Source organism: Stenotrophomonas sp. BIGb0135, assembly GCF_024810105.1.
GTDB classification, from domain to species: domain Bacteria; phylum Pseudomonadota; class Gammaproteobacteria; order Xanthomonadales; family Xanthomonadaceae; genus Stenotrophomonas; species Stenotrophomonas maltophilia_AB.
Genome location: NZ_JANUDX010000002.1, coordinates 222,216 through 452,348 on the forward strand (window position 1 = coordinate 222,216; position 230,133 = coordinate 452,348).

The 230,133-nt window shown below is 68.0% G+C and carries 199 protein-coding genes, 4 tRNA genes and 1 pseudogene (2 of these 204 running past the window's edge); 103 read left to right on the forward strand and 101 right to left on the reverse strand.

Annotated elements, in window-relative coordinates; all coding sequences use genetic code 11:
* Together M2421_RS05430 and M2421_RS05435 are read right to left on the reverse strand one after the other, a co-directional pair.
* Positions 1–858, reverse strand: the 5' portion of a protein-coding gene (locus tag M2421_RS05430) for an endonuclease/exonuclease/phosphatase family protein (RefSeq protein ID WP_259203867.1). It extends 348 nt beyond the left edge of the window; 858 of the gene's 1,206 nt are visible here — the first part of the coding sequence; the start codon lies at positions 856–858; its stop codon lies off the left edge, out of view.
* Positions 859–895: 37 nt separating this feature from the next.
* Complete coding sequence (locus M2421_RS05435) at positions 896–1,651, reverse strand: arginyltransferase (RefSeq protein ID WP_310439391.1); 756 nt, start codon at positions 1,649–1,651, stop codon at positions 896–898.
* A 153-nt stretch (positions 1,652–1,804) separates the two neighbouring features.
* On the opposite strand from M2421_RS05435, the gene M2421_RS05440 reads away from it, so the two are divergent.
* Positions 1,805–2,410, forward strand: a complete 606-nt coding sequence (locus M2421_RS05440) for an EF-hand domain-containing protein (RefSeq protein WP_259203869.1) — start codon at positions 1,805–1,807, stop codon at positions 2,408–2,410.
* A 57-nt stretch (positions 2,411–2,467) separates the two neighbouring features.
* Here M2421_RS05440 and M2421_RS05445 read toward each other — a convergent pair whose 3' ends face one another.
* From M2421_RS05445 to M2421_RS05460, 4 genes are all read right to left on the reverse strand, one after another.
* A complete protein-coding gene (locus M2421_RS05445) occupies positions 2,468–3,673 on the reverse strand; it encodes a sigma-70 family RNA polymerase sigma factor (RefSeq protein ID WP_259203870.1) in 1,206 nt (401 codons plus the stop codon).
* A 153-nt stretch (positions 3,674–3,826) separates the two neighbouring features.
* Entirely contained in the window at positions 3,827–4,330 is a 504-nt protein-coding gene (locus M2421_RS05450) for a DUF2007 domain-containing protein (RefSeq protein ID WP_259203871.1), read from the reverse strand.
* A gap of 1 nt (position 4,331) precedes the next feature.
* Positions 4,332–5,240 carry an acyl-CoA thioesterase II gene (gene tesB, locus M2421_RS05455; protein ID WP_259203872.1) on the reverse strand — a complete coding sequence of 303 codons (909 nt, stop codon included), beginning with the start codon at positions 5,238–5,240 and terminating at the stop codon, positions 4,332–4,334.
* 251 nt (positions 5,241–5,491) lie between these two features.
* Positions 5,492–6,271: an enoyl-CoA hydratase/isomerase family protein gene (locus tag M2421_RS05460; RefSeq protein WP_259203873.1), complete on the reverse strand. Its 780-nt coding sequence runs from the start codon at positions 6,269–6,271 to the stop codon at positions 5,492–5,494.
* A gap of 34 nt (positions 6,272–6,305) precedes the next feature.
* On the opposite strand from M2421_RS05460, the gene M2421_RS05465 reads away from it, so the two are divergent.
* Complete coding sequence (locus tag M2421_RS05465; RefSeq protein ID WP_259204895.1) at positions 6,306–6,752, forward strand: copper chaperone PCu(A)C; 447 nt, start codon at positions 6,306–6,308, stop codon at positions 6,750–6,752.
* A 203-nt stretch (positions 6,753–6,955) separates the two neighbouring features.
* Here M2421_RS05465 and M2421_RS05470 read toward each other — a convergent pair whose 3' ends face one another.
* The 3 genes from M2421_RS05470 to uvrA form a co-directional block, all read right to left on the reverse strand.
* Positions 6,956–7,681, reverse strand: coding sequence for an enolase (locus M2421_RS05470; protein WP_310439393.1), 726 nt, complete (start codon positions 7,679–7,681; stop codon positions 6,956–6,958).
* A 203-nt stretch (positions 7,682–7,884) separates the two neighbouring features.
* A complete protein-coding gene (locus tag M2421_RS05475) occupies positions 7,885–8,292 on the reverse strand; it encodes a thioesterase family protein (protein WP_259203875.1) in 408 nt (135 codons plus the stop codon).
* The gene (uvrA, locus tag M2421_RS05480) at positions 8,292–11,285 is read right to left on the reverse strand and encodes an excinuclease ABC subunit UvrA (protein WP_259203876.1); all 2,994 of its coding nucleotides are present in this window, start codon (positions 11,283–11,285) and stop codon (positions 8,292–8,294) included. The genes M2421_RS05475 and uvrA overlap by 1 nt, the downstream gene beginning before the upstream one ends.
* A 294-nt stretch (positions 11,286–11,579) precedes the next feature.
* On the opposite strand from uvrA, the gene rplU reads away from it, so the two are divergent.
* From rplU to obgE, 3 genes are all read left to right on the forward strand, one after another.
* The gene (gene rplU / locus M2421_RS05485; protein WP_259203878.1) at positions 11,580–11,897 is read left to right on the forward strand and encodes a 50S ribosomal protein L21; all 318 of its coding nucleotides are present in this window, start codon (positions 11,580–11,582) and stop codon (positions 11,895–11,897) included.
* Between the two features lie 15 nt (positions 11,898–11,912).
* The gene (rpmA, locus tag M2421_RS05490) at positions 11,913–12,173 is read left to right on the forward strand and encodes a 50S ribosomal protein L27 (protein ID WP_019184517.1); all 261 of its coding nucleotides are present in this window, start codon (positions 11,913–11,915) and stop codon (positions 12,171–12,173) included.
* A gap of 200 nt (positions 12,174–12,373) precedes the next feature.
* A complete protein-coding gene (gene obgE, locus M2421_RS05495) occupies positions 12,374–13,426 on the forward strand; it encodes a GTPase ObgE (RefSeq protein WP_259203879.1) in 1,053 nt (350 codons plus the stop codon).
* Between the two features lie 208 nt (positions 13,427–13,634).
* Here the strand turns inward: obgE and rpsT are convergent, their stop codons facing one another.
* Positions 13,635–13,904, reverse strand: coding sequence for a 30S ribosomal protein S20 (gene rpsT, locus M2421_RS05500; protein WP_019184515.1), 270 nt, complete (start codon positions 13,902–13,904; stop codon positions 13,635–13,637).
* A 116-nt stretch (positions 13,905–14,020) separates the two neighbouring features.
* Between rpsT and murJ the strand changes: the two genes are divergently transcribed.
* The 5 genes from murJ to ispH all read left to right on the forward strand — a co-directional run bounded on the left by murJ (position 14,021) and on the right by ispH (position 20,987).
* Complete coding sequence (gene murJ, locus M2421_RS05505) at positions 14,021–15,625, forward strand: murein biosynthesis integral membrane protein MurJ (RefSeq protein WP_259203881.1); 1,605 nt, start codon at positions 14,021–14,023, stop codon at positions 15,623–15,625.
* Positions 15,626–15,700: 75 nt separating this feature from the next.
* A complete protein-coding gene (locus M2421_RS05510; protein WP_259203882.1) occupies positions 15,701–16,648 on the forward strand; it encodes a bifunctional riboflavin kinase/FAD synthetase in 948 nt (315 codons plus the stop codon).
* Positions 16,645–19,476, forward strand: a complete 2,832-nt coding sequence (gene ileS / locus M2421_RS05515) for an isoleucine--tRNA ligase (RefSeq protein WP_259203883.1) — start codon at positions 16,645–16,647, stop codon at positions 19,474–19,476. Before M2421_RS05510 ends, ileS begins: the two co-directional genes overlap by 4 nt.
* Positions 19,476–19,982: a signal peptidase II gene (gene lspA / locus M2421_RS05520; RefSeq protein WP_259203884.1), complete on the forward strand. Its 507-nt coding sequence runs from the start codon at positions 19,476–19,478 to the stop codon at positions 19,980–19,982. The genes ileS and lspA overlap by 1 nt, the downstream gene beginning before the upstream one ends.
* A gap of 54 nt (positions 19,983–20,036) precedes the next feature.
* Positions 20,037–20,987 carry a 4-hydroxy-3-methylbut-2-enyl diphosphate reductase gene (gene ispH, locus M2421_RS05525; protein ID WP_259203885.1) on the forward strand — a complete coding sequence of 317 codons (951 nt, stop codon included), beginning with the start codon at positions 20,037–20,039 and terminating at the stop codon, positions 20,985–20,987.
* Positions 20,988–21,042: 55 nt separating this feature from the next.
* Here ispH and M2421_RS05530 read toward each other — a convergent pair whose 3' ends face one another.
* Positions 21,043–22,590: a hypothetical protein gene (locus M2421_RS05530; protein WP_259203886.1), complete on the reverse strand. Its 1,548-nt coding sequence runs from the start codon at positions 22,588–22,590 to the stop codon at positions 21,043–21,045.
* A 330-nt stretch (positions 22,591–22,920) separates the two neighbouring features.
* Between M2421_RS05530 and M2421_RS05535 the strand changes: the two genes are divergently transcribed.
* The 6 genes from M2421_RS05535 to M2421_RS05560 all read left to right on the forward strand — a co-directional run bounded on the left by M2421_RS05535 (position 22,921) and on the right by M2421_RS05560 (position 32,069).
* Positions 22,921–23,109, forward strand: a complete 189-nt coding sequence (locus tag M2421_RS05535) for a hypothetical protein (protein ID WP_259203888.1) — start codon at positions 22,921–22,923, stop codon at positions 23,107–23,109.
* Positions 23,110–23,323: 214 nt separating this feature from the next.
* The gene (gene lanKC, locus M2421_RS05540) at positions 23,324–25,954 is read left to right on the forward strand and encodes a class III lanthionine synthetase LanKC (RefSeq protein ID WP_259203890.1); all 2,631 of its coding nucleotides are present in this window, start codon (positions 23,324–23,326) and stop codon (positions 25,952–25,954) included.
* Between the two features lie 28 nt (positions 25,955–25,982).
* The gene (locus M2421_RS05545; protein WP_259203891.1) at positions 25,983–27,278 is read left to right on the forward strand and encodes an HlyD family secretion protein; all 1,296 of its coding nucleotides are present in this window, start codon (positions 25,983–25,985) and stop codon (positions 27,276–27,278) included.
* Positions 27,279–27,296: 18 nt separating this feature from the next.
* Positions 27,297–29,423, forward strand: coding sequence for a peptidase domain-containing ABC transporter (locus M2421_RS05550; protein ID WP_259203892.1), 2,127 nt, complete (start codon positions 27,297–27,299; stop codon positions 29,421–29,423).
* Between the two features lie 76 nt (positions 29,424–29,499).
* Complete coding sequence (locus M2421_RS05555; protein WP_259203893.1) at positions 29,500–31,383, forward strand: peptidase M61; 1,884 nt, start codon at positions 29,500–29,502, stop codon at positions 31,381–31,383.
* Positions 31,380–32,069 (forward strand): lysoplasmalogenase, encoded by a 690-nt coding sequence (locus M2421_RS05560; RefSeq protein ID WP_259203894.1) that lies wholly within the window; start codon positions 31,380–31,382, stop codon positions 32,067–32,069. The genes M2421_RS05555 and M2421_RS05560 overlap by 4 nt, the downstream gene beginning before the upstream one ends.
* Before the next feature lie 30 nt (positions 32,070–32,099).
* Here M2421_RS05560 and treA read toward each other — a convergent pair whose 3' ends face one another.
* Complete coding sequence (treA, locus tag M2421_RS05565; RefSeq protein WP_259203895.1) at positions 32,100–33,728, reverse strand: alpha,alpha-trehalase TreA; 1,629 nt, start codon at positions 33,726–33,728, stop codon at positions 32,100–32,102.
* Positions 33,729–33,864: 136 nt separating this feature from the next.
* Between treA and M2421_RS05570 the strand changes: the two genes are divergently transcribed.
* From M2421_RS05570 to M2421_RS05615, 10 genes are all read left to right on the forward strand, one after another.
* A tRNA-Thr gene (locus tag M2421_RS05570) sits at positions 33,865–33,940 on the forward strand.
* Positions 33,941–34,229: 289 nt separating this feature from the next.
* Positions 34,230–34,526 carry a hypothetical protein gene (locus M2421_RS05575; protein WP_259203896.1) on the forward strand — a complete coding sequence of 99 codons (297 nt, stop codon included), beginning with the start codon at positions 34,230–34,232 and terminating at the stop codon, positions 34,524–34,526.
* A gap of 9 nt (positions 34,527–34,535) precedes the next feature.
* Positions 34,536–35,150, forward strand: a complete 615-nt coding sequence (locus M2421_RS05580; RefSeq protein WP_259203897.1) for an RHS repeat-associated core domain-containing protein — start codon at positions 34,536–34,538, stop codon at positions 35,148–35,150.
* Positions 35,147–35,674, forward strand: coding sequence for a hypothetical protein (locus M2421_RS05585; RefSeq protein ID WP_159095148.1), 528 nt, complete (start codon positions 35,147–35,149; stop codon positions 35,672–35,674). Before M2421_RS05580 ends, M2421_RS05585 begins: the two co-directional genes overlap by 4 nt.
* 565 nt (positions 35,675–36,239) lie before the next feature.
* The gene (locus tag M2421_RS05590) at positions 36,240–37,073 is read left to right on the forward strand and encodes an RHS repeat-associated core domain-containing protein (protein WP_259203898.1); all 834 of its coding nucleotides are present in this window, start codon (positions 36,240–36,242) and stop codon (positions 37,071–37,073) included.
* A gap of 94 nt (positions 37,074–37,167) precedes the next feature.
* A complete protein-coding gene (locus tag M2421_RS05595; protein ID WP_259203899.1) occupies positions 37,168–37,500 on the forward strand; it encodes a hypothetical protein in 333 nt (110 codons plus the stop codon).
* A 318-nt stretch (positions 37,501–37,818) separates the two neighbouring features.
* The gene (locus M2421_RS05600) at positions 37,819–38,340 is read left to right on the forward strand and encodes a hypothetical protein (RefSeq protein ID WP_259203900.1); all 522 of its coding nucleotides are present in this window, start codon (positions 37,819–37,821) and stop codon (positions 38,338–38,340) included.
* A gap of 377 nt (positions 38,341–38,717) precedes the next feature.
* Positions 38,718–39,080 (forward strand): hypothetical protein, encoded by a 363-nt coding sequence (locus tag M2421_RS05605; protein ID WP_259203901.1) that lies wholly within the window; start codon positions 38,718–38,720, stop codon positions 39,078–39,080.
* A 542-nt stretch (positions 39,081–39,622) separates the two neighbouring features.
* Positions 39,623–40,027 (forward strand): DUF4279 domain-containing protein, encoded by a 405-nt coding sequence (locus M2421_RS05610; RefSeq protein ID WP_259203903.1) that lies wholly within the window; start codon positions 39,623–39,625, stop codon positions 40,025–40,027.
* A 400-nt stretch (positions 40,028–40,427) separates the two neighbouring features.
* Positions 40,428–40,826 carry a hypothetical protein gene (locus tag M2421_RS05615; RefSeq protein WP_259203905.1) on the forward strand — a complete coding sequence of 133 codons (399 nt, stop codon included), beginning with the start codon at positions 40,428–40,430 and terminating at the stop codon, positions 40,824–40,826.
* Positions 40,827–42,147: 1,321 nt separating this feature from the next.
* Here M2421_RS05615 and M2421_RS05620 read toward each other — a convergent pair.
* The 5 genes from M2421_RS05620 to M2421_RS05640 all read right to left on the reverse strand — a co-directional run bounded on the left by M2421_RS05620 (position 42,148) and on the right by M2421_RS05640 (position 46,427).
* Positions 42,148–42,606 (reverse strand): DUF695 domain-containing protein, encoded by a 459-nt coding sequence (locus M2421_RS05620; protein ID WP_259203906.1) that lies wholly within the window; start codon positions 42,604–42,606, stop codon positions 42,148–42,150.
* A 193-nt stretch (positions 42,607–42,799) separates the two neighbouring features.
* Positions 42,800–43,609: a hypothetical protein gene (locus M2421_RS05625; RefSeq protein WP_259203908.1), complete on the reverse strand. Its 810-nt coding sequence runs from the start codon at positions 43,607–43,609 to the stop codon at positions 42,800–42,802.
* Between the two features lie 91 nt (positions 43,610–43,700).
* Positions 43,701–45,023, reverse strand: coding sequence for a sensor domain-containing diguanylate cyclase (locus M2421_RS05630; protein ID WP_259203910.1), 1,323 nt, complete (start codon positions 45,021–45,023; stop codon positions 43,701–43,703).
* On the reverse strand, positions 45,020–45,820 hold the full coding sequence (locus M2421_RS05635; protein ID WP_259203911.1) for an alpha/beta hydrolase: 801 nt from the start codon (positions 45,818–45,820) through the stop codon (positions 45,020–45,022). The genes M2421_RS05630 and M2421_RS05635 overlap by 4 nt, the downstream gene beginning before the upstream one ends.
* Before the next feature lie 256 nt (positions 45,821–46,076).
* Positions 46,077–46,427: a hypothetical protein gene (locus tag M2421_RS05640; RefSeq protein WP_310439407.1), complete on the reverse strand. Its 351-nt coding sequence runs from the start codon at positions 46,425–46,427 to the stop codon at positions 46,077–46,079.
* A gap of 148 nt (positions 46,428–46,575) precedes the next feature.
* Between M2421_RS05640 and M2421_RS05645 the strand changes: the two genes are divergently transcribed.
* The 6 genes from M2421_RS05645 (at position 46,576) to cyoD (ending at position 53,597) form a co-directional block, all read left to right on the forward strand.
* Positions 46,576–47,580 carry a 2-hydroxyacid dehydrogenase gene (locus tag M2421_RS05645; protein ID WP_259203913.1) on the forward strand — a complete coding sequence of 335 codons (1,005 nt, stop codon included), beginning with the start codon at positions 46,576–46,578 and terminating at the stop codon, positions 47,578–47,580.
* Positions 47,581–47,623: 43 nt separating this feature from the next.
* Positions 47,624–49,252: a lactate permease LctP family transporter gene (locus M2421_RS05650; RefSeq protein WP_259203914.1), complete on the forward strand. Its 1,629-nt coding sequence runs from the start codon at positions 47,624–47,626 to the stop codon at positions 49,250–49,252.
* A gap of 265 nt (positions 49,253–49,517) precedes the next feature.
* Positions 49,518–50,606, forward strand: coding sequence for a ubiquinol oxidase subunit II (gene cyoA / locus M2421_RS05655; protein ID WP_259203915.1), 1,089 nt, complete (start codon positions 49,518–49,520; stop codon positions 50,604–50,606).
* Between the two features lie 8 nt (positions 50,607–50,614).
* Complete coding sequence (cyoB, locus tag M2421_RS05660) at positions 50,615–52,612, forward strand: cytochrome o ubiquinol oxidase subunit I (protein ID WP_259204912.1); 1,998 nt, start codon at positions 50,615–50,617, stop codon at positions 52,610–52,612.
* The gene (gene cyoC, locus M2421_RS05665) at positions 52,609–53,250 is read left to right on the forward strand and encodes a cytochrome o ubiquinol oxidase subunit III (RefSeq protein ID WP_259203916.1); all 642 of its coding nucleotides are present in this window, start codon (positions 52,609–52,611) and stop codon (positions 53,248–53,250) included. The genes cyoB and cyoC overlap by 4 nt, the downstream gene beginning before the upstream one ends.
* A complete protein-coding gene (gene cyoD / locus M2421_RS05670) occupies positions 53,250–53,597 on the forward strand; it encodes a cytochrome o ubiquinol oxidase subunit IV (RefSeq protein WP_259203917.1) in 348 nt (115 codons plus the stop codon). The genes cyoC and cyoD overlap by 1 nt, the downstream gene beginning before the upstream one ends.
* A gap of 199 nt (positions 53,598–53,796) precedes the next feature.
* On the opposite strand, the gene M2421_RS05675 is transcribed toward cyoD, so the two are convergent.
* Entirely contained in the window at positions 53,797–55,860 is a 2,064-nt protein-coding gene (locus M2421_RS05675; protein ID WP_259203919.1) for a bifunctional diguanylate cyclase/phosphodiesterase, read from the reverse strand.
* Positions 55,861–56,009: 149 nt separating this feature from the next.
* Here M2421_RS05675 and radA point away from each other — a divergent pair, with 149 nt between their 5' ends.
* A complete protein-coding gene (radA, locus tag M2421_RS05680; protein WP_259203920.1) occupies positions 56,010–57,389 on the forward strand; it encodes a DNA repair protein RadA in 1,380 nt (459 codons plus the stop codon).
* A 712-nt stretch (positions 57,390–58,101) separates the two neighbouring features.
* On the opposite strand, the gene ccsA is transcribed toward radA, so the two are convergent.
* Positions 58,102–58,899 (reverse strand): cytochrome c biogenesis protein CcsA, encoded by a 798-nt coding sequence (gene ccsA, locus M2421_RS05685; RefSeq protein WP_259203921.1) that lies wholly within the window; start codon positions 58,897–58,899, stop codon positions 58,102–58,104.
* A 131-nt stretch (positions 58,900–59,030) separates the two neighbouring features.
* Between ccsA and ffh the strand changes: the two genes are divergently transcribed.
* The 9 genes from ffh (at position 59,031) to M2421_RS05730 (ending at position 65,663) form a co-directional block, all read left to right on the forward strand.
* Complete coding sequence (gene ffh, locus M2421_RS05690; RefSeq protein WP_259203922.1) at positions 59,031–60,410, forward strand: signal recognition particle protein; 1,380 nt, start codon at positions 59,031–59,033, stop codon at positions 60,408–60,410.
* 112 nt (positions 60,411–60,522) lie between these two features.
* Positions 60,523–60,957, forward strand: coding sequence for a hypothetical protein (locus M2421_RS05695; protein ID WP_259203923.1), 435 nt, complete (start codon positions 60,523–60,525; stop codon positions 60,955–60,957).
* 75 nt (positions 60,958–61,032) lie between these two features.
* Positions 61,033–62,109: a nitronate monooxygenase gene (locus M2421_RS05700; RefSeq protein ID WP_259203924.1), complete on the forward strand. Its 1,077-nt coding sequence runs from the start codon at positions 61,033–61,035 to the stop codon at positions 62,107–62,109.
* On the forward strand, positions 62,106–62,912 hold the full coding sequence (locus M2421_RS05705) for an aminotransferase class IV (protein ID WP_259203925.1): 807 nt from the start codon (positions 62,106–62,108) through the stop codon (positions 62,910–62,912). Before M2421_RS05700 ends, M2421_RS05705 begins: the two co-directional genes overlap by 4 nt.
* A gap of 111 nt (positions 62,913–63,023) precedes the next feature.
* Positions 63,024–63,284 carry a 30S ribosomal protein S16 gene (rpsP, locus tag M2421_RS05710; protein ID WP_017356068.1) on the forward strand — a complete coding sequence of 87 codons (261 nt, stop codon included), beginning with the start codon at positions 63,024–63,026 and terminating at the stop codon, positions 63,282–63,284.
* 43 nt (positions 63,285–63,327) lie between these two features.
* Positions 63,328–63,840, forward strand: coding sequence for a ribosome maturation factor RimM (rimM, locus tag M2421_RS05715; protein WP_259203926.1), 513 nt, complete (start codon positions 63,328–63,330; stop codon positions 63,838–63,840).
* 5 nt (positions 63,841–63,845) lie between these two features.
* Positions 63,846–64,604, forward strand: a complete 759-nt coding sequence (gene trmD, locus M2421_RS05720) for a tRNA (guanosine(37)-N1)-methyltransferase TrmD (RefSeq protein WP_259203927.1) — start codon at positions 63,846–63,848, stop codon at positions 64,602–64,604.
* Between the two features lie 155 nt (positions 64,605–64,759).
* Positions 64,760–65,164 carry a 50S ribosomal protein L19 gene (gene rplS, locus M2421_RS05725; protein ID WP_259203928.1) on the forward strand — a complete coding sequence of 135 codons (405 nt, stop codon included), beginning with the start codon at positions 64,760–64,762 and terminating at the stop codon, positions 65,162–65,164.
* Positions 65,165–65,294: 130 nt separating this feature from the next.
* The gene (locus M2421_RS05730) at positions 65,295–65,663 is read left to right on the forward strand and encodes a DUF6404 family protein (RefSeq protein WP_259203929.1); all 369 of its coding nucleotides are present in this window, start codon (positions 65,295–65,297) and stop codon (positions 65,661–65,663) included.
* Here M2421_RS05730 and M2421_RS05735 read toward each other — a convergent pair.
* Positions 65,615–67,150, reverse strand: coding sequence for an MATE family efflux transporter (locus M2421_RS05735; RefSeq protein ID WP_259203930.1), 1,536 nt, complete (start codon positions 67,148–67,150; stop codon positions 65,615–65,617). The genes M2421_RS05730 and M2421_RS05735 overlap by 49 nt on opposite strands.
* Before the next feature lie 64 nt (positions 67,151–67,214).
* Between M2421_RS05735 and M2421_RS05740 the strand changes: the two genes are divergently transcribed.
* From M2421_RS05740 to M2421_RS05750, 3 genes are all read left to right on the forward strand, one after another.
* Positions 67,215–67,502, forward strand: coding sequence for a hypothetical protein (locus tag M2421_RS05740; protein ID WP_259203931.1), 288 nt, complete (start codon positions 67,215–67,217; stop codon positions 67,500–67,502).
* Positions 67,495–67,902 carry a S4 domain-containing protein gene (locus M2421_RS05745; protein WP_259203932.1) on the forward strand — a complete coding sequence of 136 codons (408 nt, stop codon included), beginning with the start codon at positions 67,495–67,497 and terminating at the stop codon, positions 67,900–67,902. The genes M2421_RS05740 and M2421_RS05745 overlap by 8 nt, the downstream gene beginning before the upstream one ends.
* 111 nt (positions 67,903–68,013) lie before the next feature.
* Entirely contained in the window at positions 68,014–69,210 is a 1,197-nt protein-coding gene (locus M2421_RS05750) for a glycoside hydrolase family 5 protein (protein ID WP_259203934.1), read from the forward strand.
* A 131-nt stretch (positions 69,211–69,341) separates the two neighbouring features.
* On the opposite strand, the gene katG is transcribed toward M2421_RS05750, so the two are convergent.
* From katG to M2421_RS05770, 4 genes are all read right to left on the reverse strand, one after another.
* Positions 69,342–71,570, reverse strand: coding sequence for a catalase/peroxidase HPI (gene katG, locus M2421_RS05755; protein ID WP_259203936.1), 2,229 nt, complete (start codon positions 71,568–71,570; stop codon positions 69,342–69,344).
* Positions 71,571–71,903: 333 nt separating this feature from the next.
* A complete protein-coding gene (locus M2421_RS05760) occupies positions 71,904–72,509 on the reverse strand; it encodes a DUF937 domain-containing protein (protein WP_259203937.1) in 606 nt (201 codons plus the stop codon).
* 115 nt (positions 72,510–72,624) lie between these two features.
* Positions 72,625–75,180, reverse strand: coding sequence for a DNA mismatch repair protein MutS (gene mutS, locus M2421_RS05765; protein ID WP_259204927.1), 2,556 nt, complete (start codon positions 75,178–75,180; stop codon positions 72,625–72,627).
* A 124-nt stretch (positions 75,181–75,304) separates the two neighbouring features.
* Complete coding sequence (locus M2421_RS05770) at positions 75,305–75,730, reverse strand: barstar family protein (protein WP_259203938.1); 426 nt, start codon at positions 75,728–75,730, stop codon at positions 75,305–75,307.
* 95 nt (positions 75,731–75,825) lie between these two features.
* Between M2421_RS05770 and M2421_RS21015 the strand changes: the two genes are divergently transcribed.
* The 4 genes from M2421_RS21015 to M2421_RS05790 all read left to right on the forward strand — a co-directional run bounded on the left by M2421_RS21015 (position 75,826) and on the right by M2421_RS05790 (position 78,475).
* A complete protein-coding gene (locus M2421_RS21015) occupies positions 75,826–76,101 on the forward strand; it encodes an alpha/beta hydrolase (protein WP_345780463.1) in 276 nt (91 codons plus the stop codon).
* Between the two features lie 196 nt (positions 76,102–76,297).
* Positions 76,298–76,513 (forward strand): hypothetical protein, encoded by a 216-nt coding sequence (locus tag M2421_RS05780; protein WP_259203940.1) that lies wholly within the window; start codon positions 76,298–76,300, stop codon positions 76,511–76,513.
* Positions 76,514–76,631: 118 nt separating this feature from the next.
* On the forward strand, positions 76,632–76,976 hold the full coding sequence (locus M2421_RS05785) for a glycine zipper 2TM domain-containing protein (RefSeq protein WP_259204942.1): 345 nt from the start codon (positions 76,632–76,634) through the stop codon (positions 76,974–76,976).
* Between the two features lie 122 nt (positions 76,977–77,098).
* The gene (locus M2421_RS05790) at positions 77,099–78,475 is read left to right on the forward strand and encodes a hypothetical protein (protein ID WP_259203941.1); all 1,377 of its coding nucleotides are present in this window, start codon (positions 77,099–77,101) and stop codon (positions 78,473–78,475) included.
* 6 nt (positions 78,476–78,481) lie between these two features.
* Here the strand turns inward: M2421_RS05790 and M2421_RS05795 are convergent, their stop codons facing one another.
* The 6 genes from M2421_RS05795 to fabR all read right to left on the reverse strand — a co-directional run bounded on the left by M2421_RS05795 (position 78,482) and on the right by fabR (position 84,456).
* Positions 78,482–79,591: an ABC transporter permease gene (locus M2421_RS05795; protein WP_259203942.1), complete on the reverse strand. Its 1,110-nt coding sequence runs from the start codon at positions 79,589–79,591 to the stop codon at positions 78,482–78,484.
* Positions 79,588–80,763, reverse strand: coding sequence for an ABC transporter permease (locus M2421_RS05800; protein WP_259203943.1), 1,176 nt, complete (start codon positions 80,761–80,763; stop codon positions 79,588–79,590). The genes M2421_RS05795 and M2421_RS05800 overlap by 4 nt, the downstream gene beginning before the upstream one ends.
* Entirely contained in the window at positions 80,760–81,776 is a 1,017-nt protein-coding gene (locus tag M2421_RS05805) for an efflux RND transporter periplasmic adaptor subunit (protein WP_259203944.1), read from the reverse strand. Before M2421_RS05805 ends, M2421_RS05800 begins: the two co-directional genes overlap by 4 nt.
* A complete protein-coding gene (locus M2421_RS05810) occupies positions 81,769–83,097 on the reverse strand; it encodes a TolC family protein (protein ID WP_259203945.1) in 1,329 nt (442 codons plus the stop codon). Before M2421_RS05810 ends, M2421_RS05805 begins: the two co-directional genes overlap by 8 nt.
* A gap of 143 nt (positions 83,098–83,240) precedes the next feature.
* A complete protein-coding gene (locus M2421_RS05815; RefSeq protein ID WP_259203946.1) occupies positions 83,241–83,480 on the reverse strand; it encodes a hypothetical protein in 240 nt (79 codons plus the stop codon).
* Positions 83,481–83,790: 310 nt separating this feature from the next.
* Complete coding sequence (fabR, locus tag M2421_RS05820; protein ID WP_228886691.1) at positions 83,791–84,456, reverse strand: HTH-type transcriptional repressor FabR; 666 nt, start codon at positions 84,454–84,456, stop codon at positions 83,791–83,793.
* Between the two features lie 92 nt (positions 84,457–84,548).
* On the opposite strand from fabR, the gene M2421_RS05825 reads away from it, so the two are divergent.
* Both M2421_RS05825 and M2421_RS05830 read left to right on the forward strand, forming a co-directional pair.
* Complete coding sequence (locus tag M2421_RS05825; protein ID WP_259203948.1) at positions 84,549–85,625, forward strand: ferredoxin reductase; 1,077 nt, start codon at positions 84,549–84,551, stop codon at positions 85,623–85,625.
* A gap of 2 nt (positions 85,626–85,627) precedes the next feature.
* A complete protein-coding gene (locus tag M2421_RS05830; RefSeq protein ID WP_259203950.1) occupies positions 85,628–86,764 on the forward strand; it encodes an acyl-CoA desaturase in 1,137 nt (378 codons plus the stop codon).
* A 17-nt stretch (positions 86,765–86,781) separates the two neighbouring features.
* Here M2421_RS05830 and M2421_RS05835 read toward each other — a convergent pair whose 3' ends face one another.
* On the reverse strand, positions 86,782–87,909 hold the full coding sequence (locus M2421_RS05835; RefSeq protein ID WP_259203951.1) for a metallophosphoesterase: 1,128 nt from the start codon (positions 87,907–87,909) through the stop codon (positions 86,782–86,784).
* A gap of 251 nt (positions 87,910–88,160) precedes the next feature.
* Here M2421_RS05835 and M2421_RS05840 point away from each other — a divergent pair, with 251 nt between their 5' ends.
* The 3 genes from M2421_RS05840 to M2421_RS05850 all read left to right on the forward strand — a co-directional run bounded on the left by M2421_RS05840 (position 88,161) and on the right by M2421_RS05850 (position 92,623).
* The gene (locus tag M2421_RS05840) at positions 88,161–89,186 is read left to right on the forward strand and encodes a cation diffusion facilitator family transporter (RefSeq protein WP_259203953.1); all 1,026 of its coding nucleotides are present in this window, start codon (positions 88,161–88,163) and stop codon (positions 89,184–89,186) included.
* A gap of 87 nt (positions 89,187–89,273) precedes the next feature.
* Positions 89,274–90,023: a 2,3-diphosphoglycerate-dependent phosphoglycerate mutase gene (gene gpmA / locus M2421_RS05845; protein WP_259203954.1), complete on the forward strand. Its 750-nt coding sequence runs from the start codon at positions 89,274–89,276 to the stop codon at positions 90,021–90,023.
* A gap of 503 nt (positions 90,024–90,526) precedes the next feature.
* The gene (locus tag M2421_RS05850) at positions 90,527–92,623 is read left to right on the forward strand and encodes a M13-type metalloendopeptidase (RefSeq protein WP_259203955.1); all 2,097 of its coding nucleotides are present in this window, start codon (positions 90,527–90,529) and stop codon (positions 92,621–92,623) included.
* A 171-nt stretch (positions 92,624–92,794) separates the two neighbouring features.
* Here the strand turns inward: M2421_RS05850 and M2421_RS05855 are convergent, their stop codons facing one another.
* The 6 genes from M2421_RS05855 to rlmJ all read right to left on the reverse strand — a co-directional run bounded on the left by M2421_RS05855 (position 92,795) and on the right by rlmJ (position 99,834).
* Positions 92,795–92,995: a hypothetical protein gene (locus M2421_RS05855; RefSeq protein ID WP_259203956.1), complete on the reverse strand. Its 201-nt coding sequence runs from the start codon at positions 92,993–92,995 to the stop codon at positions 92,795–92,797.
* 363 nt (positions 92,996–93,358) lie between these two features.
* Positions 93,359–93,964, reverse strand: coding sequence for an HD domain-containing phosphohydrolase (locus M2421_RS05860; RefSeq protein WP_259203957.1), 606 nt, complete (start codon positions 93,962–93,964; stop codon positions 93,359–93,361).
* Positions 93,965–94,014: 50 nt separating this feature from the next.
* On the reverse strand, positions 94,015–94,536 hold the full coding sequence (locus M2421_RS05865; RefSeq protein WP_259203958.1) for a hypothetical protein: 522 nt from the start codon (positions 94,534–94,536) through the stop codon (positions 94,015–94,017).
* An 89-nt stretch (positions 94,537–94,625) separates the two neighbouring features.
* Positions 94,626–98,093, reverse strand: a complete 3,468-nt coding sequence (gene mfd / locus M2421_RS05870; protein ID WP_259203959.1) for a transcription-repair coupling factor — start codon at positions 98,091–98,093, stop codon at positions 94,626–94,628.
* Positions 98,094–98,335: 242 nt separating this feature from the next.
* Complete coding sequence (locus M2421_RS05875; protein ID WP_038689569.1) at positions 98,336–98,881, reverse strand: GNAT family N-acetyltransferase; 546 nt, start codon at positions 98,879–98,881, stop codon at positions 98,336–98,338.
* A 95-nt stretch (positions 98,882–98,976) separates the two neighbouring features.
* Positions 98,977–99,834, reverse strand: a complete 858-nt coding sequence (gene rlmJ, locus M2421_RS05880; protein WP_259203962.1) for a 23S rRNA (adenine(2030)-N(6))-methyltransferase RlmJ — start codon at positions 99,832–99,834, stop codon at positions 98,977–98,979.
* A 45-nt stretch (positions 99,835–99,879) separates the two neighbouring features.
* On the opposite strand from rlmJ, the gene creB reads away from it, so the two are divergent.
* The 5 genes from creB (at position 99,880) to M2421_RS05905 (ending at position 105,575) form a co-directional block, all read left to right on the forward strand.
* On the forward strand, positions 99,880–100,569 hold the full coding sequence (gene creB / locus M2421_RS05885; protein ID WP_259203963.1) for a two-component system response regulator CreB: 690 nt from the start codon (positions 99,880–99,882) through the stop codon (positions 100,567–100,569).
* A gap of 3 nt (positions 100,570–100,572) precedes the next feature.
* Positions 100,573–102,033 carry a two-component system sensor histidine kinase CreC gene (gene creC, locus M2421_RS05890; RefSeq protein WP_259203964.1) on the forward strand — a complete coding sequence of 487 codons (1,461 nt, stop codon included), beginning with the start codon at positions 100,573–100,575 and terminating at the stop codon, positions 102,031–102,033.
* A gap of 99 nt (positions 102,034–102,132) precedes the next feature.
* On the forward strand, positions 102,133–103,452 hold the full coding sequence (gene creD, locus M2421_RS05895) for a cell envelope integrity protein CreD (protein WP_259203965.1): 1,320 nt from the start codon (positions 102,133–102,135) through the stop codon (positions 103,450–103,452).
* Positions 103,453–103,462: 10 nt separating this feature from the next.
* Positions 103,463–103,873: a hypothetical protein gene (locus M2421_RS05900; protein ID WP_259203966.1), complete on the forward strand. Its 411-nt coding sequence runs from the start codon at positions 103,463–103,465 to the stop codon at positions 103,871–103,873.
* A gap of 100 nt (positions 103,874–103,973) precedes the next feature.
* Positions 103,974–105,575, forward strand: coding sequence for a M20/M25/M40 family metallo-hydrolase (locus M2421_RS05905; RefSeq protein WP_259203967.1), 1,602 nt, complete (start codon positions 103,974–103,976; stop codon positions 105,573–105,575).
* Positions 105,576–105,581: 6 nt separating this feature from the next.
* Here M2421_RS05905 and M2421_RS05910 read toward each other — a convergent pair whose 3' ends face one another.
* A complete protein-coding gene (locus tag M2421_RS05910) occupies positions 105,582–106,229 on the reverse strand; it encodes a hypothetical protein (RefSeq protein WP_259203968.1) in 648 nt (215 codons plus the stop codon).
* A gap of 334 nt (positions 106,230–106,563) precedes the next feature.
* On the opposite strand from M2421_RS05910, the gene gltX reads away from it, so the two are divergent.
* Both gltX and M2421_RS05920 read left to right on the forward strand, forming a co-directional pair.
* Positions 106,564–107,967 carry a glutamate--tRNA ligase gene (gene gltX / locus M2421_RS05915; protein WP_259203969.1) on the forward strand — a complete coding sequence of 468 codons (1,404 nt, stop codon included), beginning with the start codon at positions 106,564–106,566 and terminating at the stop codon, positions 107,965–107,967.
* A gap of 16 nt (positions 107,968–107,983) precedes the next feature.
* Entirely contained in the window at positions 107,984–108,469 is a 486-nt protein-coding gene (locus tag M2421_RS05920; RefSeq protein ID WP_259203970.1) for a Fur family transcriptional regulator, read from the forward strand.
* Between the two features lie 160 nt (positions 108,470–108,629).
* On the opposite strand, the gene M2421_RS05925 is transcribed toward M2421_RS05920, so the two are convergent.
* The 7 genes from M2421_RS05925 to M2421_RS05955 form a co-directional block, all read right to left on the reverse strand.
* A complete protein-coding gene (locus M2421_RS05925; RefSeq protein WP_259203971.1) occupies positions 108,630–109,361 on the reverse strand; it encodes a hypothetical protein in 732 nt (243 codons plus the stop codon).
* Positions 109,358–110,539, reverse strand: a complete 1,182-nt coding sequence (locus M2421_RS05930; RefSeq protein WP_259203974.1) for an HlyD family secretion protein — start codon at positions 110,537–110,539, stop codon at positions 109,358–109,360. Before M2421_RS05930 ends, M2421_RS05925 begins: the two co-directional genes overlap by 4 nt.
* A gap of 8 nt (positions 110,540–110,547) precedes the next feature.
* On the reverse strand, positions 110,548–112,233 hold the full coding sequence (locus M2421_RS05935) for an MFS transporter (RefSeq protein WP_310439543.1): 1,686 nt from the start codon (positions 112,231–112,233) through the stop codon (positions 110,548–110,550).
* Positions 112,230–112,796 (reverse strand): TetR/AcrR family transcriptional regulator, encoded by a 567-nt coding sequence (locus tag M2421_RS05940; protein WP_259203977.1) that lies wholly within the window; start codon positions 112,794–112,796, stop codon positions 112,230–112,232. Before M2421_RS05940 ends, M2421_RS05935 begins: the two co-directional genes overlap by 4 nt.
* Positions 112,797–112,895: 99 nt before the next feature.
* Positions 112,896–114,134, reverse strand: a complete 1,239-nt coding sequence (locus M2421_RS05945) for an MFS transporter (RefSeq protein ID WP_259203979.1) — start codon at positions 114,132–114,134, stop codon at positions 112,896–112,898.
* Positions 114,131–114,565, reverse strand: coding sequence for a MarR family winged helix-turn-helix transcriptional regulator (locus M2421_RS05950; protein ID WP_259203980.1), 435 nt, complete (start codon positions 114,563–114,565; stop codon positions 114,131–114,133). The genes M2421_RS05945 and M2421_RS05950 overlap by 4 nt, the downstream gene beginning before the upstream one ends.
* A 279-nt stretch (positions 114,566–114,844) precedes the next feature.
* Positions 114,845–117,040, reverse strand: coding sequence for a TonB-dependent receptor (locus tag M2421_RS05955; protein ID WP_259204958.1), 2,196 nt, complete (start codon positions 117,038–117,040; stop codon positions 114,845–114,847).
* A 162-nt stretch (positions 117,041–117,202) separates the two neighbouring features.
* Here M2421_RS05955 and M2421_RS05960 point away from each other — a divergent pair, with 162 nt between their 5' ends.
* Complete coding sequence (locus M2421_RS05960) at positions 117,203–117,616, forward strand: MerC domain-containing protein (protein ID WP_259203982.1); 414 nt, start codon at positions 117,203–117,205, stop codon at positions 117,614–117,616.
* Between the two features lie 108 nt (positions 117,617–117,724).
* A complete protein-coding gene (locus M2421_RS05965; RefSeq protein ID WP_068850363.1) occupies positions 117,725–117,907 on the forward strand; it encodes a 30S ribosomal protein THX in 183 nt (60 codons plus the stop codon).
* Positions 117,908–118,028: 121 nt separating this feature from the next.
* Here M2421_RS05965 and M2421_RS05970 read toward each other — a convergent pair whose 3' ends face one another.
* The 3 genes from M2421_RS05970 to M2421_RS05980 are packed head-to-tail and all read right to left on the reverse strand — an operon-like array spanning position 118,029 to position 121,295.
* Positions 118,029–119,282 carry an ectonucleotide pyrophosphatase/phosphodiesterase gene (locus tag M2421_RS05970; protein WP_259203986.1) on the reverse strand — a complete coding sequence of 418 codons (1,254 nt, stop codon included), beginning with the start codon at positions 119,280–119,282 and terminating at the stop codon, positions 118,029–118,031.
* A gap of 58 nt (positions 119,283–119,340) precedes the next feature.
* Positions 119,341–119,832: a methylated-DNA--[protein]-cysteine S-methyltransferase gene (locus M2421_RS05975; RefSeq protein WP_259203987.1), complete on the reverse strand. Its 492-nt coding sequence runs from the start codon at positions 119,830–119,832 to the stop codon at positions 119,341–119,343.
* On the reverse strand, positions 119,829–121,295 hold the full coding sequence (locus tag M2421_RS05980) for an AlkA N-terminal domain-containing protein (protein ID WP_259203989.1): 1,467 nt from the start codon (positions 121,293–121,295) through the stop codon (positions 119,829–119,831). The genes M2421_RS05975 and M2421_RS05980 overlap by 4 nt, the downstream gene beginning before the upstream one ends.
* Positions 121,296–121,464: 169 nt before the next feature.
* Here M2421_RS05980 and M2421_RS05985 point away from each other — a divergent pair, with 169 nt between their 5' ends.
* The 4 genes from M2421_RS05985 to ubiM all read left to right on the forward strand — a co-directional run bounded on the left by M2421_RS05985 (position 121,465) and on the right by ubiM (position 124,926).
* Positions 121,465–122,610: a hypothetical protein gene (locus M2421_RS05985; protein WP_259203990.1), complete on the forward strand. Its 1,146-nt coding sequence runs from the start codon at positions 121,465–121,467 to the stop codon at positions 122,608–122,610.
* A 57-nt stretch (positions 122,611–122,667) separates the two neighbouring features.
* Complete coding sequence (locus M2421_RS05990) at positions 122,668–123,207, forward strand: DUF4019 domain-containing protein (RefSeq protein ID WP_259204962.1); 540 nt, start codon at positions 122,668–122,670, stop codon at positions 123,205–123,207.
* A 10-nt stretch (positions 123,208–123,217) separates the two neighbouring features.
* Entirely contained in the window at positions 123,218–123,607 is a 390-nt protein-coding gene (locus M2421_RS05995; RefSeq protein WP_259203991.1) for an MAPEG family protein, read from the forward strand.
* A gap of 98 nt (positions 123,608–123,705) precedes the next feature.
* Positions 123,706–124,926 (forward strand): 5-demethoxyubiquinol-8 5-hydroxylase UbiM, encoded by a 1,221-nt coding sequence (ubiM, locus tag M2421_RS06000; RefSeq protein WP_259203993.1) that lies wholly within the window; start codon positions 123,706–123,708, stop codon positions 124,924–124,926.
* Between the two features lie 6 nt (positions 124,927–124,932).
* Here the strand turns inward: ubiM and M2421_RS06005 are convergent, their stop codons facing one another.
* Positions 124,933–125,163 (reverse strand): RNA-binding S4 domain-containing protein, encoded by a 231-nt coding sequence (locus M2421_RS06005; protein WP_259203995.1) that lies wholly within the window; start codon positions 125,161–125,163, stop codon positions 124,933–124,935.
* 267 nt (positions 125,164–125,430) lie between these two features.
* Between M2421_RS06005 and M2421_RS06010 the strand changes: the two genes are divergently transcribed.
* The 6 genes from M2421_RS06010 to M2421_RS06035 all read left to right on the forward strand — a co-directional run bounded on the left by M2421_RS06010 (position 125,431) and on the right by M2421_RS06035 (position 134,928).
* Positions 125,431–127,380 (forward strand): DEAD/DEAH box helicase, encoded by a 1,950-nt coding sequence (locus tag M2421_RS06010; protein WP_259203998.1) that lies wholly within the window; start codon positions 125,431–125,433, stop codon positions 127,378–127,380.
* A gap of 170 nt (positions 127,381–127,550) precedes the next feature.
* A complete protein-coding gene (locus M2421_RS06015; protein WP_259204001.1) occupies positions 127,551–129,980 on the forward strand; it encodes an EAL domain-containing protein in 2,430 nt (809 codons plus the stop codon).
* 161 nt (positions 129,981–130,141) lie between these two features.
* The gene (locus M2421_RS06020; RefSeq protein ID WP_259204004.1) at positions 130,142–131,791 is read left to right on the forward strand and encodes a diguanylate cyclase; all 1,650 of its coding nucleotides are present in this window, start codon (positions 130,142–130,144) and stop codon (positions 131,789–131,791) included.
* 45 nt (positions 131,792–131,836) lie between these two features.
* Entirely contained in the window at positions 131,837–132,559 is a 723-nt protein-coding gene (locus tag M2421_RS06025; protein ID WP_259204005.1) for a pseudouridine synthase, read from the forward strand.
* A 69-nt stretch (positions 132,560–132,628) separates the two neighbouring features.
* Positions 132,629–133,699, forward strand: a complete 1,071-nt coding sequence (locus M2421_RS06030) for a sensor domain-containing diguanylate cyclase (RefSeq protein ID WP_259204007.1) — start codon at positions 132,629–132,631, stop codon at positions 133,697–133,699.
* Between the two features lie 68 nt (positions 133,700–133,767).
* On the forward strand, positions 133,768–134,928 hold the full coding sequence (locus tag M2421_RS06035; RefSeq protein WP_310439546.1) for an AAA family ATPase: 1,161 nt from the start codon (positions 133,768–133,770) through the stop codon (positions 134,926–134,928).
* 33 nt (positions 134,929–134,961) lie between these two features.
* Here M2421_RS06035 and M2421_RS06040 read toward each other — a convergent pair whose 3' ends face one another.
* Positions 134,962–135,909, reverse strand: coding sequence for a DMT family transporter (locus M2421_RS06040; protein WP_259204011.1), 948 nt, complete (start codon positions 135,907–135,909; stop codon positions 134,962–134,964).
* 77 nt (positions 135,910–135,986) lie between these two features.
* On the opposite strand from M2421_RS06040, the gene M2421_RS06045 reads away from it, so the two are divergent.
* Positions 135,987–136,646, forward strand: a complete 660-nt coding sequence (locus M2421_RS06045) for a Pr6Pr family membrane protein (protein ID WP_259204013.1) — start codon at positions 135,987–135,989, stop codon at positions 136,644–136,646.
* 103 nt (positions 136,647–136,749) lie between these two features.
* On the opposite strand, the gene M2421_RS06050 is transcribed toward M2421_RS06045, so the two are convergent.
* Positions 136,750–137,568, reverse strand: a complete 819-nt coding sequence (locus tag M2421_RS06050) for a DUF72 domain-containing protein (RefSeq protein ID WP_259204015.1) — start codon at positions 137,566–137,568, stop codon at positions 136,750–136,752.
* Complete coding sequence (locus M2421_RS06055; RefSeq protein WP_259204017.1) at positions 137,565–138,005, reverse strand: VOC family protein; 441 nt, start codon at positions 138,003–138,005, stop codon at positions 137,565–137,567. Before M2421_RS06055 ends, M2421_RS06050 begins: the two co-directional genes overlap by 4 nt.
* A gap of 131 nt (positions 138,006–138,136) precedes the next feature.
* On the opposite strand from M2421_RS06055, the gene M2421_RS06060 reads away from it, so the two are divergent.
* Together M2421_RS06060 and smrA are read left to right on the forward strand one after the other, a co-directional pair.
* Entirely contained in the window at positions 138,137–139,714 is a 1,578-nt protein-coding gene (locus tag M2421_RS06060) for a serine hydrolase (protein ID WP_259204018.1), read from the forward strand.
* Between the two features lie 89 nt (positions 139,715–139,803).
* Positions 139,804–141,636, forward strand: coding sequence for a multidrug efflux ABC transporter SmrA (smrA, locus tag M2421_RS06065; protein ID WP_259204020.1), 1,833 nt, complete (start codon positions 139,804–139,806; stop codon positions 141,634–141,636).
* A 629-nt stretch (positions 141,637–142,265) separates the two neighbouring features.
* Here smrA and M2421_RS06070 read toward each other — a convergent pair.
* The gene (locus M2421_RS06070) at positions 142,266–144,074 is read right to left on the reverse strand and encodes a DUF885 domain-containing protein (protein ID WP_259204021.1); all 1,809 of its coding nucleotides are present in this window, start codon (positions 144,072–144,074) and stop codon (positions 142,266–142,268) included.
* A gap of 102 nt (positions 144,075–144,176) precedes the next feature.
* Between M2421_RS06070 and M2421_RS06075 the strand changes: the two genes are divergently transcribed.
* Both M2421_RS06075 and M2421_RS06080 read left to right on the forward strand, forming a co-directional pair.
* Positions 144,177–144,533 (forward strand): GFA family protein, encoded by a 357-nt coding sequence (locus M2421_RS06075; RefSeq protein WP_259204022.1) that lies wholly within the window; start codon positions 144,177–144,179, stop codon positions 144,531–144,533.
* Positions 144,534–145,343: a DUF4349 domain-containing protein gene (locus tag M2421_RS06080; RefSeq protein WP_259204023.1), complete on the forward strand. Its 810-nt coding sequence runs from the start codon at positions 144,534–144,536 to the stop codon at positions 145,341–145,343.
* Positions 145,344–145,386: 43 nt separating this feature from the next.
* On the opposite strand, the gene M2421_RS06085 is transcribed toward M2421_RS06080, so the two are convergent.
* Positions 145,387–145,680 (reverse strand): hypothetical protein, encoded by a 294-nt coding sequence (locus M2421_RS06085; RefSeq protein WP_259204024.1) that lies wholly within the window; start codon positions 145,678–145,680, stop codon positions 145,387–145,389.
* A gap of 87 nt (positions 145,681–145,767) precedes the next feature.
* Complete coding sequence (locus tag M2421_RS06090; protein ID WP_259204025.1) at positions 145,768–146,697, reverse strand: LysR substrate-binding domain-containing protein; 930 nt, start codon at positions 146,695–146,697, stop codon at positions 145,768–145,770.
* Between the two features lie 161 nt (positions 146,698–146,858).
* Here M2421_RS06090 and M2421_RS06095 point away from each other — a divergent pair, with 161 nt between their 5' ends.
* Positions 146,859–147,740, forward strand: a complete 882-nt coding sequence (locus tag M2421_RS06095) for a DMT family transporter (RefSeq protein ID WP_259204026.1) — start codon at positions 146,859–146,861, stop codon at positions 147,738–147,740.
* 70 nt (positions 147,741–147,810) lie between these two features.
* Here the strand turns inward: M2421_RS06095 and M2421_RS06100 are convergent, their stop codons facing one another.
* Positions 147,811–148,710, reverse strand: coding sequence for a peptidylprolyl isomerase (locus M2421_RS06100; protein ID WP_259204027.1), 900 nt, complete (start codon positions 148,708–148,710; stop codon positions 147,811–147,813).
* A gap of 155 nt (positions 148,711–148,865) precedes the next feature.
* Here M2421_RS06100 and M2421_RS06105 point away from each other — a divergent pair, with 155 nt between their 5' ends.
* Positions 148,866–149,231 (forward strand): PadR family transcriptional regulator, encoded by a 366-nt coding sequence (locus tag M2421_RS06105; protein WP_259204028.1) that lies wholly within the window; start codon positions 148,866–148,868, stop codon positions 149,229–149,231.
* Complete coding sequence (locus M2421_RS06110) at positions 149,228–150,223, forward strand: sensor domain-containing protein (RefSeq protein ID WP_259204030.1); 996 nt, start codon at positions 149,228–149,230, stop codon at positions 150,221–150,223. The genes M2421_RS06105 and M2421_RS06110 overlap by 4 nt, the downstream gene beginning before the upstream one ends.
* A gap of 107 nt (positions 150,224–150,330) precedes the next feature.
* On the opposite strand, the gene phaZ is transcribed toward M2421_RS06110, so the two are convergent.
* Both phaZ and M2421_RS06120 read right to left on the reverse strand, forming a co-directional pair.
* Positions 150,331–151,647, reverse strand: coding sequence for a polyhydroxyalkanoate depolymerase (gene phaZ / locus M2421_RS06115; protein ID WP_259204032.1), 1,317 nt, complete (start codon positions 151,645–151,647; stop codon positions 150,331–150,333).
* Between the two features lie 97 nt (positions 151,648–151,744).
* Positions 151,745–152,341, reverse strand: coding sequence for a class I SAM-dependent methyltransferase (locus M2421_RS06120; RefSeq protein ID WP_259204034.1), 597 nt, complete (start codon positions 152,339–152,341; stop codon positions 151,745–151,747).
* 159 nt (positions 152,342–152,500) lie between these two features.
* Between M2421_RS06120 and M2421_RS06125 the strand changes: the two genes are divergently transcribed.
* Entirely contained in the window at positions 152,501–152,956 is a 456-nt protein-coding gene (locus M2421_RS06125) for a CopD family protein (protein ID WP_259204036.1), read from the forward strand.
* Positions 152,957–153,518: 562 nt separating this feature from the next.
* Here M2421_RS06125 and M2421_RS06130 read toward each other — a convergent pair.
* The 16 genes from M2421_RS06130 to M2421_RS06205 all read right to left on the reverse strand — a co-directional run bounded on the left by M2421_RS06130 (position 153,519) and on the right by M2421_RS06205 (position 174,521).
* Positions 153,519–154,478 carry an acetyl-CoA carboxylase carboxyltransferase subunit alpha gene (locus tag M2421_RS06130; protein WP_259204040.1) on the reverse strand — a complete coding sequence of 320 codons (960 nt, stop codon included), beginning with the start codon at positions 154,476–154,478 and terminating at the stop codon, positions 153,519–153,521.
* Positions 154,479–154,591: 113 nt separating this feature from the next.
* A complete protein-coding gene (locus M2421_RS06135) occupies positions 154,592–155,464 on the reverse strand; it encodes a hypothetical protein (protein ID WP_259204042.1) in 873 nt (290 codons plus the stop codon).
* A 31-nt stretch (positions 155,465–155,495) separates the two neighbouring features.
* Positions 155,496–159,077, reverse strand: coding sequence for a DNA polymerase III subunit alpha (dnaE, locus tag M2421_RS06140; protein WP_259204045.1), 3,582 nt, complete (start codon positions 159,075–159,077; stop codon positions 155,496–155,498).
* A 1,071-nt stretch (positions 159,078–160,148) separates the two neighbouring features.
* Positions 160,149–160,808 carry a ribonuclease HII gene (locus M2421_RS06145; RefSeq protein ID WP_259204048.1) on the reverse strand — a complete coding sequence of 220 codons (660 nt, stop codon included), beginning with the start codon at positions 160,806–160,808 and terminating at the stop codon, positions 160,149–160,151.
* Entirely contained in the window at positions 160,805–162,073 is a 1,269-nt protein-coding gene (gene lpxB, locus M2421_RS06150) for a lipid-A-disaccharide synthase (protein ID WP_259204052.1), read from the reverse strand. The genes M2421_RS06145 and lpxB overlap by 4 nt, the downstream gene beginning before the upstream one ends.
* Entirely contained in the window at positions 162,070–162,861 is a 792-nt protein-coding gene (gene lpxA / locus M2421_RS06155; protein WP_259204055.1) for an acyl-ACP--UDP-N-acetylglucosamine O-acyltransferase, read from the reverse strand. The genes lpxB and lpxA overlap by 4 nt, the downstream gene beginning before the upstream one ends.
* Positions 162,862–162,880: 19 nt before the next feature.
* Positions 162,881–163,336, reverse strand: coding sequence for a 3-hydroxyacyl-ACP dehydratase FabZ (gene fabZ, locus M2421_RS06160; RefSeq protein ID WP_259204058.1), 456 nt, complete (start codon positions 163,334–163,336; stop codon positions 162,881–162,883).
* The gene (gene lpxD, locus M2421_RS06165; RefSeq protein ID WP_259204061.1) at positions 163,333–164,355 is read right to left on the reverse strand and encodes a UDP-3-O-(3-hydroxymyristoyl)glucosamine N-acyltransferase; all 1,023 of its coding nucleotides are present in this window, start codon (positions 164,353–164,355) and stop codon (positions 163,333–163,335) included. The genes fabZ and lpxD overlap by 4 nt, the downstream gene beginning before the upstream one ends.
* A gap of 519 nt (positions 164,356–164,874) precedes the next feature.
* On the reverse strand, positions 164,875–167,238 hold the full coding sequence (gene bamA / locus M2421_RS06170; protein ID WP_259204064.1) for an outer membrane protein assembly factor BamA: 2,364 nt from the start codon (positions 167,236–167,238) through the stop codon (positions 164,875–164,877).
* Between the two features lie 73 nt (positions 167,239–167,311).
* A complete protein-coding gene (gene rseP, locus M2421_RS06175; protein WP_259204066.1) occupies positions 167,312–168,670 on the reverse strand; it encodes an RIP metalloprotease RseP in 1,359 nt (452 codons plus the stop codon).
* Between the two features lie 34 nt (positions 168,671–168,704).
* On the reverse strand, positions 168,705–169,895 hold the full coding sequence (dxr, locus tag M2421_RS06180; protein ID WP_259204068.1) for a 1-deoxy-D-xylulose-5-phosphate reductoisomerase: 1,191 nt from the start codon (positions 169,893–169,895) through the stop codon (positions 168,705–168,707).
* Positions 169,896–169,897: 2 nt separating this feature from the next.
* Positions 169,898–170,722: a phosphatidate cytidylyltransferase gene (locus M2421_RS06185; protein WP_259204070.1), complete on the reverse strand. Its 825-nt coding sequence runs from the start codon at positions 170,720–170,722 to the stop codon at positions 169,898–169,900.
* Positions 170,719–171,489, reverse strand: coding sequence for a polyprenyl diphosphate synthase (gene uppS / locus M2421_RS06190; RefSeq protein ID WP_259204074.1), 771 nt, complete (start codon positions 171,487–171,489; stop codon positions 170,719–170,721). Before uppS ends, M2421_RS06185 begins: the two co-directional genes overlap by 4 nt.
* A gap of 5 nt (positions 171,490–171,494) precedes the next feature.
* Positions 171,495–172,052 carry a ribosome recycling factor gene (gene frr, locus M2421_RS06195; protein WP_256776804.1) on the reverse strand — a complete coding sequence of 186 codons (558 nt, stop codon included), beginning with the start codon at positions 172,050–172,052 and terminating at the stop codon, positions 171,495–171,497.
* A 113-nt stretch (positions 172,053–172,165) separates the two neighbouring features.
* Complete coding sequence (gene pyrH, locus M2421_RS06200) at positions 172,166–172,897, reverse strand: UMP kinase (RefSeq protein ID WP_259204085.1); 732 nt, start codon at positions 172,895–172,897, stop codon at positions 172,166–172,168.
* A 124-nt stretch (positions 172,898–173,021) separates the two neighbouring features.
* On the reverse strand, positions 173,022–174,521 hold the full coding sequence (locus M2421_RS06205) for a GGDEF domain-containing protein (protein ID WP_259204106.1): 1,500 nt from the start codon (positions 174,519–174,521) through the stop codon (positions 173,022–173,024).
* A 281-nt stretch (positions 174,522–174,802) separates the two neighbouring features.
* On the opposite strand from M2421_RS06205, the gene M2421_RS06210 reads away from it, so the two are divergent.
* On the forward strand, positions 174,803–175,498 hold the full coding sequence (locus M2421_RS06210; protein WP_259204108.1) for an AIM24 family protein: 696 nt from the start codon (positions 174,803–174,805) through the stop codon (positions 175,496–175,498).
* Between the two features lie 1,075 nt (positions 175,499–176,573).
* Here the strand turns inward: M2421_RS06210 and tsf are convergent.
* From tsf to M2421_RS06250, 8 genes are all read right to left on the reverse strand, one after another.
* Positions 176,574–177,452 carry a translation elongation factor Ts gene (gene tsf / locus M2421_RS06215; protein ID WP_259204118.1) on the reverse strand — a complete coding sequence of 293 codons (879 nt, stop codon included), beginning with the start codon at positions 177,450–177,452 and terminating at the stop codon, positions 176,574–176,576.
* A 129-nt stretch (positions 177,453–177,581) separates the two neighbouring features.
* A complete protein-coding gene (rpsB, locus tag M2421_RS06220; protein ID WP_259204130.1) occupies positions 177,582–178,403 on the reverse strand; it encodes a 30S ribosomal protein S2 in 822 nt (273 codons plus the stop codon).
* A 212-nt stretch (positions 178,404–178,615) separates the two neighbouring features.
* A complete protein-coding gene (locus M2421_RS06225) occupies positions 178,616–179,329 on the reverse strand; it encodes a fimbria/pilus periplasmic chaperone (RefSeq protein WP_259204143.1) in 714 nt (237 codons plus the stop codon).
* Complete coding sequence (locus M2421_RS06230; RefSeq protein WP_259204146.1) at positions 179,329–179,610, reverse strand: hypothetical protein; 282 nt, start codon at positions 179,608–179,610, stop codon at positions 179,329–179,331. The genes M2421_RS06225 and M2421_RS06230 overlap by 1 nt, the downstream gene beginning before the upstream one ends.
* Positions 179,611–179,684: 74 nt before the next feature.
* Entirely contained in the window at positions 179,685–180,737 is a 1,053-nt protein-coding gene (locus M2421_RS06235; protein WP_259204147.1) for a spore coat U domain-containing protein, read from the reverse strand.
* Complete coding sequence (locus M2421_RS06240; RefSeq protein WP_259204973.1) at positions 180,734–183,076, reverse strand: fimbria/pilus outer membrane usher protein; 2,343 nt, start codon at positions 183,074–183,076, stop codon at positions 180,734–180,736. Before M2421_RS06240 ends, M2421_RS06235 begins: the two co-directional genes overlap by 4 nt.
* A gap of 13 nt (positions 183,077–183,089) precedes the next feature.
* Complete coding sequence (locus tag M2421_RS06245) at positions 183,090–183,836, reverse strand: molecular chaperone (RefSeq protein ID WP_259204149.1); 747 nt, start codon at positions 183,834–183,836, stop codon at positions 183,090–183,092.
* A gap of 8 nt (positions 183,837–183,844) precedes the next feature.
* On the reverse strand, positions 183,845–184,369 hold the full coding sequence (locus tag M2421_RS06250; protein ID WP_259204151.1) for a spore coat U domain-containing protein: 525 nt from the start codon (positions 184,367–184,369) through the stop codon (positions 183,845–183,847).
* A 267-nt stretch (positions 184,370–184,636) separates the two neighbouring features.
* Between M2421_RS06250 and map the strand changes: the two genes are divergently transcribed.
* From map to dapE, 6 genes are read left to right on the forward strand one after another with little or no spacing between them, the layout of a single operon-like run.
* On the forward strand, positions 184,637–185,410 hold the full coding sequence (map, locus tag M2421_RS06255; RefSeq protein ID WP_259204160.1) for a type I methionyl aminopeptidase: 774 nt from the start codon (positions 184,637–184,639) through the stop codon (positions 185,408–185,410).
* A gap of 2 nt (positions 185,411–185,412) precedes the next feature.
* Positions 185,413–188,049 (forward strand): [protein-PII] uridylyltransferase, encoded by a 2,637-nt coding sequence (locus tag M2421_RS06260; RefSeq protein ID WP_259204162.1) that lies wholly within the window; start codon positions 185,413–185,415, stop codon positions 188,047–188,049.
* Complete coding sequence (gene dapD / locus M2421_RS06265) at positions 188,049–189,125, forward strand: 2,3,4,5-tetrahydropyridine-2,6-dicarboxylate N-succinyltransferase (protein ID WP_259204174.1); 1,077 nt, start codon at positions 188,049–188,051, stop codon at positions 189,123–189,125. Before M2421_RS06260 ends, dapD begins: the two co-directional genes overlap by 1 nt.
* Positions 189,122–189,994, forward strand: coding sequence for a hypothetical protein (locus M2421_RS06270; protein WP_259204976.1), 873 nt, complete (start codon positions 189,122–189,124; stop codon positions 189,992–189,994). Before dapD ends, M2421_RS06270 begins: the two co-directional genes overlap by 4 nt.
* A 43-nt stretch (positions 189,995–190,037) precedes the next feature.
* Positions 190,038–190,400: a Spx/MgsR family RNA polymerase-binding regulatory protein gene (locus tag M2421_RS06275; protein WP_259204179.1), complete on the forward strand. Its 363-nt coding sequence runs from the start codon at positions 190,038–190,040 to the stop codon at positions 190,398–190,400.
* Complete coding sequence (gene dapE / locus M2421_RS06280) at positions 190,397–191,524, forward strand: succinyl-diaminopimelate desuccinylase (protein ID WP_259204182.1); 1,128 nt, start codon at positions 190,397–190,399, stop codon at positions 191,522–191,524. Before M2421_RS06275 ends, dapE begins: the two co-directional genes overlap by 4 nt.
* A gap of 100 nt (positions 191,525–191,624) precedes the next feature.
* Here dapE and M2421_RS06285 read toward each other — a convergent pair whose 3' ends face one another.
* A complete protein-coding gene (locus tag M2421_RS06285; RefSeq protein WP_259204185.1) occupies positions 191,625–192,308 on the reverse strand; it encodes a pentapeptide repeat-containing protein in 684 nt (227 codons plus the stop codon).
* 204 nt (positions 192,309–192,512) lie between these two features.
* Positions 192,513–193,391 carry a tetratricopeptide repeat protein gene (locus M2421_RS06290; RefSeq protein WP_259204188.1) on the reverse strand — a complete coding sequence of 293 codons (879 nt, stop codon included), beginning with the start codon at positions 193,389–193,391 and terminating at the stop codon, positions 192,513–192,515.
* 368 nt (positions 193,392–193,759) lie between these two features.
* On the opposite strand from M2421_RS06290, the gene asnB reads away from it, so the two are divergent.
* Positions 193,760–195,451 (forward strand): asparagine synthase B, encoded by a 1,692-nt coding sequence (gene asnB, locus M2421_RS06295; RefSeq protein WP_259204193.1) that lies wholly within the window; start codon positions 193,760–193,762, stop codon positions 195,449–195,451.
* A 103-nt stretch (positions 195,452–195,554) separates the two neighbouring features.
* The gene (locus tag M2421_RS06300; RefSeq protein WP_259204197.1) at positions 195,555–196,937 is read left to right on the forward strand and encodes a cation:proton antiporter; all 1,383 of its coding nucleotides are present in this window, start codon (positions 195,555–195,557) and stop codon (positions 196,935–196,937) included.
* 68 nt (positions 196,938–197,005) lie between these two features.
* On the opposite strand, the gene M2421_RS06305 is transcribed toward M2421_RS06300, so the two are convergent.
* Positions 197,006–199,357 carry a penicillin acylase family protein gene (locus M2421_RS06305; protein WP_259204199.1) on the reverse strand — a complete coding sequence of 784 codons (2,352 nt, stop codon included), beginning with the start codon at positions 199,355–199,357 and terminating at the stop codon, positions 197,006–197,008.
* A gap of 154 nt (positions 199,358–199,511) precedes the next feature.
* Here M2421_RS06305 and bfr point away from each other — a divergent pair, with 154 nt between their 5' ends.
* Positions 199,512–200,000, forward strand: coding sequence for a bacterioferritin (bfr, locus tag M2421_RS06310; protein ID WP_259204204.1), 489 nt, complete (start codon positions 199,512–199,514; stop codon positions 199,998–200,000).
* Positions 200,001–200,433: 433 nt separating this feature from the next.
* Here bfr and parC read toward each other — a convergent pair whose 3' ends face one another.
* Both parC and M2421_RS06320 read right to left on the reverse strand, forming a co-directional pair.
* Entirely contained in the window at positions 200,434–202,677 is a 2,244-nt protein-coding gene (gene parC / locus M2421_RS06315; protein WP_259204217.1) for a DNA topoisomerase IV subunit A, read from the reverse strand.
* A gap of 58 nt (positions 202,678–202,735) precedes the next feature.
* A complete protein-coding gene (locus M2421_RS06320; RefSeq protein WP_259204218.1) occupies positions 202,736–203,617 on the reverse strand; it encodes a helix-turn-helix transcriptional regulator in 882 nt (293 codons plus the stop codon).
* 146 nt (positions 203,618–203,763) lie between these two features.
* On the opposite strand from M2421_RS06320, the gene M2421_RS06325 reads away from it, so the two are divergent.
* Genes M2421_RS06325 through emrB form a run of 4 tightly spaced genes read left to right on the forward strand, consistent with a single transcriptional unit; the run spans position 203,764 to position 208,483 of the window.
* Positions 203,764–204,207 (forward strand): MarR family transcriptional regulator, encoded by a 444-nt coding sequence (locus tag M2421_RS06325; protein ID WP_259204981.1) that lies wholly within the window; start codon positions 203,764–203,766, stop codon positions 204,205–204,207.
* Positions 204,204–205,697 carry an efflux transporter outer membrane subunit gene (locus tag M2421_RS06330; protein WP_259204221.1) on the forward strand — a complete coding sequence of 498 codons (1,494 nt, stop codon included), beginning with the start codon at positions 204,204–204,206 and terminating at the stop codon, positions 205,695–205,697. Before M2421_RS06325 ends, M2421_RS06330 begins: the two co-directional genes overlap by 4 nt.
* 10 nt (positions 205,698–205,707) lie before the next feature.
* The gene (gene emrA / locus M2421_RS06335) at positions 205,708–206,889 is read left to right on the forward strand and encodes a multidrug efflux MFS transporter periplasmic adaptor subunit EmrA (RefSeq protein WP_259204228.1); all 1,182 of its coding nucleotides are present in this window, start codon (positions 205,708–205,710) and stop codon (positions 206,887–206,889) included.
* Positions 206,890–206,896: 7 nt separating this feature from the next.
* Positions 206,897–208,483 (forward strand): multidrug efflux MFS transporter permease subunit EmrB, encoded by a 1,587-nt coding sequence (emrB, locus tag M2421_RS06340; RefSeq protein ID WP_259204232.1) that lies wholly within the window; start codon positions 206,897–206,899, stop codon positions 208,481–208,483.
* A 728-nt stretch (positions 208,484–209,211) separates the two neighbouring features.
* On the opposite strand, the gene M2421_RS06345 is transcribed toward emrB, so the two are convergent.
* Together M2421_RS06345 and M2421_RS06350 are read right to left on the reverse strand one after the other, a co-directional pair.
* Positions 209,212–209,298, reverse strand: a tRNA-Leu gene (locus tag M2421_RS06345).
* 188 nt (positions 209,299–209,486) lie between these two features.
* A tRNA-Leu gene (locus tag M2421_RS06350) sits at positions 209,487–209,573 on the reverse strand.
* A gap of 154 nt (positions 209,574–209,727) precedes the next feature.
* Between M2421_RS06350 and M2421_RS06355 the strand changes: the two genes are divergently transcribed.
* Positions 209,728–210,414 carry a glutathione S-transferase family protein gene (locus tag M2421_RS06355; RefSeq protein ID WP_259204233.1) on the forward strand — a complete coding sequence of 229 codons (687 nt, stop codon included), beginning with the start codon at positions 209,728–209,730 and terminating at the stop codon, positions 210,412–210,414.
* 67 nt (positions 210,415–210,481) lie between these two features.
* Here M2421_RS06355 and M2421_RS06360 read toward each other — a convergent pair.
* Positions 210,482–210,568 (reverse strand) — tRNA-Leu (locus M2421_RS06360).
* Between the two features lie 128 nt (positions 210,569–210,696).
* On the opposite strand from M2421_RS06360, the gene rnr reads away from it, so the two are divergent.
* The 3 genes from rnr (at position 210,697) to rlmB (ending at position 214,639) form a co-directional block, all read left to right on the forward strand.
* Positions 210,697–213,162: a ribonuclease R gene (gene rnr, locus M2421_RS06365; RefSeq protein WP_259204239.1), complete on the forward strand. Its 2,466-nt coding sequence runs from the start codon at positions 210,697–210,699 to the stop codon at positions 213,160–213,162.
* Positions 213,163–213,268: 106 nt separating this feature from the next.
* Positions 213,269–213,730 (forward strand): GFA family protein, encoded by a 462-nt coding sequence (locus tag M2421_RS06370; protein ID WP_259204241.1) that lies wholly within the window; start codon positions 213,269–213,271, stop codon positions 213,728–213,730.
* 162 nt (positions 213,731–213,892) lie between these two features.
* Positions 213,893–214,639 (forward strand): 23S rRNA (guanosine(2251)-2'-O)-methyltransferase RlmB, encoded by a 747-nt coding sequence (gene rlmB / locus M2421_RS06375; protein WP_259204247.1) that lies wholly within the window; start codon positions 213,893–213,895, stop codon positions 214,637–214,639.
* Positions 214,640–214,897: 258 nt separating this feature from the next.
* Here rlmB and M2421_RS06380 read toward each other — a convergent pair whose 3' ends face one another.
* The 3 genes from M2421_RS06380 to M2421_RS06390 are packed head-to-tail and all read right to left on the reverse strand — an operon-like array spanning position 214,898 to position 219,542.
* Complete coding sequence (locus M2421_RS06380) at positions 214,898–216,331, reverse strand: TolC family protein (protein ID WP_259204248.1); 1,434 nt, start codon at positions 216,329–216,331, stop codon at positions 214,898–214,900.
* 2 nt (positions 216,332–216,333) lie between these two features.
* Positions 216,334–218,304: a MacB family efflux pump subunit gene (locus tag M2421_RS06385; RefSeq protein ID WP_259204249.1), complete on the reverse strand. Its 1,971-nt coding sequence runs from the start codon at positions 218,302–218,304 to the stop codon at positions 216,334–216,336.
* The gene (locus M2421_RS06390) at positions 218,301–219,542 is read right to left on the reverse strand and encodes an efflux RND transporter periplasmic adaptor subunit (RefSeq protein ID WP_259204253.1); all 1,242 of its coding nucleotides are present in this window, start codon (positions 219,540–219,542) and stop codon (positions 218,301–218,303) included. The genes M2421_RS06385 and M2421_RS06390 overlap by 4 nt, the downstream gene beginning before the upstream one ends.
* 201 nt (positions 219,543–219,743) lie before the next feature.
* Between M2421_RS06390 and M2421_RS06395 the strand changes: the two genes are divergently transcribed.
* From M2421_RS06395 to M2421_RS06405, 3 genes are all read left to right on the forward strand, one after another.
* Entirely contained in the window at positions 219,744–220,472 is a 729-nt protein-coding gene (locus tag M2421_RS06395; protein WP_259204255.1) for a response regulator transcription factor, read from the forward strand.
* On the forward strand, positions 220,469–221,872 hold the full coding sequence (locus M2421_RS06400; protein ID WP_259204257.1) for an ATP-binding protein: 1,404 nt from the start codon (positions 220,469–220,471) through the stop codon (positions 221,870–221,872). The genes M2421_RS06395 and M2421_RS06400 overlap by 4 nt, the downstream gene beginning before the upstream one ends.
* Positions 221,873–222,121: 249 nt before the next feature.
* A complete protein-coding gene (locus M2421_RS06405; RefSeq protein ID WP_259205004.1) occupies positions 222,122–225,046 on the forward strand; it encodes a ligand-binding sensor domain-containing diguanylate cyclase in 2,925 nt (974 codons plus the stop codon).
* Between the two features lie 220 nt (positions 225,047–225,266).
* On the opposite strand, the pseudogene M2421_RS06410 reads toward M2421_RS06405, so the two are convergent.
* From M2421_RS06410 to pstB, 8 genes and pseudogenes are all read right to left on the reverse strand, one after another.
* Positions 225,267–225,401 (reverse strand): annotated as a pseudogene (locus M2421_RS06410) (ribonuclease T); the annotation flags it as partial.
* Between the two features lie 118 nt (positions 225,402–225,519).
* Entirely contained in the window at positions 225,520–226,107 is a 588-nt protein-coding gene (gene rnt / locus M2421_RS06415) for a ribonuclease T (RefSeq protein ID WP_259205016.1), read from the reverse strand.
* Between the two features lie 128 nt (positions 226,108–226,235).
* Entirely contained in the window at positions 226,236–226,988 is a 753-nt protein-coding gene (locus M2421_RS06420; RefSeq protein ID WP_259204261.1) for a putative DNA-binding domain-containing protein, read from the reverse strand.
* Positions 226,985–227,791 carry a DUF692 domain-containing protein gene (locus M2421_RS06425; protein WP_259205017.1) on the reverse strand — a complete coding sequence of 269 codons (807 nt, stop codon included), beginning with the start codon at positions 227,789–227,791 and terminating at the stop codon, positions 226,985–226,987. Before M2421_RS06425 ends, M2421_RS06420 begins: the two co-directional genes overlap by 4 nt.
* Before the next feature lie 58 nt (positions 227,792–227,849).
* Positions 227,850–228,206 carry a hypothetical protein gene (locus M2421_RS06430; RefSeq protein ID WP_259204262.1) on the reverse strand — a complete coding sequence of 119 codons (357 nt, stop codon included), beginning with the start codon at positions 228,204–228,206 and terminating at the stop codon, positions 227,850–227,852.
* Positions 228,207–228,353: 147 nt separating this feature from the next.
* Positions 228,354–228,689 (reverse strand): RcnB family protein, encoded by a 336-nt coding sequence (locus M2421_RS06435; RefSeq protein ID WP_259204264.1) that lies wholly within the window; start codon positions 228,687–228,689, stop codon positions 228,354–228,356.
* 132 nt (positions 228,690–228,821) lie between these two features.
* Complete coding sequence (gene phoU, locus M2421_RS06440) at positions 228,822–229,526, reverse strand: phosphate signaling complex protein PhoU (protein WP_259204265.1); 705 nt, start codon at positions 229,524–229,526, stop codon at positions 228,822–228,824.
* 35 nt (positions 229,527–229,561) lie between these two features.
* Positions 229,562–230,133 carry the 3' portion of a phosphate ABC transporter ATP-binding protein PstB gene (pstB, locus tag M2421_RS06445; protein ID WP_259205020.1) on the reverse strand. 259 nt of this gene lie beyond the right edge of the window, so 572 of the gene's 831 nt are visible here — the last part of the coding sequence; its start codon lies off the right edge, out of view; it ends in the stop codon at positions 229,562–229,564.

Consider the following 230,133-nt stretch of genomic DNA (forward strand, 5'->3'; position numbering starts at 1 on the left):
CACGAAGCGCGCGTCCTGCGGCAGGCCGCCGCACTGGCCACGGTCATCGCACAGCCATGGCGCGCTGCTGGCCGACAGGTAGTCCTGCCACACCCGCAGTTCGTCGTGGTTGCGCGCCGCGTTGCGCTTCTCCGGGCCGTCGAAGACCGGCGGGGTGGGGTGGGATACCAGCGCATGCACCACGCCGTTGGGCGTCGTCACCGGCACGTCCCAATGCGACTTGGACGACAGGCGCAACTGCGACCAGACGTGGTCGGTGTAGAACGATTTGCCGGTGCGCGGGTCGATCGGACGCAGCGCGCCGGGCATCGCGCTCCACTTGAGCAGCTGGAAGCTGCGCACCTTGGCCGCATCGATCGGGTAGCGCGACAGCACCAGCATGCCGTACTGGCCCGGGTGCAGGCCGTAGCCCCAGGCATCGTTGCCGCGCGCGCGACCGTCGCCGCCGACCTGGCCGTTGTTGTCCAGGTCCAGCCCGCTCTGCACGCCGGTGTTGACCGGGGCCAGGTAGCGGTAGGCGTAATGCAGCGGCTCGCCGCCGCCGGGCTGGGCGGTTTCCAGGTAGCGCTGCTGGAACAGGTCGGCGGCGCGATGCGCGTCGTCGTAGTCGAACTCGTTGAGCAGCACCAGGTCCGGGCGGACCTGCTGCAGCACCGCGGCGATCTTGCGCGCGTGCGCGCTGTCGCCTTCCAGCTCGGCGATCAGCCCGCCGGTCTCGTCGTTGTACAGCGAGGTGTTGTAGGTGGCGATCCGCAGCGGTGCGGGGGCGGCGTCCGGCATGGCGGCGGTCTTGGCGGGGGTCTGGGCGCAGGCGCTGCAGAGCAGGGCCAGGGCAAGGATCAGGGAGTGGGCTTTCATCGGCCTATTTTGCACCCGGACGCATTGCAATGCTGGGTCAGCGCCCGTCCAGGGCATCGTCGAATGCGTGCCAGCGGCGCCCGTCGTAGGCCTCCAGCGGGCGGAAGCGGCGCTTGTAGTCCATCTTGCGGTGGTCGCGGATCCAGTATCCCAGGTACAGGTGCGGCAGTTGTTCGCGCCGGGCCCAGGCGATCTGCTGCAGGATCGCGAAGGTGCCCAGGCTGCGGTGGGCGTGGTCGGGGTCGAAGAAGGTGTAGACCGCCGACAGCCCCTGCGGGGTGACGTCGGTGACCGCCACCCCGAGCAGGTCGCCACGCCGGCCGGGCTGGCCGGGGGCGCGCAGCTCCATGAAGCGGCCCTGCGCCCATTGCCCGATCAGGAACTGGTCGAACTCGTGCGGGCCGTGTTCGTCCATGCCGCCCTGGGCATGCCGGTGGGTGAGGTAGCGGTGGTACAGCGCGAACTGTTCCTCGGTCTGCTCGGCCGCCACGATCCGCACCTCCAGGTCCGCGTTGCGGGCCAGGCAGCGGCGCTGGCTGCGATCCGGGGCGAAGCGCGCCACCGGGATGCGCACCGACACGCAGGCGTGGCAGTTGGCACAGTGCGGCCGGTAGACCAGGTCGCCGGAGCGGCGGAACCCCCAGCTCAGCGCCATCGGGTAGAGGGTGCCCAGGCGCGCGTCCTGGGGATCGAGCACCAGGTCGCGCGCGGCCCGTTCCGGCCAGTAACCACAGGGGTGGTCGCCGGTCTGGAACAGTCGCAGCTCGTCGTCGCGGTCGCCGTGTATCGCCATGTGCCCAGCATAGCGCCGCGACGTCGCAGGGGGCGCGACTGTCCGCCAGATGAATATGTCCGGCCCGGTTGTCAACGCCATCGCTGCCCACGCGTTGTTACCGGTGTGGGTGCCACGCACCGCACGCCGAAACCCTACGAACCGGAGTGATCCATGCGCAATCGCAAACCCCTTCTGCTGCTGGCCCTGCTGCTGTCCACCGGCGCTGCCGGCCTGGCCGTCGCCGCCGATGCGCCGACCCCCGCCGACACGCCGGCCCGCGCCAAGCTCGACACCAATGGTGATGGTTTCATCGACCGCGCCGAAGCGGCCAAGGCGCCGCGCCTGGCCGGACAGTTCGACACGCTGGACGCGAACAAGGACGGCAAGCTCTCGCGCGATGAACTGCCGCGCTGGCACGGCAAGCGGCATGGCCGTGGCCCGGATGGCCGTGGCGGCATGATGGCCAGGCTGGACACCAACAAGGATGGCCGCATCAGCCGCGAGGAAGCCAAGGCCGACCCGCGCCTGGCTGCGCGCTTCGACCGGATGGACGTCAACAAGGATGGATACCTGGACAAGGCCGACCGCGAGCTGGGCATGAAGCAGCATCGTGATGCCTGGTTTGCCGCGGCCGACACCAACAAGGACGGCCAGCTGAGCAAGGCCGAGTTCGACGCCGCCAAGGGGCCGTTCGCCGGGCCGCGCGGCGAACATCGCGACGGCAAGCACCGCGACGGCAAGCCGCCGATGCCGCCGAAGGCACCGGCCGCCAAGTAAGCGTTGCCGGGCAACATCCGCACACGGCGCCGGTCATGGACCGGCGCCGTTGCGTTTTCAGATCCGCCCGCTGCGCACCAGCGACCACGCGATCACGCCCACCAGCAACACGTTCACGCCCCACAGCGCTTCCCGGCCATACAGCGACCGGTACTTCCAGTTCGGCCCGCTGCGACCGTGGCGGGCCGCATCGCGGGCGATCATCGGCGCCATGATCCGCTGCAGCGGCACCAGGCACTGGTAGTTCACCACGCCCAGGCCGAGTGCCAGGGCGGCCAGCGGCCAGTACCAGGCCGCCTGCAGCACGCTCAGCCCCAGCACGGTCATGCAGACCACCATCGCGGTGAAAGTGCTGTAGTGCACGAAGCGGCGGATCGCCGCCTGTTCGCCCGGAGTCTCGGCGTAGGACAGCAGATAACGGCCGCCCAGGTAGCTGCCGAGCACCCCGCCGACCAGCCCGCCGAGGACTGCGCCCCAGGCGAAATCGGCGCTGATCAGGTGGCTCTGGCTGGCCGCTGCGCTCAGCGAGCCCATTGCCGCGCCCCCGGAGACGCTGGCCCCGCCCAGGCCGAGCTTGCCGGTGCCCAGCCCGGTGCCGAGCAGGATGGCCGCGCTGGCGGTGCCGGGCGCGGCCAGGATCACCATCGAGGCGACCGTGGTGGCGAAGGCCGCACCGGGCGCGCTGCTGCGCGCGAACTCGCCGAAGCGGCGCAGCATTTCCTCACGCACGCTGGCGCGGGCGCGCGACAGCCGCTTGCGCACCGCCGCATCGCTGAGCCCCAGCAGGTCGGCCACCTGCTGCGAGCGCTGGCCTTCGCGGTAGTACAGCAGCAGCGTCTCGCGGGCGTCCTCGGGCAGGGCCGAGATGATCTCTTCGGCCGCCAGTTCCTCTTCCACCCGCTGCAGGTGGTCCGGCGCGCTCGGGCCGGGGTCGGCGGCCATGCTGATGGCGATCTCGGCCGCTTCGCCGGACAGCGGCCGGCCACGGTTGGCGCGCAGCCAGTCGCGGGCCAGGTTGCGGGTGATCTGGCGCAGCCAGGGCAGGAAGCTGGACGGGTTGTGCAACTGGTTGAGCTGCTGCCACGCCTTGATGAAGGCTTCCTGGGCGATGTCCTCGCTGGCCTGTACGTCGCGGGTGATCGCCAGCGCGATCGCGGTGACGGTGTTCTGGCAGGCCAGCACGATGCGCCCATAGGACTGCGTGCAGCCGCCGGCGGCGGCCGGCAGTTCGCGTTCCAGCGTGGTGGTCAGCAGCAGCGTCATGGTGTCGTCCCCGGCGATGGTCCGAGTATGACGAGGTGCCGCGGCGAATGTGACCGGAGGGCACCCGACCGAGTGCCGGTGCTCGGCCGGCGCTGCCCGATTCCAATCGGGATCGGGCGGCGCGGGGAGCCGGCCAACGGCCGGCCCGACCGGTTACCTGGCCGGTTGGATCCTGACCCGGACCTCGTCGTCTTCCGGCGGGGCCGGCTGGGCCGGGGCGGCGGCAGGGGCGGGCTGCGCCGTCGGGGCCGGGGCCACGGTGGGCGCGGCGCGGTGGCGCAGGACCACCACCATCGCCACCGCGGCGATCACCAGCAGCAGGCCGATGCGGATCCGCCAGGCCCAGTTGCGGCGCGGGGCCACCTCGCCCACCTGGTCGCGGAAGGCGAACTCGGCGGTGGGGTGGTCGCGGCGGGTGGTTTCCAGCAGGCGCGCGTCGCGCAGGATCTCGCGCGCGCGTGGCTGGTCATCGGCGTGCACTACCCACAGGGTGGGGTGGGTAGTGGCCTTGCTGGTGTCCAGGTAGCTGAACTGGCTGCCGCGCTTGCTGTGGTACGAGCGACCATTGGTGATGCGCACGTCGATGCCGGCATCGCGCAGCAGCGTGGCCACGCCTTCCACGGTTTCCACGCGCTGGCTGCTGAAAATCTGTCTCATGTCAGTCCTTGGCCGGTACGGCGGCGGCCGCGTCGCTGTCGGGCACCACGCGGATCAGGCCTTCCTGCGCGGTGCTGGCCACCAGCAGGCCGTCGCGGGTGAAGAACTGGCCGCGCGCCAGGCCGCGTGAATCCTGCGCGCTGGGGCTGTCCAGCGAGTAGAGCAGCCAGTCGTCGGCGCGGAACGGGCGGTGGAACCAGATCGCATGGTCGAGCGAAGCCATCTGCACGTGCGGCTGGTAGTAGCTGATGCCGTGCGGGAAGGTGGCAGTGCCGAGCAGGTGGAAGTCCGAGGCGTAGGCGAGCAGCGCCTGGTGCAGCTCGGGCGCATCGCCCACGGTCTCGTTCAGGCGCAGCCAGACCTGGTGGTAGGGCGGGCGCTTGGGCGGGTTGAGCTCATCGCGCGGGTACACGTGGCGGAACTCGAACGGGCCGCCCCGCGACAGCCAGCGCTGTACCTTGATCGGCAGCCGCTCGAGCACCTCCGGCGGCAGCGGGCGGTTGGGTTCGATGTCTTCCGGCTGCGGCACCTCGGGCATCTTGTGCTGGTGTTCGGCACCGCTCTCGGCCTGCTGGAAGGAGGCCGCGCAGAAGAAGATCACCTTGCCGTGCTGGATCGCGGTGACCCGGCGCACCGAGAAACTGCCGCCATCGCGGGTGCGGTCCACGTCGTAGACGATCGGGTGGTCGATGTTGCCGGCGCGCAGGAAGTAGGCATGCAGCGAATGCACGTGGCGACCGTTGTCCACGGTGGCCTGCGCCGCCGACAGCGCCTGGCCCAGCACCTGGCCGCCAAACACGTACTTGGTCCCGATGTCGCGGCTCTGGCCGCGGAACAGGTTGTCTTCCAGGCGTTCGAGCGTGAGCAGGTCGATCAGCTCGGAGACGACGGGTTCGTGCGTGTCGGACAAGGGAAGCAACCTGGGGTGGGCGGATGCAAATTATAGGGTAGTGCCGGCCCAGGGCCGCATGACGGCAGTGCATTGGCGCTGCCGCCCCCACGGGCCGCTACGCCACCGCAGGGCCCTCCATTGCCATGCAAGCCCCGCTGCTTCGCGGTCGCCCCCTGACCCGGCGGGCGTGCGCCACGCAGGTGCGCGCCACGCTGCAGCGCGTGATTGGCGGCGGCGTGGTCGCCGGCCACGGGCCGGCACGACCGGGTTCAGGCCTTGCCGAGCCTGGCCGCCAGCGTGTGCAGCGCCTGCTGGGCGTCCGGGGCGTACCAGGCGTCGACGAAGCGGTCGAGCTGGATCAGGTCGGCGTGCAGGGCGTCGTGCAGGTCGGCGCGGGCGATCGCGCGGGTCAGCAGCATCGGCTGGCGGGGCAGCTTGAGCAGGCGCTGCAGCCACGCCACCGCGCGCGGCACCACCTGGGCGGCGTCGGCCAGTTCGTCCACCAGCCCGATCTCCAGCGCACGCTCGGCCGGCACCATCTCCCCGCCTACCAGCAACTGGGTGGCACGGTGGTGGCCGACCACGCGGCGCATCAGGCGCTGGATGCCTTCGGGAGCCACCAGGCCCACCTGGACCTCGTTCAGGCCGATCACGGTCGGCTGGGCGGGGTCCGGGCTGCGCGCCAGGATCCGGTAATCGCAGCACAGCGCCAGCACGCAGCCACCGGCCGGGGCATGCCCGGTCAGCGCAGCCACCACCGGCACGCGGCATTCGGCCAGGGTACGCACGGCGCCGAAGAAGGCCTGCCAGCTGTCGAGCAGCTTGTGTTTGTCCCCGCCATGGCCGAGCAGGTGCGGCACGTCCATGCCGGCGCTGAAGATGCGCTCGCTGCCCGACAGCACGATGCCGTGCGCGTCATCGGCCATGGCCTGGTTGATCGCGTGGATCAGGTGGCGGCACAGCTCGGTGTCCAGTGCGTTGACCGGCGGGCGCGCCAGCCGCAGTTCGCGGATGGGGCCATGGTTGATCACCTCGATAAGCGTCGTCATGCTGCGATCTCGTTGCGGACAGGGAACTGAGGCGATGATAACCAAACCATTCGCGGGCGTATTGTTGGGCCTGTGTGCGTTCGCAACATCGGCCATGGCGGCCGAACCAGCCTGCGTGTCGGTGCACGAGGGCTGGATACGGCTGCCGCCGGGGGCGATGCCGATGGCGGCCGGCTACGGGAAGATCCGCAACGACTGCCGCACGGCGGTGGTGGTGGTTGGCGCCGGCAGCAAGGCGTTCGGAGACGTGTCGCTGCATGAAACGACGCTGGTGGAGGGCATCAGCCGCATGCGCGAAGTGGAGCGGCTGCCGATTGCGGCCGGCGCCACGGTCGAGCTGAAACCCGGTGGCCTGCACCTGATGCTGATGCAACCGGAGGTGCCGCTCGCGAAGGGCGGGCAGGTGCCGCTGCGCTTGAGCCTGGAAGACGGCCGCAAGGTGGATGGGCAGTTGATGGTGCGTAGCGATGCGCCGCGCTGAGCGGGCGTCGGCGGGAGGTGCCGAGCATGGCTCGGCACTACCGGTGGGTATCACGTGTCGAGTGGCCTTCGCGCTTCACCATCGGTAGCGCCGAGGGCATCGCGAGGCGCGACCGTCATGCGTTGCCGGTCATGCGCCTCACGCGCTGCATCGGGTAGCGCCGAGCCATGCTCGGCTGCCTTGCATGCCCGGGACGCGTGCGGTCATGTCCAGTCGTAGGAGAACAGCACCGTGCGGCTCTCAGGTTCGTACAGCATCACGATGGCATCGGCGCCCGCCGCGCACCAGTTGTAACCCGCTACTTCGGCGACCGCGAAGAACGGCTTGCCGTCGCGGGTGATGCGCACGTTCTCGGCATCGTCAGGCCGGTCGCGGTCGTACATCGCCGGGTCCAGTGCGATCTCGAAGGCCGTCGGGATCGCCGCGGTCTCGGTCCAGTTGCCGCCGGAAATCTGCCCGCCAAGCCTGTCCAGGTACGCCTGCTCGCCCGGCTCGCCATCGCCATAGCGCGAATAGCTGGCCAGGCGGCCGTGGGTCTGGAAATAGGCGTGTGCCTTGGCGTAACTGTCGCGCATCTCGGCGATGTGCTCCACCGCGTCGCTGTCCTGGACCTGGTCGCCGATGAAGTAGCCCGCGTCGCCGAGGAAGCGCATGCGGTTGTCGGTGGTCAGTTCGAATGCGATCCAGTTGGTGCCGGTGAACGCGTTGTGGTGTTCTTCGGTCTCTTCGCCGATGCAGCCTTCATACGGCTCGATCGGGCACAGCATCGTGGCCACGGTGCCGGCCAGTTCCGGCCGCAGGATCCCCAGATCGATGCCGATCAGCGGCAGCAGGTGCTGCGCCAGCCACGGTTGCTCCTGGGGAAAAACGTCGGCGGGGAACGGCGTCATTCCCGGAAGACGTGTGCGGATGTCAGTCTGGTGGAACATGGCAGTCCTTTGAACTACTGGCGGCTGTAGTGCCGGCCGTTGGCCGGCAACCACGCACATCTATCCGATGCGATGGAGCTGCCGGCCGTTGGCCGGCAACCACGCACATCCATCCGATGCGATGGAGCTGCCGGCCGTTGGCCGGCAACCACGCACATCCATCCGATGCGATGGAGCTGCCGGCCGTTGGCCGGCACGACCCCTTAGCTTGACGCGGTGCGGATCGCCTCCGGCAACGGCGCGCTCTTGCCGGTCTGCGTATCCATCCACACCACCACGACGTTGCCGTCCGAGTACAGCGTGGCGTCGTCGTTCTGGTCCATGATGCGGTGGCCGATGGTCACGCTGCTGTTGCCCAGCCGTTCGACGAACAGCTCCACCACGATGTCGTTGGGCCACACGATCGGCAGGCGGTAGTTGACGTTGGTCGCCGCCACCACCGGCGCGATGCGGTCGGTCATCGACACGCCGTCCACGCCCAGCATCCAGCGCACGCGCGCTTCTTCCAGGTAGGAAATGTACTTGGCGTTGTTGACGTGGCCCATGCTGTCCATGTCGCGCCAGCGCACGCTGATCGGCACGCGGGCGAGGATCTTGTGTTCGCTACTCATCAGGCGTCCTTCTTCTTCTTGCTGGCCGGGCTGGTCTTGCTGGCCTTGCCGGTGGTCTTGGCGGCGGCCGCCTTCTTGGCCGGCTTCTCCGGCTTGGCCTTGCGCGGCGGTCGTGCGTCCGGCTTGTTGGCGGTCGCGGCCGGGCGCTCCGGGCGGGCGCGGGTGGAGGGCAGCATCTTGGCCAGGAACTGGCCGGTGTACGAGGTCGGGCAGGCCGCCACGTCTTCCGGCGTGCCGGTGACGAGGATGGTGCCACCGCGGTGGCCGCCTTCCGGACCCAGATCGACGATCCAGTCGGCGGTCTTGATCACGTCCAGGTTGTGCTCGATCACCACCACCGTGTTGCCCTCGTCGCGCAGCTTGTGCAGCACGCCAAGCAGCGCCTCGATGTCATGGAAATGCAGGCCGGTGGTCGGCTCGTCCAGGATGTACAGGGTGCGGCCGGTATCGCGACGCGACAGCTCCTTGGACAGCTTCACGCGCTGCGCTTCACCGCCGGACAGCGTGGTCGCGCTCTGGCCCAGCTTGATGTAGCTCAGGCCCACGTCGACCAGCGTTTCCAGCTTGCGCGCGATGCTGGGCACCGGCTCGAACAGCTTCAGCGCATCTTCGACGGTCATCTGCAGCACGTCGTTGATGTTGTAGCCCTTGTACAGGATCTCCAGCGTTTCGCGGTTGTAGCGCTTGCCGTGGCAGACATCGCAGGGCACGTACACGTCCGGCAGGAAGTGCATCTCCACCTTGATCAGGCCATCGCCCTGGCACGCTTCGCAACGGCCGCCGCGCACGTTGAAGCTGAAGCGCCCCGGCGAATAACCCCGCGCACGCGCTTCGGGCACCTGTGCGTACAGCTCGCGCAACGGCGTGAACAGGCCGGTATAGGTGGCCGGGTTGGAGCGTGGCGTGCGACCGATCGGCGACTGGTCGATGTCCACCACCTTGTCGAACAGGTCCAGGCCCTCGACCTCCTTGTACGGCGCGATCGGGTGCGAGGAGCCGTTGATCTCGTTGGCGGCCAGCGAGAACAGGGTGTCGTTGATCAGGGTCGACTTGCCCGAGCCGGACACGCCGGTGATGCAGGTCAGCAGCCCCGACGGAATGTCCAGGTCCACGCCCTTGAGGTTGTTGCCGCTGGCACCGCGCAGGTGCAGGGTCATCTTCGGGTTGGGCGTGTGCCGGCGCGCCGGGATCTCGATGGCACGCTTGCCCGACAGGTACTGGCCGGTCAGCGAACGTGGCGAATCCAGGATGTCCTGCAGGGTGCCCTGGCCGACGATTTCGCCGCCATGCACGCCCGCGCCCGGACCGATGTCCAGCACGTAGTCGGCCAGGCGGATCGCATCTTCGTCATGCTCGACCACGATCACCGTGTTGCCCAGGTCACGCAGGCGGGTGAGGGTGCCGAGCAGGCGTTCGTTGTCGCGCTGGTGCAGGCCGATGGACGGCTCGTCGAGCACGTACATCACCCCGACCAGGCCGGCGCCGATCTGCGACGCCAGCCGGATGCGCTGGGCTTCGCCACCGGAGAGGGTGTCGGCCTTGCGCTCCAGGGTGAGGTAATCCAGGCCCACGTCCACCAGGAAGCCCAGCCGCTCGCCGATTTCCTTGACGATCTTGCCGGCGATCTCGCCGCGCCAGCCGGGCAGGGTCATCTCGCTGAAGAACTTCAGCGCGTCGTCGATCGGCAGCACCACCAGTTCCGGCAGCGCACGGTCGGCGACGAAGACGTTGCGCGCGGCCCTGTTCAGGCGCTGGCCGTTGCACTCGGGGCAGTTGCGCTCGCTGATGTACTTGGCCAGCTCCTCGCGCACCGCCGAGGATTCGGTCTCCTTGTAGCGGCGCTCCAGGTTCGGAATGATGCCCTCGAAGCGATGCTTGCGCTGGGTGCGGCCGCCGGCCTCGGTGAAGTAGGTGAAGGTGATCGTCTCCTCGCCGCTGCCGTACAGCACCGCCTGGCGCACATCGTCGGGCAGGCTCTGCCACGCCGCGTCCACGTCGAACTTGTAGTGCTTGGCCAGCGAAGCGATCAGCTGGAAGTAGTAGGCGTTGCGGCGGTCCCAGCCGCGCACGGCACCGGCCGACAGCGACAGTTCCGGGTGCACCACCACGCGCGAGGGATCGAAGAACTCGGCCATGCCGAGGCCATCGCAGCCCGGGCAGGCGCCGACCGGCGAGTTGAACGAGAACAGGCGCGGCTCCAGCTCGGGCAGCGAGTAATCGCACACCGGGCAGCTGTACTTGGACGAGAACAGGTGCGCGGGCGCATCCTCCACGTCCAGCGACTGCACCGAGACCATGCCGTCGCCGAGCTTCAGCGCGGTCTCGAAACTCTCGGCCAGGCGCTGCTTGATGTCTTCGCGCGGCCGGAAGCGGTCGATCACCGCCTCGATGGTGTGCTTCTGGCGCAGCGCCAGCGGCGGTACCGCGTCGATTTCATGCAGGGTGCCGTCCACGCGCACGCGCACGAAGCCCTGCGCGCGCAGCTGGTCGAACACCTGGGCATGTTCGCCCTTGCGTTCGCGGATGACCGGGGCCAACAGCATGTAGCGCTGTTCCGGGTCCAGCGTGAGCACGTGGTCGACCATCTGGCTGACCGTCTGCGCCTCCAGCGGGTAGCCGTGGTCGGGGCAGCGCGGGCTGCCGACGCGGGCGTACAGCAGGCGCAGGTAGTCGTAGATCTCGGTGATCGTGCCCACGGTGGAACGCGGGTTGTGCGAGGTCGACTTCTGCTCGATCGAGATGGCCGGGGACAGGCCCTCGATGTGGTCCAGGTCCGGCTTTTCCATCACGCTGAGGAACTGCCGGGCATAGGCCGACAGCGACTCCACGTACCGGCGCTGGCCTTCGGCGTAGATGGTGTCGAAGGCCAGCGAGGACTTGCCCGAGCCGGACAGGCCGGTGATGACAATGAGCTTGTCGCGGGGCAGGTCGAGATCGATGTTCTTGAGGTTGTGCGTCCGCGCGCCGCGGATGCGGATGAAATCCATCGCCATGGGGGATCCGTTGTGGGGCTTCGGCTCTGGGAGCCGGCAAGCGGGTGGGGCAATCGGAAACGGCAATCGGTCAGCCTACCGAGCTTGGGATTTGGGGGCAATCGGCGACTTTGCCAGCCCTGTGTCTCACCTTTTGAGACCCGGAGGGGCCGTACCTGAACGGGATTCAGCCCCGGACTGGCCAGAGTGGGGGGTGACTTGACCCGACCCGGCCCCAGTCATTAAAATCCCGCTTCTGTCCGCCCTCGATGGCGGCAGTCCATAGACCACAATAACTACAGAGGAAGTCTGGTCATGTACGCAGTACTGGTAACCGGCGGTAAGCAATACCGCGTGGCGCAGGGCGAAACGCTCCGCGTCGAAAAGCTCGAAGCCGACGTTGGCAACGAGATCACGTTCGACACCATCCTGATGCTGGGCGACAGCGACGGTATCAAGATCGGCGACGCGCTGAGCGGCGCTTCGGTCACCGCCAAGGTCGTGTCCCAGGGTCGTGCTGACAAGGTCCGGATCATCAAGTTCCGTCGCCGCAAGCACCACATGAAGCGCCAGGGTCACCGTCAGTACTACACCGAAATCGAGATCACCGGCATCGCCGGTGGCAGCAAGTAATCAAGGAGACCAGTCATGGCACATAAAAAGGGCGTAGGCTCATCGCGCAACGGTCGCGACTCCAACCCGAAGTACCTCGGCGTCAAGATCTTCGGTGGCCAGGCCATCGATGCCGGCAACATCATCGTGCGTCAGCGCGGCACCCAGTTCCACCCGGGTACCGGCGTTGGCCTCGGTCGTGACCACACCCTGTTCGCGCTCGTCGACGGCAAGGTGGAGTTCTCGGTCAAGGGCCCGAAGAAGCGTCGTACCGTCAGCGTCGTCGCCGAAGCCTGATCTTCGCGATACGCAGGCGCCCACGCCTAGCGCGTGGGGCCGCTGACGAAAGCCCCGCTTCGGCGGGGTTTTTGTTTTTTGTTTTTGTTCGACCATGCGCGGGGATCCTTCCCGCCGCCGTCCACGGATCGTACCGGGGACGTTAGACTCTGCGGTCGGGCGCATCCGCTGCCTGCCGCCTCCAGTTGGCATCCAGAATCATGAAACTTGTAGACGAAGCAGAAATCCAGGTCACCGCCGGCAATGGCGGCAACGGCTGCGTCGGTTTCCGTCGCGAGAAGTTCATTCCGCTGGGCGGCCCGGACGGTGGCGATGGCGGCAATGGCGGCAACGTGTGGATCCGCGCCGATGCCAACCTGAACACCCTGGTCGACTTCCGCCACGAGCGCATCTTCAAGGCGCAGCGCGGCGAGAACGGCATGGGCCGGCAGGCGTACGGCAAGGGCGGCGAAGACCTGGTCATCACCGTGCCGGTCGGCACCGTGGTGATGAACGTGGCCACCGATGAAGTCATCGGCGACCTGACCCAGCACGACGATCGCCTGCTGGTGGCCAAGGGCGGCCGCGGCGGCCTGGGCAACATGCACTTCAAGAGCTCCACCAACCGCTCGCCGCGCCAGGCGCTGCCCGGCGAAGAGGGTGAAGAGCGCCTGCTCAAGCTGGAGTTGAAGCTGCTGGCCGACGTGGGCCTGCTGGGCTTCCCCAATGCCGGCAAGAGCACCCTGATCCGTGCCGTGTCCGCCGCCACCCCGAAAGTGGCCGATTACCCCTTCACCACCCTGTACCCGAACCTGGGCGTGGTGCGTGTCGAGAATTACCGCAGCTTCGTCATCGCCGACATTCCCGGCCTGATCGAAGGTGCCGCCGACGGTGCCGGCCTGGGCGCGCAGTTCCTGCGCCACCTGCAGCGCACCCGCCTGCTGCTGCACCTCGTGGATATCTCCCCGATGGAAGGTGGCGTGGACGGCGTGTCGCCGATCGAGCAGGTGCGTGCGATCGAGCGCGAGCTGGAGAAGCATGACCCGGAGCTGCTGGACAAGCCGCGCTGGCTGGTGCTGAACAAGGCCGACCTGATGTTCGAGGACGAGGCCAAGGTGGCCGCCGAGAAGATCGTCGCCGAGCTGGGCTGGACCCAGCCGTGGTACCTGGTCTCGGCGCTGGGCCGCGAAGGCACCTGGCCGATCATGACCAACATCATGGCCTTCTTCGACCGCCAGAAGGAAGATGAGGCGCAAGCGCGCGATGCGTACTGAGCGCACCCGCGCGCCCCTGAAAAACCCGGCTGCGGCCGGGTTTTTCTGTGGTGCCGCCGGGGCGGGGTCGCGCCAGGCGCGGCGGCTGCCAGCTGTGCGCGTCGGCCTGGAATGGCGGGCAACAAAAAACCCGGCCGGAGCCGGGTCTTTTCCTGCGGCTGGGTCGAAGCCACGCTTGGCGTGGCTCTACGACACCCGCAGCGCCGGATCAGGCGGCCTTGATGGCCTTGATGCGCGCGGTCAGGCGGCTCTTGTGGCGAGCAGCCTTGTTCTTGTGGATCAGACCACGCGAGCTGAAACGGTCGAGGATCGGCTGGGCAACAGCGAAGGCTGCCTCGGCGCCGGCGGCGTCATTGGCATCCAGAGCCTTGATCACCTTCTTGACAGCGGTGCGCAGCATCGAACGCTGAGCCGTATTGCGCGCGTTGCGCACGACGGTCTGCTTGGCGCGCTTCTTGGCGGACTTGATATTGGCCACAGTGGTGGTTTCCTGAAAAATCGGTGTAATGGGAACAGCAAGCTGGAAAGTATGATGGCTCGAAAAATGTACGTCAAGTCAATTGTCAAGAGGGAACACGGGTGAGTTCACCAAGGATGTTGCGGGGCCTGCTGTCTTTCAGCAGCATGACCATGATTTCGCGGGTGCTGGGCCTGGTCCGCGACCTGGTCATCACCACCACGTTCGGCACCAATGCGGTGACCGACGCCTTCTGGGTCGCGTTCCGGGTGCCCAATTTCCTGCGCCGGCTGTTCGCGGAGGGCTCGTTCGCCACCGCCTTCGTGCCGGTATTCACGGAGGTGAAGGAAACCCGCTCGCACGCCGAACTGCGCGAACTGATGTCGCGCGTCGCCGGCACGCTGGGCGGGGTGCTGCTGCTGGTCACCGCGCTGGCGCTGATCTTCGCCCCGCAGCTGGCCACGCTGTTCGCCAGCGGGGTGGACACCGACCCGGCCAAGCACGGGCTGCTGGTGGACCTGTTCCGGCTGACCTTCCCGTTCCTGCTGTTCGTCTCGCTGACCGCGCTGGCGGGCGGCGCACTGAACAGCTTCCAGCGGTTCGCGATGCCGGCGCTGACCCCGGTCATCCTCAACCTGTGCATGATCGCCGGCGCACTGTGGCTGGCGCCGCGGCTGGGCGGCACCCCGGAGAAGCAGATCCTGGCGCTGGGCTGGGCGGTGCTGGCCGCCGGCCTGCTGCAGCTGTTGTTCCAGTTGCCCTCGCTGAAGGGCATCAACCTGCTCACCCTGCCGCGCTGGGGCTGGCGGCACCCGGGCGTGCGCAAGGTGCTCACCCTGATGGTGCCGACCCTGTTCGGTTCCTCGGTGGCGCAGATCAACCTGCTGCTGGACACGGTGATCGCCGCCAAGCTGATCGACGGCTCGCAGTCCTGGCTGTCGCTGGCCGACCGCTTCCTGGAACTGCCGCTGGGCGTGTTCGGGGTGGCGCTGGGGACGGTGATCCTGCCGGCGCTGGCCCGCCACCACGTCAGTACCGACAAGGCCGGCTTCTCCAGCGCCCTGGACTGGGGCCTGCGCACGACCCTGCTGATCGCGGTGCCGGCGATGCTCGGGCTGATGCTGCTGGCCGAGCCGCTGATCGCCACGGTGTTCCAGCATGGCGAGTTCACCGCCTTCGACACCCGCATGACGGCCCTGTCCGTGTACGGGTTGAGCTTCGCCCTGCCGGCCTTCGCGCTGCTGAAGGTGGTGCTGCCGGCCTTCTACGCGCGCCAGGACACCCGCACCCCGGTCCGTGCCGGCCTGATTGCGCTGGTGGCCAACATGGTCTTCAACTTCGCGCTACTGGCCGTGCTCTACCACGTGATGGTGCCCGAGGCCCTGAAGGCGCAGGGCGTGTGGGCGGCGCTGGGCAAGCAGCCCGGCCTGCACCTGGCGCTGGGCATCGCCAGCGCGCTGTCCAGTTACCTGAACCTCGGCCTGCTCTGGTACTGGCTGGGCAAGACCGGGGTGTACCAGCCCAAGCCGGGCTGGGCCGGCTATGCGACCCGCCTGGGCGTGGCCTGCGCGGCGATGGTGGCGGTGCTGCTGGCCCTCCTGTACGGGATGTCCGGCTTCACCGAGATGGACAAATGGCACCGGATCGGCAACTTGGCGCTGCTGGTCGGGGGGGGCGGCCTGACTTACCTGGTCGCCCTGGTCGCGATGGGTTTCCGCCCGCGCCACCTGCGCGAGCATTGATTGGTGGACACCCCGGCTATACTTCATGGCTATTCCTTGCAACGCATCGGTCCTGGTGGGCCGGACTCCCAGTTGATGACCAGGTTGTTCAGAAGCATCGAAGGCGGGCCCTTGTTCCCGCACGGAAGCGTGGTATGCATCGGCGCATTCGACGGCCTGCACCTTGGCCATCGTGCGCTGGTGCGGCATGCGGTGGCGCGTGCGCGCGCCCTGGGCGTGCCCGCCGTGGCGGTCGCATTCGAGCCGCTGCCGCGCGAGTACTTCGCGCAGGGCGAGCCGCCGCCGCGCTTGACCCTGGCCCGCGACAAGGTCGCCATGCTCGGCGAGCTGGGCGTGGATGCGGTGGGCCTGCTGCGCTTCGATGCGCGCATGGCCGCGATGCAGGCCGAGGACTTCGTGCAGCAGTTGCTGGTGCAGCGCCTGGGCGCGCGCGAGGTCTGGATCGGCCCGGCGTTCTGCTTCGGCAACCGTCGTCGCGGCGACCTGGCCCTGCTGCAGTCGATGGGCGCGCAGCTGGGCTTCGCCGCCGGCGAGATCGAACCGATCGACCTGCACGGCGAGCGCATTTCCAGCACCCGCATCCGCCAGCTGCTGCGCGAGGGCAACTTCGCCCACGCCAACGACCTGCTCGGCCGCCCGTATTCCATCGGGGGCAGGGTGGTGCGCGGGCGCCAGCTCGGCCGCACGCTCGGCTTCCCCACCGCCAACCTGCGCTTCCCGAAGACGCCGGCGCTGTCGGGCATCTATGCCACCTGGGTGCACGGCGTGTTCGACCAGCCGTGGCCGTCGGTGTCCAGCTTTGGCACCCGCCCGACCGTGGACGGCGTGGAGCCGTTGCTGGAAGCGCACCTGTTCGATTTCCAGGGCGACCTGTACGGTCGCCACATCGAAGTGGAATTCGTCGCCAAGCTGCGCGACGAAGAGAAGTTCCAAGATCTGGCCGCGTTGACCGACCAGATGCACCGTGACGCCGAACAGGCGCGTCACATCCTTTCCGAACACAGATTGCGAGCCACTGCGTGAGCCAGGACTACAAAGCCACCCTTCATCTGCCGGCAACCGAATTCCCGATGCGCGGCGACCTGCCCAAGCGCGAGCCGGGCATTCTGTCGCGCTGGGAAGACGAGGGCCTGTACGCCCGCCTACGCGAGAACGCGCAGGGCCGCCCGCTGTTCGTGCTGCACGACGGCCCGCCCTATGCCAATGGCCAGATCCACCTCGGCCATGCGGTCAACAAGATCCTCAAGGACATCATCGTCAAGTCGCGCTACCTGGCCGGCTTCGACGCGCCCTACGTGCCGGGCTGGGACTGCCATGGCCTGCCGATCGAGATCGCGGTCGAGAAGAAGTGGGGCAAGGTCGGCACCAAGCTCGACGCCGAGCAGTTCCGCCAGAAGTGCCGTGAATTCGCCGAAGAGCAGATCGACCTGCAGCGCCGCGACTTCAAGCGCCTGGGCGTGATCGGCGATTGGGACAACCCGTACAAGACGCTGAGCTTCGATTTCGAGGCCAACGAGATCCGCGCGCTGTCCAAGGTGTTCGCCAACGGCCACATCGTGCGCGGCGCCAAGCCGGTGCACTGGTGCTTCGACTGCGGCTCGGCCCTGGCCGAGGCGGAGATCGAGTACCAGGACAAGACCTCGCCGGCGATCGACGTGGCCTACGTGGCGCGGGATTCGGCGCAGCTGGCCGCGCGCTTCGGCGCGACCCTGCCGGCCGATGTCGAGGTGGCCGTGCCGATCTGGACCACCACCCCGTGGACGCTGCCGGCCTCGCTGGCGGTGTCCCTCGGTGCGGACATCGACTACGTGCTGGCCGAAGGCCCGGCCCACAACGGCAAGCGCCGTTGGCTGGTGCTGGCCGCCGCGCTGGCCGAGCGTTCGCTGCAGCGCTACGGCGTGGACGGCCTGGTCGAGCACGGCCACGCCACCGGCGCGGCACTGGAAAACCTGCTGCTGGCCCACCCGTTCTATCCCACCCGCGACATCCCGCTGCTCAACGGCGCGCACGTCTCGGCCGAAGACGGTACCGGTGCGGTGCACACCGCCCCGGGCCACGGCCAGGAAGACTTCGTGGTCAGCCAGCAGTACGGGCTGATGGATCGGTACAACGCGGGCCAGATCAACCCGGTCGACGGCCGTGGCGTGTACCTGCCCTCGACCCCGCCGGCCGGCGATGTCGCGCTGGCCGGCGTGCACCTGTGGAAGGCGCAGCCGCTGATCGTGGACGTGCTGCGCGCGTCCGGCGCGCTGCTGGCCTTCGTCGAGATCGTGCACAGCTACCCGCACTGCTGGCGCCACAAGACGCCGGTGGTGTTCCGCGCCACCCCGCAGTGGTTCATCTCGATGGACAAGGCCAACCTGCGCCGCGACGCGATGGCCGCGATCGACAGCGTCGGCTGGTTCCCGAGCTGGGGCAAGGCGCGCATCGGCGGCATGGTCGAAGGGCGCCCGGACTGGTGCATCAGCCGCCAGCGCACCTGGGGCGTGCCGATCGCGATGTTCACCCATCGCGAGACCGGCGAGCCGCACCCGCGCACCGTCGAACTGATGCAGCAGGTGGCCGACCGCGTGGAGCAGGGCGGCATCGACGTGTGGTATTCGCTGGACAGCGCCGAACTGCTGGGCGATGAAGCGCCGCAGTACGAGAAGGTCACCGACATCCTCGATGTCTGGTTCGACTCCGGCGTCACCCACGAAGGCGTGCTGCTGGCGCGTGGCTTCGGCAAGCCGGCCGACCTGTACCTGGAAGGGTCGGACCAGCACCGCGGCTGGTTCCAGTCCTCGCTGCTGACCGGCGTGGCCATCGACACGCACGCCCCGTACAAGCAGTGCCTCACCCATGGGTTCACCGTGGATGAGAAGGGCCGCAAGATGTCCAAGTCGCTGGGCAACGGCATCGAGCCGCAGGACATCATGAAGACGCTGGGCGCGGACATCCTGCGCCTGTGGATCGCCTCGGCCGACTACAGCAATGAAATGTCGCTGTCGCAGGAGATCCTCAAGCGCAATGCCGACGCCTACCGGCGCCTGCGCAATACCGCGCGCTTCCTGCTCGGCAACCTGGACGGGTTCGATCCGGCCCGGCACCTGGTGGCCCCGGCCGACATGGTCGCGCTGGACCGCTGGATCGTGCATCGCGCCTTCGAGGTGCAGGAGAAGATCAAGGCCGCCTACACCAGCTACACCATGGCCGAGATCGTGCAGCTGCTGCTGAACTTCTGCAGCGTCGACCTGGGCTCGCTGTACCTGGACGTCACCAAGGACCGGCTGTACACCATGCCGGTGGACTCGCGTGGCCGGCGCTCGGCGCAGACCGCGATGTACCACATCGCCGAAGCGTTCACCCGCTGGATCGCGCCGATCCTGAGCTTCACCGCCGACGAGCTGTGGGGCTACCTGCCGGGCGCGCGCAAGGACAACGTCCTGTTCGCCACCTGGTACGACGGTCTGGCACCGCTGCCGGCCGACGCGCCGCTCACCGCCGCCGATTTCGAGCAGCTGCTGGCCCTGCGCGAGCAGGTGTCCAAGGTGCTCGAGCCGATGCGCGCCAACGGCGCCATCGGTGCGGCGCTGGAAGCGGAGATCACGGTGGCCGCCGACGCGGACACCGCCGCCCGCTGGCAGCCCCTGGCTGACGAACTGCGCTTCCTGCTGATCAGTGGCGATGTGCAGGTGCGCCCGGCGACCACCGATGAGGTGTTTGTCAGTGCGCAGCCGACCGGGAAGACCAAGTGCGTGCGCTGTTGGCACTACCGTGCCGACGTGGGCACGGTGGCGGCCCATCCGGAACTGTGCGGTCGCTGCGTGACCAACATCGACGGTGCCGGCGAAGATCGGCGGTGGTTCTGATGAGCGCCGCCCGTCCGCGTCCCAACGCATTGGTGTGGCTGCTGCTGTCGGCGGTGGTCATCGGCCTGGACCAGTGGAGCAAGGCCTGGGTGCTGTCCAGCCTGCCCGAGTTCGAACCGGTGGTGGTCATCGATGGCTTCTGGAACTGGTACCGCACCTACAACACCGGCGCGGCATTCAGCTTCCTGAGCGATGCCGGTGGCTGGCAGCTGTGGTTCTTCACCGCGCTGGCACTGGGCATCAGCGGCCTGATGGCGTTCTGGCTGTCGCGTACCGCGCGCGGTCACTGGCGCAGCGCCGCGCCTTACGCGCTGGTCATCGGCGGGGCGATCGGCAACGTGATCGACCGGCAGATGCACGGCCACGTGGTGGACTTCATCCAGTGGTACATCGGTGACCATGCCTGGCCGTCGTTCAACATCGCCGATTCGGCGATCGTGGTCGGCGCCGTGGGGATCGCTGTGTTTGGCCTGTTCGACGGCAAGGCCGAGAAAAAAGCGGGATAATCCCCCCTGTTCCCTGCAATCAACCGGCCCCGCGCCGGCCGGAGTATCTGACCGATGGACGTGTTGCTCGCCAATCCGCGTGGTTTCTGTGCCGGTGTCGATCGTGCGATCGAGATCGTCAAGCGCGCGATCGAGACCCTGGGCGCGCCGATCTACGTGCGCCACGAGGTCGTGCACAACCGCTTCGTGGTCGATGACCTCAAGGCACGCGGGGCCATCTTCGTCGAAGAACTCGACGAGGTGCCGGACGACAACACGGTCATCTTCAGCGCCCACGGCGTCTCCCAGGCGGTCCGCCAGGAAGCCGAGCGTCGCGGCCTGAAGGTGTTCGACGCGACCTGCCCGCTGGTCACCAAGGTGCACCTGGAAGTGGCCCGCCACTGCCGTGCCGGCCGCGACGTGGTGCTGATCGGCCACGCCGGGCACCCGGAAGTGGAAGGCACCATGGGCCAGTGGAACCGCGAGCGCGGCACCGGCCGGATCTACCTGGTGGAGGATGTCGACGACGTCGCCACGCTGGAGATCGAGCAGCCGGACAACTTCGCCTACACCACCCAGACCACGCTGTCGGTGGACGACACCCGCGGCATCATCGAGGCGATGCGCACGCGCTTCCCGTCGATGCAGGGGCCGAAGAACGACGACATCTGCTACGCCACCCAGAACCGCCAGGACGCCGTGCGCGACCTGGCCCAGCGTTGCGACCTGGTGCTGGTGGTCGGCTCGCCGAACAGCTCCAATTCCAACCGCCTGAGTGAACTGGCGCGCCGCGAAGGCGTGGAGTCCTACCTGATCGACGGCGCCCACGAAATCGACCCGGCGTGGGTGGTGGGCAAGCAGCACATCGGCCTGACCGCCGGCGCCTCGGCACCGCAGGTGTTGGTGGACGGAGTGATCGAACGCCTGAAGGAGCTCGGCGCCAGCGGCGTCGGCGAACTCGACGGCGAGCCGGAATCGATGGTGTTCGCGCTGCCGAAGGAACTGCGCCTGCGCCTGATCAGCTGAGGCGCTGACGCGGCGCGCACGGCGGGGTTGCCCACTGCGGTAACCGGCCCTGCCGTCAACCCGAGAACACCGCGCGCAAGCGCTTCAGCGGCCTGTCCAGCGCCGGCGTGGCCGCACCGATCGTGTCGGCCGCCATCGCATCGAGCATCGCCAGCGCCCGCGCGAAGCTCTGCACCTGCTGCCACGCAAACCCCGCATCGAGGCGCTCGAGCCCGCCATCGGGCAGTTGCTGGCAGAGGTAATCCGGCCCGGGTACCAGGCCGATTCCCGGAATCCCGCACAGGTACGGGCTGGCACCTTCGCCCAGGAACAGCGCGCTGAACCGCGGTGCCACCACCACGCTGCGCAGCTTGCTGCGCCCGGCAACGGCGGCGCGATACACCTGTTCCATCACCGGGTTGGTGGCGTAGACGATCTCGCGTTCCAGGCGCCCGGTCGGCTGCGGTGCGCCACGGCCTGGCCGATCCTTCCATTCCATGCAGCCCAGGTGCTCCAGGGTCAGGCAGGCCACCGCGCGCGCGTGGCGTCCCTTGCCATCCCACCACTGCGGATGCGCACGCAGCCATGCCATCGTCGCCTGGCCGCGGTCGGTGAACTGGGGGATCTGGAAATGCCCGCTGGCGAACACGAAGACCATGTCGCGACGTCGCGGCCGCTTGGCGAAGGCCGCGGCCAGGGCCAGCAGACCGGCGCCGCCGTTTTCCTCGCAGGCGTTGGGGCCGTCGGTATGCGTGTTGACCAGGATGCTCTCGCCACGCACCTGGCCGGGCAGCACCGCATGCAGCGAGTCGGTCATCGCCTCGGTGCGCTCGGCCTGCAGCACCAGCGTTGCACTGCGCCCAGCCTGCGCGGCAGCGCGCAACGCGTTGCCGGCCGCCTGGTCCACCCACAGCGCCGGGCAGTCCATCCACGGGGTGGTGAAGGGCAGCACCTGGTCGCGCGCCAGCGCGTCGGACAGACCCGCGAACACACAGACCACCGCGCGCACGCCGGCCTTGCGCGCACGCACCAGCAAGTGCGGATCGACCAGCGGCGCCAGTATCGGCATCACCTCGTCACGGGTGAAATCCGCGCCGGCATCGGGCAGCACGGCACGGCGCTGGAACACCATTGCCGCCTTCGCTCGGCTCAACGCCACCGGATCGACCTGCACCACCGCGATGGCATCGCGCGCGGCATCCATCTGCCTGGCCGACGCCAGCCAGACCAGGCGACCGTGCACGCCCTGCGCATCGGTCTGGCCCGAGTAGGGGTAGGGCGCGGCCACCGCGATCGGCGTGCCGTCGTCCAACTGCACGGCGCAGTGCTGCGGCGTCCAGCGCTGGATACGGTGAGGCAAGCGGTGGACCTGCAGGCCCAGTGATTCAAGCTCGGCGGCCAGATAGTCCACCGCCTGTGCATGGGCGGGCGAGGCGGTCATGCGTGGGCCGAACGCGTTCAGTGCCTGTATCCAGCGCCAGAGATCGTCGGCGTCAGGCAAGGGCAGCGGTCCCACCTCCGTGATCGCGACCCGTGGGCGGGTGCGACGCGGCCCGCGCACCATCAATGCCGCCATCCCGATCACCGCCAGCGCCGCCCCCGTCATCAAACTGCTGCTGCGCATGGCCAATTCCTTTTGTTGAAAAGCGGAGAGGTAAATCCCGTGCCGGCAACGGCGCGTCGCGTCATACAGCGCCACATTATCGCGGCGAGAAAGCCACGGCGTGCGGGAGAATGTCGCGGCATGCTGCAGTGCAAGCTGCGATAGCGATCACACATTCACATCGGAGCGCATCGGGTCGGCCGTGATGTGAAGGCGAAAAATGATTTCTTGACGCTATTGACAACTTCATTAACAGCAAATAAATATTGCAGCGAGTTTGCAGCGTGCACACTGGGAACTCATGGAGCGGCCCAGCCGCATCGGAATCAACACACTATCGGAAGGTGAAGCATGAGCAAGGAATTCAAGTCGGCCACGACGTCGGCGAAGATGAAGGTTCTCGCGCTGCAGGAGCTGGAAGGTGTCAGCGGTGGCCTGGCAGCGTGGAGCACGACCAGCGAAGGTTGTAACGGTGTGACCAAGGACGAGTGGAGTACTTTCAGCAAGGATTGCGTGAAAGACGGCAACGTCATCTCCTGATGTCTCGCTCCGGCATCCACTGATGCCGTGATCGAGGATATCGGGGCCGCACGACTGACTGGTCGTGCGGCTTTCGTCCCGGGTACGCGTGCCGTGCCGGTTACGCGGACATCACGTTCGATTATCCCTGCCAGTACCGCGATCGATTGCATCGCGCGTGCCTGCATGTCCGTGCGAGGTCGTCTTGAACCAGGTAAATGCTCCTGATCTGAATGTGCACCCCGAATTTTTCGTGCCGTTCGATAAATACACGCCCAAGGACACTTACTGCGACCAGGTGCGTCCGTGCCTTCCGCCGTTATGGCGCCTGGTCAAGGATCATTTCTGGACCTACGTCGCCGCCCCGGTGCAGAAGCAGATAACCCAGGGCTGGAAGATCCACGTGAGCTGCACGCTGAAGGACGCCGACACCGTCCTGCAGACCGTCATGCGGGTGTGTGCCGCACGCACGACCGAATTCAAGTTCGCCAGCGACGAGTTCATCCACCGCAAGCTGCTGTCCAAGACCGCTGCACGCCAATCCGGCGGCAAGTTCATCACGGTCTATCCGCAGTCGGTGCAGGTGTTCGAACTGCTGCTGGAGGACCTTTACCAGGCCCTGCGCGACGTGCGCGGGCCGTACATCCTGTCGGATCGGCAATACAAGGATTCCGGCGCGGTGTTCTATCGCTACGGCGGATTCCGCTCCTTCACCGTCCAGGATGCGATGGGCCGCGAGCGCAGCATGATCCTCGACGCCTCCTTTGCCTACGTCGAAGACCAGCGCCTGCCGCACTTCAACGTGCCCGCCTTCGTCGAGGACAAGCACTGGGGACAGGAGGCCGTCGACGCAGACGCGGCGGAGCCGGACACCCTGTTCGGGCAGCAGTACGAAGTGGAATCGGTCCTGAAGTTCTCCAACGCCGGTGGCGTGTATGCCGGCAGGCGGATCAGCGACGGCCTGGCCGTGGTGATCAAGGAAGCCCGGCCCCTGGTCGATGCGGAGGTGGATGGCATCGACTCCCTCAGCCGGCTGCAGAAGGAGCAGCGCATCCTGACCTCGCTGCAGGACACCGATATCGCGCCCAAGGCCCTGGGCTGGTTCGTCGAATGGGAGCACACGTTCCTGGTCCAGGAGAAGATCGAGGGCGAGACGCTGCGCAGCTACAGCCTGCATGCCACCCGCGCGCTCTACCCGGGCTCCAGCCGGGAGGAGGTGGTGCAGTGGATCTCCCGGGCGGCGCTGATCGGCATCGACCTGATCGGCAAGGTGCAGGCGCTGCACCGCCGCGGCATCGTGTTCGGCGACCTCTCGACCAACAACATCATCGTGGACGAGGCGACCCTGAGCGTTCGCCTGATCGATTTCGAAGGGGCCTACGAGCCCGGCGTCGACCCTCCCATCAACATCTACACCCCCGGCTTCCGGTCGAAGGCGCGCCGCCACCGCGACTGCGCCAAGCCGGAGGACGACGTGTATGCGCTCGGGTGCGTGCTGCTGTCGCTGCTTTCCCCCAGTTCGCTGGCACTGGACGTGATGGACCATTACGCCGAGCGCGCGCTGCTGGCGCTGCGCGACGACATCGGCCTGCCCGACGCATTCGCCGACTGCCTGCAGCGCCTGCTGCGCGAGCCCGAGCCCGACCTGGACGCGTGCATCGCGCTGCTGCGCGGCATGGACGTGGCTTCGGTCCGTGCGTTCGATGCCGAACCCGCCACGGTCGAGCCCCGGTCGCTCGAGCCGGTCGTGCAGCGGGTCATGGATTACCTGCGGCAGGCCATGGACCTGAGCCATTCGTGGCGCCCGTTCCCGATGGACGCGTACACCACCGACCTGATCGCCCTGGACCACGGCGTCGGCGGCATCGCGCTTGCCTGGCGGCAGGTGGAAGGCGAGGTGCCGGCTGCGTTGCTGGACTGGCTGGAGCGCCTGGGGCGGACCGGGACGCACCTGCCCGGGCTGCTCAACGGACTGTGCGGGCTGGCTTGGGTGCAGTGCGACGCAGGGCGGATGGAGGAGGCCGCGGCCACGCTGGGGCGCGCCAGCGGGCAGCCGCTGCTGTACCAGGACATGACGCTGGGATACGGCTATGCCGGCTTCGGCCTGACCTGCCTGAAGATGTGGCACGCCACGCAGGAGGCGCGCTACCTGCGCGAGGCCGAGCGTGTCGGTGCGGCGCTGCTGGCGACGGCGATCACCCGCGAGGCGGGCGTGTGCTGGGGCGAAGACGCCGAGGGCGTGGTGGGCACCGGGCTGCATCGCGGCGGTGCCGGGATTGCCCTGTTCCTGCTGTACCTGCACCAGGCCGTGGCGCATGACGCCTACCTGGATACCGCGCTGCGCGCGCTGGACTTCGACATCTCCTGTGGCCGCACCCTGCAGGGAATGCTGGGCTTCGCCCAGGACACCGCCGCAGCCAGCACCATCCTCTACCCCTACCTGGGCATGGGCACCGCGGGCGTGGCGACGGTGGCGCTGCGCGCGTTCAAGATCACCGGACAGCAGCGCTACGCGGACTTCCTGGACGGCGTGAAGTGCACCGTCGCGCAGAAGTACACCGCCAGCTGCGATCTGTTCCTCGGCCTGGCCGGGCTCGGCCACTACCTGCTCGATGCGGCCCAGCTGCTGGGGGATGACAGCTACCGCAGGCTCGCCTGGCGTGCCGCCAAGGGCCTGGAGATGTTCGAGATGGACAAGGACGAGGGCCTGTGTTTCCCGGCAGGGACATCCACCAAGATCAGCTGCACCTGGGGCAATGGCGGCGCAGGGGTGATGACCTTCCTCGACCGGCTGGCGCATGACAAGCCCAACGGGTTGCTGACCCTCGACGTACTGCTGCAGCCTGCCGCTGCGTCGCCGCGATGAGGGCCGTGCGCGCCGCAGGGAGGTGGCCGTGAATCCGGACCAGGACGACGCCGGCAAGCGACCGGGCAACGGCGTGTTCCGGCATGAAGCCATGGCCGCCGCGCAGGATACGCGGCCCTACGGCACGGTGCTGCTGATCGGTGATCGACTGATGACCCGGCTGGCGTGGGCGGGGATGGCCGTGGTCGTGTTGATCCTGGTGTTCCTGTTGACCTTCAGCACCTCGCGCAAGGTGAAGTGGCAGGGCGTGGTGGTGCCGGAGGGCGGCACGGTGTCGATCCTGGCGCCGTCCGCGGGCAGCGTGTCGCAGGTGCTGGTGGCCGAGGGCGAGGACGTCAAGGCCGGGCAGGCGCTGTTCGTGGTGTCCGACGCACGCGCCAATACCCGGATCGAGGGCAGCGTGGGCTCGGTCAGCGACCTGCTGGCCACGCGCCGGGACAGTCTCGAGCAGGAAATGACCGAGCGGCACCAGCAGCTGGACGGGCAGCGCGGGCCGCTCCGCGCGCGCATCGTGGAGTACGACCGCGAGCTGCAGGCGATGGTGGAGCAGGAGCGCCTGCAACGCGACATCGTGGCGCTTGCCGAGCAGACCGCGCAGACCTACGCCGAGCTGGTGAGTTCACGCTACGTCTCCGGTGTGGCCGCGCGCGAGCGCCAGGCCGACCTGCTGGACAAGCGGCAGCGGCTGGCGGAGGTGCGGCGGCAGATTGCCAGTCTGCGACGGGAGAAGATCTCCGCGCGCCTGGAGCTGGACAACCTGGACGTGCAGTCCCAGCGCGATACGCGCGACATGCAGCGCAACGTGGCCGAACTGGGCCAGCAGATCGTCGAGAACAGCGGGTTGCGCACCGTCATCGTGCGTGCGCAGAGCGACGGCACCATCGGCACGGTCAACATCGTGGCCGGACAGAGCGTGGCCGCGCTGACCGCGCTGGCGGTCATCATCCCGGCGCACCTGCCCCTTGAGGTGGAGATGTATGCGCCGTCCAAAGCGGTGGGGCTGATGCGGGTGGGCATGGACGTGACCATGCGATATCCCGCTTTCCCGTACCAGAAATTCGGCCTTCACCATGGCAGCGTCAAGGCGATTTCGCGGTCCACGATGCGCGCCGATGAAGTGCGGCTGCCGCAAGGCGTGCTCGATTCGGGGGCCGAGCCGCTCTACCGGGTGCGCGTCAGCCTGGACTCGGCAAAGGTGCGGGCATATGGCGAAGACATCGCGCTGCGACCGGGGATGCTGGCCGAGGGCGACGTGAGCCTGGAGCGCAGGCGTTTGTACGAGTGGATCCTCGATCCTCTGTTCACGGTGACCGGACGCATCTAAGGCAAGGGAACACGGACGATGACAACCCTGAACATCGATCTCTGGAAGCGCAGCAGCGTACCGGTGATCCTGCAGGCCGAGGCGAGTGAGTGCGGGCTGGCGTGCCTGGCGATGGTGGCCGGATACTGGGGATACACCGTCGATCTGCATTCATTGCGGCAGCGCTTCCCGGTCTCGATCAAGGGCACCACCATGCTCGGGCTGGTCGGCATCGCGACGGCCTGCTCGCTGCAGTCGCGCGCCCTGAGCCTGGACGTGGACAGCCTGCCCGACCTCGCCACGCCCTGCATCCTGCACTGGAACTTCAACCACTTCGTCGTGCTCATCTCGGTCGGCCGGGATTCGATCGTCATCCACGACCCGTCGACCGGGCGGCGTCGGGTGGGCATGAGCGAGGTGCGCAGATCCTTCACCGGGGTCGCGCTGGAACTGACGCCGTCCAGCGACTTCGTGCCGCGCAAGGAACTGCAGCGCTACCGGATCCGCGACCTCATGGGCCGCGTGGTCGGGCTTCGGCGCGGGCTGCTGCGGGTGGTCGCGCTGGGCGTGGCGCTGCAGGCATGCGCGCTGCTGTTGCCGTTCTTCCTGCAATGGACCGTGGACGAGGCGCTCGTCAACGGCGACCTCGACCTGATCGCGGTCCTGGGCATCGGCTTCATCCTGCTGGTGCTGGTGCAGACCGTGCTCAGCGCGGCGCGCACCTGGGCCACCACGACGCTGTCGACCAGCTTCAATTTCCAGTGGCTGGGCAACGCCTTCGCGCACCTGATGCGGCTACCGCTGCCGTTCTTCGAGAAGCGCACCACCGGCGACATCATCTCCCGGTTCAACTCCATCATCGCCATGCAGCGCATCGTCACCACACAGTTCGTGGAGGCGATCCTGGACGGGCTGATGATGGTGGGCACCCTTGCCATGATGCTGGCCTACAGCCCCCGCCTGGCCCTGGTGACGCTGGCGGCGGTGCTGGTCTACGTCGTACTGCGCCTGGTGATGTTCGGTCGCCTGCGCAACGCGACCTCCGAGCAGATCATCCATGCGGCGCGGCAGGAACAGAGCTTCATGGAATCGGTGCGCGGCATCCAGAGCATCCGCCTGTTCGGCCGGGGGGCGATCCGCCACAACAGCTGGTCCAATACACTGGCCGAGCAGTACAACGCCGAGCTGGGCGTGGCCCGCCTGTCGATGTTGAACCAGACCGCCAACACGCTCCTGTTCAACGTGGAGCGGATCATCGTCATCTGGCTGGCGGCCGTGGCCGTCACCGAAAAGCAGTTCTCGGTGGGCATGCTGTTTGCCTACCTCAGTTACAAGGACCAGTTCAGCCAGCGCGTGGCCGGCATGGTGGACAAGTTGTTCGAGGCGCGCATGTTGTCGCTGCATGCCTCGCGTGTCGCCGATATCGTGATGACGCCGGGCGAAGCGCCATCGCATGGCGAGGACGGCCTGGCCAACGAGCCGGTGGAGATCGAGTTCCGCAACGTGAGCTTCCGCTACTCGGCGCTCGAGCCGTACGTACTGCACGGCATGAACATCCGGTTCAACGCGGGCCAGTCGATCGCCATCACCGGGGTGTCCGGCTCCGGCAAGACCACGCTGGTCAAGCTGCTGCTCGGCCTGCTGGAGCCGACCACGGGCGAGATCCTGGTGAACGGGACGCCCATCGATCGGTACGGCCTGTCGAGATACCGTCGCCTGCTGGGCACGGTCATGCAGAACGACGTCCTGTTTGCAGGCTCGATCGCCGACAACATCTGCTTCTTCGATCCCCAGCCCGACCAGGAGCGGATCCGCCAGTGCGCGGGCCTGGCCTCGATCGATGCCGAGATCGAGGGCATGCCCATGGGCTACCACACCATCGTCGGCGACATCGGCTCCGGGCTGTCCGGCGGGCAGGCACAGCGCATCCTGCTGGCGCGCGCGCTGTATGGCTCGCCGCGGGTGCTGGTGCTGGACGAGGCGACCAGCCACCTGGACATCGCCAACGAACGCACGGTCAACGCGGCGATCGGCCAGCTCACCTTGACCCGCATCCTCGTGGCGCATCGGCCGGAAACCATCGCCAGCACGGACCGCGTAGTCAGCCTGGTACAGGGCACGGTGGTGAACGACCGGCTGCAGCACCCGGTGGGGGCGATTGCCTGACGGCATGACCTTTGGCCATGGGGCAGGGCAGCGGCGAGGTCTAGCATCGGGTGTTTCGCTGTTGGAGCCGTGCCTGATGAAAATGCGTGCCACCGTCCTGTCCGTGCTGCTTGCCCTGTCCGCCAGCGGCGTGCAGGCGCAGACGCCGCCTCCGCAGGATGTCGCCTGGCCGGGCGTGCTGCGCATCGACGTGGACGCGCGCGACATCGGCCGGCGCATCTTCAAGGTCAAGGCCACCATCCCGGCCAAGCCCGGCCCGCTCACGCTGCTGTATCCGCAGTGGCTGCCCGGCGCGCATTCGCCCAGCGGGCCGATCGACAAGCTGGCCGGCCTGGTGGTCACCGCCAATGGCACGCCGCTGCACTGGACACGCGACCCCTACGACGTCTACGCCTTCAAGGTGGATGTGCCGGCCGGCGCGACCGAGGTGGTGGCCGAGTTCAAGTTCCTGTCCTCGCAGGGCGGCAGCCAGGGCCGGGTGGTGATGACCCCGGAAATGCTCAACCTGCAGTGGAACGCCAACTCGCTGTACCCGGCCGGGGTGATCACCCGCAACCTGCAGGCGCAGGCCAGCGTGACCCTGCCCAAGGGCTGGAACTACGCAACGGCGCTGGAGACCGAGCGCCGCGACGGCGACACCGTGGTGTTCAAGCCGATCAGCTACGACCACCTGGTCGACTCGCCGCTGTTCGCCGGCCGCTATTACCAGCAGTACGATCTCGACCCCGGCGCCACGGTGCCGGTGCGCCTGAACGTGTTCGCCGACGACGCCAAATCGCTGGTCGCCAAGCCCGAGCAGCTGAAGGCCCACCGTGCGCTGGTGCAGCAGATCCACAAACTCTACGGCGCACGCCACTTCGACCGCTATGACTTCCTGCTGGCGCTGACCAGCAAGCTCGGCGGCATCGGCCTGGAGCACCAGCGTTCCAGCGAGAACAGCGCCGAGCCCGGTTACTTCACCGAGTGGGACAAGAACTGGCTGGGCCGCGACCTGCTGCCGCACGAGTTCAACCACTCCTGGAATGGCAAGTACCGCCGCGGCGCCGACCTCACCACGCCCAACTTCAACGTGCCCATGGGCGACAGCCTGCTGTGGCTGTATGAAGGCCAGACCCAGTTCTGGGGCCAGGTGCTGGCCGCGCGGTCGGGCTTGTGGAGCGAGCAGCAGACCCGCGAGACACTGGCCAATGTGGCCGCCACCTATGATCGCGGCCGCCCCGGCCTGGCCTGGCGCGCGCTGCAGGACACCACCAACGACCCCACCATCGCCCAGCGTCGCGCGCTGGCGTTCCGCAACTACCAGCTGAGCGAGGACTACTACTCCGGCGGCCAGATGGTGTGGCTGGACGTGGAGGGCAAGCTGCGTGCGCTGACCGGCAACAAGCGCAGCCTGGATGATTTTGCCAAGGCGTTCTTCGGCATCAACGACGGCGACTGGAACGTCAACCCGTACACCTTCGACGACGTGGTGCGCACCTTGAACGGCATCGCGCCGTTCGACTGGGCCGGCTTCCTGCGCGAGCGCCTGGACGGCCACGGCTCGCTCACCGGCGGGCTGGACGCGGCCGGCTGGAAGCTGGTCTACACCGAGACCCCGAGCGAGGCGGTCAAGGCGCAGGAGACCCGCGCCAGCGGCATCAACCTGACCTATTCGCTGGGACTGAGCGTGGCCAACAGCGGTGTGCTCACCGACGTACTGTGGGACAGCCCCGCATTCAACGCCGGTCTCACCCCGGGCATGACCGTGCTGGCGGTCAACGGCCGCGTGTACAAGGGCGAGACACTGAAGGAGGCGGTGACCACGGCCAAGACCGACAAGGCCCCGATTACGCTGCTGGTGCGCAGCTTCGATCGCATCGACACGGTGACCCTGGATTACCACGGCGGCCTGCTGTACCCGTCGCTGGAGCGCATTGCCGGCAAGCCGGATCGCCTGGCGGAACTGTGGAAGGCACGATGAGATCGCCCGGCCGCGAGCTGCTGATCGTGGCGCTCGCGGCCGTGGCCATCGTCGGTGCCGGGCTGGAGGGTGACGGCCGCTGGCTGCACTGGCTGGCCAAGCCGTTGACCACCGTGCTGATCGCCGCGATCGCGTGGCGCGCACTGCCGGCGCACGACGCCGGCTACCGCCGCGCAGTACTGGCCGGCATGGCGCTGTCGTGCATCGGCGACATCGCCCTGATGCTGCCGATGGACGCTTTCGTGCCCGGACTGATCGCCTTCCTGCTGGCGCACGTGTGCTACATCGTCGCCTTCCGCGCCGGCGTTCGTGGCGGGCGCGGCCTTGCCGGTGCGGCGCTGCTGCTGGGGGCGTTTGCCTGCGGCAACCTCGTTGCTTTGTGGCCGCACCTGCCCGGCGACATGCGCGTACCGGTACTGGCCTACGTGGTGGTGCTGGCGGTCATGGCCATCCTCGCGCTGGCCCGGCATTGGGCCAAGCCGGCACTACACGGCGCGGCCCGTAGCAGCACCGCGTGGGCGGCCGGGGGCGCGGTGCTGTTCGTCGCCAGCGATTGCCTGCTGGCCTGGGACCGTTTCGGCGGTGGACTGCCGATGGCCAGCCTGCTGGTGCTGAGCACGTATTACGCGGCGCAGTATGGGATTGCACGGTCGGTCGATGCGTTGGCTCGGCCCGCTTCGCGCTGACGACAGCAGGGCGGCGCATCAGGCCGCATGTCAGTCTTCGTTGCCTACATCCTGCGCGGTGTTGCAGCGCTGCCGTGACGGGCACAGTCGGTCGAGCAATGCCGCGGTCACCCCGTTGCTCCAGCCGAAGCCATCCTGCAGCGGATATTCGCCGCCACCGCCGCCGCCGGCCGAACCGTCCACCACGTACTTTTCCACCAGCTTGCCTTCGTTGTCGTACACCGCCTGCACCGTACGCAGGAAACGCGTGCCGATGCGGCGCGCCAGGGCGTCCTGGTCGTAGCGCTGCAATCCGTCCACCGCCACCCACTGCAGCGGTGCCCAGCCATTCGGGGCATCCCACTGCTGCCCGGTGTTGACGGTGGTGGTGAGCAGGCCGCCCTCGCGCAGCAACTGCGCTTCCACCGCAGCCGCCGTCTGCCGCGCCTGCGGCCGCGTGGCGACCTGCAGCCAGAGCGGGAACAGTGCCGCCGCGGTGAGCGCGGGTCGGGTCTGGCCGCGCTCCAGGTCGCGGTCCACGTACCAGCCCTGGGTCGCATCCCAGAGAACGGTGTTTATTGCCTGCTGGCGCGCGTCCGCCTGTCGCGCGAAGTCGCGCGCCGCCTTGCCGTCGCCGGCCACCTTGCTGGCCCGGGCGAGGGTCTTTTCCAGGTGGAACAGTAGGCTGTTCAAGTCCACTGGCACGATCGCAGTGGTGTGGATGCTGCCCAGTGACGCCGGTTCCGCCAGCCAGCGCGAGCTGAAATCCCAGCCCGATTCCGCGCCCGCGCGCAGGTCGCGATACACCTGCGACGGCGCGCGCTGCGGCGCTTGTGCGGCCGTGGCCAAGTCGTCGGTCCACGACTCGGTGCGCGGCACCGCGCGGGCATCCCAGTAGCGGTTGAGCAGTTGCCCATCGGCCAGGCGCACCACGCGTTCGCTGGCCTGGCCCGGTGCGAGCCCAGCGGCGCCGCGCATCCAGAACGCGTGCTCGGTGCGCAATTGCGGCAGGTAACGGCGATAGGCTGCCTCGCCTTCGTGGGTTGCCAGCAGATCCACCATCAGGCTGAAGAACGGTGGCTGCGAGCGGCTCAGGTAGTAGCTGCGGTTGCCATTGGGAATGTGCCCGTACTGGTCCAGCTGCCAGGCGAAGTTGTCCACCATGTCGCGCACCTGCTGCCAGCGCCCGCTGGAGGCCAGGCCGAGCAGGGTGAAGTAGCTGTCCCAGTAGTAGACCTCGCGGAAGCGTCCGCCCGGCACCACGTAGGGCTTGGGTAGCGGCAACAGGGAGCCGCGCGGGTCAACGCGGTCGGTGGTCCGGGCCAGCACCGGCCACAACCCTTCGATATGCGCGCGCAGGGCCTGCCCGGCTGGCGGCACGTAAGCGGCCGCCTCACCGGGCACGACGAAATGCTCGGCCACGAACCCGGCCAGGTCGGCCGATCGCCCCTGCATCGACCGCCATTGGGCCAACACCGCAGTGGGATCCTGCCGGGGCACGGCATCGGCGAAGGTCTTCTGGTCACCGAACAGGTGCGCGCCCTGGACCTGCTGGAACAGCGGCTGCCTCTGCTGGTCCGGTGGCAGCGGCGGGGCTGGGCCGGGGCCGTTGGCGGTGGCCGTGGCGGCGCACAGCAATGAGGCCAGCATCAGGCCGGCCAGGCGGGAACGGGGATGCATGCGGCGGTTCCGGGCGGGATGGCCCACTGTAGGGGCCCTTGCGTCAACGCCCGGTGCCCGCGGGGCGGGGCCGGGAGCTGGGCGCGGCGCATGCCAATTGACCACTTCGGCCCCCCGCCGTAGAATTGCCTGCTCAGCCGGAATAGCTCAGTTGGTAGAGCGGCGCATTCGTAATGCGTAGGTCGTAGGTTCGATTCCTATTTCCGGCACCAGATACAGCAAAAAGCCCCGGCCTTGGTCGGGGCTTTTTGTTTGTGGCGATACCGCCGTTGGTAGTGTCGGCCGCTGGCCGGCAACCCAGTAGTGCCAGCCCATGGCTGGCAGCCCAGAGTTTCCGAGCCGCGCCCCCCGCCCCAGCGGCTTCCCAGGCGCTTAGCGCCGCGCCCTGTTCCTGATCTGGAAACCGCACCCGGCCATTCCTGTGCTATGAATACACAGCCTTGCTTCAAGGCACTTTCAGGGATTGGAAGGATGCGCAGGTTCGGGGGAACTGCAGGCGGTGTGTCGACCCGCTTCAGGAGAATTGAAGATCGAGTTCGCAAGTTGGGGGCATTTGGCACCTGGCTTTGCTGCGTGCTGTTGCTGGGTGTGGCTGTGCCGACCGCAAGCGCACAAACGGTCACCTACATTCACACCGATGCACTGGGCTCCGTTGTGGCCGAGAGCGATGCCAACGGCAACGTGATCAAACGCTATGACTACGAACCTTACGGGGCAGTTGTAGGTGGTCAGGTCACGGATGGGCCGGGATACACCGGGCACGTAAGCGATGCGGCCACCGGTTTGAGCTACATGTAGCAGCGGTACATGGATCCGCAGTTGGGGGTGTTTCTGTCCGTGGATCCTGTGGCGGCGTATAGCAATCCGATAGGGCAGTTCAATCGCTACCGGTACGCGAACAGCAATCCGTACAAGTTCACGGATCCGGATGGGCGGCAGAGCATTGCTGCATGCGGAATGAATCCTGCAAATGCTGCAGCATGCGCTGAAGCCGGTATCGCGACGGGGGGAGGGGCCTCAGGAGCAGGAGGGACCAGTGGCGGCGGCGGTGTCATCGCTGGGATTCTGAGTGCTTTAGGTTTGGAACGGCTTGTTCAGCGCTCTGACTCCGCAGGTTCGGCTGCGGACAAGATCAAGGAAGGCACTTCACCCTCCACGGGGAGCAAGTCAGGTAACGGCGATGTTCATCCTGGTGGTCAGGAGGCTGCCGACGCGGCATGGGATAGCATCAAAGGTGTAGGTGAAACAAAACGCTATGAAGATCGACATGGCAATGTAACCGAGGTCAAGGATCTCGATGGTGGTGGTGTGGCTGACAGGCACACGAGTACAAAGAGTGATCACAAAGGTGCGCCCACCATTAAGATTCGTGATGCAGAAAGTAAAGTTATTCAAACCACGCGCTATGAGAAGAGTCAATGAATCAGGAATCGAATTGCGTTGATCGCAATGAGGTGGAGAAAATGCTGAGTGATCAGCAGTTCCCAGCTTTCCCTTTCAAGGACGAGACATGGCGAGGGCTGTTCTTCAATCGTGATCTTCATGGGCTTGGAGGGGTGCCAAAAAGCATCTTTGATGCCTTGATAAACCAGCTCGAAGCGCGAGGCGCGATGCCGCTGTGGTTTGTTCCTGCGGTAACAGTAAGCTCGGGCGAGGATGTGTTTCCGTATGCCGATATCGATGGGTGGGGTCGATATGTTGATCTTCTTGGCTGTTTAGGTTTCTTTCCGGAGTACTACTTGGTACCAGCTGATCGATCAATTCTGCTGTGGTTTGATCCTGAGACAGTTCTGGTGGGCGGTGGAGCAGAATTAATCAGCGCGATTGCGGGTAACTGTGGCGGGGAGGAACTGGCGCGACTCTCGGTAAAGGAGTTTGGTGTCACATTGGATGATCACTGTTCTGATGTAGCAGTTTTTATCAAGCGCATCAGTGGCCTGGATTGATCTCGAGAGCTGCTCGTGGAAAATGCGGAATGGGAGCCATGGAAGCAGTCGGTAAACGTTAGACACGGTGCCCCGCAAGTGTGGGTGTTGGACATCCGTTTGGTCACGGACAACAACGTGCAGCTCTACATTGAGGATGGAGAGGTGTTTGAAGTGAACCTGAGTAGAGTGTAGGTCGCAGGTTCGACTCCTGTTTCCGGCACCAGTTGTACAAAAGCCCCGGCCCAGGTCGGGGCTTTTTGTTTGGGCAGGCAGCGCCGGGCCATGCCCGGCGGAATGCCGGCAACCCGTAGTGCCAGCCCATGGCTGGCAGCTCCCAATTTCCGAGTCTCGCGGCCTACTCGCCCGCCGGCTTCCCAGGCGCTCAGCACCGCGCCCTGTTCCTGACCTGGCAACCGCAGCCGGCGATTCCTGTGCTATGAATACACGGCCTTGCTTCAAGGCACTTTCAGGGATTGGAAGGATGCGCAGGTTCGGGGGAACTGCAAGCGGTGTGTCGACCCGCTTCAGGGGAATTGAAGGTCGAATTCGGAAGCTGGGAGCGTTTGGCGCTTGGCTGAGCTGCGTGCTGCTGATTGGCCTTGGCGTGTCGCCAGCCGCAATTGCCCAAACGACGGTCACGTACATCCACACCGATGCACTGGGCTCGGTTGTGGCCGAGAGCGATGCCAGTGGCAACGTAATCAAGCGCTATGACTACGAGCCGTATGGAGCGGTGGTTGGTGGCCAAGTTGAAGATGGCCCGGGGTACACAGGACATGTGAGCGATGCGGCAACTGGGTTGAGCTACATGCAGCAGCGGTACATGGATCCGCAGTTGGGGGTGTTCCTGTCTGTGGACCCGGTCACACCACACGACAATCCTGGATCGTCCTTCAACCGATTCAAATACGCTGCAAACAATCCTTACCGGTTTAATGACCCTGACGGTCGTCAGGAGCGTGCAGCCGAGCGACACGCTGATTCGGTAGCAAGCGATCCTGCCGCGTACAACACATTTGGTCCCGCGGCCCTTGTGTTGACCTACGCGATAATTCGAGCAACTCCCGTCGTTGGTCCTGCCGCCGCCTCGTTGATGTCAGGCGCGATCGACTCTGCACAACAGTCTCGCGCACTACCCGCACCAACAGCAGCGGCGTCAACATCTGCTGCAGTTGCCGCTCCAGCACCTGCTTCCTCTCCAAATTTTGTTGTCTCATCAAACGGTACGGCGTTTCCTGTGCCCCCAGGCTCAACAGGCCCCTCTCCAGTGAAAAATCCGGGGGGGAAGCAAACCGGTGTCGCCTTTACAGGTGGCGCGGGGGGCGCCAACCGACAAGTGGCAACCATGCGGATGATGGATCCGACGCCGCCGAGGGGGGGGCAGTCCCGGATACCCGGCGGGCTACATCAAATATGAGAACGCAGGTAAGCAAGGTGTTGATCCATATTCAGGAAAGACGCTACCCAATTCCAAGTCGCATTTTCCAATCAAGTAGCGTGAGAAACGTCACATGAACGAGCATCGATCAGACACTTTTCAACATCTCAAGGGCAAGTATGTAACGTTGACCGTCGAGGATGAGCAGCTTCGGGTTGGAACTGATGATGGATGGTCGCTTCATATTTATAACGGATACACGCTCTCCTGCGGCGAGCGGGTGGGCGCACTGACACATGCGTCGCTCCGATTGAAGTTGGTCGATTGCCTGGTCGATGACGTCAAAATGACCATGATGTTTTCGGGCGATAAATTTCTCACCGTCGACTTGACGGACGACGGATACTCCGGGCCGGAAGCCATGCAGCTGAACGGGCCCGACGGTAGCATCGTTATCTGGAGCTGAGTCTGCTTCTTCAGATAATGATGGATAGCGCATTTCTGAAGATAATGAAATGGCAAGGACGAACGCATCTTAGCTGCATGCGGTGTCAGTGAACTTGCCCGTGCGTGGTCTCGGATATCTCATTGACCGCGGCCGTGAGCTGTTACATGTAGCAGCGGTACATGGATCCGAACTTGGGCTTGTTCCTGTCGGTGGATCCGGTCACGGCGTATGAGCAGCCTTTGGGGAAGTTCAATCGGCACCTGTACGCGAACGGTCGCGACACCAACAGTTCAGGTGGGAAGAGCATGGACATTCCCGGTAACGGAAATAAACCACATGAAACCCTTCACTACGATTGATTCTCTGGCTGATTGGTCGCTCTACCTTCCAGCGCAGCTTAAAGGGCTGGATTCTTTCGATCAACTTGATTTGTTGCGTGGGGCGGAAGTAACGCGTTGCTACATTCCTGCTGCTCAGCGCTCGGATCTTGCGTGGTGGGCCTGTCTGGAGTTCAGTTCTGGATGCTCACTTGAAATTACTTCATCCAGCACCCTGGTTCGTGGCTGGGATGAGTATGGGACGATCAATCTTGCTTTGGCGCCAAGTGCCGTCAGCGATGGGGATCAGGTTGGCCTCTCAGAACCGGTGGGCTTTGTGGTAGGCCAGATCAGCATCCTCCGGTGGCAACGTGATGGCATCCTTGTCGATGCGGGAATAGAGTTCCGTTCAAAGGATGGCGGAGAGGTATTAAGTGTAGTAGCTGTCGACATTCCCGGTGCCTTTTCGATGTCGTTTCCTGGTGGAGCCCCCAAAAATTGGCAGTTCCCTGCGGACGAGTACGCGCGGGTAGATGTATGAATGCTTAGGTCGTAGGTTCGACTCCTGTTTCCGGCACCGGTTGTAGAAAAGTCCAGCCTTGGTCGGGGCTTTTTGTTTGGGGCGACACGGCCGTTGGTAGTGCCGGCCGCTGGCCGGCAACCTCAGCCCCGCTTGATGCGCCTTGGCTGATGTCGCCACCGCGACCCGATCCGGCTTCGCTGGCGCTTAGCGCCAAGAGCGCTGCTCCCGTCAGGATGGGGTAATTGGCCTCAATCGCACCGTTGGATTCCTGGCCGATCGTTCCTGTGAGATCGATACCAAGCCTTGCTTGAAGGCATGGTCATGCTCCCGGTGTAACCAATGCCGACGGAACCCCATGGCTTCCGATCAAACAATGAGTTGGAGCGACGTAAATCATGGAAACGGAAACTGCGATCATTGAGATGACGAAGCTTGTGCGGGAATTTGCGCTAGGTTCCGTTAATGCCCATGCTTTCATTGAGCAATACTCCAATTTTTACTACTACGAAGCTCTGGACGGACATGAAGCTTCAAGTGCGCTGCATCCCGAGAGCATGATGAAGCTCGGGCCCGCTATCGAGCTGCATCGCCGCGTTCAAGAAGATGTGGTGAACAAGATCTCGTTCGATGCGGGGCTTTCAACTGAAGCGATGAGGAGGGCTGGGCGACTCTCCCCGGCGGAGGCGCGGGAGCACGCACTGAGGATATGTGCAGATGTTGGGATTGAAGTCGTTCTGTCGGCGATCAATGCCGCATGAAGCCGTCCGGCGACAGGTTGTCACCGCACGGCGACGAGGCAGCAGTGGCGGAAGTCGCTAGCTGCAGCGGAGTCGAATGGCTAGCCGTGCTTGCCGAGCGGGAGATGATCTCCAGACTGACCTGCTTGCGGACGATCCTCATCCAAACACCGCCTCGCATCCTGCGCTAAGTTGACCAGTAAGGTCAGGGGTTACTTTCAAGCAAGCCAGTCCGGTGATTCTCGCGGAACGACCGATCGCCCGGCGCCATCGGGTGCGTGTGGCAACTGTGGGGGAGAGACAACTGATAAAGTGGGCACCATCGCTAGCGATACGGGCCGGTCAGCTCACGACGTCAAGGATGCGATTCACTCAGCGAAGGAAAATTTGCCGAAGTCAAGTGAGTGGCGAAACCCGGGCGTTGAAGTTTGTGAAGCTGTGGCGAATTTTGTCCTGAGGTCTCGGGTGGTAATTTCGGTGATTCTATTGGAAACATACATGACTGACCGATTTCTTCAGCATCGCTGAGGTAGTTTGGTGAGGGACTAGGAGTCTGATCGCGCATGGCCTGTATTCGAACTTATGTGACGCTGAGAATCTTTTCTGAATCGTTTGATGTCGGCGCAATTGGAGCGGCATTGAACCTGGCGCCTACGAGCATCCGTTTGCGCGATGCTCTCTCTTCCAGGCGGTTTGAGAGAGAGGGTTCGCTATGGAAGTACTCGTCCAAAGGCCAGTTGGACTCGATGGATCCGCAAGATCATATCGATTGGCTGCTGAGCCGCCTGTCTGGATCCGAGAGTAAGTTTGATGATTTGCGGGATGCAGGGTGTGTTGTGGACGTATTCTGCTTCCTTGAAACGGGTGAGCAGGGTGGCTTCACCCTGACCAGTTTACAGATGGGGACGCTTTCTAGCCTGGGATTGGACTTGACTTGGGATATATATCGGGCTGAAGCGCAAGCTTAGGGGGTCCACTTGCAGGTTGCGGATGCTTCAGTCGATTGCACTTGAAATGACATCGGTCGCTGCGAGCTCTGGTTGCCATCCGACTCGATGGAGCGATTCTCTTTCCATGCTTGGGTCGGAATCGCGGTCGCCGGTTTCGACGTATACAGGCTTGAGAGCGGTCGCCTTGAACCGACGTAAAAAAGTTGATATTGCAGCAGACGTAATAGTGAGCAGTTCTGGATACTCAAGGCCATATCATGGAAGATCGTCGGGGGACTAGGTTGCGGGCGAGAGATGAGGATTCCATCAGGTCGAATGACTCGGCCACTAAAGTCAAATTAAGTTAGTTTCGGGGTGTTTTCAGGGTTGACGGAAGGATTGACTCAATGCGTCTTGAGAAGAGTGCTCGGGGAAAGTAATGTTAATTCTTATTCAAAAACGTTCCTTGGCGGCAGTATTTGCCGTTGGTCTTCCGCTGTTGCTGGCTGCATGTTGGAATGATCGCTGCGAGGTTGTGGTAATCAACGAGGCGCCGAGTGTTGGCTTGGCGCAGCGATATTTTGAGGGGTTGATGAAGGAGGTCAATCTAGCCCCTGACTCTACTTTCAAGTCAGGGGGCGCATGGAGGCTTGTAATCGTGAATGCGAAACCCGATCAACGTCATAATGATGCGGGTGTGGATGGTTCTCTTCGGGTTGATTTTGAAGTGCACTCGCCTTCATCGAAGGTGCTGGCTGAGCGTTGCACGTCTCGATTCGATGAATGCATGCTTAGGATAATCAAGGCGCTTCCGGCGCAATGCCGAATTCCGCGCTGAAAGAGCCTGCTTAACCGGGGGGGGGGCGCACCGACAGATACGTCGATCCGATTGAAGCTGGTCGATTGCATGGTTGATGGGGTCGAAATGACCATCATTTTTTCGGGCGATAAATGTCTCACCGTCGACTTGACAGAAGACGGGTACTCCGGGCCGGAAGCCGTGCAGCTGAACGGGCCCGACGGAAGTACGGTCATCTGGAGCTGAGCCTGCTTGTTCATATGATGATGAATAGCGTTGGCAATAATTCACCTGCGATCAGAGGCGGCTTCATCGATCGTCATTGTGTGATGGTCTGGCAGCGTGGGTCGCAGGTTCGACTCCTGTTTCCGGTGCCAGTTGGAATGATAAGCCCTGGCCTCGTTGTTGCTGGTCGCGGACGGTAGGCGCTTGGCTGTCGCGGACAGTGCTGACTGGCCTGGGTTGATCGCCTTCCGCTGTCGCCGAGGCGACGGACACCTACATCCACTCGGACGCGTTGGGTTCGGTTGTGGCTGAGACCGAGGCCAATGGCGCCGTGATCGAGCGCCATGACTGCGAGCCCTGCGGTGCCGTTGTAGGTGGTCAGGTCACGGATGGGTCGGGGTACACAGGACATGTGGGCCACTCGGCCGCCGGGCTGAGGTACATGCAGCAGCGTATATGGATCCGCAACTGGGAAAGTCGAGTGAGCCGCGAAACCTGGATGTTTTAAGTGTGGCGAAGTTTATCCAAGGTGTGGCCTGGCAATCTCGGTGATTCTGTGGAAACGTACACGGCCGGCCGATTTCATCAGCATCGCTGAGCGGAGTCGGTGAATGACTGGGAGCTTGATCGTCCATGACCTGTATTCGAACGTATGTGACGCTGAAAATATTTTCTGAGTCGTTTGATGTCGGTGCGATTGAGGCGGTATTGGGCTTGGCGCCTACCAGCATCCGTGTGCGCAATGCTCTCTCTCCAAGGCGGTTTGAGGGAGAGGGTTCGTTATGGAAGTACTCGTCCAAAGATCAGTTGGACTCGACGGATCCGCAGGATCATGTCGATTGGTTGCTGGGCCGCCTGTCTGGATCCGAGAGGACGTTCGATCATTTACGTGCTGCCGGGTGTGCTGCGGACATAGTCTGTTTTCTTGAAGCTGGCGAGCAGGGTGGATTCACTCTGACCAGTTTGTAGATGGGGGCGCTTTGCAGCCTCGGGTTGGGCTTGACTTGGGACATATATCCGGCAGAAGTGCGAGATTAGGCCGTCCAGCGGTGCAGGCTCTTGCCGTTCCCGGCCAGCGGATGCACTGAACATTGAATTTAAGTGCATGAATCGCCAGCCGAGGCTCGCTTGATGGTTATGGCGGGTTGGAGCGAGAAGGCGCTGCCAGTAGGTCCATTTCCGGTTTCGCCAGTATCCAGTCGACGTCGTACTCCATCTGATATTCCCACTCGCGCAGACTGTCCGGCAAGGCGGTCAGGCGTTTTAATATCTGATCAGCCACTTCAGGGTCATGAACGCGGAACAAGAGTGCGCGCTCTCCACGGGCCGTGATTCGAGCCAGGAAAATAGTGTTACGGTCGGCCTCGATCGCCAGTGCAATCATTTCCTCCAGCCGGACAAGGGTGTCAATTTCTTCGTTGGTCGGCGTGCCATTCAGGCCTTGAAGCTTGCAATTTATTCCAATTCTCAGGTGCCACGGAAAGGCATTGCGTCCCCTGAATGTACGTAATGCGGAATTGATAACTACAATGGCCGGATCGCTACCGATGGAAGTCTCAATCAAGCTATAGGAGGGAACAGGGACATCTCTCATTGGTCTATCCATCTGGTACCCGTGCGGAGTCTGGTGCCGAGCACGCTGACAGCTGAAGGAGGCGATGACGTTCGCGACATCGACGCCCTGGCGATGGTCCTGCCAGTGCACGGGCCGGCCACCTTCGTGGCCTTCGCCTTGCGGCAAGTCGCGTGCGCGCCAGAGCGTTCAGCCCGGCCTGGGCATCTGCGAATCAGCCGGGCGGCCCTTCCGCCGCCCCGAGCAATTCGCAGGCCGCCGCACATTCACTGCCCTTCAGTGCCTGCAGCAGCACATCACGCGCTTCGTGGTCGATATGCCCGTCGCGGTCTGGCGGGTCGAGAATCTGCTGCACTGCCTCGAGGGTGGCGGCCTTGGTGGCCGGGGGCATCGCGGCGGTGGCCTCCACCAGAACGGGCAGGCCATCGAGCGCGGTGCGCGCGCGCGAGTTCGGGTTGAGGTCGGTCAGGCTGGCGCCCAGGACGATGCCGGCGATGTTGCGTGGGAGGGTGTCGGCCTCCTTCTGCATCGCCGTGAGCTCTTCGGCAGTCGGCTGCTTGCCCGGCCGTGCCAGTATCGCGCGGCTCTGAATGTCGAGCTGCCGTGCCGAGCAGGCTGTGGCCATGATCATGGTGCCATCGACCGCCACGGACATGCGGGCCAGCATCCCTTCGGTATCGCCGGTGGCCCGCGCCATGCGGACCAGGTGCGCGCCTGCGTGTGCGCTGTTGGCGCACAGGGTGCGTAGATCCGGGAGTGCCGTCAGCCCGGCCGATGCGTCGGGAAGCAATGCGGGATCAGCCACCGCCATCACCACGATCATGGCCCGGACCAACGCGTCGCGGTCGGGTTGGTTGGTCGGTGAGGCGGCGTCGGCGGCCGCGCGCAGTGCGTCCACCCGGCGCTGCTGAAGCTGCAGCGGCGTCTCATTGGCGGGTGGATCGGCGGCCATGGCCGGAGCGGCTGAGCCAAGCAGGACGACGGCCATGCACAGGCGGCGTCGAAACGAGCGGACAACATCCATGTTGCGTCCTTCGAGGCGGGGCCGGAGGGCCGGGATGGCCTGAGTGTAGCGGGGCGTCCGGGGCAGGCAAGAGGGGCGGGTCGGTCGGCGGCTAGGCCGTGACCGGCTCCGCCATCCGCACCCGGTTGCGCCCCTCGGTCTTGGCCAGGTAAAGCGCTTCATCCGCGCGCGCGACCAGTTCCTCCAGCAGCGGCTGGTCGCCTCCCGGCAGCGCCTCGCCAATCGCGCCGCCCACACTGATCGACACGGGAATGCGTACCCCGGCAACGGTGATCGGCTCGGCGGCAATGGCATGCCTCAGCCGCTCGGCCGCGACAGGCACTTCGTCGATGACCGGCGCCGACAGCAACGCAATGAACTCTTCGCCGCCGAAGCGGGCGAACAGGTCGCGATCGCGCAGCGCCTCGCGGCAGCGGCGGGCGACGGCCTTGAGGACTTCGTCGCCGACCGGGTGGCCGTGGGTATCGTTGATCTTCTTGAAATGATCCACGTCCACCATGAGCACGGCCACGGCGTGGCCCTGGGCTTCGCGGGCGGCGATGATCTGTGCCGAGCATTCCTCGAAATGACGCCGGTTGGGGACGCCGGTCAGCGGATCGGAGGAGGCCAGGCGGCGCAGTTCGGCGGCCATCAGCAGGTCGGCGGTGACGTCGGTGAACAGCCAGATGCGCCCGTGCTCGCCGTTGCCGCGCACCGGGTGGGTGTCCACTTCGAAGGTGCGTTCGCCCAACGTCCAATTCAGCTTCGAGGCGAAATTGACGTCGCCCATCTGCCTTGCATAGGCCTGGTCCAGTTCGGCGTGGTTGTCGCAGCGCTGCCGCAGGGCGCGCATGGGCCCGGCGATTTCGGCGGCGCGGTGGCGCCCCGGAGCGCACGCCATCAGCTCGGCGGCGCGCTCGTTGATTGCCGCCCCCACGCCATCGCCGTCGATCAGCACGATGCCGGCCGGCACGCTCTCGAACAGATCCTCGAACTGGTTGCGTACGATCACCTCGCGTGCGGCCTCCCGTCGTGCCGACAGCAGCCGCGCCACGCTGGCCGCCAGCATGGGTACCTGCTGCGTCATCGGCGCAGGCGCCGACGCATGCCGCCATAGCAGCAACAGCCCGCTGAGCGGTGCGCCATGGGACGGGGAGGGGATGTACAGCACCGATCCCGGGGTGCCACCGAGTGCGTGGAGGATCGCGGACGGCAGCCGGAACGCGGCGGCCTCTACCGGTTCGCCACGCCAGTCATGCTCGAAGATGCCGCTACGGGCCAGATTGAAGCCGGAGAACGACAGCGTGGGCGAGGACACTGCCCACGTGGCACGGCCGTCGGCCTCGATGTCGATGGCCATGACCCTGTCCGCCCCCGAGGCAAGCTGGGCGAAGTGGCACAGCGCGGCGAGCGCGTCGCTGTCGGAGCGGGTCAATGCGCCGCTCCGCCAAGACGCTGCTCGAGGATGCCGATGACCGCATCGGCGGCGGTCATGTGCGGCAGGTGGCCGGCGGCATCGATCACGTCGAGGGTCGCGCCGTCGATCGCCTTGGCCAGCCACTGCCCGACCTGCACCGGAACGGCTACGTCCACGGCGGTCTGGATCACATGGACGGGCTTGGCCACCTGCGCGGCCGAGCCGCGAAGATCGGAGGTGAAGATGGTGCGCGAGGTGTTGAGCGCGATGTCCGGGCGCATCTGGAACAGGGTGTTGGAGAAATCGGCGATCACCGCGCTGTCATCTACGCCCACTACCATCGGCGCGAACCCGGCCACCCAGGCCTGGTAGTTGGCGCTCATGCTCTGGAACAGGCCCTCCAGGTCCTGCGGCTTGAACCCGCCGGTGTAATCGACATCATCGAGGTAACGCGGCGACGCGCCGATGAGGACAAGGCGCTCGAACAGGTCGGGCCTGGCGATGGCAGCCAGCGCGCCGATCATGCCGCTCATCGAGTGGCCGATGTACGTGCACTGCGACACGCCGCACTCGTCCAGCAGGTCGATCAGGTCGTCGGCATAGCCGAACAACGCGCCATGCCGTTCGAAATCGTAGCGTTCCGCACCCTGGGGGCCGCAGCCGGCCAGGTCGAAGGAGATCACGTCGAAACGCGCCTCGAACCAGGGCCGCAGCGCGGTCCATGCGGTCTGGTCGGTACCGAAGCCGTGGGAAAGAACGGCGACCTGCTTGCCTTGGCCGCTGCGACGACCGTTGAACATTTCAAAACTGCCCACGTACGTCTACCCATGGCGCTGAAGGGCCGAATACTAGGGCACGGTGGTGGGCGGGGTCTATCGCGATGCGAGCTGGGGTTCATGTGCGGCAGCACCGCCGAAACGGCGAGTGCGGGCATCCGGCCTTGGGCGGGGCAAGCCGGAATGATGGGCGTACGCGCCAAGGCGGGGCTTGGTCGCGACGCGATCGAGGGTTGGATTCGCACGCGTCGTCCCGGTGATGGCGACAACATGATCGACGCAACCCGGAGAATCCTCAGGATCCTGTCGTTTCAATGCGCAGGCGGATGCGCATTGCCCGCGCGGGCATCCAGCCGCCAAACAGAAGCTGCCGCAGATAGCCGCCGGCGGCCCCGGCAACGATGCCGGCCAGTACGCGCTGCGCCGGCCCGGTCCAGCGGCGCGCACGGTCGACCAGCCACGGCAGCAGCGCCAGGGCCTGGGCGCCGATGAGCAGGGCAAGGACATCCAGGCCCACCGCATCAACCATCGTGAGTACCGGCAGCCACAGCGGATTGGAGGCGGCCATCAGGACGATCACGGTGGTCGCGATGATGACGATGCGGCGCCCGGTGGGCGTGCTGGTCCAGCGCAGCAAACGGGACATCGGGGACACGGCAGGGTCTCGGTGGGGAGGTGAAGGCGGTGGCGAGCCGGCCAGGGTTGCATGCGCGGGGCTGGCACGCGATCCTGCGGTGCACGGCAGGGCAGGCGCAAGTAGGCCGCCGTCGTCCGCCTTCCCCCGAGGAGTCGCCATGAAAATCGCCGTGTTCAGCGCGCGTCCCTACGACCGCCGATTCCTCGACGAGGCCCACCAGTGCGCCGACCTCGCGGAGCCGGCCGAGTTCCTGTACTTCGACGCGTCCCTGGATGTGCATACCGCCGCGCTGGCACAGGACTGCGCGGCCGTCTGTGTCTTCGTCAACGATCGCCTGGACGCACCGGTACTGCACGCGCTGCATGCACTGGGCGTGCGCGCGATCCTGCTGCGCTGCGCCGGCTTCAACAACGTGGACCTGGCCACGGCCGGGCAGATGGGGTTCTTTGTCGCCCGGGTGCCGGCCTACTCGCCCGAGGCGGTGGCCGAGCATGCGCTGGCATTGGTGATGACCCTCAACCGGCACACCCATCGCGCCTACAACCGGGTGCGCGAGGGCAACTTCATGCTCGATGGCCTGCTCGGGCGCACCCTGCACGGCAAGACCGTGGGCATCGTCGGCACCGGCAAGATCGGCCTGGCCACGGCGCGCATCTTCAAGGGGATGGGCTGCACGGTGCTGGGCCACGATCCTTACCCGTCACCGGACTTCCCGCCGATCGGCACGTTCGTGGCACTGGAGGAACTGCTGGCGCGGGCCGACATCGTCTCGTTGCATTGCCCGCTGACGCCGGACACCCACCACCTGATCAACGCGACCTCGCTGGCGCAGATGAAGCCCGGCGCGATGCTGGTCAATACCTCGCGCGGCGGCCTGGTCGATACCCAGGCGGTGATCGGTGCGCTCAAGGCGCGGCAGCTGGGCCACCTGGCCATCGATGTCTACGAGCAGGAAAGCGCGCTGTTCTTCCAGGACTGGTCGGGCGAGATCATCGACGATGATGCCTTCCAGCGCCTGATGACCTTCCCCAACGTGCTGGTCACCGGGCACCAGGGCTTCTTCACCGTCGAGGCGCTGCAGGAGATCTCCGCGATCACGCTGGGCAACCTGGACGACTTCGCCCGCGGTCGCGCGTGTGCCAATCGCGTGGTCGCCGCCTGATCCACCGCTGTCGCCGTCCTCCCTCCACCCACCGCGCAGGGGCATGACCATGTGGCATCAGACCTACGATCCCCTCGGCAACGCGAACCTCTCGGCGCTGCTGGCCGCGCTGCCGGTGCTGGTGTTCCTGCTCGCGCTGACGGTGCTGCGGCTCAAGGGGCTCACCGCCGCGCTGCTGGCGGTGCTGGTGTCGGCACTGGTGTCGGCCTGGGTGTTCGGTATGCCCGCGGGCGCCATTGCCGGCGCGGCGCTGCTGGGCATCGCCAACGGCCTCTTCCCGATCAGCTTCATCGTGCTGATGGCGGTGTGGCTGTACAAGCTGGCCATCCGCAGCGGCAAGTTCGAGGTGATCCGCGGCAGCATCGCCACCATCTCCGACGACCAGCGCATCCAGGTGCTGCTGATCGCGTTCTGTTTCGGCGGCTTCCTGGAAGGGGCCGCGGGCTTCGGCGTGCCGATCGCGATCTGCGCCGCGCTGCTGGTGGAGCTGGGTTTCCGCCCGCTCAAGGCGGCCATGCTGTGCCTGGTGGCCAATGGCGCGGCCGGGGCCTATGGAGCGATCGGGATCCCGGTGCTGGTGGGGGCGCAGCAGGGTGGGGTGGCGCTGGGCGGGCTGTCGCAGATGCTGGTCCCGCTGGTGCAGGTGTGTGCGCTGCTGCTGCCGGCCGTACTGGTATGGATGCTGGATGGCTGGCGCGGGGTGCGCGAGACCTGGCCGGTGCTGCTGGTGGTCGGCGCGGTGTTCAGCGGGGCGCAGACGCTTACGCTGGTGCTGCTGGGGCCGGAACTGGTGGACATCATCGGCCCCCTGGCCGCGATGGGCAGCCTGGCCGCGTTCATGCAGGTCTGGCGCCCCGTGCGCATCTACCGCGAGGACCAGGCCCCGCCGGTCTCCGGGCAGCGCTGGACGCTGCGGCAGGTGCTGCTGGCGTGGTCGCCGTTCTACATCCTCACCGCCACCATCCTCACCTGGAGCCTGCCGGCGTTCAAGGCGCTGTTCGGCCCCGACGGCGCGCTCGGGGCGACGGTGCTGCACCTGCCCATCGCGTTGCTGGACCAGCGCGTGCAGGAGGTGCCGCCGCTGGTGGCCAGCGCGCGCACCCTGCCGGCGGTCTGGGATGTGGGGTGGCTCAATGCGTCCGGCACCGCGATCCTGATCGCCGCGCTGCTCACCGTGGTGCTGTCACCCCGGCTGACCGTGCGGTCGGCCGCGGAAGAACTTGCGCAGTCCGGCAACCAGATGTGGAAGCCGCTGGCGACGGTGGCACTGGTGATGGCGGTGGCCTACATCACCAACTATTCCGGGGCCTCGTCCACGATCGGGCTGGCGCTGGCCCAGGCCGGCGGCCTGTTCCCGGTGCTGGCGCCGGTGATCGGCTGGATGGGCGTGTTCATCACCGGCTCGGTGGTCAACAGCAATACCCTGTTCGCGCACCTGCAAGCGGTCACCGCCGGGCAGATCGGGGTGTCGCCGGCGCTGCTGGTGGCGGGCAACACCGCTGGCGGGGTGATGGCCAAGCTGGTGTCGCCGCAATCGATCGCCATCGCCGCCGCGGCGGTCAAGCTGGTTGGTCAGGAATCGGCGATCATGCGCAGCACCCTGGCGATCAGCCTCGGGCTGCTGGGCTACGTCTGCCTGTGCACCCTGCTGCTGTCGTGGATGACGGGCTGAAACTGAGGCATTCATGTCTATACATGAATGCCGCGGACGTGCCGATCCGGGCCGTTGCGCACCGCTGCGACAACGTGTCGCAGCCTATTTGTGGCCTTTCCTGCGCCGGATCATTGTCAATGCTCTTCTTAAATGTTGCGTGACGGCCTAAAATTGAAAGGCTGACATGATCGTCCCCGTGCCTGTCCCCCTGGACCGGCACATCCGGCCATTGGCCGGGCGGGGCGCGCTTGAGCTGGCATTCCCTACGCAATTGGATCGACCGATGATTCCGTTGAACCCCCTTGGACGCTTTTTGCGTCCGGGCCTGCTGTTTGCGTTGTCCGTGTTCCTCACGGGCTGCAACTCGGCCATCCTCAACCCCAAGGGCCAGATCGGCCACGATGAGAAGACGCTGCTGATCACGGCTACCGTGCTGATGCTGCTGGTCGTCGTGCCGGTCATCATCATGACCCTGACCTTCGCGTGGAAGTACCGTGCGACCAACACCAAGGCCCGCTATGAGCCGAAGTGGTCGCACTCCACCGCGATCGAAGTGGTGGTGTGGTCGATCCCGTGCATGATCGTGCTGGTGCTGGCCGTGCTGACCTGGCGTTCCTCGCACGCCCTGGACCCGTACCGTCCGCTGGACTCGGACAAGAAGCCGGTGGTGATCGAAGCCATCTCGCTGGACTGGAAGTGGCTCTTCATCTACCCCGAAGAGAACATCGCCACGGTCAACGAGATCACCTTCCCGGTCGATACCCCGCTGAACTTCAAGATCACGTCCGATTCGGTGATGAATGCGTTCTTCATCCCGCACCTGGGCAGCATGATCTACTCGATGACGGCCATGGAGACCAAACTCCACCTGATCGCCAACGAGACCGGTGAGTTCCCGGGCATGTCCTCGCACTACAGCGGCGCGGGCTTCAGCAAGATGCACTTCACTGCCCATTCGGTCAGCGAGGAGCAGTACCAGCAGTGGCTGGCCAAGGTCCGCGGCACTGCGGCGACCCTGGACAAGACCGCCTTCAACGCGCTGGTGGCCGAGAAGAACCACGACTGGCACCCGGTGACCTATTTCGGTACCAGCGAAGCCGGCCTGTTCGACTGGGTGATCGCCAAGCACATGGGCGACAACCAGCACTACGGCATGAAGCACGACCACCAGGCGATGGGCCATGACGGCGCCGCGGGCGAAAGCCATGCCGGCCACGACATGCCGGCCGCCGATGGTCCCGCCCCGGCCGACGTGCATGCCGACGATACGCACGCGGCCCACGCCGCTGGCGCCGCCGCCGAGCACGCAGACCACACTGCAGACGAGCACGCCGCCGCCGGTCACGCCGGCCACGCAGGCTCGGGAGAATAAGCATGAATCTGTTGGGTAAATTGACATTTGCCGACATCCCGCATGACCCGATCATCATCACCACGCTGGTCGGTGCTGGTATCGGCGGCATGCTGGTGCTGGCCCTGATCACCAAGTTCAAGCTGTGGGGCTATCTCTGGAAAGAGTGGTTCACCTCGGTCGACCACAAGAAGATCGGCGCGATGTACCTCATCGTCGCCTTCGTCATGCTGCTGCGCGGCTTTGCCGACGCGATCATGATGCGTGCCCAGCAGGCCATCGCGGCCGGTGGCAACGAAGGCTTCCTGCCGCCGCACCACTACGACCAGATCTTCACCGCCCACGGCGTGATCATGATCTTCTTCGTGGCGATGCCGCTGATCACCGGCCTGATGAACGTCGTGGTGCCGCTGCAGATCGGCGCACGCGACGTGGCCTTCCCGTTCGTCAACTCGCTCAGCTTCTGGCTGTTCGTGGCGGGCGCGGGCCTGGTGATGATCTCGCTGGGTGTCGGTGAGTTCGCGCAGACCGGTTGGCTGGCCTTCCCGCCTTTGTCGGGCAAGGAGTACAGCTCAGGTGTCGGTGTGGATTACTACATCTGGGGCCTGCAGGTCGCTGGCCTGGGTACCACGCTGAGCGGTATCAACTTCTTCATTACCATCCTGAAGATGCGTACCCCGGGCATGAAGCTGATGCACATGCCGGTGTTCACCTGGACCGCGCTGGTCACCAACGTGCTGATCATCGCCGCCTTCCCGGTGCTGACCGTCACCCTGGTGCTGCTCACCCTGGACCGTTACCTGGGCACGCACTTCTTCACCAATGACGGTGGCGGCAACGCCATGCTGTACATCAACCTGATCTGGATCTGGGGTCACCCGGAAGTCTATATCCTGGTGCTGCCGGCCTTCGGCGTGTTCTCCGAGGTCATCGCCACGTTCTCGCGCAAGGCGCTGTTCGGCTACAAGGGCATGGTCTACGCCACCGCCTGCATCGGCGTGTTGTCGTTCATCGTGTGGCTGCACCACTTCTTCACCATGGGCTCGGGTGCCAACGTCAATGCCTTCTTCGGCATCACGACGATGATCATCTCGATCCCGACCGGCGTGAAGATCTTCAACTGGCTGTTCACCATGTTCCGCGGTCGCGTGCAGTTCACCACCCCGGTGCTGTGGACGATCGGCTTCATGGTCACCTTCACCATCGGCGGCATGACCGGCGTGATGCTGGCGATCCCGGCCATCGACTTCGTGCTCCACAACAGCCTGTTCCTGATCGCCCACTTCCACAACGTCATCATCGGCGGCGTGGTGTTCGGCATGTTTGCCGGCATCACCTACTGGTGGCCGAAGATGTTCGGCTTCCGCCTCAACGAAACCTGGGGCAAGCGCGCGTTCTGGTGCTGGTTCATCGGCTTCTACGTGGCCTTCATGCCGCTGTACATCCTGGGCTTCATGGGCATGACCCGCCGCATGCAGAGCTACCCGAACCTGGAGTACCAGCCGCTGCTGGTGATCGCCATGTGCGGTGCGTTCATCATCGGCGCCGGCATCCTGTGCCAGGTGATCCAGATCGCCGTGTCGATCCGCGACCGCAAGAAGACCGCCGACCTGACCGGCGATCCGTGGGATGCCCGTACGCTGGAGTGGGAAACCTCTTCGCCGCCGTCGTTCTACAACTTCGGCGCGCTGCCCAAGGTCACCGAACTGGACGACTTCTGGGAGCGCAAGCAGCGTGGTGAGGCGTGGGAACGCCCGGCCAGGTACACCGACATCCACATGCCGCGCAACACCGGCACCGGCGTGGTGATCGGCGCCTTCAGCCTGGTGCTGGGCTTTGCGATGATCTGGCACATCTGGTGGCTGGCCATCGTGGGCATCGTCGGCATGATCGGCACCTTCATCTGGCGCACCTTCGACAAGGACACGGATTACTACGTGCCGGCCGCCGAAGTGGAGCGCATCGAAAATGAGCACCGTCGCCACCTGGTGGCGCAGGGCCTGGTGAAATCGGAGCTGAAGGCATGAGCAGCACTATCCCCAACAGCATGAACCATGGGCACGCCGCGCAAGCGGCGGCCCACGGCCATGATGACCACGAGCACCACGACACCGGCGGCAACACCGTCTTCGGTTTCTGGGTGTACCTGATGAGCGACTGCCTCATCTTCGCCAGCCTGTTCGCCACCTACATCGTGTTGTCCGGTGGCACCAACGGCGGGCCGGGCCCGAAGGACCTCTTCGACCTGAGCTTCGTCGCCTGGGAAACCACGCTGCTGCTGGTGTCTTCGCTGACCTTCGGCCTGGGCATGATCGCCCTGCACAAGCACAAGGTCGGCCAGATGTACCTGTGGCTGGGCCTGACCTGGCTGCTGGGCTTCGGCTTCATGGTCATGGAAGTGTGGGAGTTCAACCACCTCATCCATGAGGGCTACGGTCCCGACCACAGTGCGTTCCTGTCGGCGTTCTTCGCGCTGGTGGGTACCCACGGCCTGCACGTGAGTGCCGGCCTGCTGTGGCTGCTGGTCATGTTCATCCAGATCAAGCAGAACGGCCTGACCCCGACCAACAAGACCCGCATGGCGTGCCTGAGCCTGTTCTGGCACTTCCTGGACCTGATCTGGATCGGCGTGTTCTCCGTCGTCTACCTGAAGGGAGCGCTGTAATGGCACATGACAATCACGCACACGACCACGGCCACGGTGCCGGCGGCGAAAGCCACGGCAGCGTCAAGTCGTACCTGGTCGGCTTCCTGCTGGCAGCGGTCCTGACCATCATCCCGTTCTGGCTGGTGATGCACGGCAACCTGCCGACCTTCACCACCGGCGTGATCATCGTGATCGCCGCGGTGCTGCAGATCCTGGTGCACCTGGTGTTCTTCCTGCACCTGGACCGCTCCTCGGAGCAGCGCTGGAACGTCAGCGCCGCGGCCTTCACCGTGGTGGTGATCGGCATCATCGTCGCCGGCTCGCTGTGGGTCATGCACAACATGAACGTGCACATGATGCACTGACGTCCCCGCGACGTTGCCGCACGCAGAAAGGCCGCCCCCGGGCGGCCTTTTTGTTTGCGTCGATCAGGGCGGGATCAACGGCTGCAGGTGTGCGCGTCCACCGGTCTGGGCACCCCGGGGCACCTCAAGGAACGAGAGGCAACACCGGCGCGTGCTCGAGCGCAACGAAGCGGTCCACTGAAGGTGGACGATCGAAGCGCTACGCCGCCTGGGCCAACCGCAGGAATTCGTCAGCCCCCACCGGCCGCCCCAGGTGGTACCCCTGCAGCAGGTCGCAGCCCATGTCGCTCAGGTACTGGCGTTGCCCATCGGTTTCCACGCCCTCGGCGACGATCCGCAGTTGCAGCGAACGGCCCAGCGCGATGATCGAGGACACGATCGCCGCGTCTTCGGCGTTGTCTTCCAGGTCGTGCACGAACGCGCGGTCGATCTTCAGTTCGGTGGCCGGCATGCGTTTGAGGTAGAGCAGGCTGGAGTAGCCGGTGCCGAAGTCGTCGATGGAGATGTTGACCCCCATCGCGGTGAGTCCGTGCAGGATCTGCAGGCTCGCCTCGACGTCCTTCATCGCGGTGGTCTCGGTCACTTCCAGGGTCAGGTGGCGTGGGTCCAGCCGGTGCCGTTCCAGCGTGCGCTTGACCGTGTCGAGCAGGGTGGCCGAGCCGAACTGCAGCGGCGACAGGTTGACCGCCATCGACCACTCCGCATGGCCGGCGTCGTGCCACAGGCGCAGCTGCGCACAGGCGTGGTCCAGCACCCAGTCGCCCAGCGGCAGGATCAGCCCGCTGCGTTCGGCCACCGGAATGAACATGTCCGGGCCGAGCAGGCCCAGCTCGGGGTGCTGCCAGCGCACCAGCGCCTCGGCGCCGATCAGCGGCTGGCCGCTGGCCGGGAACTTGGGCTGGTAGTGCAGCACCAGCTCGTTGCGGTGGATCGCCCGGCGCAGCTCCTGCAGCAGCTTGAGCTGGCGGTTGGCGCTGACATGCATCGATTCGGTGAAGAACGTATAGCCGTTACGGCCGCCGTCCTTGGTGTGGTACATCGCCGCGTCGGCGTGCGCCATCAACTCCCGTTCACTGGTGGCGTCGGCCGGGTACAGCGCGATGCCGAGGCTGGCGGTCACCTGCAGTTCCAGCGCATCGATCAGGAACGGCTCGCCCACGCTGGCGATGATGCGTTCGGCGACCACCGCTGCATCTTCGGGGTCGTCCACCTGGAACACGATGACGAACTCGTCGCCGCCCAGCCGCGCGAACGTATCCTGGCTGCGCAGCAGCGCACTGACGCGCTCGCTCATCTGGATCAGCAGCTTGTCGCCGAGCTGGTGGCCGTAGGCATCGTTGATAGCCTTGAAGCCGTCCAGGTCGCAGAACATCACCGCGAAACTGAAGTGCCGGCGCCGCGCCTTCTCGATCGCCTGCTCGATCCGGTCCTGCAGCAGCATCCGGTTCGGCAGCTGGGTCAGCGGGTCGTGCAGGGCGGCCTGCAGCAGTTTCTCGTTGGCGTGCGCCAGCGAGTCGGCCAGCATGCCGGTGCGCGTGCGCATCTGGCGGTCGAACACCGAGGCCAGCAGCGCGATGCCCAGCGTGGCCAGCGTGGTCACGATGACCAGCACGGCCAGCCACTTGGCGTCGATGCCCTCGCCATAGGCGGCGCCACAGATGCTGCCGGGCGGGAAGTGGGCCGCGGCCATGCCGGTGTAGTGCATGCCCACGATCGCCAGCCCCATCACCAGCGACGCCAGGCCGCGCAACAGGAATGCGCGGCGCTGCTCCAGGCGCAGCCGGAACGCGATCCACAAGGCCGCACCGGCCGCGCTGATGGCGATCAGCAGCGACAGGGTGAACCAGACCGGGTCGTAATCGATGCCCGGCTGCATGCGCAGGGCGGCCATGCCCAGGTAGTGCATGGCGGCGATGCCCAGGCCCATCAGCACCGCGCCGGCGCCCAGCCGGGCCCACGGCAGCGACGGGCGCGAGACCAGCCACAGCGCGTAGGCCGACGCGCCGACGGACACGGCCAGCGAGAACAGGGTGATGCCCAGGTCGTAGCCGACCGGGATCGGCAGGTGGAAGGCGAGCATGCCGATGAAGTGCATCGACCAGATGCCCAGGCCCATCGCGCCTGCGCCACCGGCCAGCCACCAGCGGGCCACGCGGCCCTGGGTGCTGGCCAGCCGGCCGGCCATGTCCAGTGCCGTATACGAGGCAAGGATGGCGACCAGCAGCGAGAAGACGACAAGACTCTGGCTGTAGGTGCCGGTCATGGGAGAAGCCTGGATAAAAGGGGGACGGGCGATGGCCCGCCCCGGTATCGGCCTGCCGGCGGGAAACTTGAACGCCGTTGGCGGCGCGTCTCGGTTGTTGCGACGCGGCTCGGCTATCCTGCCCGCCAGACGATGAAGTGGACGTGGACATGGCCAAGCGACTGACCGCATACGTGTGCAGCGAATGTGGCGCCGAATACAGCAAGTGGCAGGGGCAGTGCACCGAGTGCGGCGTGTGGAACGTGCTCACCGAGATCACCCTGGAAAGCGCCACGCCAGCCAAGGCCTCGCCGGCCGCGCGTCGCTCCGGCTGGGCGGGCAAGGTCGATGCGCCCAAGATCATGGCGCTCAAGGATGTGCAGCAGACCGAGCACCTGCGCGTCAGCACCTGCATCGGCGAATTCGACCGGGTGCTGGGCGGTGGCCTGGTTGAAGGTGCGGTGATCCTGGTCGGCGGCGATCCGGGCATCGGCAAGTCCACCCTGCTGCTGCAGGCCGTGGCGAAGATGGCCGCGACCCTGCCGGTGCTGTACATCACCGGCGAGGAGTCGCTGTCGCAGGTGGCCGGGCGCGCGGTACGGCTGGACCTGCCGCTGGACAACGTCAATGCGCTGGCCGAAACCCAGGTCGAGGCGATCCTGCAGCACGCCAGCGTCGCCCGCCCCAAGCTGATCGTGGCCGACTCCATCCAGACCCTGTGGACCGAATCGCTCACCGCCGCGCCGGGCTCGGTGAGCCAGGTGCGCGAAAGCGCCGCGCGGCTGGTCCGCTTCGCCAAGGAAACCGGCACCGCCGTATTCCTGGTGGGCCATGTCACCAAGGAAGGCGGCATCGCCGGCCCGCGCGTGCTCGAGCACATGGTCGATGCGGTGCTGTATTTCGAGGGGGAGAGCGGCAGCCGCTTCCGCCTGCTGCGCGCGTTCAAGAACCGCTTTGGCGCGGTCAACGAGCTGGGCGTGTTCGCCATGGGCGAGAAGGGCCTGAAGGAAGTCTCCAACCCCTCGGCGATCTTCCTGTCCGGTGGCAGCACGCAGCAGCCGGGCAGCTGCGTGATGGTCACCCGCGAGGGCACCCGGCCGCTGCTGGTGGAGGTGCAGGCGCTGGTGGATACCTCGCCGCTGTCCAATCCGCGGCGGGTGGCAGTGGGCCTGGAGCAGAACCGCCTGGCGATGCTGCTGGCGGTGCTGCACCGGCACGGGGGCGTGCTTACCGGCGACCAGGACGTGTTCGTCAACGTGGTCGGTGGCATCCGCGTGCAGGAAACCGCGGTGGACTTGCCGGTGTTGCTGGCGGTGCTGTCCTCGCTGCAGGACCGGCCGCTGGCCGAGAAGACCATCGCCTTCGGCGAAGTCGGCTTGTCCGGCGAGATACGTCCGGTGCCCAACGGCGAGGACCGCCTGCGTGAAGCGGCCACCCATGGCTTCAAGCGCGCCATCGTGCCCAAGGCCAACGCGCCCAAGACCGGAAGCGTGAAGGGCATGGAGGTGATCGCGGTGGAGCGCTTGTCCGAGGCGATCGAGGCAGCCTGACCCCATCCGCGCCAACGACGCACCCAGGTAGCGCCGAACCATGCTCGGCTGGTTGCGGTGCCCCACCTTGTACGCCCGATCTGGCAAGCCGAGCATGGCTCGGCTCTACCCGGGTGTCAGCCGGTACGCACGGCCCGGCCAGCCGGGCAGGGCCCGCTCTGGTAGAGCCGAGCCATGCTCGGCTGCTCTCAGCGACCCACCTTGTGCGCCTGATCCGGCAAGCCGAGCGTGGCTCGGCTCTACCCGGGTGTCAGCCGGTACGCCCGATCCGGCAAGCCGAGCATGGCTCGGCTCTACCCAGGTGTCAGCCGGTACGCCCGATCCGGCCAGTCGGGCAGGGCCCAGCTCTGGTAGAGCCGAGCCATGCTCGGCTGCTTTCGGCGACCCACCTTGTACGCCCGATCTGGCAAGCCGAGCATGGCTCGGCTCTACCCAGGTGTCGGCCGGTACGCCCGGCCAGTCGGGCAGGGCCCGCTCTGGTAGAGCCGAGCCATGCTCGGCTGCTTTCGGTGACCCACCTTGTACGCCCGATCCGGCAAGCCGAGCATGGCTCGGCTCTACGCAGGTGTCAGGCGGTACGCTCGATCCGGCAAGCCGAGCATGGCTCGGCTCTACCCAGGCGTCAGCCGGTACGCCCAATCCGGCCAGCCGAGCATGGCGCGGCGCTACCCGGGCGACCGTGTTGTGTGCCCGACTACCCGCCAGGGGTCGGTCAGCGGGTGGTATGCCCGAACACCAGTTCGATGACGAACTGGCTGCCGAAGAACGCCAGCAGCAGCAGCGCCATCGCGGTCAGGGTCCAGTGCACGGCCTTGGCGCCGCGCCAGCCGTAGCGACGACGGCCGATCAGCAACGTGCCGAAAACGATCCACGACAGCACGCTGAGCACGGTCTTGTGCACCAGCTTCTGCGCCAGCAGGTCATCGACGAACAGCACGCCGGTGAGCAGGGTCAGGGTGAGCAGGGCGAAGCCGACGGCGATCACCCGGAACAGCAGCGATTCCAGGTCGGCCAGCGGCGGCAACGCACGCAGCCAAGGGCGGAAATCGCGTCGACGCAACGCGCGTTCCTGCAGCCACAACATGATCGCCAGCAGCGCGGCCACGCTGAGGGTGGCGTAGGCCAGCAGGGCCAGCCATGCATGCGTGGCCAGCTGCCAGCCCAGCGGCCGGCTCGGTTCGTGACCGTAGGCGTGATAGGCCCACAACACCGCCGCGGCCATCGGGAATACCAGCACCCCCAGGGCGGCCATGCGCCCGCGCGCGGCCACCAGCGAGGTCAGCCAGGCCATGCCCAGGCCGACCAGCGACAGCGCGGCGAAGAAGTGCATGTCCGGCCCACCGGTGGTGCGCATCGCCACCAGCACGTGGTAACCACCGTGCAGCAGCATCGCCGGCAGCGCCGGCCACAGCCAGGCCGGCGAGGTCACCGCATCATCGCGGACGACCGCGCGCACCAGCAGCCCGGTGGCGGTCAGGTACAGCAGGGTCGCGATGAGAACGATTGTCATCGTTCCAGTTTCGCATACCCCCCGGCCACTGGCGATGCCTGCGGCCATGGGCCGCAGTCGCGGTCCGGGGCGCTTGGTGGACCGGCTATACTGTGCGTCTCTCTGTCTTTCGTTCTGAACAGGTTGCCTCCATGTTCGAGTCCCTGACCCAGCGCCTCTCCGGCACCATCGAGCGGCTGCGTGGCCGCGGTCGCCTCACCGAGGAAAACATCCGCGAGGCCACCCGCGAAGTCCGCATCGCGCTGCTCGAAGCCGACGTCGCCCTGCCGGTCGTGCAGGCGCTGGTCGAGCGCATCAAGGTGCGCGCGGTCGGCCAGGAAGTGCTGAAGTCGCTGACCCCGGGCCAGGCGCTGATCAAGGTCGTGCGCGACGAGCTGACCACGGTGATGGGCTCGGCCGCGTCCGACCTCAACCTCAACGTGCCGGCCCCGGCGATCATCCTGATGGCCGGCCTGCAGGGTGCGGGCAAGACCACCACGGTGGGCAAGCTGGCCAAGCACCTGAAGGAAAAGCGCAAGAAGAAAGTGATGGTGGTGTCGGCCGACGTCTACCGTCCGGCCGCGATCGAGCAGCTCAAGACCCTGGCCGACCAGGTCGGCGTGCTGTTCTTCCCGTCCAGCGCCGACCAGAAACCGGAAGCGATCGTCCGCGCCGCCATCGACGATGCGCGCAAGTCGTTCGTGGACGTGCTGATCGTCGATACCGCCGGCCGCCTGGCCATCGACGAAGCGATGATGGCCGAGATCAAGGCCCTGCACGCGGCGGTCAACCCGGCTGAAACGCTGTTCGTGGTCGACGCCATGACCGGCCAGGACGCGGCCAATACCGCCAAGGCCTTCGGCGAGGCGCTGCCGCTGACCGGCGTGGTGCTGACCAAGACCGACGGTGACGCCCGTGGCGGTGCCGCACTGAGCGTGCGCTACATCACCGGCAAGCCGATCAAGTTCGTCGGCGTCAGCGAAAAGCCCGACGGCCTGGACGTGTTCCACCCGGACCGTATCGCCAGCCGCATCCTGGACATGGGCGACGTGCTGTCGCTGGTGGAGCAGGTCGAGCAGCAGGTCGACAAGGACAAGGCGCAGAAGCTGGCCGAGAAGGTCGCCAAGGGCAAGAAGTTCGATCTGAACGACATGCGCGACCAGCTCGAGCAGATGCAGAACATGGGCGGCATCGGCGGCCTGATGGACAAGCTGCCGGGCCTGGGCAACATTCCCGAGCACCTCAAGCAGCAGGTCAGCCAGGGCAAGGAAGTGCCGCGCATGATCGCGATCATCAACTCGATGACCAAGAAGGAGCGCCGCAACCCCGGCCTGCTCAACGGCTCGCGTCGTGCGCGTATCGCACGCGGTTCGGGCCTGACCCCGGCCGACGTCAACAAGCTCATGAAGCAGTTCCAGCAGATGGAAAAGATGATGAGCAAGATGGCCGGTGGCGGCATGAAGGGCATGATGCGCAGCATGAAGGGGATGATGGGGGCCATGGGCGGCCGCGGCGGCATGCCGTTCCGCTGAGCCCTGCAATGGGCGGCGCAACGCCCGCTGCAGGGCGTGCTGCGCCGTGCCGTTGACCGTTCCCGCACCGGGCGCATCAGGCGCCCGCCAATTGATCCAACAAGGAATGTCCATGAAGAACTCGATCGTGGTGGTGGCGCTGGTCCTGGCGCTGACCGCTTGCAAGGACGACACCTCGATGTCGCAGAAGGCCGGTAGCGCGATCAGTGGCACGGCCGCCGATTTCGTCGCTGGACTGGGCGAGGGCGTGGACAAGCGCATGAACGTGACGCTGCAGACCGACCCCGGCCTGGCCGCGCGCGGCCTCACCGTGACCCAGGGCAAGAGCCGTGGCATGGGCTCCAAGGACGCCGCGGTGTACGTGGTGGCCGACAAGCCGTTCAAGGGCAAGCTGGTGGCGCGCGCGCTGGATGGCGAGGGCACCGAGATCGGCCGCGCCGTGGTCGAGGAGGAGTTCGCCGCCGATGACGCGCGCTATGTGACCTTCACGTTCAACGAAGAGATGGACAGTCAGCTGGTCCGTACCTACGCGGTGTCGGCGCGCTGAATCCGCCTGGCGTGCATGCCCGGGTGGGGCGGTGCGGCGTATGCTGCAGCGTCAGACCCCACAGGTGCGCCGAACGTGAGTCCTTCGCCCATCCTCGAACGCGCCGACCGTTTCTGTCGGCGTTTTGCCGTGCAGGTTCCCATCCTGCTCGCCCCGATGGCCGGCGCCTGCCCGGTGCCGTTGTCGGCCACGCTGGCCACGGCCGGCGGCATGGGCGCGATGGGCGCGGTGTTGTCCCAGCCGCAGGACATCGTGGCGTGGATGGACGATTTCCGCGCCCAATCCAGCGGGCCGGCCCAGGTCAACGTATGGGTCCCCGATCCGCTGCCGCGACGCGATGCGGACGCCGAAGCGGCCAGCCGCCGCTTCCTGGCGCAGTGGGGGCCCGAGGTGCCGGCCAGTGCCGGTGATGCCGGCCCGGCCGATTTCGATGCGCAGTTCGATGCACTGGTCCGCGCGCGCCCGGCGGTGGCCTCGACCATCATGGGCGTGTTTTCCGCCGCCCAGGTGCAGCGCCTGAAGGACGTGGGCATCGCCTGGATCGCCTGTGCAACCACCCTGTCCGAGGCGAAGGCCGCGCAGGCGGCGGGCGCCGACGCGGTGGTCGCGCAGGGCTTCGAGGCGGGCGGGCATCGCGGCGCCTTCGATCCGGACGCGGCCGAGCGCCAGCTGGTGGGGCTGTTCGCGTTGCTGCCAAGGCTGGCCGATCATCTGGACATTCCGGTCATCGCCGCCGGCGGCATCGCCGATGGGCGTGGCATCGCCGCGGCACTGACCCTGGGCGCCAGCGCGGTGCAGGTAGGCACCGCATTCCTGCGCACCCCCGAGTGCGGCGTGCGTCCGGCCTGGTCGCAGGCCCTGGCCGACGCCGAGCCGGAAGACACCTGGCCAACGCGGGCCTTCAGCGGGCGCCTCGGTCGCGGCCTGGCCACCGCCTATGTGCGCGCCGCCGCCGCGCCGGGGGCACCGCCACCGCAGCCCTACCCGGTGCAGCGCGGGCTGACCGCGCCGATGCGGGCAGAGGCGAACCGCGACAACACCATCGAGACGATGCAGGCGTGGGCCGGGCAGTCGGCATGGATGGCGTCGGCGCGCCCGGCTGCCGACGTGCTCGGGCAGATGTGGGCCGATGCCAGGGCGCTGCTGGAATGATGCTGTACTGCAACGGCGCGATCGCCAGCGCCGACGACCTGGCCGGCGCGTTGACCAACTATGGCCACTTCACCTCGTTGCAGGTGCGGGGCGCGGCGGTACAGGGCCTGGACCTGCACCTGCAGCGCCTGCGGCAGGGCACCGACGAACTGTTCGGCTGCGCCCTGGACCTTGCCCGGGTGCAGGCATGGATGCGCGACGCGCTACGGTCCGCGCAGCTGCGCGATGCCTCGCTGCGGGTCACCGTGTTCTCGCGGCAGTTCGATTTCCGTCGGCCGCTGCAGCCGGTCGCGGTGGACGTGCTGGTGGCGGTGGCCGCGCCGGTCCACATGCCGGCCGACCCGCGGCGCCTGCGCGCGGCGGTGTACCAGCGCGAACTGCCGCACCTCAAGCATGTCGGTACCTTCCCGCTGTTCGAGCAGCGCCGGCGTGCCCTGCAGGACGGGTTCGACGACGCGCTGTTCGTCACCCCGGACGGAGCGGTCGGCGAGGGCAGCACCTGGAACATCGCCTTCCAGCACGGCCAGCAGATCGTCTGGCCGCAGGCGCCGGCCCTGCGCGGCACCCAGGAACGGCTGCTGCAGGCGGGTTTCGCGCCGGACGTGCAGCAGGTGCGCCCGGTGGCCCTGGCCGAGCTGGCGGGGTTCGACGGTGCCATTGCCTGCAATTCGGCCGGGGTCTGGCCGATCTCGGCGATCGATGCAGTGGCGTTCGCGCGCTCGGAGGCGTTCTGCCAGCGCGCACGAGGGGTGCTGGAGACGGTGCTGTGGCAGCCCATCGGTGCCCACGGCGCTGCGGCGTAGACCCTGTTCAGGTTCGGCCGTCTTCACGGACTTGGAATGACCGCAGGCCGCCGCTATAATCGCCGGCTTACCGCGCCATCCTGGCGACTGGGCAATTGAGGAAACAACACCATGGTCAAGATTCGACTGACCCGCGGCGGCGCCAAGAAGCGTCCGTTCTACCACATCATCGTGACCGACTCGCGCAGCGCCCGTGATGGCCGCAACATCGAGCGCGTCGGTTACTACAACCCGGTTGCCCAGGGTGCCGAGTCCCGCATCGTGCTGGACCTGCCGCTGGTCGACAAGTGGGTCGCCAACGGCGCCCAGATGACCGACAAGGTCCGCAACCTGTACAAGGAAGCGACCAAGGCCCAGGCCTCCGCGGCCTGATCCTGACGGGCCGCGCCTGCCGCGGCCCATTCGGTCTATTCAGATGAAAGATACCGAGCGCCGGATCCTGCTGGGCAGGATTGTCGGCGCTTTTGGTGTGCGAGGCGAGATCAAGCTCGAGTCCTGGACCGAGCCGCGTACCGCCATTTTCAACTACCAGCCCTGGATCCTGCGGACCCCCGCCGGCCAGGAGAGCACGCTCACCGGTGCGCGTGGACGTCAGTCCGGCAAGCACCTGGTCGCCGTGTTTCCCGGCATCACCGACCGCGACGTGGTCGAGGCGATGTACGGGACCGAAGTCTATGTCGCACGCAGCGCACTGCCGCCGCCGAAGGCCGACGAGTATTACTGGGTCGACCTGGAAGGTCTGCAGGTGCGGACCGTCGAGGGCGTCGAACTGGGGCGGGCATCGCACCTGTTCTCGACCGGCTCCAACGACGTCCTGGTGGTGCAGGGCGACCGTGAGCGGATGATCCCGTTCGTGCAGCCCGAATTCGTCGTCTCGGTGGATTTCGAGGCCAACCTGATCGTGGTCGACTGGGATCCGGAGTTCTAGGCCGGATGCGTATCGACGTCGTCACGTTGTTCCCGGAGTTCATGGCGCAGTCGGCCGCGCTGGGCGTGGTCGGCCGTGCCGCCGAACGCGGCCTGCTGGCGCTGCACGGCTGGAATCCGCGTGACTATGCCGCGGGCAACTACCGCCGGGTGGACGACCGTCCGTTTGGCGGCGGCCCGGGCATGGTCATGCTGATCGAGCCGCTGCGGGCCTGCCTGGCGGCGGTCAAAGCCGCCGATCCCGCGCCCGCTCCGGTCATTTACCTCAGCCCGCAGGGCGCGCCGCTGACCCAGGCCAAGGTGCGCGAACTGGCCGCGTTGCCGCGGATGATCCTGCTCTGCGGGCGCTACGAGGGCATCGACGAGCGTTTCCTGGACGCAGAAGTCAGCGAGGAAATCTCGATCGGCGATTACGTCCTGTCCGGCGGTGAGCTGGGCGCGGCGGTGATCGTCGATGCGGTGACCCGCCTGCAGGACGGGGCCCTCGGCGATGCCGAATCGGCCGCCCAGGACAGTTTCGAAGGCCCGCAGGGGCTGTTGGACTGCCCGCACTACAGCCATCCGGCCCAGCATGAATGGGGCACTGTCCCGGACGTGCTGCGCTCGGGCAACCATGCCGCCATCGCCCGTTGGCGCCGGCAGCAGTCGCTGCTGCGCACCGCGCTGCGGCGACCGGACCTGCTCGATGAAGGCCGATTGTCCAAGGCCGACCGCCTCCTGCTGGAGCAGGCGCGGCAGGCCGTGGCCAAGGATCCAACCCCCTAGCGCGGGGGCGGGATCTTGTTTACAATTCGGGATTGCCATCGGCCTTTTGGGGCCGCTTGGTAGGAATCCCTACAAAAAACGTGCAGCACAGTCCGGTGACTGCATGAGCCCACGTTGTCGAACGACACGACCACCCGAACACTATCGGTGCACCCATGAGCAAGCTGAACAAATCCATCCTCTCGGACTTCGAATCCGCCCAGATCACCCGCGAGCTGCCGAAGTTCAGCCAGGGTGACACCGTCGTCGTCAACGTGAAGGTGAAGGAAGGCAACCGTGAGCGCGTCCAGGCTTACGAAGGCGTCGTCATCGGCACCAAGAATGCCGGCCTGAACTCCGCTTTCACCGTGCGCAAGATCTCGCACGGCTACGGCGTCGAGCGCGTCTTCCAGACCCACAGCGCCATCATCGACTCGGTCGAAGTGAAGCGTCGTGGTAAGGTCCGTGCCGGCAAGCTGTACTACCTGCGTGGCCTGGAAGGCAAGGCTGCCCGCATCAAGGAAGATCTGGCTGCCGCTGCGCAGGCCAAGGCTGCCCGCCTGGCTGCCAAGGCCCAGTAATTCCCACCGACGACCTCGGTTGTCGCGGTACCAGAACGGCCACCTTCGGGTGGCCGTTCTGCGTTGGACGCCCTGAACATCCCCCCACGTGCGGGAGCCCTGCGCTTCCTGCGCTTGTCGAAGGAACAACATGCAGGCTTATCCCGTTCGTATCCGCGCCGCGCTGCAGGTCATGCAAGCCGCCGGCGTCCCCAGGCAGATGCAGGCGCCGCTGATGTACCGGCTGCTGTGGCGGACGGGCCTGGTTGTGCCGCCGCCGGTGCTGGCCGGTTTCGTCGCCAACGCCGTGCTGATGGGCGCGATGTTCGGGCTGGGATGGGGCGGACTGATGTGGCTGTTGTTCGCGCGCGGCGCGCTGTTGTCGGGCGTGGGCGTGCTGGGCGCGGCCGGCGTGGCCGGCCTGCTGTTCGGTGGCGCGATGGCACTGCTGATGCGGTGGCAGCAGCAGCGCTATCGCTTGCCGGCGTGGGGCGAGATACGCGCCGCCGACGGCGGTTGACCGGCGCGGCTGGGCGTGGGCGCCGGCGCGGCCGTGGGCGGCGCCTCCGGGTTGGGATCGGCCACCGGTGAGGGGGGCATGGCCGGCACTTCCGCCGGCGCTGCCATCTCCCCGCGCTGGGCGGGCAGCATGTGCGCCTTGCGCCAGCCACCCCAGCGGTAATACGCCAGCGACATCAGCATCGCGCAGAACGAGCTGACCGGGAAACTCCACCACACCGCGTCGGCGCCCCAGTTGTCCTGCAGCAGTTCGGCGAACGGCACGCGGATGCCCCACAGCGACGCGGCCAGGATCAGCAGCGGCGGAATCACCGCACCGGTGGAGCGCACCACGCCGGAGATGACGAAATTGACGCCGAAGAACAGGAACGACCACACCGCGATGTGGTTGAGGTGCCGCGCCACCTCCAGCGACTGGCTGGCTTCTGGCAGGAACAGCGCCAGCGTGTAGCGGTCCAGCAGGATCAGCGGCAGGATCAGCACGCCGGTGAGCAGGAAGTTGTACAGCACGCCACTGCGCGCGGTGCCGCGCACGCGGTCCCAGTTGCCCGCGCCCACGTTCTGCGCGGCCATCGACGAGCACGCTGCGCCGATCGCCATCGCCGGCATCTGCACGTAGGTCCACAACTGCAGCGAGGCGCCGTAGGCGGCTGCGGTATCGGTGCCGTAGCCGTTGACCATGCTCATCATCAGGATCATCGACAGCGAGATCAGCACCATCTGCAGGCCCATCGGCACGCCCTTGACCACCAGCGCGCGCAGGATCGTCGTGTCGATCCGGAACATCGCCATGTCCTTGCGCCCCAGCCACAGCACATGGCGCTTGTTGCGCATGTACCAGAGCAGGCCGATCAGCGACAGCGTCTGCGCGATCAGCGTGGCCCACGCCGCGCCGGCAATACCCAGCTGCGGGAATGGGCCGATGCCGAAGATCAGCAGCGGATTGAACCCGATGTCCAGCACTACCGAGAGCAGCAGGAAGCGGAACGGCGTGCGCGAATCGCCCACGCCCCGCAGGGCCGAACTCAGGAACGCGAACGCGTACAGGGTCGGCATCGCCAGGAAGATGATGCGCAGGTAGGCCTCGGCCAGCGGCAGCGATTCGGCCGGGGTGCCCATCGCCGCCAGCAGCGGGTGCGACAGCCACCAGCCCGCCACCGCGATCACCACCGACAGCCCGATGAAGAACGTCGCGCTGGTGCCCATCACCCGGCGCGCCTGCACGATGTCGCGCGCGCCCATGGCCTGGCCGATCAGGATGGTGGCGGCCATGCCGATGCCGAACACCGAGCCGATCAGGAAGAACATGATGTTGTTGGCGTTGGCGGTGGCGGTCAGCGCCGCCTCGCCGAGGTAGCGCCCCACCCACACCGCATTCACCGAGCCGTTCAGCGACTGGGCGATGTTGCCGGCCAGGATCGGCAGGGCAAACAGGAACAGGTTGCGCCCGATCGGGCCGGTGGTCAGGTCAAGCGGCGCTTTGGCCATGTGCTCTGGAGATCAGGCGTGGAGAGCGGCACACTAGCACCAAGCCCGTCAGCGGGGTATCGCGATGCGACGTTCGATCCTGCAGGTCCCAGCGCCCGGCGTGCGCCGCGCCGCCGCGTCCCTCTTGATAGTGGCTGCGCTGGCCGCATGTTCCAGTACACAGCGCCTGGACGATGCCCAGGTGCGGCCGATGGACCGCCCGGAGTGCCAGGTCGGCAGCCAGCGCCGCGATCTCGATGCCGGGGTACCGGTGTTGATCGGCGGCACCGGTTGCCGCGGCAACCCCGATGCATCGCAACCCCTGAACAAACGACCGGCCAACGCCGTGGAGCTGGGCAAGCAGCATGACTGAAGCAGAAGCGCTGGTCGCCAGCGTGCGACTCGATGTGTGGCTCTGGGCCGCACGTTTCTACCGGACCCGCAGCCTGGCCAAGCAGGCGGTGGAAACCGGCAAGGTGGACGTGGCCGGGCAGCGGCCGAAATCCTCGCGCGCGGTCCGCGTGGGCGAGCAGTTGCAGATCAGCCGCGGCGATGAAACCTATGACGTGCAGGTGCGTGGCCTGAGCGAGATGCGCGGGCCGGCACCGGTGGCGCAGCAGTTGTACGAGGAAAGCGAGGCGTCGCGTGCGCGGCGTGCCGAGCTGCGTGCGCAGCGGGCGGCGGCGGCCAATGGCTATCAGCCGCCCGAACACCGCCCGGACAAGCGCGCGCGGCGGTTGATCCGGGCGTTGGGCGACATCGACGCGATCTAGCGGTGCGGCGTCTTTGACGCATACGAGCTATGTCCCGCGGAAACGCGTTGTCGGTCACGGTGCGCTCAATCCGCCTGCGTCAGGCTTCCGGCTCCGCTGATGGAGCCCGCCATGCGTCTGCTGTTGCTGCTGTTGCTGCTGTGCCTGTTGATCCTGTCCGTGCCTGCGGCGCGTGCCGCCGATGATGCCTTCTGGGCACAGCCGCAACGGGGCGGCAACAGCTTCAATGCGGTGCCACCGGACCGCGCCTATTTCGATGCGCTGCGGGCCACCGGCGCCACCTGGGTACGGCTGTCGCCGGACAAGTGGCGATCGGCCGGTGGGCGCGATTTCCTGATGGGCAACGCAGATCATTACGACGGGCTGGTGACGGCCGACGTGGCCACGCTGCGCCGCGTTCTCGATGACGCCCATGCCGCCGGGCTCAAGGTGGTGCTGGTGCCGTTGTCGTTGCCGCTGCTGCGCTGGAAACAGAAGAACGGCGACGTGGTCGACCCGCGTTTGTGGCAGTCGCTGGACAACCACGTGCCGGCGCAGGCTTTCTGGCGCGACCTGGCACGCGCGCTGCACGGCCATCCCGCGCTGGTGGCCTACAACCTCATCAATGAGCCGGCGCCCGAGTACGGCACCGCGCTGGCCGAACACGCCGATGCCGCCGCGATGCGCGCCTGGTATGCCACGGTGCAGGACGGTCCCCGCGATCTGCGCCGGCTGTATACCGGGCTGATCGCCGCCGTACGCGAGGTCGATGCGGACATGCCGCTGATGCTCGATGCAGGCTGGTATGCCGCGGCCGACAGCTTCGACTACTGGCCCGCGCCGCTGGACGATCCGCATCTGTTGTACAGCGTGCACATGTACGAGCCGTACGCCGCCACCAGTGCGCCCAACCAGAGCCGCGCCAAACCGTATCGCTACCCGGGCAAGGTTCCCTTTGGGCCGGGCAGCGGGCACTGGGATGCCGAGCGTGTGGCCCGCTATCTGCAGCAGCCGTTGGCATGGGCCGACCGGCACGGCATCGCGCGCCGGCAGATGGTGGTGGGGGAATTCGGGTGCATGCGCCGCTGGCCGGATTGCCGCGCCTATCTGGATGACGTGCTGCGTGTCCTCGAAGCGGAGAAGGTGCACTGGGCGTTCTATGCGTTCCGCGAGGATGGCTGGGACGGCATGGACTACGAACTGGGCGACAAGGCGTTGCCGTGGGCGTACTGGAAGGAGGTGGAGGCGGGCAGGGTGCCGTCGCCGCCGCGCGCGGAGACGCCGGTGTTCGCACCGATTCTGGAGCGCCTGCGCGCTGCCGGGCGCTGACACGCTTGTCCCGGCCCTCGGTGAGCGGATGTCTGGTGCGTGTCAGGGGGAGCATGCGGTTGCCGGCCAGCAGCCGACAGTAGCCGCTGGGGTGACGCCGGCACCGCCTGGGCGGTGCCGGCGCTGACGGCTCAGGCATGCAGGTCGTAACGATCCAGTTCCATCACCCGGGTCCAGGCGGCGACGAAATCCTGCACCAGCTTCTTCTCACCGTCCGCACTGGCATACACCTCGGCCAACGCGCGCAGCACCGAGTTCGAGCCGAACACCAGGTCGGCCCGGCTGCCCGTCCAGCGCGTGCCGCCGCTGCTCTCGTAGCCATCGCCACTGGCCTTCCACTGCGTGCGCATGTCCAGCAGATTGACGAAGAAGTCATTGCTCAGCGTGCCCGGGCGATCGGTCAGCACGCCCTGCGCGTTGCCATCGACAGTGGTGCCCAGCACACGCAGCCCACCGACCAGCGCGGTCATCTCCGGTGCGGTGAGGGTAAGCAGCTGCGCCTTGTCGATCAGCAGCACTTCGGCGGGCACGCTGTAGCGGCCTTTGACGTAGTTGCGGAAGCCATCCGCGTACGGTTCCAGGACCGCGAACGATGCGACGTCGGTCTGTGCCTGGGTGGCATCGGTGCGGCCCGGGGTGAACGGCACGCGGATGTCGTGGCCACCGGCCTTGGCCGCCTGCTCCACACCGACGCCGCCGGCCAGCACGATCAGGTCGGCCAGCGATACCTGCTTGCCACTGCCGCCGCCGTTGAAGCTGGCCTGGACCTTTTCCAGCGCAGCCAGCACCTTGGACAGCTGCTGTGGCTGGTTCACCGCCCAGTCCTTCTGCGGGGCCAGGCGGATGCGTGCCCCGTTGGCGCCGCCGCGCTTGTCCGAGCCACGGAAGGTGGAGGCCGACGCCCAGGCGGTGGACACCAGTTCGGCCACGCTCAGGCCGGTGGCGGCGATCTGCTGCTTCAGCGCCGCGATGTCCTGCGCGTCGATCAACGGATGCGTCGCTGCGGGCACCGGGTCCTGCCAGATGAATTCCTCTGCCGGGATCTCCGGGCCGAGGTAGCGGGCGCGCGGCCCCATGTCGCGGTGGGTCAGCTTGAACCACGCCCGTGCGAACGCATCGGCGAAGGCCTGCGGATCGGCGAGGAAGCGGCGCGAGATCGTTTCGTAGGCCGGGTCCACGCGCAACGCCAGGTCGGTGGTGAGCATGGAAGGACGGTGCTTCTTCGACGGATCGTGCGCATCGGGGATCACCGCCTCGCTGTCCTTGGCCACCCACTGGTGCGCGCCGGCCGGGCTCTTGGTCAGCTCCCACTCGTGCTTGAACAGCAGCTCGAAGAAGTCGTGGCTCCATTGTGCCGGGGTGCGCGTCCAGGTCACTTCCAGGCCGCTGGTGATGGTGTCGCCGCCCTTGCCGCTGCCGAAGCTGTTGGACCAGCCAAGGCCCTGGCTCTCCAGGCCCGCCGCTTCCGGTTCCACTCCGACATGGTCGGCCGGGCCGGCGCCGTGGGTCTTGCCGAAGCTGTGGCCACCGGCGATCAGCGCGACGGTTTCCTCATCGTCCATGGCCATGCGGCCGAACGTGTCGCGGATGTCGAAGGCGGCCTTGAGCGGGTCGGGGTTACCGTCGGGGCCTTCGGGGTTCACGTAGATCAGGCCCATCTGCACCGCGGCGAGCGGGTTTTCCAGGTCGCGCGAGTGGATGTCGCCATCAGCGTCATCATCGGAGACCAGCACACCGTGGTCTTCCTGCACGCCCTCGGAACCATGTGCGTAGCGCACGTCGCCGCCCAGCCAGGTGGTCTCGCGGCCCCAGTACACGTCCTGGTCCGGTTCCCAGGTATCCGGGCGACCACCGGCGAAGCCGAGCGTCTTGAAGCCCATCGATTCCAGCGCGACGTTGCCGGTGAGGATCAGCAGGTCGGCCCAGGAGATGGCCTGGCCGTACTTCTGCTTGATCGGCCACAGCAGGCGCCGGGCCTTGTCCAGGCTGACGTTGTCCGGCCAGCTGTTGAGCGGGGCGAAACGCTGTTGGCCACGCCCACCACCGCCGCGGCCGTCACCGATGCGGTAGGTGCCGGCGCTGTGCCAGGCCATGCGGATGAACAGCCCGCCGTAGTGGCCGAAATCGGCCGGCCACCAGTCCTGCGAATCGGTCATCAGTGCCTTGAGATCGGCCTTGAGCGCGGCGTAGTCCAGCCCCGCGAACGCCTTGGCGTAGTCGAAGCCGTCATCGAGCGGATTGGATCGGTTGGAGTGCTGGTTGAGCAGGTCCACGCGCAGCTGCTTGGGCCACCAGTCGCGGTTGGTGGTGGCATCGCCGACCAAGGCGTGGTTGAAGGGGCATTTTGCTTCGCTTTTCATGGGTCGCTACCTGTGTACTTGCGAATGGGGACGCCTGCCGCGGCCGGGCAGGGCAATCGAAAAGAGCGCATCGCTCAGGGCGAGGAGCATCCGGCAGGGACGGCGGGCAGGGATTGGACGCGCGTGCGCGATGGGGTCAATCGATGCATCCGACGCTCTCCTGCAGGAATGCCTCAACGTTAAGCGCGTTCAGGCATTCGGTAAATTCGAACGAATCAACCAATGGAATAGGCGGGGACTATCGTGTCGGCCGGCCAACAGGCTGCGGAGCCGGCTGAAGGCCGGCTCCTCGCAGCGCTGTCGGCGCGGGATGCGCCCACGGCGTGCGGGATCTCAGCGCTTGCCGAGCAATCCGCCGCCCAGCTTGAGCAGGTCGCCGATGCCGAGCTGGCCGTCGCCGTCCTGGTCCAGCACCGACGTCAGCAGGCCGCCGTTGCTGGCCGCCTGGGCTTCCTGCCCCAGGGCCTGGCTCAGCTGGGCCGGGTTACCGCCGCTGGCGAAGCGCTGGGCCAGGTAGGACATGACGATCGGGGCGAGGATGGCCAGCAGCTGGCTGGTCTTGCTGCTGTCCAGCCCGGTGGCCTGGCTCAGGCCTTGGGCGGCGCGGTCGCTGTTGCCGCCAAACACATGGCCGAGGATACCGGCGCCGTTGGTGGCGTTGCCGCCGCCGCCACCGAGCACGCTGCCGAGCAGGCCGCCCAGGTCGAACCCGCCGGCCGCCGCGGGCGCGTGGTCGCGCTGCAGTGCACCGAGCAGGGCTTCGGCCCCTTGCGGTTGCTGCGCATTGCGGCCCATCGCACCCAGCAGCAGCGGCAACGCCGCGCCGATGGCGCCGCTGGCCTGGTTGGGGTCGATGCCGAGCTGCTGGGAGACCTGCTGCAGGCCTTGGCCCTGCTGCAGCTGCTGGAAGAGGGAAGCGGCAAGCGATTCGTTGTTCACGGCGGACTCCGGGCGGAATGGGAACCGCCCGAGCATAGCGCTGCCGTTACTACGAAAATGCGAAGGCGTTACCCCCGGAGAGACGGGCGGGAGCCGGCCAATGGCCGGCACTGGCTCAGATCAACGCCTTCAGGCGGTACAGCGCTTCCAGCGCCTGCTTGGGGGTCAACTCGTCCGGCTCGAGCGCGGCCAGCGCATCCTGCGCGGCGGTGTTGGGGGCGGTGAACAGGCCGAACTGCTGCGGCGCGTCCAGCGCCTGCGGGGCGACGCTGGCGGCGTGGCTCTCGCCGCCGCGCTGCTCCAGTTCGGCAAGGCGTCGCCGTGCCTGCGCCACGGTGGCCTTGGGCAGGCCGGCCAGGGCCGCCACCTGCAGGCCGAAGCTGCGGTTGGCCGGGCCATCCTTGACCGCGTGCATGAACACCAGCGCGTCGCCGTGTTCGACCGCGTCCAGGTGCACGTTGGCGATGCCGCTGGGCCCACCTTCGTGCTGCTCGTCGGCCAGCGCGGTCAGCTCGAAGTAGTGCGTGGCAAACAGCGTGTAGCAGCGGTTGGCGTAGGCGAGGTGGCGGGCCACCGCATCGGCCAGGGCCAGGCCGTCGTAGGTGGAGGTGCCACGCCCGATTTCGTCCATCAGCACCAGCGAGTGCGCGCTGGCGTGGTGCAGGATGTAGCTGGTCTCGGCCATCTCGACCATGAAGGTGGACTGGCCGCGGGCCAGGTCGTCGCCGGCACCGATACGGGTGAGGATGCGGTCGATCGGGCCGATCACCGCGCGGCTGGCCGGCACGAAACTGCCGATATGGGCCAGCAGCACGATCAGCGCGTTCTGGCGCATGTAGGTGGATTTACCGCCCATGTTCGGGCCGGTGATCACCAGCATGCGGCGGTCCGGGTGCAGGTCCAGGTCGTTGGGCTCGAACGGCTGCTCGCGCACCGCCTCCACCACCGGGTGGCGGCCGCGGTCGATGCGCAGGCACGGCGCTGTCTCCAGCTCGGGACGGGCCCAGTCCAGCGCCTGCGCGCGTTCGGCGAACCCGGCCAGCACGTCCAGTTCGCTGAGCGCGGCCGCGCATTGCTTGAGCGGTTCGAGCTGGCCGGCCAGGGTGTCCAGCAGCTGTTCGTACAACAGCTTCTCGCGCGACAGCGAACGTTCGCGCGCGGACAGTACCTTGTCTTCGAAGGACTTCAGTTCTTCGGTGATGTAGCGCTCGGCATTGGTCAGGGTCTGGCGGCGGGTGTAGTGCACCGGCGCCTTGTCGCTCTGGCCCTTGCTGATTTCGATGTAATAGCCGTGCACGCGGTTGTAGCCAACCTTCAGCGTGGCGATGCCGCTGCTGATCCGCTCGCGCTGTTCCAGGTCGATCAGGAACTGGTCGGCGTGGGTGGACAGGCGGCGCAGCTCGTCCAGCTCGGCATCGAAGCCCTCGGCGATGACCCCACCGTCGCTCAGCTTCATCGGCGGGGTCGGCGCGATCGCGCTGGCCAGCAGGTGCGCGCATTCGTCATGCGAGCCCAGTGCATCGTGCAGCGCGACCAGGCGCGGGGAGTCCAGCGGAGCCAGCACCGCACGCACCTCGGGCAGCAGGCCCAGGCCGTCGCGCAGGGTGGAGAAGTCGCGCGGGCGCGCCGAGCGCAGCGCCACGCGGGTGAGGATGCGTTCGAGGTCGCCGAGCGCGCGGAACGCATCGCGCACGTCGCCGTCGGCACCGCGGTCGATCAGCGTGGCCACCGCGTCGTGGCGCTGCACCAGCACCTCGCGCAGGCGCAGCGGACGGTGCAGCCAGCGTCGCAGCAGGCGGCCGCCCATCGGGGTGACCGTGGTGTCGAGCACGCCGAGCAGGGTGTTGCGGGTATCGCCATCGACCCGCGTATCCAGTTCCAGATGGCGGCGCGTGGCCGCGTTCATCGCGATCGCTTCGCTGGCGGTCTCCGTGGCGATCGCGGTGAGGTGGGGCAGGCGCTGCTTCTGGGTCTCTTCGACATAGCCCAGCAGCGCGCCGGCTGCGGCGGTCGCGCGCGGCTTGTCGTCGATGCCGAAGCCGGTCAGGTCGTGCAGCTTGAAGAACGCCAGCAACTGGCGGCGGCCGCTATCGGCGTCGAACAGCCACGGTGCGCGCCGACGGATGCCGCTGCGATGCTTGAGGAATTCAGGCCAGTTCTCTTCATCCGGCACCAGCAGCTCGGCCGGCTCCAGCCGCGCCAGTTCGGCCTCCAGCGCGTCCTCGGAATCGACCTCATTGACCAGGAAGCGGCCGCCGGCCAGGTCGGCCCAGGCCAGCCCATAGCCGTGCTTGCCACGCGACAACGCCATCAGCAGGGTGTCGCGGCGCTCGTCCAGCAGCGCCTCGTCGGTGACCGTACCGGGGGTGACGATACGCACCACCTTGCGCTCGACCAGGCCCTTGGCCAGTGCCGGGTCGCCGATCTGCTCGCAGATGGCCACCGACTCGCCCAGCGCCACCAGCCGCGCCAGGTAGCCTTCGTAGGCGTGCACCGGCACGCCGGCCATCGGGATCGGCGCGCCGCCGGAGCTGCCGCGCTGGGTGAGTGTGATGTCCAGCAACCGCGCGGCCTTGCGCGCGTCGTCGTAGAACAGCTCGTAGAAGTCGCCCATCCGGAAGAACAGCAGCAGGTCCGGGTACTCGGACTTGGCGGCGAAGAACTGCTTCATGAGGGGGGTGTGTTCGGGCTGCTTTTCGGTCACGCGGGGTCCATCAACGTCGGGGGCGGGCCGGGGGGCCGCCGGATGGACCATTGTAGGGGAGGGGGCGGAAGGGGCGAAGGCCGGGGTGGGGTCAGGCGTCGACCACGCGCACCTTTGGATGCGCGGCGAAGATCGCCATCACGATGTCGAAGTAGGTCTGGCCTTCGCCGCGGTCCAGAGCCTGCAGCTGTGCGCTCACGTGGGCGGTGTTGAACGTGCCGGGCGCGTCCAGCTTGGCCTGCAGCCAGGCGCGGGTGGCGGCGGTGCCGAGCGCTTCGCGGCTGTGTGCGATGTCTTTCCAGTGCAGTTCCACCTGCGTCTGGCCGGACAGCGCCCCGTAGCCGCCATGGAGCATGTCGTCCAGCGCGTCCAGGCTCGGACCGAGCTGCCAGTCCTCGCCGGCCATGAAGACGCGATTGATGGCGGCGTAGAAGCTGGCGATGTCGTCGATTGCGCTGCCGTCCAGCACCAGGCGGGCGCCGTGCGCAGGGTCGGCAGGGTATGGGGAGCTGGGCATGCTGGGGGTGCTCGGTCGGGTCCGTGTCGACCCTAGCAGCGCGGCCGTTGCGTTCGCGGTAATGGCCGGCTGCCAACCGCTCGTGCCTTGTCAGCGTGACTACCCGGGCCGCAGGGCAAGGGGCCGGCGGTGGTGCTGCTGCATGGGGTTGGCGATACCGGGACACGTGGGCGCCGCGGGCCACCGCGTTCGCGGCCCGGGACACGGTGGTGGTGCTCGACCTGCGCCGCACGCGGCGGTCCACGCACCCGGCCGACGGCTACGACAAGTATGTCCAGGGCGGCGACGTGCGCGCGGTGCTGGCTTCGCTCGGCGGCCGGCAGGCGACGGTCATGGGCCACGACATCGGCTCGATGGTGGCCATCGCCTAGGCGGCGCGTTATCCCACGCTGACCCGGCGCCTGGTGATGGATGCGCCGGTGCCGGGCATTCCGCCGTGGGACGACATCTGCGCGCACTGCGCGACGTTGTCCGCGCGGCCGGATGCGATGACGTCGGCGTTCGCCCAGTTTCTCGCCTTGCGATGGGATGGAGGCCAGCAAGGCCGTGGTGGGCAACATATTGACGATGCCGGTGTTGCCGGTGGGCGGTGAGACGTCTTTTGCTGCCAACGAAGCGGTGGTGATGCGTAGTGCGGCGGTGGATGTCACCAAGGGGGTCATCGCGGGTGCGCGTCACTGGCTGATGGAAGAAGCACCGGAGGCGACCGTCGCGGCAGGGGTCCGCTTCATCGACGTACCGTCGCCACGCCAGCGCGGCGCGCGCGCGCCGGCTGGCACCTGAACGTCGTGCGCGGCGTTGACGCTGCGTGGACAAGATTTCACCGGTCATTGCAGGCCAGAGGGGGAAACTTCCCCCATGTCCTGCGAGTAAGGAGAAGACCGTGAAGAATATCCAACGCATGTTGTGCATGGGCGCGCTGGTCGCCGCATCGTTCGGCGCCGCCGCCCAGACCTACGGTCCGAAGGACGAAGGCCGCCGTTTCAATGACGGCAGCAAGGTGGTGTGCAAGAACGTGGAAGTGCAGCGCAACAGCAGGGATCCCAACCGTATCGCCGGTACCGCCACTGGTGCGGTCGTCGGTGGCCTGCTTGGTAACCAGGTGGGCGGCGGCAACGGCAAGAAGCTGGCCACGGTGGCTGGTGCAGTGGCCGGCGGTGCGGCAGGTCGCAATATCCAGGGCCGCAGCCAGCAGAACAACGGCGACCGCGTGGTCGAGCGCCGTTGCGAGCGCCAGTACCGCTGATCCTGGCGGACATCGCCGAGTTTGCCTCGACGCCGGCCCCAGGGCCGGCGTCGTCGTAAGTGGGGGCTGGGAAGTCGCGCGGACGGCCGTATACTCCGCCGACACCCAAGGACGACCTGCCCGTGAGCGAAGCGCTTGAGCCTGGCAGCACCCCCGGCCTTCCGCCACCGGAGCCGGACCATGCGGGACGCTTCGCGCGGTTGCGCGAACGCACCGATGAACTGGAGTTGTTCATCTCCGGCCTGCTCGCTTTTGCGCTGCTGGCCGTGCCCGGGCGCATCTTCGAGGCCTGGGCGACCAGTACCGTGCATACCGAAGGCGTCTACGCGTATGCGCTCTGGTTTGGCTTCAGCACCAGCGTTGGCCTCTGTTACGTCGTCGCCGTCGCGCTGATCGCCCACCTCGCCATCCGCGGCTACTGGGTGGGGCTGGTCGGCCTGAAGATCCACTTCCCCGAAGGCATCCGCTGGGATCGCATCCCGCTGTTGGGCCCGGTGTCGCGTGGCTTCTACCAGTCGCGGGTGGGCACGCTCGAACAGTCCATCGCCAATGCCGACAAGGCCGCCTCCACCCTGTTTGCCGCAACGCTGCTGTTTGCCTTGACCATGGTGCTGATCGGCGCCGGCTCGGTGGTGCTGCTGGCCGTTGCCGGTGCGGTGGGCGCGCTGTTCGGCAATACCGATCGCATCGCCCTGCTGATCGTCGGGTCGTTCTTCGGTCTGTTCATCCTGCTCAATCTGGTGCCGTTGTCGCTCGAGAAGTGGATCGCGTCGCGCAAGGCGCGGGGCGCCGCGAGCGCGCGCATCGAGCGGACGATGCAGGGCGTGCTGGCGATCAACCAGTGGCTGGTTCCCATGCGCCTGCTGCTGCCGGTGCAGTTGACCCTGCAGAGCAATCGCTACGCGCGCAATTTCATGGTGGCGTACTTCGTGGCGGTGATGGTGGCGATGACCATCGGCGGCGTGCAGGCGATCAGTTCGATGGAGTTCTCACTGTTCAACCGCTACGCCGTGGTCACCGAGGATGCCGTCGAAGAGGGCATGCGCAGTGCGCACTACGAGTCGCTGCGGGTCGAGCACGACCGCCTGCTGCGCTACCCGATGATCCCCAGCGACGTGGTGGAGGGCACCCTGCTGCGGGTGTTCATCCCGCACCAGCCGCAACGCGACAATGTGCTGGCACGGCAGCACTGCGCCGCGTTGCCGGAGGGCCGCAACCGTTTGCGGGGTCCGGCTGCCGAGGCCGCGGCGGTGCAGTGCCTGGCGCGCTTCTGGACCGTCACCCTGGACGGCAACCCGGTGGCGCTGGATGGCTTCGTCGCGATGGAGCGCCGCGACCTGGAAATGCGCGGGCTGGTCGGCTACCTGCCGCTGTCGGCACTGGCGCCGGGGCGGCATGACCTGCGCCTGGTCTGGAACGCGTCCGGGCCCGAGCGCGGGACCGATCGCCAGCGCCGTTACCGCATCCCGTTCTGGTACGCACCGGATGCCGCGCACTGAGCAGGTTCAGCGCGTGCGCGTGCCCAGCCGCCAGATCGCCAGCGCGCCGTACAGCACCAGCAGCCCGGCCAGCGTCCACAGGTCGTGGCGGACCTCCCAGAGACTGGCGTCCATCTGGTTCAGCCGCACCATCAGGTTGATGCCCGCCGTAGTGGGCAGCAGGTGCGCCAGTGCGACCAGCGCCGGCGGCGAGGTGACCGCCGGCCAGGACAGGTTGGCCAGGAAGAACAGCGGGATCGAGCAGGCGATGACCACCTGGAAGGCGCGTTCGCGGGTGGCGAAGTAGCTGCCGATGAACATGCCGAAGGCGACCGTGGCGGCGATGAACAAGGTGCCGCCAAGCACCTGGCCCAGCGGGTTGCCACCGCGCGGATAGTCCTGCACCCAGGCGGTGAACCCGGCGTAGTAGAGCAGGCCAAGCAGGCCGACGAGGCTGAAGCCCACGGCCATCCCGGCGAGCGTGGGCAGGTCGAATTGCAGCCGTCGGCCCAGTGCCAGCCGGCGCGCGCCGAGCAGCACGCCGATGCCCATCAGCAGCGTCTGGTGCACGATCAGTTCGGCCACGCCGGGCACGATGGCACTGCCGTAGCCTTCCTGGGTGTTGAACAGTGGCCGTTGCACCAGGGTGATCGGCGCGGGTTGCGGCGCCCCCATGAAGGCGGCCTGGCCCACGGCGGCCTCGCGCGCGAACGCGGTCAAGGCCTCGGCGACGCCCCCCAGCACCCAGCTGGCGCGGCCCAGGTAGGCGCCGTTGCCCATCAGCACCAGGTGGCCGGCGCTGCCGCGCAGGATGTCGCGCTCGAGGTTGGGGGGTATCAGCAGGATGCCCTCGGCGTCGCCCCGTTCGAGCGCGTGCCGGGCCTGGTCGATGCTGCGTGGCTGGCCGACGATGCGTATCGTGCGCAGCGCATCCACGCGGCGCAGCAGTTCGCGGCTGGTGCTGCTCTGGTCGTGGTCCACCACCAGGATGGGCAGGTTGCTCGCGACCTGGTGACGGTAGGCGGCGGGATAGAAGAACGAGTACAGCACCACCGCGCCGATCATCAGCACCCGCGCGTAGCGGTCCGTGAGCACCGCGCGCAGGGTCTGGCGCAGGCTGCTGGCGAAGCGGTTCATGCGCTGGCTCCGTCGTGCGTGGCCGGCACGGTGCGCGAGGCGGCGATCAGCCGCCAGCCACCGATGCCTCCGGCCACCGCCACCATCAGCAGCAGGGTGGCCACCGGCCATAGCGACACGCTCCACGGCGCGCCGATGAACTGCTGCTGGGTCTGCAGTTTGACGTAGGCGGTGAGCGGCAGCAGCAGATTCCAGACCCGGGTGAACAGCGGGGCATCGACTACCGGGAAGGTGGCGCCGGAGAAGGCCAGCGCGGTGCCGATGCTCAGGCCGATCGCCGACAGCGCGGTGCCCATGTCGCGAGTGAGCCCGACAAACAGCAGCGCCACCGCCGCGCAGGCGAGATAGAACAGCGGCTGGCCGAGCATCAGCAGCGCCAGGCTGCCGGCCACGCCATCGCCACGCAGCAGCGCCAGGTACAGCACGCCGAGCGCGCCATACAGTGAGAACAGGCCGACATACGGGGTGAGCTTGCCGGCGATCGCCGCCCACGGCGACTGGCCCAGCCAGTCGCGCAGGCGCCCGTCGCGGACTTCGCGGCCGAGGCTGGCGGCCACCGCCAGGGCAAGGCCGAGCGACAGCACGGCGGGGAACACCAGCGGCAGCAGGAACAGTTCGTAGCTGCGTGCCGGGTTGTGCAGGATGTCCGACTGCACCGCGATCGGGGGCGCGCGCAATTTGGCCGGGCCCACCTGCTTGCCGATCTGCCCGGCGAGCAGGCGCGCGTTCCAGGCCCCTGCCGCCTCGACGATATCGCGGACCGCCGATTGCCCGGTGGTGAGGTAGGTGGCGTTGTAGTACGCGAACACCGTGCCCTGGCTGCCGCGCAGCGCCTGGCGGGTGGCATCGCGCGGTATCAGCACCACGGCGAACACCTCCAGTTGGCGCAGCTGCGATTGCGCCTGGTCCAGGCTGGCCGGCTGGCTGGCCACGCGCAGCCCCGGGCTGGCATCGAGCATGCGTGCCAGCAGGCGGCTCTGCGCGCTGCGGTCGAGGTCGACGATGGCGATGGGGATGTCGCGCATCACCGAGGCGGCGAACAGCCAGGCCATCACCGCCAGCATCAGCAGCGGCAACAGCGTCACCAGCAGGCCATCGGCACGATCGTGGCGCAGGTGCTGCAGCTCGCGCCGGAACGAGGCGGCGAAGCCGGCCCGTGCCGCTGCGTTCATCCCTGCGGCCACGCGAAGAGCACGCTCATCCCCGGACGGAAGCCGTCCACGCGCGCAGTGGGGCGCAGGCGGATCTCAAAGCTGCGCACGTCGTAGCCGGAGGACTGACGGGTGCTGCGCCAGGTGGCGTAGTCGCCGGCGGGGTTGATGAAGTACACCTCGAACTCGGCGTCGCGGCCCAGCGCGGGAACGCTGCCGCGCAGGCGGCTGCCGACCTTCAACCCGCGCATCTGCGATTCGCGCAGGTTCACCGAGACCCACATGCGGTTGATGTCCACCAGGGTGAACACCGGGTAGCCGGCCGGGACCAGTTCGCCGATATCGGCCATGCGTTTGTTGATCTCGCCCGCGAGCGGGGCGCGCCCGTGGACTTCGTCGCGCGCGGCATCCACTTCGGCCACCGCGCCCTGGGCCTGCCGGACCTGGCCTTGCGCGGCGCGCTTGTCCTGGTCGCGGGCGCCGGCCAGTGCTTGGTCGTACTGTGCGCGGGCGGCATTGGACAGCTCGCGCGAACTGCGCGCCTGGGCCAGCGCCTCGTCGCGCTTCTGCCGGCTCATCACGCCTTCGTTGAACAGGTTCTGCACGCGCTGGTAGGTGGCATCGGCCAGCGTCGCCCCGGCCTCGGCGCGCTTCCAGTTGGCCTGCGCGGCGCGGATGTCTTCACTGCGGGCCCCTTCGTCGGCCTTGTCGGCCACCGCACGCGCGGCCTCCAGCGCCCCGTGGGCCTGCTCTTCCTTGGCGGCGACTTCGGGGCTGTCCAGTACGAACAGCACCTGCCCGGCGGCGACCCGGTCGCCCTCATGCACCTTCAGCTCGGCCAGGCGTGCGGTGATCTTGGCGGCCACGTTGATCGTGTCGGCGTCGGCCATGCCCTGCAACTGCTCGGCGGGCGTGCGCCAGGCCAGCCACAGCCCCACCACCACCACGATCGCCAGGACCAGCGCGATGACGATACCGAGCTTGCGCTTGTTCGGCGGCGGCGCGTCGGCCGGCCCCTGCAATGTGTCATTCATGGGCGATCACCTCGTCGGCGCGACGGCGGAATTCTTCATAACGGTCCATCTGTCCACTGATCTCCAGCAGGTGTGCCAGGGCCACGTCGTACTGGTAGGCGGCCTGCGCGCGTTCCACCTGCGCACCGCCCAGCCCCAGCCGCGCATCGATGACATCCAGCGAGGTGGCCTGGCCCTCGCGGAACGCCAGTTCCTGCAGGCGCAGGTTCTCGCGGTTCTGCGCCAGGCTGCTGTCCAGCAGCAGGAACTGCTGGCGGGCGGTATCCAGCTCGTACCAGGCCTTGCGCACGCCCAGCGTCACCTGGTTCTCCGCTTCGCGCAGGCCGGCTTCGGCCTGGTCCTGCTGCGCGCGCGCCGCACTGATCTGCGCCGGGCGCGAGGTCGGCGACAGGAAGGTGTACTTCAGGCCGATGCCGAAGGCCCAGTCCGGGTCGGTCAGCATCTCGTCGCGCCGGCGGAAATCGTACTGGCCGAACAGGTACACGGTGGGCTTGAGCTTGGCCTGCTGCACGCGCACGCCCTGCTCGGCCTGCGCGACCAGCGCCCGCAGGCGCGCGATCTGTGGCTGGCGGGCCTGCGCATCGCGTTCGAAGCTGGCCAGTTGGCCGATGGGCATGCGGTGCACGAACAGCGGCGAGAGCGGCCGCACCTCGCCACCACTGCGCAGCAGCGTGGCCAACGCGGCCTTGAGGGTCTGCAGGTCGTTGAGCGACTTCTGGTAATCGCGCTCGGCCTTGTCGCGGGCCACGTTGGCCTGCAGGCGCTGGGCGCGGGTGGCGAAGCCTTCGCGCTCCAGCTTCAGTGCGTCGTCGAGATGGCGCTGCAGGCCGTCGCGCACATCGCGGCGCACGTCTACCGCCTGTTCGGCCAGGCGCTGCCCGAAGTAAGCCTGGGCCAATTGCACGCTCAGCGACTGCCGCTGCGATTCGCGCTCGGCGGTCGCCTGGTCGGTGGCACCGGCGGCGGCCTGCTGTGCGGCCGGGATCAGCCCGCCGGTATACAGCGGGAGTACCGCGGTCACCACCGGGCGGGTGCGCCAGTCGCGCTCGGTGAACTGCAACGGCGAGTCGATACCGAAGGCCTCGGCGACCGGGGTGAGCGAGCCCAGCGGCAGGGTGAGGGTCTTCTGGAACTGCAGGCGGCGCACTTCACCGGTGATCTCCGGCAGGCGCAGCAGCCGGGTCGCATCCTGCAGGTCCTGCTTGTTGCGCACCGAGGCATCGGCGGCAGCCAGCGCATCGGACACCTGCTCGAGTCGTTGTTGGGACTGCTGCCAGTCCAGCGCGGGTACCGCGGCATCGCCGTGGGGGGACTGGGCCATCACCGCGCCACTGCATAACAGCAGGGCAGTGCAGTGGAATCCTTTCGTTGCGCGCACAAGCGCCATGGGCCTGATCACGATTGGGCGTTTGGTATGTAAAACATTCGGCAAAGTATGGTTGGCGCTGTGTGAAGCCCGGGTCTTCACGCGCGCTGGCGAAGGTGTTGCGCGGCCGTCGCGCGGATCGCGTCGGTGATGTGCTGGAACGTTGACGAGCAAACGGCCGCGTGGTGCCAGTACAGGGGCACATCCAGCCAACGATTCGGTTCGGGCAGCACGATGCGCCCCGCCTGCCGTGCCCGTTCCAGCAAGCCCTCCGGGGCCAGGCACCCGCCCATCCCGCGTGCGGCCGCATCGATGGACGAAGCACGCGTCCAGGTCATCCTTGCGGTTGAACACGATCATCGGTGCCGTCGCCGGCGCTGCGGCGTCCATGCCCTGGGCAACGTGGTGCACGGCGAATGAAGGGGACGCTATGGCGTGATGGCGCATGGCATCCCTGCACGGCGCTTGATACCGATCAGGGCGCGTTCCGTGGCGCAGCGCAGCCTTGGACATCGGCTGGGGAGGCTGCTGTCGAGGCAGTGCAACGCCGCCACCGTCTGGACAGGCGCCAACGCGCGCGACGCTCCGCGCTGGTGGGCGCCACGCGCGGGCCGGGCGGCGGCGAGGGGGCGGCAGGCGTGGCGCGGGTCAGCGCGTCGGCGGGTTGCCGGCGATGGTGCGCGCGCCGGTGATGATCATGCGCAGCATCTGCGACAACTGCTCGATCAGCTCGGCGTCCTTCTCCTGCGGCTGGTCCACGGCGGTGGCGCCCATCGCGAACACCAACCGGGTGATCGCCTTGGACGCCAGCGCCGGTTCGTGCAGTACCGCGCCACCGTCGGCGGCGGCCAGGCGGATCAGGTCCAGGCGCAGTTCGTCTTCGAAGTAGTTCAGTTCGCGGTCCACGGCCTGCTTGAACGCGTCCGAGCCGGCGCTGCCTTCGCGCAGCAGCACGTGCAGCAGCTTGTGGTCGGCGCGCAGCTGCTCGAAGAAGGTTTCCACCGACAACCGGATCACGCTGCGCTCGGAGGAGGCTGCGCGCTGGCGCGCCTCGCCGATGATCGTGCGCAGGGAGCGCCCGGCCAGGTCGATCAGGGCCACGGTCAGCTCGTCCATGTCGCGGAACTGGCGGTAGAACGAATTGGGTGCGATGCCGGCCTCGCGCGCGACCTCGCGCAGGCTGAGCGTGGAGACGCTGCGGTGCGGGCCGATCAGGGCCAGCGCGGCGGCCAGCAGGTCGTCGCGCGAGATCGAGGCTTTGCGCGCCGGATGGGCATCGTCGGCGGCGGACAGGGGCAGGTCTGGGGAGGTCATCGGGCGCAGGGCGGTCAAGTCCCTGAATCATAGCCCGTCCATTCAATATACAACTGTATACACGCCTGTATGTGCGTGCGTATAGTGGTTCTATGAGCGCCAAACCCCGTCCGCCGTCCTCCCGCCGCAACCCCGTCTCGCCCCGCCACTGGGTGTCCGAAGAACTCTTCGACTTCTGGGCCGGGCGGCTGCATCCGTTGTGGACCCTGCGCCGGGCGCGGGCGCGGCTGGTCGCCCGCGAGCCGGCCAGCGCCGACGCCGTCACCCTGGTGCTGCGGCCGAACCGGCATTTCCGTGGCCTGCAGCCTGGCCAGCACATCACCCTCGGGGTGGACGTGGATGGCCGCCGCCTGTCGCGCAGCTACAGCCCGACCCCGCTGGCCGATGGCACGCTGGCGATCACGGTCAAGGCGATCGAAGGCGGCAAGGTCAGCCAGCAGCTGGCGCAGCGCGCCGTCGTCGGCGACACCTTCGAACTGGGGCAGGCGTTCGGCGAGATGACCCTCGCTCCGCGCGCCGGGCAGCGTTTGCTGCTGCTGGCCGCTGGCAGCGGGATCACCCCGATGCGTGCGCTGCTGCGCCAGCTCGACGCTGCCGGCATGCCGGCGCAGGTGGACCTGGTGTACTGGGCGCGGCGCCGCGAAGAGCTGTGTTTTGCCGAGGAACTGGCCGCGCTGTCCGCGCGCCACGCGAACCTGCGCGTGCAGCTGGCGTTGACCCGCGACCCATCGGCGCCGTCGCCGCGCGTGGATGCCTTCGCCTTCGACGCGCTGGGTGACCTGACCAACGCGCAGGTGTTGGTCTGCGGCCCCGGTGGCTTCGTCGATGCGGCGCGTGCGCGCCTGCACGGCCAGGTGGCCGCGCTGCAGTCCGAAGCCTTCACCCCGCCGGTGCTGCCCGATGCGGAGACCGGCACCGTGCAGGTGGAGCTGCGCCGCAGCGGCCGCACCCTGGCCCTGCCGCGCGGTACCTCGCTGCTGCAGGCGCTGGAGGCTGAAGGCCTGCGCCCGGCCAGCGGCTGCCGCATGGGCATCTGCAATACCTGCGTGTGCGGCAAGGCGTCCGGCGTCACCCGCCACACCCTGACCGGCGAGTACGCCGATGAACCAGCCACGCAAGTGAAGCTGTGCGTCAACAGCGCCAGCACCGACCTGATCCTGGAGCTGTGACGATGTCTTCCGTGCAAAACCGTGCGCTTTCCGCCGCCGACCTGCAGTCCTTCGGCGATGAACTCGACGCGCTGCGTGCGCGCCAGCTGGCCACGCTGGGCGAAGCCGACGCGCGCTACATCCGCCGCGTGGTGGCCGGCGTGCGCTGGACCGGCGTGGCCGGCCGCGCGCTGCTGTTCCTCGGCGCCTTCGTGCACAGCGTGCTGATTCCGGCGTGGATCGCCGGCGTGCTGCTGCTGGCAGTGTCCAAGATCCTGGAAAACATGGAGCTGGCGCACAACGTCATCCACGGCCAGTACGACTGGATGGGCGACCCGCAGCTGCAGGGCAGCACCTACGAGTGGGACATCGTCGGCACCGCCGACAACTGGCGCAAGACCCACAACTTCCGCCACCACACCTACACCAACGTGCGTGGCCTGGACGACGATATCGGCTATGGGCTGCTGCGGATCTTCCCCGAACAGCGCTGGCGCCCGTTCTACCTGACCCAGCCGGTGGTGGCGGTGGTGTTCGCGCTGCTGTTCGAATGGGGCATCGCCATCCAGGACCTGCGTCTGGGCCGCTGGTTCGCCGGCAAGATCACCTTCCGCCAGCTGCTGGCGCAGGCGCGCCCGGTCGGGCGCAAGATGGGCAGCCAGATGTTCAAGGACTACCTGCTGTTCCCCGCGCTGGCCGGCCCGTTCTTCCTGCCGGTGCTGCTGGGCAACGTGGTGGCCAACCTGATCCGCAACGTGTGGACCTACGTCATCATCTTCTGCGGCCACTTCACCGCCGATGCCGAGACCTTCCCCAAGGAATGCGTGCGCGATGAGAGCCGGGGCCACTGGTACCTGCGCCAGCTGCGCGGCTCGTCCAACCTGACCGGCGGCAAGCTGATGAACCTGATGTCGGGCAACCTCAGCCACCAGATCGAGCACCATTTCTACCCGGACGTGCCGGCCAACCGCTATGCGGCGATCGCGGTGGAAGTGAAGGCGATCTGCGCGCGCTACGGCCAGCACTACAACACCGGCTCGCTGCCCAAGCAGTTTGGCCAGGTGATGTGGCGGATCCTGCGCCACGCGTTTCCGAGCAAGCCCGGCCGCGCGGCCGCGCGCGCGGCAGCCACCGCCCAGCCGCAGGTGCAACAGGGCTGAGCGGCGGACGGTGGGCCTCAGTCTTCCAGGCCCATCGTCCCTTCAGCCAGCGGCACCCGGCTGCCGTCGAGCAGGCCGCGGCTGAGCTTTCCGTCCTCGATGAACAGCAACTCGCCGTTCTCGCCGTTCTTGATGCTGCTGTCGATGGCGATGATGCGGTCGCCGTGGAAGCTGCTGACGTGCGGCATCGAGGTGTGGCCGACCACGATCCGCTTCAGCGCAAGCTGGCCGAGCAGCGCATCGACCTGGGCGGTATCCATCTGCCCGTCGAAATAGCCGCGGTACCAGATCGGGCTCGTCTTGCCGTCGAACAGGCGTGCGCTGTCAGGCGCGGCCTTGACCTGGTCGCGCGGCAGCCCGACCGAGGCCTGGTAGGTGGCATTGGTGCTATCCATGTCGCGCACCAGGTCCAGGTTGTCCGGCGCGATGCCGCCGTGCAGGAACAGGGTGTCGCCGATCTTCAGCAGCACCGGGCGGGTGCGCAGCCACTGGCCGATCACCGAATCGGCGCCGTACAGCGCCGGGTAGCTGCGGCCCAGCAGCTGTGCGCTCTTGAGGTACTTCGGGTTGACGTAGCGCAGGTCGTCGTAGAGCACCATCGTCTCGTGGTTGCCGAGCACGAAGTGCACCGCGCCGCCGACGGCGTGGGCCTGCTGCTGCAGGCTGTACAGCAGCCAGAACGCTTCGGTGACCTGCGGGCCGCGGTCGAAGACATCGCCGGCCACCACCAGGGTGGCGTCGCCCAGCGACCACTGGTCCTGCGCATCGATCACGTGGTGGGCGCGCAGCAGCGTGACCAGCAGGCCGTACTGGCCGTGGATGTCCGACACGGCGACGATGCGCGGCGTGGCCGGGTACTGCGCCACCTCGGCCGTGCGCGGCGCCAGCACGTGCAGCGGGTGCGGGTAGCCGCACTCGGGCAGCACCACGCTGGCATCGTCGCGCGCCGGCAGCGTGCGGCGCACCACGTGGTCGTTGCAGACCCACTCGGCCTCGCGGCCCTTGGCGGTGAGGAACACATAGGGACCATCGGCATCCACATGCTCGGCGGGTTGCGGCACCTCGCGGGCGGCGACGGAGGTGCACAGCAGCAGGGCGGACGGAAACAGCGCGCACGACAGGCGCAATGAACGGCGGAGCGACATCGATGGAGTCCTTGGACAGCGGAGAACGGTGCAGGCCAACGCCCACGCGGTGATCCTACGCCGCCCATGCCGTGCCCGGGATGCGCCGTTGGTACTGCCGGATGTGCCGCAACAGGCGGCTCGCGCCCGAGACCGTCATGGCCACGCACGGGTGTCATGTCATGTCATTACAAAATGAACGCCGGCTCAAGTGTAATAGTCTCCGCGCGCGCCGCTGCTTACCCTGCGCGCATTGCCCTGGAGACACTGTTATGGGTCACGACCACGATCACCTGCCCAGCGAAATCCGCCACGAGAAGCCCCTGTGGTGGGCCCTCGGCCTGACCACCACGTTCCTGGTGGTGGAGGTGGTCGGTGCGTTCTGGACCAACAGCCTGGCGTTGCTGTCCGATGCGGCGCACATGGCTACCGACACCCTGGCGCTGATGATCGCGCTGGTAGCGGTGCGGCTGAGCCGACGCCCGCCCGATGCCAAGCGCACCTACGGTTACGCGCGGCTGGAAGCGCTCGGCGCGATGATCAATGGCGCCATGCTGTTCGTGGTGGCGGCCTACATCCTGTGGGAGGCGATCGCCCGCTTCCGCCAACCGCAGGAGATCGCATCCACTGGCATGCTGGTGATCGCCGCGATCGGCCTGGGCATCAACCTGATCTCGATGCGCCTGCTGCGCGCCGGCAGCGGTGAGAGCCTCAACGTGAAGGGTGCCTATCTGGAAGTGTGGGCCGACATGCTCGGCTCGGTCGCGGTGATCATCGGCGCGCTGCTGATCCGCTGGACCGGCTGGAAGCCGATCGACCCGATCCTGGCCGTGCTGATCGGCCTGTGGGTGCTGCCGCGCACCTGGGTGCTGATGCGCGAGGCGATCAACGTGCTGCTGGAAGGCGTGCCCAAGGGCATGGACGTGCATGCCGTGCGCCAGACCCTGTGCGCACAGCCGGGCGTGGTGGATGTGCATGACCTGCACGTCTGGGCGCTAGCGTCCAGCACGCCCGCACTGACCGCGCACGTGGTGATGGCCGACGGCATCGACGCCGATGCGCTGCGGCGCGTGCTGGGCACGGCGCTGCATGAGGCGTTCGATATCGACCACGTGACCCTGCAGATCGAGGCGGACCACTGCGGCGACAGCTGCAGCGTGGGCACCGCGCGCGCGCATGCGGATCACGACCACGACCACGACCACGCTCACGACCACGCCGGGCATGCGCCTGCGCCGGCCGACACCCGCCGCGGCCCCCAGGATGCCCAGGGCCACCACGGCCACCCGCATCCCTGAACCCGGCTCCCGGTGGCGCGCGTGCAGGGCAGGGCAGGCTTGCCGCTACAATGCGGGTCTGCCTTGCCATCTGTCGGAGATACTGCAGTGACCCGGAAACTCGTACTGTTGCGCCACGGCCAGAGCCAGTGGAACCTGGACAACCGCTTCACCGGTTGGGTGGACGTGGAACTGACCGAACAGGGCCGCCGCGAGGCCGCCGCCGCCGGCCGCCTGATGCGCGAAGAAGGGCTGCAGTTCGATGTGGCACATACCTCGGTGCTCAAGCGCGCCATCCACACCCTGCAGGGTGCATTGGCCGAGCTGGACCAGGACTGGCTGCCGGTGAGCAAGAGCTGGCGCTTGAACGAGCGCCACTACGGCGGCCTGCAGGGCCTGGACAAGGCCGAGACCGCCGCCAAGCACGGCGAGGACCAGGTCAAGATCTGGCGCCGTTCCTACGACATCCCGCCGCCGGCGATGGACATCGAAGACCCGGGCCACCCGATCCACGACCGCCGCTACGCCGGCCTGGACCGCAATGCGCTGCCGGGCACCGAGTCGCTGGCCACCACGCTGGACCGCGTGCTGCCGTACTGGTTCGACGCGATCGCCCCGCAGCTGAAGGACGGCAAGACGGTGCTGGTGACCGCGCACGGCAATTCGCTGCGCGCGCTGTACAAGTACCTCAACAACGTCTCGCAGGACGCCATCCTGGAGCTCAACATCCCGACCGGCATTCCGTTGCTGTTCGAATTGAACGATGACCTGAGCGTGCAGTCGTTCCGTTACCTCGGCGACCCGGAAGCCGCCCGCAAGGCCGCCGAGGCCGTGGCGAACCAGGGCAAGGCCAAGTAATCCGAACGCCCGCGTAGAGCCACCCCATGGGTGGCTGTCGCAATGCCGGATACCGCAGCCACGCATGGCGTGGCTCTACCGTCAGGCCGGATACCGCGCAGCCACGTATGGCGTGGGCCCACGAGGGTGCGCCACGTAGAGCCACCCCATGGGTGGCTGCCCGCAATGCCGGATACCGCAGCCACGCATGGCGTGGCTCTACCGTTAGGTCGGATACCGCGCAGGCCCGCATGGCGTGGCGCCACGAGGGTGCACCACGTAGAGCCACCCCATGGGTGGCTGCCCGCAATGCCGGATACCGCAGCCACGCATGGCGTGGCTCTACCGTTAGGCCGGATACCGCGCAGCCACGCATGGCGTGGCTCTACCGTTAGGCCGGGCACCGTCAGGCACGCATGGCGTGGCGGGGTGACCTTTGGCCGGTCCCCCGCCGCCGCGCGCGCGCTACGCTGCCCGATTGCCCGTGATCCGGGCGATGCATCCATCTGTAGCCGGAGAGTCGAATGAAGTTTTCCAAGCTGGTCCCGCTGGGCCTGACCGTCGCCATCGCCGCCTCGCTGGCGTCCTGCGGCAAGACCGATCCCGCGCCCGCCGCGACCGCCGACACGGCCAAGCCGGCCTTCGACATGTCGCAGATCAAGACCCCGCCGATCTCGCTCAACAGCGCCGACCTGGATCCGTCGATCGCCGCATGCACGGACCTCAACGGTTTCGTCAACAGCAAGTGGCTCACCGCCAACCCGGTGCCCAACGACCAGACCACCTGGGGCAGCTTCGAGATCCTGCGCGAGCGCTCGCTCGAAGTGCAGCACGCGCTGGTGCAGCAGGCCGCCGCCAGCCAGGCCAAGGCCGGCTCGGTGGAAGCCAAGATCGGCGACATCTGGAAGACCGGTTCGGACGAAGCCAAAATCGAAGCTGCCGGCATCACCCCGCTGCAGCCGCAGCTGGACACGATCGCCGCCCTCAACGACACCGCCGCCATCACCCGGTACCTGCGCGACAGCCAGGCGCAGGGCCAGGGCGTGTTGTTCTCGCTGTTCGCCAATGCCGATTACAAGGACTCGGCCAATGTCATCGCCTATGTCGGCCAGGGCGGCCTGGGCCTGCCGGAGAAGGGCTATTACGTCGACGATGCGCAGGCCAAGATCCGCAATGCGTACGTCGCTTACATCGCCCAGGTGCTGACCCTGTCCGGCGTCGACGCCGCGCAGGCCAAGACCCAGGCCAAGGCGGTGATGGACTTCGAAACGCGGCTGGCCAAGGCCTCGATGTCGCGCATCGAGATGCGTGACCCGGCCAAGCGCTACAACCCGGTGAGCGCCGTTGAAGCCGACACGCTCACCCCGAACTTCAGCTGGACCGCGCTGTTCGACACCCTCAAGGTGCCGGCCGCGCAGAAGTTCTCGCTGGCCCAGCCGGCGTTCTTCACCGAAGTGGACAAGATGCTCGCCGATGTACCGGCCAGCACCTGGCAGGCCTACCTGCGCTTCCACACCATCGATGACGCCGCGCCATACCTGAGCAGCGCGTTCGAGAAGGCCAACTTCGACTTCTACAGCACCACCCTGCGTGGCCAGAAGGAAATGCAGCCGCGCTGGAAGCGCGTGCTGGAGTCGGTCAATGGCGCGATCGGCGAAGGCCTGGGCCAGATGTACGTCAACGCGGTGTTCCCGGCCGAGTCCAAGGTGCAGATGCAGCACCTGGTGGAGAACCTCTCGGCGGCGCTGAAGGCACGCCTGGAGAAGCTCGAATGGATGGGCGAGGACACGCGCAAGAAGGCGCTGGAGAAGTGGGCCAGCTTCACCCCGAAGATCGGCTACCCGGACAAGTGGCGCGACTGGTCGGGCTTTGAAACCAACGCCGACAGCTACCTGGGCAACATGCAGGCCGCGCGCGCGTTCAACTACCGCTACATGTTGAACAAGATCGGCAAGCCGGTGGACAAGACCGAGTGGGGCATGACCCCGCAGACCGTCAACGCCTACTACAACGCCACCAAGAACGAGATCGTGTTCCCGGCGGCGATCCTGCAGGCGCCGTTCTTCGACGCCAAGGCCGATCCGGCGCTGAACTACGGCGGCATCGGCGCGGTGATCGGCCATGAAATGATGCACGGCTACGATGACTCGGGCAGCCAGTTCGCGGCCAACGGCAACTTCGACAACTGGTGGACCGACAGCGACCGCAAGGCCTTCACCGGCCGCACCGACCAGCTGGTGGCGCAGTTCGACGGCTACGAGTCGCTGCCGGGCGTGAACGTGAAGGGCAAGCTGACCCTGGGCGAGAATATCGGCGACCTGGGGGGCCTGACCGTGGCGTACGACGCGCTGCAGATGGCGCTGAAGGAAGACCCGAAGGCCAACGTGGCCGTCGATGGCCACAGCCAGGACCAGCGCTTCTTCATGAACTGGGCCACCGTGTGGCGCCGCAACTTCAACGAAGGCGAGCTGCGCGTGCGCCTGAACACCGACCCGCACGCCCCGGCCAACTTCCGTGCCAACGGCGCGCCGTCGAACATGCCGGCGTATGCCAAGGCATTCGAGTGCAAGGCCGGCGATGCGATGGTGCGTGCCGACGACAAGCGTGTCGTGATCTGGTGATCGCAGCGCGTTGAGTGGAACGAAACGCCACCCAACGCCGTACTGCACGTTCAGCCGAACGCCGCGATCCCCATCGGGATCGCGGCGTTTTTTGTCTGGGTCTGGCGAAATGCGGACGGGCGTGCCAGATCTACGGCCCGCCAGATCTGCAAGGAAGGAGCGTACCCGCCACTATGCGCGGTTCAAATTCACCTCGAACACTTCGCCATCTTCAATGTAGAGCTGAACGGCAGCGTCCGACGCCAGACGAATGTCCAGCACCCAGACTTGCGGAGCGCCGGCCAGCGCCTCGCAGAGGTCTGCCGTGACCATCTCTGCCGGTCCACCCGTCAACGTCTCTCGAAGTTCATCCAGCGCGTTCGTTGACGCCATTCCCGATGGCACATCCATATGCAATACGTGCCAACGTTCATCGGATCGAACGTTGCACGTTAGTGCATCACTTACGTCGTTCCCCGTGATTGGGAACCCCCATATTCTCTGTGTCATTCCTTTCAACCTCCGTTGAGCGGTCGTACCGATCCACGTGAAGGCGTACGTCCTGTAGCCCTCGGTTGATGGGGAGTATGACGTAGCCGCGAAAGGGCTTCAGGGGCGGCCAACAATGGCTGGCCGCGCATCCGCGGCCATTGACGCCCTCCTGTTCGCGAGCGCGTCGATCGCCTGTTGCTATGCACGGCGACCGGGCGCAGGCCACGGGAACTCCGTCGCGTGCGTGCGGCCGGACCGTGGGCGTCAGGCCAACGCCGGTTCGCGTCGCTGCAGGTCCTGGAAGGCGCCCAGCAGGTAGGGATCGACCAGGCCGCCGGCGGCGTCATCGAGGAGGCGCATGGCACGGGCGGGGTCCATCGCGTTGCGGTAGGGCCGGTCGCTGGTCATGGCATCCCAGGCGTCGACGATGGTCAGGATGCGTGCGCCGAGTGGAATCGCGTCGCCACGCAGGCCATCGGGATAACCGCTGCCGTCGAAGGCTTCATGATGCGCGCGGATCAGGCGGGCCACGTCGACGGCATCGCCGCGTCCGGTGGCCAGGAAGATGCGTTCGCCGTGTTCGGGGTGCTGGCGCATGATCGCCTGCGCGGCGTCGTCGTGGCCGCCGCTGCTGAGCAGCACCTCGTCGGGGATGCCGATCTTGCCGATGTCGTGGAAGCAGGCCGCCAGTCCGATGCGGGTGCACTGCGCTGGATCGAGGCCGCAGTGGCGGGCCAGCGCGGTGGCCAGCAGGCCCACGCGGTCGCAGTGGAGGCGGGTATAGGCATCGCGCAACTGCAGCGAAAGCGACAGTGCGTCAATGGAGCAGGCCAGCGCGTGGCTGGCGCCGAATGGGGAAGAATCGGTCACGTGACGTTCTTGCAGCGCCCCCGGCTGCGGTGCGGCCGGGGGCGGTGGGATCAATGCCGTTGCAGCTGGATGCCGTGCTTCTTGGCGTAGGCGTCCTGCGCCGCGTCCAGGGCCTGCATTTCGCCATCGATGCGATTGCCCACGGCCTGCAGCTTCTCGGCCAGCGGCATGATCTGGGCCTTGTCGTAGCCGTCCGGCAGCGCGGCGATCTCCAGCAGGATGCCGAACATTTCATCCGCGCTCTGCACGTAGGTACGCAGCTTCTGGTGCACGTCCTTGGCGTCCTCGTCCGGCGGCATCTGGTCGATCATCGCCAGGTGCTGCCGGGTCTCTGCGCGCGCGCCTTCCAGCCCGGACTTGAACGTGGCCAGGCCCTTGCCTTCGCCCAGCGCCTTCTGCAGCTGCTCGCCGCGCGGACCGATGGTCCACTGCTGCACGGTCATGGTGGTGCCATTCCACAGCGCGACGTTTTCAGTCAGGTACTCGCTGGCGGTCATGCCGCTGCCGTTGCCACTACAGGCGCTGAGCAGGGCCAGGCCGGCGGCCAACAGCAGGGTTTGGAATCGTTTCAAAGCAACACTCCTTGTCGCGGGCTGTAAGTGCATACGCGGCCCCGGCCCGCAGCAGCGGAGGCGCGTCGAGGGATCAATGGGGCGGCCGATCAGCCCGGGGCGAGGGTCAGCAGCAGTGCCTTGGCGGCACTGAAGCGGTCTTCGGGCAACGGCAGCGGGTGCTTGATGCGCAGCTTGTCCGGGCCGTCCATGCTGTACAGCTTGGGTTGCTTCTGGATCATCTGGATGACCGCCATCGGATCGATGGCCGGCTTGGCCTCGAACACGATGCGTCCGCCGTTCTCGCCCAGCTCCAGCTTGCGCACGCCCAGCGTGTTGGCCTGCAGCTTGAGCTCGGCGATGGCGAACAGGTGCTTGGCCGGATCCGGCAGCAGGCCGAAACGGTCGATCATTTCCACCTGCAGCTCGCGCAGTTCATCGGTGTCGCGCGCGCTGCTGATGCGCTTGTACAGGGTCAGGCGGGTATGCACGTCGGGCAGGTAGTCGTCCGGGATCAAGGCCGGCACATGCAGTTCCACTTCGGCGCCGCGCGCTTCTTCGCCGGCATCCAGGTCGGGCAGCTTGCCCAGCCGGATGCTGCGTACCGCGCGTTCGAGCAGCTCGGTGTACAGGCTGAAGCCGACCTCGGCCATCTGCCCGCTCTGGTCTTCGCCGAGCAGTTCGCCGGCGCCGCGGATTTCCAGGTCGTGGGTGGCCAGGGTAAAGCCGGCACCCAGCTCGTCCATCGAGGCGATCGCATCCAGCCGCTTCTCCGCGTCCGGGGTCATCGCGCGCTTGTCCGGCACCACCAGGTAGGCATAGGCACGGTGGTGCGAACGACCCACGCGGCCACGCAGCTGGTGCAGCTGGGCCAGGCCGAAGCGGTCGGCGCGGTTGATGATGATGGTGTTGGCGTTGGGGATGTCGATGCCCGATTCGATGATCGTGGTGGACAGCAGCACGTTGTAGCGCTGCTTCTGGAAGTCCAGCATCACCCGCTCCAGCTCGCGCTCGGGCATCTGCCCGTGGGCGATGCCGATGCGCGCCTCGGGCACCAGCTCGGCCAGGTCGCGCTGCATGCGCCCGATGCTTTCCACGTCGTTGTGCAGGAAGTACAGCTGGCCACCACGCGCCAGTTCGCGCTGGAATGCTTCGCGCAGCAGCGCGTTGTCCCAGGCGGTGATGAAGGTCTGCACGGCCAGCCGGTTCGGCGGCGGGGTGGCGATGATCGACAGGTCGCGCAGGCCGGCCATGGCCATGTTCAACGTGCGCGGGATCGGGGTGGCGGTCAGGGTCAACAGGTGCACGTTGGCGCGCATCGCCTTCAGCGCTTCCTTCTGGCGCACGCCGAAGCGCTGTTCCTCGTCCACCACCACCAGGCCGAGGTCCTTGAACTTCACGTCCGGCTGCAGCAGGCGATGGGTGCCGATGATCACGTCGATGGTGCCCTCGGCGACCTTCTCCAGCTCGGCCTTGATCTCCTTGGTGCTCTTGAAGCGCGACAGCACCTCCACCCGCAACGGCCAATCGGCGAAGCGGTCGCGGAAGTTGCGGTAGTGCTGTTCGGCCAGCAGCGTGGTCGGCACCAGCACGGCGACCTGCTTGCCGGCGCTGGCGGCAGCGAACGCGGCACGTACCGCCACCTCGGTCTTGCCAAAGCCGACGTCGCCGCAGACCACGCGGTCCATCGGCTGGCTGCTGGCAAGGTCGCGCAGGGTGGCATCGATCGCGGCGAGCTGGTCCGGGGTTTCCTCGAACGGGAACCCGGCCGCGAACGGTTCGTACATCGAGCGGTCCACGTGCAGTGCAAGTCCGGCACGCGCGCGGCGGCGGGCCTGGATTTCCAGCAGTTCGGCGGCCACGTCACGGACCTTCTCGGCCGCCTTGCGCTTGGCCTTGGTCCACTGCTCGCCGCCGAGCGAGTGCAGCGGCGCGGTTTCGGCCGAGGCGCCGGAATAGCGGCTGATCAGGTGCAGCTGCGCGACCGGCACGTACAGGCGGTCGCCCTTGGCGTATTCGATCTCCAGGAATTCGCCCGGCATGCCGCCGGCATCGAGCACGATCAGCCCGCGGTAGCGGCCCACGCCGTGGTCTTCATGGACGATCGGCGCGCCTTCGGTCAGCTCGCCCAGGTCACGGATGATCGCTTCGGGCTCGCGCCCGACCCGGCGGCTGCGGCGGGTGGTGCCGGCGCGCTCGGGGAACAACTGGCGCTCGGTGAGCACCGCGATCCGCGGTGCATCCAGCGCGAAGCCGTCTTCCAACGGCGCCACGGTGATCGCAAACCGGGTGCCGGCGTCGGCCAGGAACGCCGGCAGGTCGCCCAGCACCGGCGGTTTCAGCTCGGCGGCCTGCAGCACCTCCAGCAGCGCCTCGCGGCGCCCCGGCGAATCGGCGGCGATCAGCACCCGGCCCGGGTAGTGGCCGAGGAAGGATTTCAGCGCTTCGCCGGCGGGGGCATCGCGCGCGGCCACCGGCAGCGGCGGCAACGGCTGGTCGCCCAGCGGCTGCGCGTCCTCGATGCGCGGATGGTCGGCGGCCCAGATGTCGATGCGCGGCAGTGCATTGAGCTTGGCGTTCAAGCCCTCCGGGCTGAGGTACAGCTCCGACGGTGCCAGCAGCGGACGCTCCACGTCGTGGCGGCGCTGCTCGTAACGGTTGCCGGTCTGTGCCCAGAACGCAGCGGCCGCCTCGCCCACACCGACCCCGATCAGCGGCAGCACGTTCGGCTGCAGGTAGTCGAACAGCGTGGCGGTCTGGTCGAAGAACAACGGCAGGTAGTACTCCACGCCCGCCGGTGCCAGCCCGGCCTTGAGGTCCTGGTACAGTGCGCTGCGCCGGGTATCCACGTCGAAACGCTCGCGCAGGGTGGCCAGCACCCGCGACACGGCCAGGTCGTCCAGCGGCACTTCGCGGCCCGGCAGCATCCGCACCGCGTCGACCTTGTCGAGCGAGCGCTGGCTTTCCGGGTCGAACGCACGGATCGAATCGATGTCCTCGTCGAGCAGCTCGATCCGCAGCGGCGCCTCGGCGCCCATCGGGAACACGTCGAGCAGGCCGCCACGCACCGCGAAATCGCCCGGGTCCATCACCTGCGGCACGTTGCGGTAGGCGGCCGCTTCCAGCCGGCGCTTCTCCGCGTCCAGGTCCAGGCGCTGGCCGACCTTCAGGTCGAAGCTGCCGCCGATGATGTATTTGAGCGGGGCCAGCTGCTGCAGCAACGTCTGCACCGGCACCACCACGATGCCGCGGGTGAGCGAGGGCAGCTGGTGCAGCGCGGCCAGGCGCTGGGAAATGATGTCCGGGTGCGGGCTGAAGGCGTCGTAGGGCAGGGTTTCCCAATCCGGGAACACCACCACCGGCAGGTCCGAGTCGCCGCCCAGCAGGGTGCGCAGATCCGCCTCGATCTGGTTGGCCCCGTGGTTGTCGCGTGCAATGAACAGCAGCGGCCCGTCATGGACCTCGGCGGCACGGGCGACATACCACGCCAGCGCAGTGGCCGAAGCGGGAGTGCGCCACCAGGCGCGGAGCTGACCGGGACGTGGCAGCGGCGGTGCGGGATAGGAGGTGCGTGACATGAACCGCCGATTTTAGCAGACGGCGCGGTCACGACCGTGTCAGCCCGGCGGGGTGCCGGTAGGCCCGCGCACCACGCCGCTGATCGTGGCCTGTCTGGTGGCACAGCCCCCTTGAGCCAAGGAGGCTGGCCGACAGGCGCGGGGATCTGGGTGCCGGTGAGCCGCAGCCCGCAGTCTGCGCAGCAGACCGTGGGGCTGTGCGCGACTACGCGCTGCATCGCCGGCCCACGGCCGGCGCGACCTCAACTGTCGAGTTCGAGCACCATGCGCACCAACCCGGGCGTGCCCTGCGGATGCGGTACCGGCTTGAAGCCCAGCGATGCAGCCAGCTGCTTCATCGGCTCGTTCTCTTCGGCGACATCGCCATACAGGCGGTCCAGGTACTTGCCGCGCGCCCATTTGACCAGCTTGCGCATCAGCTGGCGGCCCAGGCCCTGGCCGACCAGGAAGCGGCTGACCAGGATGGCGTACTCCGCTTCGCGGGTGCCCTGGATGATCGACGCGCGTGCGACCGCCCCGACCACGGCTTCACCGGCGGGCAGGGACTCGGCCGCGACCAGGGTGATCTCGCTCTTGGGATTGGGATGGGTCAGGCGCTGGGTGGTTTCCGGCGACAGTTCGGTTACCGACTGCAGGAAACGGTCGCGGATCTCCTCCGGACCGAACAGGCTGAAGGCCGCGTGCAGCGGTGCCCCGTCTTCGGGGCGGATCGGGCGGATCAGCAGCTCGTGGCCACTGGGTGCCTTGAAAATCTCGTGCCAGGGCGGCATGCGGTTACGGGTAGCCATACCGGTGATTCCTAGGTGGTCTTCGGATTCTCGCATCCCCGGGGGGCGGTTCCGTGAACGGAACGCTCACGCCGTTCAGGGGCGCGAAAGGGCGCTCATTCGGCCTGCTTGAGCCACTGCAGGCGGGTGCTGGCACCGGCTTCGCCCAGGAACTGCTTCAGCGCCGGCATCGCCGGGGCCAGGACCTGGTCGAACTGCCACGGCGGATTGAGCAGCAGCATGCCGCTGCCATTGAGCCGCAGCGGTGAATCGTCCGGACGGATCAGCAGCTCGGCGGTCAGTACCGACTTCACCGGCAGGGCACAGGCCTTGCGCAGGAAGTGCAGGATGGTGCGGCGTTGCTTGATCGGGAACCAGACCGCGAAGCTGGCCTGCGGCCAGCGCCCCAGGATCTCGGTCACCGAGGCCAGGATGGCCTGGTACTCGGCGTCCTGGCCTTCGTAGGGCGGGTCGATCAGGACCAGCCCGCGGCCGATCTTCACGCCGTTGGCCTTGGGCGGCAGCAGGGCTCTGTTCTGGGCATAGCCGTCGGCGTGGTAGACCGCCACGCGGCTGTCATGGGCAAACAGGGCCTTCAGCGAGGCCGCCTCGTCGTCCTGGACCTCGCAGACCGCCATGCGGTCCTGCTCCCGCAGGGTCTGGGCGGTCAGCAGCGGCGAGCCGGGGTAGCTGATCATCGCCCCGACCGGGTTGTCGGCCTGGACCGCCTTGAGATAGCGCTCGATCACCGCCGGCAGCGCCGGCTGGGCCATCAGCCGCATCACCCCGTCCTCGGCCTCCAGGGTCTTGCGACTTTCCTCGCTGGCCAGCAGGTAGCGGCCCGCGCCGCCGTGGGTGTCCAGCACGAAGAACGGGCTGTCCTTGCGCTTGAAGGTGTCGAGCAGGGCAAGCTGCACGATGTGCTTGAGCACATCGGCATGGTTGCCGGCATGGAAGGCGTGGCGGTAATTCATCGGCGCAGTGTACGGGGCGGCGGGCCCAGCGGCTATGCTGCGCGCATGAACCGCCCCCTGCACAACGTCCTGGTCGTCGAGGACGAAACCGCCATCGCCGACACCGTGCTGTACGCCCTGCGCAGCGAGGGCTATGGCGCCCAGCACTGCCTGCTCGGTGGCGGTGCGCTGGATGCCCTGCGCCAGCAGGCCTTCGACGTGGTGGTGCTGGACGTGGGCCTGCCGGACATGAGCGGGTTCGAGGTGTGTCGCAGCCTGCGCACCTTCAGCGAGGTGCCGGTGATCTTCCTGACCGCGCGCAACGACGAGTTCGACCGCGTGTTGGGCCTGGAGCTGGGCGCGGACGATTACATGGCCAAGCCGTTCTCGCCACGCGAGCTGGTGGCCCGGGTGCGCGCGCGCCTGCGTCGCAGCAGTGCCCCGGCCGATCAGGGCGGCTGGCAGCAGCACGGGCGCTTTGCGATCGATCGCGAAGGGCGCCGCATCCGCTTTGCCGAGCAACCGCTCGAGCTGACCCGTTACGAATATGCGCTGATGGCCGCCTTGCTGCAGCGGCCCGGGGCGATCCTCAGCCGTGCCCAGTTGATGGACCGCGGCTGGGACACCGACGCCGACAGCGCCGACCGCACCGTCGATACCCACGTCAAGACGCTGCGCGCCAAGCTGCGTGCCGCCGGGGCCGACCCCGACCCGATCCGCACCCATCGCGGCCTCGGTTACGCGCTGGAGGGCTGAGCGATGCGGCTCGGCCTCAAGCTGTTCCTCGGCTTCTTCCTGATCGTGGGCATCGCCGCGTTCTTCGTGATGCGTATCTTCGTCAACGAAGTGAAGCCCGGCGTGCGCCAGGCAATGGAGTCGACCCTGGTCGATGCGGCCAACGTACTGGCCGAGATGGCCGCCGCCGACGTCAAGGCCGGCACGATCCGCAACGGTACCTTCGTGGCCAACCTGGCCCGTGCGCAGCGCCGCGACCCCAAGGCGATGGTGTGGCGTTTCCCCAAACGCACGCTCGACTACCAGGTGACCATCACCGATGCCAGGGGCATCGTGATCTACGACTCCACCGGGAAGGGCATCGGCCGCGACAACTCGCGCTGGAACGATGTCTACCGCACCCTGCGTGGCGAGTATGGCGCCCGTTCCAGCCCGGAAGTCCCCGGTGACGACACCCATTCGGTAATGCACGTGGCCGCGCCGATCCACGACCCGGCCGACGCCAGGCGCCTGATCGGCGTGCTCAGCCTGGCCCAGCCCAACCGCAGCATCGATCCGTTCATTGCCGCCAGCCAGCGCGCCATCATGAAGCGCGGGGCGTGGTTGATCGGCCTGTCGGCGCTGATCGGGCTGCTGATGACCGGTTGGCTGATGCACGGGGTCAACCGGCTCAACCGCTATGCCAAGGCCGTCAGCGCCGGCGAGCCGGTGCCGCCGCCGAAACCGCGCCGCGACGAGATCGGCGACCTCGGCCAGGCGCTGGAGACGATGCGGCGCAAGCTGGAAGGCAAGGCCTACGTCGAGCAGTACGTGCAGTCGCTGACCCACGAGATGAAAAGCCCGCTGGCCGCCATCCGCGGCGCTGCCGAGCTGCTGCAGGAACCGCTGCCCGATGCCGACCGCGTGCACTTCGCACGCAGCATCCAGGGCCAGGAGCAGCGCCTCACCGAAACCATCGACAAGCTGCTGGCGCTGGCCGAGGTGGAGCAGCACGGCTGGCTGCAGAAGCGCGAGCCGATCGACCTGGGCGTGCTGTTGCGCAGCGCCGCCGATGCGGTGGCGGTGCGCGCGCAGGGTGCCGAGGTGCAACTGCAGGTGGAGGTGCCCGACGGCCTGGTGATCCAGGGCGATGGCTACCTGTTGCGCCAGGCGGTGAACAACCTGCTGGAGAACGCGCTGGCGTTCTCAGGGGCCGCCTCCTGCGTGCAGCTCAGCGCCGCGCGCGATGGCGACGGCGTGGTGCTGCGCGTGGCCGACCGTGGCAGCGGCGTGCCCGACTACGCGCTGGAGCGGGTGTTCGAACGTTTCTATTCGCTGGCGCGCCCGGCCACCGGCCTGCGCAGTTCCGGGCTGGGGCTGTCGTTCGTGCAGGAAGTGGCGCGGTTGCATGGTGGGCGCACGCAGTTGCGCAACCGCGAAGGCGGCGGCGCCATCGCTTCGCTGTGGCTGCCGTGGCGCGGCCCGGCTGCGCCGATCCGGCGCTGAGCCCTGGCGGGGCGCGCACTTCACACAGACTTCAAACTCAGCACAAACCCCGCACACCGCCACCGCCGAAGCTGGCCCCCTCCCAACCGAGGACGGGCCATGAAATCCCTGAAGATGCTGTTGCGGTTCGCCATTGTCGGCGGGCTGATCCTGTTGCTGCTGATTCCCCTGATGATGATCAAGGGCGTGATCAGCGAGCGCCAGTCCTACCGTGACGAGGCGTACCTTCGCGTGTCGCAGAGCCGCGCGGGCGCGCAGACGCTGACCGGCCCGGTGCGCGTGGTGCCGTGGACCGAGACGCGCGAGGTGGAAGTGGTGGACGCGGCCGGCAACACGACCAAGGGCGTGCAGACCGAGCAGGGCCACTGGTTGCAGATGCCGTCCAGGCTGCAGGTGGACGGCCGCATGCAGCCGGACGAGCGCCGCATCGGCCTGTTCCGGGTGCCGGTGTACAGCTGGACCGCGAAGATCAGCGCCGAGTTTGCTGACGACGATTACCCGATCAAGCAAGGCCGCGTGTACGGCACGCCGTACCTGGCCGTGGGCATCGCCGACGTGCGCGGCCTGGTCGGTTCGCCCCGGCTGCAGGTCGATGGCACGGCACTGACCCTGCAGCCGGGCATCGGCGACGTTACCGGGATGGGCAAGGGCCTGCATGTGCCGTTGCGTGGCTTCGACGACAGTGCCGGCGGCGTGCTCAAGGGCAGCAAGGTGGAGCTGGGCCTGGTGCTGGATGGCACCCGTTCGCTGGCCGTGGTGCCGGTGGGCGACGACAGCCGCATCGCCATCCAGTCGCCGTGGCCGCATCCGTCGTTTGGTGGCAGCTTCCTGCCCAACCAGCGCACGGTCGGCGAGCAGGGCTTCGAGGCGCAGTGGGCGGTGTCGTCGCTGGCATCGCAGGCGCAGCGCCAGTTGCGCGAGAACACCGACGTCGATCCGGAAACGGTCAGCGTCGAGCTGGTCAACCCGGTGGACATCTACACCCAGGCCGATCGCGCCAGCAAGTACGGCATCCTGTTCATCCTGCTTACGTTCGTGGGTTTCATCCTGTTCGAGCTGATCAAGCGCCTGCGCATCCATCCGCTGCAGTACCTGATGGTGGGCCTGGCGCTGGCGATCTTCTTCCTGCTGCTGCTCAGCCTGTCCGAGCACATTCCGTTCTGGCTGGCCTACGTGGCCTCGGCCGTGGCGTGCATCGGGGTGCAGGCGGTGTACCTGTCCGGGGTATTGAAGAGCTGGGCACGCGGGCTGGGGTTTGCCGGCATGCTCACCGTGCTGTACGGCGCGCTGTACGGCCTGCTGATTTCGGAGAACAACGCGCTGCTGATGGGCTCGCTGCTGCTGTTCGGCGTGCTGGCCACGGCGATGTGGATCACCCGCAGGATCGACTGGTACGAAGTCGGCGCCAGCCTCAAGTAAGGAGCACGACATGAGCTGGCGCCAGGGGTTGCGGCAACGGGCGGGGCAGGGCATTCCCGCGCTGCTGGAAGTGGATGCGCTGCTGCAGGCCAGTGGCGTGCTGGCGGCCTTGCCGGGGGCGCGTATCGCCCCCGGCCTGGTCCGCTTCAAGCTCGCCGAGCGCACCTGCGACGGCGTGCAGCGGCAGGGGTTGGCCTGGTTGAGCGGGGCGCGGCAGGGACGCGGCGCGGTGGCTGGCCGGGTGCCGCGTTACCGTGCATGGCAGGCCGGCAGCGCGGCGTTGCGTGAGATCGGCATCGCCGGCTTGCCTGCCGATTGGCCGGCGCATGCGTCGGTGTTCGGTTGCACCAGCGTGGACCGCCGGCACTGGCTGCTGCTGTTGCCCGCACAGGCACAGCTCTGGCTGGGCTGGAACGGCTGAGCGGCGTCGCACGCCCATGACCGATGGGACGGGGGCGCGGCGCGCCGGCTGGCTAGACTCGAGGTCTTGAACAAGCCAAGCCGAAGGGCCGGGGTGGAATGTGCTGAAGTGGGGCGTGCTGGCGGTAGCGCTGGCGATGGGTGGCAATGCAATGGCGCAGCAGCGCGAGACGGTGGACCTGGACATGGTCGGCCGCATTCGGCAGGAAGCGTTCCACCGCTCGCAGGTGATGGCCACCTTCAGCCACCTCACCGAACGGATCGGGCCACGCCTGACCAACTCCCCGGCCATGGCCGAGGCCAACCGCTGGAGTCGCGGCAAGTTCACCGAGTGGGGCCTGGTCAACGTGCACGACGAGGCGTTCGACGCATTCGGTCGCGGCTGGGAGTTCAGCAACGCCAGCGTGGAGATGCTCGGCCCGCGCGTGGCACCGCTGTACGCGCTGCCCAAGGCGTGGACGCCGGGCACCAACGGCACCGTCGAAGGCGAAGTGGTCAAGGTCGACATCAAGAAGATCGCCGACCTGGCGCAGTACAAGGGCACGCTGACCGGCAAGATCCTGTTGCTCAACGATGCACGCGATTACGCGCGCGCCAGCCAGTCCGATTCGCACCGCCATGATGATGCCGGCCTGGCCGAGCTGCAGGTGTTCGCGGTGCCCAAGGACGTGGCCGACGCCAAGGCGGACCGCGCGAAAAAGGCCAAGGAGTACCTGGAGAAGCAGGAACTCACGCGTGCCACCAACGCCTTCTTCGCCGAGCAGGGCGTGCTGGCCACGATCAGCATCAGTGGCTGGGACAACGGCATCATCCGCGTCGGCGGCGGCGGTTCGCGCAAGGCGGGCGAGCCGGTCGGCGTGCCCGAACTGGCGATGATGGCCGAGCATTACAACCCGCTGGTGCGTGCGGTCGAGCAGAAGCAGCCGGTCAAACTGCGGGTCAACGTGGAAGCCCGCTTCACCGATGCGCAGGACCAGCCCGGCTACAACACGCTGGCCGAGATCCGCGGCAGCAGCAAGGCCGACGAAATCGTCATGCTCGGCGCGCACATGGATTCCTGGCACACCGGCACCGGGGCGGCCGACAACGCCGCCGGCGTGGCGGTGATGATGGAGGCCATGCGTATTCTCAAGGCCGTGGGGGCCAAGCCGAAGCGCACGATCCGCGTGGCGCTGTGGAGTGGCGAAGAACAGGGCCTGGTGGGCTCGCAGGACCATGTGGCCAGGCACTTCGCGCGCTACCCCGAACCGACCGATCCCGCGCAGAAGCAGCTGCCGGCCTCGATGCGCGAGCCGACCGGCGCGCTGCAGCGCCAGCGCGATTACGACAAATTCTCGGTGTACTTCAACATGGACAACGGCTCGGGTCGTTTCAGGGGCATCTACGCCCAGGAGAACCTGGCCGCGGTGCCGATCTTCGAGGCGTGGCTGGCGCCGTTCCATGACGTGGGCGCGACCACCGTGGCCACCCGCAACACCGGCAGCACCGACCACATCGCCTTCGACCGGGTTGGCCTGCCGGGCTTCCAGTTCATCCAGGATCGGCTGGACTACTTCACCAACGTGCACCACAGCAACCTGGACACCTGGGACCACGCCGAGCCGGAGGACCTCAAGCAGGCCGCGGCGATCGTGGCCTCGTTCGTGTACAACGCGGCGATGCGCGATGAGAAGATGCCGCGCAAGGCGCTGCTGGCGCCCTGAGCACCGTCAGCGCGTCTGCACCGAATAGCCGCGGAGGCTCGGGTCCACCGAGATGACCGCGCGGTACAGCGCCGCGCCGCCTGCGGTGCCGCCGCTGCGTTGCCGGCGCACGGCGGCGGCGTAGATGGGCGGCTGCCCGGCGACGGTATCGGTCAGCGCGCCGGTCATCGCCTCCGCTTCGTCGGGCATCAGGGTGATGCCCAGCAGGCACAGCTGCGGCGAACAGTCGAACGCCTGCAGCTGGGAGCTGGTGGTGGCCTGGCGCAGGCGCAGCTTCAGCGCGTCCAGGTGTTCCTGGCGGCGGTGCTGCGCCGTCGCGTCGGTCGCGTAGCGTCGTTGCCAGTCGGCCACCTGGGCGTCCCACAGGGCCGGATCGTCGAGCAGGGCATCCATCGCCTCGGACCTGACGTGGCCGTCCTGGACCAGCGCGGGGGCGGCCAGCGCGGTACGCGCGCCGGCCATCGGCGCGGTGGCAGCTGCGGCGGCCACGGGGGCCGCCCTGCCACCGGCCGCCGTGTCGCGATCAGCCTGCCATTCGCCCGGTGGCGCAACGGCATTGTCGGTAGCGACCGCATTCTGCGGTGTCACATCGTGGCAGCCGGCCAGCAGCAGCGCGGTCATGACGAGGGAAAAACGGGTACGGGATAGCGGCAAGGGGCACTCCTTGTGCATAGGCAGGTCAACTCGTATCGGGCGGTCGTACTGGGCCCTCAGCGGACATCGCAGGATGCGGGGCGCCGTGCCGGCCTCGGCCCGGCCTTGCCTCCTGCTATCCGGCACGCGGCGGAGGGGGCAACCCGGAGGGCACCGTGGCCAGGCACGACAGGGACGCAGGGCGCATCAGGGGCATGGCCTGGCTCGGCGAGGAAGGTTCCGGCATGAAACCACCCGCACAGCCGCCGTAACAGTCGGATTTTTCTGATTTAGGCAGTGCAGGGCCCGGGCGGGTAAAATTGCCGGGATTCCCGCTTCGTCCTCCGAGCCTTCCATGACCTGCCGCACCCGCTTCGCCCCCAGTCCCACCGGCTACCTGCACATTGGCGGGGCCCGCACCGCGCTGTACTGCTGGCTGGAAGCCCGTCACCGTGGCGGCGAGTTCGTGCTGCGCATCGAGGATACCGACCGGGAGCGCAGCACCCAGGGCGCGATCGATGCCATCCTGGAGGCGATGGACTGGCTCGGCCTGGGCTATGACGAAGGCCCGATCTACCAGACCCAGCGCGTGGCCCGCTACCTGGAAGTGGCCGAGCAGCTGGTCGCCGACGGCAAGGCCTACTACGCCTACGAAACCCGCGAGGAACTGGACGCGATGCGCGAGGCCGCCATGGCCAAGCAGGAAAAGCCGCGCTACAACGGTGCCGCGCGTGATCTGGGCCTGCCCTACCGGGACGACCCGAACCGCGTGATCCGCTTCAAGAACCCGCTCGAGGGCACGGTGGTGTTCGACGACCTGATCAAGGGCCGCATCGAGATCGCCAACAGCGAGCTGGACGACATGGTCATCTTCCGTCCGGACGGCTTCCCCACCTACAACTTCGCGGTGGTGGTGGACGACTGGGACATGCGCATCAGCGAGGTCATCCGCGGCGACGACCACATCAACAACACCCCGCGCCAGATCAACCTGTACGAAGGCATCGGCGCCCCCGTGCCGAAGTTCGGCCACATGCCGATGATCCTGGACGAGCAGGGCGCCAAGCTGTCCAAGCGCACCGGCGCGGCCGATGTCATGCAGTACAAGGACGCCGGCTACCTGCCCGACGCGCTGCTCAGCTACCTGGCCCGGCTGGGCTGGTCGCATGGCGACCAGGAGCTGTTCAGCCGCCAGGAACTGATCGATCTGTTTGACGTAACCAACTGCAACTCCAAGGCCGCGCGCCTGGACATGGCCAAGCTGGGCTGGGTCAACCAGCACTTCCTGAAGACCGAGGCGCCGAGCAGCATCGCCCCGCACCTGGTCTACCAGCTGAACAAGCTGGGCCTGGATCTGGCCGCCGGCCCGGCGCCGGCCGACGTGGTGCTGGCGCTGCGCGACCGCGTGCAGACCCTGAAGGAAATGGCCGAGAAGGCGGTGGTCTGGTACCAGCCGCTGACCGAGTACGACGAGGCGGCGGTGGCCAAGCACTTCAAGCCGGGCGCGGAACTGGCGCTGGGCAAGGCCCGCGAGCTGTTGGGCGCCGCCGGGGAATGGACGGTGGAGAGCGTCTCGGCCGCCCTGCACGACGTCGCCACGGCGCTGGAGATCGGCATGGGCAAGGTCGCCCAGCCGCTGCGCGTGGCCATCACCGGTACCCAGGTCAGCCCGGACATCTCCCAGACCGTGTTCCTGGCCGGGCGTGAAGAGGCCTTGAAACGCATCGACGTCGCACTCACTAAAGTACCGACGGCCTGACCACAGGAGACCGCGCATGCCTGCCAAAACCGCTTGTACCGCCCCGCACCACCACGTCCACGACGCATCCGACTTCGTGAAGGTGGTGGAGCGCGTGTGCTCGGAACGCGGGCTGCGCCTGACCCCGATCCGCGCCAACGTGCTGCGGCTGATCGCCGAGGCCGGCAAGCCGGTCAAGGCCTACGAGCTGCTTGAATGGGTGCGCAACGGCAAGGGGGTCGGTGCCGATGCGCCGCCCACCGTCTACCGCGCGCTGGATTTCCTGATGGCCAACGGCTTCGTGCACAAGCTCGAATCGGTGAACGCATTCGTGGCCTGCCACCACCCCAGCAGCGCGCAGCATTCGGTGCCGTTCCTGATCTGCAACAGCTGCCACAGCGCGGTGGAGCTGGAAGACCGCGAGATCGTCAGCCAGCTGGAAAAACGCGCCAAGGAACTGGGCTTCCAGCCGCAGGCGCAGACGCTGGAAGTGCACGGCCTGTGCGCGCGCTGCGCGGGGTAAGCCGCGCTGGCGACAAGGGGCCGACCCCAGGTCGCCCCGATCCTGACGGAATGAAGCCGCGCATTGCGCGGCTTTTTCATGGGGCGCGTTGCGTGCGATGACCGCCGCCGGGGCCGAACGTGCTCGTGGAGCCACCCCGTGCGTGGCCGACCCGTGCGGATCAGGTGGCCCGGCCGCGTGCCTTCGCCATCTCGCGTCTGTTGCGCGCACTTGGCGCTGCATAGCCTGGTGCCAGGCGGCGCTGGAGGCTTTTGAGGACGATCTTCCTGGCCGACACGAGCGTCGCATCGTCCACTGCCAGCGCGTCGGCCCATGCCAGCGACGCGGCAAGCGGGGCACCGCGCAAGGCATACAGCGCCGTTGCCTTGAGGTGCGCAGGCGAGGTTGCGCTCCATGCCTTCCGCACCGTCTCGTACAGCGCGTGCTGCAGCCTATCATCGACCGGCACGCTGTCGTCGAAGGAAAGCAGGATGTTCAAGGCAGTCAGCGCCTTCCACGGCGCGGCATCGGCATCGCTCGTTCGCCAGTCGGCACGCTCGCAGCAGGCAAGCAGCGCGGCGACGGCATCGCGGCTGCGCACCTGTTCGAGCACGCCGATGGCGAAGGTGGCCATCACCGGGTCCTCCAGCAGGGGGCGTAACCCGGCTACGCCCTCGCGCGCATAGGCCGCGCAGGCCCTGGCCCAGCGCGCGAACGGCACCACGCGCGTGCCGTCGGCCAGCAGACCGTCGTCCAGCCACCCGTGCAGGACGCACACGCGTTCGATCTCGGCCGCGCCAGCGCCACCATGCTCGATGGCGAAGGCGATCAGGTGCTCCACCTCCAGCGCCCCGCCATAGGCCGCGGGCGCGCTGCCCTTGGCCGCTTTCTGCGCCAGCGCGGTGAACTTCATCGGCGCCCGGCGGCGGTGTCGCTGCCGTCCGCCGCCGTATCCACCTTCACCACCACCGACATGCCCGGGCGCAGCCGCTTGGCCAGTGGCTGGTCCGGGTCGATGGAAATACGGATCGGCAGCCGCTGCACCACTTTGGTGAAGTTGCCGCTGGCGTTGTCCGGGCGCAGCACGCTGAACTCCGAGCCGGTCGCCGGGGCGATCTGTTCGATATGGCCGTGCAGTTTTTCGCCGTCGAAGGCGTCCACCTTGAACGAGGCCGGTTGCCCGATGCGCATCTTCCAGGTCTGGCCTTCCTTGAAGTTGGCCACCACCCACAGTGTGTCCGGGACCAGGAACAACAGCTGCGAGCCGGCGGTGACGTACTGGCCCAGGCGCACCGATGCCTCGCTGACCTGGCCGTCGCGCGGGGCGTGGATGACCGTGTTGGCCAGGTCGATCCGGGCCAGTTCCAGCTGCGCCTGCGCGGTTTCCACCTTGGCTTCCAGGCTCCTGCGCGCCACCTGGGTGGAGGTGAGCGTTTCTTCCGCGATGCGGATCTGCGCCTGTGACTGCAGCACGGCGGCCTGTGCGGACTGCGCGCCGGTGCGCAGCTTGTCGCGGTCGCTGAGCGCGACCAGTTGCTGCGCCGCCAGCTCCTCGTAGCGCTTGAGCTCGGTGCGCGACCGCGCCAATTCCGACTGGCCGGCGACCAGGTTGGCCTGCGCAGCGCCGATCTGCGCGCGGTTCTGCGCCTGCGCCTGGTCGGAGTTGGCCAGCGACGCCTGGGCGCTGTCCAGGTCGGCCTGGGCCTGGGCGACCTTTTCCTTGTAGATGCGGTCGTCGATGCGCACCAGCGGCTCGCCCCGGGTCACGTGCTGGAAGTCCTTGACCAGCACCTCGGTGACGTAGCCGTTGACCTGCGGCGCCAGCACGGTGATCTGCCCGCGCACATAGGCGTTGTCGGTGCTGACCCGGGTGCTGTCGAACGGCCACAGCGACCAGGCGCGCAGGATCAGCGCGATGCCGAGCAGGGCGACCACCACCATCAGCACCACGCTGCGCGTGCTGGGCTTGAGGTACTTGGGGACGCTGGCCGGCGCCGCTGCCGCACTGGTGGCGGCCGGGGCGGCATCGGTGGGTGGGGCCGGATTGACGTTCTCCGGCGCGCTGTCGTCGCGAGGTGGCGTGGTGGGCATGGCAGGGCTCATCGGGGCGGCGCGGTGGACGGCGCCGTGGCAGGAAGGGAGGACGTGGGCGCATGGCGCTTGCGCCACTGCTTGCGCACGGCGGTGCGCACCGAGAGCAGCAGCAGCCAGCCCAGGAAGGCCAGCGCGACGGTGCCGCTCAGGCTGAACACGTCATTGAAGGCGCGCACGTTGGCCTCGCGGCGGGTGGTGAGCGCCAGCTGCGCGGTGCCTTGTGCGCTGCGCTGGACCGGGTCGGTGAGCAGCCCGGCGTACAGTTGCTGCTGTTGCTTCAGGCGCTGTGCCACCACGCCGTCGGCGGGGTCGAGCTGGCTGACCAGGGCGCTGGAATAGACCTGCTCGCGATGCAGCTGGTAGGTGCCCAGCACGGCCGAACCGGCCAGCCCGCCCAGTGTCTGGGTGATCGACAGCGTGACCAGGAACGTGATCATGTGGTCCACGCCCTGCTTCAGGGCCTGGGTGATGCCGAGCATGATCAGCGGCCCCATGAACATGCCCGCGCCGACCGAGGCGAGGAACTGGCTGGCGTAGAAATCGTGCGGTCGGTCCAGGCTGGTGCGGTGCTGGTCAAGCAGCGCCGCGCTGCCCAGCAGCAGGATGGCCATCAGCAGCTGCGCGATGATCCGCTTCGGCCCGAAGGTGAGCGAGGCAGCGGCGATGCCGGTGACCACGCCGGCCAGCACCACGCCGAACAGCGGCCGCATCTGGTCCGGCCCCATGCCGAGCTGGCGCATCAGCCCGACCACGCCATAGGACTGTTCGGTGGTCAGGAAGCGGATCAGGAACGCACCCACGATGAAGTGCAGCACCGGCAGGCTCGCCAGCCAGCGCGTCTGCAACAGCGGGTTGCGCCGGTAGTGTTCGATCACGAAGGCGGTGGTGGCCAGCGTGATGGAGGCCACCAGCGCCCAGCCCAGCCAGGGCGTGTCCAGCCACCAGCGCACGTAGCCCTGTGCGAGCACGATCACCAGCAAGGCCACGGCCGGGGCGAGCAGCGCGAAGGTGAGGAAGTCCAGCGGCTCGAAGGCCTTGATCTGCACCCCTGGCGGCAGCTTCAGCAGCACCACCGCCGCGAAGGCGCACAGCGCCAGGCCGGCCTCGAACAGGTACAGGTTGTGCCATTGGCCGGTGTCCACCAGGCCCGGGGACACCAGCCAGGCGAGCGGCACCGCCAGCTGCGAGATGCCCACGCCGATCACCAGCAGGTTGCCGGTGTAGCGGCGGGGCAACGACTGCAGCATGTACAGCGTGCCCAGCGTGCTACAGGCCGCGCCGGCGAAACCACTGGCCGCGCGGGTCAGCAGCGTGGTTTCGTAGCTGCCGACGAACAGGTGCAGCACCGCCAGCGCCGCGTACAGGCCCAGCCCGATCTCGGCGAACAGGCGGATGCCGTACTGCTGGCGGAACTTGAAGGCCAGCAGGTTGGCGGTGACGTTGACCATCGCATAGGCGGCCACCAGCCAGCTGCCCTGCGCCGGGGTGAGCCCGAGCTGGCCCTGCATGAAGGGCAGGTTGGCCGTGACCAGCGCGTTGCCGAGGCCGCCGGTGATGCCCACCAGCAACGCCACCAGCGCATACGCCACGCGCCGATGCGGCGGATGCCACGGCATCGACGCCGAACCGGGCAGGGTCGGTTTCTCGTGCTCTTCCCAGTCCGGGATGGGTTTGAGGTACTGCGGCATCAGTCCTCCGGGCGGATGGGTCCCTGCAATCCACTACGCAGCAACTGCAGGGCGCGTGCCACCAGCTTGGCGCGCTCTTCCCGGGACTTGCCACGCAACGCGGCTCCCAGCATGCCCGAGATCAGTGAAACATCCGTCGCCTGCAGATCCGGACGGCACAGGCCGGCGCTGATCGCGCGCTGGATCGGGGCGTCCAGCAGGGCCCAGATGGTCTGCCGGGCGGCCTTGATGGCCGGGTCGTCCGGGTCCACCGCGCGCCAGTAGTCCGACAGCGCCGGCGACTGCACGATGCGGGCGGCCATGCCCTCCAGCACCTCGAACAGCGCGTCGTCGCGTTCGCCCAGGGCGGTCACCTGCCGCTGGATGCGGGCCACGGTGCGTTGCAATAGCGCTTCCACCAGTGCCGTGCGATCCGGGAAATTGCGGTACAGCGTGGCGCGGCCAACCTGTGCGCGTTCGACCACCAGGTCGAGCGGGGCGGTGACGCCGTGTTGGCCGAACACCGCATCGGCGGCGTCCAGGATGAGAGCGCGGCGGGCTGCCGCATCGGCACGTTGGGAAGTCATGGGACATGATCGGACAATCATGTCCGTGAGGAAAGTGCCGTGCGCGTCCGCACCGGCCATCGGTCGGCGGCGGCTGGGGAACATCAACGCGCGGTGAAATCAACCGCGGGCGGCGACCCCATGGCAGCTGTAACGCGCCTCGCGGATGGGCAGGTTGACCAGTGCGGCGATGGCGGCCAGCGCGATGTCGGCGTACCACATCCACAGGTAGTTGCCCGACTGCGCCAGCGCCACCCCGCCCAGCCAGGCGCCGAAGAAGCCACCGAGCTGGTGCGAGAGCAGGGTAAGGCCGAACAGCGTGCCGAGGTAGCGCGGGCCGAACAGCTTGCCGACCAGGCCGGCGGTGGGCGGCACGGTGGCCAGCCAGGTGAACCCGAGCGCGGCGGAGAACACGTAGAAGGTGAGCGGAGTGGGCGGTGCGACGAGGTAGACGCCGATCATGAGCGCGCGGCTGGCGTACATCCAGAACAGCAGGTACTTCATGCGGTAGCGCTGGCCAAGCGCGCCGACGATGAGGCTGCCGGCGATGTTGAACAGGCCGATCAGCGCGATCGAGGTGGAGGCGACGGTGGGGGAGAGGTTGCACAGCGCGATTTCGCCGGGCAGGTGGGTGACCAGGAAGGCGATGTGCAGGCCGCAGGTGAAGAAGCCCAGGTGCAGGCACCAGTAGCTGCGGTCGCGCAGGGCCGCGCGCAGCTGCGCCCGCAGCCCACCGTCATCGCCGGCCTGCGCGGCCGCGGCGTGATCCCCGGCCTGACGCCGCAGCGGCCAGGCCAGCGGCAACGAGAGCAGGGTGATGGCGGCCATGGTGGACATGGCGCGTGCCCAGCCGGCGCTGCTGATGATCCATTGCACCAGCGGGGCGAACACGAACTGGCCGAGCGAGCCACCGGCGTTGATCAGCCCAGCGGCGAAGGAACGCTTCTCGGCGGGCAGGCGGTGGGCGGTGGCGCCGATCAGCACCGAGAAACTGCCGGCACCGGCGCCTGCGGCCATCAGCAGGCCGAGACTGGCGCTGAGGCCGAGCGGGCTGGTGAGGTAAGGCGCGAGCAGCAGCCCGACGGCCAGCAGGACGCCGCCGAACAGCAGGACCGGAAGCGCGCCGCGCTGGTCGGCCACGGCACCGAACACCGGCTGCACCGCGCCCCAGACGAACTGACCGATGGCCAGGGCGAAGCTGATCTCGACGATGCTGACGCCGGTGCTGCGGTGGATGGGCTCCAGGTACAGGCCGGAGGTCTGGCGCACGCCCATGGTGACCATGAGGATGGCGGAGGCGGCGACGAGCAGGCCCCAATGCATGCGCGGGGCGGGCGGTGCGGCGGGCAGGGCGGTCATGCGGGTTCTCCGGCGGGGAGGGCGTGGTCGAGCTGGTCGAGGAGGGCGTTGAGGCGTGCGGTGGGGGCAGGGCCGAAGGTGGCCTCCACGGCGTCCTGCGCGCGCCGCCACAACGGGCGTGCCCGGCGCAGCACGGCCTTGCCGGCAGGCGTGATGGCAATCAGGCGTTGGCGCGCATCGTCGCCACGCGTGGCCTCCAGCCATCCGGCGGCGAGCAGGGGCTTGAGGTTGCGGGTAAGGGTGGTGCGGTCCATGCCGAGTGCATCGGCAAGTTCACCGAGCTGGCGTGGCTGCGGGGCGCGGCGAAGGATGGAATAGGCGTTGAGGCTGAGCCCGGCCGGCGCGAGGTGGGCGTCGTAGAGCTGCGAGAGCTGGCGCGAGGCACGGCGCAGGCGGAAGCAGGTGCAGGGGCTGGCGCTGAGCGGGTCCATGGCGGGCCGGCCGGATGGGATGGCCGATCATACGTGTATATGCACGCAAGTGGTCAAGGCAGCGTCGGTGGGCCGGGCGCTGGGCCACCATGGCCCTCAGAAAAAGCCGGTGTTCCCGCCCCTTTGTTTTGCCCAGGGGCCTGCCGGCCGCCACCGGGCTTGACTTGCGGCGCGACAGATCCGATCGGAGGCGCTCCCGCCAACCACGGAGGGACCCAAAAAAAGGGGGCCTTTCGGCCCCCCGGGGGTGATGCGACTACCCCAGTGGTGGAGAGGACATCAGAAGAAGGCGCGGATGCCGAAGGCGACGCCACGGCCCGGCAGCGGGGAGTAGTCGCGCAGCAGCGAGGTGTGCGGGCGCACTTCCTGGTTGGTCAGGTTGTTGCCGTCCAGGAACACCTCGTAGCTGTTGCTGTCCGAGCGGTCCCAGCGGTAGGCGAGGTGTGCGTCCACCAGCGTGTAGCCGTTGCTCGGGTCCTCGTTCTGGGCCACGTCCTTCTGGCTGCTGTAGCGCACCGCGCCCACCGACGCGCGCCACCCGTCCCGGGACCAGCGCAGGTCGGCACCGACACGGGCCGGGGAGATGCGCGGCAGGTAGCCGGTGTTGGCCAGTTCCACGGTGTAGTTGTGGTTGTGGTCGCCGTGCGGTACGGCGATGTCCACGTTGCGGCTGCCACTGCCGTCCAGTTCGGCCTTGACGTAGTCACCGAACACGCGCAGGTCCCAGTCGCCGGCCACGCCTTCAAACAGGTGGAACACCGCTTCGGCCTCGGCGCCCTTGAAAGTGGCGTCCTGCTGGGTCCACAGGCGTACCGGCAGCGATTCGACCACGCCGGTGTCGGCCAGGTAGATGAAGTTCTTGAACGTGGTCTGGTAGATCGAGGCGGAGAATTCCACGCGGTCGCTGTGCGTGTGGATGCCCAGTTCCACGCGCTGGCCGCGTTCGGTCTTCAGGTCGGCGTCGCCGATCTCCAGCGAACGGGTGGCGATGTGCGCGCCGGCCGCGTACAGCTCCTCGTTGGTCGGTGCGCGCTCGGAGCCGTCCACGCCGAAGCGCAGGTCCACGGCGTCGTTGAGCGTCCAGATGCCGGCCGCGGACAGGTTGGTGGCATCGAACGTCCGCGCACGGTAGTCGCCGGTCGGGTCCAGCTTGACCTGGTCGTGGCGGCCGCCGAGTTCCAGCTTGAACGGCCCGAACTGCTTTTCCTGCAGCACGAACAGGCCGATGTTCTTTGTACTGGTATCCGGCACGAAGGCTTCCTCGCCCCTGGCGCCGAAATCGCCGTTGCCGAACTGCAGGCCGAACGCGCCGTCCCAGCCGCCGATCTGCTGCTGCACCGCTTCCAGGCGGCCTTCGATGCCGCGGTTGGTGAAGCGCGTGGACGGCGTGCCCGCCTCCAGTTCCACGTGCTCGTAGTCGGTGTAGGCGGTACGCAGGTTGATGTTCTTCAGGAACGAGGTCGGGTTGTAGATGCCGCCCTTGGCTTCGAAGCGGTTCTGCACCATGTCGATGCGCACGTCGTGCTCGTCGCCTTCTTCCTCTTCGTCGCCATGGTCATGATCGTGGTCATGGTCGTCGTCGGCATGCACGTGCGCGCCGTTGGGGATGCCGTAGTTGGTGCGGTAGGTGCTGGCCGACGCACCGAAGTAGCCGCCTTCGCCGAGCCAGGTGGCGCCGACGCCGCCGGCGCGGGTGCGCACGGAACTGTTGTCCAGGCGGCCGCGACGCGGTTCATCGGTGTCGCCTTCCTCATGGTCGTGGCCGCTGTGGTCTTCCAGGCCATCGATCACCGCATAACCGGGGATGCGGTAGTCATCGCCATTGCGCACCAGGCCGTCCACATGCAGCACCCAGTTGCCGTTGACGCCATCCAGGCGGAACATGCCGCTGCGCTCGTCGTTGACCGAATTGCCGCGCAGTTCGGCGCGGCCGCTGAGCGGGCGGTCGGGCAGTTCGCGTGCGATGCGGCCATCGACCACGTTGACCGCGCCGCCGATCGCGCCGCTGCCGAACAGCAGCGTGGCCGGCCCCTTCAGTACTTCGATCTGGTCGGCCAGGAACGGCTCGATGCTGGTGGCGTGGTCGGCGCTCACGGTGGAGGCGTCCATGTTGCCCATGCCGTTGGACAACACGGCCACGCGCGGGCCTTCCTGGCCGCGGATGATCGGCCGGCCGACGCCGGGGCCGAAGAAGGTGCTCTGCACGCCGGGCAGCTTGGCCACGGTGTCGCCCAGGGTGCCCGCCTTCTGCTCGTCCAGGCGTTCGCCGGCAAGCACGTCGACCGGGCGCGCCAGCGATTCGGCATCGCCCTGCAGCGGCGAGGCGGTGACTTTCACCGCGGACAGCTCGGTCAGGTGGTGGTCGCGGGTGCCGTCCGCGTCGTCGGCGGCCAGCGCCAGCGAAGGAAGAAGCGCGGCGGCGAGTGCCAGGGACAGGGCGTGGGGCTGGAGGGAGCGGGAAGAACGCATGGGCAGAGGGTCCGTCGTCAATTGTTACAATGTATCAATGGTGGGGCGCGCGAATCCCATCGGGTGGGGCTGAACACGGGGGTACAGGGGGGAGGAGCGGAGTGCGGGAGTGCGCGCGGGATTGATGTTATATTATTCCATAACGCTTCGCCGACCCTGCTGGAAGTCATGCCCCTGTTCGCTCGAGTCCGTCATCTGCTGGATCGCTTCGGTGCCACCGGTTCGCTGCTGTGCGCGGTGCACTGCGCCCTGCTGCCGGTCTTGCTGGCCGCCGCGCCATCGCTGGGCCTGTCGGTCTGGTTGGGCGACGGCGTGGAACTGGCGCTGGTCAGCTTCGTGACCCTGCTGGGGCTGTTCAGCCTGGTCTGGGGCTATCGGCGCCACGGCGCGCTGCGCGCGCTGGGCTTCCTGGTGCCCGGCCTGGTCGCGTTGTGGGCCGGGCTGCTATACGACCCGCTGCACCATTCAGCCGTGCCGCATGCGGTGGTGATGACGCTCGGCGGCGTGCTGGTGGGCGTGGCCCACCTGGTGAACCTGCGCCTGAACCACGGCCACATCCATGACGCCAGCTGTGCGCATTGAGGCGCTGTGGTAGGCTTTCAGATCGTGCGCGGGGGCGCCTGAGAGGGCGGCCCCGCCGAACCCGTGTCAGTACGGGGTTATCAGATTTCAGACTAAGGAGTTGACGACATGGGTAAGGGTGACCGCAAGACCGCCAAGGGCAAGCGCTACAACGCCAGCTACGGCAATTCGCGCTCGCACGCGGTGAGCAAGGTGGCCGTGGGCGCAGCTGCGCCGGTCGCCAAGAAGACCGTTGCCAAGGCACCGGCAAAGAAGGCCGTTGCCAAGAAGGCTGTCGCCAAGGCCGGTTGATCCCGCCTGGCGGGTCGAAGAAAACGCGGCGCTTGCGCCGCGTTTTTTTTTGCCGTTTTTCCAGGGCCGGATCAAGGTCCGGATCACGGCCCCCAGCGCAGTCGCGGCGCCTCGTGCGCGATCAACGCAGCGCCGGCAGCAGGGTCTGCGGGTCGCCGTCGTTGGGCGCAGCGGGGATGCCGAGCAGGCGGGTCAGCAGCGGATAGACATCCACGTTGTCGAACCCCGGCAACGTCTGGCCCTGCTTGAACGACGGACCGCGCGCAATGAATACCGCACGCATCGACGGCAGCGCGTTGTCGTAGCCGTGCGAACCGCGATTGCCGGGCGTGCGCTTGGCGATACTGGCGCGGCTCAGCGCGTTCCAGCCCTCGTGCATCTGGCAGATGATCGGGGGAATGCGCGGGTTGCTGCCGTAGTGCCAGCGTGCCGGCAGGGTCTGCCGGGTCCAGCAATCGTACTGCGCATGCGCGCCGAGCAGGGTCTTCTCCGCCTCGCGGCGCTTGCCCGGCAACGGCGCGAAACCGATCGACTGCCCCACCGATACGTCCTTGGCGATCGACGGATCGACCATGTCCTCGACGGCGATGGTGTGGCCTTCGGCGACAGTGGCCATGCCGTGGTCGGACACCACGATCACGTTGGTCCGCGCCTCCAGCCCGCGGGCCTGCAGGCCGTCCAGCAGCCGCCCCACGGCCGCATCCACCTCGACGACGGCCGCGGCGTACGCGGGCGAATCCGGGCCGTGGTCGTGGCCGGCATGGTCCACCTGTTCCATGTACAGGGTGACCAGGCGCGGTGCCTGCGCGTCGCTGCGCCCGAGCCAGGCCAGCACCTGGTCCACGCGGTCGTCCAGCGGCACGCTCGCGTCGTACACGCGCCACGCACTTGGGCGCACGCCCTGGATCGCCGCCTCGCTCCCTGGCCAGGACCACGTGGCCGTGCGCACGCCGGCCTTCTCCGCCCCCACCCAGATCGGTTCGCCGCCCCACCAGCGCGGGTCGGTTACCGCTTCGCGCTTGCTCAGCCGGAACGTGCCCAGCTCCTCGGCCTGCATGCTGTTGTGGATGATGCCGTGGTGGTCCGGACGCAGGCCGGTCACCAGCGTGTAGTGGTTGGGAAAGGTCAGCGACGGGTACGACGGCGTCATCCAGCGCGCGCGCACGCCGCCATCGATGATGCGAGAGAGGTTGGGCGTGATGCCGCGATCGAGCATGTCCGCGCGCAGACCGTCGATGGAGACCAGCAACAGGGTTGGCGCGGCGGCCGCGGCAACGGGCGCGCCGGGATCACGCGGCGGGGTTGGGGGAACGCTGGCACAACTGGTCAGCGCGAGGGCGGCGGCGAGCGCCAGCGAAAGGCGGACGGAAATCATCCGGCCATGATAGTTCGCGGCGGTGACGCGGCGAAGACACCGCATGGCAGGCGTGCGCTCAGGCGAACAGCGATTCCCGCCGCGCTTCCAACTGCAGCAGCGCGGCCTTGGTCGGCAGCCCGCCGCCGAAGCCGGTGAGCGCACCGCTGCTGCCGATCACGCGGTGGCAGGGCAGCACGATCGGCAGCGGGTTGCGCCCGTTGGCGGCGCCGACGGCGCGGCTCGCGGTGGGATGGCCGATATGGCGGGCCAGGTCGACATAGCTCCAGGTGTGCCCGAACGGGATGTCGGCCAGTGCCTTCCACACGCGCAGCTGGAAGTCGGTGCCGTGCGGTGCGAGCGGCAGTTCGAAACGCTGGCGCTGCCCGGCCAGGTACGCCAGCAACTGGCCGCGCGCATCGCGCAGCGCATGCGCATCGCGCTGCCAGTGTTCGCGACCCTTGGCGTCGTAGCGGTTGTTCTCGAACAGGATGTGGTGGATGCCCTGGCTGTCGCCGGCCACGGTGAGGGGCCCGATCGGGCTGTCGAAGGTGTCGTAGAGCAGGGTCACGGGCGGTCTCCAGGAGAGGGGGCGGACAGGTACCACAGGTGCAGCACTGCATAGGCACGCCACGGCCGCCACGCGTGGGACCGCGCTTCGGTGGCCCGCTCGCTCAGCCGCGTGTCGCCGCCGAGCACCTGCTGCAGTACCAGGTCACCGGCAGGGAAGGCATCGGGCAGCGCCAGCGCGCGCAGCGCCATGTAGTGCGCGGTCCACGGCCCGATGCCGGGCAGCGCCACGCAGCGTGCGACGAAGGTTTCCAGGCGTTGGCCGGCACTGAAATCCAGGCGCCCATCGACCACGGCGGCCGCCACTGCGCGCACCGTGGCCGCGCGGGTGCGGGGCAGGCCGATGCTTTCCAGCGGCGCATCGGCCAGTGCCTGCGGGGTGGGGAACTGGCGGTCCAGGCCCTCCGGCATGCCGTCCAGGGCGCCGCCGAAGCGATCGACCACGCGGCGCGCCAGCGTGGTGGCCGCCGCAACGCTGACCTGTTGGCCCAGCACCGCACGCACCGCCACTTCGAAGCCATCCCAGCCGCCGGGCACGCGCAGGCCGGGGCGTTGCGCGATGCCACGCGCCAGCAGCGGGTCCTTGCCCAGCGTGGCGTGGACGATGCGCAGGTCGGCATCGAGATCGAAGATCCGGCGCACCCGGCGCACGATGCCGGGAATGGCGCGCGGGTCGACCTGGCCGAGCTGCAGCAGCAGTTCGGATCGCTTCGGGTCGGCGCTGACCCGGATCACGCTGGGGCGCTCGGGCGGCCCGATCACGCGCTGGTAGCTGTCCGGCCCGATGCACTCGATGCCCGGGATCGAGCGGCGGCGCAGGAAGTCGAGCATCGCCGCGAAGTCCAGCGGTGGCCGGTAGCCCAGGCGCAGGGTCAACGCGCCGGCGTCGAGGGTGCCGCGCTGCCGACGGATCGCGGTGGGCGGCATGCCGCAGCCGTCGACGAAGGCGGCGTTGAAGCGACGCAGGCTGTTGTAGCCCGAGGCCAGGGCCACGTCGGTGATCGGCAGCGCGGTTTCGGTGAGCAGCTGCTTGGCCAGCAACAACCGGCGGGTGGCGTGGATCTGCGCCGGCGCGGCACCGAGCCGGGCCACGAACAGGCGTTGCAGCTGGCGTGCGCTCAGCCCGAGCCGCGCAGCCAGCTCGGCCACCGGCGCATCCTGCAGGAAACTGTCGTGGATGAGCGCGAGGGCGCGCTGCAGGGTTTCACTGCTGAGCGCATCCTGCGCCTCCGGTGCCAATTCCGGGCGGCAGCGCAGGCAAGGCCGGAACCCGGCGGCCGCGGCTGCGGCGGCAGTGGGGTAGTAATCGACGTTGCGCGGCTTCGGTGGCGGTGCGGGGCAGACCGGCCGGCAGTAGATGCCGGTGCTGCGCACGGCGGTGAAGAACACGCCGTCAAAGCGCGCATCACGGGCCAGGCGGGCGCTTTCGCACGCGGCGTAGTCCAGGGGCAGGGCGGTCTCCATGGCGGCCAGTCTATGCCCGGGGCGCAGGCCAGGCTCGCCATATTCGGACATCAATGCGCTGCCGGGACCGCGTGGTTCAGGGCAGGTTGCCGCCGGGCTGGCCGGGCACACTAGACTGTGGGCACACGTGCCGCTGCGCACGCTCCTCTGTACGGGTACCGGGTTGTTCATGTCGCTCAAGTCGTGGTGGTTGCCGCTGTTGTGCCTGGGGTTGGCCAGTTGCAGCCAACTGGAAAATCCGGGCAATGTCACCGCCGCCGACAAGGCGGTGCGCGCGCAGGCCGCCGACGGCGACCACATGGTGTCGATCAACGCCGCCGATGCCCCGGCGCCGGTGCCCGCGCCGCCAAAGCGCGGCGACCAGGGGTGGCCGGAGGCGGCGCTGGAGAACGGCAAGGCGTGGGTGAGCTGCGATACCGATTACGCCGGTGAGGCCGGCGACGGCCTCGCGCTGGAACGACTGGATCGGGCGAGCATCGATGCGGCGCTGGCGCCCTGCGCCGACCGCGGCCTGGTGCGCGTGCGCTACGTGGGCAAGATCAATCCCGGTTTTTCCGAACTGGTCGCGCGGCTGGCGATGGTGGCCGACGCGCAGCGCATCTCCAAGCGCATCCTCGACCTGGACTCCAGTGGCGGGCAGGTCGAAGCGGCGATCGTGGCCGGCGACCGCATCGGCGAATCCAACTGGACCATCTGGATCCGCGAGGGTTCCGTCTGCCACAGCGCCTGCGTGTTCGTGCTGGCCGCCGGCGACAACCGGCTGGTCGCCGGCAAGGTCGGGATCCATCGGATGATGCGGATCAGCTCCAAGGCGACCTCGCGCGCCGAACTCAACCGCGAGCTCCACGAGGTCTACGACAACGTCAAGGACTACCTGCAGCGCAATGGCGTGGCGGTGGGCGTGGCCGACCTGATGATGACCGTGCCCAACCGCAGCCTGCGCCTGCTCAGCAGCGAGGAGCTGCGCCAGTTCGGCCTGGACGGCACCAATGCGGTGCAGGACGACCTGGAGCGGATCAAGCAGATGCGCAAATGCGGCGATGATTTCGTGCGGCGCAAGGATGCATTCCTGGTTGCCTTCGACCAGGAATGCAAGCGCGACGGCAGCGAACTGGAAGCGGTCAACAGCTGCGGGCAGACGCTCAAGCAGCGCTACGGTTTCCCCGATGCGAGCTGCCCCGACGAGAGCCCGCTGTCGGAGATCGACGTGACCACGCTGCTGCCGTCGCAGGCGCCGCCGTCGCGCGAGCCGCCGGTGGAGCGGACCGCCAGCGACGCCGGCCAGCCGCCGCCGGACGCCGCCGAGCGCAACTGACGGACCACTCACGGGGTTCCCGTAGACTGGGGCGGTTATTTCCAGCCAACGGTGTCCCTGATGCGTGTTCCGCTGCTGCTGTCCTCGTTCCTGCTTGCCGCCGTCGCCCAGGCCCAGACCCCGCCGCCTGCCAGCCCGGCACCGGCACCGGCGCGCCCGGCACCGTCCGCGGCGCCCGCGCCGGCGGCACGCCCGGCATTGACCCCGGCGCAGCAGGCGCAGGTGCACAAGCAGGACGCCGAGATGAGTGCGGCGGCCCTGCAGGTGGCACAGCTGGTGGACGGCAACCGCGCCGCCGAGGCATGGAAGGGCGCCTCGGCCGTGGCCCGCAAGTCGGTCACCGAGCAGGCGTTCGTCACCCAGATCAGCGCCGACCGCAAGCGCCTGGGCGCGCTGGCCGCGCGTGGCCAGCCGGTGGTGACCCGGGTCAAGTACGCGCCGGGCGCGACCGTGCCCGAGGGGCTGTACATCAACGTCAGCTTCCCCACCCGGTTCGCCAACAGCGCCCAGCCGGTGCGCGAGCTGGTCTCCTTCCGCCTGGATGAAGACCGCGTCTGGCGCCTGGCCGGCTACAGCGTGCGCGCCGCCACTCCCTGAGGAAACCGCCATGGGTATCGAGATCCAGATGCTGGTGTGGTCGATCGTGCTGGGCCTGGTGCATCTGTTCGCCGCGTCCACGGCGGTCACCCGGGAGCGCGGCCTGCAGTGGAACGCCTCGGCACGCGACGGCCAGAATCCGCCCGTGCGGCCGTTGACCGGGCGCCTGCAGCGGGCCCAGGCCAACTTCATGGAGACCTTCCCGTTCTTCGCCGCCGCGGTCTTGGCGGTGGTGCTGACCCAGCGCCAGGACGGACTGACCGCGCTGGCCGCGCAGCTGTATTTCTGGGCGCGCGTGGTCTACCTGCCGCTGTATGCCGCCGGCGTGCCGTACGTGCGCAGCCTGGTATGGCTGGCCTCGCTGGTCGGCATCGTGCTGCTGGCCTGGTCGCTGCGCTAGGCGGCGGTGAACCGGCGCCGACCCTGCTGATCCAGATCAAGGCAGCGGCGCGGGCAGCGGCGTTAAGCTGGCCCGGACGAGCAACCGCAGGATGGGACATGTCGGACGGACGCGCGCAGGCGCAGTGCATGACGGAACAGACGGTGGACGTGGTGGTGGTCGGGGCTGGGCCGACCGGGCTGTGTTTTGCCCGCTCGCTGGCCGGCAGTGGCCTGAGCGTCGCCCTGGTCGAGCAGCAGCCGCGCGCGGCGCTGGCGGAGGCTGCCGCCGATGGCCGCGAGATCGCGCTGACCCATGCCTCGCGGCAGATCCTGGACACGCTGGGCATCTGGGCGCGGCTGGACCCGGCCGAGATTTCCCCGCTACGCGATGCCAAGGTGCTCGACGGCGGCTCACCGTTCGCGCTCACCTTCGCCGATACGCAGCGCACCGGCGGTGACCTGGGCTGGCTGGTACCCAACCACCTCATCCGGCGCGCGGCCTGGGCCAGCGTGCAGGGCCAGCCCGGCCTGCAGGTGCTGGACGAGGCGCGGGTGGCCAGCGTGGTGGCCGGCGCCCAACGCAGCGTGGTGACGCTGGCCGATGGCCGCCGTCTGGCTGCGCGGCTGGTGGTGGCGGCCGACAGCCGTTTCTCCAGTACTCGGCGCATGCTGGGGATCGGCGCGCGCCTGCGCGACTTCGGCAAGTCCATGCTGGTGTGCCGGATGCAGATCGAGGTGCCGCACCAGCACACCGCCTGGGAGTGGTTCGGCTATGGGCGCACGATGGCCCTGCTGCCGCTCAATGGCGCGCAGGCCTCGGCGGTGATTACCCTGCCGCCACGCCAGATCGAGGCGCTGATGGCGCAGGACGAGGGCGCGTTCGGGCGCAGCATCACCACGTTCTTCGAGCACCGGCTGGGCGCCATGCGGCCGCTCGCACGCCCGTCGGCCTATCCGCTGGTGGCGGTGTATGCCAATGCGTTCGTGGGTGATCGCTGCGCGTTGATCGGCGATGCCGCGGTGGGCATGCATCCGGTGACCGCGCATGGGTTCAACCTGGGCCTGCTCGGCCAGCACCGGCTGGCCACGGTGCTGGCCCGGGCGGCGGCGCGCGGTGGCGACATCGCCGCGCCGGCCGGGCTGGCCGCCTACGAGCGCGGCCACCGGCTGGCCTCGCGGCCGCTGTACGAGGCGACCAATGCGATCGCCACGCTGTACACCGATGACCGCCTGCCGGCACGGGTGCTGCGCAAGGCCGGGCTGCGCCTGGCGCACGGGGTGGCCCCGTTCCGCCAGCTGATTGCCGCCCACCTCACCCAGCGCGAGGCGCGGGCCTGACCCGGCTCAGGGGGCGTCGGTATCGGCGATGACGTTGATGGTGGTGTCGGCGAACTGCACCACCTGGCCGCCGCGGATCTTGCAGGCCTTGCGCAGTTCGACCTCGCCGTCGACCAGGACCTGGCCATCGGCGATCACCGTCTTGGCCTCGCCGCCACTGGTGACCAGGTCGGCCAGCTTGAGCAACTGCTTGAGCTCGACGTAGTCGCTGTCCAGTTCAAATTCGAGGGTCTGCATGGAGCGGGTATCCTGGGAAGGGGCGCGGAGGGGGCCCGGGCCGGAAGAGGGCGCGTATTGTGCGCCAGCACGCGCCAGAAACGGCATCCCGGCGGGAATCTGTACACGTTGTTCAGGAACGATGCGGTATCATCGCGCCCTGAGCGAGTGAATTCTCCTCCGACCGAGCAGCGCCAGGGCACGCGATAAGAAAGGGCGCCCAAAGCGCGGACCATCCCCTTTTTTATCTCACTGCCCCCTTTAATCGGCAGTGCTTTGGAGTTCCCCATGTCCCAAGAAACCTCCGCGCCGCTGCTGTTCGCAGACCTCGGCCTGTCCGACGCTGTGATGCAGGCCGTCGCCACCGTCGGCTATGAAACGCCGTCCCCGATCCAGGCGGCCACCATCCCGGCCATGCTGGAAGGCCGCGACGTCCTCGGCCAGGCGCAGACCGGCACCGGCAAGACTGCGGCCTTCGCGCTGCCGGTGCTGTCCAACCTCGATTTCAACCAGACCAAGCCGCAGGTGCTGGTGCTGGCGCCGACCCGCGAACTGGCCATCCAGGTCGCCGAGGCGTTCCAGACCTATTCCTCGGGCATCCCCGGTTTCCGCGTGCTGCCGGTGTACGGCGGCCAGCCCTACGGCCAGCAGCTGCAGGCCCTGCGCCGTGGCGTGCACGTCATCGTGGGCACCCCGGGCCGGGTCATCGACCACCTGGACCGCGGCACCCTGGACCTGTCCGAGCTGAAGACGCTGGTGCTGGACGAAGCCGATGAAATGCTGCGCATGGGCTTCATCGACGACGTCGAGGCCGTGCTGAAGAAGCTGCCGGAGACCCGCCAGGTGGCCCTGTTCTCGGCCACCATGCCGTCGCAGATCCGCCGCATCGCGCAGACCTACCTGAAGAACCCGGCCGAAGTCACCATCGTCAGCAAGACGACGACCTCGGCCAACATCCGCCAGCGCTACTGGTGGGTGAGTGGCATGCACAAGCTGGACGCGCTGACCCGCATCCTGGAAGTGGAACCGTTCGACGCGATGATCATCTTCTCGCGCACCAAGGCGGCCACCGAAGAGCTCGCCGAGAAGCTGCAGGCTCGTGGCCTGGCCGCGGCCGCCATCAACGGCGACATGCAGCAGGCCCAGCGCGAGCGCACCATCGGCATGCTCAAGGAAGGCAAGCTGGACATCCTGGTGGCCACCGACGTGGCCGCCCGTGGCCTGGACGTGGAGCGCATCAGCCACGTGCTTAACTACGACATCCCGTACGACACCGAAAGCTACGTGCACCGCATCGGCCGTACCGGTCGTGCCGGCCGCACCGGTGACGCGATCCTGTTCGCCACCCCGCGCGAGAAGGGCATGCTGCGTGCGATCGAGCGCGCCACCCGCCAGCCGATCGAAGAGATGCAGCTGCCGAGCGTGGACGCGGTCAACGACACCCGCATCAGCAAGTTCATGAGCCGCATCAGCGACGCGCTCGATGCCGGTGGCACCGAGTTCTACCGCGACCTGCTGCAGCGCCTGGAAGGCGAAAAGAACGTGCCGGCGATCGAGATTGCCGCCGCGCTGGCCAAGCTGCTGCAGGGCGATTCGCCGTTCCTGCTGACCCCGCCGGTGCGTGGCGCCCGTGAAGAGCGTGCGCCCCACCAGCGCAACGAGCGCAGCAACGACCGTGGCGAGCGCCCGGCCCGTTTCGAACCGCGCTTCGAGCGTGGCCCGCGTCGTGAAGACGACCGTGGCCCGCGTCCGCCGCGTCCGGAAGGCGACTTCGGCAACACCGACGGCGGTTTCGAACGCGCCCCGCGCCGTGACATCGCCCCGCGCGGTGCCGCCGAGCCGGGCATGGAAACCTTCCGCATCGAAGTGGGCCACGTGCACGGCGTGAAGCCGGGCAACATCGTCGGCGCGATCGCCAACGAAGCCGGGCTGGAAAGCCGGTTCATCGGCCGCATCGACATCCACGACGACTTCTCGGTGCTGGACCTGCCGGCGGAAATGCCGCAGGACCTGCTCACCCACCTGAAGAAGGTGTGGGTCTCCGGCCAGCAGCTTCAGATGCGCAAGGTGGAGCCGGGTGAAGACCTGACCCCGTCGCCGCGCCCGGCCTTCAAGCCGAAGTTCGGTGGCAAGCCGCGCGGCCCGGGTGGTCCGGGTGGCCCGCGCAGCGGCCCGGGCGGCAACGACCGTCCGCCGCGTCGTGACGGCTTCAAGCCGCGCGGTCCGCGCAACGGCTGATCGCTCCCGCGGTCCCTGCAACGCCAGCCTCCGGGCTGGCGTTGTCGTTTCCGGGACCGGCCGGGCCCTGGCCGCCGGGTTTCGCACGGCGTCAACATTCCCCGATCTAGCCTGACCGCTCTGCGACAGGGACGTGCTATCCACTCCATGGTTCCCCGGGGAGATCGGCGATGCTGGCAACTGGCAAGGATGTTGGTGCGACGGCAGTTCCGTATCCCACGCGGGGGCTGACCCTGCGTTTTGTCCTGCTGACCGGCATGGCGATCGGCCTGGTGGGCATCTCGGCCGTGATCCAGGAGCTGCAGGCCGCCTCGACCGCGTGGATCGTGGGCCAGAGCCACTGGTCGCGCAGCCAGCAGCAGGCCAGCTTCGCGCTGGGCCGCTACATCAACAGCGGCGACCCGGCCGACCTGGCCGAAGCCCGCAGCGCGCTGGCGGTGCCGCTGGGCGACCTGGATGCGCGGCAGGCGCTGGAGCAGGCCGACCCCGACCTGGGCCGCGCCCGGCGCGGGTTCCTGCAGGGCGGCAATGCCCCCGGTGACATCAACCGCCTGATCTTTTCCTTCCGCTATCTGGGCCACCTGGGCTATTTCCGCGATGCGGTGCGGCTGTGGCGGCAGACCGACCCCGGGCTGCAGCAGTTGTCGCAGATTGCCGGGCGTGCGGCGGCGATGCATGCCCGCGGCGCGCCACCGCCCGCCCAGCGGCAGGCGCTGCAGGACCACCTGCACGCGCTCGATCGCAGCCTGCAGGCGCAGGCCAAGGCGTTCTCGCTGTCGTTGCTGCGTACCGCTTCGATCGTGCGCCTGACCACGCTGTTGGTGGGAGGACTGTCGGTGCTGCTGATCACCGTGGTGGCGGTGATGCTGTCCAGACGCGTGCGGCGCGACCTGCTCGAGCAGGAAAGCCGTTTCCGCGCCGCCTTCTACCAGGCCACCGTCGGCATGCTCAAGCTCGACCAGGCCGGCGCGGTGCTGGAGGCCAACCAGGCCATCGCCGATATCCTCGACCATCGCCGCGAGGTGCTGTTGGGCATGCAGCTGCAGGACCTGCTGGTGGACGGCGAACTGGTGCTGGACGAGGCCGGGCGGATCGACTGGGTACGCCAGCTGCGCCCGGGCGAACTGCGCTTCCAGCGCGCCGACGGCGGGCTGTTGTGGGGCCGCTGGAGCGGCACCATCGTGCGTACGCCGGGGCGCGAGCCCACCGTGTTCGCCATCGTCGAGGATGTCTCGCAGAACCACGCGCTGGCGCGTGAAGTGGAGCACCAGGCCAGCCACGACCCGCTGACCGGGCTGATCAACCGCCGCGAAATCGAACGCCTGCTTGAACAGGCGCTGCTGGACGTGCGCAGCCACGGCGGCGTGCACAGCCTGTGCTACATCGACCTGGACTACTTCAAGCTGGTCAACGACGGGCTGGGCCACGCGGCTGGCGACCAGCTGCTGCGCAACTTCGCCGACTACCTGGTCGGGGCGGTGCGCGACGGCGACTGGGTGGGGCGCATGGGCGGCGATGAGTTCGCGCTGTTCCTCGCCAACGCCGGCCAGGACGAGGCCAAGCAGGTGCTGCAACGGATCGTGCGCAGCCTGGGCCAGGCCAGCGTGCAGCACGGCGACGGCAGCCCGCGGGTGAGCTGCAGCGTGGGCGTGGTCGAGGTCACCGGCGAGGCGACGGACGTCAACTGGCTGATGAGCGCGGCCGACAGTGCCTGCTACGCCGCCAAGGAAGCCGGGCGCAACCGCGTGCACTGCTACAACGAAAGCCGCCCGGCGCTGGACGAGCGCCGCCAGGAGGCCGAGCGCCTTGCTTCGGTGTCCAGTGCGATCGCCGAGAACCGCATGCTGCTGTACGCCCAGCGCATCGAGCGGATCGGCGATCCGGGGTTCCTGCATTACGAGGTGCTGGTGCGCATGCGCAGCCCCGAAGGCCTGCTGCAGACGCCCGGCGAGTTCATGCCGGCGGTGGAGCGTTACGGCATGGGCATGGCGCTGGACCGGCACGTGCTGGGGCTGCTGTTCCGCCACCTGCAGGTGTGTCCGGCGCATGTGCAGCGGCTGGGGCTGTGCAACGTCAACGTGTCGGCGCAGTCGATCGCCGAGCCGACCTTCCTGGCCTTCGTCTGCGACCTGCTCGAACGCAACCGGGGCCTGGCCCGCAAGCTGTGCTTCGAGGTCACCGAAACCGCGGCGATCAGCAACCTGGCCCAGGCCCGCAGCTTCATCGAGGCGGTCAAGGCGCGTGGCTGTCGCGTGGCATTGGACGACTTCGGGTCCGGCCTGTCCTCGTTCGGCTATCTGCGCCAGTTGCCCGCGGACATGCTCAAGATCGACGGCGTGTTCGTCCGCGACATGGACGTCGACCCCGTCAGCCGCGCGGCGGTGCGCGCGATCACCGAGATCGGCCGCGAGCTGCACATGACCGTGATCGCCGAGTGGGTGGAGTCGGCCGAGGTCGCCGAGCAGCTGCAACTGCTCGGCGTGGACGGCCTGCAGGGGTATGCGATCGAACGCCCCGTCGCGCTGGAGCGGATGACCCAGCCGGCGCTGTGGCCGGCGCGCACCGGTGCGGCCTCGGAGCGACATCCCGGACTGCAATGAGACCATCGGCCTGGCCTGCACGGCCGGCGTGGCGCGTGAAACGGCAAGGTTCGGGCGATAATCGCGGCCAGGGGCGGCGCGCAACCTGCGTGGCGGCATCGAGGGCGGGGCAGGGCGTGAGGGCAAGGCACGGCGGGAGAGTCGGGAAGGGCGCGGCGTTGGTGCTGCTGGCCCTGCTGTGGCTGTGGCTGCCGCACGCGGCCCTCGGCGCCACGCTGGACGCGGCCACCGCCCGCGCCGGCACCGACGTGCTGCTGCTGGGCGCGGCGACGGCCGAGCGCACGCCCCAGCGCGCCTGTACGGCCGAGGTCCTGGCCCGCCACCAGCAGATCCTGCACGTGCCGGCCCCGGCCGGGGGCTGGTCCGGCGAACCGCAGGCCGTGGATGTGTTCGGGGTCCTGGCCGGCGAAGTCCGGATCAGCCATGGCGATCGCCAGATCTGCGGCAGCATGCACGACGCGCGCACCCGTGATTCGCGCTTCCGCGCCGGCGTGGGCATGGTGGTGGTGCCCAAGGCCGGGGACCATGAACCGATCGTGGTGTCCTGGGCCGCACCGATCAAGCCGCGCTGGATCCCCACCGTGCAGTTGGGCGGGCCGAGTCCGGTGCAGCAGGACGACACCGCGCGGCTGCTGGTGCGCGCGGCCTGTGTCGCGGTGGTCATCGCGTTGGCGCTGTCGGCACTGATGGGCTATGTGACCACCAAGGACCGGTCGTTCCTGCTCTACGTGGCCATCTGTCTGCTGTTCGTGCTGTGGCAGGCGGTGCTGGGCGGCCTGAGCGGGTATCCCGAACCGTGGCTGCCGGTCCACAACCGGGCCTCGTGGTGGCTGGTGTCGTTGAGCGCCTTCACCGAGGCCGTGCTGCTGCCGGTGCTGTGGCGCCTGTGCGGTGGCGACCGCCGCTGGCCGCGCTCGCGGCCAGTCCAGCACGTGCTGCTGTGGGGGATGTTCTGCATCGGCCTGGTGGTGCCCTTGCTGCACTTCGCCGTGTTGCCCTGGCTGGCCGCGGGGCTGGAACACCTGTTCGTGCTCGGCTGCGTGGTGTGCCTGGCGGCGGGGGTCTGGGGCGTGCTGCAGCGCGACCGCTACGCGCTGGCGGGGTTGAGCGCGCTGGTGCCGTGGTGGGGCATGATCATCGCCGACGCGCTGCATGCCCAGTGGCTGGTGGCCTACCGGATCGAAACGCTGCAACTGTCGGCGACCTGGTTCCTGATGATGTCCGCCTACGCCTTGAACCTGCGCCTGGGGCGGCTGCGCCGGCAGCGCGACGAGATGCGCCAGCTGGCCGATACCGATGCGCTTACCGGCCTGCCCAACCGTCGTGCCGGGCTGCGCCTGCTGGCCGAGTACCTGGACCGGGCGCGCCAGGAAGACCAGCCATTGGCGATCGGGTTCCTGGATATCGACCTGTTCAAGGACATCAACGACCAGTTCGGCCACGAGGTCGGCGACCAGGTGCTGGTGGCGGTGGCGCGCAACCTGCGCGATTCGGTGCGCAACCGCGAGGATGTGATCCGGATGGGCGGGGAGGAGTTCCTGGTGCTGCTGCCCGGCGCCAACCGGGCCACCGCGCTGGCCCGCCTGGAAAGCGTGCGCCGGCAGGTGCAGGCGGTCACCGCGATCCTGGCGGTGCCCGGCCTGGAGGTCTCGGCCAGCATCGGCCTGGCGGTACTGCGTGGCGACGGCGACGACCTGGCCTCGCTGCTGCGCCGCGCCGACCACGCCATGTACTGCGCCAAGCGCGCCGGCCGCAACCAGGTCTACGACGCCGAACAGGCGGTGGCCGCCGGTGACCGGCAGCCGGCCTGAACCACGGTTGCCCTGCGCGGCCCGGGTTTGCCGGATAATGGGCCGATGACTATCCGACTCAACAAGCACATCGCCGACACCGGCTTCTGTTCCCGCCGCGAAGCCGACCGCCTGGTCGGCGAGCGCCGCGTCACCGTCAATGGCCATCCGGCCGGCACCGGTGCGGTGGTCGGCGAGGGCGACGTGGTCCTGGTCGACGGCCAGCCGCTGCGCGCGCGCGAAGCGAAAAAGGCCGGCGGCCGCAAGCACGTCTACATCGCGCTGAACAAGCCGGTGGGCATCACCTGCACCACCGAAAGCTCGGTCAAGGGCAACATCGTGGAGTTCGTCGGCCACGAACAGCGGATCTTCCCGATCGGCCGGCTGGACAAGGATTCGGAAGGGCTGATCCTGCTCACCAGCAACGGCAACATCGTCAACCAGATCCTGCGCGCCGAGAATGGCCACCAGAAGGAATACATGGTGGCGGTGAACAAGCCGGTCACCGACGAGTTCCTGCGCGGCATGGCGCGCGGCGTGCGCATCCATGACGAAACCACGCTGCCGTGCCGGACCAGCAAGCTGGCCAAGTTCGGTTTCCGGATCACCCTGCAGCAGGGCCTGAACCGGCAGATCCGGTTGATGGCGGCGGCCTTCGGCTTCCGCGTCACCCAGCTGCGCCGGGTCCGCATCGACAACATCAAGCTGGGCGCGCTCAAGCCCGGCCAGTGGCGCAATCTCACCGATGCCGAGCTCAAGGGCCTGCTGCCCAAACAGCTGGAATGGTGATGCCCCGCGTCACGCGCTGAGCCGGCACTCGGGCTAGACTGCGCGGGCACAACGACCGCGCCTGCCCCGATGATCAAGCCGTCCAAGCCGGACAACGAAGAACAGCGCCTGCAGGCGCTGCAGCGCTACCAGATCCTGGACACGCCCAGTGAACGGTCGTTCGAGGATCTGGTCACCATTGCCACCGCGCTGTGCGGTACCGGCATGGGCGCGGTGACGCTGATCGACCGCGATCGCCAGTGGTTCAAGGCACGCCAGGCGGTGGAGGTGAGCGAGGGCAGCCGCGATGTGTCCTTCTGCGGCCACGCGATCCTGCAGCCGGACCAGGTGATGGTGGTCGAAGACGCGTCGCAGGACCCGCGCTTCCACGACAACCCGCTGGTGGTCCAGGACCCGCATGTGCGCTTCTACGCGGGCGCGCCCCTGTTGAGCCTGGACGGCCTGCCACTGGGCACGCTGTGCGTGTTCGACGCCCGCCCCGGGCAGTTGCGCCCCGAGCAGGCCAAGGCACTGTCGGCGTTGTCGCGGCAGGTCTCGCTGGTGATGGAGCTGCGCCGCTATGCGCATGAGATCCAGCAGCACATGCGTGACCGGGCGTGGTACGAACAGCGCCTGGCCGAATACAACAGCCTGCTGGAACAGCAGAACGCCGACCTGGCCGAACAGAGCCGCACCGATCCGTTGACCGGGCTGCCCAACCGCCGTGCCATGAGCGCGGCGCTGGAGACGGCGATCCGCGATGTCGACGGCCAGCCCCGTCAGACCGCCGTGGCCCTGCTGGACATCGACCATTTCAAGCGCGTCAACGACCTTTACGGGCATGCCACCGGCGACCACGTGCTGGCCGAACTGGCCCGCCTGCTGCGTGCGCATTTCGCCGGGCAGGGACTGGCGGCGCGCTACGGCGGCGAAGAGTTCGTGGTGCTGATGCCCGACACCGCGCTGGCCACGGCCGAGCTGCAATGCGATTTCCTGCGCATGGCCGTGGCCGACCTGCCGCTGGGCATCCCGCTGACGATCAGCATCGGCGTGGCCGCGCATCGTCACGGCGACAGCGTGGAGAAAACCCTCGCGCGCGCCGATGCGGCGCTGTACCAGGCCAAGCACCAGGGCCGCAACCGCGTGCTGCGCGCCGACTGAGCGCGCGTTCGCAGGCCCTGCGACCGCCTTGCGGCATGCTGGTGGCCCAACCCGCCATTGCCCTCGCCATGCTGCAGACCCTGGCCATCGCCAACTACCGCTCGCTGTACGACCTGGTCGTGCCGATGGGGCGCCTGAACCTGGTCACCGGCGACAACGGCAGCGGCAAATCCAGCCTGTATCGTGCCCTGCGCCTGCTGGCCGAAACCGCGCAGGGCGGGGTTGCCGCCGCGCTGGCGCGCGAGGGCGGGCTGGGCTCGGCGCTGTGGGCCGGGCCCAGCCGGATCGACCAACGCATGGTGCGGGGCGAGATCCCCGTGCAGGGCCAAGCCCACGCGCCATCGGTCGCGCTGCGGCTCGGGTTTGCCGGTGAGGATTTCGGCTATGCGATCGACCTGGGGCTGCCGGTGGGCGGCGGGTCCATGTTCGACCTGGATCCGCAGATCAAATGCGAGAGTATCTGGGCCGGGCCGTTCCTGCGCAGCGCCAACGTGCTGGTCGAGCGACGCGGCGGGCTGGTGCGGCGCCGGCATGGCCGGCAGTGGGACGTGATGGACGAGCACCTGTCGGTATTCGACACCCTGTTTACCCAACTGGCCGATCCGCAGCGCATGCCCGAAGTGCTGGCGCTGCGCGAGTCGATCCGCGGCTGGCGGTTCTACGATCATTTCCGCAGCGATCCGCACGCGCCGGCGCGGCAGGCACCGCTGGCCACCCGCACGCCGGTGCTCAGCCATGACGGCCACGACCTGGCGGCGGCCTGGCAGACCATCGTGGAGATCGGCGATCCGCAGGCCCTGGCGCGCTCGCTGGACGATGCGTTTCCCGGTGCGCAGGTGCGCATCGAACCGCACGAAGGCCGGCTGCACCTGAAATTCCAGCAGCCGGGCCTGCTGCGTCCGCTGGCGGCGGCGGAACTGTCCGACGGCACCCTGCGCTACCTGCTGCTGATCGCCGCGCTGCATACGCCGCGGCCGCCACCGTTGATGGTGCTCAACGAGCCGGAGACAAGCCTGCATCCGGACCTGCTGCCGGCGCTGGCGCGCTTGATCGTCGCCGCCAGTGCGCGCAGCCAGCTGTGGGTGGTGTCGCATGCCAGCCGCTTGATCGCGGCAGTGCAGGAAGACCCGGCCTGCCAGCGCATCGGCCTGCACAAGGAACTCAGCCAGACCCGGATGGTCGGCCAGGGCCTGCTGGACGCCCCCGCCTGGTACTGGCCCGCGCGGTAGCCATCGGCACCGGGCCGGGCCGCGGCAGCGGCCTCAATCGGCGACGTTGTGCGCCTCGGCGGTGCCCAGCATCTCCGGGTGCTGCACCGGCTTGCGTCGGTTCAACAACGGGTGCAGGAACACCGCGCCGACGATGATCGCCACGCCCACGTAGAACAGCGGCGTCAGCTCACGCTGCTCGCTGAGCAGCACCATCGCCAGCAGGATCGCGTAGACCGGCTCCAGGTTGGTCACCAGCTGGGAGGTGTAGGCGCTGATGTGGCGCAGCGCGACCAGCGCCAGCGCGAACGGCAGCAGCGTGCAGAGGCCGGCCAAGGCGAGCAGCAGCAGGCCGTCGTGCAGGCTGGGGACCACCCACAGCGGGCTGGCCAGCGGCGGCAGCAGGTAGGGCAGCAGCGGCGCCAGCAGGGTGAGGGTGACGGTGCCGGCGCCCAGTTCCAGCGCGGTCACCGTGAGCGGGTCGGCATGGCTGACCAGGCGCTTGTTGAGCGAGCCGAACACCGCCACCAGCAGCGCCGACAGCGCGCCGATCAACACCCCCAGACGCATCCCATGCGGCACGCCACCCACCACCAGCGCCACGCCCGGCAGCACCGCGATGCCGAACGCCAGTTCGCGCAGCTGGAACGGGCGCTTGGCCACCCACGGTTCGATCACCGCGGTGAACACCGGTGCCAGCGCGATGCAGGTGGCCGCCACCGAGGCGTTGGCCAGTTTCACCGCGCCATAGAAGGTGAGCCAGTGCAGGGCAACCAGTGCGCCCACGCCGCAGTAGCCGGCAAACAGCGCCGGCGACAACTGGCGCAGCCCGCGCCACACCCGCGGCACCAGGGCCAGCATGGCCACCACCAGCAGCATCCGCCACCACACCAGCGGCAACGCGGGCAGGGTGATGAGCTTGCCGAGGATGGCGGTAATGCCCCACAGCAGCACGCAGAAGTGGATTTGCAGGAGCGCTTTGCGGGTGTCGGTCATCGGCATCCCGCTATTGTGCGGCAAGCCGCCCGCCACCGCGATCCATCCACCCCAGGTTCAAGCCGGCGTGGCATCCTGCGCCGATGAACACCAGACCGCTCCCCGCACCGTCCCCGCGCGCCCGCGCCCTGGCCGCGATCACCGCGCTCACCGCCATCGCATCGCTGGTGCTGCAGTACGCGCTGCTGCTGCAGACCGTCGGCGCCACGGCCGGCACCGGCCAGGCGTTGCTGCGCCTGCTCGGCTATTTCACCATCCTCAGCAACATCGGCGTGGCCGCCGTGTGCCTGGCGCGCCTGCGTGGGCGCGGCGACGGCATGGCCGCGCCCGCAGCGAGTGCCGCAGTGGCGTTGTACATCGGCATTACCGGGCTGGTCTACGTGCTGGTGCTGCGCCCCCTGTGGCATCCGCAGGGGGCGCAGTGGTGGGCCGACACCGGCCTGCATTACGCCGTCCCGGTGCTGTACCTGCTGGGTTGGGTGATGGGACCGCACGGCCATCTGCAGGCGCGCCAGTTGGCCTGGGCGATGCTGTTCCCGGCGCTGTACCTGGGCTGGGCGCTGCTGGTGGGGCGCTGGACCGGGCACTACCCGTATCCGTTCCTGGACCTGGCCGCGCTGGGCGCGGCGACGGTGGCACGCAACGCGCTGGTGGTCGGGTTGGCCTTCGCCGCGTTCGGCGCGCTGCTGTGGCGGATCGATGCGCGGCTCGGCGCGCGCAGCGCCGTATCCGCCCGGCGGTAACGATCGACCGTCGGGTCGATACGCAGCGGGTGGTCGGCACGCCGACCTTGGGTGGATGGGGATCTGGTGCGAAACGCTGAAGGCAGCCGACCAACGGTCGGCGCTACGTTGCCCCGACGCGGGACAACTGCTCGCGCAGCGCCATCGCCGCGCCTGGATTGCGTTGTTTGGCCGCGCCAATGAACAGCACATAGACCTCGCGCGGCCCGCGTGCGGGCGCCTCGGCGGCGACATGTGGCAGGTCGGGGTTGTCGTCCCCGCGTGCCCAGCGCATCGCGCGCAGACACCATTGTTCCAGCGCCCGCTCCGGATAGCCTGCGCGCAGGTTGGCGCGCGCGTGCATCAACCGCGCATAGACGAAATCAGCGGTTGGATCGGCAAAGCTGGGGTAATCGTTGGAGCCGCTGAACACCAGCGCCACGTTGTGCGCGCGGGCCACGGCGACCAGTTCCGGCGTCCACGCGGCGGGGTTGCGCACCTCCAGGGCATGCTGCAACCGGTGGCCGTCGGCCTCGCGCGGCAGCGCCTGCAGGAAGCCGTCGAACTCCGGTGCCGCGGCCGGGTGGGTATCGCCGAACTGCCAGACCAGAGGGCCCAGCCGATCGCCCAGCGTCACGATCCCGTCGATGAACGCCTCCGCCCGTGCGCCTACCCGGGACAGGTCGTGGGTCTGGGTGATCGTGCGCGGCGCCTTGGCCGAAAAGCGGAAGCCGGGCGGGGTCTGCTCACGCCACTGCGCGTAGACCGCCGGCTTCTGCGCCCGGTAGAAGGTGCTGTTGATTTCGATGCAGCCCAGTGCGCGGCTGGCATGGGCCAACTCTTCGCGCTGCGCCAGGCCGGCCGGGTAGAAGGTGCCGCCCCGCCAGGCCGGGAAGACCCAGCCGCCGATGCCGGTGCGGATGCGTCCGGGTGCCGCGGTCATGCGCCGCCGGCGGCCGCGCGCCAGGGATCGTAGCTGCCGAACCACCACAGGTAGCCTTCCAGGTCGCGGCAGGCGTAGCCGCGGCCGCCATAGGCCTGGTCGGCGATGTCGATCACCACCTGCGCCCCGGCGGCGACCGCGCGCGCGTAATGCGCATCCGGATCGGCCACGATCACGCAGGCACTCTGGGTCTGGCGGCCGCCCACCTCGTCGGGGTGCGCGCTGTAGCGCCCCCATTCGCTGGCGTTGTCCACCGAGCCGAGCATCACCATGCCGTGGCCATACACCAGCTGTGCGTGGTGGACCACGTCACCGTCGGCGTACACCGCCTGCGCGTGGAAGCCGAACGCGCGCTGCAACCACGCAATGGCCGCATGCGCGTCGCGGTAGCGCAGGCATGGGATGACGGTCGATACGGTATCGGCGGGCGCGGTCATGCGGGTCTCCGGAAACGGGCCTCCTTCTGGCACAGGCGAGCCTGCCGGTGCCCGCGTTACCATCGTGCGAAACCCGGCGCCGGGCCCCTGCCGGCCTCAACGCCCCCGCGACATGCAACCGGAGACACTGTTTGAACACATCCTGGATCGGAGGCGTCGTGCTGCTGGCATGCGCACCTTTGGCGTCGGCAGCGGTGCCGACGGAACTGCAGCGGCTGGATGCCACTGTCGAACGCGTGCGCAGCCAGTTCGACGTGCCCGGCATCGCGGTGGCGGTGGTCAAGGACGGGCAGGTGGTGCTCGAGCGCGGCTACGGCGTGCGCGAGCTGGGCAAGCCGGCCCCGGTGCAGGCCGATACATTGTTCGCGATCGCGTCGAACACCAAGGCCTTTACCGCCACCTCGCTGAACCTGCTCGCCGAGCAGGGCAGGTTGAAGATGGACGACCGGGTGATCGACCACCTGCCGGGCTTCCGCATGTCCGACCCGTACGTCACCGGCGAGATGCGCATCCGCGACCTGCTTTCGCACCGCAGTGGGCTCAGCCTGGGGGCGGGCGACCTGCTGTTCTGGCCGACCACCGGCTACAGCAACCAGGAGGTGGTGCAGCGCCTGGCCAAGGTGCCGCTCAAGGCGGGCTTCCGCGACCGTTACGCCTACGACAACATCCTCTACGCAGTGGCCCAGCAGGTGATCGAGCAGGTCTCGGGGCAGTCCTACGCCGACTTCCTGCAGCAGCACATTTTCACCCCGGTCGGCATGGACGGCACCCGCTACAACGCCGACCATCTCAAGCCCGGCGACAACGCCGCGGTCGGCCACGCCAAATACGACTTCAGCACGTTGCGTACCGTCGCGCCGCTGACCTGGTCCAACAATGCCGGCGCCGGTGGCATCTATTCCAGCGTGCATGACATGGCGCGCTGGATGAACGTGCAGCTGGCGCACGGAACGCTGGAAAACGGGCAGGCGCTGTTCAGCGCCAAGAGCCAGCAGGGCATGTGGCAGATGATCACCCCGCAGGCGGTGCCCGAGCCGAGCGTTCCGCAACTGGCAGCGGCCAAACCCAACTTCGCCGGCTATGGCGAAGGCTGGAGCCTGAGCGATTACCGCGGCCAGAAGCTGGTCTGGCACACCGGCGGCTGGCCGGGCATGGTCTCGCGGGTGACCCTGGTGCCCGAACAGAAGCTGGGCATCGTGGTGCTGACCAACCAGGAAGTGGGCGCGGCCTTCAACGCCATCACCATGGACGTGCTCGATGCGTACCTGCAGGCGCCGCAGACCGACTGGGTGGCCGCGTATGCCGCCGCCGTGGCGAAGGCGCAGGACAAGGCCGACGAGGGCTGGGCCAGGCACCAGGCTGCGCGCGACGCCAGCTCCCGGCCGTCGCTGCCGCTTGCCGGGTATGCCGGCGGCTACCGTGATGCCTGGTATGGCGACGTGGCCGTGGAGCAGAAGGGGCGCACGCTGCGCCTGCGCTTCGGCAAGACCGCCCAGCTGGTCGGCACGCTGGAGCATTGGCAGCACGACACCTTCATCGTGCGCTGGGACGACCGCTCGCTCAATGCCGATGCCTTCGTGAATTTCAGCCTGGACCCGGACGGCAAGGTACGCGACATGCGCATGCAGGCGATCTCCTCGCTCACCGATTTCAGCTTCGATTTCCAGGACCTGTTGTTTGTCCCGGTCGTGGCCGACGCCAAGGGCTGAACCCCGCCGCCGACCTGTGATGGAGGCGCGAGTAAAAGAACGGGCCGTGGTGGGATAATCGCGGCCTGTTTTGTTTCGGGTGCACTGCGATGTTCCGCTGGTTCGAGTCGCTGATTCCGGTGTTTCCGCCCCTCGACGGCCGCATGCCGCCGCGCCGGGTGGTGCCGTTCTACATCCACTATCTGCGCCCGGTGTGGCCGGTGCTGCTGGCCACGTTGATCGGCGGCCTGCTGCTGGCGCTGGTGGAAGTGGCGATGTTCGATTTCCTCGGCCGCATCGTGGACATGGTCGCCGAGCAGCCCGGCAGCGGGTTTTTCGATCGCCATGCCAACACACTGCTGTGGATGGCCGGCATCACCCTGATCGCGCGGCCGCTGCTGGTGTCGCTGCACAGCCTGCTGGTCAACCAGGCGATCGTGCCCGGGCTGAGCAACCGCTCGCGCTGGCTGATGCACAACTACGTGGTGCGGCAGAGCCTGAGCTTCTTCCAGAACGACTTCGCCGGCAGCATGGCCAACCGCGTCATGCAGACCGGCACGTCGCTGCGCGAGTCGGCGGTGCAGATGGTCGATTCGCTGTGGTACATCATCGTCTACACCGGCACCGCGCTGTACCTGTTCGCGCAGGCCGACTGGCGGCTGATGATTCCGCTCGGGCTGTGGATGGCCGCCTACGCGGTGATCATGTGGTACTTCGTGCCACGGGCGAAGCAACGCGCATGGGTCGCCTCCGAAGCGCGTTCCAAGGCGATGGGCCGCATCGTCGATGGCTACACCAACATTCCCACGCTGAAGCTGTTCGCCCATGGCGGGCATGAGCAGGCCTACGTGGCCGAATCGATCCAGGAACTGGCGGTCAAGCACCGCGGCCAGACCCGCGTCACCACCGGGCTGGAAGTGACCATCGCCATCGTCAACGGCTTCCTGATCGTGGGCACCTGCGGCCTGGCGCTGTGGTTGTGGAACGGCGGGCACATCACCGTTGGCGCGATCACCCTGGCCACCGGCCTGGTGATCCGCATCCACAACATGTCCGGCTGGATCATGTGGACCATCAACGGCATCTTCGAGGACATCGGTACGGTGCAGGACGGCATCACCACGATCTCCCAGCCGCTGACCGTGCAGGACCGACCCGATGCGGTGCCGCTGGTGGTGGCGCGGGGCGGCGTGCATTTCGATGACATCCATTTCCACTACGGCAAGGCCGGCGGGGTGATGGCCGGGCTCAACCTGGACGTCAAGCCCGGCGAGAAGATCGGCCTGGTCGGTCCATCGGGCGCGGGCAAGTCGACCCTGGTCAACGTGCTGCTGCGGCTCTACGACCTGGAAAGCGGGCATATCCGCATCGATGGCCAGGACATCGCGGCCGTCACCCAGGAGAGTCTGCGCCGGCAGATCGGCGTGGTCACCCAGGACACGTCGCTGCTGCACCGCTCGATCCGCGACAACCTGCTGTACGGCCGCCCGGACGCCACCGAGGCGCAACTGCGCAGCGCGGTGGCCAAGGCGCGTGCCGAGGCGTTCATCGAGACGCTGCGCGACGGCGAAGGCCGCACCGGCTACGACGCGCATGTGGGCGAGCGCGGCGTCAAGCTGTCCGGCGGCCAGCGCCAGCGCATCGCCATCGCCCGGGTGCTGCTCAAGGATGCCCCGATCCTGGTGCTGGACGAAGCCACCTCGGCCCTGGATTCGGAAGTGGAAGCCGCCATCCAGGACAACCTGGACGAACTGATGGCCGGCAAGACGGTGATCGCGATCGCGCACCGGCTGTCGACCATCGCGCGCATGGACCGGCTGGTGGTGATGGACCAGGGCCGGATCGTGGAAACCGGCACGCACGCCGAACTGGTGGCCGCCGGTGGTCTCTATGCGCGCCTGTGGGCACGCCAGACCGGTGGATTCGTGGCCGCCGACGCGTAGGGCCGGGTGGGGTGTGGTGGTGATTGCGCGGGGTCCGGCGCTCGCTGACGCCAACCGCAGGGGCGGCAGGGGTCCGCAAAATAGAGGTTCATCGCCCTTATCCGGGGTAAGCAGAAGCGCGCGTTGACCCGTTCCGGGCGCGGGGGGCGGTGGGCCCGGAACGGGCCCTCATGCCCTTTCCGGTGAATGTCCCCGGCGTCGGCCTCCTGCTGCTTGCCGAGCCTGGCTCGGCACTACCGGGGTCCTCCGAGGGCATGGGGGTTCAGCGCCCGACCCACCGACGGACCCCAGAAAATCCTGGCTACGGCCTGCTTACCGCAAGCCGAGCCCCGTAGCAGCCGGTAGGCCCCTGGGCAAAATAAAGGAGGAGGCCGCTTGGCGGCCGGGGGACATTTGCATCAGGGGCCTACCGGCTTCTGCGGGGCGCATACGCTCGCGGGTAGCCCGGAACGGAGACGCCCACCCGATCAGCCACACGTCGCCGACACTATCCGTCCACGCGCGTAGCGTCGTACGCATTCGGCGGCGGCTCTTGCAACAAACCACGCCTGATCAGAGGGGAGAAGAACAAAAAAACGGCCCGGGTCACCCCGGGCCGCTTGCCTGTCTGACGAGGAACGAGGCAGTGCTTACTCGATCGGCTGGTCCAGCATCAGCTGGCGCGCGAAACGCACCGGCGGTGCGCCGTAGGACAGCATCTGGTCATGGTAGGCCTTCAGGTTGAACTTCGCGCCCAGCCTGTCCTGCATCGCCTTGCGCGTATCGAAGTGCTCCTGCGCACCCACGAAGTAGGTCGGCAACTGCGCCGACGTCAACTGCGCGCGCACCCACTTGCCCGACGCCTCGCTTTCCTGCTGGAACGCATCGTGGGTCATCAGATGCATCGCCTTGTCGCGGCTCCAGTTGTCCACGTGCACGCCCTGGTCCAGGATCGCGTTGGAGATGGTGCGCAGGTAGAACTTCAGCTGCACCAGGTGGAACAGCGGATCGTTGTCCAGGTAACCCTGCTCCTGCATCATCCGCTCGGTATAGACCGCCCAGCCCTCCGCGAACAGCCCCGAACGCAGCACCGCGCGCAGCGTCGACGGGAACTTGCCCGAATGCCAGCCTTCCAGATAATGCCCCGGCGTGCCCTCGTGGATGCTCAGCAGATGGATCATCCGGCTGTTGTATTCGCGCAGGAACGAATCGACCTGCTTGTCGCTCCAATCGTCCGGAATCGGCGACACCGCGTAGAACGTCTTCAGGTTCTTGTCCAGCGGGCCGGGCGAATCGCAGTAGGCCACGGCCACGCCACGCTGGAACTCGGGCATCAGGATGATGTCCACCGGCGAATCGGGCAGCGTCATCAGGTCATGCTTGCGCACGAATTCGGTGGACTGCGCCAGCGCCGCCTTCGCATCGTCCACCACCTTGTCGCGCGCCGGCTTGTCGGCGTAGGCCAGTTCCAGCGCCGCCTCGATCGCGGCCTGCTGCTGCGCGTCGGTCGGGTTGGCCGGCAGCGCCGGCGCGCCCGGCTTGTCCTTCAGCACGGTCTGCGCGATGCCGTACATGACCCCGCGCACGCGCTGCAGTTCAGCGCGCGCACGCTCGCCGATCTCCGCGCGCGACAGCGAGGAGTTCAGCGCGAACTTCAGCTTCTGGTCGTACAGCTCGGCACCGATGCGGAAGTCGCCCTTGGCGTTGGGCACCAGGGTCGTGTCCAGCCAGGTCTGCTGCTCCTCGACCGCCTTCTTCAGGCCGTCGATCGCCGCCTGCAGCCGCTTGCCGTCTTCGGCCGGCAGCTCGCCGATGTGCGGGGTGATGAAGGTATCGACGATGCTGAGGATGCCGCGGTTCTGCTTGGCCACCGTCTCGGCGTGGATCTTCGGCACGCGCGCCGGGTCCAGGTTCTCGCGCGCCTGCGCGAAGATCTGCGGCAGCTTCTCCATGCGTGCGGTGGCCGCCTTCAGGCGCTCGGGCAGCGGGGCGAACTCACGCGCCATCAGTCCGTACAGCGCGCTGCCGGCCATGCCGTTGTAGATCTGCGGGTCCCACTTGGACGACTGCAGCACCTCGGCCGTCCAGATCTCGGACTGCAGCTGGTTGCGCAGGATCGCCGCGTCGACCTGGTTCTCGCGCGAGAGCTTGCTCACGTCGATGCGGTCGAGGTCGGCGACCAGGGCCTTGTAGGCGGTCAGCATCTTCTGCTGGCCGGCGGCACTGAGGTCGTCGATCTCGGCATCGTAGCGGTGGTCGCCGATCTGGGTGGCGCTGATCGGCGACAGCTGCATCCAGGTGTCCAGGGCGCGCTTGGAAAGATCGGCGAAGGCGGTATCGACCGCCGCGTCACCGGCGCTGGCGGGCGCCGCGGTGCCGGTCGGGGCGGGCGGGGCATCGGCCTGCTGGCAACCGCCGAGGGCGGCGATCAGGGCGAGGGCGAGAAGATGCTGGCGCATCGGCGATCCTGTGCTGTGGTCAATCGCCGAGCATAGGCCCCCCCGCCCGATCGCACCCGTGCCATTGGATTACCATGGCCCTTTCCAGCCGGAGGGCGTGCCATGCAGTACGAAGGGAGCTGTCATTGCGGGCAGATCGCATTCGTGGTCGAGGCCTCCGAGCCGATCAGCGAGGCGCTGGACTGCAATTGTTCGTTGTGCCGCCGGCGCGGCGGCCTGCTGTGGTTCGGGCCGCGCGCCGCGCTGGACCTGAAGACGGCCGCGGCCGACGTGGCCACCTACCAGTTCAACCAGCACCACCTGGAGCACCACCATTGCCGCACGTGCGGCGTTGCCCCGTTCAGCGAGGGCGTGGACCCGCGCAGCGGGCAGGCGATGGTGGCGGTCAATGTACGCTGCCTGCCCGGGGTAGACCTGGATGGGCTCACGATCACGCGGTTTGACGGAGCAAGCAAGTAGATGAAACGGACGAACGGGCGCCACGCGGGCGCCTTGGCAGGGATGCTGCTGCTGGCCCTGGCCGGCTGCAGCAAGCACGAGAGTGCCGCCGATGGTGCTGCCGGCGGGGCCGGCGCAGTGGCCTCGCCCGATGGCGCGTCGCTGGCCTACGAGCATGACATCGACATCCAGCTGGACGCGGCGCAGATCGGTGGGCGCGTGAAGGCGATCGCCGATGCCTGCCAGGCCGCCCGCTTCGGCGACTGCGCGGTGCTGCAGGTCGGCCAGCAGGGCGGTGAGTACCCAACCGGGTCGATCCGCGTGCGCATCGCGCCCAAGGGCGTGGAGCCGATCATCGGGCTGGCCGGGCAGGGCGGCGAAGTGGCCTCGCGCAACACCCATGCCGAAGATCTGGCCCAGCAGGTGGCCGACACCGCGCTGACCAAGGCGCGCCTGCAGAAGGAGCACGAGCGCCTGCTGGCCTACCAGGACAACAAGGACGTGAAGATGGCCGACCTGCTGGTGATCACCCAGCGGTTGTCCGAGATCGAAGCCGGCGTCGAGCAGGCCAGCAAGGAGGCCGCCCAGCAGCGGCGCCGCATCGATACCCAACTGGTCACGATGCAGTTCCACACGCCATCGGGGCAGCGCAGTCGCAGTGAAATCGGCGAGGCGCTGCGTGAGTCCGGCACGATCCTGACCACCAGCGTGGCCTTCGTGATCCGCGCCGTGGCCGCCTTGCTGCCGGTGGCGCTGATCGCGTGGCTGTTCGGCTGGATCGGGTTGAGGCTGTGGCGTCGGCGCCAGCGTCGCGCCGCGCGTGCCGGCTGAGTAACGCCCATGCGGTGCCGGCCTGGCCGGCACCGCAGGCGCATCAGCCTTCGTCGTTCTCGTACTCGACGAACACATCCAGTTCCAGCGCCAGCTCCTGCACCGCATCGCGCACGCGCTGGGCGGTATGGGCGTTGCCTACTTCCACTTCCAGTTCGTGGGTACCCGGGCCGATGTCGTCGGACAGGCCCGCCGAGCTGGAATCGTCGTCGTCCATGTGGGGCATCAGGTCGTCGGTCTCCTCGACATGCTCGATGCCCTCGATGCTCTGCAGCAGGTCGGAGATGGCACGCGCGTCGTCTTCGGTGCCGGTGATTCGGAGTCGCAACAGGGCCATGGAATGCGCCTTGGGGGAAAGGAACTCCAGCCTAGCCAGCGCGTGGACAAGGCCGGGTGAGGACGGGTTGAAGCGTTCGTTGGGGGCTCAGGGGCGGCCGAGCAGTTCGTCCGGCAGTGCCGGTATCGGCGTGCGTTCGTCCAGCGCCTCGCGCTTGAGCCAGTCCATGAAGGCCAGCGCGGTGGGGCTCAGCGGGCGGTGTTCGGCGTGCACCACGTAATAGGCGTAGCGCGCCTTCAGTGCCGGGCCCGGCAGGCGCACCAGCTCGTAGCGCTGCAGGTAGGGCTGGGCGATGTGCTTGCGCGCCAGCACGGCGCCGATCCCGTAAACCGCCGCACGCATCGCATCGGTGCTGTCGCTGAAGGTGTGCAGCGATGGCAGCGTCAGCCCGCGCACCCCGGCGGCACGGAACCAGTCGCGCCAGCCCTGCGGGGACATGTCGCTGATCAGCGGCAGCGCGGCGATCTGCGCCGGTTCGTGCAGTGCCGACACCCCGGCCAGCGCCGGCGACGCGACCGGGCACAGTTCGTCGTCCATCAGGTGGTGCGCGCGCAACCCCGGCCATTGCCCCAGACCATAGCGGATGCCCAGTTCCGGCCCGTTTTCGTCGAAGCGGACCAGCTCGGTGCTGGTCTGCAGTTCGATGCGCACCTGCGGATGCTGCGCGGTGAACCGCGCCAGCCGCGGCACCAGCCAGCAATAGGACAACGAGCGGATGGTGGTGATGCGCAGCGGCACGATGTCCGCGTGCGGATGCAGGTTGCCGGCGACCGCGTTGAGATCACCCAGGGCCGCCGCCGCCGCGTCGGCCAGTTGGCGGCCTTCGGCGGTCAGTCGCACCCCGCGTGCATGGCGCTGGAACAGCATCGTGCCGAGCAGGTCTTCCAGCTTGCGCACATGGTGGCTGACCGCGCTCGCGGTGAGGTGCAGCTCCTCGGCGGCGTGGGCGAAGTTCTGGTGGCGGGCGGCAACGGCGAACACCCCCAGGGCGGGGAGCAGGGCAGGGCGCAGCAACATGGTCAAGACCCAAATCAGATTTGTGGCTTGCCCGGATACTACGCGCTTGTGGGCCTCTGCCGGGAGGCGGATCCTGTTTCCCTGTCCCCCGGAGCCGCCCCCATGTTGTCGTCCGCGAACGTTCCCCAGCCGCGCATCTGCCTGTGGTCCGGGGGCCGGCCATGAGCGGCGTGCCGACGGCCAGCGCCGCGCTCGAGCGCGACTGGCGCACGCCGCTGGAGCTGACCGTGCTCGGCGCGATCTGGGGCTGCTCGTTCCTGTTCATGCGGGTCGCGGTGCCGGCCTTCGGCCCGTACGCACTGGTGGAAGTGCGCCTGCTGCTGGGCGCGCTCGTGCTGCTGCCGTTCCTGTGGCAGGCGCGCGACCGGTTCCCGGCCCGGCGCTGGCTGTGGCTGGCGCCGATCGGGGTGATCAACTCGGCCATCCCGTTCGTAATGTTCGCGTGGGCCGCGCAGCGCGCCCCGGCCGCCATCGGCGCGATCTGCAACGCCATGACGGTGCTGTTCGCCGCGCTGATCGCCTTCCTGTTCTTCGGCGAGAAGATCGGCATGCGCCGGGCCATCGCCCTGCTGGTCGGCTTTGCCGGCGTGGTGGTGCTGGCCACCGCCAAGGTCTCGGGCCTGAGCATCGGCGCGGCAGTGGTGGCCGGTGCCGTGGCCGCGCTGCTGTATGGGCTGGGCGTCAACCTGGTCAAGCGGCACATGACCGGCCTGCCGCCCGCCGCCTCGGCCGGCGCCACCCTCGGTTGCGCGGCCGTCGCGTTGCTGCCGATGGCGCTCACCCACTGGCCGACCACCCCGATCCCGACCCTGTCCTGGGCGTGCGCGGTCGCGCTGGGCGTGGTCTGCACCGGTCTGGCGTTCCTGATGTTCTATCGCCTCATCGCCCGCATCGGCCCGGCCCGCGCCTCCACCGTCACCTACCTCGTGCCGATGTTCGGCGCGCTGTTCGCCTGGCTGTTCCTGGGCGAGGCGGTGACCTGGGCGATGGTGGTGGCCGGCGTATTGATCCTCGGCAGCGTCGCGGCCTCGCAGAAGCGGTAGCCCGGCCGGTCCGCGTGCAGCCACCCATGGGATGGCTGTAACCCGTGCATGCCCGCGCGATGCCGCTCTGTTACCGCACCGGCACCGCGATGTTGCACAGGTCGATATGCCCCGCCGGCCGCTTGTAGAAATCATCCACCCGGTTGCGGCGCGCCTCCACCACATCGGCGAACGTTTTGGATTCGGTGCGCAGCACCTCCAGCGTCGGCCGCTCGCCCGCCGGCACATCCGTCGCGCGCTGGATCGAGCGGATCGGCGTGCGCTGCGCGGCGTCGGCATAGAAACCCATCGGCGCCGGCCCGCGCGGCAGCGCGCTCAGCAGCTCCATCCCCTGCAGGACCCGGCCCACCACCGTGATGTTGCGATCCAACTGGCGCGGCGACTGCCCGGTCACCACATACAGCTCCGCCCCGATGCTGCTGTCTTCCTCGTTGCTGCGGCCTGCGCCCAGCGTGCCGTAGCAGTGCGCCAGCCACGTCTTGCCGTCCTGCCGGTCCTGGCCGACCGCGAACCCATCGACGAACCCGGTCTGGTCCGCCCAGCCATCGCGGTCGGGCAGCACGCTCACCTTCAGCCCCTTGCTGTCGCGCTGGAACTCGGCCGGGAGTTTGCGCCGGGCCGACCCCAGTGGCTTGGCCTTGGCGGCATCGTCGGCATCGATATCACCGAACTGCACCACGAAGTTGTCCTGCGCCCGGTACACGGTTTCGCCGTCCCAGAAGTGCTCGTGCGCCAGCGTCTGGATGTTGGCCACGTGCTGCGGCGCGAAGGCCGGTGCCAGCTCGATGATGACCTGGCCCTTGTCCAGGTTCATGTACAGCAGGTTGGCTGGATCGGGAATGCGCCAGTCGCTGGCCGGCGACGCGTCCAGGATCTGCTGTGGACTGCGGTAGGGCGTGGCCGCGCTGGCGGCGACGGGCAAGGCGCAGGCCAGGACGAGGGCGAGCAGGGCAGGGCGACGTAGCGACATGGCGGACCCGATCAGGAATGTCGCCTGATTCTGCGTGAAGCGGCTACCGGGCCGCCACCCCGCCGCCCCCCTGTCCCCCGGCACGGTGACTAAGGGCACATTCGCTATACCGGACTTCACACTAGTGTTGACTTCAACGTAGTGGAGACCCGGCCATGTCCGATGACGACGTCTACTTGAAGAAGTTCCAGAAGGAGCTCAGCGCCGGCACCGTGTCCCTGGCGATGCTCGCCGTGCTGGCCAGGGCCGGCGAGCCGCTCTACGGCTACCTGATCGCCAAGGAACTGGAGCGGGTCGGCGAGGGCGTGCTGAGCGGCAAGCAGAGCGCGCTGTACCCGGTGCTGCGCAACCTGGAGGGCGCGGGGTTGCTGGAGAGCCATGTCGAACCGTCGATGGCCGGACCGCCGCGACGCTATTACCGCATCAACGAACGCGGCCGCCAGGTACTGGAGCAGTGGAGCCAGGCCTGGCGCGCCACCCGAGATTCCGTCGATTCCGTGTTGGAGGGGGTACTGCAATGAACGACCAGACCACGACGGGCAGCCGCCTGCCCACCACCATCCCGGACTACCTGGCGCAGCTGCGCGCGGCCCTGCACGACGCCGATCCGGCGATGGTGCAGGACGCGTTGTACGACGCCGAGGAATACCTGCGCTCGGAACTGGCCGCGCAGCCCGGGCGCAGCGAGGCCGAGGTGATCGCCGATGTCGCCGGCAGCTATGGCGCACCGGAGGAGGTCGCCGAGATCTATCGCGAAACCGAAATCACCGTGAACCGCGCGCTGCGCACGCCGTCGGCCGGCGCGGCCCCAGTGCGGCAGGGCGCGGTCGTCGCCAGCGGGATGGCGGCCGCGACGGGCAGCGTCGCGCCGCCCCCCTCGCCGGCGCCAAAGCCACGCGGCGTGCTGGCGCGCTTCTTCGGTGTCGCGCTGGACGCCCGCACCTACGGCGCGCTGTTCTACATGCTGCTGTCGCTGGCCACGGGCATCTTCTTCTTCACCTGGGTGGTGACCGGGCTGTCGCTGTCGCTGGGGCTGCTGGTGTTGATCATCGGCATCCCGGTGGCGGTGCTGTTCTTCGGCTCGGTGCGCGGCCTGTCGCTGCTGGAAGGGCGCCTGGTGGAAGCCCTGCTGGGCGAGCGCATGCCGCGGCGGCCGGCCTATACCGACCGCAGCCGCAGTTGGCTGCAGCGTATCGGCGACATGTTCACCGATGGCCGCACCTGGCTGACCCTGCTGTACTTCGTGCTGATGCTGCCGCTGGGCATCGTCTACTTCACGATCGCCACGACGCTGCTGTCGATCTCGCTGGGCTTCATCTGGGCACCGGTGGCGGCATTGATCTCCCCCGAGTACGTGGGGATCCATATCGACGGCACCCAGATGCTGCCGCTCTGGATCACTCCGCTGCTGGCGGTGGTCGGCATGCTGCTGCTGTTCGCCACCCTGCACCTGGCGCGCGGCATCGGCCGCCTGCACGGGATGATGGCCAAGCACCTGCTGGTGCGGCTGTAGCTGCCGACCGTTGATCGGCACGGGCGAACAAGGCGTGCCGGCCGTTGGCCGGCGCCACGCGATGCGCAACGAAAGCGCCGCCGGCCGACGGCCGGCATTGCCGTGCGTCAGCCCGCCTTGCGCCGCAACGGGGTCACGTTGCTGGCGATCTTGGCCGCCTTCTTCGGCTTGGCAGTGGCCGGTTGCGCATGCGCCGCGAAGAAATCGCGCACCTTCGGGTACACCGTCTCACGCCAGCGACGCCCGCTGAAGATGCCGTAGTGGCCGGCGCCCTCGACGATGAAATGCTCGCGATGCTCGGCCGGAATACCGCTGCACAGCGCCTGCGCCGCTTCGGTCTGGCCCAGCCCGGCGATATCGTCCAGCTCGCCTTCGATGCTCAGCAGCGCGGTGCCGGTGATCGCGGAAGGATCCACGCGCTCGCCGTTGACGACCCACTCGCCGCGCGGGAGCAGGAACTGCTGGAACACCACCTCGATGGTGTCCAGGTAGTACTTGGCCGGCATGTCGAGTACGGCGTTGTACTCGTCGTAGAAGCGGCGATGCGCGTCGGCATCTTCCATGTCGCCCTTGACCAGGTCGGCGTAGAAATCCCAGTGCGAACTGAAGTGCCGGCTTGGGTTCATCGACAGGAACCCGGCGTGCTGCAGGAAGCCCGGATACACCCGGCGACCGGCGCCGGGGTAGGTGCCCGGCACGGTGTGGATGACGTTGTTCTCGAACCACGACAACGGGTTCTGCGTGGCCAGGTTGTTGACCGCCGTGGGGCTGCAACGCGCATCGATCGGGCCGCCCATCATCACCAGCGTGCGCGGGGTCGGCTCGCCACGGCTGGCCATCAGCGACACCGCCGCCAGCACCGGCACGGTCGGCTGGCACACGCTCACCACGTGCAGCTTCTCCGCACCGAGGTGGCGGATGAATTCCTGCACGTAGGCGATGTAATCGTCCAGGCCGAACTCACCCTCGCTGCCCGGCACCATGCGCGCGTCCACCCAGTCGGTGACATACACGCGGTGGTCGCGGAGCAGCGTACGCACGGTATCGCGCAGCAGCGTGGCGTGGTGGCCCGACAACGGCGCCACCACCAGCACGAACGGCTGGTTGAGCATGGTGTGCAGCTGTTCGGCTTCGTTGCTGTGGCGTTTGAAGCGCAGCAGCTTGCAGAACGGCTTGCTGACCTCCTCGTGCACCACGATCGGCACGCGTTCGCCCTCGACCTCGATTTCGTTGATGCCCCACTCGGGCTTCTCGTAATCCTTGCCGATGCGATGGAACAGCTCATTCACCGCGGACAGGCGATCGGCGCCGGGCATCTGCGACCACCAGTGTCCCGGGTTGGCGAAGAACTTGGCGTTGGCCTGGGCCTGGTGCACCCACGGGGCGAGCATGTTGCGGGTCAACTCATGCAGCTGATAGAGCATGGCGTCCGAATATGTATGGTCTTATGTTGCCGCGCAGCATAGCGCACCGACGGGATCGGCGCCTTAATGCGGGGCTTGTCTCAGTTGTTATCGAGATTCAGCGATCCGCGCGTTCCAGCGCGGCGGCGTGCCCGGCCAGCAGCGGCGACAGCCAGCAGTGCGAGCCCAAGGCTGTGAAGCCGGCCGCCGTGAGCTGGCGGCGGTACCAGCGCGCAGGGCGGGCCTGGAAGCCCTCGTGGTCGCCGTCGAACTCGTCTTCGGCGCTGAACGCCTCCAGGAATGCCACGCCGCCGGTCAGTTCGGCAAAGCCGTCCAGGGCGGGGCGCAGCTCACGGCTGGGGACGTAGTGCATCACGTCCGAGCAGACCAGCAGGTCGACCGGCGCACAGGGGCGCAGCCAGGCGAAATCGCCGACCCGGGCCGGGTGCAGGTTGCGGCTGCGGCCATAGCGCTGCACGGCGTAGGCGCTGCTGTCGAAGCCCATGTACTGCACGCGCGGGCGCAGCTTCAGCAACGGCGCGCGCCACGCCCCTTCGCCGCAGCCGATGTCCAGCACGCTGCGGATCGGGCGTTCCAGGTAGTACTCGGCGCTGGCCACGGCCAAGGCGACCTTGCGCGCCAGGCGCGCGGCGCCACCGGCCTGGTCGGCCTGGTACCAGCGCTGGAAGTAGGTGGCGTCGTAGGTCTTGTCCATGGCGATCATGCGAAGTCGTGAAAACGGTGCCTATCGTACGGGTAGTCCCGCGCGATGGGGGCCGGGGTGAGTCTTTGGGTCGCGCCGGCGCCCCGGCAGTGGTGCCCCCCGGGCATGCGAGAATGCGCGACAACCTACGCCAGCCGCCGGAGCGAGCGCATGCAGAGCTATTACTGGGTCAAGACCTTCCATCTGCTGTTCGTGGTGGCCTGGATGGCGGCGGTGTTCTACCTGCCGCGGATCCTGGTCAACCTCAGCGAGACGGCCGGGCAGTTGCCGGTGACCGAGCGGCTGCAGTTGATGGGCCTGCGCCTGTACCGGTTCGGCCACATGATGTTCGGCATCGCATTGATCCTGGGCCTGGTGCTGTGGCTGGGCTACAAGGTGATCCCGGATTTCCCGACCATGGTCGCGCCGGGGGCGGCCGCGTGGCTGCACGCCAAGCTGGGGCTGGTGGTGCTGCTGCTGGTGTACTACTCGTGGACCGGGCGCCTGCTCAAGGGCAACGTGCGCGGCCGCCCGCTGCCGTCCTCGCGCGCGCTGCGCTGGTTCAACGAGCTGCCGCTGGTGCTGTTCATTGGCGTGGTGTGGCTGGTGATTGCCAAGCCATTCTGAGGGGCGGGCGGGGCGGTGCCGGCCGCGTTAGCGGTTGGGTCGCCGCGACGGCTGCGGTGACGGCAACGGCAACGGCAACGGCAGCCGACCAACGGTCGGCTCTACGGGGCCGCGCATCGGGGCCGGGCATTAGGCCGCGTACGAGGCCGGGCATGGGGGTCGCGCATGGGGCCCGCGTATGGTGGGCCGCGCATGGGGGTCGCGCATGGTGGGCCGCGCAGGGGGCCCGGGCACGTGGCCGATCATGGGGGCCGCGCTTGGTGGGCCCGTTGGATTTACTGGATGAGATGGCCGATTCCGCCAAGGCCCGCCTCGAGCCGGGCCGCAACGGCGAGGTGCTGCTGCGCCCGTGAGGGCGACGCCGGATCGGTAGAGCCGACCGTTGGTCGGCTGCCTTGGGTAGGGCACGGCGATAGCCGATCAGGTATGGGGGCCGGGCATGGGGGCCCGCGCATGGGGCCGGGCACGGGTGTCGCACATGGTGGGCCCGCGCATGGGGCCGCGCATGAAAAAGCCGGGCGCGTTGGCGTCCGGCTTTTTCGTGGCGCACTGCTGGGGTGGCTCAGACCGTTTCGTAGGTGCCGTAGCTGCGCAGGCGGGTGTAGCGCCTGGCCAGCAGTTCGTCCACCGACAGCTTCTGCAGCGCGTCCAACTCGTTGAGCAGTACGGCCTTGAGGCGCTTGCCCATCTGGTTCGGGTTGCGGTGCGCACCGCCGGTCGGCTCGCGCACGACCTTGTCGATCAGGCCCAGGCCCTTCAGGCGCGGGGCGGTCATGCCCAGCTGCTCGGCCGCGTCCTTGGCCTTGCCCGCGTCCTTCCACAGGATCGAGGCGCAGCCTTCGGGGGTGATCGTGGAGTACACGCTGTATTCCAGCATCACGGTGCGGTCGCCCACGCCCAGGGCGAGGGCGCCACCGGAGCCGCCTTCGCCGATCACCGTGCAGATCACCGGCACCTTCAGCTCGGCCATCTCCAGCAGGTTGCGCGCGATCGCTTCGGACTGGCCGCGCGATTCGGCATCGATGCCCGGCCAGGCGCCGGCGGTGTCGATCAGGGTCAGCACCGGCAGGCCGAAGCGTTCGGCCATCTTCATCAGGCGCAGCGCCTTGCGGTAGCCCTCCGGCTTGGGCATGCCGAAGTTGCGCTTGATCTTTTCCTTGGTGTCGCGGCCCTTCTGGTGGCCGATCAGCATCACCGAGCGGCCGCCGATGCGGGCCAGGCCACCCATGATCGCCTTGTCGTCGGCGAAGGCACGGTCGCCGGCCAGTTCCTGGAACTCATCGCAGATGATGCGGATGTAGTCGGCGGTGTACGGGCGCGAGGGATGCCGGGCCAGCTGCAGGACCTGCCAGGAGGACAGGTTGCGGAAGATCTGCGCGGTACGTACCCGCAGCTTGTCCTGCAGGGCGTTCACCTCGGCCTCGACATTGACCGCAGGGCCGGCGCTGGCGCTGCGCAGTTCCTGGATCTTCGCCTCCAGATCAGCGATGGGTTGCTCGAAGTCGAGGTAGTTCGGATTCATCGGAAACCGTCGTGAAGAAAAGAGGGAAAGTGTAGCCGAATGCGCCGAAATGCCCCGTACGCCGTCGTCTGGAAACCGACGGTAGCGCAGCGGGGCGGGGGGCGCCAGTCAGCTCAGGGCACGACCAGGGCGGCGCTGCCCATCAGGGTGGCGCGGGTCTGCACGAAGGTGTTGTAGCCCGTGTTGGCCTCCACCGGCAGATCGGCGCCGAGGCGTGCGGTGGCGGCGGTGAAGGCCATCTGTGCCTGGAAGGCCTCCTGCTGCAGATGCAGCTGGGCGTCGGCGGTGGTGGCCTTCAGGTAGCGCGCGTACAGCTCGCGCAGCGGGGCGGCATGGGCCTCGAAGGCCGGGGCCAGCGCGGGCAAGGCGGCCGGCGCCGCCTCCAGCGTGAAGACCGGGGCCTGGTAGCCGGCCGGCTGCTGGCGGCGGTAGGCCCCCGGCTCGCCGCGGCTGGCCTCGACATAGGCGATGAAGTCCGGGGCGGTGAAGATCTTGGTGCTGATCCGCCCGCCGGTCGCGTCGACGTGCGCCACGGTCTGTTCGTCGGGGAACGGTTCGCGCACGCCGAAGCTCCAGGCCTGGTCGATGAACAACGCGTGGGTCGTGCTGTAGGGCCCGTCGAAGCCCACGCCGCCCAGCTCGATGTGCTGGTTGGGGGTGCCGAAGTGCTTGAGCTTGTCCGGGTCGGTCACGTAGATCTCGCTGGCGATCACGTACTCGGCCAGCGTCGGGTTGATCAGGCCGCCCTTGCCGCGGGCGTAGACGATGAACCGCACATCGCCCAGTGCCGGGCTCTGCAGGTGGTGCTCGCCGGGCTTGAGCTTGACCGGGCGCGAGGCGTGCGCGGCGATCGGCAGTTCGTTGCCGTCGATACGCAGGGTGAGCGGCACGTCGCCCGGGTTGTCGATCTCGAAGGTCTGGGACGGGCTGGAGCAGCCGGCAATGGCAACGGCTGCAAGCAGCAGCACGGCGAAACGCTTGATCAAAACACGGTACCTGTCGAACGGATGGCGCGGGTCAGTTTGCCCACGGTGGGCTGTAGCGCACCTTCAGCGTGCGCACGGCGGGGTCGGCGCGCAGCGCGTCGACCAGGTGGCTGTCCACGCGCACGGCGATATCGCCGGCCACGTCGAGCATGCCGGCCACCGGTCCCTGTTCGGAACCGAGCAGCAGGTCCAGGCGCAGGGGCGTGCGGCCCGGGCGGTGGCGGTCGAGCAGCGCGTTGACACGGGTCCACACCGCGCTGTCCTGGCGCAGGTCCAGCCGCAGCGACAGGCGCGTGGCGTAGTTGGCGCAGATGTCTTCGTAGTCCCAGACCTGGCGGATGCGCAGGGCGTAGCCGCCGTTGAACTCGTCCTCGCGCAGGCCGCCCTTGACCACCAGGATGCGGTCCTTGGTCATCAGGTGGCCGAACTCGGCCAGGCCATCGGTGAACGCGCTGCACTCCACGCGGCCCTTGCCATCTTCGAGCTGCATGAAGATCTGGCTTTCGCCCTTGCGGCGCACGCCCACGACCAGACCGGCCAGGATCACCGGGGTCTCCTGGCGCCAGGCCCGCTTCTCGCCATCCTTGCTCGGGCGCGCCGGCGGAATCAGCTTCTCAAGCATGCCCAGGTCGGTGCCGACCAGCTCCTTGACGTCATCGGCGTACGGGTCGAACGGGTGGCCGCTGAGGTAGAACCCCAGCGTTTCGCGTTCGCCTTCCAGCAGCTGGCCCAACGCCCACTCTTTGGCCTCGGGCAGTTCCAGCTGCATCGCGGTGGTCACCGGGTCGGGCGCGCCGAACAGCGAGTTCTGGCCGGAGGCCTTCTCGCGCGCCATCTGGTCGGTGGCCTTGAGCACTTCAGGCAGCTGCAGCATGAGCGATGCGCGGTTCTTGCCGAGCCCGTCCATCGCGCCGCAGTTGATCATCGCTTCCAGCGTGCGCCGGTTGAGCTTGCCCGACTCCGACCGCATGCAGAAATCCAGCAGCGAGGCGTAGCGGCCGCCACGCTGGCGTTCCTCCACGATCGCCTCGCAGGCACCCTGGCCGACGCCCTTGATCGCGCCGAGGCCGTACACGATGGTGTCGGCACTGGACGCTTCGAACATGTACGCGGACTCGTTCACCCGCGGCGGCAGCACGGTCAGGCCGAGGTTGCGCACCTCGGCCAGGAAGCCGACCACCTTGTCGGTGTTGTCCATGTCCGAGGACAGCGTGGCCGCCATGAACTCGGCCGGGTAGTGGCGCTTGAGCCAGGCGGTCTGGTAGCTGACCAGCGCGTAGGCGGCGGCGTGGGACTTGTTGAAACCGTAGCCGGCGAACTTCTCCATCAGGTCGAAGATGGCGTCGGCCTTGGCTTCGCCCACGCCGTCCTTGGCCGCGCCTTCGCGAAAGATCTCGCGGTGCTTGGCCATTTCGGCCGGCACCTTCTTGCCCATCGCGCGGCGCAGCAGGTCGGCGCCGCCGAGCGAATAGCCGCCCACGATCTGCGCCATCTGCATCACCTGCTCCTGGTACACCATGATGCCGTAGGTGTCTTTCAGGATCGCTTCGGTGCGCGGATCGGGGTAGATGATTTCTTCCTGGCCGTGCTTACGCGCGTTGAAGGAGGGAATCAGGTCCATCGGGCCGGGGCGATACAGCGACACCAGCGCGATCAGGTCTTCGAAGCGGTCGGGGCGCGCGTCCTTGAGCAGGCGGCGCATGCCCGAGGATTCGAACTGGAACACCGCGCCGGTATTGCCGTTGGCGAAGATGTCCTTGTAGGTGGCCACGTCGTCGAGCGGCAGCGCGGTGATGTCCACCGGCGGGATGCCGGCGCGCTCGTGGCGCTTGTTGATCGCCTTGACCGCCCAGTCGATGATGGTCAGCGTGCGCAGGCCGAGGAAGTCGAACTTGACCAGGCCGATCTCTTCGACGTCGTTCTTGTCGAACTGGGTGACCGGGTTGCGGCCGCGGCCGCCTTCATCGTGTTCGGCGAACAGCGGGCAGAATTCGGCCAGCGGTTCGGGCGCGATCACCACGCCGCCGGCGTGCTTGCCGGCATTGCGGGTGAGGTCTTCGAGCTGGCGGGCCAGGTCGATCAGGTCGCGGACGTCGTCCTCGTTCTGGTAGCGCTGGATCAGCTCCGGCGAGGCCATTTCCGAGTCCTTGCCTTCGCCCATCGCGTCCTTGAGCGAGATGCCCAGGATGTTGGGAATCAGCTTGGAGACGCCGTCGACCAGGCCATACGGGAAGCCGAGCACGCGGCCGGAGTCACGGACCACGGCCTTGGCGGCCATGGTGCCGTAGGTGATGATCTGGCTGACGCGTTCGCGGCCGTACTTGCGCGCGACGTAGTCGATGACTTCGTCGCGACGGTCCATGCAGAAGTCGATGTCGAAGTCGGGCATCGACACGCGTTCGGGGTTGAGGAACCGCTCGAACAGCAGGTTGTACGGGATCGGGTCGAGGTCGGTGATCTGCAGCGCCCAGGCGACCAGCGAACCGGCACCGGAGCCACGGCCGGGGCCGATCGGGATGCCCTGGTTCTTTCCCCACTGGATGAAGTCGGCCACGATCAGGAAGTAGCCGGGGAAGCCCATCTTGATGATGGTGGCCAGCTCGAATTCCAGACGCTCGAAGTAGTCGGCGCGGGTCTTGCCTTCGGCGAGCGGGTTCTTTTCCAGGCGCGCTTCCAGGCCCCTGCGCGACTCGGCGCAGATCCAGCTGTCGAGGGTCTCCTCTTCGGGCACCGGGTAGTTGGGCAGGAAATAGGTGCCCAGGCGCATCTCGATGTTGCAGCGCTCGGCCAGTGCGAGGGTGTTGTCGATCGCATCGGGGATGTCGGCGAACAGGGCGCACATGTCCTCGGCGGACTTGAGGTACTGCTGGTCGCTGTAGTCGCGCGGGCGCTTGGGGTCGTCGAGGACGCGGCCGGACGAGATGCAGACGCGTGCTTCGTGGGCGGCGAAATCCTCCGGCTGCAGGAAGCGCACGTCGTTGCTGGCAACGACCGGCAGGCCGCGTTGGCCGGCGGCGAGGAGGGCAAACTGGTTGAAGGCTTCTTCGCCATCGCGCCCGGTGCGGGTGAGCTCCAGGTGCAGGCCATCGCCGAATACGCGCTGCCAGTCGGCGAGCTGCTGTTCGGCCAGGTCGTGGCGGCCTTCGCCGGCCAGGCGGCCGGCGAGGCTGTCGCGGCCGGCGAGCGCAAAGAGGTTGTGGCACCCTGCCTTGAGCCACTCCGGATGCACGGCGACGCCGCCCTCGGGGCGATGGCCTTCCATCCAGGCGCGGGTGAGCAGGCGGGACAGGCTGAGGTAGCCGTCGCGATCGCGGCAGAGCAGGGTCATGCGCCAGGGGGTCATGCCCTCTTCGGCGATCATGATGTCGGCACCGGCGATCGGTTTGATGCCAACGGTTTCGGCGGACTTGTAGAACTTGACCAGCGCGAACAGGTTGTTGAGGTCGGTCACTGCCAGCGCGGGCAGTTTCAGTTCGACCGCACGGCTGAGCAGGTTGGCCTGCTTGGCTTTCTTCGGGTCAGCCTGATCCGGCTTCGCGGGGACACGGATGGTCGAATCCGCCAGCGAAAACTCGGTGTGGACGTGGAGATGTACGAAACGGGAAGTGGACATGCCGGGCCAATGTAATGCCCGGTCAGGGTAGCGGCGCGGGCGGGGGCGGACAAGGCTTGACAGGCCAGGTCGGGGGGCGGGCGTTGCGGGGTGGGTTCAGGTTTCAGGGTTGGTTTTGCGGGTGCTGGGGCGATTGGCTGACGGCAACTGCAACTGCAACTGCAACTGCAACTGCAAAAGCAACGGCAACGGCGCCTGTCTTGTGCTGGTGCTGAGGGTGGGGTGGCGGAGGCAGGGTCGCGGGACACGCCGCAAGTACGTCCCTGTAGGCTCGCCATGCGCCATCCATGGCGCATGACGGTCCCGCGACCCTGCCTCCACCACCCCTCTACACATCTCTGGGGCGCATGGGGGAAGCGGGAGCAGGAGCAGGAGCGGAGCGGAGCCAGGAGCCGGAGCGGAGCCAGGAGCCGGAGCGGCTTGGTCGAGGGGTGAGAGAGGCGCCCCCGTGGGGGGAGGGGGAGGTAGTGCCGAGCGTTGCTCGGCACCTGAAGCCAAATCCAAACCCAAATCCAAACCCAGATCCAGATCCAAACCCAAATCCAGATCCAGATCCAGATCCAGATCCAGATCCAAACCCAAACCCAAATCCAGATCCAAACCCAAACCCAAACCCAAACCCAAACCCAAATCCAGATCCAGATCCAAATCCAAACCCAGATCTAAATCCAGACCCAAACCCAAATCCAAACCCAAATCCAAACGCGGACCAAGAACAGACCCAGATAAAAATCAGAGCCAGACCAGACTCAGCTTCCGCGTCTGCATAATCCCCAGATATCGACCCATCCCCTGCTTCCCAGCGCCCCCAAGACCTGCTCCTAAAAACCCCTGCGCACCGATCATCTGTCGAAGGGGGGCACGGTTGGGTTTGCGGGACCCGTTTTGCGCCATGGATGGCGCAAAAGGAGCCTACATGGACGTACTTGCGGCGTGTCCCGCGAACCCAACCGTGCCCCCCTCAACCCGTAACCACCGGCAATCAGGTTTTGGCTCTGGCCTTGGCTCTGGCTGTAGCTGTAGCTGTAGCTGTAGCTGTAGCTTTCAGCTCCGGCTCTTAAAAAAACCAAATCACCCCGCCAACACAACCCCGTCCTCAAAACACGCCCGCACCGGCGCGAAACTCCGCCGATGCTGCGGACAGGGGCCGTGCGAACGCAATGCAGCCAGATGGGCCGGCGTCCCGTAGCCCTTGTGCTGGTCGAATCCGTACTCCGGGTGCTGCGCGTGCAGCCCCAGCATGAAACGATCGCGACTCACCTTGGCCAGGATCGACGCCGCCATGATCGCCCGGTCCAGCCCGTCGCCGCCCACCAGCGCCTGCGCCGGGCAGGGCAGCCCCTTGGGCACCACGTTGCCGTCGATCCGTGCGAACTGCGCCACGTGCGCCACCCCCTCCACCGCACGCCGCATCCCCAGCATCGTCGCCTGGTAGATGTTCAACGCATCGATCTCGCCCACCTCCACCATCACCACATGGAAGGCCAGCGCACGTTCCTGGATCCGGTCGAACAACTGATCACGCCGGGCCGCCGTCAACTGCTTGGAATCATCCAGCCCGTTCAGGCGCGGCCGGTCCGGGCAGAACACCACCGCCGCCACCGCCACCGGTCCCGCCAACGGACCACGCCCAGCCTCGTCCACCCCGGCCACATAGCGCGGCGCCACCGTCGCCAGTGCCGCCCCGTCGAACAGCGCCAGCGACGCCGCCGCTGCGTGGCGCCGGCTCACGCCGCCGCCTTGCGCGCCAGCAACTCGGCCACCGCATCGGCCGCACGCGCCGACGCGTCCTGCCGCAGTTGCAGGTGCAGCCGCTGGTAAGTGTCCTGCAGGTCGATCGCCCGTTGCGGGTGGTCGAACCACTGCAGGATCGCCGCGGCCAGCTTGTCGGGGATGCAGTCGTGCTGGATCAACTCCGGCGCCAGGTCCTTGCCCGCCAGGATGTTCGGCAGCGCGAAACGGTCCACCTTGATCAACCCCAGCGCCTTCACGATCCGATAGGTCAGCTCGGCCACCCGGTACCCCACCACCATCGGCCGCTTCACCAGCATCGTCTCCAGCGTCGCCGTGCCCGACGCCAGCACCACCACGTCCGCGGCGATCATCGCGTTGCGGGCATCGCCATCGAGCAGGTGCGAGTACGCCACCGGCAACGCCGAGCGCGACAACTGCTCGCTGATCAACTGGCGACACGCCGGGTTGGCTGCCGGTACCACCACGTGCAGCCCCGGAATGCGCTCGGATACCTGCCAGGCCGCTTCGAAGAAAGGCCCGCCCAACCGGCCGATCTCACCCAACCGGCTGCCCGGCAGCACCGCCAGCACTTTCGCGTTGGATGGCAGGCCCAGCGCCGCGCGCGCCTGCTCGCGGTCGCTGTGCAGGGGAATGTCGTCGGCCATCGGATGCCCGACGAAGCGGGCATCGATACCGTGCCTGGCGTAGATCGGCGGCTCCATCGGGAACAGGCACAGCACCAGGTCGGCGCTGGCCCCGATCTTTTCGGCGCGCTTCTCGCGCCAGGCCCATACCGACGGGCTCACGTAGTGCACCGTGGTGATCCCGCGTTCCTTCAGCCAGCGCTCCACGCCCAGGTTGAAGTCCGGCGCATCGATGCCGATGAACACGTCCGGTTCCCATGCCAGCGCCCGCGTGCGGAACTCACCGCGCAGCTTCAACAGCCGCGGCAGGTGGCGCAGGATCTCGGTCAGCCCCATCAGCGCCAGCTCGCTGGCATCGAACCAGGTCTGGCAGCCGGCGCTGCGCATCGCATCGCCGCCGATGCCGGCGAACTCCGCATTCGGGAACCGCGCCTTGAGCTCGCGCACCAGGCCCGCGCCGAGCAGGTCGCCGGAGGCTTCGCCGGCGACAAGCGCGATCCGCACCGGCCGCGTCGAGCCATGCGCGTGGACCACCCGCTCGAGGGCATCGGCCGCCGTCGCCAGGTCGATGATCTCGGCAGTCGTGCCCGCTGGAAGGTGCCCGCCCGGCGCCGTCATCGCAGCAGCGGCCTCTCGGCGTGCTCGATGAAGTCCAGCAGGTCCTTGACGTCGGCACTGTGCTCGGCCTGTTCGGCCAGCTGCAGCTTGGCTTCGGCCAACGGCAGGCCGGCCACGTAGAGCGTACGGTAGGCGCGCTTGATGCTGGCGATGCGCTCGGCATCGAAGCCGCGGCGCTTGAGGCCTTCGCTGTTGATCCCGCGCGGGCGACCCAGCGAGTCGCTGCCCACCATGGTGAACGGCGGCACGTCGCCATTGGTCAGCGCGCCCATGCCCAGGAAGGCATGCGCGCCGATCCGGCAGAACTGATGTGCCCCGGCGAAGCCGCTGATGATCACGTAGTCGCCGACGGTGACGTGGCCGGCCAGCGTGGTGTTGTTGGAGAACACGCAGTGGCTGCCCACATGGCAGTCGTGGGCCACGTGGGTGTAGGCCAGCATCCAGTTGTCATCGCCAACGGTGGTGATGCCGCCGCCACCCTCGGTGCCGCGGTTGATGGTGACGAACTCGCGGATGACATTGCCATCGCCGATCACCAGCTGGGTGCGCTCGCCGTTGTACTTCTTGTCCTGCGGCTCGCCGCCGATCGCGGCGTGGCCGATGAAACGGTTGTCGCGGCCGATCCGGGTCGGGCCGTGGATCGAGCAGTGCGGGCCGACCTCGGTGCCGGCGCCGATCTCGACATCGGCGCCGATCAGGCAGAACGCACCGACGCGCACATCCGCAGCCAATCTCGCCGACGGGTCGATGACCGCGGTAGGGTGGATGAGAGGGGCGTTGTTGCTCATTGCAGGTCTCCTGCCTGGGTCATTCGCGGGTGCCGGCGCACAGCACTTCGGCGCAGGCGACCACCTCGCCGTCGACCTTGGCCACGCAGTCGTACACCGCCATGTTGCGGATGACGCGTTTGATCTCCACGTGCATTTCCAGCACGTCGCCGGGCACTACCTGCTTGGTGAAGCGGGCCTTGTCCACCTTGACCATGTAGAACAGCTTGGACTGCGCGTCACGGCCGAGGGTCAACTGGGTCAGCACGCCACCGGCCTGGGCCATGGCTTCGATGATCAGCACGCCGGGCATGATCGGCTGGCTGGGGAAGTGGCCCTGGAAGAACGGCTCGTTGATGCTGACGTTCTTGGTGGCGATGATGGTCCGCTTCTCGTAATCGATCGCGATGACCTTGTCGACCAGCAGGAACGGATAGCGGTGGGGGATCAGTGCCTGGATCTGCTTGATGTCAGGCATCTTCTGGTCGTGGCTCATTCCTTCTCCTTGCTCACAGACAGGATGCGACGGGCCAGGGCATCCAGCTGCTTGAAGCGCGCGGCGTTCTTGCGCCACGTGCGGTTGTCGGTCAACGGGGTGCCGGACGAGTACTCGCCCGGCTCATGGATGGAGTTGCGCACCACCGACTTGCCGGTGATGACGACCTTGTCGCAGATTTCGAGGTGGCCGACGACGCCGACATGCCCACCGAGCAGGCAGTAGCGGCCGATCTTGGCGCTGCCGGCGATGCCGGTGCAGCCGGCGATGGCCGAGTGCGAGCCGATCTGGACGTTGTGCGCGATCTGCACGAGGTTGTCCAGGCGCACGTCGTCGTCGAGCACGGTGTCTTCCAGGGCGCCGCGGTCGACGCAGGTATTGGCGCCGATCTCGCAGTCGTTGCCGATGCGCACGCCGCCCAGTTGGGGCACCTTGATCCAGGCGCCGGCGTCCATGGCCAGGCCGAAGCCGTCGGCGCCGAGCACGGCACCGGGATGCACGCGGACGCGCTTGCCGAGCCTGACCCGGGTAACCAGGGTGACCCGGGCAATCAGTTCGCAGCCGGTATCCAGGTGGCAGTCCTCGCCGATGATGCTGCCGGCACCGATGATGCAGTTCTCGCCGACGCTGCTGCCGGCGCCGATGCTGACGAACGGGCCGATGTGCGCGCTGGCGGCCACCTGGGCGCTGGGGTCGATGACCGCGCTCGGATGGATGCCCGGCGGTCGCGACGGCGCGATGTCGAACAGCGCCGCGATCTTGGCGAAGGTGGTGTACGGGTCCTTGGCGATCAGCGCGGTGCTGGGGGCGGCATCGGCGTCCTCGGCGCGCAGCACCACGATCCCGGCCTGGCTGTCGGCCAGCAGGGAGCGGTAGCGCGGATTGGCGAGGAAGGTCAGCTGGCCGGGGCCGGCATGGGCGAGCGTGGCCACGCCATGGATGGCGGTATCGGCCTGGCCATGGACCTGCAGGCCAAACTGCTCGGCGAGTTGCTGGGCGGAGTAGGTAGGAGTATTCACCGGGGGAGTTTACCGTGCGCCGCCGAAACGGTCATGCGGGTCGGGGTTTTGGACATTGGCCGGCTAGTGGTGGCGTGGCGCCCTGGCGGCTGTCGCGCGGCCTCATGGCGGTCAGCCACGTCCAGGACAGGCGTAAAGCCCGTCCATGGGTGCTGGTGGGCGGCAACCATGCAGCCCAACGGCCCAGGCCAGGACGACCCGCCACGGCCCGGACGATTCGGTGCCAGCGCGGACGAGGAGGACTGGCCGATGGCCGGCTCCCGTTGATCCCAGGCATTCGTACCAAGCAAGGGTCGATACGCACCCCACGCGGTACCGAGCAACGATCACGCCCAGCCCGACTCGGCACCGATCATTCCCCGCCCAAAAACGAAAACGCCGGGCAAAGCCCGGCGAATGCGTACCGCATCTGGTGGAGAGCCCCCTTCTTGTTGAAGGGGGCGCGCCGACAGGCGCGGGGTTAAGGAGGCAGGACGGGCCCCGAGGTTTGCAACGCAAACCTTGGGTTACCTTCGACGGTCAGAACTGACCGCCAAACGTAAATTGCAGGCGCTCGATTTCGTCGCCGTCTTCCTTCTTCAGCGGGAACGCGTAGCTGATCGAGATCGGGCCGACCGGGGCGCGCCACAGCAGGGCCACACCGGTGGACACGCGCAGCTCGTTGGCCTTGAAGTTGTCCACGCCGTTGTAGACGTTGCCGAAGTCGACGAAGGCCGAGATGCGCGCCGACGGGCTGTCGAACAGACGCGGGAAGTAGGCTTCCACCGAGCCCACGGTCTTGAGCGAGCCGCCCAGCGGCTGCCCGTTCGGGTAACCGGAGGTCACTTCACGCGGGCCCAGGGTGTTGTCTTCGAAACCACGCACCGAGTTGGTACCGCCGGCGTAGAAGTTCTCGAAGAACGGCAGGCCCGAGGCGGTCACTACGCGGGTGGTGCCGTCCGGCTCGGTGACCACGGCGGACATGTCCTTGCCGTAGCTGTCGCCGTAGCCGACTTCGGCGCGGGTGTTGATGACCAGCGACGGGATGATCGGCCAGTACTTGGAGAACTGGTAGTTCAGCTTGTAGTACTCGACGGTCGAGCCGGGCAGGGTGGTTTCCAGGCCGACACGCTGGTAGGTACCGCGGGTGGGCATGAAGTAGTCGTTGCGGGTATCGCGCGCCCAGCCCAGCTCGCTGCGCCAGGAGTGGAACGTCTTGCGGCCGACGGCGTTGATGTAGTCGATGATCGACTGCGGGGTCGAGCCCGGATAGGTGGTGATCTGGTTGCTGTCGATGCCCACCATCAGCGAGACGGTGTCGTTCTCGGTGATCGGCACGCCGAACACCACCTGCGCGGCACCGTTGGTGCTGTTGTACTGCGCGGTGTTGAAGTCGGAGTAGTCCAGTTCGCGCCAGGACAGGTTGTAGCCCAGCGAGACGCCGTCGTCGGTGAAGTACGGGTTGGTGTAGCTGAAGCCGTAACGCTGCAGGTAGCTGCTGCGCGACGCTTCGACCGACACGCGGTTGCCGCCGCCGAGGAAGTTGTTCTGCGACAGCTGCACCGAGGTGGTCATGCCGTAGGACTGCGAATAGCCCAGGCCGAACACGAAGCTGCCCGAGGTGGTTTCCTTGACGTTGTAGACCACGTCGACCTGGTCGTTGCTGCCGGTGACCGGCGGCGTTTCCACGTCGACCGACTCGAAATAGCCCAGGCGCTGCAGGCGGATCTTGGAACGATCGATCGCGGCCTGCGAGTACCAGCTGTTCTCGAACTGGCGCATTTCGCGGCGCAGCACTTCGTCGGAGGTGCGGGTGTTGCCCTTGAAGGTGATGCGGCGCACCGACACGCGCGGGCCGGGAACGACCTGCATGTTGATGGCGACGGTCTGCTCGGCACGGTTGCTGGTCGGGATCGGGTTCACCTTGGCGAAGGCGTAGCCGATGTTGGACAGCGAGTTGGTGATCGCGTCGGAGCTGAATTCCAGCAGGGCACGCGAGAACGTGTCGCCGGACTTCTGGATGACCATGCGCTCGACATCGGCCTGCGGCAGGATGGTGTCGCCGGTGACCTTGATGTCGGAGATCTTGTACTGCTCACCCTCGGTCACGCCGGCGGTGATGAACATGTCGCGCTTGTCGGGGCTGATCGACACCTGGGTGGAGTCGATGCTGAAGTCCACGTAGCCACGGTCCAGGTACCAGGAGTTGAGCTTTTCCAGGTCGCCGGACAGCTTTTCCTTGGAGTACTGGTCATCGCGGCGGTACCACGAGGCCCAGTTGTGCTCCTTGGACTCCCACGTCTCCAGGATGTCTTCGGCCGGGTACTTTTCGGTGCCCACCAGGTTGACGTGCTGGATCTTGGCCGCCTTGCCTTCCTTGATCGCGATGGTGATGTCCACGCGATTGCGGTCCAGCGGGCTCACCGTCGGGGTGATGTCGACGTTGTATTTGCCACGGTCGTTGTACTGGCGGCGCAGTTCCTGGGTCACGCGGTCCAGGCTCAGGCGGTCGAAGGTGCCGCCCTCGCTCAGGCCGATGTCGCTCAGGCCCTTGAGCAGCTGGTCGCTCTTGATGTCCTTGTTGCCGGTGACGGTCAGCTTGTTGATCGCCGGGCGTTCCTTGACCGTGACCACCAGGATGTCGCCCTGGCGGGCCACCTGGACGTCTTCGAAGAAGCCGGTCTTGTACAGCGCACGGATGCTCTCGCCGACCTTGCTGTCGGTCAGGGTGTCGCCACGTTCCACCGGCAGGTAGGTGAACACGGTACCGGAGGTGATGCGCTGCAGACCATCGACACGGATGTCGCTGACGGTGAAGGGCTCGGCTGCCTGCGCCAGGGCGGGCACGCCGAAACCGGCGGCGAGTGCGAGGGCAAGCAGGCGGCGATTGGGGAGTCGCGTCATGTCACGTCCGGTTGGAGTCGAATGCAATGTTGCGGGATGCCGGCGCATAAGACGACGACAAAAGGGAAAAAGTTCATCGCAGCGGCAGGCTGAGGATGTCGTTGTAGAACGCCAGTCCCATCAGCCCGGCCAGCAGCGCCAGGCCCACGTACTGCCCGGCGGCCATGGCGCGCTCGCTCAGCGGGCTGCCCTTGACCAACTCAATAAGGTAATACAGCAGGTGCCCGCCGTCCAAGATGGGGATGGGCAGCAGGTTGATGATGCACAGGCTCAGCGACAGCAGGGCCAGGAAATACAGGAACCAGTCGGCCCCGCGCTGGGCCGAGACGTTGGCCACCCGGGCGATGGTGACCGGGCCGGAAATGTTCTGCAGCGAGGCGTTGCCGGTCACGATGCGGCGCATCATGCCCAGCGAGTCGCCGGCCATCCGCGCGGTTTCCCGCAGCGCCGCCGGCAGCGCGGCCAGCGGCCCGTACTGGAGCTTGGCGTCATAGGCCGGGGCGCTGGCCTGCGCAAAGCCGATGCCCAGCTGCCAGACCGGCGCGCCCTGCGCGTCCTTGCCCTGGCGCGGGGTCAGCTCCAGCGCCAGCCGTTCGCCGCCGCGCAGCACCTCGACCATGCCGGGGCCACCGCGCTCGCCGAGCGTGCGGATCTGCGGGGTCACCTGGTCGGCACCTTCGATGCGCTGGCCGTCGATGGCCACGATCAGGTCGCCGGGCATCACCACGCCCTGGGCGGCCGAATCGGGCAGGACCTTGTCCACCAGCGCCGGTTGCAGCGAGGACAGCCAGCCCACGCCCGCCAAAGCCAGCACGTGGCGCTCGTTGAACCCGGCGGGCAGTTGCGACAGCGGCAGGCTGCGGGTGTGGGCCTGGTCCAGGCTGTCGCGCACCTCGATGCGGGCGTCGTGGCGGTCCATCGCCGCGGTGGTCAGGGCCATGCTGGCCTCGCCCGCGGTGGCCACGCTGCGGCCGTCCACGCTGAGCACGCGGTCGCCGGCCTGCAGCCCGGCGGCCTGGGCCATGCCGGTGGTGCGGCCGATGGTGGCCGAATAGTCCTGGCGGCCGAGCACGAACATCGCCCACAGCAGGGCGATGCACAGCAGCAGGTTGGCGACCGGCCCGGCGGCGACGATGGCGATGCGCTGCCAGACGGTCTTGTGGTTGAAGGCCTGGCCGCGTTCATGCGGATGCACCTCGACCTCGCGCTCGTCGAGCATCTTCACGTAACCGCCGAGCGGGATCGCGGCAATGGCGAACTCGGTGCCCGCGCGGTTGCGGCGCATCCACAGCGGCCGGCCGAAGCCGACCGAGAACCGCAGCACCTTCACCCCGCAGCGCCGTGCGACCCAGTAATGGCCGAACTCATGGAACGTCACCAGCACGCCAAGGCTGACGATCATCCACCAGACGGATCGGATGAACTCACCCATGGGCGACGATGCTGGAGAAGGGCGGGAAGGGCATTCAGGCGTGGTCGATGGCGGTTTGGGTGATCAGGCGGGCGCGCTGGTCGGCGGCCAGCAGGACCTCCAGTGTATCGGCGGACTCCACCGACAGTGTTGCCAGAGCGTTAGCGACCAGCGCTGGAATGGCAAGGAAAGCGGTCTTTCCCTGAAGAAACGCTGAAACCGCGACTTCGTTGGCGGCATTGAGGATGGCCGGGGCGGTACCGCCGGCGGCCATCGCCTGCCAGGCCAGGCCCAGGCAGGGGAAGGCGTCGTTGTCGGGGGCCTCGAAATCCAGCCGGCCCTGGCGCAGCAGGTCCAGCCCGCCGACGCCCGATTCGATCCGCTGCGGCCAGCCCAGGCCGACGGCCAGGGTGGTGCGCATGTCCGGCAGCCCCAACTGGGCCAGGGTCGATCCGTCGATGAACTCGACCAGCGAATGGACCAGGCTCTGCGGGTGCACCAGCACCTCGATGCGCTCGCCGGGCACGTTGAACAGGTGGTGGGCCTCGATGACCTCCAGCCCCTTGTTCATCAACGTCGCCGAATCGACCGAGATCTTCGGCCCCATCGACCACTTCGGGTGCGCCACGGCCTGGGCCGGGGTGACCTGCGCCAGCGCGGCGCGACTGCGGCCACGGAACGGCCCGCCCGAGGCGGTCAGCAGGATCCGGCGCACGCCGGCCCCGTCCAGGCTGGCATCGCGCGAGCGCAGGCACTGGAAGATGGCGCTGTGCTCGCTGTCGATCGGGATGATCTCGGCGCCGCCCGCGGCGGCCTGGCGCATCAGCAGTTCGCCGGCCAGCACCAGCGACTCCTTGTTGGCCAGCAGGATGCGCTTGCCGGCCGCGGCGGCGGCCAGGGTCGAGGACAGCCCGGCGGCACCGACGATCGCCGCGACCAGGGTGTCGCACTGGTCGCTGGCTGCCAGGGCATCCAGCGCGGCGGCGCCGGCGTGGGCCTCGGTGGCAAGGCCGGCATCGCGCAGGCCATCGCGCAGCGCGGCATACAGGGCCTCGTCGGCGATCACGGCGTGCGCGGGGCGGTGCGCGGCGCACAGCGCGACCAGCGCCTGCACCTGCCGGCCCGCCGCCAGCACGGTGACCTGGTAACGGTCCGGATGGCGCGCGATCACATCCAGCGCGGATGCGCCGATCGAGCCGGTGGCGCCGAACACGGCGACCCGGCGGGGAGCGTTGACGGCATCCATGGTCAGAATCCGAAGATTTCCTTGCCCAGCGCGAACACCGGCAGCGCGGCGAGCACGCCGTCGATGCGGTCCAGCACGCCGCCGTGGCCGGGAATGATGTGGCCCGAGTCCTTGGCGCCCGCGTGGCGCTTGATCAGGCTCTCGTACAGATCGCCCAGGACCGAGGCGAACACGGTGACCACGGCGGTGACGACCAGGCCGACCACGTGGCCGCCGTCGATGCCGGCCAGCCAGCCGAAGCCCAGCGCCACGATCAGGCCGGCGAGCATGCCGCCGCCCAGGCCTTCCCAGGTCTTGTTGGGGCTGATCCGCGGCGCCAGCTTGGTGCGGCCGAAGGTGCGGCCGGCGAAGTAGGCGCCCGAATCGGCGGCCCACACCACCGCCAGCGCGGTCAGCAGCCACAGGTGGCCGTTGTCGCCGCTGGCGTGGATGAGCACCAGCGAGGCCCATGCCGGCACGATGGCCAGGGTGCCGGCCAGCAGCTTGAGCGCGCGCGCCGGGCTGCTCGGGCTGGCGCCGAAGGTGAAGAAGCGCAGCCACAGCAGCGCCATCAGCCACCAGGCGATGCCGACCAGCGCGGCGATCTGGTACAGCACCAGCGAGCCGTCGCCGGCCCATACCATCAGCACCATCAGCAACAGGTTCAGCACCAGCAGCACGGTACGGGCGAGGGTGTCGTCCACGTCGGCCAGCTTCAGCCATTCCCACAGCCCGATCAGGAACACGGCGGCGGCGGCGGCGGCCAGCCACTGGGTGGGCAGCATGAGAATGGCGAGGATGGCGACCGGCGCCATGATCAGCGCGGCGATGACTCGGGTCTTGGTCATGGGGTGGACGTCTCGGTGGCCAGGGCGGCGATCTGGGCGCTGGTCAGGCCGAAGCGGCGTTCACGTGCGGCGTAGGCGTCGAGCGCCTGCTGCAGGACGGCGGCGTCGAACTCGGGCCACAGCACGTCGGTGAACCACAGTTCGGTATAGGCCAGCTGCCACAGCAGGAAATTGCTGATGCGGGTGTCGCCGCCGGTGCGGATGAACAGGTCTGGCGGCGGCAGGTCGGCCAGGGCGACCCGGCTGGACAGCATCGCCTCGTCGATCTGTTCGGGCAGCAGGCGGCCGGCGGCCACGTCCGCGGCCAGCTCGCGTGCGGCCCGGGCGATGTCCTGGCGGCCGCCGTAGCTGGCGGCGATGCTCAGGGTCATCGCGCGGTTGTCGGCGGTGCGCTGCTCGGCCAGCTGCATGCGGCTGACCAGCGCGGCGCCGAAGCGCTCGCGTTCGCCGATGAAGCGGACGCGCACGCCACGGCGGTGCAGTTCGTCCACCTCGCGGTCGAGCGCATTGAGGAACAGCTTCATCAGCGCGTCGACTTCCTCGCTCGGCCGGCCCCAGTTTTCACTGGAAAAGGCGAACAGGGTCAGCGCGGCGACGCCACGCTCCAGGCAGAAGTCGATGGTGCGGTTGACCGCGCGCGCGCCGGCGCGATGGCCGATCACGCGCGGGCGGCGTCGTTTCTGCGCCCAGCGCCCGTTGCCATCCATGATGATGGCAACGTGGCGCGGGATCGGCGCGAGGGTCGGGGTGGTCGGGGCCTGGGACATGGGGCTCAGACCGCCATCAGTTCCTTTTCTTTCTCGGCCACGACACTGTCGACGTCCTTGATGGACTTGTCGGTCAGCTTCTGGATGTCGTCTTCGCCGCGCTTCTTGTCGTCTTCGCTGATCGCCTTGTCCTTGATCAGCGCGGCGATCGCCTTGTTGGCGTCCTGGCGGATGTTGCGGATGGCGATCTTGGCGCCTTCGCCTTCCTTCTGCACCTGCTTGCCCAGCTCCTTGCGGCGCTCTTCGGTCGGCGGCGGCAGGTTCAGGCGGATGACGGTACCCGCCACGTTCGGGGTCAGGCCGAGGTCGGAGGCGTAGATGGCCTTCTCGACGTCCTTGATCATGCCCTTGTCGAACAGGGTGATGACCAGCGAGTGGCCTTCGGACACGCTGATCGAGGCGACCTGGTTGAGCGGGGTGTCGGTGCCGTAGGCCTTGACGGTGATGCGGTCCAGCAGGGCCGGGGACGCACGGCCGGTGCGGATGGAGGTGAGGGTGTGCTTCAGAGCATCGATGCTCTTTGCCATGCGCGTCTGCGCGTCCTGCTTGATTTCGTTGAGCATCGCCCGAATCCTGGATGTAACCGGTAATCGGGCGATTATAGGCGAATACGGGGCCTGGCCGCCTTATCGCTGCCGCCAGCGGCCGCTCCCCGGGGGAGCGGCGCGTGCCGCGTTCAGGCTGCCGGGTCGCGACCCTTCACCAGGGTGCCGATGTTCTCGCCGTGCAGGATCTTCAGCAGCTCGCCCGGCTGGCCCATGTCGAACACGCGCAGCGGCAGGTCGCTGTCGCGGGCCAGGGCGAAGGCGGCGGTGTCCATCACTTCCAGGCCGCGACGGATCACTTCGTCGTAGGTCAGGCTGTCGAAACGGACCGCATCGGCGTACTTGTTGGGGTCCTTGTCGTACACGCCGTCGACCTTGGTGGCCTTCAGCAGCAGGTCCGCGCCGATCTCGATCGCGCGCAGGGCCGCGCCGGAATCGGTGGTGAAGAACGGGCTGCCGACGCCGGCGGCGAAGATCACCAGGCGACCCTTTTCGAGGTGGCGGATGGCGCGGCGGCGGATGTAGTCCTCGCACACGTCGTTGATCTTGATCGCGCTCATCACCCGCGCCTTGGCGCCGAGCTTCTCCAGCGCGTCCTGCATGGCCAGCGCGTTGATCACGGTGGCCAGCATGCCCATCTGGTCGCCGGTGACCCGGTCCATGCCGCCCGCGGCCAGGCCGGCGCCGCGGAAGATGTTGCCGCCGCCGATTACCAGCGCCACTTCGGCACCGGCCTGCTGGGCTTCGATCACTTCGCGGGCGAGGCGGTTGATGACCTTCGGGTCGATGCCGTAGTCCTCATCCCCCATCAGTGCCTCCCCGGAAACTTTCAGCAGGATGCGACGATAGGAAAGATTGGACATGGTGGCCTCTGGATGCGTGGAAAACGCGGGAATTCTACTGGAAGCCGGGTCGCACCGTGAGAAAACTTGTTGCACTGCGGCGGCGGCCGGGAGGGCCCCGGCCACCGCCGGCGGGGCGCCCCGGTCAGGCCGGGGCGGTACCCGGAGAGCGAGCGATGACGCGGTTGCGGCCCAGGTTCTTGGAGCGGTAGAGGACGTCGTCGGCCGCCTTCAACAGGTCCTGAACATCGGCGAAACGCTCGTAGCCCCCCTGGGTCGCCACGCCGGCGGAAAACGTGACGAACAGGGGGCCGTCGGGGACTTCGGCCATGGGCGTGTTGACGATGTTGGCCAGTACCCGGCGCACCACGTCCAGCGCGACCAGCTCGGTGGTGTTGGGCAGCAGGGCGATGAACTCTTCGCCGCCGAAGCGGGCCACGGTGTCGCTGTTGCGCAGCTGTTCCTGCAGCTTGCCGGCGAAGGCGCGCAGCACCTGGTCGCCCATCAGGTGGCCGTGGGCGTCGTTGATCTTTTTGAAGTCGTCCAGGTCGATGAAGGCCACCGACAGCGGCCAGCCGTGCCGGGTGGCGCGCAGGAATTCCTGTTCCAGCACGGCCTCGAGCTGGCGGCGGTTGAGCACGCCGGTGAGCGCATCGCGGTGGGCCTGCTCGGCGAGGCGGTTGGCGCGGGCCTCGAACTCGTCGGCACGCTGCCGGGCCAGGGCGGCATCCTGCATTTCGCGCAGGTTGCGCAGGGTGGCCAGTTCCTGGGCGTGGTCGATCAACTGCTGCACGCGCGAGGGCGAGAACAGGGTGGTTTCGAACAGGGCGCTGATGTCGGGCAGGGCCTCGCCGATGCGGGCCAGCACCTGGTCGAACTGGGCGCTGTCCAGCTGCAGGGTTTCGTTGACCTGCTGCAGCGCGTGTTCGCGCGCGGCATCGGCGTCGGCGTTGAGCCAGATGTCGGCGACCGCGCCGGACAGCGCCACGCAGGCCTGGAAGGTGTCTTCGGCGGCGGCCGGCGACTCGCTGCGCGCGATGCTGTCCACCAGGTAGCGCGGCAGATCCCATTGCTCGGCCATCCAGGCGCCGACGTCGGCATGGCTGGACTGCAGGTGCTCGCGTTCCAGCGCGACCAGCGCGTCGTTGTCGGTGGCCTGGCGCAACAGCGGCAGGTAGGTGTCCGGCTGCGACTGGGCCAGCACCAGGATGCCCAGGTCCTGCAGCAGGCCGGCCAGCATCAGTTCCTCGGCCTTGCGCAGGCCGCGGGCCTGGCCGAGCAGGCTGGCGGCCAGGGCGCTGAGGATGCTGCGCCGCCAGGCGCGCTCACGCAGGTCCTGGCCCCGGCCCGGTGCGGTCAGGCCCTGGGTGACGGTGAAGCCCAGGGCGAGGCTGACGGTGGCGTTGAGGCCGAGCATGGTCAGTGCCTGGCCGAGGTTCTCGATCCGGCGGCGGCTGGCATACAGGGGCGAGTTGGCGATGCGCAGCATGCGCGCGCTCAAGGCCATGTCGATGGCGATGATGTCGGCGGCGGTGGTGATGTCCGCTTCCGGGTCCTGCGCCAGTTCGATGATGCGCAGGGCAATGCCTGGCGGCGAGGGCAGGTTGCGGCAGAGCGCCAGGGCGGCTGTCAGCTCGGGAGGCATGGCGGGATGATGTGTGTGTTGTGGCAAGAATACATGGAGTCCGTCACAGATTTGAGCGTTGATTCCTGCCCTGGGCTCCACGCTGGCGTGGGCATCACGATGGTGATGCGCCATGCCATGCAAGCCCGGCGGGCAGATCGCGGCGGGTGTGTTCGTCGCGCCCTTGGTAACACATTCGCCGGCGTAGGGGGAGGGTCGGAGGGCTCGGCTGCGGCCCGGCGCGGCGTTGCGGGCCGCGTAGCGCTACCATGCGCGGTTCATTCACAAGGAAGGCGCACCACATGGCGGTCAAGACGCTGCAGGAATTTCTGTCCACCACCCAGGAGAAGGACGTCAGTGCCGATGCTTTCGAGCTGGAAAGCCCGCACATGCTGGAGGTCCGGGTCGATGGGATGGTATGGGCCAAGGCCGGCTCGATGGTGGCGCGCAAGGGCGGGGTGAAGTTCACCCGGCAGGGGCTGCTGGAGCAGGGGCTGGGCACGCTGCTGAAGAAGATGGTGAGCGGCGAGGGCCTTCAGTTGATGAAGGTCGAGGGGCAGGGCCGGGTGTACCTGGCCGATGCGGGCAAGCAGGTGACGCTGGTGCGGCTGGCGGGGGAGTCGATTTTCGTCAACGGCAACGATGTGCTGGCGTTCGAGACGGGCGTGGCGTCGAAGATCACGATGATGAAGAAGGTGGCGGGGATGCTGTCCGGCGGCCTGTTCAACGTGAAGCTGAGCGGGCACGGGATCGTGGCGATGACGTCGCACTACGAGCCGATGACGCTGCCGGTGACGGCGCAGGGCGGGCCGGTGTTCACCGATCCGAACGCGACGGTGGCCTGGTCGGGGTCGCTGGTGCCGGAGATCGTGACCGACATTTCGCTGGGGACGCTGGTGGGACGCGGGTCGGGCGAGAGCCTGCAGATGCGTTTCGCGGGCGAGGGCTGGGTGGTGGTGCAGCCGTACGAGGAAGTGACGTTCCAGTCGAAGGGGTGAGGGTGGGGGGATGTGCGCTGGCGCGCGGCTTTTTTGCGTCAACGTCAACTTCAACGTCAACTGCAACTGCAACTGCAACTGCAACTGCAACTGCGGCGCCGCGGTGCTGCGGGTTGGGTCGGCGCGGGTGGGCTGGCGGGACACGCCGTGAATCCATCCCTGGAGGCTCGTGGGCGCCATCCATGGCGCCCAACGGTCCCGCCAGCCCACCCGCACCAACCCCCGACAATGTGCGGGCGCGTTGGGAGGGCAACGGCAACAGCCGGGGCGGTGGGGGGTGTCGGTTTGCTGTGGGGTGGTGGCTGGTGATTCAGTGGTGTTGGGTGGTGACGGGTGAGTCAGTGGTGATGGGTGGTTAATGGCTGGCGAGTGATTGGTCGTTGATTGGGGGCCGCACGGTGGTTGGCTTTCCGGCCGCCGGGTGGTTAGGGGGATGGTGGATGGTGGATGGTGGATGGTGGATGGTGGATGGGGTGGTGGATTCGTCGAGAGATGGGGGTAGAGCCGACCGTTGGTCGGCTGCTCCGGACCACTCGATATCCCACCCCAAAACCACACCTCATCTCCCCATCCAACCCATCCACAAACCAGCCATGCCGACCACGCCGACCACGCCGACCACCCGGCCACTCAGCCAATCGACCAATCGACCAATCGACCAATCGACCAATCGACCAATCGACCAATCGACCAATCGACCAATCGACCAATCGACCAATCGACCAATCGACCAAGCCCGCTTCAACAGCAGAACCAAAGCCCCGCTGTCCCCCATCCATCCGTCCGCGGCACCATGTCGGGGCTGGCAGGCTTACCCCCTGCCGGGACCGTTGGGCGCCATGGATGGCGCCCAATGAGCCCCCATGGATGGGTTCACGGCGTGTCCCGGCAGGGGGTAAGCCTGCCAGCCCGCACGGAACCACAAACAGCAAGGAAGCCAGCTCTGCGCTCTGCGCTTTACGCTTCAACGCTTCAACGCTTCAAAAAAACAACCACCCACAAAAAAACCCGGCCGAAGCCGGGTTTTTTCGTTGAAGCGAATCACCCGCCATCGCCGAAGCGACAGCGCGGTGGATCAGGCCAGGCCGGCCTGCTTCATCACTTCGGCGGCGTAGTCTTCCACCACCTTCTCGATGCCTTCGCCAACGGCCAGGCGCTTGTAACCGACCACGTCGGCGTTGGCAGCCTTGACCACCTGCTCGACCGACTGGTTGGTGTCCAGCACGTACGGCTGGCCGTACAGGGTCACTTCGTTGACGATCTTGGCGATCTTGCCGCTGATGATCTTTTCCAGGATGTCGGCCGGCTTGGACTTGTCCTTGTCGGTCATCTTGGCCAGTTCGATTTCCTTTTCCTTCGCAACGAACTCGGCCGGCACGTCGGCCGCCTTGTTGTGCGGCGGGTTCATCGCCGCCACGTGCATCGCCAGGCCGCGGGCCAGCTCGGCGTCGCCACCGGCCAGTTCCACCAGCACGCCGATACGGCCGCCGTGCACGTAGGCAGCGACGTTGTTGGCCGATTCCAGGCGCACGATGCGACGCACGTCGACCTTCTCACCGACCTTGGCGATCACCGCGGCGCGGGATTCCTCGACGGTTTCGCCCGACGGCAGCTTGGCCGCCTTCAGCGCGTCGATGTCGGCGGCGCCCGAGCTCAGGGCCACCGAAGCAACGGCCTTGGAGAAGTCCAGGAAGTTGCTGTCCTTGGCGACGAAGTCGGTTTCGGAGTTGATCTCGACCAGCACGGCCTTGTTGCCGTCCTGCGCCGCCACGATGATGCCCTCGGCAGCCACGCGGTCAGCCTTCTTGTCGGCCTTGGCCAGGCCGGACTTGCGCAGCCATTCGGCCGAGGCGTCGATGTCGCCGCCGTTTTCGGTGAGTGCCTTCTTGCACTCCATCATGCCGGCGCCAGTGCGCTCGCGCAGTTCCTTGACCAGGGAAGCAGTGATTTCCACGGGATTTCCTCACGAAAGAAAGGGGTTGGGCCGGCATGGTGGCCGGCCCGTGTGACAGTGTCCTGTCGTCGCGCCGTCGGCAGCGGACAGGAGCAGCGGCGGGCGCGTGGCGCCCGCCGGGGGCCTGGATCAGGCCTGGGCTTCGCCAGCCTTGTCGGCAGCCGGAGCGGCAGCGGCCTTCTTGGCCGGCGCGCGGCGGGCCGGCTTGGCTTCGTCGGCAGCGCCGGCTTCGGCGAACTCTTCCTCACGCACGGTAGCGGCGTGCGGCGCAGCGGCCTTGCCTTCCAGCACGGCGTCGGCAGCGGCGCGGGCGTACAGCTGCACAGCGCGGATGGCGTCGTCGTTGCCCGGGATCGCGTAATCGACCAGTTCCGGGTTGTAGTTGGTGTCGACCACGGCGATCACCGGGATGCCGAGCTTCTTGGCTTCCTTGATGGCGATGTCTTCGTGGCCGATATCGATGACGAAGATCGCGTCCGGCAGACGGTTCATGTCCTTGATGCCGCCCAGCGAGGCTTCCAGCTTGTCGCGCTCGCGACGCAGGCCCAGCACTTCGTGCTTGACCAGCTTGTCGAAGCTGCCGTCGGTTTCGCCGGCTTCCAGTTCCTTCAGGCGGGCAACCGACTGCTTCACGGTACGGAAGTTGGTCAGCGTGCCGCCCAGCCAACGCTGGTTCATGAAGGGCATGCCGCAACGCTCGGCTTCTTCACGGATCGACTCGCGGGCGCTGCGCTTGGTGCCCAGGAACAGGATGGTGCCGCGCTTCTGCGCAACGCTGGAAATGAAGTTCATCGCGTCATTGAAGAGCGGAACGGTCTTTTCCAGGTTGATGATGTGGATCTTGCCGCGGGCGCCGAAGATGTACTGGCCCATCTTGGGGTTCCAGTAACGGGTCTGGTGGCCGAAATGGACGCCGGCTTCCAGCATCTGACGCATGGTGACCTGGGGCATTGCAGTAACTCCTGATGGGGAACCGGCCGCCACGGGGAATAGTTGGGCGGTCCGCCGCAAGGCGGGTGGTTCCGGGGTTTGGCTTCCCTGTCGCTTCCGTGGCCGAACTCCTCGCGGAGCACCCCGGCACGGATATGGGCGGCAGGTGTGGATTCACCGGTGACGTCCGGTGTTGACGTATTGCCGCGCCAAGGCGACAGCAATCCGGTCGATTATAGCCCGCCCGGGGCGCTGCCTGCAATGTTGCCAGCGGCGGCGGGCAGGTCGGCCTCGCCGGCGTGGTCGAGGCGGGCGCGGAAACGGCCCCCGGCGTAACCCTCGGGACGGGCGGGCAATGGCCAGCCACGGGTGCTGCGCGGCAGGACATAGCCGGCCAACCCGTCGATCAGGGCGTGGCGCCGGCCCTGCGCATCGACGAACACCAGGTCGGCGAGGTGGGCGTGGCCATCGCCGTCATTATAAAGGCGCAGCAGCGGCGCCGACGGCCCCCCGGCCAGGGCCACGCGCAGGCGCGAGGACGGTGCCGCCGGCGCCTGCGGCTCCAGGAATACCGGCAGCGAGACGCGGGTGGCATCGGCACTGGCGTCCGCGCCCGGGCTGATCACCAGCCGATAGCCCTGCTCGGCCGCCGCCGGCGCGGCACCCAGCCGGACCACCCGCAGGCGCTGGCGCTGGCCGGGCGCGATGCGCAGCTGGGCCGGGCTCACCACCAGCGTGTCGTCGGCCTGCAGTCGCTCCTGGTCGCCGTCCTGCTCCCAGCGGTACAGCCGGGCCTGGCCGGTCCATGGCGTTCCGGCGGGATTGGCCAGCCACAGCTCGGCGTGCGCGGGGACGGCCGGGACCGAGACGCTCAGCGGGCTGATCTCCAGGGCACGCGCGGACAACGGCACCAGCGCCGACAGCGCGACGACCAGCAGCGATCGCATCAGTAGGTCACCGTGACCCGCGGCGCCTGGCCGGCCTTGGTGGGCGGTGCGGGCGGGCTCAACGCACTCACCTGGGCCGGAATCGGGGCGCGGCCGTCGCTGCGCTGGTGCGCGGGGCGGCAGGCTGGATCGGCCGACGCATCGGCGCGGGCGCAGTCGGCGATGATCCGCACCCCGACCCGCAGCGCGGCGCTGCCGGCGGGCCGGGCCTGGGCGGTCGGGGCGCCCGCGGAAAGGCTCAGCAGGCAGGCCAGGGCAAGCGTGGACGGGCGCGGGGACATCGGGCGTCGCAAGGCGGGGGATGCGACCGTTAGCGGCCGGGATCGCAGCCGCTTGAGCAAATGTGTCTATTGGGTCAATAAGTGATGGTGACGGTGATCACATCGCTGTAGCTGCCCTGCGCCGGAACCGCGCCCGTGGTGGGTGGGGCGCGCCCATACACCGTCAGCGTCTGCGCCGCCCCGTTGCCGGTGCCGGCCTGGGTGTCCGTGTTGACGGTGGTGCCCCAGCGCTGCGAGCGGGCCGGATCGCGGTAGAGCTCGTAGGGGATGTAGTAGACGCTGTTGTCCGGTGCGGTGAAGCGCATGCGCCGGGTGGTGCCCTGCGCGTTCTGGCCGTTGCCCAGGCCGATGCTGTAGGCGGTGCGGTTGATGCAGGTCAGCCCGATCGTCGAGGTGCGGTCCAGGTTGGCGGTGATCGCCCCGGCATTGCTGCCGAAGTCCATGTCGGTGGTGACGTAGGCGCTGCACTGGGGCAGCACGTTGGCGCTGACCGTGAACGGGAAGGCGCTGTCGGCGGTCTTGTGGCCGCTCACGCCGCTGGCCGTGGTGCACAGCGCGGGCGGCTGCGCGGTGCCGATGATGCTCTCGTTGTAGGCGTATTCCAGGCTGACGTTGGCCGCGGTGAAATTGCTGGCGAAGCTGCCGGCCGAGAGCACCTGCGCGGCTGGCACCTGTCCGTACAGGGTGACGCTCTGCGCGCCGCTGCCGCCGGTGATCAGCGGGACGGCATAGCTGAGCGTGACGATCGCCGCCGGCGGCGAGCCGCCGGGAACGGCTCCCCACACGGTCGTGCGCCCGGCATTGGTGTACAGCTGGAAGGCCATGGGGTCGGCGGTGGCGTTGGTCATGCTGCGGGTCGGCAGCACGCTGGTGCCGGTGCTGCCCGTGCCGATTTTCAGGCAGGCGCGCACGCTGGCGCTGCCGAGGATGCTCAGCGCGGCGGTGCTGCAGGTGATGGTGAAGCTGGTCATGGCGTTGGTCGGGCTGGCCGCGCCATTGGTGATCGTGCCGAACGCCAGCGTCGTCGGTGCCGTGGCGGTGCAGGTGGTGTCCGCGCGCGCCGGCACCGCGTGGCCCCCCAGCACGATGACCAGCAGCAGCAGGGCGAGGCGCAGCGCGGCGCTCATGGCGCCGGCGCCGGCAGGCAGCGCAGTGGGCCGATGCGCGTGGCGCCCGGCGAGGTGGCGGTGACGGTGGGCGCGACGTGCACGCGGCAGTACCCGTTCGGCACCTGCACCTGCAGGTCGGCCGGCAACGCCACGTCTTCCAGGTAGGTTTCCCCGTCATAACCGACCGTCGCGCTGCGTCCGCCGGGCAGCCGCACGCTGCTGCCCACCGGCAGCGGTGCCCCGCTGGCATCGTGCAGGACCACGCTCCAGGCCTGGGTGCGGCGCAGCCCGAAATCCACGCCGAGCCCGGCACTCTGGCGCGGGGTGACCCAGGTATCCACGCGGTCGGCGCGCATGTCGGCGGGTAGGTCCAGGGTGTCGATCGACAGCCGGTTGCGCTGCCAGGACAACAGCGGGGTGACCAGCAGCAGGCCGTTGCGGTCGGTGCTGCCGATCAGCCGGTTCTCCAGCCGCACCGGGATGCCGGGATGGCCGTCGGTGGAGACCACGGCGAAGGCGTCGGAGACCTCGCGCGCGGCGAACAGGTGCCCGCCCATCCAGACCACGCTGCCGCTGGCACTGGCGTAGCCGTAGTCGAACTCGCCCTGGCGCGCGTAGCCCAGCGAGTAGCGGCCCACCCGGTTGAGCCAGCCCAGCTCGGCCAGCCCGCCGCCGCCATCGTCGCCGCCACGCGCCTGCACGCGCCAGCCATGGCCGCCCTGGCTGCCATCGCCGGGCACCGGCTGGGAGAGGTCGGCGACATAGGTCATGCGCTCGCCGTTGCGCTGTGCCGACACGCTGCTCTGGCGGTTGCGGCCCAGCGCGGCCGACACCGAGAGGTAGGCGCTGCGGTCCTCGCTGTCGGACAGGTTCTGGTTGAAGGACAGGTAGGCCGACCAGCGGTCGCCGAAGCTGCGCGACCAGAACAGGCTGGCATAGCGGTTGTCCTCGCCGTCGGGGTAGCGCAGGCGCAGGTAGCTGGCGCTCAACGAGCCGGCCCGCTGCAGGTTGAGGCCGAGCGTGGCCTGCTCGCTGATGTCCGGCGGCAGGGTGTCCTGCAGCGCGCCCAGATCGCGATAGTCGCCATGGCTGCGCCGGGTGGACAGGTTGATGTTGAAGCGCCGGTTGTTCCAGCTGTAGCCCAGCGCGTATTGGCCGCCCTGCAGGCCGTCGAGGCGGCTGTGCGCATACGCCGCGTTGAGCACCCCGGCGCCGCCCAGCAGCCACCAGCCGCCGACCCCGCCATTGATCACCCCGCCGCCGCCCTCGACGTGCGCCTCGGCGGTGAACTGGTCGCTGGCGCCATGCCGCCAGGTCGCGCTGCCGATCACCGGCGCTTCGTAGCCGAACGAGCGGATGCCGTAGTCGCGGCGCATCTTGCCGAGCCCGGCCGACCAGTCCGATAAGCCCTTGGCGAGCAGCTGCTGGGCCCCGTAAAAGGCGAAGTCCAGGGTCTGCATGCGGCCGAACGCATCGGTGATGACCACCTGTGCGTTGCCGGTGCCGTTGATGCCCGGTTGGGCCGCCAGCTGGAACGGACCGACCGGGACCTCGCCGTTGTACTGGCGCAGGCCATCCACGTACAGCTCCACGTTGGAGGGCACGACCGCTTCGCCGAGGAAGGTCGGCGTGGGGGTCAGCACGCGGTACGGCTGCAGGCCGTAGTTGCGCCCGATCTGCACGCCGCCCATGCGCACCGGCCGGCTCCAGTCGACGAAGCCGCTGTAGAAATCGCCGACGCTGAGGGTCACCGCCGAATCAGGGAAGTCCAGGCGCCAGGCGGTATCCAGGCGCACGCTTTCGCCGCGCCACTGGTGGTCGGCCGGGTCCTGGTAAGTGCGCAGCAGCGCGCTGGACTCGACCACGCCGCTGCCCAGCCCGAACAGGCGCACTTCGGTGGTCAGGGCAAGGTTGCCGCCGCCTTCGTTGTGGCTGCCGTAGAGGTCGTAGTTGAGCACCGCGCCGGGCGAGGCCGCGGCGGCGGGCGCGGTGTCGGTCGGACGCTCCAGGCGCGTGGTCGGCAGCGACAACTGGTCCAGCGGCACGTCCAGGGCCAGCGTCTGCAGGCTGGCGTCGTAGCGCACCACCACCCCGCTGAGCTGGTCCAGCGCGACCGGCTCCTCGCCCCGGGCCGAAAAGCCGAGCTGGCGCAGCGTTGCCGCCGACGCCATCAGCCGGCCCTGCAGTTCGGTGAACGGCAGCAGGCCGCGCGGGGTCTGGTTGAGGGTGACGTCAAGGTACAGCGTCTGCGCGGCCGTCAGCGGCGTGGGCGGGGGCAGCAGTGCTTCCCCGGACGCGCCGATGTCGGCGTCGGCGGCCATCGCCGCGCACGGTGCCAGCGTCGCGGTGAGCAGCATCCGCACGCAGGCCTCAGCGAGCCGCTGGCGCGACGGGGAGTGGCGTCTGGGCCGACTCGCCATTGATCTTTGCCGAGAACGTGGCGCCCGCCAGGCGGGCCGCCGGAACCTCCAGCGGCCAGCGCATGGTCTGCCCGCCGAGGACGTAGCCGATCAGGCCGGGATGGATGATCTGCGGCCGTTCCGCCGTGCCCACGCCGATGTCGGCCAGCTGCGCGTAACTGTTGCCGCTGTTGTGCACCTCCAGGGCCGGGCGCCCGTCATCGAGCTGGGCCACGCGCGCCTGCAGGGCATGTTTGAGCGGCTGCTCGCCGGCCGGCTGGATGAAGACCGGCATCGAGTAGCGCAGCACGAACTGCATGCCGGTGCGGCGCGGGTCCACGCTGGGCAGTTCGTCCACCACCACCCGGTAGGCGCGCTGTGTGGTCGGCGCCGTGGGATCGCTGCGCACGACCCGGATCAACTGCTGCTGGCCGGCGGCCAGCGACTGCATGGGCGGGCTGACCTGCAGCGCGGTGGTTGGCAGGAGCTGGTCCTGGCCGGTGTCCTGGCGCCACTCGAACACGCGCACCTGCACCTGGACCGGCGTGGTGCCGCTGTTGGTGAGCCACAACGCGTCGGCGTTCTGGCGCGGCGTCAGTTGCAGCGACGTAGGGGCGACCTGCAGGCTTGCGGCGGTGGCGCTCCCCATCAGCAGCCACAGCCAGCCAAGGGCCGCGCACCCGAACCGCCAAGGGCCAGGCCCTGCGGAAATCGGCATGGCGGACCTCAGTAGGTGATGGTGGCGGTGATGGTGTCCTGGTAGTTACCCGCGGCGGCATTGTTGACGCTGGGGTTGGCGATCTGGCCGTAGACATTGAGCGTCTGCGCCAGTCCGGTGCCGATGCCGGCGGCGGTGTTGGTGCCGGTGGTGGTGCCCCACACGTTGGTATGGGCGGCATCCCGATACAACTGGTACCCGACGAAGTTGTTGGCGGTCACGCTGACGTCGGTGTTCTTCATGCGCCGGGTGGTCACGTCGTTGGCCGTGCCGGCATTGGCGCCGGCGTTGAGCGCGACGGTGTACGGGGTCAGCGCCGAGCACTGGGCGGTGATGGTGCCCTGGGCGTTGGACGGGGTGGTGGCGGTGGACAGTGCCGAACCGAAGTCCACGTCGGTGGCGGCCGCGGCGGTGATCGTGCAGGCCTTGGTAATGATGATCTTGACGTTGAAGGTGGTGGTGTCGGCCGCGAAGGCGGGCGCCGCCAGGCCGGACAGGGCCAGGCTCAGTATGGTCGTGCGGAGGAATCGCATGGGCATGCTCCTTGGACGGATGTCCTTGCTGAACAACACGATGCTGCCGGGACTGCTACTGCGGGGGTCACTCCGGTTATAGGGAGGAACTTGTTGCGAAGCCGTGAGATTAGGAAAAATCAATGGCCGTTTTCGGCACGATCTGGCGTTGCGTGACTGCCATCACATATGTTCAGGAACCTGACACTGCCCCCAGCCCAAACCCCGCCTGTCAGCGTTCCACCCGATCCCGTTCAGATTGGCCCCGGATCGGCGATAATGGTCGACATGAGCGTGAATCTGAAAACCCCCGAGGAAATCGAACTGATGCGCATCGCCGGCCGCCTGGCCAGCGAGGTGCTCGACATCGTCACCCCGTACGTCAAGCCCGGCGTGACGACCGAAGAGCTGGACCGCATCTGCCACGACCACATCATCAACGTGCAGAAGGCCACGCCGGCCAACGTCGGCTACCGAGGCTTCCCGAAGACGGTCTGCACGTCGGTCAACAACGTGATCTGCCACGGCATCCCCAGCGAAGCCAAGGTCCTCAAGGACGGCGACATCGTCAACATCGACGTCACCGTGATCAAGGACGGCTGGCACGGCGATACCAGCCGCATGTACTACGTAGGTACTCCGTCGACGATGGCCAGGCGCCTGGTCGATACGACCTACCAGGCCATGTGGGCCGGCATCCGCGCGGTCAAGCCGGGCGCCACGCTCGGCGATATCGGCCATGCCATCCAGACCCTGGCCGAAGGCGAGCGGTTCAGCGTGGTGCGTGAGTACTGCGGCCACGGCATCGGCAAGGTCTACCACGATGAGCCGCAGGTGGTGCATTACGGCCGCCCGGGCCAGGGCCTGGTGCTGCAGCCGGGCATGACCTTCACCATCGAGCCGATGATCAACGAGGGCACCCGGTACAACAAGGTGCTGCCCGACGGCTGGACCGTGGTGACCAAGGACCGCAAGTTGTCGGCGCAGTGGGAGCACATGATCGCGGTCACCGAGACCGGCGTGGACGTGCTGACCCTCTCGCCCGGCGAATCGCAGGTCTGAGCATGCTGCCGGCGAGCCCGATGCTGGACGCGCCGGCCGACTCCGTCGCCGACCCGGACTGGGCGGCGCTGGCACGGCAGTCGCTGCAGCAGACCGATGCGCGGCTGTACCGCCGCTTCGACCAGGGCGACAGCATCGAGCGCCTGCTTGCGCTGCGTGCGCGCGCGGCCGATCACCTGATCCGGCTGGCCTGGCAGCGCTGCCTGCCCGCCGGCTCGGGGCTGGCGCTGTTCGCGGTGGGCGGCTACGGGCGCGGCGAACTGTTCCCGCGTTCGGACATCGACGTGCTGGTGCTCGGCGCGCCCGAACAGCAGCGTCGGCATGAATCGGGGCTGGCGCGCTTTTTCGCGCTGGTGTGGGATTGCGGCCTGCCGGTCAGCCATGCGGTGCGTTCGCCCGCCGAATGCACCCAGGCCAGCGCCGACCAGACCGTGCTCACCGCCTTGATCGAATCACGCCCGCTGGTCGCCGACGAGGCCGCGCGCGCGGCGTTGAAGGCGGCGGTGAACGTGGACGGCCTGTGGTCGCCGCGTGCGTTCTTCCTGGCCAAGCGCGAGGAGTTGCTGGCCCGCCATCAGCGCTTCGGCGATACCGCCGACAACCTCGAGCCGGACATCAAGGACGGCCCGGGCGGGCTGCGCGATCTCAATACGCTGGGCTGGATGGCGTTGCGCGCCTTTGGCGTGCGCGACCTGGAGGCGCTGGTCGGCCTGGGTCATCTGGGCCCGGATGAAGCGGCGGCGCTGAAACGCGAGCGCTGCGCGCTGGCGCGGCTGCGCTTCGGCCTGCACCTGGTCGCCAACCGGCCCGAGGAACGCCTGCGGTTCGATTACCAGAAGACCCTGGCGGCACGCCTGGGCTTCGAGGACGACCTCGAAAGCCTGGCCGTGGAAAAAATGATGCAGGGCTTCTACCGCAGTGCCACCGTGGTGCGGCGGATCAGCGATCGGCTGCTGCAGCGCTTCGAGGAGCAGTTCGACGGCGAAGCGGTGCCCGAGCCGGTCAGCGTCGGCTTCTCGCTGCGCCGCGGCTACCTGGCCGCCAACGACCCGGCGTGGCCGCAGGGCGACATCGAGCAGGTGTTCGCGCTGTTTTCCAGTTGGGCCTACAACCCGGAGGTGCGCGGCCTGCATTCGCTGACCGCGCGCGCGCTGGCCGAAGCGTTGCCGGAGCTGGCCGCCTATACCGATGCCAGCCCGGCCGCACGCGAGCAGTTCCTGGCCCTGCTGCGCAGTCCGCGCGCGGTGGACACGCTGGCACGGATGGCGCGCCTGGGCGTGCTGGGGCAGTGGATCCCCGCGTTCGCGCAGGTCTCCGGGCGCATGCAGTTCGATCTGTTCCATGTGTACACGGTGGACCAGCACACCCTGATGGTGCTGCGGAACATCGGGTTGTTCGCCAGCAGCCGCGCCGACGAGCGGTTCTCGATCGCGCACGAGGTGTGGCCGCGACTGCGCAAGCCGGAGTTGCTGCTGCTGGCCGGCCTGTTCCATGACATCGCCAAGGGCCGCGGTGGGGACCATTCCGAACTCGGCGCGGTGGATGCGCACGCCTTCTGCCAGGCGCTTGCGCTGAGCAGTTCGGACACCGAACTGGTGGCCTGGCTGGTCGAGCAGCACCTGCGCATGTCGGTCACCGCGCAGAAGCAGGACATCTCCGATCCGGAGGTGATCCACCGCTTCGCCACGCTGGTGGCCAGCCGCGATCGCCTGGATTACCTGTACCTGCTGACCTGCGCCGACATCGCCGGGACCAGCCCGAAACTGTGGAACGCCTGGAAGGACCGGCTGCTGGCCGACCTCTACTTCGCTGCCCGCCGTGCACTGCGCGACGGGCTGGAAAACCAGATGCCGGCCGCCGAGCGCGTGGCCGAGGCGCGCGAGTCGGTGCGCCAGCTGGTGCGTGAGCGGGGTTACGACGATGCCACCATCGAGCGCCAGTTCACCGTGATGCCGGATGAAAGCTTCATCCGCCTGCGCCCGGAGCAGCTGGCCTGGCAGGCCGCGGCGCTGGTGCCGGTCAAGCAGGGCCAGACCCTGGTCAAGGTGCGTCGGATCACCCCGGACGACCAGGCGCTGGAAGTGTTCGTGCATTCGCCCGACCGCGATGGCCTGTTCGCCGCGATCGTGATGACCCTGGACCGCAAGGGCTACGGCATCCATCGTGCGCGCGTGCTGGATGGCCCGGTGGACACCATCTTCGATACCTTCGAAGTGACCCCGGCCGACAGCTTCGCCGATGGCAACGCACAGCGGCTGGAGCTTGCCCTGCGTGAAGCGCTGGCCGGCGACCTGACCCGCTTGCGCCCGTCGCGGCGGGTGATTCCGCGCCAGTTGCGGCATTTCCGCTTTGCCCCCCGCATCGAGTTCCGCGATGGCAGCGACGGCAACCCGGGCACCCGTTTCAGCCTGGTCGCGCCCGACCGCCCCGGCCTGCTGGCCGACGTGGCCTTCGTGCTGCGCAACCAGCGCCTGCGCGTGCATGACGCACGCATCGCCACCTTCGGCGAGCGCGCCGAAGATATGTTCGTGATCAGCGACGAGCACGACCACCCCCTTACCGAATCCGCCAGGCAGCAGTTGCACGACGCGATGCTGGCCTGCCTGGACCCTGATCGAAACGCCGGAGACCCCCACTGATGGCCACCAAGCCCGCCAAGAAGACCGCTGCCAAGACCGCAGCGGCCAAGAAGACCGCTGCCCCCAAGGCCGCGCCTGCCACCCGGCCGGCGGCGGTGAAAAAGGTCGCGACGAAGAAGGCCGCGACGAAGCAGGCGCCGGCCACCAAGGCCGTTGCCACCCCGGCCGAAAGCGCGGCCAAGCGCAGCGCCAGCCGCGATGCCACCATCGCCCGCAAGTCGCTGCGCAAGCCGGCCACCCCGGGCGTTGAAGAACTGAAGTTCGGCATCGAAAGCGCCTTCGAGCGCCGTGCCACGCTCACCCTGCACGAACTGGAGGGCTCGACCAAGCCGCTGGTCGGCCGGGTCATCGACGGCCTGGAAACCGGTGAATTCCGCGTCGCCGAGCCCGATGGCCACGGTGGCTGGAAGGTCAACGAATGGCTGAAGAAGGCCGTGCTGCTGTACTTCCGGGTCAACGACATGGCCGTGGTCGACGCGCGCCCGGCGCCGTTCTGGGACAAGGTGGAATCACGCTTCGCCGGTTTCGATGAGGCCAAGTTCCGCCGCGCCGGCGTGCGCGTGGTGCCCGGCGCGATCGCCCGTCGCGGCAGTTACTTCGGCAAGGACGTGGTGCTGATGCCGAGCTTCACCAACATCGGCGCCTACGTGGGCGAGGGCACCATGGTCGATACCTGGGCCACGGTCGGTTCGTGCGCGCAGATCGGCAAGCATTGCCACCTGTCCGGCGGTGCCGGCATCGGCGGCGTGCTCGAGCCGCTGCAGGCCAGCCCCACCATCATCGAAGACCATTGCTTCATCGGCGCGCGTTCGGAAGTGGTGGAAGGTTTCGTGGTCGGCCACCACAGCGTGATCGGCATGGGCGTGTTCCTGGGCCAGAGCACCCGCGTCTACAACCGCGCCACCGGCGAAATCAGCTACGGCTCGGTGCCGCCGTACAGCGTGGTGGTGTCCGGGCAGCTGCCGTCCAAGGACGGGTCGCACTCGCTGTACTGCGCGGTGATCGTCAAGCAGGTCGACGCCAAGACCCGCAGCAAGACCAGCGTCAACGACCTGCTGCGCGGCCTGGCCGACTGAGCACGCCGCTGCCCGCGCTGGCGCAGGCAGCGCGCTACCGCCACCCGGTTGCCGGGTGGCCGGGACGCGGGCTGCAGCGTCTCCTGGCCTGCACGGCATTGACCGCCGCGCGGCGCGCACTGACCGGCGTGGTGCCGGTGCCGCCGCTGGTCAGCGACGTGCGCGAGGTGGTGTACCTGAGCTGGTGGGTGGAGGCGCGGCATGCGCCCCCGCCGCCGCCCGGCCACCGGCTGTTCGTGCATGACGGGCGCACCCCCTACACGATCCTGACCTACCGTCATGGCCACTTCGGGCCGGCCTTGGCCGGCCCGTTGCGTCGTCTGTTCCCGTCGCCATTGCAGAGCAACTGGCGCTGGTACGTGCTGCCGGACGCTGCCGACGCGCGGTCGGACGAGCCGCGCGTGCTGTTCGATCGCAATGTGATCGACAGCGTAGTGCATGCGGTGGGCGCGCGGCTGTGGAGCGATGCCATGCAACCGCACCTGGCCGCGCGGTTCGAGCATGCCGTGGATGCGCACGGCGGCCACACCCTGATCGAACCGGGGCAGGGCAGTGCGCCCATGCTGCGGGCACGGGTGCGGCCCGCCGATGCGCTTCCGGCGGCGTGGGCCGCCGGCGCCTTCGGCGATGCGGCCCGGGCGATGGCGTTCCTGGCCTGCCAGGATGCTGCGTTGGCGGTCGCCCCGGATGGCCGGCTGGCGCTGACCCGCATCGACCTGCCGATCGCCCTGGCAGCGGTGCAGCCGTTGCAGCTGGACGGGCCGGTGTCCTGCCCGCACCTGGCCGCGATGGGCGTGGCGCTGGACGATGCGTTCTGTTTCCGGGTGCCGCAGGTGCCGTTCCGGGTCGTGTCCGAACGTCTGTTGTGACATCCTCAGCGCGTCCTTCCTGATCGATGCTGCACGCCGCGCCATGACCACCACCCTGTACGGATTGAAGAACTGCGACACCTGCAAGAAAGCCACCAAGTGGCTGGATCGTTTCCAGGTGCCGTACACCTTCGTCGACTACCGCGACCAGAAACCCTCGCCCGAGACGCTGATCGACTGGGCCCGCCAGGCCGACGGCTTTCCCGCGCTGATCAACCGCTCCTCCACCACGTGGCGGCAGTTGCCGGAGAACCGCAAAGCGGCCGATTCGGACGCCGAATGGAAGCTGCTGCTGCGCGAGTACCCGCAGTTGATCAAGCGCCCGGTGGTGGTCAGCGCCGATGGCGTGATGACCCAGGGCTTCTCGGACAACGGCTTCAAGCAGCGCTTCGGAGTGGACGCGTGAACGACGTCGTCGCCCTGACCTGCGACCTGATCGCGCGCGCGTCGGTCACCCCCGACGACGCCGGCTGCCAGGCGCTGCTCGCCGCGCGGCTGGACCGCGCGGGGTTCCAGTGCGAACACCTGCGCCTGGGCGAAGTGGACAACCTCTGGGCCACGCACGGGCACGGTGCGCCGGTGCTGGTGCTGCTCGGGCATACCGACGTGGTGCCGACCGGGCCGGTCTCGGCCTGGACCAGCGATCCGTTCGACCCGCAGATCCGCGACGGCGTGCTGTACGGGCGTGGCGCGGCCGACATGAAGGGCAGCGTCGCCGCGTTCGTGGTCGCCGCCGAGCAGTTCGTCGCCGCCCATCCGCAGCACACCGGCACCCTGGCGGTGCTGCTGACCAGCGACGAGGAAGGCGATGCCATCGACGGCGTGCGCCGGGTGGCCGATATCTTCCGCGCGCGCGGGCAGGGCATCGACTGGTGCATCACCGGCGAACCGTCATCCACCGCGGTGCTTGGCGACCTGCTGCGCGTCGGTCGTCGTGGCAGCCTGTCGGCAACGCTCACCGTGAAGGGGGTGCAGGGCCATGTCGCCTACCCGGACAAGGCGCGCAACCCCATCCACCTGGCCGCCGCGGCGCTGGCGGAACTGACCGCCCGGCAGTGGGATGATGGCTTCGAGAGCTTCCCGCCAACCAGCCTGCAGGTGTCCAACATCCACGCCGGGACCGGGGCCAACAACGTGATCCCCGGCGCGCTGCAGGTGCTGTTCAACCTGCGCTACAACCCGCATTGGAACGCCCCCGCGCTGGAACGGGAGATCGCCACGCTGCTGGACCGGCATGCGCTGGATTACACGCTCGGCTGGCACCGCAGCGGTGAGCCGTTCTATACGCCGGAAGGCACCCTGCGCCGGGTCGCGCGCGAGGTACTCGGCGAATTCGCCGGGGCACCGCCGGAAGAGAGCACCGGCGGCGGTACTTCCGATGCGCGCTTCATCGCGCCGCTGGGCGCGCAGTGCATCGAAGTCGGGCCGGTCAATGCGAGCATCCACCAGGTCGACGAGAACGTGCGCGTGACCGACCTGGAACAGCTGCCGGCGCTGTACCAGCGCCTGATCGAACGCCTGCTGGCCTGAGCCAGGAAAGACCTGGCGCCGGCCGTTGGCCGTTGGCCGGTGCCGGCGTCGGCCCGGCCGTCACCGGCGTGGACCGGCATCGGCCGGCGCGACGCCCGGGTCAGGCCACGATCAGCCCGAACGCGGCCAGGGCCGCGGCCGCCTGGCGCTGTGAAATCACCGCCTTCTTGAACAGCTTAGCGTCCATCACGTTGAGCCCGCTGATATCGGTGCCGCGCAGGTCCGCGCCTTCGAAGCGCGTCAGCCGGGTCTGCGCATTGCGCAGGCTGCCGCCGTTGAACACGGCATCGCGGAAGTCGCAGCCGGAGAGCTCGGCATCGGAAAAATCCATGCCCTCCAGCTGCGCCTTGCGGAAGGACAGCCCGCGCAGGTCGGCGCTGACCAGCAGGCAGTCGCGGAATTCCAGCGCCCACCCGGTCACCTCCTGCAGGTGCGCACCGGTCAGCTTGCAGTCGGCGAACTGCACCGAGGACAACGTTGCACGGCGCCAGTGGCTGTTGTTGAGGTCGCAATGCGAAAACCGTGCGTCACTCAACAGCGCCGCGCTGAAGTCGCACGCGCCGCCGCGGCACTTGTGCCACTGGCTTTCTTCCAGTGATGCAGCCAGCCAGTTGGCGCCGGCCAGCGAACACTGGTTGAACTGGAATCCATCCATGTCCAGCCGCGAAAAGTCGCCGTGGTCGAACGTGCAGCCCTCGAAGACGGCTGCACGCGGATGCGCGGCGATGATCGCCTGCATGCGCGTGCGGGTGATGGATTCATCGCGGAAAGTGGCGGTGTTCATGCGGTCATTCTGGATGATGGGGGGCACAGGCGGCAGTCTTGAAGGCAGCGGCGGAGTGTGTACAGCGTCACCGGCGCGCAGGCCGCGGCTCCCTCCGACGTAGAGCCGACCGTTGGTCGGCTGCCGTGGGTGCAGACACGTGGGGCGAAACGTGCAGCCGACCAACGGTCGGCTCTACCGGGTGGTTATCCTGGATGTCCGGCGTCAGTCGAAGGTCCAGAACGGCGCCTTGATCCGCTCGCGCCAATAGGGCTCGCCGGCCAGGTAGAACCTCTGCGCATGGGCCTTTGCGAACCAGCCGGCGGCGGCGTCCAGATCGCGCGTCACGCCTGCGCGGCCACGGCCGAGCAGCAACCCGCTGAAATACTGCCCGTACACATTGCCCTGGTCAGCGGCCAGGCGGTACCAGCGCAGTGCGTCCACGCCATCGCGCGGCAGGCCCATCCCGAGTTCGTACATCGCGCCCAGATCCACCTGGGCGTCGGCATCGCCGCGCTGCGCACGCCGCTGGATGTCGACGACCAGGGGATGCAGAGTGCCATCGGCCTGCGCCGCGATCGCCTGTGGCAGCCGCGAGGATTCGGATGGCATGTGGAAGTAGATCGTTGCGCGCAGGTCCCAGCGCAGTGCGCTGGCCGCGTCACCGTGTTCGCGATGGACCTTGGCCAGCATCAGCATGGCCATCGGATTGCCGTGCCCGGCGGCAGTGCGGTACCACCGCTCGGCTTTTCGGGGTGAGGCGCGCAAGGCGGTGCCCTGCACGATGTTCGGGCCGGTGCCATGCAGCAGCTCGCCGTGGGTCCAGATCCGGCCCAGGGCTTCTTCGGCCTGGGTGTTGTGGACGCTCCACGGGGTGACAGCGGCGGCACGTTCGTACCACGTCACCGCGCGGGGGTCGTTGAAGGTTTCAAAGGTCCTGGCTGCGTCCCAGGCACCCTCGAAGCTGCCATCGGCTGCCTGGGTTTCGATCGACTGCACGATGCTGGCCGGCGTCCGTGGCGGGGCGCTGCTGCAGGCGATGAGGGAAGGGGCCAGGGCGATGCCGGCCAGGCGTGAAGCGATGCGTCCGATGCGGGGGATCATGCCGGCCAGGTGATGCGGAAGGGCGCTGATTATCGCCCGGTCCCGCAGCGCCGGGTTGCCCGCGGCGGTCGGTTTGGTTGCCATCGCAACAGTTGCGCCGCTGCCAAAAGCCGGTTACGGTCGGTCCATGTCCTCGTTCCCGGCCACCGCTGTCAGCAATACCAACCGCACCAATCTGCGCGCGAATAATCGTGCGCGGCCGATGCGGGACTGCGACCAGGGCTAGTACAAGCAACACGCCCGGACCCCAGAAAACCCGCATCGACCGATGCGGGTTTTTTTGTGGCCCGGGTTTACCCCTTCCGGGCCTGGGTGGCCGGTCGAATGCCTGCAATACGTGTATTCCCCCATCATCAGGAGCTGTTCCCATGTGTTCGATCTTCGGTATTTTCGGCCTGCAGGTCGGTGACGACCTCCCGGCGCTGCGCCGCCACGCGCTGGACCTGTCCCAGCGCCAGCGCCATCGTGGCCCGGACTGGAGCGGGGTGTATGTCGATGCCGGCGCCATCCTGGTGCACGAACGGCTGGCCATCGTCGACCCGGCCGGCGGCTCGCAGCCGCTGCTGTCCGAGGACGGCCAACTGGCGTTGGCGGTCAACGGCGAGATCTACAACCACCGCGAACTGAAGGCCGAACTGGCCCAGCCCTACGCCTTCCAGACCGGCTCGGACTGCGAGGTGATCAACGCGCTGTACCGCCAGGACAGCCCGGCCTCGTTCCTCAACCGCCTCAACGGCATCTTCGCCTTCGCGTTGTGGGATCGCGAGCGCCAGCGGGTGCTGATCGCACGCGATCCGATCGGCGTGGTGCCGCTGTACTGGGGCCATGACAAGGACGGGCGCCTGGTGGTGGCCTCCGAGCTGAAGTCGCTGGTGGACGTCTGCGCCGATGCCGCGCAGTTCCCGCCGGGCCACTGGTACGACAGCGCCACCGACACCCTGACCCGCTACTACGAGCGCCCCTGGCGCGACTACGACGCCGTGGAAGGCGTGGAGGCCGACCGGGTCGAACTGCGCGAGGCGTTCGAGCGCGCGGTGCACCGCCAGTTGATGACCGACGTGCCCTACGGCGTGTTGCTGTCCGGTGGCCTGGATTCCTCGCTGGTGGCCGCGGTGGCCGCACGTTACGCCCGCCACCGCATCGAGGATGGCGACCAGAGCGAGGCCTGGTGGCCGCGCCTGCACTCCTTCGCCATCGGCCTGAAGGGCTCGCCCGACCTGGCCGCCGCCGCCATCGCCGCCGAGGCGCTGGGCACCGTGCACCACGGCTTCGAATACACCTTCGAGGAAGGCCTGGACGCGCTGCCGGAGGTGATCCGGCACGTGGAAACCTACGATGTCACCACCATCCGCGCGTCCACCCCGATGTTCCTGCTGGCGCGCCGGATCAAGGCGATGGGGGTGAAGATGGTGCTGTCCGGCGAGGGCAGCGACGAGATCTTCGGCGGCTACCTGTACTTCCACAAGGCGCCGAACGCGCGCGAGTTCCACGAAGAGCTGGTGCGCAAGCTCGATGCGCTCAACAACTACGACTGCCTGCGCGCCAACAAGTCGATGATGGCCTGGGGCGTGGAACCGCGCGTGCCGTTCCTGGACCGCGAGTTCCTCGACGTGGCCATGCGCATCGATGCGCGGCACAAGATGGTCGGGCAGGGCCCGCAGGGCGCGCGCCGGATCGAGAAGGCGGTACTGCGCGAGGCCTTCGAAGGTTATCTGCCCGACTCGATCCTGTGGCGACAGAAGGAGCAGTTCAGCGATGGCGTCGGTTATGGCTGGATCGACGGGCTCAAGGCCCATGCCGAAACGCAGGTCAGCGACCGGGTGATGGCCGCGGCCGACAAGCGCTTCGTGCACAACCCGCCGCAGACCAAGGAGGCGTACTACTACCGCCACGTCTTCGAGCAGTACTTCCCCACCCAGGCGGCGGCGGAGACCGTGCCGGGCGGCAAGTCGATCGCCTGTTCCTCGCCTGCGGCGATCGCCTGGGATGCCAGTTTCGCCACGATGGCCGATCCGTCCGGCCGCGCCGTAGCCGGCGTGCACGAGCAGGCGCTGGCCTGATCGCAGGAGGGCCACCACGGCGTTGGCGCGCCGTGGTGGAAAGGGGACTGCCGTACGCCGCGCCACCCCGTAGAATCGCTCCCTCAATCGATGGGGATCGGTAATGGAATTGAAGAGCAGCGGCGGGATGCGTCGGAGCGGGTTGGCATGGCGCTACCTGGGGTGGGTGGCGGTGCCCTTGCTGGTGGGCCTGGGCCTGGCGCGGTATGCCGGCCCGAGCGTGACCGCGCAGGTCAGCCGTGCCGACGCCTCGCTCGGCGCCGACTGGGCCGCCCACCTGCATGCGCCGCTGGGCCTGTTCCTCATGCAACTGCTGGTGCTGCTGCTGGTGGCCAAGGGCGCCGGCTGGCTGTTCCGGCGCTTCGGCCAGCCCGGCGTGATCGGCGAGATGGCCGCCGGGCTGATGATGGGCCCGCTGGTGCTGGGCGCGCTGCTGCCGCAGGTGCACGGTGCACTGTTTCCTGCCGCGTCGCTGGGCTCGCTGGGCCTGCTCAGTCAGTTGGGCGTGCTGATGTTCCTGCTGGTGGCCGGTGCCGAGCTGGACCTGGGCGGCCTGCGCGGTCGTCGGCGCTTCGCCTTCGTGGTCAGCCATGCCGGGATCGCGGTGCCGTTCGTGTTGGGCGTGGCGCTGGCGATCTGGCTGTACGGCGCGCATGCGCCGCGCGGGATCGGCTTCACCGGGTTCGCGCTGTTTGTCGGGATTTCATTGAGCATCACCGCGTTCCCGGTGCTGCTGCGCATCCTCGCCGACCGCGGCATGACCAGCACGCCGCTGGGCCAGACCGCGATCGCCTGCGCGGCGCTGGGCGATGCCACCGCGTGGTGCCTGCTGGCACTGATCGTGGCCGCCGCACAGGCGCAGGGCTGGGTGCCGGCGGCGATCAACCTGGGCTGCGTGGTGCTGTTCGTCGGCCTCATGCTGGGCGTGGTGCGGCCGTGGTTCTCGCGGCAGGTCATCGTGGCCGGGCAGGAAGGCCGCTGGCTGCTGGTGATGCTGCTGATGGCACTGGGCTGTGCGCTGGTCACCGAAATGCTGGGCATCCACGCGTTGTTTGGCGCATTCGCCGCGGGCGTGGCGGTGTCGGGCAATGCCACCTTGCGCCACACCGTGGCCAGCCGGGTCGAGCCCTTCGCGGTGACCCTGCTGCTGCCGTTGTTCTTTGCCATGACCGGCCTGCGCATGCGCGGCGATGCGTTGCAGGCCAGCGACCTGCTGCTGTGCCTGGTGGTGATCGCGGTGGCCACGCTGGGCAAGCTGTTTGGCACGTGGAGCGCGGCGCGCAGTGCCGGCATGGACAGCCAGGAGGCATGGAAACTGGGCGCGCTGATGAACACCCGTGGCCTGATGGAGCTGATCGTGCTCAACCTGGGCTACGAACTGGGGTTCCTCGGCGATCGCCTGTTCGCCGTGCTGGTGATCATGGCGCTGGTGACCACGGCGATGACCGGCCCGTTGTTGAGCTGGGTGGAGCGCGGCAAGCGCTGACCGGCCCGGATGCACGCGCGCGGCGTGGAGCCGGTGGCCGCGTGGGGGCAGCCCCGCATGGCGTGGCGCTACCTCGGTTGCAGCGTCAAGGTGTAGACCGTCGGTCCTGGCAGGAACGGCGTCGGCGCGCCCGTCACCCAGTCCGCATGCCCAGCCCCCCAGAACGGTGACAGCGGGTGCCCGCTCTGGCCGCCGGGCATGTGGATCACCCCGTCGGCCTCGTGCCCGGGCGACACCACCATGCGCTGTGACGCGCCGAAGGCCGGGCCCTGCACGCGCGGCATGTCGCGGTCGCCGGGGAGGCGGTCGGCGGGCATGCACAACCAGCGCCTGGCGAGGTCGGGCAGGGCGCGGCTGACCGGGTGGCAGATCGCCGCGGTGTTGCGCTCGCCCCAGGTGCGGTCGGCCAACGTCGGCCCCTGCGCGGCGAGGTCGGCCTCCAGGCGTTTGGCCGCATCGGCCAACAGCGCATCCCAACTCGCGTACGGCGGTGGCAGCAGGTGCGCGGGGCGTTCGCTGACCAGCGGCCACAGCACCCCTTCCATCTGTGCCAGGCGGGGTTCCAGGTAGTCATCGCCCAGGCGTCGCTTCGCGGGGGCGAGCAGGCCGGTCGAGACGCTGTCGAGCACCATCCCGCGGAAACCGCGGGTGATCCGGTAGCTCACCGCGTTGGCCGACGCGTGCCCCTCCCAGTGCCGGGTGGCCACGTCCAGCCGCTTCAGCGCCGGGTCGTCGCTGTGCGCCACCACCTGCCGCAGCAGCACCCACCAGCGTTGCAGGAACAACGCACGGTCGTCGAGCTGGATCGCCAGCAGATCGGCTTCGCTGAAGCGTTCCCTGGCCAGCAGGTCGTCGCGGATCTGGCGGCCGCGCGCGCCCAGGTCGTAGCCGGCATTGCCGGCCACCGCCAGCGCCTGGCCATCCAGCACGCGCCCGTTGGCGGTCCACAGGCGATGGTTGGCCGGGTCGACCAGGGCCGGTGAGGCATCGCTGCGGATCGGCCACGGCGCGCACTGCGCGGCTACCGGCGCCGCGCCGCTGGCGGGTGCGCAGTCGGCGGCGCGGTCAGGTCGCGCACCGATCAGGCGCCAGGCGATACGGCCATGGCGGTCCGCCAGCAGCAGGTTCTGGGTGGGGATGCCGGCGCGATCGGCAATGTGCAGGGCATCGTCGAGGTCGGCCGCGCGTGCCATGTCGGCGAAATCCAGGCGCACCGCGCCCGGCAGTTGCGCGGTCCAGCGCAGGGCATCGCCGCTGCCGTCGGCACGCGTGTGAAGGATCGGGCCCCAGGCGGTTTCGCGCACCCGCAGCACGGTGTCGGGCTGGCCCGCCACGCGGATGCGCTCTTCGTAGGTGCGGATGCCGTCCCCGCCACCCGGCGCGTGGGCCGGCACCGGGATGAAATCGGCGTTGTCGATGTAACTGTTGGTGAAGCCCCATGCCACGTGACCGTTGCTGCCGACCACGATCGCCGGCAGGCCGGGCAGCGAGAAGCCGCTGACGTCGACCTTGCCGCCGGGGGCCTGCGCGTCGGCATAGCGCAACCGCACCCGGAACCACAGGTTGGGCGCGCGCAGGCCCAGGTGCATGTCGTCGGCGAGGATCGCGCGCCCATCGGCGGTGAGTGCGCCGGCCACGGCGAAATTGTTGCTGCCCTTGACGTCCTGATCGGCCGGCGCGGCTGCCGCGGTGGGCGGCGAGCGTGGATCGGCGCGCAGATCGAGCTGTATGGCCGACGGCAAGGGCGCATTGCCGCGTGCCGCCCCGAACAGCGGTGCATCCCACTCGCTGCCGTCGTGGCTGAGCAGCGCATACAGCGCCGGCGGCACCACCGCGCGGATCCGGGCCATCGCCAGCTCGGTCTGGTTGCCGGGGTCCTGCAGGTCGGCGTACATCGCCAGCCCGGCGAGCACGCTGTCCTCGGCGGTCCAGGCCGCCGGCGCCTGGCGCAGCAGCAGGTAGGGCCAGGGGCGTACACGCAGGTCGGCCAGGCCCTGGTTGACCCCGGCCACGTAGGACTGCACTCCCTGCGGGTCGGCACCGACCGCGTGCGCCAGGTGAGCGTGGGTACGGGCGCGCAGGCGATGCACGCGCATGCGCTGGTCGGCGGGGATCGCGGCCGGCCCGAACAGCTCGGCCAGCTCGCCAGCCGCGCTGCGGCGCATCAGGTCCATCTCGAAGTAGCGCTCCTGCGCATGCACCAGGCCCAGGGCACGCATCGCGTCGCGCTGGTTCGCCGCATCGATGGTGACCACCCCCAGCGCGTCGCGGCTCACGCTGACCGGGGCCTGCAGCCCGTCGACGCGCTGCTCGCCCTCCAGCGGGGCCAGGCTGCCGCGCAGCAACCAGACAGTGCCAACGATGAGCAGCGACACCAGCACCAGCAACAGCCACAGCACCCGCGTGAGCCAGCGACGCATGCAGCGCCTCCCGTTGACGTTGTGCCCTGGATTGTAGGGGCTGTGAGGGCCATGTGCAGGCCAGGCGAAGCGCAACTGCAAGTGATTCCGATTAGATCATTGGATTTCTGGATGGGGCACCATGGCGCCCATCGATCCACCAGGAAGCACCCCCATGAAAGGCAATCCGGACGTCATCGCGTGTTTGAAGGAGCTGCTGCGCGGCGAATTGGCGGCGCGCGACCAGTACTTCATCCATTCGCGTCGCTACGAGGACCAGGGCCTGATGGCGCTGTACGAGCGCCTCAACCACGAGATGGAAGAAGAGACCCAGCACGCCGATGCGCTGTTGCGCCGGATCCTGTTCCTCGGGGGCAACCCGGACATGCGCCCGCACGCCTTCGAGCCGGGCGTGACCGTGGAAGAGATGCTGCAGAAGGACCTGGACACCGAGTACAGCGTGCGCAACAACCTGGCCGCCGGCATGAAGCTGTGCGAACAGCACCAGGATTACGTGAGCCGCGACATGCTGCTGGTGCAGTTGAAGGACACCGAGGAAGACCATGCCTGGTGGCTGGAACAGCAGCTTGGCCTGATCAAGCGGATCGGCCTGGCGCTGTACCAGACCAGCAAGATGGATGCGAAGGGTACGGCCGCGCACTGACGCGCCTGCGCGCATCAGTCCCACGATGTGCTGCGCACATCGCGGGCCCCGGCGTATCACCTTCCACATGCCCGCGCCTGTCGGCGCGCCCCCTTGGATTCCAAGGGGGCTGTTTCTCCAGACGGTGTCCTGGATGCGTGACGATCCACCGCCCCGTCATCGGGTTCTGCTCGCCAGCCAGCTTTCGCCAGCACGCTGCAGAAGCCCTCGTCCGCCCGCCAGCAACTGCCAGCCAGCCGACAAACGAAACAGCCGGGGATTCCCGGCTGTTTCGTTTTCCAGGCACGTAGCGTAGTGCCGGGCTCTGCCCGGCAACCGCGCAACGCGCGGCAGATGCGGCCGGGCAGAGTCCGGCGCAACGCAGTGGGGGTGTGGGGAACGCAGACGGCCGGGTTTCCCCGGCCGTTTTTTCATCTGCGCTGTTAGCTTGCGGTCATTCCACCGCCAACCCTTCCACCTTCTGCCAGCCGCGCGGCAGCAGGTGGCCACGCGTGGCGCGCGTGCCCAGGTAGGTCTCCAGGTCCTTGAACGACAGGTTCATGGTGCGCGTGCCGCTGCGTACCAGCAGCGTGTTGCCCGGGCCGACCGAGACCACCGCGACCACGCGCTCGGTGGCGAGCTTGGCCTTGGGGATGTCGATGATCTTGTTGCCCTTGCCCTTGTCCAGTTCCGGCAGGTCGCTGGCGGCGATCGCCAGCAGGTTGCCCGAACTGGTCACCGCCACGATGCGGTCCGTTTCCGGATTGGCGACCACCGCCGGGGTGAGCACCTTCGAGCCGGACGTCAGGTTGAGCATCGCCTTGCCGGCCTTGTTGCGCCCGGTGAGGTTCTCGAAGCGGGTGACGAAGCCATACCCGTGGGTGGAGGCCAGCACGAAGCGGGTGGTGTTCTCGCCGCTGGCCAGGGTCAGGAACTGGCTGCCCGGCGCCGGCGAGAAGCGGCCGGTGAGCGGTTCGCCGTTGCCACGTGCCGAGGGCAGGGTGTGGATCAGCGTGGAGTAGGCGCGCCCTTCGCTGTCCAGGAAGGCCACCTGCTGCGTGCTGCGCGCACGCACCGCGCCCAGCAGCGCATCGCCCTCGCGGTAGGAGAGGGTGGAGGGGTCCATGTCGTGGCCCTTGGCCGCGCGGATCCAGCCCTTTTCCGAGAGCACCACGGTCATCGGCTCGCTCGGCACCAGCTCGGTTTCGTCGATCGCCTGCGCGGCACCACGCTGCACCAGCGGCGAACGGCGCGCGTCGCCGAACTTCTTCGCATCGGCGGTGAGTTCGTCGCGGATCAGCTTCTTCAGCTTGGCCTTGCTGTCCAGGATGGCCAGGATCTTGTCGCGCTCCTTGGCCAGTTCGTCCTGCTCGCCACGGATCTTCATTTCTTCCAGGCGGGCCAGCTGCTTGAGCTTGGTTTCCAGGATGTATTCGGCCTGGTCGTCGCTCAGTGAGAAGCGCGCGATCAGCGCGGCCTTGGGTTCGTCCTCGGTGCGGATGATGTGGATCACTTCATCCAGGTTGAGGAACGCCACCAGCAGGCCTTCCAACAGGTGCAGGCGGCGCTCCACCTTCTGCAGGCGATGGTTGAGGCGGCGGGTGACGGTGGTGCCGCGGAACTGCAGCCACTCGCTGAGCAGCAGCTTCAGGTTCTTCACCTGCGGACGCCCGTCCAGCCCGATCACGTTGAGGTTGACCCGGTAGCTGCGCTCCAGGTCGGTGGTGGCGAACAGGTGGCCCATCAGCTGGTCGGCATCCACGCGGTTGGAGCGCGGCACCAGCACCACCCGCACCGGGTTGGCGTGGTCGGACTCGTCGCGGATGTCTTCCAGCCACGGCAACTTCTTGGCGCGCATCTGGGCGGCGATCTGCTCGATCACCTTCGACGGCGAAACCTGGAAGGGCAGCGCGTTGATGACGATGTTGCTGCCGTCCTTGAAGAACGTCGAGCGCGCACGCACGCTGCCGTAGCCGGTTTCGTACATGTTCCGCAGGTCGGCCGGCGCGGTGATGATCTCCGCCGCGCTCGGGTAGTCCGGGCCCTTGACGTGCTCGCACAGGTCGGCCACGGTCGCGTCCGGATCGTCCAGCAGGTGCAGCAGCGCGCTGACGATCTCGTTGAGGTTGTGCGGCGGCACGTCGGTGGCCATGCCCACGGCGATGCCGGTGGTGCCATTGAGCAGCAGGTGCGGCAGGCGCGCCGGCATCCAGGTCGGCTCTTCCAGGGTGCCGTCGAAGTTCGGGGTCCAGTCGGTGGTGCCCTGGTTGATTTCGCCCAGCAGCACTTCGGCGATCGGGGTGAGCTTGGATTCGGTGTAGCGCATCGCCGCGAACGACTTCGGGTCGTCGGTGGAACCGAAGTTGCCCTGGCCTTCGATCAGCGGGTAGCGGTAGGAGAATGGCTGGGCCATCAGCACCAGCGCTTCGTAGCAGGCACTGTCGCCGTGCGGGTGGTACTTACCGATGACATCACCCACGGTACGCGCGGACTTCTTCGGCTTGGAGGCGGCATTCAGGCCCAGCTCGCTCATCGAATAGATGATGCGGCGCTGCACCGGCTTCAGGCCGTCGCCGATGAACGGCAGTGCGCGATCGAGCACCACGTACATCGAATAGTCCAGGTACGCCCGTTCGGCGTACTCGCGCAGGGGCAGCTGTTCAAAGCCGTGGAAGGCGGGGCGGGCAAGATCGGTCATGCGGGATTGTTACCTGTGGCAAGGGACGGCGACGGCTGTCGCCCTCGCAGGCGGTCGATTATCCGGATGCGGCCGGGGATGCCAAGCCGCGCGTTGGATTGAGGGGCTGGCCGTTGCGTGCCAGGTAGCGCCCGGGTGGGCAGCCGAAGTGGCGGCGGAACACCGTCACGAAGGCGCTGGGGCTGCTGAAGCCCAGCGCGTGCGCGATATCGGACACGCTGCGGCCATCGGACAACCGGCGCAGACCGTCGGCCAGGCGGGCCTGTTGGCGCCACTGGGCGAAGCTGAGCGTGGTCTCGTCGCGGAAGTGCCGGGTCAGTGTACGCGGCGACAACCCGGCCCACTGCGCCCATTGTTCCAGGCTGCGGCCGTCGGCCGGGTTGGCGATCAGCTGCGAGGCGATCCGCAGCAGGCGGCGGTCCTGCGGCATCGGCAGGTGCATACGCTGGCGCGGCGCGTTGCGGATCTCATCCAGCAGCACCTCGATCATGTGCTGCTGGCGCAGGTCGGCCGCCGCCGCGGGCGCCCAGCGGGTCACCCGCACGGCCAGCGCCTGCAGCAGGTCGGAGATGGCCACCACGCAAGGCTGGTCGGGCAGGTCGTGGGCCATTTCGGCCGAGACGATCAGGCCCCACCCGCGCAGCGGACCGGAAATGCCCACCGTGTGGGGCTCGCCGGGCGGCATCCAGCCGGCACAGCCGGGCGGCAGCGACCAGTTGCCGTGGCGGGTGCGGATGTTGAGCAGGCCGGCCTCGACGCTGATCAGCTGCGCCCGGCGGTGCTGGTGCCAGTCGATTTCGCGGTCCAGCCCGCGCGCACTCTCGATCTGGAAGCCCAGCACGGCCAGGCCGTCGTCGCGTTCGAGCCAGTCCAGCACGTCGTGCCGCACCTGGGCAGGGGGGAGGGCAACGGCGTCCTCTGGCCTGAAAACGTTATTCATTGTCCAGATTGTAATACCGGGCCACCGGAATGGGCCATTAAGGTAGCCACCCCGCATTGTTCTGGATGTTGCAACACAGCATTTGGTTCCAGATTAAATATTTCCATTGAGAAATATATTTTCTGGAAGTAAAGTGCGCCCCCATGATGATCTGCCCTGAATCCACTCCTCCCAGCTTCGGGCTGCTGTTGCGCCAGGTGCGCGACGGCCTGGTCCGTCAGCTCGACACGTCGATGGCCGAAGAAAACCTCGGCATTGGGTTCACCCACTACCTCGGTTTGAAGGTGCTCTCGGTGAAGGCCCCGTGCACCGCCAACGAGTTGGCCCAGGCCCTGGACCAGGTGCCCAGCGCGGTGACCCGCCTGCTGGACAAGCTGGAAGCCATGGGCTGCGTGCGGCGCGAGCCGCATGCCCAGGACCGGCGGGCGTTGCAGATCGTATTGACTGAAGAAGGCCGCCAGTTGTGGGCCCGGCTGAAGCAGCGCGGCGACCAGACCATCGACGACGCGATGCGCGACTTGTCCTCCGACGAGCGCGCGCAGCTGCTTTCCCTCATGACCCGTGTACGTGACTCGCTGATTACGCCATGACCTCCTCCCCTGATCGCACTTCCCCGCTGCGTCCGCTGCGCCCGGTGCTGGTGTCCGTGCTGGCCCTGGCGCTGGCCGCCTGCGCCAGCAGCCGCGGCCTGCAACCGCAGGCCACGCTGCTCGACGCCGACAGCCTGCAGACCCAGCGCACCTTGGCCGCCGACGGCCTGAGCCAGCCCGGCTGGCCGGCCACCGACTGGTGGCGCGCGCTGGGCGACCCCCAGCTGGACGCGCTGATTGCCGAAGGCCTGCAGCGCAACCCGGGCCTGGATGCGGCCGATGCGCGCCTGCGCCAGGCCCGCGCCCAGATCGGCACCGCCCATGCCGAGCGGCTGCCCAGCCTGTCCGCCTCCGGCGGCTACACCGGCGTGCGCCTGCCCGAATCGATGGTCGGCGACGAACTGGGGGGCAGCTATGCCGGCAGCGGCCAAGCCTATCTCAGCTTCAGCTATGGCATCGACCTGTGGGGCGGCAAGCGCGCCGCCTGGGAAGCGGCCGTGGACAGCGGCCATGCCGCCGAAGTGGATGCACAGGCCGCACGCCTGAACCTGTCCGCCGCGATCGCCGAGGCGTATGCGCAGTTGGGCTATGCCTACACGCTGCTCGACGTGGCCAGCGAAGAGCTCGGGCGCTCGCAGAAGACCCTGGACCTGACCCGGCAACGGCGCGCAGCCGGCATCGACAGCGACCTGCAGACCCGCCAGGCCGAAGCCCGCATCCCGGCCGCGCAGCAGCAGCAACAGGCCGCCCAGCAGCAGATCGACGAGGCCCGCACCGCGCTGGCCGCGCTGGTCGGGCAGGGGCCGGACCGTGGCCTGCAGATCGAGCGCCCGCGCGTACTCAGCCCGCTGGCGCTGCAGTTGCCCGGCGTGCTGCCCAGCGCGCTGCTTGGCCGGCGCCCGGACATCGTGGCGGCGCGCTGGCGCGTGGAGGCGGCCAACCGCCAGATCCACGCGGCCAAGGCGCAGTTCTACCCGAGCCTCAACCTGACGGCCCTCGGCGGGGTGGTCTCCAGTGAAGTGGACCAGTTGCTGAAGAGCGGCTCCACCTTCGCCTTCCTGGGCCCGGCGCTGAGCCTGCCGATCTTCGATGGCGGCCGCCTGCGCGCCAACCTGGACAAGACCGACGCGCAGTACGACCTGGCCGTGGCCGACTACAACCAGTCGGTGGTCAACGCGCTGCGCGACGTCGCCGACCAGGTCAATGCGGTGCGCTCGCTGGCCAGCCAGGCCGCCGCGCAGCAGCAGGCGGTGGATACCGCCCGCGCCGCCCACGACCTGGCCGAGCAGCGGTACCGCGCCGGCATCGGCAGCTACCTTGAAGTGCTGGTGGTCGAAGAGCAGCTGCTGGTGTCCCAGCAGCGGCTGGCCGAACTGCAGTCCCGCCAGATCCTTGTTTCGGTACGGCTGAGCCAGTCGCTGGGCGGTGGGTTCACCCCGTCCGGCGACACCGCCACGCTCGCCACCGCCCCTGATTCCACGCATTCCTGAGACGCCTCCCATGAGCCAGACATCCGCTCCCGCTGCCGCCCCGGCAGCTCCGTCCCGTCGCGGCAAGCTGCTGCGCGGCCTGTTGGTCATCGTGGTGCTGCTGCTGGCCGCGCTGGCGCTGTGGTACTTCATGTTCGGCCGTTGGTTCGAAGACACCGACGATGCCTACGTGCAGGGCAACCAGGTCCAGATCACCCCGCTGGTGGCCGGTACCGTGGTGGCCATCAACGCCGATGACGGCATGCGCGTCGAGCGCGGCCAGCTGCTGGTGCAGCTGGACCCGGCCGACACCGAAGTGGCACTGCAGCAGGCCGAAGCCAACCTGGCCAAGACCGTGCGCCAGACCCGCGGCCTGTATCGCAGCGTCGAAGGCGCGCAGGCGGATCTGAACGCCCGCCAGGTGACCTTGAAGCGCGTCCGCGAGGACTTCAACCGCCGCAAGGACCTGGCTGCCACCGGCGCGATCTCCAACGAAGAGCTGGCGCACGCCCGCGACGAACTGGCCGGTGCAGAAGCGGCCGTGGCCGGTTCGCGCGAAACCTTCGAGCGCAGCAATGCGCTGGTCGATGACACCGTGATTGCCACCCAGCCGGACGTGCAGGCCGCCGCCGCGCAGCTGCGCCAGGCCTACCTCAACAACGCCCGCGCCGGCATCGTCGCCCCGGTCAGCGGGTATATCGCCCGTCGTTCGGTGCAGGTTGGCCAGCGCGTGCAGCCGGGTACCGCGCTGATGGCGGTGGTGCCCACCGACCAGATGTGGGTGGAAGCCAACTTCAAGGAAACCCAGTTGCGCCACATGCGCCTGGGCCAGGAAGTGGAGCTGCGCTCGGACCTGTACGGCGGTGATGTCACCTACAAGGGCCGCATCGACAGCCTCGGCCTGGGCACCGGCTCGGCGTTCTCGCTGCTGCCGGCGCAGAACGCCAGCGGCAACTGGATCAAGATCGTGCAGCGCGTGCCGGTGCGCATCGCCATCGATGCCAAGCAGCTGGCCGAGCACCCGCTGCGCATCGGCCTGTCGATCAAGGCCGAAGTGAGCCTGCGCGACCAGAAGGGCACCGTGCTGCCGACGCAGTTCGCCAAGGGCCAGGTGTTCGACACCGACGTCTACGCCAAGCAGCTGCACAGTGCCGATGACGTGATCCATACGATCATCCAGGGCAACCTGCCGCAGCAGGCCAAGGCGAACTGAGGCCGCCATGTCCGCACAAGCTCCCGCCGCGCCCGGCACCCCGGGCGCACCGTCGGCGCCAGGTGCGGCCGCCGGTTTCCTGCCGCCCAGCGTGGCCCTGTGCACCGTCGGCCTGGCGATGGCCTCGTTCATGCAGGTGCTCGACACGACCATCGCCAACGTCTCGCTGCCGACCATCGCCGGCAACCTCGGCGCCAGTTCGCAGCAGGCCACCTGGGTCATCACCTCGTTCGCGGTCAGCACCGCGATCGCGCTGCCGCTGACCGGCTTCCTGAGCCGTCGCTTCGGCGAACGCAAGCTGTTCGTCTGGGCGACGCTGGCCTTCGTGGTCACCTCGCTGCTGTGCGGCCTGGCCCAGAGCATGGGCATGCTGGTGCTGTCGCGCGCGTTGCAGGGGTTCGTGGCCGGCCCGATGTATCCGATCACGCAGTCGCTGCTGGTCTCGATCTACCCCCGCGAGAAACGGGGGCAGGCGCTGGCGCTGCTGGCGATGATCACGGTGGTCGCGCCGATCTGCGGCCCGATCCTGGGCGGCTGGATCACCGACAACTACAGCTGGGAATGGATCTTCCTGATCAACGTGCCGCTGGGCATTTTCGCCGCGATGGTGGTGGGCAGCCAGTTGAAGGGCCGCCCCGAGCAGATCGAGAAGCCGAAGATGGATTACGTCGGCCTGATCACCCTGGTGATCGGCGTGGGCGCATTGCAGCTGGTGCTCGACCTGGGCAACGACGAAGACTGGTTCTCCTCCACCAAGATCGTGGTGCTGGCCTGCGTGGCGGTGGTGGCACTGGCGGTGTTCCTGATCTGGGAGCTGACCGACAAGGACCCGATCGTCGACCTGAAGCTGTTCCGCCACCGCAATTTCCGCGCCGGTACGCTGGCGATGGTGGTGGCGTACGCGGCATTCTTCAGCGTCTCGCTGCTGATCCCGCAATGGTTGCAGCGCGACATGGGCTATACCGCGATCTGGGCGGGCCTGGCGACGGCGCCGATCGGCATCCTGCCGGTGATCATGACGCCGTTCGTGGGCAAGTACGCCTCGCGGTTCGACATGCGCATGATCGCCTCGTTCGCGTTCGTGTTCCTGTCCTTCACCAGTTTCATGCGCTCGGACTTCAACCTGCAGGTGGACTACGCGCACGTGGCCGGCGTCCAGCTGATCATGGGCATTGGCGTTGCGCTGTTCTTCATGCCGGTGCTGCAGATCCTGCTGTCGGACCTGGACGGTCGCGAGATCGCGGCGGGTTCGGGCCTGGCCACCTTCCTGCGCACGCTGGGCGGCAGCTTCGCGGCGTCGTTGACGACCTGGCTGTGGGCGCGCCGGACCCAGGTACACCACGCCGACCTGACCGAGCACATCTCGGCCTACCAGCCAGGCATGCAGGACCAGGTGGCGGCGATGGGGCAGGGCGACCTGCAGCATGGCGCGGCCGTGCTCAACAACATGATCAATCACCAGGCATCGCAGATGGGCTTCAACGACATCTTCTTCCTGCTGGGCTGGATCTTCCTGGCGATCATCGCCTTCCTGTGGCTGGCCAAACCACCGTTCGGCGCAGGCGCGGGCGCGGCCTCGGCAGGCGGGCATTGATCCGCAGGTGAGCTGAAACGAAAAACCCCGTCGAAAGACGGGGTTTTTTTTCATGTTGGCTGCGAAGAGCACGTGCAGAGCGGAGCAGAGCAACAGCAGAGCAACAGCGCATCGTCTGTATGTCTCGTGGCTTGGTCGGGTACGGGTGGGCTGGCGGGACACGCCGCGAGTACGTCCCTGTAGGCTCGTTCGCGCCATCCATGGCGCTCTACGGTCCCGCCAACCCACCCGTACCCGCCCTTGAAAGTGAGTCGGTGCGCGACGAAGAGCGAACGGCCAATAGCCCAACAGCTCAACAACCCAACAGCCCAACAGCCCAACAGCAAAGCAGCAGGCAGCAAAGCAGCAAAGCAGCAAAGCAGCAGGCAACAGGCAACAGGCAACAGGCAGCAAGTAGCGAGGCAGCAAGTAGCGAGGTAGCAAGGCAGCCGACCAACGGTCGGCTCTACCGCGTTAGGTCTTGTACGTTGGCCACCGGCCCACTGTCTGGGGCGGGGGTGTGTGGGTTCGCGGGACCGTCGTACGCCATGGATGGCGTACGCGAGCCTCCACGGATGGATTCACGGCGTGTCCCGCGAACCCACACATCCCCGCCCAGCCCGGCGCAGGCACAAACGCAACGCACTGGCTCTAGGCACTGGCCTTGGTTTCTAAAAAAAAAAGAAACAAACCCCAAACCCCAGACATGAAAAAACCCGCTTTCGCGGGTTTGATCATTATCTGAGTCATGGTGCCCAGGAGAGGACTCGAACCTCCACGAAGTTGCCCCCGCTAGCACCTGAAGCTAGTGCGTCTACCAATTCCGCCACCTGGGCGACTCAGGAGGAGAATTCTGCGGGAGAACTGAAATTGTGTCAACAGCATCTCGCGGGAAATTTCGATGCTGGCGCGACGCTGCTTCACCGCTCCACATGCCGCGTGAGGCATGGCGTCCCAGTCCAACGTCAGCCAACGCCAGAAACGAAAAAACCCGCTTGCGCGGGTTTGATCATTGTCTGAGTCATGGTGCCCAGGAGAGGACTCGAACCTCCACGAAGTTGCCCCCGCTAGCACCTGAAGCTAGTGCGTCTACCAATTCCGCCACCTGGGCGACTCAGGAGGCGAATTATGCGGAAGCATTGCAGGCCTGTCAATGCATTCTGGCCCGCTATCGACACCGGGTGGCGCCAGCGCTGCCGCGGCGCGGCTTGACCCCGCATGCGGCCACTCAAAATACTCGTCGTACCCCGCAGCAAGGCGTTCCCATGGACACCCCGATACTGCATTTCCATCCGCTGTCTTCGTGCTGCCAGAAGGTGCTCATCGCCGCCGGCGTGCTCGGCGTCGCGCTGGACACGCGCCTGTTGAACCTCGGCGACCCGGTCGAGCGCGCGGCATTCCGGGCACTGTGGCCGCTGGACAAGATGCCGCTGCTGATCGAGCAGGGCACGCCCATCGGCGAGACCAGCATCATCATCGAGTACCTCCAGCTCCACCATGCCGGCGACGGTGCGTGGCTGATTCCAGCAGATCCGGCGCAGGCGCTGGCGGTGAGGTTCTGGGACCGGTTCTGCGACTTCTACGTCATGACCCCGATGCAGGCGCTGACCGCCGCGCTGCTGCAGCCGGACGCGCAGGGGGATGCGCAGGCCACGGCGGCGGCGCGGGCCACCCTGCTCAAAAGTTACGCATTGCTGGATCGCCAGCTCGAGGGGCGGCGCTGGCTGACCGGCGAGGCGTTCACCCTGGCCGACTGCGCCGCGGCGCCCGCCCTGTTCTATGCCGTGGCCTACGTGCCGTTGCCCGACGCGCATGCCGCGCTGTCGGCGTACGTAGAGCGGTTGATGGCGCATGCGGACGTGGCCGCGGTGGTCGATGCGGCCCGCCCGTGGTTCAAGTACTTCCCGGGACGGGCGGGGCTGGCCCGCCGCTACTACGACCCGCAGGCCTGACCCGCGCGGTGCGGGAAGGCAGAAACGAAAAAACCCGCTTGCGCGGGTTTGATCATTGTCTGAGTCATGGTGCCCAGGAGAGGACTCGAACCTCCACGAAGTTGCCCCCGCTAGCACCTGAAGCTAGTGCGTCTACCAATTCCGCCACCTGGGCGACTCAGGAGGCGAATTGTGGCGATCCCGCCGGGGCTTGTCAACGCTTTTGTTAAATTTCTTCACAAACCTGCATCTGCATCCGCCTAGACCGGTTCTGCACACCATCAGCGGTTACCATGGAGGCCAATGAAACCAAAGAAACCGACCCGGGGCGCGAAAGCCCCCAAGTCCCCGGCGCCCCAGGCTGCCGGTCCGTCGGGCAAGCCCCGCGCTGCCGCCAAGAAGGCCGGCAAGCTGCCACCGTGGATGCCCGAATCGATGAACACCCCGGCGCCGCCGCGGGGCGGCAAGCGCGGCGGCCAGAAGCCGGATACCGGCGCGCCGATCCCGACCCGCCGACGCCCGCACCCGAGTACCGCCGACATGAACGTGATCGACCCGCACGCGGCGCGTGAGGCCGAGCGCTATGCCCAGCCCATCGCCAGCCGCGAGGCGATCCTGCAGCTGCTGGACCGCTGCGACGGCCCGCAGACCGCCGAGGAGATCGGCATCCACCTGGGCCTGACCGAACCGGATCGCGCCGATGCACTGGGCAAACGCCTGGGCGCGATGGTGCGCGACGGCCAGCTCGTGCAGAACCGCCGCGGCGGCTTCGCTCCGGTGCAGGCCACCAACCTGATCACCGGCGTGGTCATCGCCAACCCGGAAGGCTTCGGCTTCCTGCGCCCGGTGGAGGGCGGCGACGACCTGTTCCTGCCGCCGTATGAAATGCGCAAGGTCATGCATGGCGACCGCGTGCTGGCCAACGTCACCGGCATCGACCGTCGTGGCCGTCGCGAGGGCAGCATCGCCCGCGTGCTCGAGCGCGGCATGACCCGCCTGATCGGCCGCTTCAGCGTCGAGTTCGGCATCAATTACGTGGTCCCCGACGACAAGCGCGTGCAGCGCAATGTGCAGATCCCGCCCGACCAGACCGGCGATGCCCGCGACGGCCAGCTGGTGGTCTGCGAGCTGACCCAAGCGCCGGATACGCGGCGCCCGCCGATCGGCCGCATCATCGCGGTGCTCGGCGACAAGCTGACCGCTTCGCTGATCGTGGAAACGGCGATCCATGGCCACGAGCTGCCGTTCGAATTCCCGCAGGAGGTGCTCAACGAGGCCTCGGCGGTGCCGCTGGTGGTGGAGCCGTCGATGATCGGCGGCCGCGTGGACCTGCGCAGTACGCCGCTGGTGACCATCGATGGCGAGGATGCCAAGGACTTCGACGACGCGGTCTATTGCGAACCCAATGCCGACGGCTTTCGCCTGGTCGTGGCCATCGCCGACGTATCCAATTACGTGCGCCCCGGCACCCCGCTGGACGATGAAGCCCAGAAGCGCGCCACCTCGGTGTACTTCCCGGGCTTCGTGGTGCCGATGCTGCCGGAGACTCTCTCCAACGGCATCTGCTCGCTGATGCCCAAGGTCGACCGCATGTGCTTCGTCTGCGACATGCAGGTGAGCCGCGAGGGCGAGGTGGTCCATTCGCGCTTCTACGAGGCGGTGATGAATTCGCACGCCCGCCTGACCTACACCCAGGTCTGGCAGGCGGTCGGCGAGAACGACACGGCCGTGCGCAACCAGATCGCCGCGGTGCTGCCGCAGGTCGAGCGCCTGCACCAGCTGTACAAGGTGCTGGCCAAGGCGCGCACCAAGCGCGGCGCGATCGAGTTCGAGTCGTCTGAAGTGCGCTTCGTGCTCGACAACACCGGTGAGGTCACCCAGGCCGGCATGCTGGTGCGCAACGATGCGCACAAGCTGATCGAAGAATGCATGATCGCGGCCAACGTGCAGGCCGCCCGTTACCTGCTGCACAAGCAGGTGCCGGCGCCGTTCCGCGACCATGCCAAGCCGCCGGAAGCCAAGTACGACGACCTGCTGGAGTTCCTCAAGGAATTCAAGCTGAGCCTGCCGCCGTGGTCGAAGGTGCAGCCGGGCGATTACACCAAGCTGCTCAAGAAGGTGCGCGAGCGCCCGGATGCGGCACTGCTGGAATCGGTCCTGCTGCGCAGCCAAAGCCTGGCGGTGTATTCGCCGGACAACCAGGGCCACTTCGGCCTGTCGCTGGACGCCTACGCCCACTTCACCTCGCCGATCCGTCGCTACCCCGACCTGCTGGTGCACCGCGCGATCAAGCATGCCCTCAGCGGCGCGCCGGTGGAGAAGTTCACCTACTCGGCACGCGAGATGGCCGCACTGGCGCTGCAGTGCTCCGAGCGTGAGCGCCGCGCCGACGAGGCCGAGCGCGAAGTCGACGAGCGCTACCGCGCGGCGTGGATGGAAAAGCACGTCGGCGGTCAGTTCGACGGCGTGATCAGTGGCGTGACCAGCTTCGGCCTGTTCGTGGAACTGGACGAATCCAAGGTCAACGGCCTGGTCCACGTGACCCAGCTCCCGCACGACTATTACCAGTTCGACGCTACCCGCAAGACCCTCAGCGGCGAACGCCGCGGCAAGGCCTACCGCCTGGGTGACCGGGTGCGCATCCTGGTGCTCAAGGCCAGCATGGAGGAGCGCAAGATCGACTTCCGCCTGGTCGAGGAAAAGGACGACGAGGTGGCCGAGCTGCCGCCGCGCGGCCAGCCTGCCAAGCGCCAGAAGCAGAAGTACTGACCGACGCGCGTACCGGCCCCGGCCGGTACCCCGCCCGTGCCGGTGCCGACCCTGGGTCGGCACCCGCTTGGGCCGCACCCTGCACACACCGATCGGAGCGCATGCCATGCCCGACGACACCCCCCAGTACAGCGGCGGCTGCCAGTGCGGCGCGGTCCGCTTCCATGTGCGCGGTGCGCTGACCGACAGTTCGATCTGCCACTGTCGGATGTGCCAGAAGGCGTTCGGTGCCTATTACGCACCGCTGGTGTCGGTGCGCCAGGTCGACTTCCGCTGGACCCGGGGCGAGCCGCGCCGGTTCGCCTCGTCCAACCTGGTCAAGCGCGGTTTCTGCGCGGACTGCGGCACGCCGTTGACCTACGAGGCGCCCGACGGCATGGCCATCGCCGCCGGGGCCTTCGATGCGCCGGCCCGTTTGCCGCCGACCGTGCAGTACGGGGTGGAGAGCAAGCTGCCGTTCGTGGATGGCCTGGGCGCCCTGGCCGTGATCCGCGACGAGGACGATCCGGAAATGACGCTGCTGCAGGGCCTGGTCTCGCACCAGCACCCTGACCATGACACGCCATGATCAGGGGCGGGCAGGCCCTGGCCGGGGCGCGTGGGCGCCCGCGGACGCGGCCGGCGCGGAGGGGGCAGCGGTCCCTGCGCGGCCGGGAGTGAACGCCCGGCAGGGCAGGGCGGGCCTTGATGCTCTACCATTACCACCCCCTGTACCGGTCGTGCCCCCGCAATGAGCAAGCAAAGCCAGTGGATCGTCGGCGTCAACGCCGTCGCCTCTTCGATCGAGAACGATGCCGAGAACGTCCGCGAGGTGCTGATCGAAGCCAGCGCGAAGAATCCGCGGCTGGTCGAGATCGAAGAGAATGCGCGGCGCAAGGGCATCGACGTGCGCAAGGTCAACACCCAGGCGCTGGACGGCGTGGGCGGCTCGGTGCGCCACCAGGGCGTTGCCGCGCGCTACCAGGCCGCACGTACCTACAGCGAAAACGAGCTTGAGGGCCTGGTCGAGGCCGCCGAGGGCAAGGCCCTGCTGCTGGTGCTCGACGAGGTGCAGGACCCGCACAACCTCGGCGCCTGCCTGCGCAGCGCGGCTGCCGCCGGTGCCACCGCGGTGATCATTCCCAAGGACAAGTCCGCGACGGTCAACGCCACCGTGCGCAAGACCTCGGCCGGTGCCGCCGATCGCATCCCGGTGGTGGCGGTGACCAACCTGTCGCGTTGCCTGAAGGATCTGCAGAAGCTGGGGGTGTGGATCTACGGACTGGCCGGCGAAGCCACCGCCTCGCTGTATTCGATCGACCTGAAGGGCAACGTGGCGCTGGTGCTGGGCGGCGAAGCCGACGGCCTGCGCCGCCTCACCCGCGAGAACTGCGACAGCCTGGTCAAGATCCCGATGCCGGGCGACATTGAAAGCCTGAACGTCTCCGTCGCCACCGGCGTGAGCCTGTTCGAAGCCGTCCGCCAGCGCGGTCTGTAACCGCGCGCCGGTAGCGCCGACCGTTGGTCGGCTGCAGACCCGATACGTAGCGCCGACCGTTGGTCGGCTGCAGACCCGATACGTAGCGCCGACCGTTGGTCGGCTGCAGACCCGATACGTAGCGCCGACCGTTGGTCGGCTGCAGACCCGGTACGTAGCGCCGACCGTTGGTCGGCTGAAGACCCGGTACGTAGAGCCGACCGTTGGTCGGCTGAAGACCCGGTACGTAGAGCAGCCGACCAACGGTCGGCTCTACGGTTACCCCGCGCTGCCGCCCAGCGCCTTGAACAGCGTCACATCGTTGATCAGCTGCTTCTGCTTCACCGAGGCCAGCGACAGCTCCGCGTCGCGGCGGGTCTGCTGCGCTTCCAGCCAGGTGCGCAGGTCGGTGGCACCCACGCGGTAACGCACTTCGTACATCCGCTCGATCTCCACCGCCTCGTCATACGACGCCTGCGACGAGGCCACCTGGCGCGCGAACTGCTCGCGGGCCGACAGCGCGTTGTCCACCTCCGACAGCGCGGTATACAGCGTGCGACGGAACTCGTTGGCCGCGATCTGGTAGTCGGTGCCGGCCATGCGCGTGTTCAACTGCGCCTGGCGGATGTTGAGGAACGGCAGCGACAGGCCGGCGCCCAGCGTGGCGACCGGGTTTTCCAGCACGTTGGACAACGACGTCGCGCCGCTGCCGACGCTGCCGGTGAGGCTCAGCGCGGGGTAGTACTGGGTGGCGGTCACCTTGATCGTCTTGAGGCTGTTGCGCAGCCGCAGCTCGGCCGCGCGCAGGTCCGGTCGCCGCCCGAGCAGGTCGGCCGGCAGGCCTTCGGCCACGACCGGGCGGCCACCATCACGCAGTTGCTGCGGCTCTTCGTCCAGCGGCCACGGCTGCCCGTCCAGCAGCACGGTCAGGGCATTGCGGCTGGCCACGCGCTGCTGCTCCAGCGCGCTCTGCGCGGCGCGCTGCGCTTCCAGGCTCTGGGTGGCCTGGCGGACCTCCAGGCGCGACACCGCGCCGGCGTCGAAGCGCGCCTGGACCAGTTGCCGGGTGCGCTCCAGGCGGGCCAGGTTGGCCTGGCCGGCGGTGATCGACTGGTTGAGGAAGGCCAGCGTCCAGTACTGCGTGGCCACATCGCCGACCACCAGCAACGCGGTGTTCTGCAGGTCTTCCTCACGCGCCTGCGCCTCCCACTGGGCGATGTCGCGCTGGGTGCGCAGGCGGCCCCACAGGTCGATTTCCCACTGCAGGGACACGCTGGCCGAGCTGTTACGGCTCCAGTCGGCGCGCTGGTCGATGGCGCGGCTGCCGTTGCTGCCGACGCTGCCGCCGGGCTGCGGCCACAAGGCGTTGTCGGCCAGCCCGGCCTGCAGGCGTGCGCGCTGCACGGCCAGCCCGGCCGAGGCCAGGTCGGTGTTGGCGGCCAGGGCGCGCTCGACCACCCGGTCCAGGCCCGGGTCGCCAAACTGGTGCCACCAGGGGTCGTCACGCACATCGGTGCTGGCGGCATGCGGCAGCGCGTCCACGGTTTCGGTGGGGGCGTTGCGTGCCGCATCGCCCCGCCCATAGCCGGCCGGCACGGTCGGTGCATCGACCTGGTAGTGCCCGGTGCTGACGCAGGCGCCGAGCGCCAGCGTGGTGGCGCAGGCCAGGGCCAGTGGGCGAAGGCGGGCGAGGGTAAGCGGAGAAAGGACCATCATCATTCGCGCGCCAGCGCCTCCACGGGATCAAGTTGGGCGGCATTGCGCGCCGGAAGGAAGCCGAACGCCACGCCGATCAGGCTGGAGCAGGCGAAGGCCGCGACGATCGACGCGGTCGAGTACACCATCTGGAAATCCGGGGCGAACTTGCCGAACAGCCAGCCCACCAGCAGCGACAGGCCCACGCCGAGCAGGCCGCCGAGCAGGCACACCAGCACCGCCTCGATCAGGAACTGTTGGCGGATGTCGCTCTGTCGCGCGCCCACGGCCATGCGCACGCCGATTTCGCGGGTGCGCTCGGTCACCGACACCAGCATGATGTTCATCACCCCGATGCCGCCCACCAGCAGAGCGATCGCGGCGATCGCGCTGATCAGCAGGGTCATGGTGCGGGTGGTCTGCTCGATGGTCTCGCGGATCTCGGCACTGTTGCTGAGGAAGAAGTCCTCGGTGCCGTGGCGCATGATCAGCAGCTTGGAAATCGCCGCCTGCGCTGCATCCATCGGGGTGCTGTCATCCACGCGCACGGTGATGCTGGATACATAGCTCTGGCCGAGCATGCGCGACATCACCGTGGTGTAAGGCACCCACACGCCCAGGCTGGTGCTGCCACCGAAGCCGAAGCTCTGTCGCTGCGCCACGCCGATTACCCGTACCGGCACGTTGCCGAGCAGGATCACCTGGCCGATGGGATCGGCGCCGTTGGGGAAGAACTGGGTGCGCGTGTTCTCGTCGATTACCGCCACCTGGGCCAGGCCCTTGACCGCATCGCCATCGAAGAAGCTGCCCTGGCTGAGGGTGACGCCCTTGACCCGGAAGAACTGCTCGCCCACGCCACTTACCTGCGCGGTGGCCGACTGGTTGCGGTAGCGCGCGGTGACCGAGGAGGAGACGCTCGGGGTGGAGCTGTCCACATAGCTCTGCCGTGCCAGCGCGTCCGAATCGCTGGCCTTGAGGGTCTGCACGCGCGCCGAGCGCATGTCGCCGAAGCCGCGCCCGGAGTAGACGTCGATGGTGTTGGTGCCCAGCGCACTGATGTTCTGCAGGATCTGCTGCTGCGACCCATTGCCCAGGGCCACCACCGAGACCACCGAGGCGATGCCGATGATGATGCCGAGCATGGTCAGGAACGTGCGCAGGCGATGGGCATTCATCGCCAGCAAGGCCATCCGGAATGCCTCGGTGAAGCGGTCGCGCGCGGCGCGCCAGCTGTGGCCCTTGCCGGCGGCCACGGTGGCGTCGCGCTGGGCGCGATAGGTCGGTGCGTTGGGATTGGCGCGGTCGGCGATGATTTCACCGTCGCGGATCTCGATGATGCGCTGGGCGTGCTCGGCCACGCTCATGTCGTGGGTGACGATGATGATGGTGTGGCCTTCGGCATGCAGCTCGCCGAGGATGCCCATCACTTCCTCGCCGGACCGGGTGTCCAGCGCGCCGGTCGGCTCGTCGGCGAGGATCACCTCGCCACCGTTCATCAGCGCCCGGGCGATCGACACGCGCTGCTGCTGGCCACCGGAAAGCTGGCCGGGCTTGTGCTGCATGCGATCGCCCAGGCCCAGCCGCTGCAGGAGCTGTTCGGCGCGCGCGGTGCGCACGGGGGCGGGGCTGCCGGCATACACAGCCGGCACCTCCACGTTGCCGCGCGCGTCGAGGTCGCCGAGCAGGTGATAGCGCTGGAAGATGAAGCCGAAATGCTCGCGGCGCAGTTCGGCCAGCTCATCCGGCAGCATGCTGCCGGTCTCGCGGCCGGCCACCTGGTAGCTGCCGCGGGTGGGGCGGTCCAGGCAGCCAAGGATGTTCATCAGGGTGGACTTGCCGGAGCCGGACTGGCCGACGATGGCGACGATCTCGCCGGCGGCGATGTCCAGGTTGACGTCGCGCAGCACGGCGATGGTCTCATCGCCGGCGGGAAACTCGCGACGCAGGTCGCGCAGGCGCAGCAGTGGCATGTCCTTCGACGCCGGGCTCATCGACGCGGTCCACCCATGCCCGGGCCACCGATGCGGACCTGGGCGCCGCGGCCACCGCCGCCGCCACTGCCGGCCGCGGCCGCGCCGCCTTCGCCGACCACCACCTTCTCGCCTTCCTCCACGCCGGACAGCACCTCGGCCGTGGCGCCGTTGTTGATGCCGATCCTGACTTTGCGCGGGGCCGGCATGCCGTCGGCGTCGGCCACGCGCACCATGTACTGGCCATCGCGGGTCTTCGGGCCCAGCGCCACCGCCGGGATGGTCAGCACGCCCTTGGCCTGCTTGAGCATCACCGAGACCTGCGCGGTCATGTCGATGCGCAGGCTGCCGTCCGGGTTTTCCACGTCGAACAACGCGTTGTAGTACACCGCGCTGCTGGAACTGGAACTGGACGCACTGGAACTGGACGAACTGTCGTTGGCGATCGAGGCCGGCGCCGGATTGATCTGGCGCAGGGTGGCGTGGTACTTGCGATCCGGCTCGCCCAGCGTGGTGAAGTACACCGGCATGCCGGCCTTGATCTTGACCACGTCCGCCTCGGAGACCTCGGCATTGACCGTGACCAGGTCCAGGCGGGCCAGCATCACGATCGTCGGCGCGGTCTGGTTGGCGTTCACCGTGCGCCCTTCCTCGGCGACCACGGCGACCACGGTGCCATCCATGGGCGCGGTGATGCGGGTATAGGACAGGGTGGCGCGGGCGGTGGCCAGTTCGGTCTCGCGGCCCTTGATCTGCGCGTCGTAGGACTGGATCTGCGCGCGGGCGGTCTTCAGCTTGGCGTCGGCGGCGTCGTACTCGGCACGCGAGGTGGCCTCGGCGGCCAGCATCTGCTGCTGGCGCGCGAACTCCAGCTCGGCTTCGCGCAGGCTGGCCTGCTGCACCGCGCGCTGCGCCTTGACCTGGTCCAGCGTGGCCTGGGCGTTGAGCACCTGGTTCTGCTGGGTGGTGGCGTCGATCTCGGCGATCAGGTCGCCTTCCTTGACGGTATCGCCCAGCTGTACCTTCAACGACTTGATCTGGCCGGAGGCCTGCGCACCCACGCTGACCAGCTTGTAGGCGTCGATCACGCCGGTGGCTTCCACGGTCTGCTCGATGTCGCCACGGGTGACCGCGGTGGTGGCCAGGGCCGGGGCAGCCGGCTTGCGCAGGTACCATGCGACAATCGCGGCCACCGCGACAAGGACGATGATCGACAGCAGCAGGCGGCCGCGACGGGTGGTGGGCAGGCGGGGCTTCACGATGATCGTCTACTCGGCAGGCCGGCGTGCGGCGTTGTCAGCATTGTGAAGACCCCTCCGCGCTGGCTCAACACTCATCATGTGTCGGGGCGTAACCGCAGCGTGGCTTTCTTATGTCGTTGTGTGTCGAGCGGCTTGTTTGAAACACGCGTACGCAAACCACTGGATGCGGTTCAGCTCCCGACAGGGGATCATGGCCGCATGGAGACTCTCAATCCGATGCATCGACTGCTGATCGTCGACGACGACCACGACATCCGCCACCTGCTGGCCGAACAGCTCGGCCGTGCCGGCTATCAGGTCAGCACCGCCAGCGATGGCCAGGCCATGCGCCAGGTGCTCGAGCGCGAGCACGTGGACCTGATCGTGCTCGACCTCAACCTGCCGCGCGAAGATGGCCTGACCCTGTGCCGCGACCTGCGCGCGCGCTCGAGCACGCCGGTGATCATGCTCACCGCGCGCAGCGAGCCGATCGACCGCGTGCTGGGCCTGGAAATGGGGGCCGACGACTACCTGGGCAAACCGTTCGAGCCGCGCGAACTACTGGCGCGCATCCGCAACGTGCTGCGCCGCACCGAAGCGCTGCCGGCCAACCTGGAGCCGCTGGCGATCCGGCGCGCGCGCTTCTCGCACTGGATCTTCGACCTGGAGCACCGCCACCTGCTGGATCCGGATGGCCGCGTGGTGGTCTTGTCCGGTGCCGAGTTCCGGCTGCTGCGGGTGTTCGTGGGGCACGCCAACAAGGTGCTCTCGCGCGAACAGCTGGTGGCGCTGAGCAGTGGCCGCAGCTACGAATCCCAGGACCGCGCGATCGACCTGCAGGTCAGCCGGCTGCGCAACAAGCTGGCCGACGATGGCGGCAGCGACGGGTTGATCAAGACCGTGCGCAATGAAGGGTACGTGCTGGCCACGGCGGTGACCCTGGAATGAGACGCCTGGGCCGGTTCTTCGCCTCGATGGTGGGGCGCCTGTTCGTGATCCTGCTGCTGGGCATGAGCGTGGCCGCGATCGGCGCGACGATGCTGGCCAGCGCCAAGCGGCAGCAGGAGTTCGAGCGACAGAACCTCAATCGCATCGCCGACCGGCTGCAGGGCTTCGTCAACATGCTCGACGGCAACCCCGAGCTGCGCGACCGCCTGCTCGACAGCGGGGGCCCCAGCGTGCGGCGGCTGCCGCCCGGCGCGCGGGTCGGGCGCCCGGACACCGCGCTGATGGAGGTGCTGGACGACCGCCCCGGGCCGGTGGCCAGCAGCCAGGTTGCCTTCACTTCGTTCCGCTCCTGCCTGCCGCGGCTGCCCGAGCTGCCGCACCCGAAGAAGCCGCGCAATGGCCCGCCGCGCGAGAGTGACCCCGCCTTCATCCCGCCCAAGTGCCGGATGGTGGCGCTGCGCCTGAGCGATGGCACCCCGCTGCAGCTCGCGCTGGATTCGCCGGCGGTGGCGCACAACGGCATCCTGGCCGTCGACCCGCTGTTCCTGAGCCTGCTGGTGCTGGCCATCGCGGTGCTGGCCTACGTGGTCGCGCGCATGGCCAGCGCGCCGCTGCAGCGCCTGGCCGCCGCGGCGGCCGCGCTCGGCGATGACCTGCAGGGCGCGCCGATGCCGGTGACCGGGCCGCTGGAGGTACAGCGCGCCGCCGAGGCCTTCAATGCCATGCAGAAGCGCCTGCAGCGCCACCTGGGGGAGCGCACCCAGATGCTGGCGGCCATCACCCATGACCTGCAGACCCCGGTGACCCGGCTGCGGTTGCGGCTGGAGAACGTGGGCGATGAAGCCCTGCGCGAGCGCCTGATCGGCGACCTGGCGGCCATGCAGGCCTTGATCCGTGAGGGCCTGGAGCTGGCCCGGAGTGCCGAGAGCGCCGAGCAGCGCGCCGCGCTGGACCTGGATTCGCTGCTGGAGAGCATCGTGGAGGACGCGGTGGAAGCCGGTGCCGACGTGCGCTTCGACCGGCCCAGCGGCGCGGTGCTGATGCTGCGCCCGCTGGCCATGCACCGGTTGTTCTCCAACCTGGTCGACAACGCAGTTACCTACGGCCAATCGGCCCGGGTCAGCGTGGAGCAGGACGCGGACAAGGTGGTGGTCCGCATCCGCGACAGCGGCCCGGGCCTGGCCGAGGACGAACTGGAGGCGGTGTTCGACCCGTTCGTGCGGCTGGAGACCTCGCGCTCGCGCGCGACCGGCGGTGCCGGCCTGGGCCTGACCATCGCCCGCGCCCTGGCCGAGAAGGACGGTGCCCGGCTGAAGCTGCGCAACCACCCGAAGGGCGGGTTGGAGGCGGTGGTGGAGTGGCCGGCCAGCCTGCGGGCCAGCGGCACCCGCCACGCCTGAACGACGTGGACACAAAGTGGTGCGGTTTTGCCTACTATGGGCAACCCCACCGCGTTGTCCTGCATGAGCGCGTCTTTGCCCGTCGGTTGCCATTGGAGTGCATCGCCGCCTGTTGCCTGCTGTCCTGCCCACCCCGGCTGGTCCTGATCGATGGGCCAAGGGGGAGGCGGTAGCCGGTGGCGGCCGGCACAACGAAAGGTCTTGCAGCGCGTCGGCGCGGCGTTGCTGTGGCTGTGCCTGTGCGGGCTGATGTCCTGGCCGCTGTCGGCCCAGGACGGGCCACCGCCGCTGCGCGATTACGCCATCGATGTGTGGACCTCGCGCAACGGCCTGCCGCACAACTCGCTGCGCGACATCGCGCAGACGCCCGAAGGCCACCTGTGGTTCGCCACGTGGGAAGGCCTGGTGCGCTACAACGGCCTGGATTTCACCGTCTTCGACCGCAGCACCAAGCCGGGCCTGCGCGATAACGGCGTGGGCGCGCTGTTCGTCGATCGCGCCGGCGCGCTGTGGATCAGCGACTCGCGCGGCAACGTCACCCGGCGCGGCACCGACGGGCGCTGGCAGGTGTTCGAACATGCCCCGGGCGCGCCGGAGGTCCTGATCCAGGCGATGCAGATGGACAGCCACGGGCGCCTGTGGCTGCTGTACGAGGGCCAGGGCATCGGCAGCCTCGGCGCGGACGGCACCTTCCAGTACCAGAAGCCACCGGCGGACGTGCCGATGGCGATGAGCTTCACCAAGCTGGTGGTGGATGCGCAGGACCGGGTATGGGTGGGCACGCTGGATGGCCTGGTGGTGCGCGACAACGACGGCGTGCTGCGCCGCGCCCCGGAGAGCTTCGGGCTGGGCCGCGGCCTGGTGTGGCCGTACCGCGCGCCCGACGGGGTGATGTGGATCGTGGCCGGCGAGCGCGTCTACCGCATGCAGGACGGCCTGCCGCAGCTGCAGCACCGCCTGCCCGGGGTGATGCATATCACCGCGATACTGCAGGACCGGCACGGCGACCTGTGGCTGGGCACCGAGAACCAGGGCCTGCTGCGCTTGTCGCGGCATGGGCTCGAGCGCCTGCCGAACGGGCTGTCGCTGCCCGGAGGGCGGGTGGTGAGCCTGCGCGAAGACGCCGAAGGCAGCATCTGGGTGGGCGCCAACGGCGGCCTGTACCGCTTGCGCGAGACCTTGTTCAGCAGCTTCACCGAGCGCGATGGGCTCAGCGGCGACTACGTGCGCACGGTGCTGGAGGACCAGGACCGGCAACTGTGGATCGGCAGCGCCAACGGCCTGGACCGGCGCGATGCGCAGGGCCGGTTCGTGCCGGTACGGCTGCACAACAGTGGCGGCAAGACTCCCTCGGTGCTGAGCCTGGCCCAGGACCACGACGGCGACCTGTGGGTGGGCACCTTCGGCGATGGCGTGTTCCGCCTGGACTCGCACGGGCGCACGCTGCGCATCTACGGCACGGCCGATGGCCTGCCCGGCGGCAACATCCGCGCGATGAGCGTGGACCGCGCCGGCGCGGTGTGGGCCGGTACCCAGAAGGGCGTGGTGCGGATCGACCGCAGCGGCGTGCACGTGCCCGAGCTGCCGGGGATGCCCGGTGGACTGATCACGGCGATGACGCACGACGCCGATGGCGCGTTGTGGATCGGCACCATCGAAGGCATCAAGGTGCTGCGCGGCGACCACGTGCAGAGCATCGACCTGGCCCCGCTGGGAGGCGGGCGCAGCGTGTTCGGTTTCCAGCAGATCGGCGATGCGATGTGGATCAGCAGTGATCGCGGCCTGTACCGCTGGGAAGACGGCACGCTGGCGCGGGTCGGCCTGGAGCAGGGGATGCCGGTGGACACGGTCTTCCAGCTGGTGCCCGACCGGGTCGGCAATGTCTGGATCAGCAGCAACCGGGGCGTGCTGCGCACCGACATGGCCATGCTCAACCAGGTCGCCGATGGCCGCGCCAAGCGGGTCGAGGTGGAGCATTACAACGAAATCGACGGCATGGCCAACTCGCAGGCCAACGGCAGTTCCGGGCCGTCGGCGCTGCTGCGTCAGGACGGCACGTTCTGGGTGGTCACCGCCGGTGGCCTGAGCATGGTCGACCCGTTGCGCCTGCAGCGCTTCCGCGAGCGCCTCGCCCCGCCGGCGGTGATCGAGAACGTGCTGGTGGATGGCAAGCCACTGCATTGGCAGGGCAGCGACCACAACCGCATTCCCGGTGGGCGCCGGCTCAGCGTGAGCTATGTCGGCCTGAGCTATCTGATGTCCGAGCGGATCCGCTACCGCACCCGCCTGGCCGGCCTGGACAACGGCTGGATCGAGCGCGGCCAGCAGCGCAGCGTGGAGTTCATCGGCCTGCCGCCCGGCGACTACACCCTGCACGTATCGGCGGCCCACCCGGGCGGTAGCTGGAGCGACAGCGAAGCGGTGTGGGAGTTCACCGTCGAACCATTCCTGTGGCAGCGCCGCAGCGTGCAGGCGATCGCCGCCCTGCTGTTGCTGGCCGGGTTGGTCGCGCTGTACCGCTACCTGATCAACCGCTACAAGGCCAGCAACATCCGCCTGGCGCGGATGGTGGACGAGGCCACCCGCGACCTGCAGGCGCAGACGGTCAACCTGCAGGCCCTGAACCAGGAAAAGACCGAACTGGCCGACCGCCTGGCGGTGCAGGCCGAGCAGTTCGGGCGCCAGGCGCGCGAGGACGCGTTGACCGGGCTGCCCAACCGGCGCGCATTCGACGAGGCGCTGGCCCGCGATTTCGCCCGCTCGCAGCGCAGTGGCCACCCGCTGTGCCTGGTGGTGCTGGACATCGACCACTTCAAGGAGGTCAACGACCAGCACAGCCACAGCGTGGGCGACGTGGTGCTGGTTGAAGTGGCGCGGGTGATCGCCTCGGCCTGTCGCGACTCGGACATGCCGGCGCGTACCGGTGGCGAAGAGTTCACCCTGCTGCTCAACGACACCCGCCTGGCGGAAGCGGCGCAGGTCTGCGCGCGCCTGCGCGGGCTGTTCCATGACCATCCGGACTGGGCCGGCGTGCCGGGCCTGAAGGTGACCTTCAGCGCCGGCCTGGTCGAACTGGATGCCGCCGACCGCACCCCGATGCTGCTCTACCAGCGCGCCGACCGTGCGCTGTACCGCGCCAAGAGCGAGGGACGGGACCGCACCGCAATCGGGTAGAGCCGACCGCTGGCCGGCTGCGCGCAGTGATCGATACATCCGTAGAGCCGACCGTTGGTCGGCTGCGCGCGATGATCGATACACCCGTAGAGCCGACCGTTGGTCGGCTGCGCGAGATGATCGATATACCCGTAGAGCCGCCCGTTGGTCGGCTGCGCGCGATGGGGGATGTGCAGGCGGTTGGCGCTGAAGAGCAGCCGACCAACGGTCGGCTCTACGGTCACGGCCACGTGGTGGCGATGGTGCAGAACAGCTTGGCGGTCTGCTCGGTGTCGTACACCGCGCTGTTCGCTTCGTCGGCATCCCAGCCCAGGCCCGCGGCGGTGGCCGCGCGTAAGAGCACGGTCTGGCCATAGACCGTGGACGGCTGCGCGCGGTGATCGATACACCGGTAGAGCCGACCGTTGGTCGGCTGCGCGCGATGGGGATGTGCAGGCGGTTGGCGTTCAAGAGCAGCCGACCAACGGTCGGCTCTACGGTCGCGGCCACGCGTTGGCGATGGTGCAGAACAACTTGGCGGTCTGCTCGGTGTCGTAGACGGCGCTGTGCGCCTCGTCGGCATCCCAGCCCAGGCCTGCGGCGGTGGCCGCGCGTGCGAGCACGGTCTGGCCGTAGGCGATGCCGGCCATGGTCACCGTGTCGAATACGCTGAAGGGGTGGAACGGGTTGCGCTTGTGACCCACCCGGTTGACCGCGGCGTTGACGAAACCCAGGTCGAAGTGCGCGTTGTGGCCGACCAGGATCGCGCGCTGGCAGCCGTACTTCTTCACCGCTGCCCGGACCGGGGCGAAGATGTGGTCCAGCGCGTCCTTCTCGGACTTGGCCAGGCGGAACGGGTGGTCCAGGATGATCCCGGTGATCTCCAGGGACTTCGGGTCGATCTCCAGGCCTTCGGCCGGGATCACGTGCGCGCTGGCGGTCTGGCCGGGGTAGAGCAGGCCGTTGTCGTCCATTTCGATCGGCACCGCGGCGATTTCCAGCAGCGCGTTGCGGTTGCAGTCGAAGCCACCGGTCTCCACGTCGATCACCACCGGCAGGAAGCCCCGGAAGCGGGTTGCCATCAAACGCTGGGCGAGGGAGGGCGAAACAGTGGCGTCCGCGGCGGTCGCGGCGGGCTGGGGGAGGTCTTCGGTCATCGCGGCAGTCTACCAGAGCAGCTTGAACGGGCCGTTTCAGGGCCGGCTGCGTGTCAGCAACCGGCCGGCTGTTCGGCGCCGATCACGCCAGCGGCAAGCAGTTGCGCTAGGAGCGCGCGACCGTCCGGTTCCAGATCCGGCAGGGCCAGGCCATGCTGGTCTGCCAGGTGCTGCAGGTGCTCGGCGCCGCTGCGGGGTAGGGCGGTGTCCATCTGCTCCAGCAGTTGCCAGGCCAGCGCGCTCAACTGGGAGAACACGACGGTGCCGTCCGGCGCGCGGCGTGCGAGCAGGAAGGTGGGCTGCACGGGCGCGAGAGCCGGCTGGCAAGCGCGGCCCAGCTGCGGCACGGGCCAGCGGTAAGCCAGCGGCCAGGCCAGCGACGCGCGTCGCAGCCGGGTCGACCACGGATCCATGCCCGGCTCCGGCGCCGGCAACGGTGACGCATCCAGGCCCTGCAAGGCCTGTTCGACCCATTCGTAATGCGCCAGTTCGGCAAGAAACGGCCGGGGCAGATCGTCCACCGCCTGCAGCCAGGCGACGAACTCGGCCGCCACCTCGGTGAACAGCGGTGAGGCGCAGCGGTATGTGACGAAATAGCGTCGGCACAGCGCCGCCCATTCGTCGTCGTCCAGCACCTGCAGCAGCACCGGGAAGCTGCCGGCCAACAGCGCCTGCAGGGTGTTGAACAGCAGGTCGCGATAGACCTGCAGGCGTGTCTCGTCCAGCCCGGCCGGGGCCGGCTGGTGCTGCGGATCGCGCAGGTGCGCGGTCAGGGCCCACTGCTGCGCGCGCAGGGTGTCGCTCATGCCGCCACCTCACCTGCGCTGCGGTCGAGGATGCGCCGGACCTGGTGCAGTTCCTGGCGCAGCTCTGCATAGGGCGGGATATTGAAATCGCGTTCGAGCAGGGTCGGGCGCGGCCCGAAACGGGCGCAGGCGTCGCGCAACAGGGCCCAGACCGGATCGGTCACCGGGCTGCCATGGGTATCGATCTTCAGGTCGGCCGCCGCATCGAAGTGGCCGGCGACGTGCATGCACACCACGCGCTCGGCGGGCAGGCCGGCAAGGAAGGCGCTGGCATCGAAGCCATGGTTGGTGGCGTTGACGTAGACGTTGTTGACGTCCAGCAGCAGGTCGCAGTCGGCCTCGGCCAGCACCGCGCGGGTGAAGTCCAGCTCGCTCATCGCCGCGTGCGGGGTGAGGTAGGTCGATACGTTCTCCACCGCGATCCGGCGCCCGAGGCGGTCCTGCACCTGGGCGATGCGGTGGGCGGTGTGGCGCACGGCTTCCTCGGTGAACGGCAGTGGCAGCAGGTCGTAGAGGTGGCCGTCGTCGCTGCAGTAGCTGAGGTGTTCGCTGTACAGCACCGCCTGGTGCCGGCGCAGGAAGCGGTCTACCTGGTCGAGGAAATCCATGTCCAGCGGTGCGCTGCCGCCGAGCGACAGCGACAGCCCATGGCAGGTGAGGGGATAGCGTGCGCCGAGTGCCTGCAGGCGCTCGGCCCAGATGCCCCCCAGGCCGATCCAGTTTTCCGGCGCGCATTCGAGGAAGTCGATGTCGCCGGCCGGTGCACGGTCCAGGTCATCGAGCAGCGCGCGGCGCAGCCCCAGCCCCACCGCCGCCGCGGGCAGCGACGCTGGGCCAAGGGCGGCGGGTTCAGCGCTGGGGTCAGTGCCTGGCACCGCACTTGCCTTCGCCGCACTTGCCTTCGGCCCCCTTCCTGTCGCCCGCCCTGGGCGCCGGGGCGGGTCTGGTCTTGCCCTTGTCGGCCCCGCACGCGCCTTCGCCACATTTGCCCTCGGCGCCCTTGCCGGCCGCCGCCGTGGTCGTGCCGGCGCCGCACTTGCCTTCCCCGCATTTGCCCTCGGCCGCCTTGTCGGCCGTCTTCGGCGCGGCCTGCGTGGCCAGGGCATAGCCCTGCACCAGATCGGTCATCGACAGCGCCGATGCGGTCGCGCTCATGCCAAGGCTGCCGGCCAACGTGGCGCAGGTCAGCAGGCCGATGCGGGGGCGGGTCTTGTTCATGCAGGGAATCCTTGGAAGGGCACGGGGCCGGAGAGAGGCCTGCGGAGCATGCCGGATTGGCGGCGCGTGGGGAACATCCGGGCGGTCCCCAAACGAAAGAAGCGCCGGTTGCCCGGCGCTCCTGGAGATCACACCAACGGCCCGGGCTCAGCGCCCGTTGAGCACCACGTCGGCGATCAGCCCGGTGGCGGCGGCGATCAGCACGTAGCGGCCATCGACATGGCGCCATTGCTGGCCACGGCCAGGCGCGCGCAGGCCGTGGCGCTTGTAGTCGCGCACGTAGTCGCCGCGATGGTCGCGCTGGAGGTGGCCACCGCGACGGGGCGGCTCGTGCCGGTCGTGGCCGCGCGGGTTGGCGTGGTTGCGGTCCTGTTGCCCGTGGCGGTCGCGGTTGTCGCGATCGGGGTGGTGGTCAGGGCCGGCAAAGGCCGATCCGCTGGCGAGAAGGGTCAACGACAAGGTGGCGGCGAGCAGGCGTTTCATGGGGAGATCCTTCCGGGAGCGGTGGGTTTCAACCGCAGCTCCAGACTCGGATTTTCTGCATGAACAGGCAATTAAAAAGGCCGATACGCGGGTATCGGCCTGTAACGACGTGTATCGGGCGGGGCGAACGGCTTACAACTGTTCGCCACTGGTTTCGTCGGCCTTCGCGCGCGGCGGCAGCACCTGCTCGCCGTGCACCAGGAACCACACGTTCTCGGCGATGTTGGTGGCATGGTCGCCCACGCGCTCCAGGTTCTTGGCCATGAACAGCAGGTGCGTGCACGGGGTGATGTTGCGCGGGTCTTCCATCATGTAGGTCAGCAGCTCGCGGAACAGCGCGGTGTACTGCGCGTCCAGGCGCGCGTCGTCATCGCGCAGGGCCAGGGCGGCGGCGGCGTCGTTGTCGCGGTAGGCCTGGATGGCGCGGCGAACCTGCTCGGCGGCCAGCCGGCCAAGCGAGCGCAGACCTTCGATCTGCGGCAGCGGCGGCACCTTGCTCAGCGCGATCGAACGCTTGGCCACGTTGGCGGCGTAGTCGCCGATGCGTTCGATGTCGGCCGGGATGCGCAGGCCGGCGAGGATCTCGCGCAGGTCGCGGGCCATCGGGCCACGCAGCGCCAGACGCATCACGTCGTGGCTGATCTGCTGTTCCAGCGCGTCGATCGCTTCATCGTTGGCGATGATGCGATGGGCGGCGTGGTCGTCGCGCTTTTCGATGACGTCCATGGACGCCTCGAGCTGGGCGACGGCCATCTCGCCCATGCGCACGATCTCGGCCACCAGGCGCTGCTGCTCTTCGTCGTAACTTTTGACGATGTGGTCGTTGGGAATGCTCATGCGGTTCTATCCAGAGGTTCGTGGGCGGGCCGGAATCAGCCGAAGCGGCCGGTGATGTAGTCTTCGGTCTGCTGCTTGCTGGGCTGCGAGAAGATCACTTCGGTGCGGTCGTGTTCGATCAGGTCGCCCAGGTACATGAAGGCGGTGTAGTCGGACACGCGCGCGGCCTGCTGCATGTTGTGGGTGACGATGACGATGGTGTAATCGTGCTTGAGCTCTTCGACCAGTTGCTCGATGCGGCTGGTGGAGATCGGGTCCAGCGCCGAGGTCGGTTCGTCCAGCAGCAGGACGTCCGGGCGCAGGGCCACGGCGCGGGCGATGCACAGACGCTGCTGCTGGCCACCGGACAGGCCCAGCGCGCTCTGGTTGAGCTTGTCCTTCACTTCGTCCCACAGCGCGCCCTGGCGCAGCGCCTGTTCGACGCGCACGGTCATGTCGGCCTTGGACAGCTTTTCGTGGTGGCGGATGCCGTAGGCGACGTTCTCGAAGATGGTCATCGGGAACGGCACCGGCTTCTGGAACACCATGCCGACCTTGCTGCGCAGGCGGTTCATCGGGTACTTCGGCGAGAGGATGTTCTCCCCGTCCAGCAGCACTTCGCCGCGCG

Coding starts and splice junctions, on each gene's coding strand:
- M2421_RS05510 (WP_259203882.1), top strand. CDS start 15,701: ATGACCAGGTTGTTCAGAAGCATCGAAGGCGGGCCCTTGTTCCCGCAC.
- M2421_RS05840 (WP_259203953.1), top strand. CDS start 88,161: ATGGGTCACGACCACGATCACCTGCCCAGCGAAATCCGCCACGAGAAG.
- M2421_RS06095 (WP_259204026.1), top strand. CDS start 146,859: ATGAGCGGCGTGCCGACGGCCAGCGCCGCGCTCGAGCGCGACTGGCGC.
- radA (WP_259203920.1), top strand. CDS start 56,010: ATGGCCAAGCGACTGACCGCATACGTGTGCAGCGAATGTGGCGCCGAA.
- M2421_RS06015 (WP_259204001.1), top strand. CDS start 127,551: ATGCTGGCAACTGGCAAGGATGTTGGTGCGACGGCAGTTCCGTATCCC.
- M2421_RS06395 (WP_259204255.1), top strand. CDS start 219,744: ATGGAGACTCTCAATCCGATGCATCGACTGCTGATCGTCGACGACGAC.
- mutS (WP_259204927.1), bottom strand. CDS start 75,180: ATGAAGCAGTTCTTCGCCGCCAAGTCCGAGTACCCGGACCTGCTGCTG.
- M2421_RS05625 (WP_259203908.1), bottom strand. CDS start 43,609: ATGGATGTTGTCCGCTCGTTTCGACGCCGCCTGTGCATGGCCGTCGTC.
- M2421_RS06025 (WP_259204005.1), top strand. CDS start 131,837: ATGACTATCCGACTCAACAAGCACATCGCCGACACCGGCTTCTGTTCC.
- M2421_RS05945 (WP_259203979.1), bottom strand. CDS start 114,134: ATGACCGCCCTGCCCGCCGCACCGCCCGCCCCGCGCATGCATTGGGGC.
- M2421_RS05675 (WP_259203919.1), bottom strand. CDS start 55,860: ATGACCGGCACCTACAGCCAGAGTCTTGTCGTCTTCTCGCTGCTGGTC.
- M2421_RS05780 (WP_259203940.1), top strand. CDS start 76,298: ATGCCGGTGTTGCCGGTGGGCGGTGAGACGTCTTTTGCTGCCAACGAA.
- rpsP (WP_017356068.1), top strand. CDS start 63,024: ATGGTCAAGATTCGACTGACCCGCGGCGGCGCCAAGAAGCGTCCGTTC.
- M2421_RS05805 (WP_259203944.1), bottom strand. CDS start 81,776: ATGAATGACACATTGCAGGGGCCGGCCGACGCGCCGCCGCCGAACAAG.
- M2421_RS05435 (WP_310439391.1), bottom strand. CDS start 1,651: ATGGCGATACACGGCGACCGCGACGACGAGCTGCGACTGTTCCAGACC.
- M2421_RS06385 (WP_259204249.1), bottom strand. CDS start 218,304: ATGAGCCCGGCGTCGAAGGACATGCCACTGCTGCGCCTGCGCGACCTG.
- M2421_RS06225 (WP_259204143.1), bottom strand. CDS start 179,329: ATGCGATCGCTGCTGGTCGTCGCGCTGTCGGCGCTGGTGCCGTTGTCC.
- cyoA (WP_259203915.1), top strand. CDS start 49,518: ATGATTCCGTTGAACCCCCTTGGACGCTTTTTGCGTCCGGGCCTGCTG.
- M2421_RS06125 (WP_259204036.1), top strand. CDS start 152,501: ATGCAGAGCTATTACTGGGTCAAGACCTTCCATCTGCTGTTCGTGGTG.
- M2421_RS06085 (WP_259204024.1), bottom strand. CDS start 145,680: ATGGCCCTGTTGCGACTCCGAATCACCGGCACCGAAGACGACGCGCGT.
- M2421_RS05605 (WP_259203901.1), top strand. CDS start 38,718: ATGGAAACGGAAACTGCGATCATTGAGATGACGAAGCTTGTGCGGGAA.
- M2421_RS06245 (WP_259204149.1), bottom strand. CDS start 183,836: ATGCCGATTTCCGCAGGGCCTGGCCCTTGGCGGTTCGGGTGCGCGGCC.
- M2421_RS06210 (WP_259204108.1), top strand. CDS start 174,803: ATGGCGGTCAAGACGCTGCAGGAATTTCTGTCCACCACCCAGGAGAAG.
- lpxB (WP_259204052.1), bottom strand. CDS start 162,073: ATGACGGCGCCGGGCGGGCACCTTCCAGCGGGCACGACTGCCGAGATC.
- emrA (WP_259204228.1), top strand. CDS start 205,708: ATGAGCCAGACATCCGCTCCCGCTGCCGCCCCGGCAGCTCCGTCCCGT.
- rseP (WP_259204066.1), bottom strand. CDS start 168,670: ATGGGTGAGTTCATCCGATCCGTCTGGTGGATGATCGTCAGCCTTGGC.
- ispH (WP_259203885.1), top strand. CDS start 20,037: ATGGACGTGTTGCTCGCCAATCCGCGTGGTTTCTGTGCCGGTGTCGAT.
- rnr (WP_259204239.1), top strand. CDS start 210,697: ATGAAACCAAAGAAACCGACCCGGGGCGCGAAAGCCCCCAAGTCCCCG.
- M2421_RS05465 (WP_259204895.1), top strand. CDS start 6,306: ATGATAACCAAACCATTCGCGGGCGTATTGTTGGGCCTGTGTGCGTTC.
- M2421_RS06305 (WP_259204199.1), bottom strand. CDS start 199,357: ATGCGTCGCTGGCTCACGCGGGTGCTGTGGCTGTTGCTGGTGCTGGTG.
- M2421_RS06405 (WP_259205004.1), top strand. CDS start 222,122: ATGTCCTGGCCGCTGTCGGCCCAGGACGGGCCACCGCCGCTGCGCGAT.
- M2421_RS05595 (WP_259203899.1), top strand. CDS start 37,168: ATGAACGAGCATCGATCAGACACTTTTCAACATCTCAAGGGCAAGTAT.
- M2421_RS06110 (WP_259204030.1), top strand. CDS start 149,228: ATGAACGACCAGACCACGACGGGCAGCCGCCTGCCCACCACCATCCCG.
- M2421_RS05900 (WP_259203966.1), top strand. CDS start 103,463: ATGAGCTGGCGCCAGGGGTTGCGGCAACGGGCGGGGCAGGGCATTCCC.
- M2421_RS06275 (WP_259204179.1), top strand. CDS start 190,038: ATGACCACCACCCTGTACGGATTGAAGAACTGCGACACCTGCAAGAAA.
- trmD (WP_259203927.1), top strand. CDS start 63,846: ATGCGTATCGACGTCGTCACGTTGTTCCCGGAGTTCATGGCGCAGTCG.
- M2421_RS06330 (WP_259204221.1), top strand. CDS start 204,204: ATGACCTCCTCCCCTGATCGCACTTCCCCGCTGCGTCCGCTGCGCCCG.
- M2421_RS06325 (WP_259204981.1), top strand. CDS start 203,764: ATGATCTGCCCTGAATCCACTCCTCCCAGCTTCGGGCTGCTGTTGCGC.
- M2421_RS05995 (WP_259203991.1), top strand. CDS start 123,218: ATGGGTATCGAGATCCAGATGCTGGTGTGGTCGATCGTGCTGGGCCTG.
- bamA (WP_259204064.1), bottom strand. CDS start 167,238: ATGACGCGACTCCCCAATCGCCGCCTGCTTGCCCTCGCACTCGCCGCC.
- rplU (WP_259203878.1), top strand. CDS start 11,580: ATGTACGCAGTACTGGTAACCGGCGGTAAGCAATACCGCGTGGCGCAG.
- M2421_RS05460 (WP_259203873.1), bottom strand. CDS start 6,271: ATGACGACGCTTATCGAGGTGATCAACCATGGCCCCATCCGCGAACTG.
- M2421_RS05450 (WP_259203871.1), bottom strand. CDS start 4,330: ATGAGACAGATTTTCAGCAGCCAGCGCGTGGAAACCGTGGAAGGCGTG.
- rpsB (WP_259204130.1), bottom strand. CDS start 178,403: ATGCCCCAGGTCACCATGCGTCAGATGCTGGAAGCCGGCGTCCATTTC.
- M2421_RS05550 (WP_259203892.1), top strand. CDS start 27,297: ATGACAACCCTGAACATCGATCTCTGGAAGCGCAGCAGCGTACCGGTG.
- dapD (WP_259204174.1), top strand. CDS start 188,049: ATGGCCACCAAGCCCGCCAAGAAGACCGCTGCCAAGACCGCAGCGGCC.
- M2421_RS05825 (WP_259203948.1), top strand. CDS start 84,549: ATGAGCGCCAAACCCCGTCCGCCGTCCTCCCGCCGCAACCCCGTCTCG.
- M2421_RS06080 (WP_259204023.1), top strand. CDS start 144,534: ATGAAACGGACGAACGGGCGCCACGCGGGCGCCTTGGCAGGGATGCTG.
- M2421_RS06005 (WP_259203995.1), bottom strand. CDS start 125,163: ATGCAGACCCTCGAATTTGAACTGGACAGCGACTACGTCGAGCTCAAG.
- M2421_RS06100 (WP_259204027.1), bottom strand. CDS start 148,710: ATGTCGCTACGTCGCCCTGCCCTGCTCGCCCTCGTCCTGGCCTGCGCC.
- M2421_RS05985 (WP_259203990.1), top strand. CDS start 121,465: ATGTCGCTCAAGTCGTGGTGGTTGCCGCTGTTGTGCCTGGGGTTGGCC.
- smrA (WP_259204020.1), top strand. CDS start 139,804: ATGTTCCGCTGGTTCGAGTCGCTGATTCCGGTGTTTCCGCCCCTCGAC.
- M2421_RS05830 (WP_259203950.1), top strand. CDS start 85,628: ATGTCTTCCGTGCAAAACCGTGCGCTTTCCGCCGCCGACCTGCAGTCC.
- creB (WP_259203963.1), top strand. CDS start 99,880: ATGAACCGCCCCCTGCACAACGTCCTGGTCGTCGAGGACGAAACCGCC.
- M2421_RS06400 (WP_259204257.1), top strand. CDS start 220,469: ATGAGACGCCTGGGCCGGTTCTTCGCCTCGATGGTGGGGCGCCTGTTC.
- M2421_RS05640 (WP_310439407.1), bottom strand. CDS start 46,427: ATGTCCCGTTTGCTGCGCTGGACCAGCACGCCCACCGGGCGCCGCATC.
- M2421_RS05855 (WP_259203956.1), bottom strand. CDS start 92,995: ATGGCGTCAACGAACGCGCTGGATGAACTTCGAGAGACGTTGACGGGT.
- fabR (WP_228886691.1), bottom strand. CDS start 84,456: ATGACCTCCCCAGACCTGCCCCTGTCCGCCGCCGACGATGCCCATCCG.
- M2421_RS05650 (WP_259203914.1), top strand. CDS start 47,624: ATGACCATGTGGCATCAGACCTACGATCCCCTCGGCAACGCGAACCTC.
- parC (WP_259204217.1), bottom strand. CDS start 202,677: ATGACCGATCTTGCCCGCCCCGCCTTCCACGGCTTTGAACAGCTGCCC.
- M2421_RS06230 (WP_259204146.1), bottom strand. CDS start 179,610: ATGTCCCCGCGCCCGTCCACGCTTGCCCTGGCCTGCCTGCTGAGCCTT.
- M2421_RS05560 (WP_259203894.1), top strand. CDS start 31,380: ATGAGATCGCCCGGCCGCGAGCTGCTGATCGTGGCGCTCGCGGCCGTG.
- M2421_RS05800 (WP_259203943.1), bottom strand. CDS start 80,763: ATGAACGCAGCGGCACGGGCCGGCTTCGCCGCCTCGTTCCGGCGCGAG.
- M2421_RS05965 (WP_068850363.1), top strand. CDS start 117,725: ATGGGTAAGGGTGACCGCAAGACCGCCAAGGGCAAGCGCTACAACGCC.
- M2421_RS06010 (WP_259203998.1), top strand. CDS start 125,431: ATGTCCCAAGAAACCTCCGCGCCGCTGCTGTTCGCAGACCTCGGCCTG.
- M2421_RS05440 (WP_259203869.1), top strand. CDS start 1,805: ATGCGCAATCGCAAACCCCTTCTGCTGCTGGCCCTGCTGCTGTCCACC.
- lspA (WP_259203884.1), top strand. CDS start 19,476: ATGAGCGCCGCCCGTCCGCGTCCCAACGCATTGGTGTGGCTGCTGCTG.
- rimM (WP_259203926.1), top strand. CDS start 63,328: ATGAAAGATACCGAGCGCCGGATCCTGCTGGGCAGGATTGTCGGCGCT.
- katG (WP_259203936.1), bottom strand. CDS start 71,570: ATGAAAAGCGAAGCAAAATGCCCCTTCAACCACGCCTTGGTCGGCGAT.
- M2421_RS05930 (WP_259203974.1), bottom strand. CDS start 110,539: ATGCCCACCACGCCACCTCGCGACGACAGCGCGCCGGAGAACGTCAAT.
- asnB (WP_259204193.1), top strand. CDS start 193,760: ATGTGTTCGATCTTCGGTATTTTCGGCCTGCAGGTCGGTGACGACCTC.
- M2421_RS06300 (WP_259204197.1), top strand. CDS start 195,555: ATGGAATTGAAGAGCAGCGGCGGGATGCGTCGGAGCGGGTTGGCATGG.
- ffh (WP_259203922.1), top strand. CDS start 59,031: ATGTTCGAGTCCCTGACCCAGCGCCTCTCCGGCACCATCGAGCGGCTG.
- M2421_RS06380 (WP_259204248.1), bottom strand. CDS start 216,331: ATGGTCCTTTCTCCGCTTACCCTCGCCCGCCTTCGCCCACTGGCCCTG.
- rlmJ (WP_259203962.1), bottom strand. CDS start 99,834: ATGAATTACCGCCACGCCTTCCATGCCGGCAACCATGCCGATGTGCTC.
- M2421_RS05740 (WP_259203931.1), top strand. CDS start 67,215: ATGCGACGTTCGATCCTGCAGGTCCCAGCGCCCGGCGTGCGCCGCGCC.
- M2421_RS06055 (WP_259204017.1), bottom strand. CDS start 138,005: ATGACCGCGCCCGCCGATACCGTATCGACCGTCATCCCATGCCTGCGC.
- phoU (WP_259204265.1), bottom strand. CDS start 229,526: ATGAGCATTCCCAACGACCACATCGTCAAAAGTTACGACGAAGAGCAG.
- M2421_RS05445 (WP_259203870.1), bottom strand. CDS start 3,673: ATGACGCTGCTGCTGACCACCACGCTGGAACGCGAACTGCCGGCCGCC.
- map (WP_259204160.1), top strand. CDS start 184,637: ATGAGCGTGAATCTGAAAACCCCCGAGGAAATCGAACTGATGCGCATC.
- M2421_RS06420 (WP_259204261.1), bottom strand. CDS start 226,988: ATGAGCGACACCCTGCGCGCGCAGCAGTGGGCCCTGACCGCGCACCTG.
- M2421_RS06050 (WP_259204015.1), bottom strand. CDS start 137,568: ATGACCGCGGCACCCGGACGCATCCGCACCGGCATCGGCGGCTGGGTC.
- frr (WP_256776804.1), bottom strand. CDS start 172,052: ATGCTCAACGAAATCAAGCAGGACGCGCAGACGCGCATGGCAAAGAGC.
- M2421_RS06120 (WP_259204034.1), bottom strand. CDS start 152,341: ATGGACAAGACCTACGACGCCACCTACTTCCAGCGCTGGTACCAGGCC.
- M2421_RS06040 (WP_259204011.1), bottom strand. CDS start 135,909: ATGCCGATGACCGACACCCGCAAAGCGCTCCTGCAAATCCACTTCTGC.
- pyrH (WP_259204085.1), bottom strand. CDS start 172,897: ATGTCCAATCTTTCCTATCGTCGCATCCTGCTGAAAGTTTCCGGGGAG.
- cyoC (WP_259203916.1), top strand. CDS start 52,609: ATGAGCAGCACTATCCCCAACAGCATGAACCATGGGCACGCCGCGCAA.
- M2421_RS06130 (WP_259204040.1), bottom strand. CDS start 154,478: ATGAATCCGAACTACCTCGACTTCGAGCAACCCATCGCTGATCTGGAG.
- M2421_RS05600 (WP_259203900.1), top strand. CDS start 37,819: ATGAAACCCTTCACTACGATTGATTCTCTGGCTGATTGGTCGCTCTAC.
- M2421_RS06240 (WP_259204973.1), bottom strand. CDS start 183,076: ATGCTGCTCACCGCGACGCTGGCACCGTGCGCGGCGATGGCCGCCGAC.
- phaZ (WP_259204032.1), bottom strand. CDS start 151,647: ATGCTCTATCAGCTGCATGAGTTGACCCGCAACATGCTCGCCCCGTGG.
- M2421_RS06090 (WP_259204025.1), bottom strand. CDS start 146,697: ATGTTGCTGCGCCCTGCCCTGCTCCCCGCCCTGGGGGTGTTCGCCGTT.
- obgE (WP_259203879.1), top strand. CDS start 12,374: ATGAAACTTGTAGACGAAGCAGAAATCCAGGTCACCGCCGGCAATGGC.
- M2421_RS06370 (WP_259204241.1), top strand. CDS start 213,269: ATGCCCGACGACACCCCCCAGTACAGCGGCGGCTGCCAGTGCGGCGCG.
- M2421_RS05585 (WP_159095148.1), top strand. CDS start 35,147: ATGAATCAGGAATCGAATTGCGTTGATCGCAATGAGGTGGAGAAAATG.
- M2421_RS06430 (WP_259204262.1), bottom strand. CDS start 228,206: ATGAACAAGACCCGCCCCCGCATCGGCCTGCTGACCTGCGCCACGTTG.
- M2421_RS05960 (WP_259203982.1), top strand. CDS start 117,203: ATGCCCCTGTTCGCTCGAGTCCGTCATCTGCTGGATCGCTTCGGTGCC.
- M2421_RS05580 (WP_259203897.1), top strand. CDS start 34,536: ATGGATCCGCAGTTGGGGGTGTTTCTGTCCGTGGATCCTGTGGCGGCG.
- M2421_RS05620 (WP_259203906.1), bottom strand. CDS start 42,606: ATGAGAGATGTCCCTGTTCCCTCCTATAGCTTGATTGAGACTTCCATC.
- uppS (WP_259204074.1), bottom strand. CDS start 171,489: ATGTCCCAGGCCCCGACCACCCCGACCCTCGCGCCGATCCCGCGCCAC.
- gltX (WP_259203969.1), top strand. CDS start 106,564: ATGACCTGCCGCACCCGCTTCGCCCCCAGTCCCACCGGCTACCTGCAC.
- M2421_RS05470 (WP_310439393.1), bottom strand. CDS start 7,681: ATGTTCCACCAGACTGACATCCGCACACGTCTTCCGGGAATGACGCCG.
- M2421_RS05615 (WP_259203905.1), top strand. CDS start 40,428: ATGTTAATTCTTATTCAAAAACGTTCCTTGGCGGCAGTATTTGCCGTT.
- creC (WP_259203964.1), top strand. CDS start 100,573: ATGCGGCTCGGCCTCAAGCTGTTCCTCGGCTTCTTCCTGATCGTGGGC.
- M2421_RS05535 (WP_259203888.1), top strand. CDS start 22,921: ATGAGCAAGGAATTCAAGTCGGCCACGACGTCGGCGAAGATGAAGGTT.
- M2421_RS05705 (WP_259203925.1), top strand. CDS start 62,106: ATGATGCTGTACTGCAACGGCGCGATCGCCAGCGCCGACGACCTGGCC.
- murJ (WP_259203881.1), top strand. CDS start 14,021: ATGTTGCGGGGCCTGCTGTCTTTCAGCAGCATGACCATGATTTCGCGG.
- lpxA (WP_259204055.1), bottom strand. CDS start 162,861: ATGAGCAACAACGCCCCTCTCATCCACCCTACCGCGGTCATCGACCCG.
- M2421_RS05770 (WP_259203938.1), bottom strand. CDS start 75,730: ATGCCCAGCTCCCCATACCCTGCCGACCCTGCGCACGGCGCCCGCCTG.
- M2421_RS06070 (WP_259204021.1), bottom strand. CDS start 144,074: ATGCGCCAGCATCTTCTCGCCCTCGCCCTGATCGCCGCCCTCGGCGGT.
- cyoD (WP_259203917.1), top strand. CDS start 53,250: ATGGCACATGACAATCACGCACACGACCACGGCCACGGTGCCGGCGGC.
- M2421_RS05970 (WP_259203986.1), bottom strand. CDS start 119,282: ATGATTTCCGTCCGCCTTTCGCTGGCGCTCGCCGCCGCCCTCGCGCTG.
- fabZ (WP_259204058.1), bottom strand. CDS start 163,336: ATGAGCCACGACCAGAAGATGCCTGACATCAAGCAGATCCAGGCACTG.
- M2421_RS06355 (WP_259204233.1), top strand. CDS start 209,728: ATGGACACCCCGATACTGCATTTCCATCCGCTGTCTTCGTGCTGCCAG.
- M2421_RS05475 (WP_259203875.1), bottom strand. CDS start 8,292: ATGAGTAGCGAACACAAGATCCTCGCCCGCGTGCCGATCAGCGTGCGC.
- M2421_RS05795 (WP_259203942.1), bottom strand. CDS start 79,591: ATGAACCGCTTCGCCAGCAGCCTGCGCCAGACCCTGCGCGCGGTGCTC.
- M2421_RS05785 (WP_259204942.1), top strand. CDS start 76,632: ATGTTGTGCATGGGCGCGCTGGTCGCCGCATCGTTCGGCGCCGCCGCC.
- M2421_RS06285 (WP_259204185.1), bottom strand. CDS start 192,308: ATGAACACCGCCACTTTCCGCGATGAATCCATCACCCGCACGCGCATG.
- M2421_RS06235 (WP_259204147.1), bottom strand. CDS start 180,737: ATGAGCGCCGCGCTGCGCCTCGCCCTGCTGCTGCTGGTCATCGTGCTG.
- M2421_RS06105 (WP_259204028.1), top strand. CDS start 148,866: ATGTCCGATGACGACGTCTACTTGAAGAAGTTCCAGAAGGAGCTCAGC.
- M2421_RS05950 (WP_259203980.1), bottom strand. CDS start 114,565: ATGGACCCGCTCAGCGCCAGCCCCTGCACCTGCTTCCGCCTGCGCCGT.
- M2421_RS05850 (WP_259203955.1), top strand. CDS start 90,527: ATGAAGTTTTCCAAGCTGGTCCCGCTGGGCCTGACCGTCGCCATCGCC.
- uvrA (WP_259203876.1), bottom strand. CDS start 11,285: ATGGCGATGGATTTCATCCGCATCCGCGGCGCGCGGACGCACAACCTC.
- M2421_RS05875 (WP_038689569.1), bottom strand. CDS start 98,881: ATGGCTACCCGTAACCGCATGCCGCCCTGGCACGAGATTTTCAAGGCA.
- rlmB (WP_259204247.1), top strand. CDS start 213,893: ATGAGCAAGCAAAGCCAGTGGATCGTCGGCGTCAACGCCGTCGCCTCT.
- M2421_RS06320 (WP_259204218.1), bottom strand. CDS start 203,617: ATGAATAACGTTTTCAGGCCAGAGGACGCCGTTGCCCTCCCCCCTGCC.
- M2421_RS05980 (WP_259203989.1), bottom strand. CDS start 121,295: ATGGAGACCGCCCTGCCCCTGGACTACGCCGCGTGCGAAAGCGCCCGC.
- ubiM (WP_259203993.1), top strand. CDS start 123,706: ATGTCGGACGGACGCGCGCAGGCGCAGTGCATGACGGAACAGACGGTG.
- M2421_RS06250 (WP_259204151.1), bottom strand. CDS start 184,369: ATGCGATTCCTCCGCACGACCATACTGAGCCTGGCCCTGTCCGGCCTG.
- M2421_RS06435 (WP_259204264.1), bottom strand. CDS start 228,689: ATGAAACGCCTGCTCGCCGCCACCTTGTCGTTGACCCTTCTCGCCAGC.
- dxr (WP_259204068.1), bottom strand. CDS start 169,895: ATGGATGCCGTCAACGCTCCCCGCCGGGTCGCCGTGTTCGGCGCCACC.
- dnaE (WP_259204045.1), bottom strand. CDS start 159,077: ATGTCCACTTCCCGTTTCGTACATCTCCACGTCCACACCGAGTTTTCG.
- treA (WP_259203895.1), bottom strand. CDS start 33,728: ATGCATCCCCGTTCCCGCCTGGCCGGCCTGATGCTGGCCTCATTGCTG.
- M2421_RS06030 (WP_259204007.1), top strand. CDS start 132,629: ATGATCAAGCCGTCCAAGCCGGACAACGAAGAACAGCGCCTGCAGGCG.
- M2421_RS05695 (WP_259203923.1), top strand. CDS start 60,523: ATGAAGAACTCGATCGTGGTGGTGGCGCTGGTCCTGGCGCTGACCGCT.
- M2421_RS06205 (WP_259204106.1), bottom strand. CDS start 174,521: ATGCCTCCCGAGCTGACAGCCGCCCTGGCGCTCTGCCGCAACCTGCCC.
- M2421_RS05530 (WP_259203886.1), bottom strand. CDS start 22,590: ATGCGCAGCAGCAGTTTGATGACGGGGGCGGCGCTGGCGGTGATCGGG.
- M2421_RS05940 (WP_259203977.1), bottom strand. CDS start 112,796: ATGACTTCCCAACGTGCCGATGCGGCAGCCCGCCGCGCTCTCATCCTG.
- M2421_RS05920 (WP_259203970.1), top strand. CDS start 107,984: ATGCCTGCCAAAACCGCTTGTACCGCCCCGCACCACCACGTCCACGAC.
- bfr (WP_259204204.1), top strand. CDS start 199,512: ATGAAAGGCAATCCGGACGTCATCGCGTGTTTGAAGGAGCTGCTGCGC.
- M2421_RS06075 (WP_259204022.1), top strand. CDS start 144,177: ATGCAGTACGAAGGGAGCTGTCATTGCGGGCAGATCGCATTCGTGGTC.
- M2421_RS06290 (WP_259204188.1), bottom strand. CDS start 193,391: ATGATCCCCCGCATCGGACGCATCGCTTCACGCCTGGCCGGCATCGCC.
- rplS (WP_259203928.1), top strand. CDS start 64,760: ATGAGCAAGCTGAACAAATCCATCCTCTCGGACTTCGAATCCGCCCAG.
- M2421_RS05745 (WP_259203932.1), top strand. CDS start 67,495: ATGACTGAAGCAGAAGCGCTGGTCGCCAGCGTGCGACTCGATGTGTGG.
- creD (WP_259203965.1), top strand. CDS start 102,133: ATGAAATCCCTGAAGATGCTGTTGCGGTTCGCCATTGTCGGCGGGCTG.
- rpmA (WP_019184517.1), top strand. CDS start 11,913: ATGGCACATAAAAAGGGCGTAGGCTCATCGCGCAACGGTCGCGACTCC.
- M2421_RS06045 (WP_259204013.1), top strand. CDS start 135,987: ATGAACACCAGACCGCTCCCCGCACCGTCCCCGCGCGCCCGCGCCCTG.
- M2421_RS06035 (WP_310439546.1), top strand. CDS start 133,768: ATGCTGCAGACCCTGGCCATCGCCAACTACCGCTCGCTGTACGACCTG.
- ccsA (WP_259203921.1), bottom strand. CDS start 58,899: ATGACAATCGTTCTCATCGCGACCCTGCTGTACCTGACCGCCACCGGG.
- M2421_RS05810 (WP_259203945.1), bottom strand. CDS start 83,097: ATGGCCCAGTCCCCCCACGGCGATGCCGCGGTACCCGCGCTGGACTGG.
- M2421_RS05730 (WP_259203929.1), top strand. CDS start 65,295: ATGCAGGCTTATCCCGTTCGTATCCGCGCCGCGCTGCAGGTCATGCAA.
- M2421_RS05835 (WP_259203951.1), bottom strand. CDS start 87,909: ATGTCGCTCCGCCGTTCATTGCGCCTGTCGTGCGCGCTGTTTCCGTCC.
- M2421_RS05925 (WP_259203971.1), bottom strand. CDS start 109,361: ATGAAGTTCACCGCGCTGGCGCAGAAAGCGGCCAAGGGCAGCGCGCCC.
- M2421_RS06260 (WP_259204162.1), top strand. CDS start 185,413: ATGCTGCCGGCGAGCCCGATGCTGGACGCGCCGGCCGACTCCGTCGCC.
- M2421_RS05610 (WP_259203903.1), top strand. CDS start 39,623: ATGGCCTGTATTCGAACTTATGTGACGCTGAGAATCTTTTCTGAATCG.
- M2421_RS05645 (WP_259203913.1), top strand. CDS start 46,576: ATGAAAATCGCCGTGTTCAGCGCGCGTCCCTACGACCGCCGATTCCTC.
- rnt (WP_259205016.1), bottom strand. CDS start 226,107: ATGGCAACCCGCTTCCGGGGCTTCCTGCCGGTGGTGATCGACGTGGAG.
- mfd (WP_259203959.1), bottom strand. CDS start 98,093: ATGTCACGCACCTCCTATCCCGCACCGCCGCTGCCACGTCCCGGTCAG.
- M2421_RS05750 (WP_259203934.1), top strand. CDS start 68,014: ATGCGTCTGCTGTTGCTGCTGTTGCTGCTGTGCCTGTTGATCCTGTCC.
- M2421_RS05815 (WP_259203946.1), bottom strand. CDS start 83,480: ATGACCTGGACGCGTGCTTCGTCCATCGATGCGGCCGCACGCGGGATG.
- M2421_RS05735 (WP_259203930.1), bottom strand. CDS start 67,150: ATGGCCAAAGCGCCGCTTGACCTGACCACCGGCCCGATCGGGCGCAAC.
- M2421_RS06185 (WP_259204070.1), bottom strand. CDS start 170,722: ATGACCAAGACCCGAGTCATCGCCGCGCTGATCATGGCGCCGGTCGCC.
- M2421_RS05555 (WP_259203893.1), top strand. CDS start 29,500: ATGAAAATGCGTGCCACCGTCCTGTCCGTGCTGCTTGCCCTGTCCGCC.
- emrB (WP_259204232.1), top strand. CDS start 206,897: ATGTCCGCACAAGCTCCCGCCGCGCCCGGCACCCCGGGCGCACCGTCG.